This is a genomic window from Streptomyces viridosporus T7A, assembly GCF_008704515.1.
In the GTDB taxonomy this organism is placed as follows: Bacteria; Actinomycetota; Actinomycetes; order Streptomycetales; family Streptomycetaceae; genus Streptomyces; species Streptomyces viridosporus.
Window position 1 is genome coordinate 4,278,551 of record NZ_CP023700.1, and the last position, 226,373, is coordinate 4,504,923.

The window sequence follows — 226,373 nt, forward strand, 5'->3', positions numbered from 1 at the left end:
GCGATCGGCCACGACCCGCGGACCGAGCTCTTCAAGGGTCAGCTGGAGCTGGACGAGGAGGGCTACCTGAAGGTCGAAGCGCCCTCGACGCGCACGAACATCACCGGTGTCTTCGGCGCCGGCGACGTGGTCGACCACACCTACCGCCAGGCGATCACCGCGGCCGGTACGGGCTGTGCCGCCGCTCTCGACGCCGAGCGCTTCCTCGCCGCCCTCACGGACGGGGAGAAGGCCGAGCCCGAGAAGACCGCTGTCTGACCCCACTCACCGCCTCACGCATCAACCCAGTTAAGGAGCCCGCCGTGGCCGGCACCCTGAAGAATGTGACCGACGACTCCTTCGAGCAGGACGTCCTCAAGAGCGACAAGCCCGTCCTGGTGGACTTCTGGGCCGCCTGGTGCGGCCCGTGCCGCCAGATCGCCCCCTCCCTGGAGGCCATCGCCTCGGAGTACGGGGACAAGATCGAGATCGTCAAGCTGAACATCGACGAGAACCCGGGGACGGCTGCCAAGTACGGCGTCATGTCCATCCCGACCCTGAACGTCTACCAGGGCGGAGAGGTCGCCAAGACCATCGTCGGGGCCAAGCCGAAGGCTGCGATCGTTCGCGACCTCGAGGAATTCATCTCTGAGTGAGGGCAGACCGCCTCGTCGGCGGCGCATGTTTCACGTGAAACACGAATGGGCTGACCCCCACGGGTCAGCCCATTCGTATGAGGTGTCTCAGAGAGGACGCAACGCCGGTTCTTTCTGCACAGCCCCGAGCAGCCGGTCCAGCGCCATCTCGACGTCTTCCTTCCAGGAAAGTGTCGTCCTCAGTTCCAGTCTCAACCGGGGGTAGGCGGGGTGCTGGCGGACCGTCTTGAAGCCCACGGCCAGCAGGTGGTCGGCGGGCAGAACACAGGCGGGTTCCTTCCAGCGGGCATCGCCGAAAGCCTCGATCGCTCTGAAGCCCCGGCGCAGCAAGTCCTTCGCCACCGTCTGCACCATCACCCGGCCCAGTCCTTGTCCTTGGTAACCGGGCACGATGAACGCGGTCATCAGCTGCACCGCGTCGGGCGACACGGGGCTGGTGGGGAACGCCGTGGAGCGTGGCACATAAGCGGGGGGAGCGTAGAGAACGAAGCCCACAGGAACGTCATCGACATAGACGACCCTCCCGCAGGATCCCCAGTCCAGGAGGACGGCTGAGATCCACGATTCCTTCTCCCACGCGGATGTGCCTGTTTTTACCGCTGCCTCACCGCTGACGGGGTCGAGCTCCCAGAAGACACACGAGCGACAGCGCTGGGGGAGATCCTGAAGGTTGTCCAGCGTGAGCGGTACAAGCCGACGCCCCATGAAGGCTGTTCCTCGCTTCCTTCGCCCGCCGCCTCACGGGCGGCTGTCAGAGCGCTCCGTTCCCTGAGCAGGCTGCCGATGAATCCGCCGACGGCGCCCACCCCCAGCCCCGCGCTCACCAGTCCGGTACGGCTCGTCATTCGCATGGCTTCTGCCTTGGTCTCAGAGGTACTGCCGGGTGGATGCGCCGTATCGAACGCATCGTATCCATGAAGCGATTCCACCGATACCGCCAAAAAACAAAGGGCGGACCATGTTCCGGTACACACCGGACAAGGTCCGCCCTGCTCGGCTGATCTCCTGGACCAGCCGAGGGATCAGGAGTCGGCCTCCTCGAAGTCGTCGTCCACCAGACTCTTCTGCAGGACGGGGCCCTCGCCGGGGGCAAGCGTGCCGAGGATGCGCTCGAGGTCCTCCATGGAGGCGAACTCCACGGTGATCTTGCCCTTCTTCTGGCCCAGGTCGACCTTCACCCGCGTCTCGAAGCGGTCCGAAAGGCGCGTGGCCAGATCCGTCAGCGCCGGAGAGACCCGGGCACCCGCCCGCGGCCCCTTGGAGCGCTGGGCCTTCTGAGGACGTGAACCCATCAGGGTCACGATCTCCTCGACAGCACGCACCGACAGCCCTTCGGCCACGATCCGGTGAGCCAGCCGTTCCTGCTCCTCCGAGTCCTCGACGGACAGCAGCGCGCGTGCGTGTCCGGCGGAGAGCACTCCGGCGGCGACTCGACGCTGGACGGCCGGCGAGAGCTTCAGCAGACGCAGTGTGTTGGACACCTGCGGACGGGACCGGCCGATCCGGTCCGCCAGCTGGTCATGCGTGCAGTTGAAGTCCTTCAGCAGCTGGTCGTAGGCGGCGGCCTCTTCCAGCGGGTTCAGCTGAGCACGGTGCAGGTTCTCCAGCAGCGCGTCCAGGAGGAGCTTCTCGTCGTCCGTGGCGCGCACGATCGCCGGGATGGTCTCCAGCCCCGCCTCACGGCAGGCCCGCCAGCGACGCTCACCCATGATGAGCTCATACCGCGCGGGACCCACCTGCCGTACGACGACCGGCTGGAGGAGACCGACCTCCTTGATGGAAGTGATCAGCTCGGACAGTGCGTCCTCGTCGAAGACCTCACGTGGCTGCCGGGGGTTCGGGGTGATGGCGTCGAGGGGGACCTCGGCGAAGTGGGCACCGACAGGAGGTGCGGGCGTGGCCGAGGCACCGTTTGCCGACGGGTCCTCGTTCTCACGTGGAACGGGCGGCAGCATGGTCACCTTCGCGGCTGCCACTCCTCGCTCGTTCGGCAGCACGGGGACCGCTGTGGGAGATGTCGAAGCAGTGCCACCGGCCACAGCCGGCGACACCGTCTTCTCTGTGGGTGCGGCAGGGATCAGTGCGCCGAGACCACGACCCAGCCCCCTCCGTCGTTCGCTCACTGGACGCCCTCCACCATGTTCGGACCGTTCTGCTGTGCGCCGATGTGCGCCTGTGAGGCGTCATAGCTGATCCCGACGCCCTTCAGCGCGATCTCTCGTGCCGCCTCGAGGTAAGAGAGGGCACCACTCGATCCAGGATCGTAAGTCAGCACCGTCTGCCCGTAGCTCGGGGCCTCCGAGATACGGACGGAACGGGGGATGCTCGTCCGTAGCACCTCGTCGCCGAAGTGGGTGCGCACCTCTTCCGCGACCTGTGACGCGAGCCGCGTCCGACCGTCGTACATGGTGAGCAGGATCGTCGATACGTGCAGCGTCGGATTGAGGTGGCCCCGCACCAGGTCGACGTTGCGCAGCAGCTGCCCCAGGCCCTCCAGGGCGTAGTACTCGCACTGAATGGGGATGAGGACCTCTTGGCCCGCCACCATGGCGTTGACCGTCAGCAGGCCGAGGGAGGGCGGGCAGTCGATGAGGATGTAGTCCAGTGGCTGCTCATAGGCCTGAATCGCTCGCTGCAGCCGGCTCTCCCGCGCCACCAGCGATACGAGCTCGATCTCCGCACCGGCGAGATCGATCGTGGCGGGCGCACAGAAGAGCCCTTCGACATCGGGAACCGGCTGGACGACCTCCGCCAGCGGCTTGCTCTCCACCAGCACGTCATAGATGGAGGGGACCTCGGCGTGGTGGTCGATTCCCAGGGCGGTGGACGCGTTGCCCTGGGGGTCGAGGTCGATCACCAGAACACGGCCACCGTGCAGAGCGAGTGAAGCGGCCAGATTGACGGTGGTCGTCGTTTTACCGACGCCGCCCTTCTGATTGGCGACCACGATGACTCGGGTCTGCTCGGGCCGGGGCAAGCCCTCACCGGCGCGGCCCAGAGCCTCCACCGCCAACTGGGCAGCACGACCGATGGGAGTGTCGTCCATCGGGGGTGGTGTTTCACGTGAAACATCCACCCCCATCGACTCGGTACGGGGACCGGGGACCGGATCGGTCATCGGTCCCGCGATGTTGGCGTCGGACCGCAAGGATTCACTCTCCTCGACTTCAGGCTCGCAATGAACAGAGCCTCCCATGCCTTCAGGGTCGCGAACCAGTGAGACCTGACGTTCTGTGGAGAAATCCACCTCTGTGGACAACTCCATGCCCCTGGGGGAGGCCGGTGTCTCGCCGGGTGCCGACCCCGTACCGAGTGAACCGAGAGGCTTACGGCCCCGAGGTTCGGCCGCAGCGCGGCCCCGATTGATGATGCCGTGCAGCAGTGAGCGATGTTTCACGTGAAACACGATGCACAGCGGCCGGTGCCGCACTGCCGCGACACTCCGGCATGCAGAGGTTTGGCAGCTTGTGTGGAGTACGTCTGGTTCTCAGGATAGGTCGTGATCCCTTGTAGACGGATCGCGCTCTAGCCCCGGCGCCGACGAGCCCGCCCCGTCCGTGCAGCCTTCGCGCGTTTCGCAGCGAACCGCACACCGCCGGGACTCTCCCCGACCTCGACCCGCACCACGGTGGACATCGGGTCCACCACGCCCTCGCCCACATGAACGATCGAGGTCGCCACGGCACCGAGCTTGCTCAGCGCCGTCGCCGCGCTCTTCAGCTCCTCCTCGGCGGCGTCGCCCTTGAGGGCGAGCATCTCTCCGTACGGCCGAAGGAGGGGGATGCCCCAGGTGGCGAGGCGGTCGAGCGGCGCTACGGCACGCGCCGTCACGACATGCACCGGAGGCAGCTTCCCCATGACCTCCTCGGCCCGGCCGCGCGCGACCGTCACATGGTCCAGGCCCAGCAGCTCCACGACCTCGGTCAGGAAAGTGGTACGCCGTAGCAGCGGTTCCAACAGTGTGATCTTGAGGTCCTCCCGGACCAGTGCCAGCGGAATGCCCGGCAGGCCGGCACCCGAGCCGACATCGCACACCGTCACCCCTTCCGGGACGACCTCCGAGAGCACCGCGCAGTTCAGCAGGTGCCGCTCCCACAGGCGGGGCACCTCGCGCGGACCGATCAGACCGCGCTGCACGCCCGCCTCGGCGAGCAGCTCCGCATACCGGACCGCGTCCGCGAAGCGGTCACCGAACACCTCGCGTGCCTGCTCGGGCGCGGGGGGAAGCTCCGCTGCCTCCGTCACGGGGGGACCTTCCTTCCGTACCGTGCCGGCACAGGAAGCCGACACCAGAACCACAGAACTATCAGGCTGACAAAGTTCGGCCCCGCCTGCGCTACAGACGGGGCCGAGGAAACATGGAACCGGTCAGGCGGGAAGTACGACGACGAAGCGCTGCGGCTCCTCGCCCTCGGACTCGCTGCGCAGGCCTGCCGCCTTGACCGCGTCGTGCACGACCTTGCGCTCGAACGGGGTCATCGGGTCGAGCTTCACGGGCTCACCGCTGCTCTTGGCCTCGGCTGCGGCCTTCGCACCCAGTTCGGACAGCTCCGTGCGCTTCTTGGCACGGTAACCGGCGATGTCGAGCATGAGACGGCTGCGGTCCCCGGTCTCCCGGTGCACGGCCAGGCGCGTGAGCTCCTGGAGCGCCTCCAGCACCTCGCCGTCGCGGCCGACCAGCTTCTGCAGGTCCCGGCTGCCCGTGTCGCTGATGATCGAGACGGAGGCGCGGTCCGCCTCGACGTCCATGTCGATGTCGCCGTCGAGGTCGGCGATGTCGAGCAGACCCTCCAGGTAGTCCGCCGCGATCTCGCCTTCCTGCTCGAGGCGGGTCAGGGTGTCTGCGCCCTCGGCAGCAGCGGAGGTGGTGCCTTCCGTCACGGGATGGACTCCTTCTTACTTCTTGGACGGGGACTTGGGCCGCTGCGGACCCTTGCGCTGCCCGGACTGGGCCCTGCTGCGGGTACTGCCGGCGGACTTGGCGCTGCCCTTCTTGGCGGCAGCGGCGGGCGTGCTGGCGCTCTCGGGCTCGTCGGACTTGGTCAGCGAGGTGCGCTCGTCGGCCTTGGTCGGGGCCGACTGGCGCTGGGCCTTCGTCTGCCGCTTGGGCTGCTGCCGCTTGGGGGCCCCGGTGGTGGGCGCCCCGTCCTCGGCCTGGGCCGCGGCCGTGGCCTCGCTCTTGATCACCGTGCCGTCGCTCTGGGCCGCGAGGCCCGCCTTGTTCAGGCCGTTGATGAACTTGCGCTCGTACTCGTTGCGGTCCCGGCCCTTGGCGACGATGGCCTTGACGATGGCCCGCTCACGGCGGTTACGGGTCTTGCCGTTACGCGCGACGTGCTTGGAGAGACGCTCCAGGTACGCGGCCTGGGCCTTGGAACCCGGCGTGGGGTTGTTGTGGATGATGTACATCTGCTGGCCCATGGTCCACACGTTGGTGGTCAGCCAGTAGACGAGGACACCGACCGGGAAGTTGATGCCGAAGACGGCGAAGATGATGGGGAAGACGTACATCAGCATCTTCTGCTGCTGCATGAACGGCGTCTTCACCGTGGTGTCGACGTTCTTCGTCATCAGCTGGCGCTGCGTGTAGAACTGCGACAGCGACATCAGAACGATCATGATCGCCGTGACGACGCGGACATCGGTCAGCGAGGAGTTGAGGGCCGCGACCTTCTCCGAGCTGTCCGTGAACTTCGCCGCGAGCGGGGCACCGAAGATGTGGGCCTTCTGGGCGCTCTCCAGCAGGCGCTCGTTGATCACGCCGATGGTGTCGTTCGACGCGATGCTGTTGAGCACGTGGTACAGGGCGAAGAAGAACGGCGACTGCGCCAGGATGGGGAGGCACGAGGAGAGGGGGTTGGTGCCCGTCTCCTTGTACAGCTTCATCATCTCTTCGGACTGGCGCTGCCGGTCGTTCTTGTAGCGCTCCTGGATCTTCTTCATCTCCGGCTGGAGCGTCTGCATCGCGCGCGTCGCCTTGATCTGCTTCACGAAGAGCGGGATCAGGCAGATGCGGATCAGGATCACCAGGGACACGATGGACAGGCCCCAGGCCCACCCGGTGTCAGGTCCGAAGACGGCCCCGTACACGCTGTGGAACTGGACGATGACCCAGGAGACGGGTGTTGTGATGAAGCTGAAGAGGCTGGCAATCGTGTCCACTGATCATGCTCCTTGGGCATGGGACGGGGTCTCTGCGGCCGGGCTCGAAGGACTCGTCGGACTGGTGGGAGGAGTCTGTCCTTCGGTGGCCGGTTCGGCGGCGGAGGGCCCGCCCCTGCGTGCACGCCAGGCGTCACGCAGCATTTCGTGCCACCGCGGGCGCTTGCGCGGCGGAACATGGTCCACACCCCCCAGCGACCACGGGTTGCACCGCAGGATGCGCCAGGCCGTGAGTGCCGTGCCCTTGATGGCACCGTGCCGGTCGATGGCCGTGTAGCCGTAGTGGGAACACGACGGGTAGTACTTGCACACCGGCCCCAGCAGTGGACTGATCGTCCACTGGTAGATCTTGATCAGAGCCAGCAGCGGGTACTTCATCGCGCGCCCCCTCCCAGCAGCCGCTGCAGGGCGGCATCCAGGTCCTGGGCCAGCTGTGCGTGGTCGGCGTCGCCCGCCGGGGGCAGCGCTCGTACGACTACCAGGCTACCGGGGGGCAATTGGTCGACTCGCTCGCGCATCAGATGGCGAAGCCTGCGCTTCACCTTGTTGCGCACCACCGCGCCCCCCACAGCCTTGCTCACGACGAAACCCGCACGCGACGGGGGAGCGCTCTCCCCAGGCGCATGCGGGTCCGTGGCACCGCTACGAAGATGGACGACGAGGTGCTGGCGCCCGGCCCGGCGCCCTCGTCGTACCGCGGTCGCGAAGTCCTCGCGCCGCCTCAGCCGGTTCTCGGTGGGCAGCACGATGTCATGACCTGACCGGGATCAGGCGGACAGACGGGCGCGACCCTTGCTGCGGCGGGACGCGAGGATCGCGCGGCCGGCACGGGTGCGCATACGCAGCCGGAAGCCGTGGGTCTTCGCGCGACGACGGTTGTTCGGCTGGAAGGTGCGCTTGCTCACTCGGGGGCTCCAGAAGAAATCGGGGTTTGCGGGGTGCCGTCCTGGCTGTCACCGTGCGCCCACGAGAAGCTCGCGTTACGCCCGAGTGCACCGCTGACCGATCGCCTTGAGCGATCTGTGCCCATCGGAGGCAGGCGGCAGCAGCCATCGACAACTCGACCTCGTTACGGTACGCGCGGCCGCGCCATTCGGTCAAACCAGTGGTCACCGGGAGACACTTGTCCACAGCCTGGGGACAACAACTTGAACCGTACCCGTCGCCCTGACTACCTTGGCTGGACTCCGATTCGTTCCCTTGACCCTCCACCACCCGATTTACATCCCGACCCGTCCCTCGCATCACACGTTCGAGGGGCCTGTGAGAGAGCGTGCCCTGTGGCTGACGTACCTGCCGATCTTGCCGCAGTGTGGCCACGCGTACTGGAGCAGCTCCTCGGCGAGGGCCACGGGCAGGGGGTCGAGAGCAAGGACGAGCACTGGATCCGGCGCTGTCAGCCGCTCGCGCTGGTCGCCGACACCGCCCTGCTCGCCGTCCCGAACGAGTTCGCGAAGGGCGTGCTCGAGGGCCGCCTCGCCCCCATCGTCAGCGAGAGCCTGAGCCGCGAGTGCGGTCGTCCGATCCGGATCGCGATCACCGTCGACGACACCGCGGGTGAACCCCCCGCCCCGCCGGCGCCCCGTCCGCAGCCGCGCTACGAGGAACCGGAACTCCCCACCGTCCGCCCGGACCGCCCCGAGCGGCAGGACCGGCCGGAACGCGAGCCGTACGAGCCGTACGAGGGATACGACGGCTACGACGGGTACGGCCGCCGCCGCGTCGACCAGCAGCCGGGCCCCTCGGGCGACCAGCTCCCCACCGCCCGTCCGGCCTACCCTGCCGAGTACCAGCGCCCGGAGCCGGGCTCCTGGCCGCGGCCGGCGCAGGACGACTACGGCTGGCAGCAGCAGCGCCTCGGCTTCCCGGAGCGGGACCCGTACGCCTCGCCACCGCCGCAGGACGCCTACGGCCCGCAGGACGCCTACGGCGGCCCGCCCCCGCCGGACTACCGTCCGCAGCCGATGGAGCGCCCGGCCTACGACCAGCAGCGCTCCGACTACGACACGGCACGCGGGGACTACGAGCGCGGGGACTACGACCAGCGCGACGCCGTGCGCCGCGAGCTGCCGGAACCGCCCCCCGGATCCGGGCACGTCCACCGCGGCGGCCCCGTCGGGCCGAACCTGCCCACCACCGGTGCGCCCGGCCCGCTGGCCGCGCAGCCCGCGCCGGCGACCGGTCCCGGTGAGCCGACCGCACGGCTGAACCCGAAGTACCTGTTCGACACGTTCGTCATCGGCGCGTCCAACCGCTTCGCCCACGCGGCCGCGGTCGCCGTCGCGGAGGCCCCGGCGAAGGCGTACAACCCGCTCTTCATCTACGGGGAGTCCGGACTCGGCAAGACCCACCTGCTGCACGCGATCGGGCACTACGCGCGGAGCCTGTACCCGGGTACGCGCGTGCGGTACGTGAGCTCGGAGGAGTTCACCAACGAGTTCATCAACTCCATCCGCGACGGCAAGGGCGACAGCTTCCGCAAGCGCTACCGCGAGATGGACATCCTGCTCGTCGACGACATCCAGTTCCTGGCGGACAAGGAGTCGACGCAGGAGGAGTTCTTCCACACCTTCAACACGCTCCACAACGCCAACAAGCAGATCGTGCTCTCCAGCGACCGGCCGCCCAAGCAGCTGGTGACGCTGGAGGACCGGCTGCGGAACCGGTTCGAGTGGGGCCTGATCACCGACGTCCAGCCGCCGGAGCTGGAGACGCGCATCGCGATCCTGCGCAAGAAGGCGGTGCAGGAGCAGCTGAACGCCCCACCGGAGGTGCTGGAGTTCATCGCCTCCCGGATCTCGCGGAACATCCGCGAGCTGGAGGGCGCGCTGATCCGGGTGACGGCGTTCGCCTCGCTCAACCGGCAGCCGGTGGACCTCGGGCTGACCGAGATCGTCCTGAAGGACCTGATCCCGGGGGGCGACGACTCGGCTCCAGAGATCACCTCGACGGCCATCATGAGCGCGACCGCCGACTACTTCGGGCTCACGGTCGAGGACCTGTGCGGCACCTCGCGCGGGCGCGCGCTGGTGACCGCCCGGCAGATCGCCATGTACCTGTGCCGGGAGCTGACGGACCTGTCCCTGCCGAAGATCGGCGCGCTGTTCGGCGGACGCGACCACACGACGGTGATGCACGCCGACCGGAAGATCCGCAACCTGATGGCCGAGCGGCGCTCCATCTACAACCAGGTCACCGAGCTCACCAACCGCATCAAGGCCGGCTGAGCACCGCCGCACGGACACCCGAGGGCGTCCCCGGAACACCTCCGGGGACGCCCTTCTGCCGTCCGCCGACGAGACGGAGGGAGGCTGGCCGACAACCGACAGCCGACGACCAACAGGCCGACAGCCGTCAACGGACGGTCGGCCCGCTGTCCGCCGACAACCGGGCCGCCGTCCACTGTTCGATTACGCAGCCGGGTTACGGCCGTCCTCCACAGATTCGGTGACTTTTTCCCGTCCACACCCTGGGGACCGTGAAGTTATCCCGACTCTGTCCACAGCTCCTCCGATCGAGGCGCCATCGAGCCAGGTCAGCCCGCTGTGGATTCGTGGATCAACGTTCTCCACAGGCTGTGGACAGAGCGGCGGTCCACAGCCTGTGCACCGGACTGTCCACCGGTGACCCACAGGTCGGAGCCCGTTGTCCCCAGCGATCACCGCTTTCTCCACACGCCTGTCCACTGTTCGGCAACACGACGTGCGTCCTCACCGCATCGAGTGAAAGGCGTCACATCGAGGTACCGCAGGGGCCTGTGGGAAAGACTGCCAAAGCTGGGGACGGCTCTGGGGAGAACTCGCCCCGTCCTGTGCACGGGGTGTGCAGAACTTTCCGTTCTCCACAAAGACCCCTGGTTGTCCACTGCTCCGGCCCACAGGGTCCGTGGATAAAATCACCGGGCTGAGCTGGGGAAACAGGGTTATCCACGGTATCCACAGGCCCTACTACTACTCCCGACCAGAGAGAGCGGGGAATTCGCTTCGAAGAGGGCCCTGTGCACAACTCGCTGTCCCGACCCCGGCTGCCCCTCGTCATGACTTGACCCCGAGGGGCACCTACTGTCAGTGCGGTGCGTCAGACTGGTCCCCGGTGCTCTTCCCCTCACAGGGGGCGACGACACCGAGTCAGACGACGAAAGCCAGGCAGGGCGAGAAGCGCCGGCAACAGCAGGAGGCGGCAACAGTGAAGATCCGGGTGGAACGCGACGTACTCGCGGAGGCAGTGGCCTGGGCGGCGCGCAGCCTCCCGGCCCGTCCGCCGGCCCCTGTCCTCGCCGGCCTGCTGCTGAAGGCCGAGGACGGCCAGCTGAGCCTGTCCAGCTTCGACTACGAGGTCTCCGCGCGGGTCTCGGTCGAGGCGGAGGTCGAGGAGGAGGGCACCGTCCTCGTCTCCGGCCGTCTGCTCGCCGACATCTCCCGCGCCCTCCCCAACCGACCGGTGGAGATTTCCACAGACGGTGTACGGGCGACGGTGGTGTGCGGCTCCTCGCGCTTCACCCTCCACACCCTGCCCGTGGAGGAGTACCCGGCCCTGCCCCAGATGCCGAACGCGACGGGCACGGTCCCCGGCGAGGTCTTCTCCTCCGCCGTGCAGCAGGTCGCCATCGCGGCCGGCCGCGACGACACGCTGCCCGTCCTCACCGGTGTGCGCATCGAGATCGAGGGCGACACCGTGACGCTGGCCTCCACCGACCGCTACCGCTTCGCGGTCCGCGAGTTCCTGTGGAAGCCGGAGAACCCCGACGCCTCGGCGGTCGCCCTGGTGCCCGCCAAGACGCTGCTGGACACCGCCAAGGCGCTGACCAGCGGCGACCAGGTGATCCTGGCGCTGTCCGGTTCGGGTGCGGGCGAGGGCCTGATCGGTTTCGAGGGCGCGGGCCGCCGTACCACCACGCGGCTGCTGGAGGGCGACCTCCCGAAGTACCGCACGCTCTTCCCGACCGAGTTCAACAGCGTCGCCGTGATCGAGACCGCCCCCTTCGTGGAGGCCGTCAAGCGCGTGGCCCTGGTGGCCGAGCGCAACACCCCGGTGCGGCTGAGCTTCGAGCAGGGCGTGCTCATCCTGGAGGCCGGTTCCAGCGACGACGCACAGGCTGTGGAAAGGGTGGACGCCCAGCTCGAGGGCGACGACATCTCGATCGCCTTCAACCCGACCTTCCTGCTGGACGGCCTGAGCGCCATCGACTCCCCGGTGGCCCAGCTGTCGTTCACCACGTCCACCAAGCCCGCGCTCCTCAGCGGCAGGCCCGCGGTGGACGCGGAGGCGGACGAGGCCTACAAGTACCTGATCATGCCGGTGCGGCTCAGCGGCTGACGACGTCCCCCTGTGCACGGCTGTCCACAGCTGTGCACAGTGCTTCCGGGCGACCCGGCGGACGGCCGAACCGTGCCGGGCCCCGGAAGCGGCTGTGGAGGAAACCGCAGGTGGGCGTGCGGATGAGCGCGTATGCCCACAGATGTGCGTGAGCGTCCGGGTTTAGGCTCTGGGCGGGTACGTAAGTGCCGCGGCACGGCCGTGCCGCCACGTCACGTCGCAACCTAAGGAACACAACTGATGGAGCTCGGTCTCGTCGGCCTCGGCAAGATGGGCGGCAACATGCGCGAGCGGATACGCCGCGCGGGCCACACCGTCTTCGGATACGACCGCAACCCGGACCTCGCCGATGTCCACAGCCTGGAAGAACTCGTGGGCAAGCTCGAGGGCCCGCGTGTGGTGTGGGTGATGGTCCCGGCCGGCGAGCCCACCCAGTCCACCGTCGACGCGCTCGCCGAGCTGCTCGAGCCCGGCGACGTCGTCGTGGACGGCGGCAACTCCCGCTGGACGGACGACGAGAAGCACGCCGAGCAGCTGGCGGCCAAGGGCATCGGCTTCGTCGACTGCGGTGTCTCCGGCGGCGTCTGGGGGCTGGAGAACGGCTACGCGCTGATGTACGGCGGCGACAAGGAGAACGTCGCCAAGGTGCAGCCGATCTTCGACGCCCTCAAGCCCGAGGGGGACTTCGGTTCGGTGCACGCCGGCAAGGTCGGCGCGGGCCACTTCGCGAAGATGGTCCACAACGGCATCGAGTACGCCATGATGCAGGCCTACGCCGAGGGCTGGGAGCTGCTGGAGAAGGCCGATTCGGTGACCGACGTCCGGGAGGTGTTCCGCTCCTGGCAGGAGGGCACCGTCATCCGCTCCTGGCTGCTCGACCTCGCGGTGAACGCCCTCGACGAGGACGAGCACCTGGACCGGCTCCGGGGTTATGCACAGGACTCCGGTGAGGGACGCTGGACGGTGGAGGCCGCCATCGACCACGCGGTGCCGCTGCCGGCGATCACCGCCTCGCTGTTCGCGCGGTTCGCCTCCCGTCAGGAGGACTCTCCGCAGATGAAGATGATCGCCGCGCTGCGCAACCAGTTCGGCGGCCACGCGGTCGAGAAGAAGTAAGCAGCACCCGAGGGCTGGGGAGGCCGGCGAAACGCCCATGCACGTCACGCATCTGTCGCTGGCCGACTTCCGTTCCTATCCCCGGGTCGAGGTCCCGCTCGACCCGGGGGTCACGGCCTTCGTCGGGCCCAACGGGCAGGGCAAGACCAACCTCGTCGAGGCGGTCGGCTATCTCGCCACCCTGGGCAGCCACCGCGTCTCCTCCGACGCCCCGCTGGTCCGCGTGGGCGCCGACCGCGCGATCATTCGCGCCCAGGTCCGGCAGGGCGAGCGGCAGCAGCTGGTCGAGCTGGAGCTGAACCCGGGCAAGGCCAACCGCGCCCGCATCAACCGGTCCTCGCAGGTCAGGCCCCGTGACGTGCTCGGCATAGTCCGGACCGTCCTCTTCGCCCCCGAGGACCTCGCCCTGGTCAAGGGCGACCCCGGCGAACGGCGCCGCTTCCTGGACGAGTTGATCACCGCGCGCTCCCCGCGCATGGCCGGCGTCCGCTCCGACTACGACCGGGTGCTCAAGCAGCGCAACACCCTGCTGAAGTCGGCCGCGCTGGCCCGCCGGCACGGCGGCCGCACCATGGACCTGTCCACCCTCGACGTGTGGGACCAGCACCTCGCGCGCGCGGGCGCCGAGCTCCTCGCCCAGCGACTGGACCTGATCACCACGCTCCAGCCGCTGGCCGACAAGGCGTACGAGCGGCTCGCCCCCGGCGGCGGACCGCTCTCCCTGGAGTACAGGCCCTCCGCCCCCGGCGAGGCCCACACGCGCGAGGACCTGTTCGAGCAGATGACGGCCGCCCTCGCCGAGGCCCGCAAGCAGGAGATCGAGCGGGGCGTCACCCTGGTCGGTCCGCACCGCGACGACCTGCTGCTCAAGCTGGGCCGGCTGCCCGCCAAGGGCTACGCCTCCCACGGGGAGTCCTGGTCCTACGCGCTGGCGCTGCGCCTGGCCTCCTACGACCTGCTGCGGGCCGAGGGCAACGAGCCGGTGCTGGTGCTCGACGACGTCTTCGCCGAGCTGGACACGCGCCGCCGGGAGCGGCTGGCCGAGCTGGTCGCGCCCGGCGAGCAGGTCCTGGTGACCGCGGCCGTCGACGACGACGTCCCCCATGTGCTGTCGGGAACGCGGTTCGCGGTGGCGGAGGGGACGGTGGAGCGCGTATGAGCGAATCCGACGCGCCCGGCCGCGCGGCCGGGGACGTGCCCGGGAAGGTCCCCGAGCCCTCCGGGGTCGACCTCGCGCGCGTGGCGCTGCGGGCGGCCAGGGAGGCGGCCCGCGCGCGGGGGGACGCGGCGCAGCAGAAGAAGCAGGCCCGGCGCGGCGGCCTGCGCTCCGGCGCGCGCGCCGACCGGCGCGACCCCATGGCGCTCGGCGCGGCGATCAACCGCCTGCTGTCCGAGCGCGGCTGGGAGGCCCCGGCCGCGGTGGGCGGGGTGATGGGGCGCTGGCCCGAGATCGTCGGGGAGGACGTGGCCAAGCACTGCGAGCCGGAGCGGTACGACGAGGACGAGCGGGTGCTGGTCGTGCGCTGCGACTCCACGGCCTGGGCGACGAACCTGCGGCTGCTCGCCCCGACCCTGGTGGCCCGCCTCAACGAGGACCTCGGCCACGGCGCCGTGAGGCTGATCAAGGTCAACGGCCCCGGTGGACCCGCCCGCCGCTACGGCCCGCTGCGCGCCCCCGGAAGCTCGGGTCCCGGGGACACGTACGGGTGAGCGGGGGCCGTTTTCCGGCTCGCCGCCCCCGCGTGACAGACATCACAGAAGTGCTTCTCAGGGGCGGGTTCGCGCCGTCGGATCCCGCTTCGTCGTGCGATCGCACAAAGAGGCGGATCGGTACCTGACTCCAAAGTAGCCAAGGGTTGACGCCTCGAAGCGCTGAGTGCCCTCGTGAGCGTCCTGGGGCCCCCATCCGCATATCGGGAGTCGGAGGAGGCCGGTTGAGGGCGGCACATGCGAACTCAGGTACCGGCAAACCCCCATCGATGTCAGTGCTACCGGTAGACTGGAAGACAATCCCGCCCCACTCGTGGGGACCGTCCGGGAAAAGCTGAGCAACGCTGATCAAGGCTTACCAACGCAACATGCCGCAGCCGCTCCGGCAACCCGCCGACGAGCCTGGCTTGTGCTGTGCCAGAAAGGGCGCTTCGTGGCCGATTCCGGCAACCCCAACGAGAACATCCCGTCCACCGACACCGGCGTGGACAGCGAGGCCACCGCCTCGTACAACGCCAGTGCCATCACCGTCCTCGAGGGCCTGGACGCGGTCCGCAAGCGACCCGGTATGTACATCGGCTCCACCGGTGAGCGAGGGCTGCACCACCTGGTGCAGGAGGTCGTCGACAACTCCGTCGACGAGGCGCTGGCGGGCTACGCCGACACGATCGACGTGACGATCCTCGACGACGGCGGCATCCGCGTCGTCGACAACGGCCGCGGCATCCCGGTGGGCATCGTCCCCTCCGAGGGCAAGCCCGCCGTCGAGGTCGTCCTGACCGTGCTGCACGCGGGCGGCAAGTTCGGCGGCGGCGGTTACGCGGTCTCCGGCGGTCTGCACGGCGTGGGCGTCTCCGTGGTCAACGCGCTGTCGACGCGGGTCGCCGTCGAGGTCAAGACCGACGGGTACCGCTGGACGCAGGACTACAAGCTGGGTGTCCCCACCGCGCCCCTGGCCAAGCACGAGGCCACCGAGGAGACCGGGACGTCGGTCACCTTCTGGGCCGACCCGGACATCTTCGAGACCACCGATTACTCCTTCGAGACGCTCTCCCGGCGCTTCCAGGAGATGGCGTTCCTCAACAAGGGCCTCAGGATCAACCTCACCGACGAGCGCGAGTCGGCGAAGGCCACCGCCGGTGCGGACGAGGCCGGCGAGGACGAGAAGTACGAGGTCAAGGCCGTCTCGTACCACTACGAGGGCGGCATCGTCGACTTCGTGAAGTACCTCAACTCCCGCAAGGGAGACCCGGTGCACCCCACCGTGATCGACCTCGAGGCCGAGGACAAGGACAGGCACCTGTCCCTCGAGGTCGCGATGCAGTGGAACGGCGGCTACACCGAGGGCGTGTACTCCTTCGCCAACATCATCCACACCCACGAGGGCGGTACGCACGAAGAGGGCTTCCGCGCGGCGCTGACCTCGCTCATCAACAAGTACGCGCGGGACAAGAAGCTGCTGCGCGACAAGGACGACAACCTCACGGGCGACGACATCCGCGAGGGTCTGACCGCGATCATCTCGGTCAAGCTGAGCGAGCCGCAGTTCGAGGGCCAGACCAAGACCAAGCTGGGCAACACCGAGGTGAAGACCTTCGTCCAGAAGGTCGTCTACGAGCACCTCAACGACTGGCTGGACCGCAACCCCAACGAGGCCGCGGACATCGTCCGCAAGGGCATCGCGGCGGCCACCGCGCGGGTGGCGGCCCGCAAGGCGCGCGACCTGACCCGTCGCAAGGGCCTGCTGGAGACGGCGTCCCTGCCGGGCAAGCTCTCCGACTGCCAGTCGAACGACCCCACCAAGTGCGAGATCTTCATCGTCGAGGGCGACTCCGCCGGCGGCTCCGCCAAGTCCGGCCGCAACCCCGAGTACCAGGCGATCCTCCCGATCCGCGGCAAGATCCTCAACGTCGAGAAGGCGCGCATCGACCGCATCCTGCAGAACCAGGAGATCCAGGCGATGATCTCCGCGTTCGGCACGGGCGTGCACGAGGACTTCGACATCGAGAGGCTCCGCTACCACAAGATCATCTTGATGGCGGACGCCGACGTCGACGGCCAGCACATCAACACCCTGCTGCTGACGTTCCTCTTCCGCTTCATGCGGCCGCTGGTCGAGGCCGGGCACGTGTTCCTCTCCCGTCCCCCGCTCTACAAGATCAAGTGGGGCAAGGACGACTTCGAGTACGCGTACTCCGACCGCGAGCGCGACGCGCTGATCGAGATGGGCCGCCAGGCCGGCAAGCGCATCCGCGAGGACTCCGTCCAGCGCTTCAAGGGCCTCGGCGAGATGAACGCCGAGGAACTGCGCGTGACCACGATGGACCAGGAGCACCGGGTGCTCGGCCAGGTCACCCTGGACGACGCCGCCCAGGCCGACGACCTGTTCTCGGTCCTGATGGGCGAGGACGTCGAGGCCCGCCGCCAGTTCATCCAGCGCAACGCCAAGGACGTCCGCTTCCTCGACATCTGAGTCGGTCTCAGCTGACCGCACCAGGAAGGACCTTCACCAGCAATGACCGACGAGAACACCCCCGTCACCCCGGAAGAGGGCGGCGACGTCGCGATGCGTGTCGAGCCCGTCGGGCTCGAGACGGAGATGCAGCGCTCGTACCTCGACTACGCGATGTCCGTCATCGTCTCGCGTGCGCTGCCGGACGTCCGGGACGGCCTCAAGCCCGTCCACCGCCGCGTGCTGTACGCCATGTACGACGGCGGCTACCGCCCCGAGCGGGGCTTCTACAAGTGCGCCCGCGTCGTCGGCGACGTCATGGGCAACTACCACCCGCACGGCGACTCCTCGATCTACGACGCCCTGGTCCGCCTGGCGCAGCCGTGGGCGATGCGGATGCCGCTGGTCGACTCCAACGGCAACTTCGGCTCGCCGGGCAACGACCCGGCGGCGGCCATGCGCTACACCGAGTGCAAGATGGCGCCGCTGTCGATGGAGATGGTCCGCGACATCGACGAGGAGACCGTCGACTTCAAGGACAACTACGACGGCCGCTCCCAGGAGCCGACCGTCCTGCCGGCCCGCTTCCCGAACCTGCTGATCAACGGCTCGGCCGGGATCGCGGTCGGCATGGCGACCAACATCCCGCCGCACAACCTGCGCGAGGTCGCGGCCGGCGCCCAGTGGTACCTGGAGAACCCGGAGGCCTCGCACGAGGAGTTGCTGGACGCGCTGATCGAGCGCATCAAGGGCCCCGACTTCCCGACCGGCGCCCTGGTGGTCGGCCGCAAGGGCATCGAGGAGGCGTACCGGACCGGCCGCGGCTCGATCACCATGCGCGCGGTGGTCGCGGTCGAGGAGATCCAGAACCGCCAGTGCCTGGTGGTCACGGAGCTGCCCTACCAGGTCAACCCGGACAACCTCGCGCAGAAGATCGCCGACCTGGTGAAGGACGGCAAGGTCGGCGGCATCGCCGACGTCCGCGACGAGACCTCCTCCCGCACCGGCCAGCGCCTGGTCATCGTGCTGAAGCGGGACGCGGTCGCCAAGGTCGTGCTGAACAACCTCTACAAGCACACCGACCTGCAGACCAACTTCGGCGCCAACATGCTGGCGCTGGTCGACGGCGTGCCGCGCACGCTCTCCCTGGACGCGTTCATCCGGCACTGGGTGGCGCACCAGATCGAGGTCATCGTCCGCCGTACGCGCTTCCGGCTGCGCAAGGCCGAGGAGCGGGCGCACATCCTGCGCGGCCTGCTGAAGGCCCTGGACGCCATCGACGAGGTCATCGCGCTGATCCGGCGCAGCGACACCGTCGAGATCGCGCGCGGGGGCCTGAGGGACCTCCTGGCGATCGACGACATCCAGGCCAACGCGATCCTGGAGATGCAGCTGCGCCGGCTCGCCGCCCTGGAGCGCCAGAAGATCGTCCAGGAGCACGACGAACTCCAGGCGAAGATCGACGAGTACAACGGGATCCTCGCCTCCCCGGTCCGCCAGCGGGGCATCGTCAGCGAGGAACTGGCCGCGCTGGTCGAGAAGTACGGCGACGACCGCAAGACCAAGCTGATCCCCTACGAGGGCGACATGTCCATCGAGGACCTGATCGCCGAGGAGGACATCGTCGTCACGGTCACGCGCGGCGGCTACATCAAGCGCACCAGGACCGAGGACTACCGGGCCCAGAAGCGCGGCGGCAAGGGCGTGCGCGGCACGAAGCTGAAGGAAGACGACATCGTCGACCACTTCTTCGTCTCCACCACGCACCACTGGCTGCTGTTCTTCACCAACAAGGGCCGGGTCTACCGCGCCAAGGCCTACGAGCTGCCCGAGGCGGGCCGGGACGCGCGCGGCCAGCACGTGGCGAACCTGCTCGCCTTCCAGCCGGACGAGACGATCGCGCAGATCCGGGCGATCCGCGACTACGAGGCGGTGCCGTACCTGGTGCTGGCCACCAAGTCCGGCCTGGTGAAGAAGACTCCGCTCAAGGACTACGACTCCCCGCGCTCGGGCGGCGTCATCGCCATCAACCTGCGCGAGCGGGAGGACGGTACCGACGACGAACTGATCGGGGCCGAACTCGTCTCGGCCGATGACGATCTGCTGCTGATCAGCAAGAAGGCGCAGTCGATCAGGTTCACCGCGACGGATGACACGCTGCGCCCCATGGGGCGTGCGACCTCGGGCGTCAAGGGCATGAGTTTCCGCGAAGGGGACGAGCTGCTCTCGATGAATGTTGTTCGACCCGGTACGTTCGTGTTCACTGCCACAGACGGCGGGTATGCGAAGCGGACCGCCGTCGACGAGTACCGCGTCCAGGGACGCGGCGGTCTCGGCATCAAGGCCGCCAAGATCGTCGAGGACCGCGGATCCCTCGTCGGCGCGCTGGTGGTCGAGGAGACCGACGAGATTCTCGCCATCACGTTGTCAGGTGGTGTGATTCGTACGCGAGTCAATGAGATCAGGGAGACGGGCCGTGACACCATGGGCGTCCAACTGATCAACCTGGGCAAGCGCGATGCCGTGGTCGGCATCGCCCGTAACGCCGAGGCGGGGCGCGAGGCGGAGGAAGTCGACGGCGACGTGGCCGTGGACGAGTCCGGCGAGGGGGCCGCGGCCACCGGCACGGACGAGGGTGAGGCGCCCTCGTCCGAGTAGGACGAGGAGTGAGTCACGTGAGCGGAGCCACGGGCGCCGGATCGGCCGGTACCAGTACGGGAACGGACGGCGGTGGTCGTGGCTCCGCCGCGCGGGCGACCGATCCGCACACGACCAATCTCAAAGCGATCAAGACGCCCGCCAAGGACGCGTCCTCGGCCGGCCGGCAGGGATCCCAGGGGGGAACGGTGACCGACACCCGAGGCCCGCAGCAGGCCGCGCCGCACCAGGGCGCCGCCGCTCAGACGGCCTCACCGCTGCCGGGGGAACGGCAGTCGCAGCAGCAGGCGGGGCCGTACCACCCGCCGCAGGCCTACCCGGCGCAGGACGGCACGGCAGGAGGCCCGGCCGGTGTGCGGCGGCCGCGCACGGGGGCGCGCACCACGCCGCGCGTGCGCAAGGCACGCCTGCGGGTGGCGAAGGCCGACCCGTGGTCGGTGATGAAGGTCAGCTTCCTGCTCTCCATCGCGCTCGGCATCTGCACGATCGTCGCCTCCGCCGTGCTGTGGATGGTCATGGACGCCATGGGCGTGTTCTCGACGGTCGGCGGCACGATCTCCGAGGCGACCGGCTCCAACGAGTCGAACGGCTTCGACCTCCAGTCGTTCCTGTCGCTGCCCAACGTCCTGATGTTCACCGCGGTCATCGCGGTCATCGACGTCGTCCTGGCGACGGCCCTCGCGACGCTCGGCGCCTTCATCTACAACCTCTCCGCGGGCTTCGTGGGCGGTGTCGAGCTCACGCTGGCCGAGGACGAGTGAGCGGCGCGGATCCCGTTCCCGGCCTCCGCCCACGGTCCCCCGGCAACCGATTTTGGGACTGCCCCGGTCGTGCGCTAATCTTCAGGAGTCAGCGCGCGGAACACACACCGCAGAGCGCGGCGGGGCTATAGCTCAGTTGGTTAGAGCGCATCCCTGATAAGGATGAGGCCACAGGTTCAAATCCTGTTAGCCCCACCGACGTGAAGACCCCCAGTCGACCGGACTGGGGGTCTTTGCCATGTAGGGCTGACATCGACCGGGGTGAAGCGGTCGGTCTCCCCTTCCGACGTCCTGCCGACGCGGGCCGAGCGCCTCGCGGACGGGTCCGGCGCCTGTGGCCGACTGAGATGATGAACACATGTTCGTGCAGCTCCTCGCCGCAGCCGGTGTACTCGCCGTCCTGACCATGGTTCCCGGCCCGGACATGGCCGTCGTGACGAAACGAGCCGTGGCGTGCGGCTGGAGGGACGGGCTGCGCACGGTCGGCGGCATCACCGTCGGCCTGCTCACCTGGGGCGTGCTCACGGTGGTGGGGCTGGCGGCCGTACTGGCCGCGTCCGCCACCGCCTACACGGCGGTCAAGCTGGTCGGCGCCGCCTATCTGGCCCTCCTCGGAGTACAGGCGCTGCTCCACAGCCGACGTGACCGTTCCGGTGCTCCCGAGCCGGCCCCTCCCGCTCCGAAGGCAGACCCGTGGCGGACGGGCTTCCTGAGCAACGTCTTCAACCCCAAGGTCGCTGTCTTCTACACCGGGCTGCTGCCGACGCTCGCGCCCTCCGGCATGGCGGCGCCCGCCGGGATGGCCCTCCTCGTTCTCCTGCACGCCGTGCTCACCCTCGTCTGGCTCGGCGGCTACGTGCTGCTGCTGGCCAGAGCCCGCGTGTTCTTCGAGAGGCCCGTCGTACGGCGGACCATGGACCGTGTCACCGGTGTCGTGCTGATCGGTTTCGGCATCAAGGTCGCCACGACCCGGCCATGACCCGACCCGGTGGCGGGCGGAGCGCGGGAACGTCGGGAGGACGCGGAGCCGGCTCCGCCGTCGAGGCCCCGGTGGCCCCGGCGGTTCCGGGCAGGCGAAAGGCCCGGCTGCTCTGTCCGAGCTGCCGGGCCTGGTGCGTGCCGTGCTGCCGTACGCAAGTTCGCCGGAACTTCTGGGGGGCGGGGAACGGCACGGGAAGGGGGCGAGCCCCTGGGATCAGCGTGAGGGCGGCGGGTCGCCGGGGAGGGACCGCGTCGGCTGCGTCGTGGCCTCGGAGCAGTCCGCGGGGGCCGAGCCCGCCGTCGCGGGCGTGTCTGCGGGCACCGGATCCGCGGTCGCGGGCGTGTCCTCGGACGCCGGGTCCGCGGGCGCGGGTGTGTCCTCGGAGGCCGGGGCCGTGGTCGCAGGCGTGTCCTCGGGAGGGCGGTGGCGGCAGCTGGGAGACTTGCCGTGGGCCTCGGCGTGGATGCGCTGTTTCATCGTGGGGGGTAGGGCGGTGAGGAGGGACCAGACGAACGGCACCGGTTCCGGCGCGGTCGCGTTCGGAGCGCTCTCGCTGTTGCGCGTCGGCTCGGTCTGGGGTACGGCCGCGGAAGCGGTCGTGGTGATGAGTCCGAGCGCCGTGCAGAGCGCGAGAAAAGCGGTGACGAGGGCGGTCCACAGCGTCATGACCTTGTTCCGGGCCATGATTCCTCACTTTCGGGTTGGGCGATTTGCGTACTTTCCTCATCATGTGTATGAGGGGCTCGAAGTGGGGGACCGACGCCCGTGGCGCGTGGATGTTCAGACGAACACCACTCGGATGGGCGCAAGTGGGGCGAAAAAGAGAGGAGGCGGGAGGGAAGCGGTGAAAGTGACCGTTCGTGAGGGCGTGATCACCCTCCGCCCGGAACGGCGCGGTCCGCTCCTATTGGGCTCTGCCGGAGGGCAGTTGACGGGCCGATGCAGGTCACCGATCGGTATCGACCGGTGTGTATAGTCGGGCGCCAGAGGTCCCCTACGTCAAGGAAAGACGAGGTCGCGCGGTGAAGAAGCTTCTCCTGGTCGCACTGGCCGCCATCGGCGGGCTCCTCGTGTACCGCCAGATCCAGGCGGATCGCGCCGAGCAGGATCTGTGGACGGAGGCGACTGACTCCGTGCCCACGGGTTCGTGAGTACCGACATCCGACGCTGAAGAAAACCCCGGCCGTTCTCGCGGCCGGGGTTTTGTTCGAGGCAGACCTTGTCGAAGAGCCTTGTGCGGACCTCGTCCGGGGGCAGGATGGGCCGCGGTGCGACGTCCGGGCGACGACGAGGGGTGGCGCGTGAGGGATCGGCGGGGTAGGGCGCGGGGGCGCGCAGGTGCCGGACACGGTCGGACGACGGTCACCGGGCGCCTGGGCGCGGTGACGCTCGCGTCCGTGGTGGTCATGGGGCTGGGAGGCGGGCCGCCGGGGTGGCAGGACCTCGTCGCCGAGCCCGCCGGAACCGCTGATGCCGCCGGTGCCTTCCGGTCCGCCTCCGGGGCGGTCGGCGGTGCGTACGCCTTCGCCGAGGGCGCGCAGAGGGTGGACGGGGCCGTGAGCACCGCGGACGCCGTACGGCTGGAGACCGGCCGCACCTACCGCAGCGTCCTGCCGGTGCGCGGCAGGGCGTACTACCGCCTGGAACTCGACGCCGCCTCGAACACCTACGTCTCCGCCACCGCCGTTCCCCCGGCCGGCCGCGCCGCCTCCGTCGTCGACGGCGTCAAGGTGTCCGTACAGGACGGCGACGGCCGCTCCTGCGACGTGGACACGGCGAGCTTCGGCGCCACCGGCAGCTCTCATCCGGTCGCCGCGTGGGCCGTGCGGGAGATCTCCCCGAGAAGATCCCTCTGCAAGGAGCCCGGCACGTACTACGTGACCGTCGAACGCGCCGACCCGGACGGCGCGGACTCCTCCCCCGGACCGTGGGAGCTGGAACTCACCACGGCCTCGGAGCCGCCCCTGGAGGGGGCCGGTGCGACGAGTGCGCCACCGGAGTGGAACTCCGCCCCGCCCCGGCCTGTCGCGGGGGAGCCGGAACGGCGCGCGGGAGGCGCGGGGTTCGCCCGGGCGACTTCCCTCGGCGAAGGCGTCTGGCGGGACGACATCCGCCCCGGCCAGACCCTCTTCTACAAGGTCCCGGTCGACTGGGGCCGGCAGCTCCACGTCACCGCCGAGCTGGGCAGTTCGGACACGGGCGGCAGGGGGTATGTCGCCGCCGCCCTGGACCTGGACCTCTACAACCCCGCGCGCGGTCATGTCGCGGACGTGGGGGTCGGTTACGGCGGCAGCCAGAAGTCGAGGGCTCTCGCTCCCCTGCCGCCGGTCGCGCACGCCAATCGCCACGACGCCGTCGGCCGGGTCCGGGCGGTGCGGTTCGCCGGTTCGTACTACCTCGTCGCCCACCTCGCGACGAAGGTGGCCGACCGCTTCGGGGACGGGCCCGTTCCGCTGACGCTGCGGGTGGGGCTGAGCGGTGCGGCACAGGACGGGCCCGGGTACGCGGGGGAGGCCGTGCCCCGGGGCGTCTTCACGGTCACGGAGGAGGACCGGGAGGCGGCGGCCGAGGGCACGGCGGCGGGCGACGACACCGCGATGAGGGTGCTCGCCGTGGGCGGCATCGGCGGCGGGAGCGCGCTGCTGGTGGGGCTCGGCGCATGGGCGCTGGCGGCCCGGCGGCAGGGGTCGTTCAGATCCGGGTGAGGGCCCAGAAGCCCACGGCGTAGCAGACCAGGGCCAGGAGCAGGAGCGGGACGGCGATCTTCGCCGGAGGGCCGGGGCGGCGACCGGACCGGCGGTGGGCCCGGCGGTGGGACCGGTGGGCGGCCCCGTGCCGTGGCGTTCCCCCGCCCGCGGGCGGAACCCGCGGGCTCTGGGCGGTGTATTCAGCAGTAGAGGCGTCGGCGCCCCGGTGCGGTGCCGAGCCGGGATACGCGGTCGGGTGCGGCAGGGGGGAGCGCAGCGGGTGAGTGGGGTCGTGGGGGGAGCCGTAGCCGGTGGCGTGGGCCGGCTGGTGCGGTGCGCCGTGCTGAGAGCTGTGTTGAGCGCTGTGCTGAGCATGGAGCAGGGCCTGGTCCGGTGCCTGGGGGCCGTGCGCAGGAGGCGGCGGAGCGGGCGCGGGGGAGGAGGTGACCGTGGCCCGGGGCGGCGGCAGGAGGAAGCTGCCGGTGTCCGACATGCTGGGCGGCTGCGGAGGCACGGACGGTGCCGCCTGGGCGCCGGACGGTGTGGGGGAGGGAGCGGCCGGTGGCGTCGCGGAGGTGGTGCTCCGGCGCGGATCCACGGGTGCGGCGCCCCCGCCCGTGCCCCCGTTCATGCCCGTGTCCGTGTCCGTGTCCGTGCCCGTGCTTGTGCCCGTGCCTCGGTCTCTGCCCGGGACGGACGGGGTCGAGCCGGTTCGGGAGGAGTCGCCTTTCCCGGCGGGCCCGGACGCCAGGCCCGGAGCCCTCTTCAGCGGGCCGTCCGCGGCGAACCCCGGGGGGAGCGGGCCGAGCTGGTCGAAGACCTCGATCAGTTCGTCGTCGGGGCCGGGCTCCGGCAGGAGTTCCGCGGCTGCGGCGAGCGCCTTGCGCGCCCCCGTGGCCGTGCGGAACCGCGCCTGCGGATCCGGCTGCAGCAGCGTGGCCACGACCTGCCAGAGCGGCTCGGGGATCCCCCGGGGAGCGCCCGGCGTCCCGTGGTCGGCGAAGTGCTGGACGAGTGCCTTGGCGTCCGGTTTGGCGCCCTCCAGCAGATACAGCGCGACCAGGCCCACGGCGAACAGGTCGGCGGGGAAGTCCGGGTCGGAGCCCATCATCTGCTCCGGCGCCAGATAACCGGGCGTGCCCACCACCAGGTTGGTCTCGGTCAGCCGGGGCTCCCCCAGCCGCATCGCGATACCGAAGTCGGACAGCCGTAACCGCGGCCTGCCCGTACCGGTGGCCTCCAGGAGCACGTTGGCGGGCTTGATGTCGCGGTGCACCACGTCCTCCGCGTGCACCGCGGCGAGCCCGGACAGCAGCTGGTCGAGCAGGGTGCAGACGAAGGCCGGCGGCAGAGGGCCGTAGTCGCCGACCAGGTGGGCCAGCGAACCGCCGGCGACCAGGTCCATGGTGAACAGGACCTTGTCGTCGTCGGCGGCCCAGCTGGTGGGAGCGAGTACATGGGGGTGGTCGATCCGCAGGGCCTGTTCGCGTACGAAGCGGAGCAGGGAGTGGGCGTCGCTCTGCAGCAGGACCTTGGCGGCCACATAACGGCGGCGGCGGTGGTCCCAGGTGCGCCAGACGGCACCGACGCCCCCGCGCCCGATCGGGTCGACCAGTTCGTACCGGCCGGCGAAGACCTCACCCATGGCTGTGCGTCGCTCCTCCCCCTGCGATGTCCCCCCTCGCCTCCCGTCTCCCCCTCGACGAGCGGTACGACTCCCCGACCCGCACACGCTTCCCGGCGGCCGAACCCCCTTCGACCGCCGGGCGGGGGCTCAGTTCTGGTGGGCCTGGTAGTGCGCGACCGCGTCGGAGGTGCGACCGGCCCCGTAGACCCGGAGGAACTCTGCCAGCTCGGGGTGGGTGGGGGCGAGGGTGTCGGCGGCCTCGATGATGTCGCCGGCGGCCGCCACCGAACGCAGCAGGGACTGGATCTCGCGGACCACCCGCTTGACCGTGGGGGCACCCGAACTGCTCGTCGTCTGGGTGGTGTTGCTGAGTACCGAGCCCCCCTGAGACCTCTTGATCTCCTCCATGCGCTCGGTCGCCTCGGCCGCGCTGACGCTGCCGTCCGCGACCTGTCCCGCCAGGTCCTGCAGCAGCTGTACCCGCTGGACCACCGCGGGGTTTCCGATCTTCGCCCGCTGGCCGCTCATCAGCTGCGACAACATCGGTGCGGACAGCCCCAGGACCCCCGCGAGACGAGCCTGGTTGAGGCCGAGGTCGTCTATGAGCCTACGGAAGAGCGCCCCCAGCGGCTCCCCGTACCAGTTCCGCTGCAGTTCCCGCGCTCTTGCGGTGGCTTCCTGCTGTGCGGCGTCCATTGCGTCTCCCCATCGCTTCCCCAGGAACCGTGGTTCGCTGTAGCGAACCACGTCGAGCATCTTACGGAGAGTGGTTGGTCACGGGGACCCCCAATCTTTTTGCGGAATCCCCGGGGGGACCCGGTACTCTGGTCACCGGCGCCCGCCGGGATGTGCTTCCTCCTGGTGGACGCTTCCCGTCCGGGGCCTTAGCTCAGTTGGTAGAGCGCTGTCTTTGCATGGCAGATGTCAGGGGTTCGACTCCCCTAGGCTCCACTATCGGACCCCTCCCACCTGCGGAAACGCGGTGGGAGGGGTCCTGTTTCACGTGGAACAGCACGGTGGGGCAGGAGACGTCCAAGTCTCCTGCCCCACCGTGCTGTTACCGCGGTCGTGCGTCAGGGCTGATCGTCGCGCTTGGAGGACTCCTCCTCGGCCTCCTTCGCCTCGACCTCGGGGTCGAGCGTGGATCCGCCGCTGCCGTCCACCGACGTCAGCGTGGCCGACTCCGAGACATCCGTCGCGGTCGGCGGTTCCACCAGCCAGTCCGGATTGGCCTGCTTGTCCCACCACTTCCAGGCGGCGAAGACGCCTCCTGCGACGGCGCCCAGGACCAGGGCCATCTTCGCGGCCCGGCCGGCCCGCGCCCGCCGCTGCTGCTTGCGGGCCAGCTTCTGGATCTGCTGGGCCGTGACCTGGCTGCGCAGTGCGGCCAGCGCGGCGGCACTGCGGGCCGCGGCCTCCTCCTTGGCGGGTCCGGCCACGGCCAGCGCCTGCTCGATCTTCGGTCGGGAGTACTCCGCCGCCTGCCGGGCGGCCTTGCGGGTGCGGATGGCGGCCTCGTGGGCGGCTTGGTCGACCTTCGGCGGCACATGCGTCCGGGCCTGTACCAGATACGGCTGCACATGGGCGCCGTACCGGAGGCGGGCCTGTCCGGCGGCCTGTGTCACCTTGGGCGCTAGCCGTACGCGTGCCTCCTGCGCGTAGTGCGCGGCCCTGATCTTGGCCGAGTCGGCGTAGGGCGCCACCACGTCCGCGGCGTGCAGCACGCTCTCCTTCGCCGAACCGGTCGCGGCGCGCACGCTGTCGATGCGGGTCACGGGTTCCTCCTCCTCGGTGGCGTACGGTATTTCGACTTTCCACCCTTTTACGGATCATGCCTGCCGCGGCGCCGTGAGGCATGCGCGGGCGGGCATCCGGGTGCCGTCGGAGTCGCTCCCTGGTGATATCGAGGGCAAGGGCGGATGAATCCGGAGCAACGGAAGCTCGGTGCCGACCATGCCACGGATCGCCGCCGCGCGCCCCCGCCACGGGACCGCTCGGCCGGTTTTCCGCAAGCGGAACGGCTCGGTTTCCCCCGCTGAACGGGCGACGGACGACTGCGCGCCCCGTCCGTGCGAGGATCAGGGAGTCACGGAAAGACAACGGAAGGCACATTGTGGCTGAGCAGCTCTACGCCACCCTGAAGACCAATCACGGCGACATCGAGGTTCGGCTCTTCCCGAACCAGGCGCCCATCACGGTCAAGAACTTCGTCGAGCTCGCCAAGGGCGAGCGGGAGTGGACCCACCCGCAGACCGGTGCGAAGTCCACGGACAAGCTCTACGACGGCACGGTCTTCCACCGGGTGATCAGCGGCTTCATGATCCAGGGCGGTGACCCGCTGGGCAACGGCACCGGCGGCCCCGGCTACCAGTTCGAGGACGAGTTCCACCCGGATCTGCGCTTCGACAAGCCCTACCTGCTGGCGATGGCCAACGCCGGCCCGGGCACCAACGGCTCGCAGTTCTTCATCACCGTCGCCCCGACGGCATGGCTGAACCGCAAGCACACCATCTTCGGCGAGGTCGCCGACGCCGCCAGCCAGAAGGTCGTCGACACCATCGCCTCCACGCAGACCAACCCGCGCACCGACCGTCCGGTGAAAGACGTCGTGATCGAGTCGGTCGAGATCCGCGAGGGCTGAGCCCTCCGCTCCCCGGAGAGCGAAAGCCCGCAGAGGGGAACCAATCGCCCCGCTCATCCGTAAGGATGGGCGGGGCGGGGCTTTTCCACACGACCGAGGGGTGCCCATGGACGACCAGGCTGCCGGCAGCCCGCAGGACGCCCGGAGCGTCCCCGTCTGCTATCGCCACCCGGACCGCGAGACCGGCATTCGCTGTACCCGCTGCGAGCGCCCGATCTGTCCCGAGTGCATGGTCAACGCCTCGGTCGGTTTCCAGTGCCCGGAGTGCGTCCGCAGCGGCTCGGGCACCGGACACGCCCCCACGGCCTCCCTGCCCCGCACGATCGCCGGCGGCACCGTCGTCGCCGATCCCCGGCTGGTCACGAAGGTCCTTCTCGGGATCAATCTCGCGGTGTTCGTCGCCGTGCAGATCAGACCCTCGCTGCTGCGCGATCTGTACCTCATCGGTGTCTGGCCGCCGGCTCCGTTCCTGCCCACCGAGGGAGTGGCCGACGGCGAGTGGTACCGCCTGTTCACCTCGATGTTCACGCACGAGGCGATCTGGCACATCGCCTTCAACATGCTCGGCCTGTGGTGGCTCGGCGGACCGCTCGAGCAGGCCCTCGGCCGGGCGCGCTATCTCGCGCTCTATCTGATCTCCGGGCTGGCGGGCAGCGCGCTGACGTATCTGCTGGCTTCCGGGACCACGGCCACGCTCGGCGCCTCCGGCGCCATCTTCGGCCTCTTCGGTGCGATGGCCGTCCTGATGCGCCGCCTCGACTACGACATGCGTCCGATCATCGCCCTGCTGGTGATCAATCTGATCTTCACCTTCAGCCCGGGCTTCAACATCGCCTGGCAGGCGCACATCGGAGGGCTCGTCGCCGGTGTCGTGATCGGGTACGCCATGGTCCACGCCCCGCGCGAGCGCAGGGCGCTGATCCAGTACGGCACCTGTGCACTGGTGCTGGCTGTGGTGGTTCTGCTGGTCCTGTTGAGGACGGCGCAGCTCACCTGAGCGTCAGGGTTGTCCACAGTGGGTGGTGAATCTTGTGCACAGTGTGCGGAGACCGTGGCGTCCAGGGCTGTGGTCCCCTGTTGATGCAGGTCAGATGAGCGACGAACAAATTTTCGGTCACCAGTGGTCTTGTCACACCGGCGTCAACCTCTGATGAGTTATCCACAGATCGGGGTTTGTTTTCCCCATGTGGAAAAGCCTGTGGATAACTCAGTGGACAGCCCTGCCCAGAGCCGGTGGAAGGCTCTGGGCAGGGCTGGTGGACAGTGCGGGGCAGAACCGAGCTCACCGCGCGGCGCGCCCTACTTCCACTGTGTCGAGACGCCGAACCCGGCGGCGATGAAGCCGAAGCCGACCACGATGTTCCAGTTGCCCAGGGCGTCGACGGGCAGCGAGCCGTCGGTGACGTAGAAGACGACGATCCAGGCCAGTCCGATGAGGAACAGGCCCAGCATCACCGGCGCGACCCAGGCGCGGTTGGTCAGCTTGAGAGCAGTCGTCTGCTTCGCCGGCGGCGGCGTGTAGTCGGCCTTCTTGCGGATACGTGACTTCGGCACGAGGGTCTCTCCTGTCGATGCGCTGCGTGGCCGCGCAGGGAACTGGGTCGGGCTCGGAGCAGCGTACAAGGGGACTCTGAGCGCTCCCCCGGGCGTCCGTTAGCGTAGTGCTTCCGCGGCGCCGAAGGAGATAAGGGTACGTTGAGCAATTCTGCCGACTTCCCCGGGACGGAAGCCAGACCCGCCCGCCGACACCGTTTCCGGCCCGTGCGCGTCCTCACCGCGGGGGTCTTCGCGCTCGCGGGGCTCATCTTCTTCACCAGCTTCCACACGGCCAAGGGCACCAACATCCGCACGGACGCCTCGCTGCTGCGGCTGTCCGACCTGATCCACGAGCGCAGCCGCGCGAACGGGGAGCTGGAGGAGTCCAACGGCGTGTTGCGCAAGGACATAGAGGCCCTTGCCGAGCGCGACGACGGCAGCACCCAGGCGGAGGACGACCGACTCGCCGCCCTGGAGGAACGCGCGGGCACGCGGAAACTCGAGGGCGAGGCGATCACGGTCACGCTCGACGACGCCCCGCCGGACGCCACCGCAAGGCTCCCCGGCTACCCCGAGCCGCAGCCCGACTACCTGGTCATCCACCAGCAGGACCTCCAGGCCGTGGTGAACGCGATGTGGCAGGGCGGCGCCGAGGGCATCAAGGTCATGGACCAGCGGCTGATCTCCACCAGCGCGGTGCGCTGCGTGGGCAACACCCTGATCCTCCAGGGCCGCGTCTACTCGCCGCCGTACAAGATCACGGCGGTCGGCGACCCGGAGAAGCTGAAGAAGGCGCTCACGACCTCCCCGGCGATCCAGAACTACATGGTGTACGTCAACGTCTACGGGCTCGGCTGGAAGGTCGAGGACAACGGGAGGGTGACGCTGCCCGGCTACTCGGGCACGGTGGACCTGCACCACGCGGAGCCCGTCGGGTAGCGGCGGGGCCTACGGGGGACCGGGCCCGCAGAGATCGAGGCGATCGCCCCCGCGGCACGTACTTCCGGGTGCACGCGCCCGGGCCCGCCCGGTCCGTACACAGCCTGTGGACACAGGGGAACCGGAGGCGCCGCGCCGCTAGTCTGGTGGCTACGGCGTGGGTCTGGTGCCGTGGTACGACGGAAGGGACGGCATGTACAGCTGGATCTGGCGGCATCTGCCGGGGAACGGATGGGTGAGGGCGCTCATCTCACTCGTGCTGATCATCGCCGTGGTCTACCTCCTCTTCCAGTACGTCTTCCCGTGGGCCGAGCCGCTGCTGCCCTTCAACGATGTGACGGTGGACAACCAGTGAGCGCGCGCATTCTCGTCGTCGACAACTACGACAGCTTCGTCTTCAACCTGGTCCAGTACCTGTACCAGCTGGGCGCCGAGTGCGAGGTCCTGCGCAACGACGAGGTGTCGACGGGGCACGCGCAGGACGGCTTCGACGGCGTGCTGCTGTCACCCGGACCCGGCACCCCCGAAGAGGCCGGTGTCTGCGTGGACATGGTGCGGCACTGCGCGTCGACCGGGGTGCCGGTCTTCGGGGTCTGCCTCGGCATGCAGTCGATGCAGGTGGCGTACGGCGGGGTGGTGGACCGCGCGCCCGAGCTGCTGCACGGCAAGACCTCGCCGGTCGAGCACACGGGCCGGGGCGTCTTCGCCGGTCTGCCCTCCCCCTTCACGGCGACCCGCTACCACTCGCTGGCCGCCGAACCGGCCACCGTACCCGCGGAGCTGGAGGTCACGGCCAGAACGCCGGACGGCATCGTGATGGGGCTGAGGCACCGTGAACTCCCGGTCGAGGGCGTGCAGTTCCATCCGGAGTCGGTGCTGACCGAGCACGGGCACCGGATGCTGGCCAACTGGCTGGCGGAGTGCGGTGACGAGGGCGCGGTGGCGAGATCGGCGGGGCTCGCCCCGGTGGTGGGCAGGGCCACGGCGTGACCGCGCTGCGCCCCGAGCGCGAGTCCGGTGCCGGATACGGGGAGTCCTTCACGGACCACCCCGGATACGGCGTCGGCGGCGAGCAGGGGACCCCGTACGGGCAGCAGCCGTACGGGGCACCCGGCACGTTCGGGGACGGCCGGTACGACGGCGCTCCGCGGGACCCCTACGGCAGTGCCTCCGACGACACCGCGTACCTGCCGCCCGTCGACGAGGAGACGGTGGCGCTGCGGATCCCCGATCCGCCCGATCCGCCGGAGCGCCCGGTCCGGGAGGAGCCCACCGGGGCCCCGGGCGGCCGTGCTGCCCGCAGGAAGGCCGCGAAACGGCGTCAGGGGCGGCGTGGAAGCCCTCGCGGGGCCGGGGAGCCCGAGGCGGCGTCCCGAGCCCCTGAGGGGCCGTCCGGGGCGCCGCTGTCGCGGGTGGAGGCACGCCGGCGGGCCCGGGCACGCCGGGCGAGCCCCGCGGTCGTCGCGAGCCGTGCGATCGGCGAGGTGTTCATCACCACCGGCGTGCTGATGCTGCTGTTCGTCACCTACCAGTTGTGGTGGACGAACGTGCGGGCGCAGGCGCAGGCCGGCAAGGAACTCAGCGACCTCCAGAGCGACTGGGCGAACGGCAAGCGCAATCCGGGGGTGTTCGAGCCGGGGCAGGGTTTCGCGCTGCTGCACATCCCGAAGCTGGACGTGGTGGTGCCGATCGCCGAGGGCATCAACAGCAAGAAGGTGCTCGACCGGGGCATGGTGGGCCACTACGCGGAGGGCGCGCTGAAGACGGCGATGCCGGACGCGAAGAGCGGCAACTTCGGGCTGGCGGGCCACCGGAACACGCACGGTGAGCCGTTCCGGTACATCAACCGGCTGGAGCCGGGCGACCCGATCGTCGTGGAGACGCAGGACACGTACTTCGTCTACAAGATGGCGTCGATCCTGCCGGTGACCTCGCCGAGCAACATCAGCGTCCTCGACCCGGTCCCGAAGGACTCGGGCTTCACGGAACCCGGTCGCTACATCACACTGACCACCTGCACGCCGGAGTTCACCAGCAAGTACCGCATGATCGTCTGGGGCAAGATGGACGAGGAACGGCCGCGCAGCAAGGGCAAGCCGGATGCGCTCGTCAGGTAAGGGCAGAGGAAACGTGGCAGCGACCGCCGACGACACCGAACAGCACACCGACGGGCCCGCGTCACCGCCGCCCGCGGCACGCCGCCGCATGAGCCCGGTGGCGCTCGTGGTCAGCCTCTTCGGGGAACTCCTCATCACCGCGGGCCTGGTGCTGGGCCTGTTCGTCGCCTACTCGCTGTGGTGGACGAACGTCGTCGCCGACCGCGCGGCGGGCGAGCAGGCGGACAAGATCCGCGACTCCTGGAGCCGGGAGCCCGACGGCGGCGGTCCCGTCTCCTTCGACAGCAAGGACGGCATCGGCTTCCTCCACGTGCCCACGATGAGCGGGGACGAGATCCTCGTCGAGAAGGGCACCTCGATGGAGGTCCTCAACGACGGCGTCGCCGGCTACTACACCGACCCCGTCAAGGCGACCCTGCCGACCTCCGGCAAGAAGGGCAACTTCTCGCTCGCGGCCCACCGGGACGGCCACGGGGCCAAGTTCCACGGCATCCACCAGATCGAGAAGGGCGACCCGATCGTCTTCGAGACGAAGGACACGTGGTACGTCTACAAGGTCTACGGCATCCTCCCCGAGACCTCGAAGTACAACGTCGAGGTCCTCTCCCCGGTCCCGAAGGAGTCCGGGAAGAAGAAGGCCGGCCACTACATCACGCTGACCACCTGCACGCCGGTGTTCACCAGCAAGTACCGCTACATCGTCTGGGGCGAACTGGTCCGCACGGAGAAGGTGGACGACGAGCGGACGCCGCCCGCGGAACTGCGCTGACCGTCCTCCTCGCAGGGGGCCGACCGTCCGGCACGGAGAGGGCCCGGAGCCACGACAGGACGTCGCGGCGCCGGGCCTTCCCCGTGCCCGGGCCCGACGCAGCCCCGCGGAGGCGCGCGAAAGCACGGGTGCAGCAGGGACGCGGGTCCGGGACGGACCCGTGAAAGAGCCCCGGCCCCCTCCAGGGAGGGTGCCGGGGCTCCTGCCGTTCCGGGCCGGGAGGGTCAGTCGTCCCCGCGGCCGCCGGTGAGGCCGCCGAAGAAGCCGCCGCCGTTGTTGCCGCCGTTGCCGCCCTGCTGGCCGATGGCGATCAGGGTGACCTTGTCGCCCTTCTTGACCTCCTGGCCCTCCGCCGGGACGCTCTGGATCACCATGGCGTTGTCGTCGTCCACGCCCTCGACCCGCTCGAGCTGCAGGCCCGCCTGGGCGAGGGCCTGCTTGGCCTGGCCGACCGTCATCTGAGTGACCTTCGGCATGCCGAACTTCTCTTCCTGCTTGGCCTTGCCGACGACGATCTGGACCTGGGAGCCCTTGCCGATCGGCGTGTTGGCGCTCGGCGTGGTCGAGATGACCTTGCCGACCTGGTTCGGGTCGTCGGTCTCCTGCTCGGTGCAGTTGCCCACCAGATCGTTGGCCGACATCTGGGCCTTGGCCTCGTCACAGGACTTGCCGATGACGTCCGGGACGGTGGACCTGGCCTCCTCCTTGGCGATCACCAGGGTGATCGTGGAGCCCTTCTCCACCTCCTTGCCGGAGGTCGGGTTCTGCTCGAGGACGCTGTTCGGGGTCTCCGAGGACTCCCGGGCCTGCGTCTCGATCTTGAGCTGGTAGTCGTCGCCCTCCAGCTTGGCCTTGGCGTCCTCCAGGCTGAGGCCGATCACACTCGGCACCGCCACCTTCGGCGCTCCGGTGGACACCACCAGGTTGACGGTGTCCCCCTTCTTGACCTGGGTTTCCGGCTTGAGGTCCTGTTCGCAGATCCTGCCCTTGCTCTGGTCCTCGCAGGGCTTCTCCTCGAAGGAGAGCTTCAGTTCGACGTTGTCGGCGCGCTCCTGGGCGTCCGCTTTGGTCTGGCCCACGAAGTTCGGGACCGCCACGCCGTCGTTGCTCACCCCGTCGCCGCTGAAGGCCCAGCGGCCGATCAGGATCGCGCCGATCAGGACCAGGACGCCCGCCACGACCAGCAATATCGTCGAGGTGTTGTTCTTCTTCGGGTTCTGGCGGCGCCGGTCGGGGCGGTCGTCGTAGCCGTAGCCGCCGTCGTCCGGGTTCATGGGCGGCAGCATCGAGGTCGCCGCGCCGGCGCCGGCGTCCGAGCGCAGGGCCGTCGTCGGCTGGTCGTCGCCGTAGCCGCCGTAGCTCGCGGCGCCCATCGCCGCGGCGGCCGCGACCGGCTGGCCGTCGAGGCAGGCCTCGATGTCGGCGCGCATCTCGTCGGCCGACTGGTAGCGGTAGTCGGGGTCCTTGACCAGCGCCTTCAGCACGATCGCGTCCATCTCGGGCGTGATCTCGGGGTCGAAGACGCTCGGCGCCTGCGGTTCCTCCCGCACGTGCTGGTAGGCGACCGCGACCGGGGAGTCGCCCACGAAGGGCGGACGGACGGTCAGCAGCTCGTACAGCAGGCAGCCGGTGGAGTAGAGGTCGGAGCGCGCGTCGACCTGCTCGCCCTTGGCCTGCTCCGGCGAGAGGTACTGGGCGGTGCCGATGACGGCGGCGGTCTGCGTCATCGTCATGCCGGCGTCGCCCATCGCACGGGCGATGCCGAAGTCCATCACCTTGACCTGGCCGTTGCGCGTCAGCATGACGTTGGCCGGCTTGATGTCGCGGTGGACGATGCCGGCCCGGTGGGAGTACTCCAGGGCCTGGAGGATGCCGATGGTCATCTCCAGCGTCCGCTCCGGCAGCAGCTTGCGGCCGCTGTGCAGGAGCTCACGGAGCGTGGAGCCGTCGACGTACTCCATGACGATGTAGGGGATGGAGACCCCGTCGATGTAGTCCTCGCCCGTGTCGTAGACCGCGACGATCGCGGGATGGTTGAGCGAGGCGGCCGACTGGGCCTCCCGGCGGAACCGGGCCTGGAAGGACGGGTCGCGTGCCAGGTCGGCGCGCAGCGTCTTCACCGCCACGGTGCGGCCGAGGCGGCTGTCATGCGCGAGGTAGACCTCCGCCATGCCACCGCGGCCGAGCACCTGGCCCAGTTCGTACCGGCCGCCGAGGCGACGCGGCTCTTCCATAGCTACCTACCAGCCCTCTCCGTCGGTCCCGGGCGGCACATGCGTGCCGCCGGAGGCTGCAGTCCGGGCCTACGGTACCCGGCTCTTTTTGTGCGACCTGGCCAAGTTCGTCAGCCGATACAGGACCGGTACCGCAACGTGCACCGATGTGAAGCAGACGTGACCGGGGTCACTGCTTGGCCTTGACGACCGCCTCCATCACGCTCTTGGCGATCGGCGCCGCGAGGCCACCGCCGGAGATGTCGCCCCGCACCGCGTTCTCGTCCTCGATGACGACCGCGACGGCCACCGGCGAGCTGCCGTCGGCGCTCTTGGCGTAGGAGATGAACCAGGCGTAGGGGTTCTCCTTGTTGTCCACACCGTGCTGGGCGGTACCGGTCTTGCCGCCCACGGTGACGCCGGGGATGCGGGCGTTGCCGCCCGTGCCCTTCTCGACGACCGTCTCCATCATCGACTGGAGGATCTGGGCGTTCTTCGCGGTCATCGGCCGGCTCAGCTCCTCCGGGTCCGTCTTCTCGACGGGGTTGAGGCTCGAGTCCTGGAGCGCGTCGACCATGTACGGCTTCATCAGCGTGCCGTCGTTGGCGATGGCCGCGGTGACCATGGCCATCTGCAGCGGGGTCGCGGCGGTGTTGAACTGGCCGATGGAGGAGAGTGCGGTCTGCGCCTTGTCCATGTCGTCGGAGAAGACGGAGGCGTTGGCGCGGACCGGGGTGAACTGCTCGGCGTTGAAGCCGAACTTCTCGCTCATCTCCAGCATCTTGTCGTTGCCGAGGTCGGCACCGATCTTGCCGAAGACGGTGTTGCAGGACACGCGCAGTGCCTCACGCAGGCTGGCGTCCTCGCAGGGGAGGTCGCCGTCGTTCTTCAGCGGGGTCCTGGTGCCCGGCATGATCCACGGCAGCGGCGTCTGCGTCTTCTGGTCCGCGTCCGTGTAGAGCTCGTTCTCCAGTGCGGCGGCGGCGGTGACGACCTTGAAGGTGGAGCCGGGCGGGTAGACCTCGCGCAGGGCCCGGTTGAGCATCGGGTCGTCGGGGTTGTTCTTCTTCTGCAGCTTCTGCCAGGCCTCGGTGTCCGTGGTGGTGGAGTTCCCGGCGAACGACGACGGGTCGTACGACGGGTAGGAGGCGAGGGCGAGGATCTTGCCGGTGGACGGCTCGATGGCGGCGACGGCTCCCTTGCCGCCCTGCTTCTCCAGCCCCTCGTACGCGGCCTTCTGGGCGGCGGCGTTGAGCGTGGTGACGACGTTGCCGCCCTGCTTCTTCTTGCCGGTGAGCATGTCGAGCGTGTTGCGGAAGAACAGCTGGTCGTCGTTGCCGGTGAGGATGCCGTCCTCGATGCTCTCCAGCTGGGTCGCGCCGAAGGCCTGCGAGGCGTAGCCGGTGACCGGCGCCCACATCGGGCCGTTCTTGTAGGTGCGCTTGTACTCGAAGTCGCTGCCCGACGTCTGCTTGGAGCCGGTGATGGGCTTGCCGTCGACGATGATGTCTCCGCGCGGCTGCGCGTAGCGCTCGATGGCGATGCGCCGGTTGCGCTCGTGCTTCTGCAGGGCGTCCGCCTGGACGTACTGGAGCCAGTTGTCGCGGAGCAGCAGGGCGAGGACGAGGAGCCCGCAGAAGATCGCGATGTGGCGCAGGGGCTTGTTCACGGTCGGACCACCTGGGTCATCTCGGCGTCGGGGTTGGTGGCGGGTGCGGGGGCCGGGCGGCGGGCGGTGTCGCTGATGCGGATCAGGATGCCGATCAGGGCCCAGTTGGCGATGACCGAGGAACCGCCGTACGCGAGGAACGGCATCGTCATACCGGTCAGGGGGATCAGCCCCATGACACCGCCGGCGACCACGAAGACCTGCAGCGCGAAGGCGCCGGACAGACCGACCGCGAACAGCTTGCCGAAGGGGTCGCGGGCGGCCAGGGCGGTCCGGATACCGCGTTCGACGATCAGTCCGTAGAGCAGCAGCATCGCCATGACGCCGGCCAGGCCCAGCTCCTCGCCGAAGGTGGCGAAGATGAAGTCGGAGTTGGCGGCGAAGCCGATCAGGTCGGAGTGGCCCTGTCCGAGACCGGTGCCGATCACGCCACCGGAGCCGAACGACATGATCGACTGGCCGATCTGCTCACAGGCACCGGAGGTCTGGTAGCAGCCGAACGGGTCCAGCCAGGCGTCCACGCGGGCCTGGACGTGGCTGGCGAACGAGGCCACGCCCACGGCACCGGCGGCGGACATCAGCAGACCGATCACGATCCAGCTCGTCCGCTCCGTGGAGACGTACAGCATGATCACGAACAGGCCGAAGAACAGCAGCGAGGTGCCGAGGTCGTTCTCGAAGATGAGGACGAGCAGGCTGACGGCCCAGATGGTGATGATCGGGCCGAGGTCGCGGCCACGAGGCAGGTACAGGCCCATGAACCGGCGGCTGGCGAGCGCCAGCGCGTCCCGCTTCACCATGAGGTAGCCCGAGAAGAAGATCGCGATGACGATCTTGGCGAACTCACCCGGCTGGATGGAGAACCCGGCGACCCGGATCCAGATCTTGGCGCCGAACACATCGGCCCCGAGCCCCGGCACGAGCGGCAGCAGCAGCAGGATCAGGGCGGCGACCATCGAGATGTAGGTGTACCGCTGCAGGATGCGGTGGTCCTTGAGGAAGACGAGCACCGCGACGAACAGGCCGAGGCCGATGGCCGAGTACAGCAGCTGGTTCGGGGCGGACGGGCTGAACGCCCCGTACGCCCGCTTCGCCAGCAGCTGCAGCCGCTCCGACTGGTCCAGCCGCCAGATCACGACCAGCCCGAGGCCGTTCAGGAGCGTCGCGATGGGCAGCAGCAGCGGGTCGGCGTACGCGGCGAACTTCCGCACCACGAGGTGTCCGACCCCCGCCAGCAGACCGAGTCCCAGCCCGTAGGCGAGCAACCCGGAGGGGACGGAGCCGTCGATGGCCAGGCCGACGTTGGCGTAGGCGAAGACCGGGATGACCACGGCGAAGACCAGCAGCCCGAGTTCGGTGTTGCGGCGGCTGGGTGCGCCGATCGCACCGATCGTGGACGTGTGCTGCGGCGACGGGTTGGGTGTACTGCTCATCGTGTGACAGGGCCTCTCACGGCTTGCCTACTGCTTACCGCACAGCGAGACGACCTTCTGCTCTTCCTCCGAGAGGCTGGGGCCGGGGTTGGGGGTGGGTGCGGTGGTGGACGGGGACGTGGGTTGCTGCGGAGCCTGCGCCGAGCCCGAGGGGGTCGGCGTCGGCGAGGCCTTGGACGTGAAGGAGGCGGGTGTGGTTCCCGTGGTGCCTCCCGCCTCGCCCTCGCCGGTCTTGGCGTTGCTCTCGCTCTCGGCGGCGCGCCGCTCGGCCTGCTTCTTGCACGCGGAGGCCTGGACGGACAGTTCCTCGATCTTCGCGCGGGCGCCCTTGAGGCTGCCCTCGGCGATGGTCGCCTCGACCAGCTCGCGCTGGTAGGGCGGCAGGTACTTGAGTTCGATCTCGGGGTGGTTCTTGACCACCTCCGACAGCGAGACCCAGGCCAGGTCCTGGCTGATGCCCCGGTACAGCGCGACGTGCTCGCCCTTGGTGCCGACGTAGTACTGCGTCTGCGTCCAGCGCCAGCCGCCGTACAGGCCGCCGCCGATGACGGCGAGGGTGAGCAGGCTGTAGGCGGACCTCTTGAACCACTTGCGGCCCTTGCGGGGCTTGGTGAAGTCGTCGTCGCCGTAGTCGAAGCCGTCGGTGGGGATGAAGCCGGTGACGTCACCGCTGCCGGGCGGTCCGAACTCGCCGCCGCCCCCCTCCTGGCGCCGGCGGCCGAGGCCGGAGGCGCGGCCGGCCGGGGTCTGCATGATGCCGTTGTCGTGCGGCTGGTTCTGGTTCTCGGCGACCGCGCCCACCACGACCGGGGTGTCGGAGAGCTGCCCGGCGAGGGTGTCCCCGGTGTCGAGGTCCAGGACGTCGGCGACGATCACGGTGATGTTGTCGGGGCCGCCGCCGCGCAGCGCCAGCTCGATCAGGGTCTGCACGGTCTCCTGGGGGCCCTGGTAGCCGGCCAGGGCCTCCTCCAGGGTCTGGTGGGAGACCACGCCGGACAGGCCGTCGGAGCAGATCAGGTACCGGTCCCCGGCCCGGACCTCGCGGATGGACAGGTCGGGCTCGACGTGTTCGCCGCTGCCGAGGGCCCGCATGAGCAGGGACCGCTGGGGGTGGGTGGTCGCCTCCTCCTCGGTGATCCGGCCCTCGTCGACCAGGCGCTGCACCCAGGTGTGGTCCTGGGTGATCTGGGTGAGGACGCCGTCGCGCAGGAGGTAGGCGCGGGAGTCGCCGACGTGCACCATGCCGAGGCGCTGACCGGTCCACAGCAGGGCGGTCAGGGTGGTGCCCATGCCCTCGAGTTGGGGGTCCTCCTCGACCATCATGCGCAGCTGGTCGTTGGCCCGCTGCACGGCCGAGCCGAGCGAGGTGAGCAGGTCGGAGCCGGGGACGTCGTCGTCGAGCGCGACGATGGTGGAGATCGCCTCGGAGGAGGCGACCTCTCCGGCCGCGGCGCCGCCCATGCCGTCGGCGATGGCGAGCAGGCGCGGACCGGCGTAACCGGAGTCCTCGTTGCCCTCCCGGATCATCCCCTTGTGCGATCCGGCGGCGAAGCGCAGGGACAGACTCATGCGCACCTCGCCTGTCGGCTCCGGGTACAGCCGGTCGTGTCGAGCCACACTGCCCACCCTCCGGTCGGGAGCGCGCCGGGACCCTGATGGAGGACCCCCACCGCGTGCTCGCTCCGCTCGCTCATTGTCGTACTACTTCCGCAGCTCGATGACGGTCTTGCCGATGCGGATCGGCGCACCCAGCGAGATCGGCATGGGGGTCGTCAGCCGGGTCCGGTCCAGGTAGGTGCCGTTCGTGGAGCCCAGGTCCTCGACGATCCACTGGCCGTCGCGGTCCGGGTAGATCCTGGCATGGCGGCTGGAGGCGTAGTCGTCGTCCAGCACGATGGTGCTGTCGTGCGCCCGGCCCAGGGTGATGGTCTGGCCCTGGAGCGCGACGGTGGTGCCGGTGAGGGTGCCTTCGGTCACGACCAGCTTGGTGGGTGTGTTCCGGCCGCGGCGACCGCCGCCGGACTGCTGGCGCTGCGGCGGCGGTGCCTGCCGGGCGGCCTGCTGCTGCCGGCCGGAGTCCCGCCGTGCTCCGCGCTGGGTGACACGAGTGCCGAACAGGTCACTCCGGATGACCTGCACGGCCACGATCACGAACAGCCACAGAACGGCCAGGAACCCCAGCCGCATGACCGTGAGGGTCAGCTCTGACATTGCCCCCGCTTCACCCTTCGGCTTGCCTATAGATAACGGTGGTGCTGCCCACGACGATCCGCGAGCCGTCGCGGAGCGTAGCGTGAGTGGTGTGCTGCCCGTCCACCACGATGCCGTTGGTGGATCCGAGATCCTGGATCGTCGAGGGCGTTCCGGTCCGGATCTCGCAGTGCCGGCGGGAGACGCCGGGGTCGTCGATCCGCACGTCGGCGTCGGTGCTGCGGCCCAGCACCAGCGTGGCGCGGGAGATCTGGTGGCGGGTGCCGTTGATCTCGATCCAGTGGCGGGTGCGTCCGCCGGGCGCGGCGGGGGGCCGCTGGGCACCCGCGGGCTGGGGGTAGCCGTAGCCGCCGGGCCGGGCGCCGGGCGGCGGCGCGGCCGGCATGGGCGGGGCACCCGCGGGGCCGCCGACCGGCGGGTAGCCGTAGCCGCCGCCGGCCGGCGGGGCGGCGGGGCCCGCGGGCGCCTGGCTGGCGGAGGAGGCGAGGGTGCGGCTGCGCACCCGGTACAGACCGGTGTCGAGGTCCTCGGCCTTCTCCAGGTGCACCTTGATGGGGCCCATGAAGGTGTAGCGCTGCTGCTTGGCGTAGTCGCGCACCATGCCGGCGAGCTCGTCGCCGAGCTGGCCGGAGTACGGGCTGAGCCGCTCGAAGTCCGGGGTGCTCAGCTCGACGATGAAGTCGTTGGGGACCACGGTGCGGTCGCGGTTCCAGATGGTGGCGTTGTTGTCGCACTCCCGCTGGAGCGCTCCCGCGATCTCCACGGGCTGCACCTCGGACTTGAACACCTTGGCGAAGGTGCCGTTGACCAGACCTTCGAGACGCTGCTCGAACTTCTTCAGGACTCCCATGGGGCACCTCCTCCGTCGCTGCCGTCCTGTGTACTGCGCCGTGCACCGTGTCGTGCACTGTTTACCTGGTACTGCTTACTGATCGTATCCACGCGCGGGTCGATCGACTGGTTCCCCCTGTCCGCCCGGTCGACGGGTGTCGACGCCTGACGAAGTTCCCTCCGGGGCCCCTCTTCGAACTCCCTCGGCCGTGTTGGTGCACGTCGTTCTGCCATGGATCGTAGAGGGGGCCGCAGACCAGTGTCCCGCACCCGGCTGTGGACTCCGACCGGCTCCTGGGAAGACGGGGGTCACCGGTACGAGGTTGATACGTGAAGCAGCCTCCGCCGCCGCGGGAGCGGTGCGCGGGTGGGATGGGAGCGGTGGAGGCCGGCCCCGGGCGGAAGCGCTGACCAGGGCTGGTGGGTGCGGGGGCCGGGGGAAAGGGATGTGAACCCACCCCGGACAGCGTGCTAATGTTCTGGGTGTCGGAAGGCGCCGAACCCCACAGGGGTGGGGCCCGAGGACACACCCAATGCGCGGGTGGCGGAATAGGCAGACGCGCTGGATTCAGGTTCCAGTGCCCGCAAGGGCGTGGGGGTTCAACTCCCCCCTCGCGCACAGAGAAACCGAGGAACGGGTCTCTGCAGGTGACGGAAGTCACGGCAGGGGCCCGTTCCTCGGTTTACCGGCAGTTGTGAGGCAGCGCACGGCCGGGGGAGGGTGTGCGGGCCCGTCGTGTGAGCTATTTCATGGGCGGGATCCGCTGTGGTGCGGGGTGCCGGGGGGAGTGCCGCACGACGTGGGCGTCACGGGGCCGGGGCGGGGGCCGTCGAGCCGCGGAGCCCGGACATACCGACCGCGTGCCCGTCGGCGGGTGTCGACGGACACGCGGCTGACACGGTCCGTAACCGTCGGTCAGCTCACTCGAAGGCCGCGGCGTTGCGCGCCACCCATTCGCCGAAGGGGCGCGCAGGGCGGCCGACCAGCTGCTCGACGGCCGGGCTCACCTGCTGCTCGCGCGGCCGCGGCGTGCCCAGGATGTCGAGCGTGCCCTCCACGACGGGCTCGGGCATGAACTGCAGCATGCCCTCCCGCGCCTGCTCGCGGGTCAGCTCGACGAAGTCGACCGACTCGCCCAGGGCCCGGCCGATCTCCTCGGCCTGCCGGCGGGGCGTGATGGCTTCCGGCCCGGTCAGCTCGTAGATGCCGCCGGAGTGCCTGCCGTTGCGCAGGACGACGTCCGCCGCCGCGGCGATGTCGGCGGGGTCGATGACCGGGAGGGCGACGTCGGCGAAGGGCGCCGCGATCGTGCGCCGGGTGCGGACGGACTCCGCCCAGGCGAAGGCGTTGAGCTGCCCCCGAGCAGGACGAGCAGCGCCTCGGCGCCCTCGAGCGAGGGGCGGAGGCTCTCGGCGTCGCCCAGGTCGGCCCGCTGGTGGGTGACGCCCTCGGGCAGCTCGAAACCGGGCGTGTTCCGCGAGACGGCCGTCACCTGCTCACCGGCCTCCGCGAGCAGTGAGACCAGCGGACGGCCGATGTTCCCCGTGGCTCCCGTGACTGCAATCATGGTCTCCCCCAGATGGTGTGGGTGCCGTGGTGATCGAGGTCTGGTGATCGAGCACGCCGCACGCGAGCACGCCGCCGTCACGACTCGTCACTCACTGCTCGTCACTGACTGTGACGTCCGGCACGCTAACAGCCGCGGCATAGTAGGCACCTAGGGGAAAGTGACTACCCATCAGCAGATGTAGGCGTGAACTCGCCGTATGTGGCGGCGAGTTCCGCGGCCAGCCGGGCGAGCCGCTGCCGCGCCTCGTGCGCCTCGTGCGCCTCGTCCGCGAGTGCGGGGCCTTCGACGCGGCGGTGGCCGCCTCCCCGGAGCGTCACCCCAGATCGGCCGACCGGGACGACATCCGCCACTTCGTCGCCAAGTGCCGCAGCGGTGCGGGCTTCACCATCACCCAGATGTTCCTCTGCTCTTCCGGGCGGACGACTACTTCCGGCTGTGTGACCGACTGGCCTCGGCCGGCTGCCACGTCCCCGTCACCCCCGCGATCATGCTGGCCCCCCGCTCCGACCGGATACGCCGCTTCGCCCGGTTCGGCAACGCGACCGTCCCGGACGACCTGGCGCGTCGTCCGGAGGCCGCCCGGAACGACCCCGGTCAGGCGAACCGCGCAGGCGTCGCGCACGCCACCGCGCTCGCTCGACGACTCCTCGACGCGGAGGCACCCGGCCTGCACTACCTCACCCTCAACCGCCCCACCACCGCCCTGGAGATCCACCGGTCCCTGCCGCTGCCAGCCCGGGCGGACGGGGCGAGCGGAACGAAAGCCTCACGCGGCACCGCGCCCCTCCAGCACACCGGCCTGACCCGCGGACCCGGCGCCGGGCCGGGGCGTCGCCCTGTTCCTCCTCACCATCGGGGTTTCTCCACACCTCCGGAGTTGTCCACAGGACCTGCCGTGTTTCGGCCACCGGCGGTACGGTCGGCGTGATCGATGTCATGCCCGGTGCCGTGTCGTCCTCGGTGCCGGGCCGGAAGAAACGTCAGGGGCGCGCGGGTGGGCGCGTGCGGGGGAGACGGTTGGTGTGACCGAGGTTGTTGCAGGGGTGACCGGGACGGCAGACGTGCGAGGTATGACGGGCGTGCAAGGCACGGCAGGTGCGGAAGGCACGGTGGGCGCGGGTGAGCCGCGGCGGCTGCCGCGGGTGCCGGGCTTCGCCGGGTGGCCGGCCGCTGGCGTCCCCAAGGCGGAGGGCAAGGCCCTGCGCCGGCGGGTTCCGCGCAGCGCGCACGCCACCCTGGACCTGGACGCCTCCCGCCCCGGTGCGGTCGAGGCCGTCGAGGAGTCCGGCCGCGGCCGGCTGCCCGAGCTGACCCCGATCCGGGTGGGCCGGATGGCCGCGACGCCGTTCGCCTTCCTGCGCGGATCGGCGGGGCTCATGGCGTACGACCTGGCCCGCACCCCCATGACGGGGATAGGCGCCCAGATATGCGGCGACGCGCACGCGGCGAACTTCGGCCTGTACGGGGACGCGCGCGGCGGACTGGTCATCGACCTGAACGACTTCGACGAGACGGTGACGGGCCCCTGGGAGTGGGACCTGAAGCGACTCGCCGCCTCGCTGGTGCTCGCGGGGCGGGAGGCCGGCGCGGACGAGGACACCTGCCGCGCGGCGGCCCACGACGCGGTGGGCGCCTACCGCCGCACGATGCGGCTGCTGTCCGGGCTGCCGGCGCTGGACGCGTGGAACGCGATCGCGGACGAGGAGCTGGTCTCCCACACCGACGCCCACGATCTGCTGGGCACGCTGGAGCGGGTCTCCGAGAAGGCCCGCTCGAACACCAGCGGCCGTTTCGCGGCCAAGTCGACCGAGGCGACGGCGGACGGCGGCCGCCGTTTCGTCGACGCGCCGCCGGTCCTGCGCCGCGTCCCGGACGACGAGGCCGCCGCGGTGGCCGCCTCCCTGGAGGAGTACCTCGGCACGCTCCCGGAGGACCGCCTCCCGCTGCTGGCCCGGCACGCGGTGCACGACGTGGCGTTCCGCGTCGTCGGCACGGGCAGCGTGGGCACCCGCTCGTACGTCGTGCTGCTCCTCGACCACCGGGGCGAGCCGCTGGTCCTGCAGGTGAAGGAGGCCCGTCCCTCGGCCCTGGTGCCGCATCTGGCGACGGCCGGCTTCGACGCCCCGGAGGCGGGCCACGAGGGCAGGCGCGTGGTCCTGGGCCAGAAGCGGATGCAGGTGGTGAGCGACGGCCTGCTGGGCTGGACGACGGTCGACGGCCGGCCCTTCCAGGTGCGCCAGTTCCGCAACCGCAAGGGCAGCGTCGACCCGGCGGCCCTGGCCGCCGACCAGGTCGACGACTACGCCCGGATGACCGGCGCCCTCCTGGCCCGCGCCCACTCGCACAGCGCGGACCCCCGCCTGATCGCCGGCTACTGCGGCAAGAACGACGAACTGGACGAGGCGGTGGCGGCCTTCGCGGTCGCCTACGCCGACCGCACGGAGGCGGACCACGCGGACCTGGTGGCGGCGGTGCGGTCGGGACGGATCGCGGCGGAGCTGGGAGTGTGAGGGGCGGACCGTGGCCTACGCTGTCCGGGTGACGACCTCGGAAGGTGAGCAGGGAGACGGCGGCGCCGGTGCGCGGACGTCGGGCGACGGCGGTGCCTCGCGGCCCGAGGAGCGGCTGGAGCGGGCCGTACGGGCCGCCGAGCAGGCGCTGATCGAGTTCGAGATCGCGGTGGAGACCTTCCGCGTCGAGGTCGAGAACTTCTCCCGGCTGCACGAACAGAAGCTCGGCCCGGTCTACGCCCGCCTCGAGGAGCTGGAGGCCCGGATCCTGGAGGCCAGGGCCGCCCGCACCGGCGACCCCGAGGACCGGCGCCGTGCCGACGAGGCGCGCGCCCGGCTGATGCCGATCCCCGGGGTCGAGGAACTGCTGAACGGCTGGATGGACGGCGACGGCCTCTTCCCGGAGGCCACGGCCATGCTCACGGACCAGCCGGTCCGGCCCCCGCAGCGGGTACGGCCCAGCGAGGAGGCCCGCAGGCTCTACCGCGACCTCGCCCGCAAGGCCCACCCGGACCTGGCGCAGGAGGAGAAGGAACGGCTGCGCCGCGAGGAGTTCATCACCCGCGTCAACGCCGCCTACGCCCGCGGCAACGAGGCCGAGCTGCGGGAACTCGCCGAGGAGTGGGCCGCGGGCCCGGAGCTCAAGCGCGTGCCGAGCGCCGCCGAGGAGCTGTACGCCCGCCTCGAATGGCTGGCCCAGCGCAAGGAACTGCTCACACTGGTCGCCAAGGAACTGGAGGAGAGCGCCATCGGGGCGATGCTGCGCCTCGCCCCGGACGACCCCGACCGGCTGCTGGAGGAGATCGCCGAGCAGCTGCGGGCCCAGGTGACCGAACGCGAGACGGAGCTGGCGGGGCTGCTGGGCTGAGCCCCGGCCCGGCCGGTCCGGTAGCGTCGGGGGCATGAATTTTGGAGCTGGGGTGCCCACGGTCGCGGTCGCGGACCTCGAGGACGGCGACTTCCTGCTCGACGTCCGTGAGGACGACGAGTGGAAGGCCGGTCACGCCGAAGGGGCGCTGCACATCCCGATCAGTGAGTTCGTGGCCCGCTACGGCGAGCTGACCGAGGCCGTCCCGCAGGACGGCCGGGTGCATGTGATCTGCCGTTCCGGCGGACGGTCGGCCCAGGTCACGATGTATCTGGCCCAGCAGGGCATCGACGCCGTGAACGTGGACGGCGGCATGCAGGTGTGGGAGTCCGCCGGCCGCCCCGTCGTCACCGACGACGGGCAGCCCGGCCACGTGCTGTAGGACCGCCGGATCGGGGTCCGGGCCGCTCGGAACGGGCCCGGCCGCCGGGCCGGATGCGGACCGACCGGGTCGGGTGCGGGCCGCCGGGTCGGGCCGGTTCGAGCCGGTCCGGCTCGAACCCGGGAGCGGGGTGGCTCCTACCGGTCGAAGTCCAGTTCCACCTCTTCCGTCACCGGATGCGACTGGCACGCCAGCACATACCCCGCCTCGGTCTCCTCCGCCTCCAGCGCGAAGTTGCGGTCCATCCGCACCTCGCCCGAGACGAGGAAGGCGCGGCAGGTCCCGCACACCCCGCCCTTGCAGGCGTAGGGCGCGTCGGGCCGGTTGCGCAGCACCGTCTCCAGCAGGGACTCGCCGGCCTGCACGGGCCAGGTGCCGCCGCGTCCGTCGAGCCGGGCGGTGACCGTGCTGTGCGCGGGGGCCGGTGCCACCGCGGCCGGTGCCGTGCCGGTGTCCACGTGGAAGATCTCCTGGTGGATGCGGGAGCGCGCCACCCCCAGCCCGCGCAGCGCCCGCTCGGCCCCCTCGACCAGCCCGTACGGCCCGCACAGGAACCAGCCGTCCACCTGGTCCACGGGCAGCAGCGCCGGCAGCAGCCCGGTCAGCCGCTCCTGGTCCAGCCGTCCGGACGGCAGGCCCGCCCGCTGCTCCTCCCGGGAGAGCACCGTCACCAGCTGGAGCCGCTCGGGGTGGCGGTCCTTCAGGTCGGCGACCTCCTCCAGGAACATCGTCGAGGCGGTGGTCCGGTCGCTGCGTACCAGGCAGAAGCGGGCGCGGGGCTCGCGCGCGAGGAGGGTCGAGACGATCGACAGCACCGGGGTGATGCCGCTGCCGCCGACGATCGCCGCGTACCGGCCGGGGGCGGGGCGGAGCGTGAAGCGGCCGGCCGGGGTCATGACCTCCAGCTCGTCGCCGATGCCGATCTCCTTCAGCGCGTAGGTCGAGAAGGCACCGCCCTCGACCAGCCGCACGCCGACCCGGAGCGTGTCCGGTCCCTCGCCGTCGGGTGCGGGGGAGCAGATGGAGTAGGTGCGCCGCAGGTCCACGCCGTCGACGGTGCGCCGCAGGGCCAGGTGCTGGCCGGGCACGTACCGGTACTCCTCGCGGAGGTCCGGCGGGACGGCGAGGGTCAGGGCGACGGAGTCGTCGGTGAGCCGGTCGACCGCGGCCACCCGGAGCCGGTGGAAGCGCGCCATCACAACTCCTTGAAGTGGTCGAACGGTTCACGGCAGGCCAGGCACCGGCGCAGCGCCTTGCACGCGGTGGAGGAGAAACGGCTGAGCAGTTCGGTCTCGGCGGATCCGCAGTGCGGGCAGCGCACGGGGCCGAGGTCCTCCTCCCGCGCGTCCCGGGGGGCGGAGTGGCTGCGGGTCGGCCCGAGCTCCACCCGGACCGGCCCGGACGCCGGCCGCACGCGCGGTGGGGCGATGCCGAACTCCCGGAGCTTGCGCCGCCCTTCGTCGGTGATGTCGTCGGTCGACCAGGCGGGTGCGAGCACCGTGCGGACGGTGACCTCGCGCACCCCGTGCTCGCGCAGCACCCGCTCTATGTCCAGGCTCATCGCCTCCACGGCCGGACAGCCGGTGTACGTCGGAGTCAGTTCGACCTCGACGGCGTCCGTCCCGCGCACGTGCACCGCGCGCACGACCCCCAGTTCGCGCAGGGTCAGCACGGGCAGTTCGGGGTCGGGCACCGAACCGGCGAGCTCCAGGAGTTCCGCCTCCAGCGGGGTGGTGGTCACCATGTCGCCCCCGGGTGACTGCGGTGCAGGTGCTGCATCTCGGCGAGCATGCGGCCGAAGGGCTCGGTGTGCAGGCCCTGGCGGCCCGCGCCGGCCGTCCACGCCCCCGCCCGCGGGCTCTCGGGCACCGTGAGCGTGGCGCGGCGCAGCACCTCTCCGGTCTGCTCCAGCCAGGCCGTCTCCAGACCGGTCCAGTCGGCGTCGAGGCCTTCGACCGGCTGGAACATCTCGCCGGTGTAGCGCCACAGCGCGTCCACGGCACGCTGCATCCGCGCGTGGCTCTCGTCGGTGCCGTCCCCGAGCCGCAGGGTCCACTGCTCGGCGTGGTCGCGGTGGTAGGCGACCTCCTTGACGGCCTTGGCGGCCAGGGGAGCGAACGGGCCGCCCTCCGCGGCCAGTTCGGTGTACAGGAGGTGCTGGTAGGTGGAGAAGTACAGCTGGCGGGTGATGGTGTGGGCGAAGTCGCCGTTGGGCTGCTCCACCAACTGCAGGTTGCGGAAGGCGCGTTCCTCGCGCAGATAGGCCAGCTCGTCCTCGTCGCCGGCCATCGACAGCAGCACCCGGGCCTGGCCCAGCAGGTCCAGCGCGATGTTGGCGAGGGCGACCTCCTCCTCGAGGACGGGGGCGTGGCCGGCCCACTCGCCCAGGCGGTGGGAGAGGACCAGCGCGTCGTCGCCGAGGGCGAGCGCGGCCGTCGTGAGGGCGGTGCCCTCGGCGGGGGGCGTCGTCACAGGTGCTGCACCCCCTCGGGGATCTCGTAGAACGTCGGGTGCCGGTAGGGCTTGTCGGCGGACGGTTCGAAGAACGGGTCCTTCTCGTCGGGCGAGGAGGCGGTGACCGCGGCCGACGGCACGACCCAGATCGAGACGCCCTCGCCGCGCCGGGTGTACAGATCGCGGGCGTTGCGCAGGGCGAGCTCCGCGTCGGGCGCGTGCAGGCTGCCGGCGTGGGTGTGGGACAGTCCGCGGCGCGAGCGCACGAAGACCTCCCACAGGGGCCAGTCGGTGTGGGTCATGCTCGCGTCGCTCCTGTCTCGCCGTTCGCCGGCACGGGCCGGTCGGTTCCGTTCGTGAGCCGGTCGGTTCCGTGCGTGGGCCGGTCGGTTCCGTGTGCGGTGCCGCCGGTGTCGCCGGTGCCGCGGGTGTGCTTGGCCGCGTGGGCCGCTGCCGCCTCCCGGACCCAGGCGCCCTCCTCGTGGGCCCGCCTGCGCCGGTCCAGCCGCTGCGCGTTGCACGGGCCGTTGCCCTTGAGGACCTCCCGGAACTCCGCCCAGTCGATCGGGCCGAAGTCGTGGTGCCCGCGTTCCTCGTTCCACTTCAGGTCCGGGTCGGGGAGGGTGAGGCCGAGCGAGGCGGCCTGGGGGACGCAGATGTCGACGAAGCGCTGGCGCAGCTCGTCGTTGGAGTGCCGCTTGATCTTCCAGGCCATCGACCGGGCGGAGTGCGGGGACTCGTCGTCGGGCGGGCCGAACATCATCAGCGACGGCCACCACCAGCGGTCCACCGCGTCCTGCGCCATCGCGTGCTGCTCCGGAGTGCCCCGGCTCAGGGCGAGCAGCAGCTCGTAGCCCTGGCGCTGGTGGAAGGACTCCTCCTTGCAGATGCGGACCATGGCGCGCGCGTACGGACCGTAGGAGCAGCGGCACAGGGGCACCTGGTTGGTGATCGCCGCGCCGTCCACGAGCCAGCCGATCGCGCCGACGTCCGCCCAGGTCAGTGTGGGGTAGTTGAAGATCGAGGAGTACTTCTGGCGGCCGGAGTGCAGCTTGTCGAGCAGCTCGTCGCGGCTGACGCCGAGCGTCTCGGCGGCGCTGTAGAGGTACAGGCCGTGCCCGGCCTCGTCCTGCACCTTGGCCATCAGGATCGCCTTGCGGCGCAGCGAGGGCGCGCGGGTGATCCAGTTGGCCTCCGGCTGCATGCCGATGATCTCGGAGTGGGCGTGCTGCGCGATCTGCCGGACGAGCGTGGCCCGGTAGTCGTCCGGCATCCAGTCGCGCGGCTCGATCCGCTCGTCGGCGGCGACGGCCGCGTCGAAGGCACGCACGTACTCGGCGGTGTCGGCGGTGCCGTCCGGTGCGTCGTACGGCTGGCTGCGGGCCGTATCGCGGGCGGCTGCTGTCGCCATGGGTCCCCCTCGACCTGGGTTCTTCTCGGGACACGCTCCCGACCGATCGTTCGGTTCGTGCGATTCCATGGTGAGACGGACGCCGCGAGGTGTCAACCGCTGTGGATAACCTGCGGGTGGTGCCGGTGGACAACGGTTGCGGAACGGGATCCGTCGGGGCTGTGCCCGGGCGGGCGGCCCTGAGTACCGTTCCGTGCGGCGGGGCCGGTCGCGCGGAAGCGGTGGGGACGACGCGACGCGCTCGCCGCCGGGCGGGGGTGGTGACGGACGGACCGGAACGGACCGGGAGCGGTATCGGGATCGGGGGGTGGGGCGGACATGGACGCGTACGACGAGGGCTCGGACGCCCGGCACGGGCCGAGCGGGCCGGACCCGCGCCGTGCCCTGCCCGGCCCCGCACCCGCTCCCGACGACCCGGAGGACGCGCCGCGCCGCCGGACGGGCCCGCCCACCCTCGACGACCCGGCGGACCCACCGGCCGCCCCCGATGACCCGGTGGACGGCCCGCCCGCCCCGGTGGACGGTCCGCCCTCCGGGCCCCGTTCCGGTGTGGCCGCCCTCTCCCTCCGCCACCGGATCGGCGCCGCGGTGGCGCTCGTGAGCGTCGCGGCCGGGGTCTGTGTGCACCTCGGCATGACGTTCCTGCACGTGGCACCCGCGAACACGGTCAGCAAGGAACACAGCAGGACGATCGAGGACTGGATCTACCCGGAGTTCGAGCAGAACTGGAAGCTGTTCGCCCCGAACCCGCTGCAGCAGAACATCGCCGTCCAGGCGCGCGCCGAGATCCGGACGACGGACGGAGGAGTGCGGACCACCGGCTGGTACGACCTGTCCGCGCAGGACGGCCGGGCCATCGACGGCAATCCGCTGCCCAGCCACACCCAGCAGAACGAACTGCGGCGCGCCTGGGACTTCCTGATCGCGACGCACGACGACGACAACCGCCCGGTGGGCCTGCGCGGGACGCTGTCCGAGGCGTACCTGCGCCGGATCACGGTGCTGCGCCTCGACCGGGCGGACGCGGTCGGCCCGGGCGGTGTCGTCGACCGGGTCCAGCTCCGCTCGCGCACCACCCAGGTGCCGCCGCCCGAGTGGAGCGAGGAGCAGGTCTCCACCACGCCCGAGTACCGCACGCTGCCCTGGTGGCCGGTGCCGGAGGACGAGGCCCGGGGAGGCCTCGGGTGAACCGCTTCCCCCCGGCGGTCTCCCGTGCCGTCACCCGCGTCACAGACCAGGCGCTCGGCCCCCACCAGACCGCCGTCATACGCATCGGCTTCAGCCTGACCTGGCTGCTGTTCCTGCTGCGCGAGTTCCCCCACCGCCAGGAGCTGTACGGACCCGACAGCCCCTGGGGCTGGGACCTCGCCGACCAGCTCGTCGGGACCAACGGCGCCTTCACCGCGCTGCTGTGGTCGGACGGCCAGGGCTGGTTCGAGGCCGTCTACGCGCTCGCCGTGCTGTGGAGCCTGCTGCTGCTGCTGGGCTGGCGCACCCGCACCGTGTCGGTGCTGTTCATGGTGGGGGTGCTGACGCTGCAGAACCGCAGCGTCTTCATGGGGGACGGCGGCGACAACGTCCTGCACCTGATGTCGATCTACCTCGTGTTCACGCGCTGCGGCCGGGTCTGGTCCCTGGACGCGCGGCGCGCCCGGCGCGAGGCGGAGGCACGCGCGCGCGGGGAGCGGCCGCGGGACCGGGTCGGCCCGGCGCTGTGGGGCGTGCTCGGGTTCCTGCTGCTCGTGGCGACCCTGGCGGGCCGGATGGACGGTGACCGGTTCATACCGGTGCTGCTGTGGGCCGTGTGGGCGGCCCAGGCGCTGTGGTGGCTGGCCGGACGCCGCGCGCGGACCGGGCAGTCGCGGATCCTGCTGGACGTCGTCGCGAACATCGTGCACAACGGCGCCCTGCTGGTGATCATGGCCGAGGTGTGCCTGATCTACGCCACCGCCGGCTGGTACAAGGTGCAGGGCTCCCGCTGGCAGGACGGCACCGCGGTCCACTACCCGCTGCACCTGGAGTACTTCTCCCCCTGGCCGGCCCTCTCCGACCTGCTGTCGGCCAACGGCACCCTGGTGATGCTGGCGACCTACGGGACGGTCGCCGTGCAGGTCGCCTTCCCCTTCACGCTGTTCAACCGGCGGATCAAGAACGTCCTGCTGGCCCTCATGATGACCGAGCACGTGGTGATCGCCGTCGTCCTCGGGCTGCCCTTCTTCTCCCTGGCGATGCTCGCGGCCGACGCGGTCTTCCTGCCGACGTCCTTCCTGCGCCGCCTGGGCGCCCGGGCGGCGCGCGCGGCGGACCGCCTGCGTCCGCGCGGAGGCGGCGCGCCCGTCCCCGGACCGCGGCGCCCGGATGCCCGCGCCGACGGCGCCGACGGGGCGCGGGCGGCGAAGGCGCTTCCCGCGCCCGAAGGGACCCCGCCACCGCGCGCGTAGGCTGCACGGCATGACCGATCCCGTCGCCCTCTGGCACCGGCAGAGCGGCACCGCGGTGCTGCTCGACGGCTTCCACGCCCTCAAGCACGCCGTGCGCTTCCGGGCGGAGGTCCTGGTGGCGGTCACCGCCGACCGGGCCGCCGCGCTCGCCCTCGCCGACGAGCTGGCCCCGGACGTCCGGGACACCCTGGCGGCGCTGCTGACCGAGGTGCCGCACGCGACGTACGCCTCGCTCGTCCCGCGTACGCACCCCACCGCCGTGGCCGCCCTGGCCGTACGCCCCTCCCGCGCGGGCCACCTCGAGAGGCTCGCCCGGACCCCGCGCACCGCTCCCGTCGTGGTCCTGGACCACCCGCGCAACCTGGGCAACGCCGGGGCCGTGATCCGGCTGGCCGCCGGTTTCGGGGCGACCGGGGTCGTCACCACCGGCACGCTCGACCCCTGGCACCCCACCGTCGTGCGCGGCGGGGCCGGGCTGCACTTCGCCACCGCGGTGGAGCGGCTGACCGCCGGGGAGCTGCCGCCCGGTCCGGTCTTCGCGCTCGACCCGGAGGGCGAGGACATCCGCGGGACGAAACTGCCCGACGACGCCCTGCTCGCCTTCGGGTCCGAGCGCAGCGGGCTCTCGCCGGAACTGCGCGCGCGGGCCGACCACCTGATCGCACTGCCGATGCGTCCCATGGTCTCCAGCTACAACCTCGCGACCAGTGTGGCCATGACGCTGTACCACTGGAGCGCCACCGGGGGCGCGCCCGCCTGAGCGCGCCCCGCAGCAGGAGGCCCTACACCTCCCGGCGCACCTCGACCACCCGGAAGCGGTTGGCCACGAACGCGCCGTCGGTGAGCGCCGCGTTGGCCGCCGGGTTGCCGCCGGAGCCGTGGAAGTCGGAGAAGGCGGCCGTCTGGTTGACGTACACCCCGCCGGTGAGGTTGAGGGAGAGCTGGGCGGCCTCCTCCAGGCAGGCCTCGCGCACCGCCTCCTCGACCTCGGGGGAGGTGGTGTACGCGCCGACCGTCATCGCGCCCTTCTCGCGGACGGTGCGCCGCAGCAGCTCCACCGCGTCGTCGGCGGAGTCGACCGCGACGGCGAAGGAGACCGGGCCGAAGCACTCGCTCATGTAGGCGGCCTCGTCGTCCGGCTTGGCGCCGTCCAGCTTCACGATCACCGGGGTGCGGACCACCGCGCCCGGGAACTCCGGGTGGGTGATCTCGCGGGAGGCGAGGGCGACCTCGCCGAGCGAGGCGGCGGCCTCCAGGCGGGCCTTGACGTCCGGGTTGACGAGCGCGCCCAGCAGGCCGCTCGCGCGGGCGTCGTCCCCGAGCAGTCCGTCGACCGCCTTCGCCAGGTCGGCGGCGACCTCGTCGAAGGACTTCGGGCCCTGGTCGGTGGTGATGCCGCCGCGCGGGATCAGCAGGTTCTGCGGGGTGGTGCACATCTGGCCGCTGTACAGCGACAGGGAGAACGCCAGGTTGGCGAGCATCCCCTTGTAGTCGTCCGTCGACTCCACCAGCACCGTGTTGACGCCGGCCTTCTCCGTGTACACCTGCGCCTGGCGGGCGTGGGTCTCCAGCCAGTCGCCGAACTCCGTCGAACCGGTGTAGTCGATGATCCGGATCTCCGGCCGGGTCGCCAGCGACTTGGCGATGCCCTCGCCCGGCCGCTCGGCGGCCAGCGCGACCAGGTTCGGGTCGAAGCCGGCCTCGGTGAGCACCTCGCGCGCGGTGCGCACGGTGAGCGCGAGCGGCAGCACCGCGCGCGGGTGGGGCTTGACCAGGACGGCGTTGCCGGTGGCGAGGGAGGCGAACAGGCCCGGGTAGCCGTTCCAGGTCGGGAAGGTGTTGCAGCCGATGACCAGGCCGATGCCGCGCGGGACCGGGGTGAACCGCTTGGTCAGCTTCAGCGGGTCGCGCTTGCCCTGCGGCTTGGTCCACTCGGCGGTGCCGGGCGTGCGGTCCTGCTCCGCGTACGCGTACGCCACCGCCTCCAGGCCGCGGTCCTGCGCGTGGGGGCCGCCCGCCTGGAACGCCATCATGAACGCCTGGCCGGAGGTGTGCATCACCGCGTGGGCGAACTCGTGCGTCCGGTCGCTGATCCGCTTGAGGATCTCCAGGCAGACCACCGCGCGCGTCTCCGCGCCCGCGTCCCGCCAGGCCCGCATCCCGGCCTTCATGGCCGGCAGCAGGACGTCGGGGTCCGCGTGCGGGTAGCTCACGCCCAGCTCGATGCCGTACGGGGAGACCTCGCCGTCGACCCAGCCGTCCGTGCCGGGCTGGCCGAGGTCGAGGCGGGTGCCGAGCAGGGCGTCGAAGGCGGCCTTGCCCGCCGCCGGGTCCAGACTGCCGTCCTCCCCGTAGGCCTTGGGGTGCTCGGGGTGCGGGGACCAGTACGCGCGCGTGCGGATCGCTTCCAGTGCCTGGTCCAGGGTGGGACGGTGCCGGGCGATCAGCTGCTGCGCGGTGAGTTCGGCGGCCATGGGGACCAACTCCTCGTCTCGGGAACTCTCCGTCGAGTTCATGGACCGGGCAGAAGGAAGGGTGGGAAACGTGGGCGGAAAGAGGCGGTCAGAGTTAGGGTAACCGAACGATCGGTCGGGACAAGGGGATCCGGCGTATCTGTGGAAAACGTCGTGCGGGAGGATCGCGCCCATGACAGCACTCGACCTCAGCAGTCCCGTGGCCGTCGTCGGCACCGGCACCATGGGCCAGGGAATCGCCCAGGTCGCGCTGGTCGCGGGCCATCCCGTACGGCTCCACGACGCCGCTCCCGGCCGGGCCCGGGAAGCGGCCGACGCGATCGGCGCCCGGCTCGACCGACTGGTGGAGAAGGGGCGGCTCACCGCGGCCGACCGGGACGCCGCCCGCGCCCGCCTGCTGCCCGTCGACGAGCTCATCGGCCTCGTCGGCTGCGCCCTGGTCGTCGAGGCCGTCCTGGAGCGGCTCGACGTCAAGCAGGAACTGCTGCGCGCGCTGGAGGACGTCGTCTCCGACGACTGCCTGCTCGCCACCAACACCTCCTCCCTCTCCGTCACCGCGATCGGCGGCGCCCTGCGCGTCCCCGGCCGCTTCGTGGGCCTGCACTTCTTCAACCCCGCCCCGCTGCTGCCGCTGGTCGAGGTCGTCTCCGGGTTCGCCACCGAGGTCTCGTACGCCACGCGCGCGTACGAGACGGCCCGCGCCTGGGGCAAGACCCCGGTCGCCTGCGCCGACACCCCAGGCTTCATCGTCAACCGCATCGCCCGGCCCTTCTACGCCGAGGCCTTCGCGGTGTACGAGTCGCAGGGCGCCGACCCGGCCACCATCGACGCGGTGCTGCGCGAGTCGGGCGGCTTCCGGATGGGCGCCTTCGAGCTGACCGACCTCATCGGCCAGGACGTCAACGAGTCCGTCACCCACTCGGTGTGGCGGTCCTTCTTCCAGGACGTGCGCTTCACCCCCTCCCTCGCCCAGCGCCGGCTGGTCGAGTCCGGCCGCCTCGGCCGCAAGAGCGGCCGGGGCTGGTACGACTACCGGGACGGCGCCGAGCGCCCCGAGCCGCACACCGCCGAGCCCGCCGAGCCGCCCGCGTACGTGGTCGCCGAGGGCGGCCTGGGGCCCGCCTCGGAGCTGCTCGCCCTGATCCGCGAGGCCGGCATCGAGGTGCGCGAGGAGGACGAGGACGAGGGCACCCGCCTGGTGCTGCCCGGCGGCGGCCAGCTGGTCCTCGCCGACGGCCAGACCTCCGTGGAGTTCCACGACGTCGTCTACTTCGACCTCGCCCTCGACTACCGCACGGCCCCGCGCGTCGCCCTGTCCCACTGCCAGGACACCTCCGCGCGGACCGTCGCCGAGGCCACCGGCCTGTTCCAGGCGCTGGGGAAGAAGGTCAGCGTCATCGGGGACGTCCCCGGCATGATCGTCGCGCGCACGGTGGCGCGGATCATCGACCTGGCGCACGACGCCGTCGCCAAGGGCGTCGCCACCGAGGAGGACATCGACACCGCGATGCGGTCGGGTGTGAACTACCCTCTCGGACCCTTCGAGTGGAACCGCCGCCTCGGCCGCGGCTGGGCCGGCTCCCTCCTGGAGGAACTGCACGAGCGCGAACCGTCCGGCCGCTACGCGCCGTCCCTCGCGCTCGGCCGGCACGCCTACGCCTCCGACAAGCGGGAGGACACCCCATGACCACCGCCCGGCGCGACACCTACACCCCGGAGACGCTGCTGTCCGTCGCCGTGCGGGTGTTCAACGAGCGCGGCTACGACGGCACCTCCATGGAGCACCTGTCCAAGGCGGCCGGCATCTCCAAGTCGTCGATCTACCACCACGTGACCGGCAAGGAGGAACTGCTGCGCCGCGCGGTGAGCCGGGCGCTGGACGGGCTCTTCGGCATTCTCGACGAGGAGCGGGCGGGCGCGGGGCGGGCCGCCGAGCGGCTGGAGTACGTCGTCCGGCGGATGGTCGAGGTGCTGATCGCCGAGCTGCCGTACGTGACGCTGCTGCTGCGGGTGCGCGGCAACACGGACACCGAGCGGTGGGCGCTGGAGCGGCGGCGCACGTTCGACCACCGGGTCGCCGAGCTGCTCAAGGCCGCGGCGGCCGACGGGGACGTGCGCGGGGACATAGAGGTGCGCCTGGCGACCCGGCTGGTCTTCGGGATGATCAACTCGATCGTCGAGTGGTACCGGCCGGACGGGCGCGGCATGGACGAGCGCGAGGTGGCCGACGCGGTGGCGCGGCTGGTCTTCGAGGGGCTGCGCAGGGCGCCCTGAGGGGTTTCACCCCTGTGGCTCCAGGTCCTCCTCCTCGAACACCAGCAGGGTGCGGGTGCTGAGCACCTCGGGGATGGCCTGGAGCCGGGTGAGCACCAGTTCGCGCAGGGCCCGGTTGTCGGGCGTGTGCACCAGCAGCAGGACGTCGAAGTCCCCGCCCACCAGGGCGATGTGGGAGGCACCGGGGAGCTGTCTGAGCTGCTCGCGGACGGTGCGCCAGGAGTTCTGGACGATCTTCAGGGTGATGTAGGCGGACGTCCCGTGACCGGCCCGCTCGTGGTCGACGCGGGCGCCGAAGCCGCGGATGACACCGTCCTCGACGAGCCGGTTGATGCGGGCGTAGGCGTTCGCGCGGGAGACGTGGACCTGCTCGGCGACCGAGCGGACGGACGCGCGACCGTCCTGCTGGAGCAGGCGCAGGATGTCCTGGTCGATGGCGTCCAGCGGACGCGGAGGCGGAAGCCGCCAGCTCCCCTCCCGCTCCTCGGCCGCTCCCTCCGACCCTCCGGCCATTCGTTCAGATGCCACCCGCCCCCGCCTCTCCGCCATGGACGTCCTGCCCCCATCTCAGGGTGTGGAGAACCGTTTGTCCACAGCCTGGTACCACCCATAGCCAAAATGTGCCGACGACCGAACAATCGGTTGGTGAGGCACGTCACAGACGCCGTGCCTCCGTCAGCCGTCCCACGAGGAGGTGCCGTCATGACGGTCATGGAGCAGCGGGGGGCCTACCGGCCCGCGCCGCCGCCCGCCTGGCAGCCCCGCATCGACCCCGCGCCGCTGCTGCCCGACGCGGAGCCGTACCGGGTGCTCGGCACCGAGGCGGCCGCGAAGGCCGACCCGGAGCTGCTGCGCCGGCTGTACGCGGAGCTGGTGAAGGGCCGCCGCTACAACGCGCAGGCCACCGCCCTCACCAAGCAGGGCCGTCTCGCGGTCTACCCCTCCAGCACCGGTCAGGAGGCCTGCGAGGTGGCCGCCGCGCTCGTCCTGGAGGAGCGCGACTGGCTCTTCCCGAGCTACCGCGACACCCTCGCCGTCGTCGCGCGCGGCGTGGACCCCGTCGAGGCCCTCACCCTGCTGCGCGGCGACTGGCACACCGGCTACGACCCCTACGAGCACCGGGTGGCGCCGCTGAGCACCCCGCTCGCCACCCAGCTCCCGCACGCCGTCGGCCTCGCCCACGCCGCCCGCCTCAAGGGCGACGACGTGGTCGCCCTCGCCCTGGTCGGCGACGGCGGCACCAGCGAGGGCGACTTCCACGAGGCCCTGAACTTCGCCGCCGTCTGGCAGGCCCCGGTGGTCTTCTTCGTCCAGAACAACGGCTTCGCGATCTCCGTACCGCTGGCCAAGCAGACCGCGGCCCCGTCGCTGGCCCACAAGGCCGTCGGCTACGGCATGCCCGGCCGCCTGGTCGACGGCAACGACGCCGCCGCCGTGCACGAGGTCCTCGCCGACGCCGTCCGGCACGCGCGCGCGGGCGGCGGCCCGACCCTGGTCGAGGCGATCACGTACCGCGTGGAGGCCCACACCAACGCCGACGACGCCACCCGCTACCGCGGCGACGCCGAGGTGGAGACCTGGAAGCAGCACGACCCGATCGTCCTGCTGGAACGGGAACTCACCGCACGCGGCCTGCTCGACGAGGACGGCATCGACGCCGCCCGCCGGGACGCCGAGACCATGGCGGCCTCCCTGCGCGCCCACATGAACCAGGACCCCGCGCTCGACCCCATGGACCTCTTCACCCACGTCTACGCCGAACCCACCCCCCAACTGCTGGAGCAGCGGGCGCAACTGCGGGCGGAGCTGGCGGCCGAGGCCGAGTCGGAAGGGGCACAGCGATGACCACCGTCGCGGTCAAGCCGGCCACCATGGCGCAGGCCCTCACGCGCGCGCTGCGCGACGCCATGGCCGCCGACCCGTCCGTGCACGTCATGGGCGAGGACGTCGGCACCCTCGGCGGTGTCTTCCGCATCACCGACGGGCTGGCCGAGGAGTTCGGCGAGGACCGCTGCACGGACACCCCGCTGGCCGAGGCGGGCATCCTCGGCACGGCCGTCGGCATGGCGATGTACGGGCTGCGCCCGGTCGTGGAGATGCAGTTCGACGCCTTCGCCTACCCGGCGTTCGAGCAGCTGACCTCGCACGTGGCGAAGATGCGCAACCGCACGCGCGGGAAGATGCCCCTGCCGCTCACCATCCGCGTCCCCTACGGCGGGGGCATCGGCGGCGTCGAGCACCACAGCGACTCCTCCGAGGCGTACTACATGGCGACTCCGGGGCTCCATGTCGTCACGCCCGCGACCGTCGCGGACGCCTACGGGCTGCTGCGCGCCGCCATCGCCTCCGACGACCCGGTCGTCTTCCTCGAGCCCAAGCGCCTGTACTGGTCCAAGGACTCCTGGAACCCCGAGGAGCCGGTGCCCGTCGAGCCGATGGGCCGCGCGGTGGTGCGGCGCTCCGGCCGGAGCGCCACACTCATCACGTACGGGCCGTCCGTACCCGTCTGCATGGAGGCGGCCGAGGCGGCCCGGGCCGAGGGCTGGGACCTCGAAGTCGTCGACCTGCGCTCCCTGGTGCCGTTCGACGACGAGACGGTGTGCGCCTCGGTGCGGCGGACGGGACGCGCGGTCGTCGTCCACGAGTCGGGCGGCTTCGGCGGTCCGGGCGGGGAGATCGCGGCCCGGGTCACGGAGCGCTGCTTCCACCACCTGGAGGCGCCGGTGCTGCGTGTGGCCGGGTTCGACCTGCCGTACCCGCCGCCGATGCTGGAGCGCCACCACCTGCCCGGTGTGGACCGGATCCTGGACGCCGTGGGGCGTCTGCAGTGGGAGGCCGAGAGCTGATGACACAGGTGCTGGAGTTCAAGCTCCCCGACCTCGGTGAGGGACTCACCGAGGCGGAGATCGTGCGCTGGCTGGTCGAGGTCGGCGATGTCGTCGCCGTCGACCAGCCGGTCGTCGAGGTCGAGACGGCCAAGGCCATGGTGGAGGTGCCCTGCCCCTACGGCGGCGTGGTCACCGCCCGGTTCGGCGCGGAGGGCACGGAACTGCCCGTCGGCGCCCCGTTGCTGACGGTGGCGGTAGGGGAGCCGGACGGCGACCGCCCGGCGGGAGAGGCGAACGCCTCCACCGCCCGGAGCGAGGGCTCCCGGCCGGAGGGCTCCCGCACGGAGGGCCCCCGCACCGGGGGTTCGGGCAACGTCCTGGTCGGCTACGGCACGTCGGAGGCGCCGGCCCGGCGCCGCCGGGTGCGCCCGACGTCCACCGCGTCCACCGCATCCATCACGCCCACCGCGCCCATCACGCCCACCGCGCCCATGACGCCTGCCACGCCTGCCGCGTCCGCCGTGCCCGCGGCGAACGGACGGCCCCGGCCGGCGGCCGACGGCCCCGTCCCCGTCATCTCGCCCCTGGTGCGCAGGCTGGCCCGGCAGAACGGCCTGGACCTGCGGGAGCTGGCGGGTTCCGGGCCCGACGGACTGATCCTGCGGGCGGACGTGGAGGACGCGCTGCGGGCCGCGCGGGGCCGTACGGGCCGGGCGGTCGACGAGCCGCAGCGGCAGGCGGCGCAGACCCGGCCGTCCCCCGCCGTCGCGGAGGCCGCCCGGACCACCCGCATCCCCCTCAAGGGCATCCGCGGCGCCGTCGCGGACAAGCTCTCCCGCAGCCGTACCGAGATACCGGACGCGACCTGCTGGGTGGACGCCGACGCGACCGAACTGATGCGCACGCGGGCCGCCATGAACGCGTCCGGCGGCCCGAAGATCTCCGTGCTCGCCCTGCTGGCCCGGATCTGCACGGCCGCACTGGCCCGCTTCCCCGAGCTCAACTCCGGCGTGGACACGGAGGCCAGGGAGATCGTCCAGTATGCGGACGTGCACCTCGGGTTCGCCGCGCAGACCGACCGGGGGCTCGTCGTCCCCGTCGTCCGGGACGCGCACATGCGGGACGCGGAATCGCTGACCGCGGAGTTCGCCCGGCTGACCGAGGCGGCCCGGGCCGGGATGCTGACGCCCGCGGAGCTCACGGGCGGCACCTTCACGCTGAACAACTACGGCGTCTTCGGCGTCGACGGCTCCACCCCGATCATCAACCACCCCGAGGCCGCCATGCTCGGCGTCGGCCGCATCGTCCCCAAACCCTGGGTGCACGAGGGCGAGCTGGCGGTACGGCGGGTCGTGCAGCTCTCGCTCACCTTCGACCACCGGGTCTGCGACGGCGGCACGGCGGGGGGCTTCCTGCGGTACGTGGCGGACTGCGTGGAACAACCGGCGGTGCTGCTGCGGACCCTGTGATTCCCGCCGTCCTCCCCTCTCCCGTCGTCCTCCCCTTACCGGCCTCTCCCACCGTGCCCGCCGTTCCCGGCGTGCCCCCGCGTTCTCCGTGACGGCGGGGGCACGCATACTCGGGGGGTGACCGAGTTCGAGCATCCTCGTGATCCCGGCACCGGCCCCGCGCGGAGGCCGGCGCCCGCCACGGACGACGCCGCGTACGACGCCGTCGTGCTCGCCGGTGGTGCCGCCCGGAGGCTCGGGGGCACGGACAAGCCCGGGGTGCGCGTGGGCGGACGGGCCCTGCTCGACCGGGTGCTCGCGGCCTGCGCCGCCGCCCGGACCACGGTGGTCGTCGCCGACCCCCGGCCCACCGAGCGGCCCGTCGTCTGGGCCCGCGAGGAACCGCCGGGCGGCGGACCGCTCGCCGCGCTCGACGCCGGGCTCCGGCACACCACGGCGGACCACGTCGTCCTGCTCTCCGCCGACCTGCCGTTCCTCGACCGGCGTACCGTCGAAGGGCTGGGGGAGGCCCTGCGCCGCTCCACCGCCGACGGCGTGGTGCTGACCGACGCCGACGGCCGGGACCAGCCGCTCGTGGCCGCGTACCGGAGCCCGGCCCTGCGCCGTGAACTGGCCGCGCTCACCGACCGGCACGGCGAACTGACCGGGCTGTCCCTGCGCCGGCTGACCGCCTCGCTGGACCTCGCCCGCGTCGTGGACCCGGTGGCGTCCTTCGACTGCGACACCTGGGACGACATCGCCATTGCCAGAGCACGCATCAGGGAGCATGGGCACGTGTTGGATGAATGGATTTCCGCAGTCAAGGACGAGCTGGGCATCGACCTGGACGTCGACACCGGCGTGCTGCTCGACCTGGCCCGTGACGCCGCCCACGGCGTGGCCAGGCCCGCCGCGCCGCTGACCACCTTCCTCGTCGGCTACGCGGCCGCGCGGGCGGGCGGTGACAAGGAGGCCGTCGCCGAGGCGGCCCGCAAGGCCGAGGCCCTCGCGCTGCGCTGGGCGGACGAGGAGGCCGCCGTTCCCCCGTCCGCGGACGTCGCGCCGGACGCGACCCCCGACAGTCGCCCGGACGCGGGATGACCGCGCATGCCCCCGGGGCCGACGCGGACGCCGACGATCTCGACGTCGAGGAGGCGCTCGCTCTCGTGAAGGAAATCCCCGGCCGCACCCCCGGTGCCCCCCACCCCCCGGACCACCGCCTCCACGCCACCGTCTGGACCGAGGCCCGCGCCCTCGCCGAGCGTGCCGCGCGCCACGGCGGCGGCCGCCGTACCGGTCACCTGACCCCGGTGACCGTGCCCCTGGCCGAGGCCCTCGGCCTCACCCTGGCCGCTCCGCTCACCGCCCTCACCGACCTGCCCTCCTTCGACACCTCGGCGATGGACGGATGGGCGGTCTCCGGACCGGGTCCCTGGCACGTACGGGAGGAAGGGGTCCTCGCCGGGCACACCGAGCACGCACCGCTCACCGACGGCGAGGCCGTCCGCATCGCCACCGGTGCCCGAATTCCCCCGGACACCACCGCCGTGCTCCGCAGCGAGCACGGGCGCACCGACGCCACGGGCCGTCTGCACGTCACCGCGGCCGCCGGAGCACCGCACACGGTCACGCACGGCCAGGACATCCGCCCCCGCGGCCAGGAGTGCCGCAGCGGGGACCAGTTGCTGTCCGCCGGCACCCGGGCGACCCCGGCCGTCCTGGGCATGGCCGCGGCCGCCGGGTACGACACGCTCAGCGTCGTCCCCCGTCCCCGCGTCGACGTGTTCGTCCTCGGCGACGAACTGCTGAGCGAGGGCCTGCCGCACGGCGGGCTGATCCGGGACGCGCTCGGTCCGATGCTGCCGCCCTGGCTGCGCGCACTCGGCGCCGAGGCCACCGCCGTCTGCCGGATCGGCGACGACGAGGACGCGCTGCACGAGGCGCTCACGGCGTCCGACGCGGATGTCGTCGTCACCACCGGCGGCACCGCCGCAGGCCCGGTCGACCATGTCCACCCCACGCTGCGCCGCATCGGCGCCGAACTCCTCGTGGACGGCGTCCAGGTGCGCCCCGGCCACCCCATGCTCCTGGCCCGCACCCGGGAGAACCAGCATCTCGTCGGTCTGCCCGGCAACCCCCTCGCCGCCGTCTCCGGCCTGCTCACCCTCGCCGAGCCCCTGCTGCGGACCCTCGCCGCGCGCCCCGCCCCGGAGCCGTACACGCTGCCGCTGCGGGACGCGGTGCAGGGGCACCCGTACGACACCCGGCTCGTTCCCGTCTCCCTGCGCGGCGACCGGGCCCTGCCGCTGCTCTACAACGGCCCGGCCATGCTGCGCGGCGTCGCGGCGGCCGATGCGCTCGCCGTCGTACCTCCGGGCGGGGCACGGCCCGGCCAGGAGGCGGAACTGCTCGATCTGCCCTGGGCCTCCGGGGGAATCGGGGTGTGTTTCACGTGAAACTTCCGGGCCAGGACGCCATCGCTCGCCAGGCGGACGAACATCTGGTGACCCATCGGGTGAAACTCCCGAGGAAGATGGTGGAGCATCCGATCCGCCAGGTCGTCAAGCGGCTGTCGATGGCTCTGCTGGTGCTCGTGGTGACGGCGTTCATCGTGTACGCCGACCGCGAGGGCTACGCCGACAACTCCGACGGGTCCGTCGACCTCCTCGACGCCTTCTACTATGCAACCGTCACCCTCTCCACCACCGGGTACGGCGACATCACGCCGGTCAGCGACGGTGCCCGTCTGACCAACATCTTCGTCATCACGCCACTGCGCGTGCTGTTCCTGATCATCCTGGTCGGCACCACCCTCGAGGCCCTCACCGAACGCACCCGGGAGGAGTGGCGACTGAACCGCTGGAGGTCCACGTTGCGCGATCACACCGTTGTCGTCGGGTTCGGCACCAAGGGCAGGTCCGCGATCAAGACCGTCTGCGCCACGGGGCTGCGGAAGGAACAGGTCGTGGTGGTCGACCCCAGCGAGAAGGCGATCGACGCGGCCGCGGTGGACGGCTTCGCGGGGGTGATAGGTGATGCCACGCGCAGCGAGGTGCTGAAACGGGCCGAGGTGTACCGGGCGAAGCAGATCATCATCGCCACGCAGCGCGACGACACGGCCGTGCTGGTGACCCTGACGGCCCGCCAGCTCAACCGGAACGCGAAGATCGTGGCCGCCGTGCGCGAGGAGGAGAACGCGCCGCTGCTGAAGCAGTCCGGGGCCGACGCGGTCATCACCAGCGCCAGCGCGGCCGGCCGGTTGCTCGGTCTGTCCGTGCTCAGCCCCGCGGCCGGCATGGTGATGGAGGACCTCATCCAGCAGGGCACGGGGCTCGACATCGTCGAGCGGCCGGTCATAAAGGCCGAGGTGGGCAGGACACCGCGCGAGGTGGACGATCTGGTGGTGAGCGTGCTGCGCGGGCACCGGGTGCTCGGTTACGACGATCCGGCCGTCGGGACGCTGGAGCTGACGGACCGGTTGATCACGATCGTGCGGGTGACGCCGGGCACGCAGGTCGCGCCCGACATCCGCCCGCTCCCGCGGACCTGAGCACGGCCCGCGGGCCCGGCGGCCCGCGGGCCCGACGCCCCCTGCGTTCCCGGTGGTCGTGCGCGCGTTTCCGGCGGTCGTGCGCTCTGGTGGTCGTGCGCGCGTTTTCGGCGGTCGTGTGTTCCCGGTGGTCGTGCGTTCCCCGGTGGTCGTGGAGCCGTGTCGGGTGCGGCTGCCGTCACTTGCGGTTGTAGAGCCGCATCGTGATCGGCCCGAAGACCAGCACGAACAGACCCGCCCACCCCAGTGACCAGGCGATCTCGTCCGCCGGCCAGTCGCCCGCCATCACTCCGCGCACCGCGGACGCGAGGTGGGTGACGGGGCTGTTGTTGACGAACGCCTGGAGCCAGCCCGGCATGGTCCTCGGGTCGACGAAGACATTGGACAGGAAGGTGAGCGGGAAGATCACCATCATGCTGACGCCCATCACCGACTTCTCGGTGCGCAGCATGAGCCCGAACATCGTCCAGATCCACGAGAACGCGAACGCGAACGCCACCAGCAGCGCGATGCCGACGAGCACGCCGGCGACCCCGCCGTCGGGCCGGTAGCCGAGGACCATGCCGACGGTCAGGATCACGACGGACGCGATGGTGTAGCGCAGGGCGTCGCCGAGCAGATAGCCGACCATCGTCGACGGCCGCCAGATCGGCAGGGTGCGGAACCGGTCGAAGACGCCCTTCTCGATGTCCGTGTTGACCGAGACACCGGTGTACATCGTGATCATCACGACCGACATCACCAGGACACCCGGCAGCAGGAACTGGATGTACTCCTTCGGCGACCCGGCCAGCGCCCCGCCGAACAGGTAGGTGTACATCAGCACCATCATGATCGGGAACGCGGTGACGTCGAAGAGCTGCTCCGGCACGTGCTTGATCTTCAAAACCGCGCGCCAGCCGAAGGTCATCGAGGCCGACCAGGCGCTGGGCCGGGGCGGGCGCTCCTCGGCGACCAGCAGCTCGGCGAGGGAATCGGCGCGGACCGGGGCGAGTTCGGTGCTCTCGGTGGTCGTCGCGGTGCTCATGCAGCCACCTCGTCCTTCGGGTCGTGGGAACGGCCGGAGCCGGATGCGTGGGTGTCGTGGCCGGTGAGGGCGAGGAACACCTCGTCCAGGCTGGGCTGGCCGAGGGAGAAGTTGTCGACGGTGACGCCGGCGCGGGCCAGTTCGCCCAGCGCGCGGGCGGCCTGTTCGGCGGCGGTGTCGCGGCTCGCGGCCGCACCGAGGCGGGCGGTCAGCGCCACCGGGTCGGATTCGTCCTGCACCTGTGCGTCGAGGACGCGGCGCAGCAGGTCCGCGGCGAGCGGCCGTTGATCGGGGTCCCGCAGCCGCAGATGGACGGAGCCGGCACCGACGGACGCCTTCAGCTCGCCCTTGGTGCCCTCGGCGATCACCCTGCCGTGGTCGATGACGGCGATCCGGGACGCCAGTTGGTCGGCCTCGTCCAGGTACTGGGTGGTCAGCAGCACGGTCGTGCCCTGGGCGACGACCGCGCGCACGATGTCCCACACCTGGTTGCGGCTGCGCGGGTCCAGACCGGTCGTGGGCTCGTCGAGGAACAGCAGGTCGGGGGTGTTGAGGATGGACGCGGCGATGTCGATGCGCCGTCGCATGCCCCCGGAGTAGTGCTTGACCTGCTTCCCGGCCGCTTCCGTGAGTCCGAAGGCCTCCAGGAGCCGGGCGGCACGGACGCGGGCGGCGGACTTGCCGTGCCCCAGGAGCCGGCCCAGCAGGACCAGGTTCTCGGTGCCGGTGAGGTCCTCGTCCACGGAGGCGTACTGGCCGGTGAGGCTCACCCGGCCGCGCACCTCGTCGGCCTCGCGCACGATGTCGTGGCCGAAGACATGGGCTTCGCCGCCGTCCGGACGCAGGAGGGTGGCGAGCATCTTCACGGTGGTGGTCTTGCCGGCGCCGTTCGGTCCGAGGACCCCGTACACCGTGCCGGCCGGTACGGCGAGGTCGACCCCGTCGACGGCCCGGGTCTCACCGAAGGTCTTGACCAGGCCGGCGGTCTCGATCGCCAGGCCGGACGTCTGCGTGCTCATGCTTCGGGTCCTTCCGCGTGCGTGGGCTACGCCAGGAGAGACCGTCGCCGTCGTGCGAACTCATCGCTCCCGCACCCGTTCTTCCCGCGAACCGGTCCCACGGCCGACGCGGACCCCGCCCCCGGGAGCGGAACGCGCGACCCGGGCCCTCCGTCCCGGCCCGGGAGTCCTTCCCCGGACGTCCCGCCCGCAGAAGCCTTTCCCCGGACCCCGCCCCCGGGAGTCCTTCCCCGGAGCCCCGGCCCCAGGAGTACCGTCCCCCTCATGCATGCGATCACGATTCCCGAACCCGGTGGACCCGAGGCGCTGGTGTGGGACGAGGTCCCCGATCCCGTGCCCGGTGAGGGCGAGGTCCTGGTCGAGGTGGTGGCCGGGGCCGTCAACCGGGCCGACATCCTCCAGCGGCAGGGCTTCTACGACCCCCCGCCCGGCGCCTCCCCGTACCCCGGCCTGGAGTGCTCCGGACGGATCGCCGCGGTCGGACCCGGCGTGGGCGGGTGGGCCGTCGGCGACGAGGTCTGCGCGCTGCTGGCCGGTGGCGGCTACGCCGAGAAGGTGGCCGTCCCGGCCGGTCAGCTGCTGCCCGTCCCCGCGGGGCTCGACCTCAAGCGGGCGGCGGCGCTCCCGGAGGTCGTCTGCACGGTCTGGTCGAACGTCTTCATGGTCGCCCACCTCCGTCCCGGCGAGACCCTCCTCGTGCACGGCGGCTCCAGCGGCATCGGCACCATGGCGATCCAGCTCGCCAAGGCCGTCGGCGCCAGGGTCGCCGTCACGGCGGGGACCAAGGAGAAGCTGGACCGCTGCGCCGAGCTCGGCGCCGACATCCTGATCAACTACCGCGAGCAGGACTTCGTCGCCGAGCTGGAGCGGGCCACCGACGGTGCCGGCGCGGACGTCATCCTGGACAACATGGGGGCCAAGTACCTGGACCGCAACGTCCGGGCCCTCGCCGTCAACGGCCGGCTCGCGATCATCGGCATGCAGGGCGGCGTCAAGGGCGAGCTGGACATCGGCGCCCTCCTGCGCAAGCGCGCCGCCATCAGCGCGACCTCGCTGCGGGCCCGGCCGCTGGAGGAGAAGGCGGCGATCGTGGCGGCCGTACGGGAACACGTGTGGCCGCTCGTCGCCGACGGCCACGTCCGTCCCGTCGTCGACCGGGAGATCCCGATGCCGGACGCGGCCGCCGCCCACCGGGTCGTGGAGGACAGCGGTCACATCGGAAAGGTGCTGCTGGTCGTGGCGGACTGAGCGGCGCCGGCCGTGGGCCCGGCCCGGGGCGACCGCTCCCGGGCCGGGTCAGGACAGGCCGCCGCCCTGGCGCATGCGCAGCGCGATGATGGCGAGCCCCAGACCGAGGCCGATGAGCATCAGCCCGCTGCCGAGCGGCAGGATCCGCAGGACGGGTTCGACGGGGCGTTCGGCGCTCGTGACGGAGTCCGGCGCGGACGTCCGCTCCGGGGCGGAGGACACGGGAACCGCTTCCTGCGACGCCGGCGCCCGCGGGGCGGTGCCGTCGTCCCCCTCGCGCGGTGCGTCGGGCCGGCCGCCGACGTCCGCCGCGTCCGGCCTCCCGGCCCCGGCGTCCGGACCCTCGCCGTCCGCCTCGCCCGGGGCGTGCCCCTTCCACTGCCACGTGTCGCGCGGAGCCTCCTCGGCCGTCTCCCGCCGCCCGGGCCGTTCCCGCCCCTCCCCGGCCCGGCTCCCGGCCCGGGACGGTTCACCGGGGGGAGGGGGAGCAGGGGGAGTGGGAGAGAAGGGGGAAGCCGAGGAGGAGGGCGAGGGAGAGCGGGACACGGGGTGGGCGCCCCGCCCGGTGTCGGAGCCCGGCGGCCCCTCCGCCGCGTGTGCCGCGGGAGGGCCGAAGGGCGTCACGGCGGAGCCGTACGGCATCGCCACCGCCCCCGTTGCCAGGGTGACGCCCGCTCCCAGGGCGACCCCCACCCGCAGGGCGACCCCCGCCCTCGTCGCCCCCCTTGTGCGCAGCCATGACGTCATGGCCGTGACCTCCCGTGCCGACCGGTGCTCGTGCACACCGTCGGCCAGATGGGACGGATGGACGCCAACAGCCTGGCATTCCCCCGCGGAAACGGCATTTCCGGTGCGTCCGCCGGGGTGACCCGAGGACGGGGCGGCGCGTCCGGCCGCTCCGGCACGGTGGAACGGGTCCCTCCGGGGGGGGCGCCGCCACGGGGAGCCGACGGGGTGCGAGAGAATGACGGTATGGAGATGCCGAGGAACGAACGGTCGCCGGAGAAGCCGCAGATCCTGGTCGTGGGCCAGGACGGTATGGCGCTCGGTGGCGGCGCCGGGGACGAGGACTCCCGTGAGACACCGGTGACGGAGCAGGTGGAGCAGCCCGCGAAGGTCATGCGGATCGGCAGCATGATCAAGCAGCTGCTGGAGGAGGTGCGCGCCGCTCCTCTGGACGAGGCCAGCCGGGCCCGGCTCAAGGAGATCCACGCCAGCTCGGTGAAGGAGCTGGAGGACGGTCTGGCACCCGAGCTGGTCGAGGAGCTGGAGCGGCTCTCCCTGCCCTTCACGGACGAGGCGACCCCGAGCGACGCCGAACTGCGGATCGCGCAGGCCCAGCTGGTGGGCTGGCTGGAGGGCCTGTTCCACGGGATCCAGACCACGCTCTTCGCCCAGCAGATGGCCGCACGCGCCCAGCTGGAACAGATGCGCCGCGCCCTGCCGCCCGGCATCGGCGACGGCCACGACGACCCCCACCCGGGCACCCGCTCGGGCGGACCGTACCTCTAGAGGGGGCTCCGGGCGTACGGCCGGACTCGTGTCCGGCCGACGACGGGACACCGCCCCGGTGACCGCCGGTCACCGGGGCGCCGGGAGGGCGGGACGCCTGCGGCGATCGCCGGGGGCCGGAGGGCCGCGGTCCCGTCCGGATCACCGGGCCGGGGCGGCCTCCCGGGTCACTGAGGGGGGTTGCCCGTCGAGACGTAGAGCTGGATCTTGGGCACGTCGTCCTCGTCGACATCCGTGTCGGCGCTCGGGATCTGCCTCATGACCGCGCCGTCGCCGTAGGTGTTCTCGTCGACGGGGATGACCTCGTACTGCCAGCCGGCCGCCTGGAAGCACTCCTTGACCGACTTGATGTTCTTGAACTTGAAGTTCGGGATCTGGATCTTGTCGGGGTCGTTGTGCGACTCCCGCGGCTCCTCGCACTCGTCCTGGTCGATCGTCTTCGTCGTGTCCGGCCCGCGGTAGCCCTCCGCCTTGCCGCTCGTCGACGCCGACGGCGCGGCGCCCCCGCCCTGGTTCTCCTCGCCTCCGCCGTTCAGCGTCAGCGCCGCGATCAGGCCGCCGACGGCGAGGAGGGACACGACGATCGAGCCGATGACCACCGGCTTGTTGTTCCGGCCGCCGCCCGGGCCGCCCTGGACCGAGGTCTGGGGCGCGAGGGTGTACGGCGGCGGGGTCGACGGACCCTGGTGCGGGGAGTACGCCGACGGGGCGGGCGGTGTCCCGTAGCCGCCCTGCTGCGGATACCCGTACGCGGGGGACGGCGCCGGGGCGCCGTACGGGTTCGGGTGCGGGGCCGGCTGGTACGGAGTGTGGACGTTGCCCGCGGACGCCGGGTTCGTCTGGTCGACCGGCGGGAACACCGCGGAGCCGACGCCCGCGCCACTGGGCGTCTGGGTGCCCGGGACGATGCTCGGCGGGGCCGCCCGGAAGGACTGCGCCACCCGCAGGCACTCGCCGCGCATGGCCTCCGCGCTGGGGAAACGCTCGTTCGGGTTCTTCTTCAGCGCGCGGGTGATCAGCGCGTCCACGGCCGGCGGCAGCGAACGGTTGATCGAGGACGCCGTCGGGGGCTCCTCCTGCACGTGCGCGTACGCGATGGCCAGCGGCGAGTCCGCCTCGAACGGCAGCCGCCCGGTGACCAACTGGAACAGCATGATGCCGACCGAGTACAGGTCGCTGCGCGCGTCCACGCCCCGGCCGAGCGCCTGCTCCGGCGAGAGGTACTGCGGGGTGCCGACGACCATGCCGGTCTGCGTCATCGACGTCACGCCGGACTGCATGGCGCGGGCGATGCCGAAGTCCATCACCTTGACCACGCCGCGCTTGGTCATCATCACGTTGCCCGGCTTGATGTCCCGGTGGACCAGCCCCATCTCGTGGCTGATCTCCAGGGCCGCCAGCACGTCCGCGGTGATCTTCAGCGCCTTGTCGGCGGGCATCGCGCCGTACTGGCGCACGTCCTCGTCGAGCACCGAGCCCAGCGGGCGGCCCTCGACGTACTCCATGACGATGTACGGCGTCGTCATGCCGTTGACGTCGTCCTCGCCGGTGTCGAAGACCGACACGATGTTGGTGTGCGTGAGCTTCGCCACGGACTGGGCCTCGCGGCGGAAGCGCTCGCGGAAGGCCTGTTCCCGGCCGAGTTCCGTGTGCAACGTCTTGATGGCGACCTGGCGGTCGAGCACGCTGTCGTAGGCGAGGTGCACCGAGGCCATGCCGCCCTGACCGAGCAGGTCCCGCAGTTGGTACCGCCCGCCGGCGAGAGCCCGCCCCGCGTTGTGGCCCTGTGCGCCGTCCTGGCTCATGTTCCGCGTCCCCCGTAGCCTCTCCGGCGCCGCCTTCGGTGACCGACCCGTCGTAGATCCCCTGTGCTATTCCCGGCCAAGTCTGCCCCAGGCCATCGGCACGTCAAGCACGGGGCCCGTTCCGTGACCGTACGCGAAAGAAGTGTCGCGGAAGCGTTACAGGGGTCGCGCGAGCGGTACGCAGAATTTGCACGACAGTACGGAGAGCGGGTTTCATGGCCGGTCCGTCTCGTGCCGGTTCCGGCAGCCCGTCCCGGACCGGAGGCTTGCGCGGAGGCTGTAGCGTGGCCGACGGAGACCGTGACAACACCGCGCGCACCGCGGGCAGAAACGACGGCGAGGACTGATGGCACAGCAGCAGCGCGCTCAGGGCCCGTCCGACCCCGAGGCGACTGGCGGCGGCATGTCGGACGCGCCGGAGACCTGGGGCAACGGCGGGCTCGTCGGCGACGGCCGGTACCGGTTGACGCACAGACTCGGCCGGGGCGGCATGGCCGAGGTGTTCGCGGCCGAGGACGTGCGGCTCGGGCGCACGGTCGCCGTCAAGCTGCTGCGCTCCGACCTCGCCGAGGACCCGACCTCCAAGGCCCGCTTCACGCGCGAGGCGCAGTCGGTGGCCGGCCTCAACCACCATGCCATCGTCGCCGTGTACGACTCCGGCGAGGACACCGTCGGCGGCCAGGCGGTCCCGTACATCGTGATGGAGCTGGTCGAGGGCCGCACCATCCGCGACCTGCTGATGAACGCCGAGGCACCGGGCCCCGAGCAGGCGCTGATCATCGTCTCGGGCGTGCTGGAGGCACTGGCCTACTCGCACCAGCACAACATCGTGCACCGCGACATCAAGCCCGCCAACGTCATCATCACCAACAACGGCGCCGTGAAGGTGATGGACTTCGGCATCGCCCGCGCGATGCACGGCGCGTCCACCACGATGACGCAGACCGGCATGGTCATGGGCACCCCGCAGTACCTCTCGCCGGAGCAGGCGCTCGGCAAGGCCGTCGACCACCGCTCCGACCTGTACGCCACCGGCTGCATGCTGTACGAACTGCTGGCGCTGCGGCCCCCGTTCACCGGGGAGACGCCGCTGTCGGTGGTCTACCAGCACGTCCAGGACATCCCGACGCCCCCCTCGGAGGTCTCGGACGCCTGCCCGCCCGAGCTGGACGGGATGGTGATGCGCTCCCTGGCCAAGGACCCCGACGACCGTTTCCAGACGGCCGAGGAGATGCGCGGGCTGGTCCAGTACGCGCTGCAGATGCTCTACGAGCAGGGCGGCCACACCGGCACCTGGAACACCGGCCCGGTGGAGGCCCACGAGGGCCGGCACACCCCGGCGGCGGGCTTCGCGGGCACGACCGTGATGCCGCACCCGGACGTCTCCGGCACGGCGGCGATCCCGCAGCCGATCCTGCCCGCCGGGTACGGCAGCGGGGACGACGGCGGCTTCGAGGGCCACGGCAACCAGGGCAGCGGGCGCGGCAAGCTGTGGATCCTCGCGGTGCTCGCGGTGATCGCCGTCACGGCGGGCGTCGCACTGGCGCTGAACACCGGTGGCGGGGGCGGCGACAAGAAGGAGCCCGCCACGTCGCCGTCCGTCTCGCAGTCCACCGAGGACGACCCGGCCAGCGAGTCCCCGAGCGACGAGGAGACCGAGGAGCCGACCGGCCAGAACCCCGGCACCGGCACCGGCAACGGCAACGGCTCCGGCGGCAACTGGGACCGGTCGTACACCCCGTCCCAGACGCCGTCGCAGCCGCAGACCGAGGAGCCGAGCAACACGCCGCCGCCCACGCAGCCGACCGAGACGGGCGGCACCGACACCGGCGGCACCGACGCCGGGGGCACGGACACCGGCGGTACGGACACCGGGGGCACGAACCCCGGTGGCGCGAACAACGGCGGGGCGAACAACGGCGGCGCCGACGCCGGCGGCGCGGACGTGGGCGGAGCGGCCGGCGAGCCCGGGGTGACCGGAGCCGTGGGCGGCTGACCCGCCCCCCCCCGCGGGGCGGCGGTCCCTCACCCCGTGAACGCCCCGCGCACCGCGTCGTACTCCCGGGTCCACCACACCGCCAGGGCCGCGGTGGCCGGGAACTGGGAGTCCGCGCGGGTGTCACCGCGTTCGTAGTGCCAGCGGAGCATCCAGAAGTCGTTGAGGCGCTCCCACCACACCCGGTGCACCGCCGCCGCCAACTGGGAGGGCGTCGCCCCCGAGGCGCGCCGGTACGCGCGCGCGTAGGACCGCACCCTGCGCAGGTCGAGCGTGCCCGTCGGCCGGACGAAGAAGATCGCCGCGGCGCGTACGGCCTCCTCCGCGCGGGGCCGCACGCCCAGCCGGTCCCAGTCGACGATCGCGGCGGGCACGTCCCCCCGGTAGAGCACGTTGAACGGGTGGAAGTCCCCGTGCACCCACCCCACCGCGCCCCCGCGCGGCGGACGCCGGTCGGCGTGCCGCTCCAGGAGGGCGCGGCGCTCGAGCAGGCGGTGCCGGGCGAGGGCGTCGAAGGAGTCGGCGGGCCGGTGCCGGCGCACCCGGGTGAGCAGGTCGTCGATGAGCGCGAAGGTGTCCGCCGGGTCGGCGCTCTCCGCGGGGGCCGGGCCGGTGCGCGCGTGCGCCGGCATCACGCGCTCCAGCCCGGCGTGCACCGCCCCCAGCAGCGACCCCAGCCGTCCGCACTGGCCCGGCGTGAGCTGTCCGCCGTGCCGGTGCCGGCCGTCGACCCACGGGTGCAGGGCGTACGCGTGGCCGCCGACGACCGCGACGGTGCGCCCGTCCCGGCCGGCCAGCGGCGGGGCCACCGGCACCCCGAGGTCGGCCAGGCGCCGGGTGGCCCGGTGCTGGCGGACGATGGCCGCCGGATCGGCGGTCTCCGGGTCGAAGTGGTGCTTGAGGAAGAACCGGCCGCGCGTCGTGCACAGCCGGTAGCCGCGGTTGAGCAGGCCTTCGTCGACCGGTCGGCAGCTGAGGGGTGAGCCGGCGGCGTACCGGCGCAGCAGGGCGCCCAGTGGGGGCGCGTTCGGTACGGAGGGTGGTACACGGAGGGGCGACACGCGGCAGATGCTAGGGCAACCCCCGGCGTCTCTGAGCTGGGCCTTGTCACACATGGTCATTTATGATCACCGAGGGTGCTCGAAGCGACGCCGGTCGTGGGGCGCGGCTCTTCCCGTGCCCGGGGTGGCCGGGATAACGTGCCGTTGCTCCGGCCTCCTGCGAGGCTGTGACCAGCGCACCTTCCAGCTCCTGTGGATTTACTTGGAAATCCAAGCAAAAACGCAGGTCAGAGGGGGTTTCACAGAAATGTGGAACTCTGGGTAACGTGCTTGTTGCAGGTCGCTCGCCGGGGCACCTGTCACGCCTGTTCCCGGCCGAGCGGCACCCACCCCGTGCCCGGTGGCCGAGAAAAGGTGAGCCGCTCCCCCCGGCTCTCAACGAGCAGGGGGGATCCCAGGCCTACCGGCAATCCCGGGGGTCGGACCGACGGAGGAGCACACGTGACCGTGGAGAGCACTGCCGCGCGCACACCGCGACGCAGCGCCGGGACCAAGGCCGGCACCACCGGCGCCAAACGCACCGCAGGCACCGCCGGTGCCGCCAAGAAGGCCACCGGCGCCAAGAAGGCCACCGGCGCCGGGAAGAGCACCGGGAAGAGCGCCGAGCCCTCCCTCGTCCAGCTGCTGACGCCCGAGGGCAAGCGGGTCAAGAACGCCGAGTTCGACCCGTACGTCGCCGGCGTCACGGCCGAGGAGCTGCGCGGCCTGTACCGCGACATGGTGCTCACCCGCCGCTTCGACGCCGAGGCCACCTCCCTGCAGCGCCAGGGCGAGCTGGGCCTGTGGGCCTCGCTGCTCGGCCAGGAGGCGGCGCAGATCGGCTCCGGCCGGGCCCTGCGCGACGACGACTACGTCTTCCCCACCTACCGCGAGCACGGCGTGGCCTGGTGCCGCGGGGTGGACCCGACCAACCTGCTCGGCATGTTCCGCGGCGTCAACAACGGCGGCTGGGACCCGAACGGCAACAACTTCCACCTCTACACGATCGTCATCGGCTCCCAGGCGCTGCACGCCACGGGCTACGCGATGGGCATCACCAAGGACGGCGCGGACAGCGCGGTCATCGCCTACTTCGGCGACGGCGCCTCCAGCCAGGGCGACGTGGCCGAGGCCTTCACCTTCTCCGCGGTCTACAACGCCCCCGTGGTGTTCTTCTGCCAGAACAACCAGTGGGCGATCTCCGAGCCCACCGAGAAGCAGTCCCGCGTCCCGCTGTACCAGCGCGCGCAGGGCTTCGGCTTCCCCGGCGTCCGGGTGGACGGCAACGACGTCCTGGCCAACCTGGCCGTCACCCAGTGGGCCCTGGAGCGGGCCCGCGCCGGTGAGGGCCCGACGCTGGTCGAGGCGTTCACCTATCGGATGGGCGCCCACACCACCTCCGACGACCCCACCCGGTACCGGGGCGACGAGGAGCGGCTGGCCTGGGAGGCCAAGGACCCGATCCTGCGCCTGCGCCGCTACCTGGAGTCCTCCGGTCACGCGGACGAGGGGTTCTTCGCGGAACTGGAGACCGAGAGCGAGACGTTGGGCAGACGAGTGCGCGAGGCGGTCCGCGCCATGCCGGACCCGGACCTCTTCGCCATCTTCGAGAACGTGTACGCGGACGGGCACGCGCTCGTGGACGAGGAGCGGGCGCAGTTCGCCGCCTACCAGGCGTCGTTCGCCGACGCGGACGGGGGGAAGTGACATGGCGGAGAAGATGGCCCTGGCCAAGGCGATCAACGAGTCGCTGCGCCGTGCCCTGGACACCGACCCCAAGGTCCTGATCATGGGCGAGGACGTCGGCAAGCTCGGCGGGGTGTTCCGGGTGACGGACGGGCTGCAGAAGGACTTCGGCGAGAGCCGCGTCATCGACACCCCGCTGGCTGAGTCGGGCATCGTCGGCACGGCGATCGGGCTGGCGCTGCGCGGCTACCGGCCGGTGGTGGAGATCCAGTTCGACGGCTTCGTCTTCCCGGCGTACGACCAGATCGTCACGCAGCTCGCGAAGATGCACGCCCGCTCGCTGGGCAAGGTCAAGCTGCCGGTCGTGGTCCGCATCCCCTACGGCGGCGGCATCGGCGCGGTGGAGCACCACTCCGAGTCGCCCGAGGCCCTGTTCGCGCACGTGGCGGGCCTGAAGATCGTCTCGCCGTCGGACGCGTCGGACGCGTACTGGATGATGCAGCAGGCCATCCAGAGCGACGACCCGGTGATCTTCTTCGAGCCCAAGCGGCGCTACTGGGACAAGGCCGAGGTGGACACCGAGGCGATCCCCGGTCCGCTGCACACCGCGCGCGTGGTCCGCGGGGGCACGGACCTCACCCTGGCCGCCTACGGCCCGATGGTGAAGCTGTGCCAGGAGGTCGCGGCCGCGGCGGCCGAGGAGGGCCGCTCGCTGGAGGTGCTGGACCTGCGCTCGGTCTCCCCGATCGACTTCGACGCGGTCCAGGCGTCGGTGGAGAGGACGCGCCGTCTGGTCGTCGTCCACGAGGCCCCGGTGTTCTTCGGCTCCGGCGCGGAGATCGCCGCGCGGATCACGGAGCGCTGCTTCTACCACCTGGAGGCCCCGGTGCTGCGGGTCGGCGGTTACCACGCCCCGTACCCGCCGGCGAGGCTGGAGGAGTCCTACCTGCCGGACCTGGACCGGGTGCTGGACGCCGTCGACCGCGCGCTGGCGTACTGAGGGAGAGGGCCGTGACGACGATGACGAACGCGTCCGTACGCGAGTTCAAGATGCCGGACGTGGGCGAGGGACTGACCGAGGCCGAGATCCTCAAGTGGTACGTCCAGCCGGGTGACACGGTCACCGACGGCCAGGTGGTCTGCGAGGTCGAGACGGCGAAGGCGGCCGTCGAGCTGCCCATCCCCTACGACGGCGTGGTCCGCGCGCTGCACTTCCCCGAGGGCACCACGGTGGACGTGGGCACGTCCATCATCGCGGTGGAGGTCGCGGGCGGCGCGGCACCGGCGGCCGGCGCCCCCGCGGCGGAGACGGAGCCCGCGTCGGCCCCGCAGGAACCGCAGGAACCGAAGGCCGAGGGCTCGGGCCGCCAGCCCGTGCTGGTCGGCTACGGCGTGGCGACGTCCGCCACGCGCCGCCGCCCGCGCAAGGCCGCACCGGAGGCCTCCGCCGGACAGGCGGCGGTGTCCGTCCAGGCGGAGCTGAACGGCCGCACGCCGGCCCCGGAGCCCGTCGCCGAACCGGCCGCGGCGCGGCAGCGCCCGCTGGCCAAGCCGCCGGTGCGCAAGCTGGCGAAGGACCTCGGCATCGACCTGGCCACGGTCATTCCGACCGGCCCGGACGGCATCATCACCCGCGAGGACGTCCACGCGGCGGTCTCCGCGACGCAGGCTCCCGAGCCGGAGGTCCAGGCCCCCGCCCCGGCACCTGTCGCGCCCGCCGCCGCACCCGCGCCGGTGTCGTACGACACCGCCCGCGAGACCCGCATCCCGGTCAAGGGCGTCCGCAAGGCCACGGCGGCGGCGATGGTCGGCTCGGCGTTCACCGCGCCGCACGTCACGGAGTTCGTGACGGTCGACGTGACCCGCACGATGAAGCTGGTCGAGGAGCTCAAGGAGGACAAGGAGTTCAGCGGCCTGCGGGTGAACCCCCTCCTGCTGATTGCCAAGGCCCTGCTGGTCGCGATCCGGCGCAACCCCGAGATCAACGCCTCCTGGGACGAGGCGGCCCAGGAGATCGTGGTCAAGCACTACGTCAACCTGGGCATCGCGGCGGCCACCCCGCGCGGCCTGATCGTCCCGAACATCAAGGACGCCCACGCCAAGACCCTGCCCCAACTGGCCGAGTCCCTGGGCGAACTGGTGTCCACGGCCCGGGAGGGCAAGACCTCCCCGTCCGCGATGCAGGGCGGCACGGTCACCATCACCAACGTCGGCGTCTTCGGCGTCGACACGGGCACGCCGATCCTCAACCCCGGCGAGTCCGCGATCCTCGCGGTCGGGGCGATCAAGCCCCAGCCGTGGGTCCACAAGGGCAAGGTGAAGCCCCGTCAGGTCACCACCCTGGCGCTGTCCTTCGACCACCGCCTGGTCGACGGGGAACTGGGCTCCAAGGTCCTGGCCGACGTGGCCGCGATCCTGGAACAGCCGAAGCGGCTGATCACCTGGGCGTAGACACGACGACGGAGCCGCCTCCCCCGCGACACGGGGGAGGCGGCTCCGTCGGTTGTCCCAGTCCCCTGACAGATACCACCGGTTCTGGCGATCTCCACGGTTTCAGGGCGCCTCATGGGGCGTCCGCCCGGGCGGCGTTCCTCGCGGGGGCCGTCGCGAAGTGAGCCCCCCGGGGGCGCGGTCTTCCCGGCCGAAGCGCCCCGGGAGCGTCCGTCACCCGTTACGGGAGCAGGCCCACGGCGACGTGCGGGGCCGGGACCACGGGCGACGGCCACCAGGGCGGCGGCGGCGTCGATCTGTTCGTGCCGAGCACGCACGGCGGCCTGCCGCCGACGTCGTTCGCCGACAGCATCAGCACCGGTTCCCCCGGCGCGCACGGCGTGCCGGGGGGACGACGTCAACGCACTCCTGCCGGCGATCGGCGACGAGGCACTCCGCGCCTACCGCCTGGTGACGAACAGCGGTGGCGTCATCACCGGGCTCTCGCGGCCGGTGACGCTCTCCTTCGCCGGTACGGGTCACGACCTGCAGCCGGACTGCGCCTCCGAGGGCATCCTCCACACGGTGGGCGAGGACGCCGGCAACCCCGACCACGGGATGTGGAAGACCCGCCTCGTGCACGACAACGTCACCGGGGCGTGGAGCTTCGCCTCCCCGACCAGGCCGCACGACCGGTACTTCACGGAGTCCTTCAGCCGGCTCCCCGACCCGGTCCGCACCGGAGCGAAGTTCTACGCGGCCCGCTTCTGGTCCCACGTGCTCCCCTGACCGCACGGAACGGGGGCCCACCGGCACCGGTGAGCCCCCGTGGGCGTGCGTCCGCGTGTGCGCGTGTCCGCGGGGATCAGACCTTGCTGAAGCCGTAGCCCAGGAGCTTCTTCGCGTCCGTCTCGCGCTGGGCGGCCGAGGAGGAGGTGAGCACCGTGCCGATGACCGTCTTGCCGTTCCGCGTCGCCGCGAAGACCAGGCAGTACTTGGACGTCGAGCCCGAGCCGGTCTTCACGCCGATCGTGCCGCTGTAGTTGCTGAGCAGCGTGTTGGTGTTGGTCCACGGCGCCATCGTGCGGGTGCTGCCCGTCTTCGTGGTCGTCTTCGCCGTGTACTTCTTCGTCTTGACGATCGTGCGGAACGTGGAGTTCTTCATCGCGCTGCTGGCGATCTTCGTCAGGTCGCGCGGCGTGGAGTAGTTCTTGCCGTTGCCGATGCCGTCGAACGAGTCGAAGTGGGTGTTCTTCAGCCCCAGCTTCTTCGCCTCCGCGTTCATCTTGCCGATGAACGACTTCACGCGGGCCGAACGCGTCGAGCCCGTACCGAACTTGTCGGCGAGCGCGTACGCGGCGTCGCAGCCGGACGGCAGCATCAGCCCGTACAGCAGCTGGCGCACGGTCACCTTGTCGCCGACGATCAGGCGCGCGGACGAGGCGTTCTTCGACACGATGTAGTCGCTGTACGCCATCTGGATCGTGACCTTGGCGTCCAGGTTCAGGTTCTTCTGCGCGAGCACGACCTTCGCGGTCATGATCTTCGTCGTCGAACCGGTCGAGCGGCGCGTGTCCGCCGCCTTGGTGTACAGCGACTTGCCGTTCGCGTCGTTCATCACGAAGCCGCCCTTGGCGACGATGGAGGGCGCGGCGGCGGCCTGCGCGGGCGCAGCGTAGAGGAATCCGGAGGCGATCACGGCGCCGGTGGTCACGGCGACGCCGGTGGCTCTGCGGAGACGGATGCCCTGAATGCCGTTCTTCAAGTCAAATACCCCGATTACCTTGAATGGCCGTACGGTGCGGCCGGATTGAGGCGCGACCGCGCATGAAGGGCCGCACGAGTCTGACTCCTGTGCGGCGAGGATGGTTGTGCGGCCGACGGGTGAATTTCCCGGCTTGTGGAGGACTTCGGGGTCCGCATCGTGGACGAATACTTCCACGCGTACGTGTTGTATCTATCCTGTCGGCATGAGTGTGGCCCCCGTGAAGCAACCCCCCGCAGCCGACCGCGTCTACGTCCACGTCAAACAGGGCGTCCTGGACCGCCGTTACGAGGGCGGGACGCTGCTCACCGAGGGGGAGCTGGCCGAGGACGTCGGGGTCTCGCGCACCCCGGTGCGCGAGGCGCTGCTGCGGCTGGAGGCGGAGGGGCTGATCAAGCTCTACCCGAAGAAGGGCGCCCTCGTCCTGCCGGTCTCCGCGCAGGAGATCGCCGACGTCGTGGAGACGCGGCTGCTCGTCGAGGAGCACGCCGCGCGGAAGGCCGTGCCCGCGCCGCCCGGACTCATCGAACGACTGGAGCACCTGCTCGCCCGGCAGAAGGAGCAGGCCGCCGCCGGGGACCTCGCCGCGGCCTCCGTCACCGACCGCTGCTTCCACGCCGAGATCGTCCGCAGCGGCGGCAACGAGATCCTCTCCCGCCTCTACGACCAGCTCCGCGACCGCCAGTTGCGCATGGGCGTCGCCGTGATGCACTCCCACCCCGACCGCATCGCCAAGACCCTCGCCGAGCACGAGGAGATCCTCGAGACGCTGCGCTCCGGCGACCCGGAGGCGGCCGTCGGGGTCGTCCGCCGGCACGTCGGCCGGCTCTCCCTCCTGGCCCGGGGGGAGGTGCGATGAGCGACACCAAGGCGAGCCCGGCTGCCGGCTCCCTGCCCGGTGAGCCCCCGGGCGGGCGGCGCGCGCTGGCCGTGTGGGGCGTCGGCGTGGCGGTCTACTTCGTCGCCGTCATCTTCCGGACCTCCCTGGGCGTGGCCGGTCTCGACGCCGTCGACCGCTTCGGCGTCAACGCCTCCGCCCTGTCCACGTTCTCCATCCTCCAGCTGCTGGTCTACGCGGGCATGCAGATACCCGTCGGGCTGCTGGTCGACCGGCTCGGCACCAAGAAGGTGCTGGGCCTGGGCGCCCTGCTGTTCACGGCCGGGCAGCTCGGGTTCGCGCTCTCCCCGACGTACGGCATGGCGCTCGCCTCGCGCGCGCTGCTCGGCTGCGGGGACGCGCTGACGTTCATCAGCGTGCTGCGGCTGGGCACCCGGTGGTTCCCGGCCCGGCGCGGTCCGCTGGTCGGGCAGTTCGCGGGACTGGCCGGCATGGCGGGCAACCTCGTCTCCACGCTGGTCATCGCCCGGCTGCTGCACGGCGTCGGCTGGACGGCGGCGTTCGCGGGCAGCGCGCTCGCCGGCGCCGTGGTCTTCGTGCTGCTGGTGCTGTTCCTCAAGGACCACCCCGAGGGCCACGAACCGCAGCCCGTCCCGCACCAGGGCGCCGCCTACGTGCGCCGCCAGATCGCCGCCTCCTGGCGGGAGCCGGGGACGCGGCTCGGGATGTGGGTGCACTTCACCACCCAGTTCCCGGCGATGGTGTTCCTGCTGCTGTGGGGGATGCCGTTCCTCGTCGAGGCCCAGGGCCTGTCCCGGGCCACGGCCGGCGAGCTGCTCACCCTGGTCGTGCTGTCCAACATGGCCGTCGGCCTCGTCTACGGACAGATCGTCGCCCGGCACCACGGGGCGCGGCTGCCCCTGGCGCTCGGCACGGTGGCGGCGACGGCGCTGCTGTGGGCCGCCACCCTGGCCCACCCCGCCGACACCGCGCCGATGTGGCTGCTGATCGTGCTGTGCACGGTGCTGGGGGCCTGCGGACCGGCCTCGATGATCGGCTTCGACTTCGCCCGCCCGGCGAACCCGCCGGAGCGGCAGGGCACGGCCTCCGGGATCACCAACATGGGCGGCTTCATCGCCTCCATGACCACCCTGTTCGCGATCGGTGTGCTGCTGGACGCCACCGGGGGCGACTACACCGTCGCCTTCTCCGCCGTCTTCCTGCTCCAGGCCCTCGGGGTCGTCCAGATCCTGCGGCTGCGCGGTCGCGCGGTGCGCAGGGAGCGGGAGCGGCTGGTCGCCAGCCGGGTGGAGACGGTGCACGTGCCCGCGTGAGCGGACCGGCACCGGCTCAGCGCACGGGTACGAGGGTGAGGTACGCCAGGCCCAGCACGCCGCGGTAGCTCATCCACCGCGCCCGGTGCCGGTCCAGCCGCTCGCGGGTCTCGGCGGCCAGGGGATGGTCGCCGTGACCGGCCAGCCACACCTCCGCGTCCGCCCGGTACGCCGACTCGAACTCCTCCCACTCGTCGGGGCTCGCGGTCTCCGTCCACTCCGGCCGGAACCCGGCGGCCACCGCCAGGTCGAGCAGGGTCGCGAGGTCCGGGTGGTCGTCGGCGCGGGCGCCCGGCCACATGCCGGACAGTTCGGCCGCGGTCGGGGTGCGCTGCCAGAAGCCCTCGCCGAGCAGGACCCGGCCGCCGTCGCCGACCAGGCGGCGCAGGGAGGCGAGGGCGCGGGGGAGGTGACGGGGCGGTTCGACTGGGCCGAGGGCCTGGCTGGAGCCGACGCACAGCACCAGGTCGGCGGGGCCCCGGGAGGTGTCCTGCGCGGACTCCTCCAGGAACGCGACCCGGTCCGCCAGTCCCCGCCGCTCGGCGCTTCGGCGGCCGCGGGCCAGGTCGTCGGCGTTCAGGTCCAGGCCGGTGCCGGTCGCGCCGGGGACCGCGGCCAGCACGCGCAGCATCAGTTCGCCCCAGCCGCAGCCGATGTCGAGCACGGTCCGGGGCGCCGTCCCGGCCAGCCGTCCGACCATGCGGTCCGCCCGCGCCTCGGAGAGCGGGCCGTGGAAGGTGAGACGGGTGAGGCGGGGCGGGAGGTCGGTGGACGGCGCGTCGGGCCGGGGGCGCGGGTCGGTCATGGCCGGGACGCTACTGCGCCGACGGTCCGGCCCGCGGGGAATTTCCGGCCGGGAGGGTGCCCGGCCGGCCGTCCGCCACCGTCGCGGCGGACCCCGCTGCGGCCCGGCGCTCCTCCGTCGTCCCGTTTCCCGCCGCTCCTACTGCGTCAGCACGAAGTGCCGCAGGATCGCCGCCGCCAGGTCCGGGTCGCCCTCCGTCTTCACCCGGTCCGCCACCGCCTCCGGCGTCACCCGGCCGCAGGCCAGGCGGACGTAGGTCTCCCAGTCCAGGGCGAGGGTGGCGGCCGGGCCCAGCGCGGGGGCGGTCTCCAGCGTGCCGCGGCCCTGGATGTCGACGCGGACCGTGCGCAGGAACTCCACCGGCCCGCTGACGTCGACGACCACGGCCGAGCTGCGCGGCGCCTGCGCGTCCTGGGCCACCACGCGCGGCAGTTCGTCCAGCAGCACGTCCCGCGCGACGTGCGCGCCGGGGGAGTCGAGGTTGCCGGGGCTGCCGAGGGCGGCGCGCAGGTCCTGCTCGTGCACCCACACGGCGAAGGCGTGCCGGCGCATGGACTCCTCCAGCGTCAGGTCCGTGCCGAACGGGCCGCGCACTTTCGTGCCCGGGTCGCGCGACTCGTTGCGCAGTTGGCGGTTGCGGCGGATGATCATGTACTCCAGCTCGGAGGTCATCTCCGGCGCCGTGTGGTGGCGGCGCACGTCGACCTGCATCTCCATGTAGCGCTGGTGCTCGTTGGTGACGTGGAACAGGTCGCGCGGCAGCGTGTGGATGGGGCGCGGGTCGCCGAGCATCTCGGAGTCCAGGCCGATGACGTGCGAGACCACGTCGCGGACCGACCACCCCGGGCAGGGCGTCCGGCGGTTCCAGTCGGCCTCCGGGAGCGGCTGCACCAGCTCGGATATCGCTTCGATGGAGTGCGTCCAGGCGTCGGCGTAGGGCTGGAGAGTGGGATGCAGACTCACGGAACGGGACCCCTCGGCGGTCGGTACACGGGCAGGTTGTGGCGGCTGTGCCAGTGGCGGTGGCTGCACTCGGCGGGCGTCTCGGGGGCTAAGTTACGCTGCTGTGAGGTACCCCGGCAGTGCTTTCGTGTGACGATCGTAGGCCGTGTGGACGAGTCGAATGCCAGGACGGTGGTATTGTGCGCGCTTCCCTGCTCCAAGTCGCCGTGAACGAGGGCGAATCGGTCGAATCACGCCGGCGCCGGGTCGCCGGGATGGTACGGGAGCAGGCCGGAGCCGATCTCGTCGTCCTGCCGGAGCTGTGGACCACGGGCGCGTTCGCCTACGAGGGGTTCGGGCGCGAGGCGGAACCGCTCGACGGGCCGACCCACGAGGCGCTGGCCGAGGCCGCGAGCGACGCGGGCGTGTGGCTGCACGCGGGTTCCGTCCCCGAACGCGCCCCGGACGGCACCCTCTACAACACCTCGCTCGTCCTCTCCCCCTCCGGTGAGACGGCCGCCGTCTACCGCAAGATCCACCGCTTCGGCTTCGACAAGGGCGAGGCCGTGCTGATGGGGGCGGGCGACGCGCTGGTGACGGTGCGCCTGCCGCACACCACCCTGGGCCTGGCCACCTGCTACGACCTCCGCTTCCCCGAGCTCTTCCGCGGCCTGGTCGACGCCGGCGCCGAGACCTTCGTCGTCCCGGCGGGCTGGCCGGAGCGCCGCCGGTCCCACTGGACGCTGCTGGCCCGGGCGCGGGCGGTGGAGAACCAGGCCTTCGTCCTCGCGTGCGGGACGGCCGGGACGCACGCGGGGATCCCGCAGGCGGGCCACTCGATCGTGGTCGATCCCTGGGGCGAGGTCCTGGCCGAGGCCGGACCCGGCGAGCAGGTCCTCACGGTCGACTTCGACCCGAAGACGGTGGCGGGCACCCGGGAACGCTTCCCGGCCCTCAAGGACCGGGTCCTCGGCCTGGACCGCCCGCACCGCTGACCCGTCCGGCGGGCGGCGGGCGGGCGCCTACCCCTCCCGTTCCTTCTCCGCCAGGTTGATCACGCACACCGCCACCGCGATCAGCAGCGCCGGGTCCGCGTCCTCCCGTACGACGTCGACGCCGTAGGTGTCCCGGACGTGCAGCCACCGCCGTGAGATCACCGCGAGCAGTTCGCCGTCGTGCTCGACGGCGAACTCCCGGTCCAGGATCCTGCCGCTGACGTCCAGTTCGGTGCCGTCGTCCGCCAGGGAGACCCGGTAGTGGTTGCGCAGCAGGGACAGCCGCTTGCGCCGGACCGTCGCCAGCGTCTCGCCGCCCCGCTCGATCACCATGGTGTCCCGCAGGGCGAACATCTTCTGCCGGATGTCGATGAGGACCCGGCCCTGGGCGTCCTTCAGCTCGAAGGTGTCCCGCAGCCGCAGGGCCTTGCCGTCGACGAGGAAGACCCGGTTGCCCCGGTCGTCCTCGATCCAGTAGTCGTCCCCGATCCCGAGGATCCGGTCGCGTACGAGGAATCTCATGGCACCAGGACTTCCCCGCACCCGGCTGTGAAACGCCGCCGGTAGGCCGACGGGTCGAGTCCCGTCGCGCACCGCGGCCCCGTCCGCGGGGCCGCCCCCGGGGCGCGGGCCACCGGATCACCCGGAAGGAGGCGGCCCGGACGGGTCGCCCGCCCCCGGTGCCGGCCGGCCCGGGCGCCCCGGATGCCCGAGGTGCCCGGACGGGCGTCCGGTCAGACCCCGTACCCGTCGCCGTAGCCGTCGCGGGTGTGGGGCCGGGCCGGGTCGTCGACGACCGGCGTGGCGGGCGGTACGACGACCCGCCTGCGCCGGGCGATGCTGCTGAAGGTCGCGACGCCGATCAGACCGACGATCATGAAGATGATGCCGACGAGGTCAAGGTTGACACCCTGCATGTCCCAGTCGGTCGCGAACGTGAGGATTGCTCCCACGGCGATGAGGATGATGCATCCGCCGAGGCCCATGAGTGTCGCCTCCCTGTCCGGTCTTTCCGGTCACCTCCGGGTACCCGGGAGGGCATCACCCATGCAGCGCTGGAGAGTTGGCCGCCTGCGGCCGCCTTGCCGCGACTACCCCTCCAGGAACGCCACCAGCACGTTCGCCAGCAGGAACGGGTCCTTGGCGCCGCACAGTTCGCGCGCGCTGTGCATCGACAGGATGGCCACGCCGATGTCGACGGTCCGGATGCCGTGCCGGGCGGCGGTGATCGGGCCGATGGTGGTGCCGCACGGCATGGAGTTGTTGGAGACGAACGACTGGAAGGGGACGTCCGCCTTCTCGCAGGCCGCCGCGAACACGGCCCGGCCCGAACCGTCCGTGGCGTAGCGGTTGTTGACGTTGACCTTGAGGATCGGGCCGCCGTCGACGCGCGGGTGGTGCGTCGGGTCGTGCCGCTCCGCGTAGTTGGGGTGGACGGCGTGGCCGGTGTCGGAGGAGAGGCAGACGGTGCCGGCGAAGGCGCGCGCCCGGTCCTCGTAGGACCCGCCGCGGGCGAACACCGAGCGCTCCAGCACGCCGCCGAGCAGCGGGCCGTCCGCGCCGGTGTCGGACTGGGAGCCGTTCTCCTCGTGGTCGAAGGCGGCCAGGACGGGGATGTACCGCAGGTCCGCGCCGTGCGCGGCGACCGCCGTGAGGGCGGCCGTACCGGCGTGCACGGACAGCAGGTTGTCCATGCGCGGGCCGGCCACCAGTTCCTTGTCGCGGCCCAGGTAGGCCGGCGGTTCCACCGAGTGGACCATCAGGTCCCAGCCGGTGACCTCGCCCGCGGGGATGCCCGAGGTCTCCTCCAGGAAGGCGATGAGGTCGCCGTCGCGCACGTCGTCGCCCATGCCCCAGACGGGCTGGAGGTGCCGCTGCTTGTCGAGTTTGAGGCCGTCGGAGTTGACCGAGCGGTCCAGGTGGATGGCGAGCTGGGGGACGCGCAGCAGCGGACGGTCGACGTTCACCAGCCGGGTGGACCCGTCCCGCAGGGTCAGCCGGCCGGCCAGGCCCAGGTCGCGGTCGAGCCAGGAGTTGAGCAGCGGGCCGCCGTAGATCTCCACCGCCGCCTGGCGCCAGCCGTGCGCCCCGATGTCGGGCCGGGGCTTGACCCGCAGGTTGGGGGAGTCGGTGTGGGCGCCGACGATGCGGAAGGGGGTGTGCGGCTCGGCGCCCTCGGGGACGTACCAGGCCACGATCGCGCCGCCGCGCAGGACGTACTTGCCGCCGCTCGTCCCGTCCCAGGCGTCCGTCTCGGCGACCTGCCGGAAGCCGGCCTTGTCCAGCCGTTCGGCGGCGTGCGCCACCGCGTGGTACGGCGTGGGACTCGCCGCCAGGAAGGACATCAGGTCGTCGGTGTGGCCGCGGTCGAAGCGGGAGGGTGCGCTCATGGGATTCACCTTAACGAGGACGAGGACCCGCTTCCCGGTGCGGGGAGCGGGCCCTCGTACGGTCTCAGGCCGTCTCGTGCGGTTCGGCGGAGAGGGTCCTCGGTGTCCTCAGAAGGCCGCCTCGTCCAGTTCCATCAGGTCGAGCCCGACGTTCTCGGCGAGCTTGCGGGCGCCGGTGACGCCCGGCAGGACGTTGGCCGCGAAGAACTTCGCCGCCGCGATCTTGCCCTGGTAGAACGCCTTGTCCTTGGCGGAGGCGGTCTCCAGCTTCTCGGCGGCCACCGCGGCGCCCTTGAGCAGCAGGTAGCCGACGACGACGTCACCGGAGGCCATCAGCAGGCGGGTGGTGTTCAGGCCCACCTTGTAGATGTTCTTGACGTCCTGCTCGGTGGCCGCGAGGTCGGTGAGCATCAGGCCGACGATGGCCTCCAGCTCGACGGCCGCCTTGGCCAGGTGCTCGCGGGCGGTGGCCAGCTCCTCGCCGCCGGTGCCGAGGGCGAGGAACTTCTTGATGTCCTCGGCCAGCGAGTTCAGGGCCGCGCCCTGGTTGCGGACGATCTTCCGGAAGAAGAAGTCCTGGCCCTGGATGGCGGTGGTGCCCTCGTACAGGGTGTCGATCTTGGAGTCGCGGATGTACTGCTCGATCGGGTACTCCTGCAGGAAGCCGGAGCCGCCGAAGGTCTGCAGCGACTGGGCGAGCTGCTCGTAGGCCTTCTCGGAGCCGTAGCCCTTGACGATCGGCAGGAGCAGGTCGTTCAGCGCGTGGTCGGCGGACGCGTCCTCGCCGTTCGCCTCCTTGACCTGGATGGCGTCCTGGATCGAGGCGGTGTACATCACCAGGGCGCGCATGCCCTCCGCGTACGCCTTCTGCGTCATCAGCGAGCGGCGCACGTCGGGGTGGTGGGTGATGGTGACCTTGGGCGCGGACTTGTCCATGAAGTTCGCCAGGTCGGGACCCTGGACGCGCTCCTTGGCGTACTCCAGCGCGTTGAGGTAGCCGGTGGAGAGGGTGGAGATCGCCTTCGTGCCGACCATCATGCGGGCGAACTCGATGATGCGGAACATCTGGCGGATGCCGTCGTGCTTGTCGCCGATCAGCCAGCCCTTGGCGGGGTGCCGGTCGCCGAACGTCATCTCGCAGGTGTTGGAGGCCTTCAGGCCCATCTTGTGCTCGACGTTCGTGGCGTAGACGCCGTTGCGCTCGCCCAGCTCGCCGGTCTCGAAGTCGAACAGGTACTTCGGGACGAGGAAGAGGGACAGGCCCTTGGTGCCGGGGCCGGCGCCCTCGGGACGCGCGAGCACGTAGTGGAGGATGTTCTCCGACATGTCGTGCTCACCGGAGGTGATGAAGCGCTTCACGCCCTCGATGTGCCAGGAGCCGTCCTCCTGCTGGACCGCCTTGGTGCGGCCGGCGCCGACGTCCGAGCCGGCGTCCGGCTCGGTGAGCACCATCGTGGAGCCCCACTGCTTCTCGGTGGCGAACTTCGCGATGTGCTTCTGGACCTCGTTGCCCTCCTCGAAGAGGATGCCGGCGAAGGCCGGGCCGGAGGAGTACATCCACACGGCCGGGTTGGCGCCGAGGATGAGCTCGGCGTAGGCCCAGATGAGGGAGCGGGGAGCGGTGGTGCCGCCGATCTCCTCGGGCAGGCCCAGGCGCCAGTACTCGGAGTCCATGAAGGCCTGGTAGCTCTTCTTGAAGGACGCCGGGACCGGCGCGGTGCTGGTCTCGGGGTCGAAGACCGGCGGGTTGCGGTCGGCGTCGGCGAAGGACTCGGCCAGCTCGTTCTCCGAGAGGCGGGTCAGCTCCTCGAGGATGCTCTTCGCGGTGTCGACGTCCATCTCCTCGAACGGACCCGTGCCGTACAGCTTGTCGCGTCCGAGTACTTCGAAGAGGTTGAACTCGATGTCGCGGAGATTCGACTTGTAGTGCCCCATGGCGACGGCTCCGTTTGAGAGGGATCGGCGAGGCACTGACTCCTCGCACTACTTCACGTACCAACAAGTAACTCCGATGATGCTACCCGTCGGTAATAAGAAGCAACCCCGATCCGGACATCTGTGACCCACCCCTCCCGCGGGGTCAGTAGTCTGTGCGCCATGTACGGCTACGACCAGAACGCAGGGGCACAGCAGGGTTACGTCCCGCCGCAGCAGCAGATGCCGGGCGGGTACGGACAGCAGGCGCCGCTGTATCCCGAGCCGTCCCCGCCCTCGCTCGCGGACGCGGTGCGCGCGTTCACCACGGGCCAGATGGCCGCCGAGGACTTCCAGCAGATCTTCGCGACGTCCAAGGTGTACTGCCCGCGCGGCGACAACCCCGGGTTCCTCGCCCTGCACAACACCCAGCAGCCGGTGATCCCGATGTTCACCTCGCTCAAGGAGCTGCGGCGGTACGCGGGCAAGGAGTCCAAGTACTTCGTGATCACCGGCGCCGAGGTGATCGACCTGCTGCCGACCGGCTACGGCTTCGTGCTCGACATGGAGGGCGAGCACCGGATGGTGTTCGACGCGAAGGCCGTGGAGCAGATGGTCGACTTCGCGATGCGCCGGATGTACGGCTAGCCGCCGTTGCCCCGCGGACGACCGGAGTACCGGACGGCCGGACGGCCGTGCCGTGCGGTCCGCCGACCCGTGCGACGCCCACACCGAGCCCGGAGGGAATGCCCTCCGGGCTTTCTCGGTTTGAGGTGGCAGAAAGTTCAACGCTCAACTAAAGTGGTCGTACACGAGGAGGTACCGACATGCCCGCAGTGACCGTCGAGAACCCGTTGACGCTGCCCCGCGTGACCGCACCGGCCGAGGCCGTGGCGCGTCCCGTGCTCGCCGTCACGACCGCGCCCAGCGGTTTCGAGGGCGAGGGCTTCCCGGTGCGCCGGGCGTTCGCCGGGATCAACTACCGCCATCTCGACCCGTTCATCATGATGGACCAGATGGGTGAGGTGGAGTACGCGCCGGGCGAGCCCAAGGGCACCCCCTGGCACCCCCACCGGGGCTTCGAGACCGTCACCTACATCATCGACGGGGCCTTCGACCACCGGGACTCCCACGGCGGTGGCGGCAGCATCACCAACGGCGACACCCAGTGGATGACGGCCGGCTCCGGCCTGCTGCACATCGAGGCGCCGCCGGAGCAGCTCGTCATGTCCGGCGGACTCTTCCACGGGCTCCAGCTCTGGGTGAACCTCCCCGCCAAGGACAAGATGATGGCGCCGCGCTACCAGGACATCCGGGGCGGCAGCGTCCAGCTCCTCACCTCCCCCGACGGCGGCGCGCTGCTGCGGGTCATCGCCGGTGAGCTGGACGGCCACGAGGGCCCGGGCATCACCCACACGCCGATCACGATGGTCCACGCGACGCTCGCGCCGGGCGCCGAGATCACGCTCCCCTGGCGCGAGGACTTCAACGGTCTGGCCTACGTCATGGCGGGCCGGGGCGCCGTGGGCACGGAGCGCCGCCCGATCCACCTGGGGCAGACCGCGGTCTTCGGCACCGGTTCCTCGCTGACCGTCCGTGCGGACGAGAAGCAGGACTCCCACACGCCGGACCTCGAGGTCGTGCTCCTCGGCGGACGGCCCATCCGTGAGCCCATGGCCCACTACGGCCCGTTCGTGATGAACACCCGCGAGGAGCTCCAGCAGGCGTTCGAGGACTTCCAGAAGGGCCGCCTGGGCACGGTCCCGGCCGTGCACGGGATGTCCGAGGGCGGTCTGTAGAGCCCGCCGGAACCCCGGTGAACGAGCCCCGTCCGGATCCGGACGGGGCTCGTTCACGCGGGGACGCGTACACGGAGGTACGGCAGGGCGGTGGTCCTCAGGGCGACGGGCTCGCGATGCCGATCGTGCCCGACCCCGGCCCGCGGTCCCGCGCGCGGGCCGGGCGACCGGCCGCGGCCCGGCCGCTCAGCCGGGCCCGTCACCGTTGGGCCCGGTCCCGTCCGCCTCGTACAGCTCGAACCAGATGCTCTTGCCCTCGCCGCGGGGGGCCACCCCCCAGGTGTGGGCCAGGAGCTCGATCAGGAGCAGACCGCGGCCGGAGGACGCCAGCTCGCCCGGTCTGCGCCGGTGCGGGAGGTCGTCGCCGGCGTCGGTGACCTCGATGCGCATCCGGCGCCCGCCCCGCCCGCCGGTGACCTCGGCGACCAGCAGGGCGTCGGTGTCGGTGTGCACGAGGACGTTGGTGAGCGTCTCCGACAGCAGCAGCACCGCCGAGTCCACCTGGTCCGGCGACGACCAGTCGTGCAGCAGCTCGCGCAACTGCTGCCGGGCCGCCGCGACCCGCTCGGGCTCGGCCTGGGCCACCGTCAGCATCGTGCGGCGCACCAGCGGCCGTACCGTGTCCGTCTCCGCGCCGCAGACGCTCCCCCCGCCCTGCCGGCACAGCAGCAGCACGGCGATGTCGTCCTCGCGGCGGTCGATCAGCGGACCGGTGGTGTGGTGCGAGGAAGGGCCGAGCACCGCCTGCACCAGGGCCTCGGCCAGTTCCTCGAGATCGCCCCGGTGCTCCTCGAGGATGCCGCGCAGCCGCCGCCGGCCGGTGTCCAGGTCGTGGCCGCCGGTCTCGATCAGCCCGTCCGTGCAGATCAGCATGGTCTCGCCGGACTCCAGGACCAGCCGGGTGGTGGGGTAGTCGGCGTCCGGGTCGATGCCCAGCGGCAGCCCGCCCGCCGTCGGCCGGGTCAGCACCGTCGCGTCGGGCATGCGGAACACCGGGTCCAGGTGCCCGGCGCGGGCGACCTCCAGCACCCCGCTCGCGGGGTCGACCTCGACGTACAGACAGGTCGCGAAGCGCAGCTCGGCGGGGTCCGCCTCGCCGAGCCCGTGCAGGAAGCGGGAGGCCCGGGAGAGCACGGCGTCCGGGCGGTGGCCCTCGGCGGCGTACGCCCGCAGGGCTATGCGCAACTGGCCCATCAGCCCGGCCGCCCGTACGTCGTGGCCCTGGACGTCCCCGATGACCAGGGCGAACCGTCCGTTCGGCAGCGGGATCACGTCGTACCAGTCGCCGCCGACCTGGAGCCCGCCGCCGGTGGGGACGTAGCGGGCGGCCACGCTCATGCCCGGAATGCGCTGCGGGCCGAGCCGGGGCAGCATCGAGCGCTGCAGCCCGTCGGTCAGCGCCCGCTCGGTCTCGGCCGTTCCCGCCCGGGAGAGCGCCTGGGCCAGCATGCGCGCCACGGTGGTCAGCACGGAGCGCTCGTCGGGGGTGAACGCGACCGGGTAGGTGAAGCCCGCCATCCACGCGCCCATCGGGTTCCCGGCCACGGTCAGCGGCAGGAACGCCCAGGACCGGCGGCCGAAGCGCTGGGCGAGCGGCCAGGTGAGCGGGTAGCGCCGCCTGTACTCCTCCGGGGAGGAGAGGTACACCGCGCGGCCCGTCCGCACCACCTCGGCGGCCGGATAGTCCGTGTCCAGCGGCAGGTAGGTGAACGGACCCTCGTCGCCGGGCTCCTGCCCGTGGTGGCCGATGATCGTGAGCCGGTCGCCCTCCACGCCGAAGACGGCCAGTCCGTCCGGTGAGAAGCCCGGCATCGACAGGTTGGCGGCGACCCGCAGCACCTCCTGCGTCGACCGCGCCTCGGCCAGGGCCCGGCCCGCGTCCAGCAGGAACGCCTCCCGCGACCGCCGCCAGTCGCCGGTGACCGCACTGCGTCCGGCGGGCGTGCCCGGCGTGGGCTCGGCGACCTCCTGGAGGGTGCCGGTCAGGACGTAGGACTTGCGGACGCGGTCGAAGGTGGGCTTGGAGCGGCTGCGCACCACCCGGACGACCCGGTTCTGGTCGTCCATGATCCGGATCCGCACCTCGGCGAGCGTGCCCTCGGCGACGGCGAGGCGGATCACACCGGTGATCTCGTTCCAGTCGACGGGGTGCAGACGGGACCGGACCTGGGCCTCCGTGAGGGTGGTCCGTTCGGCGGGGAGCCCGAGCAGCCGTGCCGCCACGGCGTCGACCGTGACCATCCCGGCCGCGGTGTCCCAGTGCCACAGGCCGGTGTCGAGGACGGCGAGGACGTCCTCCAGGGAGGACAAGGGCTCACCAGTGCGCATTGCCCCACTTTAGGAAGATGAGGGCGAAAAGTTCCACTGAGGGAGCACCCCGGCACGAGCGGTAATGGCGGGGAAGCGGACACGGGGTGGCCGGTAGGCTGGGGAGGAGTTTCACGTGAAACAAAGAGAAGCAAAGACCCCGATCCGCGAAGACTGGATGAACGACGATGCATCGGTACAGGTCCCACACCTGCGGCGAGCTCCGCGCCTCTGACGTCGGTACCGACGTCCGGCTGAGTGGCTGGCTGCACAATCGGCGCGACCTGGGCGGCATCCTCTTCATCGATCTGCGCGATCACTACGGCATCACGCAGCTCGTGGCCCGGCCGGGCACGGAGGCGTACGAGGCGCTGGACAAGCTCTCCAAGGAGACGGTGGTCCGCGTCGACGGCAAGGTCGTCTCGCGCGGCGAGGAGAACGTCAACCCCGAGCTGCCGACCGGTGAGGTCGAGGTCGAGGTCGGTGTGGTCGAGGTGCTGGGCGAGGCGGCCCCGCTCCCCTTCACGATCAACGCCGAGGACGGTGTCAACGAGGAGCGGCGCCTGGAGTACCGCTTCCTGGACCTGCGCCGCGAGCGCATGCACCGCAACATCATGCTGCGTACGCAGGTCATCTCGGCGATCCGCCAGAAGATGACGGCGCTGGGCTTCAACGAGATGGCGACGCCGATCCTGAGCGCCACCTCTCCCGAGGGCGCCCGTGACTTCGTGGTCCCCTCGCGCCTCAACCCGGGCAAGTTCTACGCGCTGCCGCAGGCCCCGCAGCAGTTCAAGCAGCTGCTGATGATCTCCGGCTTCGACCGCTACTTCCAGATCGCGCCCTGCTTCCGGGACGAGGACGCCCGCGCGGACCGTTCGCCGGGCGAGTTCTACCAGCTCGACGTGGAGATGAGCTTCGTCGAGCAGGAGGACGTCTTCCAGCCGATCGAGAAGCTGATGACCGAGCTCTTCGAGGAGTTCGGCAACGGACGCCATGTGACGTCCCCGTTCCCGCGGATCCCGTTCCGCGAGGCGATGCTGAAGTACGGCTCCGACAAGCCGGACCTGCGCGCCAAGCTGGAGCTCGTCGACATCACCGACCTCTTCGAGGGCTCGGAGTTCAAGGCGTTCGCCGGCAAGCACGTGCGCGCGCTGCCGGTACCCGACGTCTCCGGCCAGCCCCGCAAGTTCTTCGACCAGCTCGGCGACTTCGCGGTCACGCAGGGCGCGAAGGGCCTGGCCTGGGTGCGGGTCGGCGAGGACGGCTCGCTGACCGGCCCGATCGCGAAGTTCCTCACCGAGGAGAACGTCGCGGAGCTGACCAAGCGGCTCTCCCTGGCCCCCGGCCACGCCGTGTTCTTCGGCGCGGGCGAGTTCGACGAGGTCTCGAAGATCATGGGCGCGGTCCGTGTCGAGGCCGCCAAGCGGGCCGGGCAGTTCGAGGAGAACGTCTTCCGCTTCTGCTGGATCGTCGACTTCCCGATGTACGAGAAGGACGAGGAGACCGGCGCGATCGACTTCTCGCACAACCCCTTCTCGATGCCGCAGGGCGGCCTGGAGGCCCTGGAGACCCAGGACCCGCTGGACATCCTGGGCTGGCAGTACGACATCGTCTGCAACGGCGTCGAGCTGTCCTCCGGCGCGATCCGGAACCACGAGCCGGAGATCATGCTCAAGGCCTTCGAGATCGCGGGTTACGACCGGGAGACGGTCGAGGAGAAGTTCGCCGGCATGCTCCGCGCGTTCCGCTTCGGCGCCCCGCCGCACGGCGGCATCGCGCCCGGCGTCGACCGCATCGTCATGCTGCTCGCCGACGAGCCCAACATCCGCGAGACCATCGCCTTCCCGCTCAACGGCAACGCCCAGGACCTGATGATGGGCGCCCCGACCGAGCTGGAGGAGTCGCGTCTGAAGGAGCTGCACCTCTCGGTGCGCAAGCCGCAGCCGAAGTAGGCCCGGCAGGGGAAGGGGCCCGGAACCGATGCCGGTTCCGGGCCCTCGCCGTCGTGCACGACGGACGCGGACGGCTCAGCGGGCCACGAACTGGGTGAGGATGGCCTGGACCTCGTAGATGTCGACGCCCTTGGTGAAGGTCTTCTGGATGGGGGCCGGGGATCCCGAGAGCCAGATCTTCAGTTCGGCGTCGAGGTCGAAGGTGCCGGCGGTCTCCACCGCGAAGTGGGTGATGCTGCGGTACGGGATGGAGTGGTACTCCACCTTCTTGCCGGTGATGCCCTGCTTGTCGACCAGGATCAGGCGGCGGTCGGTGAACAGGATGGTGTCGCGGATCAGCAGGAACGCGGCGTGCACCTGCTCGCCGTGGCCCAGCAGACGGGCGTAGTCCTGCTGTGCCTGCGCCGGGTCGACGGTGTGCGCGTTGCCGAAGAGTGCCATGGAACGAGAACCCCCCACGTGAGTGGCGGCGGCCGGGCGGCCGCCTCCGGATGATCCTCGCAAAGCGAGGGGCCCGGGAGAAGGTTCCGCTTCTCCCGGGCCCCTGCTGTTGCGAGCGCGTTACGCGGCGGGCTTCTCCTCGAGACGCGGGAACAGGACCGCGCCCTTGGTGACCGTCGAGCCGACGGGCAGCAGGCCCCAGGTGCCGGCCTCCTGGACCTTCTGGTCCGCGAGGGCCCCGAGGGACGCCTCGGCGCCGAGGGAGTCCCAGAGCTTCTGCGAGGTCTCCGGCATGACCGGGTTGAGGAGGACCGCCACCGCGCGGAGCGACTCCGCCGCCGTGTAGAGGATCGTCGCGAGGCGGGCCTTGCCCTCGTCGGAGGTGTCCTTCGCGACCTTCCAGGGCTCCTGCTCGGTGATGTAGCCGTTGACCTGCTTGACGAAGTCGAAGACGGCCAGGATGCCGCCCTGGAAGTCCAGCTCGTCGCCGATCTTCCGGTCGGCCTCCGCGACGGCCTTCGCCAGGCCGTCGCGGACGGCCTTCTCCGCGTCACCGGACGCCGTCGCCTCCGGCAGCTCGCCGCCGAAGTACTTGCCGACCATGGCCGCCACGCGGGAGGCGAGGTTGCCGTAGTCGTTGGCCAGCTCGCTGGTGTAGCGGGCGGAGAAGTCCTCCCAGGAGAAGGAGCCGTCCTGGCCGAAGGCGATGGCGCGCAGGAAGTACCAGCGGTACGCGTCCACCCCGAAGTGCGAGGTCAGGTCCTGCGGCTTGATGCCGGTCAGGTTGGACTTGCTCATCTTCTCGCCGCCGACCATCAGCCAGCCGTTCGCGGCGACCTTCCCGGGGAGGGGGAGGCCCTGCGCCATCAGCATGGCCGGCCAGATGACCGCGTGGAAGCGCAGGATGTCCTTGCCGACCAGGTGGACGTCGGCGGGGAAGGTCTCCTCGAACTTCTCCGGGTTCTCGTTGTAGCCGACCGCGGTGGCGTAGTTCAGCAGCGCGTCGACCCACACGTAGATGACGTGCTTGTCGTCCCAGGGGACCGGCACGCCCCAGTCGAACGTCGAGCGGGAGATGGACAGGTCCTGCAGGCCCTGGCGGACGAAGTTCACGACCTCGTTGCGGGCGGACTCGGGCTGGATGAAGCCCGGGTTGGCCTCGTAGTGGGCGAGCAGCTTGTCGCCGTACTCGCTCAGCTTGAAGAAGTAGTTCTCCTCGCTGAGGATCTCCACCGGCTTCTTGTGGATCGGGCACAGCTTCTGGCCCGCGTACTCGCCCTCGCCGTCGAGCAGCTCGCCGGGGAGCTTGTACTCCTCGCAGCCCACGCAGTACGGGCCCTCGTAGCCGCCCTTGTAGATCTCACCCTTGTCGTAGAGATCCTGGACGAACTCCTGGACGCGGTCGGTGTGCCGCTTCTGCGTGGTGCGGATGAAGTCGTCGTTCGCGATCTCCAGGTGCGCCCAGAGGGGCTCCCAGGACTCGGTGACGAGCTTGTCCGCCCACTCCTGCGGGCTGACGCCGTTCGCCTCCGCGGTGCGCATGATCTTCTGACCGTGCTCGTCCGTGCCGGTGAGGAACCACACCTTCTCGCCACGCTGACGGTGCCAGCGGGTGAGCACGTCGCCTGCGACGGTCGTGTAGGCGTGGCCCAGGTGAGGAGCGTCGTTGACGTAGTAGATGGGGGTCGAGACGTAGTACGCCTTCGCCCCTTGCTTCTCGGATCCAGTGGCCGCCATGGGCGAAATCCTACTGGTCGCGCAGAGATCGACTCACATGCGTTTCGGGGGGTGGACGAGGGGCTTCCGGTGCCCTGCTCGTCCACCCCCCGGGGGGTGTCGCGTGTGCTCCGCGGTTCCGCGGTGTCCCTACGGGCGCCAGGACGCCAGGACGGCCTCGTAGAGCTCCCGGTCGGTGAGCTCCTTCGGGGTCTCGCCGGCGAGGAAGTGGGCCGTGTTGGGTGCCTTGAGCTTGCGGAGGTAGTCGAAGGCCTTGTTCTCCGGGTCCCCGAAGGCGACGAAGGAGAAGAAGACCGCGGGGTGGGTCTTGGCGGCCTCGGTGAGGGCCTGGGTGGCCGGGGTCTTCGCGTCGGGGGCGCCGTCCGTCTGGAAGACCACCAGGGCGGGGGTGTCGGGGCCGGCGGCGCTCTTGTCGTGGAGGGCGAGGACCTCCGCCACGGCCGCGTGGTAGCTGGTACGGCCCATGCGGCCGAGGGAGGCGTGCAGGGTGTCGATCTTGTTCTCGTGGTCGGTGAGGGTGAGCTCGCCGGTGCCGTCGAGCTCGGTGGAGAAGAAGACGACCTTGACCGTGGCCTCGGGGTCGAGGTGGGCGGCGAGGGCGAGGGTCTGCTCGGCGAGGGCCTGGGCGGAGCCGTCCTTGTAGTACGGGCGCATGGAGGCGGAGCGGTCGAGCACGAGGTAGACCTTGGCGCGGGTGCCGGTGAGGCCGTTCTTCTCGAGGGCGGCGCCGGCGGCCTCGTGGGCGGTGGCGAGGAGGGGGGTGAGGTCGCCTGCGGCGGGCTCGGGGGTGTCCTCGGCCTCGGGGGCGGGTTCGCCTGCGGCGGGCTCGGGGGTGTCCTCGCTCTTGGGAGCGGCTTCGTCTGCGGCGGGCGTGGGTGGGGCTTCGGCCTCGGCTTCGCCTTCGGCCGGGGTGGTGTTCCCACCCGCACCACCCGTGCGGCTTTCGTCGTCGGGTGCGGGGGGTGCCTGTGGGGCGTCCTCGCCGTCGGCGGCTGCGGGCCCAGGCTCGGGCTCGGGCTCGGAGGTGCTTTCGGCGGCCGGTTCGGGCTTCGCCTCGGGTTCGGGTTCCGGGGTGGGCTCGGGTTCGGGCTTCGCCTCGGGCTCAGGTTCCGGGGTGGTTTCGGCGGTCGGTTCGGGCTTCGCCTCGGGTTCGGGTTCCGGGGTCGTTTCGGATGCCGCCTCCGGCTCCGCCTTGGGTTCGGGCTCGGTTTCGGTGACCGGTTCCGGGGTGGGCTCGGGGGTGGCTTCGGATGCCGCCTCCGGCTTCGCCTCGGGCTCGGTTTCGGCTGCCGGTTCCGGGGTCGTTTCGGGTTCCGGCTTCGCCTCGGGCTCGGGCTCGGGGGTCGTTTCGGCTGCCGCCTCCGGCTTTGCCTCGGGCTCAGGTTCCGGGGTGGCTTCGGCGGCCGGTTCCGGCTTCGTCTCGGGTTCGGGGGTGGCTTCGGCCGCCGCCTCCGGCTTCGCCTCGGGCTCGGGGGAGGCCGGGGTCTCCGGCTCGGGAGCCGGGGTCGGGGCGGTCTCGGGTTCCGGAGTCGGAGTGGCCTCGGGTTCCGGGGTCGTTTCCTCCGGCGCGGCCGGGGTCTCCCCGGCGGGGGCCGTCGGGGCCGGGCGGTCGTCCGAGGGGGTGGGCTTCGGCACCGACACGTTGGCGAAGGCCGCGGCGACGAGGTCGTGCTCCTCGCGGGGCTCCGGGACGGAGGCCGTGCGGGAGGGCGGCGTGGGCTCGGGGGACGGCGACGGGAGCTTCGGGGCCGCGGGCGTGTCCGCGGCGGGCTCCGGGGACGGCTCGGGCGACGCCGTCGTGGCCGTGCCCTCCGTCGTCTCGGCGGCCTGCGCCGCACCCTCCGCCTCGGCGGTCTTCGCTTTGCGTGATCGTCCGAACGCGTTCCGCAAGAGAGTGAGAATGCCCATGTGCGCAACCCTTCGCGTGAGTTGATGCCCGTCGATCCCTGGCCAGGACGGACACGTAAGGTTAGCGGCCTCCGCGGACGATCTTGGGCAGGGTCACGGCTCCGACGACGCGCCTGTCAAGGGCGGCATCCGGCCTGCCGCCGGTCCGGGACGGTCGGTCCGCGCAACTCCCTTGGTGCCGTCGCAGGTTCACTCGCCGTTCATCCGGACGCCCGACTACCGCACATATGTGCTCCTACGGTCACGCTGACACCCTGGGCACCCAAGGAGAGAACACGTGCGCAAGCTGCTCCCGTTGATCGGAACGCCGTCCGGTTCGCACCCCGGAGGCCGGTCCGCCATGACCTGTCGTTTCCGGTGTGGTGACGCCTGCTTCCATGAGGTGCCCAACACCAGCTCCAACGAGTACGTCGGCGACGTCATCGCCGGTGCCCTCAGCCGGCGGTCCGTGATGCGGGCCGCCGCCGTCGTCACCGTCGCCGCGGCCGGTGCCGGCGCGGTCGGCGTCGCGGGCGCGCCCGAGGCGCAGGCGGCGCCCGCCGCCCAGGGCGGCCCCCGCAAGCCCGAGGGCGCCCGCGGGCTGCGGTTCACGCCCGTTGCGCCCAACACCGCCGACGCCGTCACCGTGCCGGAGGGCTACCGGCAGAACGTCGTCATCCGCTGGGGCGAGCCCATCCTGCGCGGCGCGCCCGCCTTCGACCCGGAGAAGCAGACCGCCGCGGCGCAGGCCGGGCAGTTCGGCTACAACTGCGACTTCCTGGCGCTGATGCCCCTGAAGGGCGAGCGCGGCCGGCAGCTGCTCGTCGCCAACCACGAGTACACCGACGAGATCCTCATGTTCCGGGGCTACGACTCCGAGAACCCCACCCGGGAGCAGGTGGAGATCGCCTGGGCCGCGCACGGGCTGGCGGTGGTCGCGGTGGAGGAGGACCACCGCAGCGGGAAGCTGACGCCCGTCACCCGGCACCCCCTCAACCGGCGCCTGACCGCCACCTCCGAGTTCCGGCTCACCGGGCCCGTCGCCGGGGCCGACCTGGTGAAGACCTCCGCCGACCCGAGCGGCACCAAGGTGCGCGGCACCCTCAACAACTGCGCGGGCGGCACCACCCCGTGGGGCACGACCCTGCACGCCGAGGAGAACTTCAACCAGTACTTCGCCCACGGCAGCCGGGCGACCGACAAGCGGTACGGGATCGGCACCGGCACCACCGAGCGCAAGTGGGAGCGGTTCGACAAGCGGTTCGACCTCGCCCAGGAGCCGAACGAGGTGCACCGCTTCGGGTACGTCGTCGAGCTCGACCCGTACGACCCGGACTCCGTCCCGCGCAAGCGCACCGCGCTCGGCCGGTTCAAGCACGAGGCCGCGACCGTGCGGCTGACGCACGACGGGCGCCCGGTCGTGTACTCCGGGGACGACGAGCGGTTCGACTACTTCTACAAGTTCGTCGGCAGCAAGCGGATGCGGCCCGGCAACAGCCGCTCCGCCCGCGAGCACAACCTGACGCTGCTCGACGAGGGCACGCTGTACGTCGCCAAGCTGACCGGCGACTCCCCGGCCATCGAGATCGACGGCACCGGCAAGCTGCCGAAGGACGGCGAGTTCGACGGCAGCGGTCAGTGGATCCCGCTGGCCACCGCCACCGCCGACGGCGCCGTCTCGCACGTCGAGGGCATGACCGCCGAGGAGGTCTTCGTCTTCACGCGGCTGGCCGGCGACAAGGTGGGCGCCACCAAGATGGACCGTCCCGAGGACATCGAGCCCAACCCGGTCACCGGCAAGGTCTACGTCGCCCTCACCAACAACTCCAACCGCGGGGTCGGCTCGAACCCGGGGGCGGACGAGGCCAACCCGCGCAACGCCAACAAGCACGGTCACGTCCTGGAGCTGACCGAGCGCTGGAACCGGCCGGAGAGCACGAAGTTCGCCTGGTCGCTGTTCCTGGTCGCGGGCGACCCGGAGGACCCGGCGACCTACTTCGCCGGGTTCCCGAAGGACTCCGTCAGCCCGATCTCCTGCCCGGACAACGTCGCCTTCGACGCCCACGGCAACCTGTGGATCTCCACCGACGGCAGTGCCCTCGGCTCCCACGACGGCCTGTTCGGCGTCGCCACGCGCGGAAGCCGGCGCGGTGAGCTGAAGCAGTTCCTGACCGTGCCGAGGGGCGCGGAGACCTGCGGCCCGGTCATCCAGGACCGGCGCGTGCTGGTCGCCGTGCAGCACCCGGGTGAGGTGGACGGGGCGTCGGTGGAGAAGCCCGCCAGCACCTGGCCCGACGGTCCCGGCCGCCACGTCCGCCCCGCCGTGGTCGCGGTGTGGCGCGCGGACGGGCGGGACATCGGCGTCTGACGCCCGGGAGGCGCCGGGGTCCCGGCGCCCCGGTGTTCCCGCGTTCCGTCCCGGGGTACGCGTGCCGTCACGGGAGGGCTGGAGCGGGTGCCCCCGACCCGCCGCGCTCCAGCCACTCCCGGTACGCCGGCGCCTGTTGCGCCACCTCCCGGTAGGCCTCGGCCAGGTCGGGATAGACGTCCGCCAGCTCCGTGTCGGTCCGGGCCGCCAGCAGCAGCCGCACCCCGAGCGGGTCGCCGTGCAGCCGGCGGACCGCCGTCTCGGGTCGGGAGGGCGAGGTCGGCTGGCAGACGGTGACGACCTCGCCGGTGGCGACCAGGGACGCGGCGGTGTGGTAGTCGCCGTGCAGGACAGGGGGGTCGAGGCCGGCGGCGCGCAGGACGCGGCGCACGGCGTCCCACTCGCCGTCGACCGTCGGGTCGATCATCCAGCGGTCCCGGGCCAGGTCGGACAGGCGGACGACCGGGCGCCCGGCGGCCGGGTGGTCGGCCGGCAGGGAGACGAACTGCGGTTCGCGCTCGACGAGCACGCGCGTGCGGAGCGTCGGGGGGATGCGCAGGGGGCAGCCCTCCACCTCGTGCACGAAGGCCACGTCGAGCTGGCCGTCGGCCACCATGCGCAGCAGGGCGTTGGCGGAGACGTCCATGTGCAGGGTGGGCTCCCGGCAGTGCCGGCGCAGTCGGCGCAACCAGCCCGCCAGCGCCCGGCTGGCGGTGGAACCGATGCGCAGGTGCCGTCCGCCGACGGCGGCGGCGCGGGCCTCGGTGACCAGGGAGTTCAGTTCGGCCACGAGCGGGCGGGCGCGGCTGAGCACCAGCCGGCCCAGCGGGGTGGGGCGGCAGCCGGTGTGCGTGCGGACGAACAGGGTGCCGCCCAGCTCCTGTTCGATGCGCCGCAACTGGGTGCTCAACGAAGGCTGAGCCACGCCGAGTTGGCGTGCGGCGCGGTGCAGGCTGCCGGTGTCGGCGATGGCGCACAGCGCCCTGAGGTGCCTGACCTCAAGCTCCATGCCCTGGGAGGGTAAGGCGGAAGTTCAGGTTTCACCAGACACACAAACCCCGGCCGAACCGGCGGAGTCGGGCAGAGGGAGGCGTATCTCCGGGGGCGATAGCGCGGGTTTATCGCCGGTTGCCATCATCACAGCCGCCGTGCGGGCGCGGACACTCACCGGTGACGCTCTGGCTCATCCCCCACCTCAAGGAGTCATCGATGCGCATGCGCATGCCCCTGTCCGTGCTCACCGCCGCCGGTCTGAGCCTCACGGCCCTCGGTCTCGGTACGGCCGTACCGGCCTCGGCCGCCGAAGCCCCGGACGCCGGCGCCGCGTTCGCCGCCTACGCCGGTTCCTCCGAGGAGGCCGCGGCCAACCGCGCCTTCTTCGAGGCCGTGCTGAAGTCGGCGGCCGAGAAGCGCGCCGCCAACCCGACGAGCGCGGCGGCCGTCACGGTCGTCTACAACGCCTCCCAGGCGCCCACGTTCGCCACGCAGATAGCCCGCAGCACGCAGATCTGGAACAGCTCGGTGTCGAACGTGAGACTCCAGGCGGGCACGTCGGGCGCCGACTTCTCGTACCGCGAGGGCAACGACCCGCGCGGCTCGTACGCCTCCACCGACGGCCACGGACGCGGCTACATCTTCCTCGACTACCGGCAGAACCAGGTCTACAACTCCACGCGCGTGACCGCGCACGAGACCGGCCACGTGCTCGGCCTGCCGGACCACTACTCGGGTCCGTGCAGCGAGCTGATGTCCGGCGGCGGGCCCGGCCCGTCCTGCACCAACGCCACCCCGAACGCCGCGGAGCGGTCCCGGGTGAACCAGCTGTGGGCGAACGGCTTCGCCGCCGCGCTGGACAAGGCGCTGCAGAAGTCCGCGCGGTAGCAACGGACCTCGCGCGCCTCGTGTGCGCGGTCGCGGGCCGTCCCTCTCCCGGGGCGGCCCGCGGGTGCGTCACCGGCGGGCGTGCAGCGTGAGGTCGACGACCAGCGCGCGGTGGTCGGTGTCGGCGAGGTCGAGGAAGCGGGCCCGGCGCGCGGTGAACTCCTCGGACACCAGGACGTGGTCGATCTGGACGCCGAACGCCGGAGCGGTGCGGGCCGGCCAGGTCGGCGTCCGGTCGGCCCCGTCCAGCCGGGTCGCGTCGCGCAGGCCGGTGTCGAGGATGCGGCGGAAGGCGGCGTGGTCCTGGGAGGCGTTGAAGTCCCCGGCGAGCACGGTCGGGGTGTCCGGGTCGGCGGCGGCCGCGGCGCGCAGCCTGCCGAGCTCCCGCCGCCAGAGGTCCTCCTGGCCGGGGAGCGGCGGCATGGGGTGGGCGAGCTGGAGCCGTACGGCGTGCCCGTCGACGTCGGCGACGGCGCCGGGCATGCCCATGGTGCCGGGGACGCCCTCGGCGGCTTCCAGCGGGAAGCGGCTGAGGAGGACGGAGCCCTCGGAGCCCCCGCCCGCCACGGCCCGCCGGTGCGGATAGGCGTCCGCCAGCTCCCGCTTCAGCGCGGCGTCGCAGGTGTACTCGCACTCCTGGACGAACACGAGGTCGGGCTTCTCGCGGCGCACGGCGTCGATCAGGGAGCCGGTGCCCCGCCCGAACTCCACGTTCGAGGTCAGCACCCGCAGCCCGGCGACGGGCGGCCCGGTCGGCTCGCCGGTCTTCCCGTACGGCTCGATGAACCAGGCCAGCAGGCCGAGCAGGGCCACGCCCCACACGGCGCCGGTCCACCACCGGGCGCGCAGGGTGAACAGCAGCCCGGCGGCCGTGGGCACGAGCAGCCAGGGCAGGAAGGCGAGGAGCTGCGGCACGGGGGTGACGCCGTCGGTGTCGGCGGCCCGGCAGCCGACGACCACGCTCACCCCGGCGAACAGCAGCGCCGCGCACCAGGCGGCCGGCCGCCGCCTTCCGTCCCGCCGCCCGGTCCCGCTCCCGTCCGTCCACTCGGCAGTCGCAGTGTCCAAAGGTCCCGGCCTTCCGCTCGCGGATGGGATGCCCGAATCCTCCCTCAAGGACGAAGGAGGGCGGCGGGGGGTTGCCGCGGACGGCCGTGGGACCGGCGGTGTCAGACGCGGGCCCGGGCCGGCGCCGGGGTGGTGACGGCGGGGGCGGGGGGCGTGCGGTGGGTGCGGTGGCCCGCCAGCCAGGAGACGAGGGCCACCGTCAGCCCGAGCGCGAGCAGCAGCCAGGACGCCGTGCGCAGGGTGGCCGTGAGGGCGTCGTAGACCGCGCCCGCCGCCGGGCGGTGGACCCGGTCGGGCAGGTCGGCCAGGGTGAGGCGGCGGCCGAGGACGACCGCGAGGGCGAGCAGGGCGCCGCCCAGGGCCGTGCCGAGGCCGGCCGCGGTGAGCGCACGGCGGCGGCAGGCGGCGACGGCGATGCCGGTGACGGCGAGGACGGCGGTCGCGAGCGGCAGCCAGGAGGCGGCGGCGTCCAGCGCGTGGTACCCCTTCCGGAGCCCGGCCACCTCCTCGGCCGGCACCACGGCGACCTCGGTGCGCTCGACCGGGATGCGGTGGGCCAGCGGCATGTGGTCGGCGGCGAGGTGCGCCCTGACCCGCGCGGCGACGGGGGCCAGGTCGACGGTGACCGGCCCCCGGACGGCCCCGTCCTCGCGCACGGCGCGCAGCACCGCGTCGTGGACGGCCAGGTTCCCCGCCTCCCACGCCGTGCGGAAGGCCTCGGTGCGGGTGAACGAGTGCACCGCCTCCCGCACGAACGGCCCGAGCGCGCCGTTCGCCGCCTCCGCGCCCAGCTTCCGCGCGATTCCGTCCCCGAGGGCGTCGGCGAGCACGTCGGCGACCGCGTCGCGCACGGCGGGGTCGTCGGCCAGCGGTGCCGTCGTGCTGACGTACCGCCCGGTGTCGGCCAGATCGAACACCGCCCAGGCCGCGAGCGCGCCGCACGGGGCGAGCAGGCACGCCAGGGCGACCAGCGCCGCCGACAGGGCGTTGCGCAGCCGGGCGTGCGGCCGGTCGCGGCAGGGGGCCGTGCGGGGCGTGCCGCGGGGGGACGCGGGGTGGCGGGGAGCGCCGCCGGAGGGCCCGCCGGCGGAGGGTTCGTCGTGGAGGGGCACCCCTCCAGGCAAGGTGCCGGGGACCGGGTGCGCGAGTGCCGGCGGCGCGTACGGGTGCACCGGGCGGGCCGAACGGGTACCCCGTGCCCGTCACGTCCGTGCCGGGGGGTCCGCCCCGGCGCGCCGGGCCCCGTCGTGCTCCGCCCCGTCGGGGGGTGCACCGGGGTGGGCCCGCCCGTCCCGCGGACGGGCCGTCATGTGACGCGGCGGCGGCCCTGCGCGTCCTCGCGCGTGTAGTAGCGGTAGAACAGGAGTACGAAAGAGCCCGCCGCGACGATCAGTCCCAGCCATATGCACCGCAGCACGGACTCGTTGGACTGGCTGACCAGGAAACCGACCGCGCTGCCGATGAAGGCGGCCCAGGCCGCCGCGTGCATCTCGCGCCGGAGTTTCGGGGCGACGGCCTGGAGGGCCAGGTAGACGACGAAGAACACGATCCCGGAGAGGAAGCCGAACAGGAAGTTCCCGACGGTGATGGGGCCGCCGTAGCGCTGGTTGGCCGCCGCCCAGTAACCGAAGACCACGGCCATGACGAGGGGGACCGCCACCCTCGCGATCCGGTGGATCCGTTCGTCGAAGATGTCGGGTGTGCGGGGCCGTCCGCCCCTGGGCCGGGCCTGGGGTGCCGCGTAAGTCATGGAAAGCCCTCCTCCTTCTCTCCTCGCCCCCGCCTACCAGGGCACACCGGCCGGGAGCCGTCGGCAAGTCGGCCACCGGACCCGTCCGGGGAACGCGCCCGCGCGCCCCCGCGGTCCGCCCCGGGAACGGATGCGGGCCGGGCGTCCGCGTGTTTCGCTGGGGCCGTGAGCCAGGGCAGCGGGGGACACGGCCCGCACGACCGGTACCCCCGGGCCGGTCGCAGCCCTGCCGTGCACCGGTTCGACCTGCTGTACGTGCGGGGACACGATGTCGCCTGGCTGCCGCCGCTGCTGCTGCTGCTCGTCATCCCCGCGATCGACTACGGGACCGGCGGCGACTTCCGGACCCTCTCCTGGATCGTGCTGGTGCCGGGCATCTCCGCCGCGATCTGCGGGGTGCGGGGCACGGCCGTGTTCTCGGTGCTCGCCCTCCTCCTCTACACCGCCGTGGACAGCGCGTGGCCGCACGAGTACCAGTCGGGGCTGCCCGACTTCATCCTCGTCGCCGCCGGCGGCATCCTCGCCACGCTGGCCTGCGCGGTGCGGGTGAACGGGGAGCACCGCGCGCTGCACATGCGGGACGTCGCCGACACCGTCCGCCGCACCCTGCTGCGCCCCCTGCCGCCGGACTGGGGCGGCCTGGAGCACGCCGGTGTCTACCTCACCGCGGACGTCCAGGCCCGCGTCGGCGGCGACTTCTACGACATCCAGCCGGGCCCGCACGGCACCCGGGTGCTCGTCGGCGACGTCCAGGGCAAGGGACTGGGCGCGGTGGAGACGGCGGCGGTGCTGCTCGGCACCTTCCGCGAGGCCGGCTACCACGAGCCGGATCCGGCGAGCGTCGCGCAGCACCTGGAGACCCGGATGCTGCGGCACCGCGAGTACACCACGGCTCTCGGCCGGCGCGACGGCGACCGGTTCGCCACCGCCGTACTGCTCTCCTTCCCGGCGGACCGGACCGACGTGGTGGACGTCGTCGTCTTCGGCCACGAGCCCCCGCTGGCGGTCAGCCCCGACGGCGTGCGGTACCTGCCGAGCGGCGGGGGGCTCCCGCTCGGCTTCGGCGACCTCGCGCCGGGCCCGCCGGGCGTGCGCCGGGTGTCGGTCGCCCCCGACGAGACGCTGCTGATGGTCACCGACGGGGTGACCGAGGCCCGGGACGCCGACGGCACGTTCTACAACCTCGCCGCCGACGTGGCCCGGGCGGTGGTGGCGGACCCGCGCGCCACCCGGCCGGCCCGGCTGGTCGCCCTCGTCCGGGACGGGACGCTGCGGCACAGCCACGGCCACCTGGTCGACGACACCACGGCCTTCGCGGTACGGCGGGCGCGCATCCCGGGGGGCGAAGACCCCGAAGGGGGACGTTCACCGTCCTGAGACCCCCTTCGCAGCCGCAGCGGTTACCGTGCTGCCCTGACTGATCGACAGGGGGAGGGACCATGACCGGAACCGTGCTGCTGCTGGCGGCCTCGCCGCTGGGCCGCGGACGACTGGTGGACGCGGCGTCCGTGCTCCCGGTCCTCGCGGCGGTGCCGCCCGCCGTGCTCGCCGGCACCGACACCGCGAACGTCGTCGAACTCGCCGATCCGCTGCAGCCGCAGGCCGTGCTGACCCGGCTGCGTGCGGCCGCCGCCGCCCCCGGGCCGCTGACCGTGTACATCACCGGCCAGCTCCAGCTCGACCGCCGCCAACGGCTGCCGCACCTGGCGCTGGCCCGGACGACCGCGTCCACCGTGCGGTACACGGCGTTCCCCTGGCACTGGTTCCGGGAGGAGCTCCGGCTGCGGCCGACGGGCGCGACGACGCTGGTCCTGGACCTGCACGCCGACCCGGAGACCTGGCAGTCGCTGAACACGCCCCGGCCGCCGGGCCCGGCCCCGGACCCCCTCGACTGCGGCCCCGGCAACGCCGTTTACGGGCGCATCGCCCCGCCGCCGTCCCGCCGCGGTGTCGCGGCACCGGCGTACATGAAGGCGGTCGCGACGATTCTGCGCAGCGGACGGCGTCCGCCGGACGAGGAGCTGCACCAGCAGGCGCTGACCCGGATCGCCCCGGAGAGCTCGGGCGCCGACCTGGTGCTGGCCCGGCGCGGTCCCGTCCCGGGCGACCCGCACGCGGCCCTCACCGCCGCCGTGCGCTCCGGCCGCCACACGGACGCCGACGCGCTCGCCGCACGCCTCGAGCAGGCCGCCGGCCTGGCGCACGGTCCCGCCTCCGAGGAGGCGCTGCACTGGGCCGAGGTCAGGGCGGACCTGGCGATGCTGGCCGGCGACGCGGTGCGCAGCTGCCGTGCCTGGCTGGCGGTGGCCACCGCGCGGCTGGCCGCCGGCCAGGCGGCGGACGCGCCCGCCGTCGAGACGGCCGTGGACCGGGCGCACCACCAGTGGGGCCGGATCGGCGAACCGGCACGGGCCCGCGAACTGGGCCCGGCACTGGCGGAGTTGCGGAGCCGGGTGCCCGGCCGGCGCAAGGGCGCCCTGGACCACGTGCAGCGTCAGCTACGGCAGTTGCAGACACAGGACTGACCGGCGGGTGCAGGACCGGCCGGCAGACGCAGGGCCGGATGACAGGCGCAGGGCCGACCGGAGGGCGCAGGGCCGACCGGCAGGTGCAGGACCGGCCGGCAGGCCGGGGCCGGCCGGCGTCGAGGCCCCGCGGACCACGGCCCCGCCGGACCGTCGCGGGCGGGCCCTAACGCACCGCCGCCTCCACCGGGGCGGTGGTCCGCGGTCCGGGCTCGGGGTGAGTGGCTCTGGCCGGGCCGGCATTGGCCGCCAGGATCAGCGCGGCGACCGCGACGACGGCCGCGGCGAAGCCTCTGGCGTAACGCTCGGTGGTGCGTGTGCGTTCCAGCACGGCGACCTCGCAACAGCGACGGGTTAAACAAGCTTAATCAGCGGTTTAACCTAGGGGCTGTCGGTCGCGAACGGCAAGGGGGGCTGGGGGAGTTGGGCGTTGCTGAGCGGGACGACCCGGAAACCATCGGGCGCCGGGTGCAGAAGCTGCGGGTGGAACGCGGACTGACCCAGAAACAGCTGGCCGAACCGGTGTACACGCCCGCCTACGTCTCCACCCTGGAGTCCGGACGGGTGCGTCCCTCCGACGACGCCCTGCGGCACCTCGCGGACCGGCTCGGAGTAGCGTTCGACGAACTGGCGACCGGGCGTTCGGCCCGGCTCGTCACCGAGCTGCGGCTGCGGCTGACCGGGGCGCAGCGCACCCTCGCCGCCGGGGAGGCCGAGGCCGCGGTGGAGGAGTACACCGGGCTGCTGGCCGAGGCGGAGGCGCACGGCCTGGCCGAGGAGCGGGCCGCCGCGCTCCTCGGGCTCGGGGAGTGCGCGCTGGAGACGGGCGAACTGGTCACCGGCCGCGAGTACTTCGAGCGGGCGGAGCGGTGCCTCGCCGACGCGCCGCTGCCCGCCCGGGTGCCGGCGCTGCGCGGACGGGCCGTCGCGCACTACCTCGCCGGGGAACTGCGGTACGCGGTCTACCTGCTGGAGACCACGATCGACGAGCTGAACCGGGGCGGTCTGCACGACCCGGACGCGCTGCTGCTGCTGTACACCGGCGCGATCGGCCCGTACATGGACATGGGCGCGTACGTACGGGCCGCCCAGGCGGCGGAGTTCGCGCTGGCGCTCGCGCCGCAGTCCCAGAACCCCGAGCTGGTGGCGCGCATGCACCGGTCGGTGGCCCGCACCCTGCTCGCCGAGGGCCGCGTCGCCGAGGCCGACGCCTCGCTGGCGAAGGCGGCGGAGCTGTACCGGGAGCTGCACCTGCGCACCGAGCTGGCCAACTGCCACTGGATGCGCGGGTACGTGTACGCGCAGAACGGCGAGCTGGAGCGGGCGGAGAAGGAGCTGCGCGAGGCGCTGGAGATGCTGTCGGCCCGGCGCGCGTCCCTGTACAGCAGCCAGGTCACCGTCGAGCTGGCCGACGTACTGCACCGGCGCGGCCGTTCGCGGGAGGCGGCGGACCTGCTGCGGGGCGTGCTCGGCGGCCTCTCCCCCGAGCGGGGCGCGGTGCACGCGGCGGCGGCGCACCGGCTGCTCGGCATCATCGCCGAGGACGCCCGCGAGACCGAGCGGGCCGAGGAGCACTACGTCCGCGCGATGAGCCTGCTGGAACGCGCGGGCGCCGCCGGTGACCTGGCCGACCTGTGCCGCCTCCTCGGCGACCTGCTGCGCCGCACCGGCCGCGTCGAGGCGGCCCTGGACGCCTACCGCACCGGCCTCGGCCACCGCACGGCCCCGGGCACGACGACCCTGGGACCGGCCCCCGCGCAGCCCCCGGTGTGAACGGCGGGCGCGGCGTGCCGCACCGGCCCCCGCGCGGTGTCCGGCCCGCGGGCCGGACTGCGTGCGTCCGTTTCCGGCGGGGAGACCCCGGGGGCGACCCGGAGCGTGTTTCGGTACGGGCGGAGAGGGTAGCCGGGGCTCCGTCGGCCGGTGACGTGCGAGGGAGGCGATGGTCGTGCGCCCCAGGGACGACCCTGGTGGCGACCCGGGTCAGGGCCGCTTCCGGGGCTGCGACGGCCATGGCCACGAGTGGGCGGCCGACGCGATCGCGGCCCGTGTGCGCGGTGCCGAGCCCGGGGAGGTGCCGGGCCGGCTGTGCACGATGGCCGTCGAACTGCTGCCGGTGGACGGTGCGAGCGTGTCGCTGCGCAGTGAGGGCATGCCCGTACAGCTCGGCGCGAGCAGCGAGCACGCCGCGTATCTCGCCCAGCTCCAGGCCACCCTGGGGGACGGCCCCTGCCGGTGGGCGCTCCAGACGCGGGCGCCCGTGCTCGTCCGCGACCTCACGGCCGAGTCCTGCGTCCACCGCTGGCCCGTCTTCGCCCAGCAGGCCCTCGTCGCCGGCGTGCGGGCCGTGTACGCGATCCCGCTGGGCAGCGATTCCGTGTGCGTCGGCACGCTCGACCTCTACCGCGACACCCCCGGCGGACTCACCGACGACCAATTGCGCGTGGCGCGGCTGGTGGCCGGTGTCATGACGGCGGCGCTGATGGAGCTGCCGCACGGCGAGGAGTACGGGCTCCAGGGCGGCGAGCCCTGGCTGAGCGGGCTGGCCGTCGACCAGGACACGATCTACCAGGCCGTCGGCATGATCATGGCCCAGCTGGGGGTCGGCGCCGACGAGGCCCTGGCCCGCCTGCGCGGCGACGCCTTCGCCCACGACCGCACCGCCCTCGACGTGGCCCGGGACGTGGTGGCGCACCGCAGACGGTTCGACGTCTCCTGAACAGCGGACCCGTCAACCCGCCTTGCGGCGCGTAGGGTTGCCGGTCATGGACGCAACGATTCTGCTCCTTGTCTTCCTGGTGGTCCTGAGCGGCATCTCGATCAGGAGCCGCATCGCCGCGGCCGACCGCCGCGTGGCCCGGGTCGAGCGCAAACTCGACCTGGTGCTGGAGCACTTGGGGCTGCGCGAGGAGATACCGAGGCTGGACGAGATCGTCGCGCTCGTGCGGGAGGGGAAGACGGTGCAGGCGGTCAAGGTGTACCGGGAGGCCACGGGCGCCGACCTGGTCGAGGCCAAGCAGGCCGTGGACCGCCTCGGCTGAACCGCCGCCGGGGGCCGGCCGCCCGCGCCGTCAGACCCGGGCCCGTGCCTGCCGCCCGATCTCCGACAGCCGCTCCGCCCCGAACCGCGTCACCCCCAGCGTGACCTCGGACAGCACCGCGCCGAAGCCGCCGTTGGTGAGGGTGATGGTGTTCTCGCCGACCCGGACCGCCGCGACGTCCACGGTGAGGCGCATCGGCTCGCCGTCGGCCGCCTCACCGGTCAGCGTGACCCGCAGGGCCGCCCGCGCGTCCCCGGCCTCCGACAGCGGCAGTTCCTCCACCCGGACGTCCTGCGCACCGGCCCGCGCGGTCGCCGTGAACCGCTCGCACGTCCGGGGCAGTGTGCCGAGCCGGTCCAGGACGCGGTCCACGTCGGCGGGCGGGTGCGCGGAGACCTGGTAGCGCAGCTGGGTGTCGTCGGAGGAGTCGTCCAGCGCCACCACGGCGCGCGGTCCGGTCGGCTCGCCGAACAGCTCCTCCGTGTAGAGGACGTCGAGCAGCCACCGGCAGTCGGCGTGCTCCGCGTCCGCCTTGAGCACGCCGTCCCGCCAGGTCGCCGCGCCCCGGGTCGGCACCCACGGCGCCCCCAGGTCCGCCTCCGTGACCAGCGCCGCCCGGACCTGCTCCTCGCTCAGCTCGGGCGGTGCCGGTGTGGGCGTGGGCTGCTCGACGGCCGGGGCGGCGGTGGCGGAGGGCGCCTGGGCGGAGGCGGGCGGGACGGGGGCCGCCCGGACCGTCCCCCGCCCGTCGGCGGAGCAGGCCGCCGCGGCCAGCAGGGCGGTCACCGACAGCGCGGAGACGAGGAGGGCACGGGCGGTGGCCGGGGCACGGGTCATCGGGGGCGCCTCCTGGTGGAGCCGGGCTGCTCAAGATCGGATCTGTGTCCCTACGGCACCACCGGGCCGCCCGTCCCACCAGCGCGGCGGGCCGTCCGGGTGAGACGGGCCCACCGGGCAGGCCCCGCCCTCCACGGTCCCCGCCCTCGCCGTGCGGACCGCGGTGCGCGGCACCGGGCTCCGGGACGCCGCGTAGGGTCACGGGCAGGCCGCGTGGCAGAAGCGCGGTGGAAGGAGTCCTCGCCGTGCCGAACGGTCAGCCCATTCCGGTGATCATCGACTGCGACACCGGTGTCGACGACGCCCTGGCCCTGCTCTTCGCCGCGCGCCACCCGGGCATCGACCTGCGCGCGGTGACCTGCGTGGCCGGCAACACGGACGTGGACGGTGTCGTCCGCAACACGCTGACCGTGCTGGAGCGGGCGGGCGCGGCCGACGTCCCGGTGGCCCGGGGCGCCGAGCGCCCGCTGATCGAGGCCCCGCGCTCCGCGCGCCACGTCCACGGCCACGACGGCATGGGCGACCTCGGTCTGCCCGCCCCGCGCCGCACCCCGGCCGACGTGGACGCGGTGACCCTGCTGCGGCGCGAGATCCTCGCCTCCCCGCGTCCGGTGACCCTGGTGCCGACCGCCCCGCTGACGAACATCGCCCTGCTGCTGCGCACCCACCCCGAGGTCACCCGCAACATCGAGCGGATCGTCTTCATGGGCGGCGCGGCGGGCGCCGGCAACGCCACGCCGGTCGCCGAGTTCAACGTCTGGCACGACCCGGAGGCCGCCGCGATCCTGCTCACCGCCGGGGTGCCGATCACGATGTACGGCCTGGACGTGTTCACCCGGGTCGTCGTCCCGGCGGCGGACGTCCGCCGGCTGCGGGCGAGCGCCGAACCGGGTGCCCGGCTGGCCGGCGAACTGCTGGCCCACCGTCCGGCCACCCCCGGCAGCCGTCCCGACGACCCGACGGAGGACGCCGGCGGCCTCGGCGACGCGGGCGCGCTGTGCGCGGTCGCCGACCCGGAGGGGCTGACCACCCGCCGTCTCCCCGTCGAGGTCTCCCTGGCCCCCGGCCCGGCCCGCGGCCAGACGGTCGTCGACCGCCGCCCCCGCGTGGGCGAGTCCGAGCTCCACGAGGGCACGCGCGAGCAGCCGCTGGTGGACGTCGGACTGGACGTGGACGTGGAGCGGTACGTGGGGCTCTACCTGGCGACGGTCGAGGGGACGGGGAACGGCACCGGGTGACGGCTCGCCGCTGGGGTGCGGAGCGTCCGCGCGACCGCTCTGACGACCGGGTGGGCCGACCCGGCAGCACGTGGTCGAGAAGGTGAATTTTCCGGTGTTGTGGGACAGATTCTCCTTTGTCACTCGCACACACCCAGAGGAGACCGCGTGACCGACCGCCCCGCCACGCCCGACCCCCGGCCGTCGCACCCCGCCCCCGAGACCACGCCCGACCTCTCCCCCAAGAACCCCGACTGGTGGCGGCAGGCCGTCGTCTACCAGGTCTATCCGCGCAGCTTCGCCGACGCCGACGGCGACGGGCTCGGCGACCTGCGCGGCATCACCCGACGCCTCACCCACCTCGCCGCCCTGGGCGTGGACGCCCTCTGGATGAGCCCCTTCTACCCCTCCGAGCTGGCCGACGGCGGCTACGACGTCGCCGACCCGCGCGACGTCGACCCGCGCCTGGGCACCCTCGACGACTTCGACGCGCTCGTCGCCGAGGCCCACCGGCTCGGTCTGAAGGTGATCGTCGACATCGTCCCCAACCACACCTCCCACCAGCACGTCTGGTTCCAGGAGGCGCTGCGCGCCGGCCCGGGCTCCCCGGCCCGCGACCGCTACGTCTTCCGTGACGGCCGCGGCCCGCGGGGCGAGCTGCCGCCCACCGACTGGCAGTCCGTCTTCGGCGGCAGCGCCTGGCAGCGGGTGCCCGACGGGCAGTGGTACCTGCACCTGTTCGCCGCCGAGCAGCCCGACCTCAACTGGGGCCACCCGGACGTCCGCGCCGACGCCCGCACCACCCTGCGGTTCTGGTCCGACCGGGGCGTGGACGGCTTCCGCGTGGACGTCGCGCACGCCCTCACCAAGGACCTGAGCGAGCCGCTGCGCGACCTCGGCGCCCCCGAGCTGAGCGGCGAGGCCGCCCTCGCCGAGTTCCCGCCCGGCACCCACCCGCTCTACGACCGCGACGAGGTGCACGAGATCTACCGCGACTGGCGCAAGATCCTCGACGCCTACTCCCCGCCCCGCATGGCCGTCGCCGAGGCCTGGGTCCCCGGCGCCCGCCGCGCCCTGTACGCCCGTCCGGACGAGCTGGGCCAGGCCTTCAACTTCGAGTACCTGAAGACGCCGTGGGACGCCGACGCGCTCCGCCAGGTCATCACCGACTCGCTGGAGACCGCCCGCGCCGCCGGCGCCTCGGCCACCTGGGTCCTGTCCAACCACGACGTCGTCCGCCACGCCTCCCGCCTGATGCTGCCGCCGGACACGGACGAGAACGCCTGGCTGCTGTCCGGCGGCAGGGCCCCCGCCGTCGACCCGGACGCGGGACTGCGCCGGGCCCGCGCCGCCACCCTGCTGATGCTGGCGCTGCCCGGCTCGGCGTACGTCTACCAGGGCGAGGAACTCGGCCTGCCCGAGGTCGCCGACCTGCCCACCGAGGTCCTCCAGGACCCGATCTGGGAGCAGACGGGGCGCGTCCGCAAGGGCCGCGACGGATGCCGGGTGCCGCTGCCGTGGACGACCACCGGCCCGTCGTACGGCTTCGGCGCGAACGGGGCCTGGCTGCCGCAGCCGCCCGGCTTCGCCGCGTACGCCGTCGAGGCCCAGGACGGGGTCGAGGGCTCGACCCTGGAGCTGTACCGCACGGCGCTGCGCCTGCGCCGCAAGCTGATCGAGGACGAGACGCTGACCTGGGCGCAGGAGACCCCGCACGGGGTCCTCCAGTTCGACCGCGGCAGCGGCTGGCGCTGTGTGACCAACCTGTCCCCCGACCCGGTCGGCCTCCCCGCGGGCGAGGTCCTGCTGACCAGCGCGCCCCTGGAGGACGGCCGGCTGGGCCCCGACACGACGGCGTGGCTGGCCCGCTGAGCCGGGCGCCGCGCGGTCCCGGCCGGTCTCCTCGGGGCGGGCCGGGACCACCCGTACGGGTCTCCTCGCGGGCGGCCCGCGCGCACACCGCGCAGAATCGCTTCCGGGTGTGTCCGTGACGCCCGGTGCCCGAAGCCCGCAGTCTGCCCAGGGAGCCCGCCGACGATGAACAGGTCGAGGAAGACAGCGGCCGTCGTACTGGCCGCGGCCGGCGTCCTCGCGGGCGTGTGGCCGGCGGCCGGGTCGTACGCCGCGGCCGACGACCGCGCCGCTCCGGCGCCCGCTCCCTGGGTCCTGTGGGGCGAGGTGACGATCCCGCCCGGGCGGGAGGGCACCGTCGAGGCCGCGGGCTTCACCGACCCGCCCCCCGGCACCGGCTCCACCCTGACCCTGACGGCCCCCGCCGGGACCCGGGTGACCGGTGTGCCCCTCGACGCCCCGGGCTACCGGGGCTCGGTGGCCGCCGACGGACGGACCGCCGCGTACACCGCGACCTCGGCCCGGCGGCAGGGGCGCGAGGGAACCTTCCCCTTCGTGCTGGCGATGTCCGCGGACGCCGTGCCCGGGACCCGGCTGAGCGGCTGCACCCTGCGGGTGGCCGACGCGGACGGCGTGCCCCTGGCCACCGGCGGCTGTCAGGTGACCGTGGGACTGCCCGAGCCGGTCCTGACCCGGCCGGAGTCCGGGGTGCCGCTCGGCACGCGGCCGGCGATCGCCGGTACGGCCCATCCGGGCGCGCGGGTCACCGTCTCGGACAAGGACGGCGAGGTGTGCGCCGCCACCGCCGGGCCCGAGGGGCACTGGAACTGCACGCCCGGCCCGGCCCTTCCGGCCGGCCCCAACCGGCTGCAGGCCACCGCCACGCTGAACGGGGTGAGCGCGGTGAGCGAGCAGATCCAGATCACGGTGGGGGACGCCGCCCCCGACCGGCGGCACACCGCCCACCGGTAGCGCACGCACGCCCGGCCCGCCGGGCACAGACCGCCCGCTCCACTTCGGGGCGGGCGTCATCGGGGAGGGGAGCGGTCAGACGTGTCCCGGGCCGCCGCTGCCGAAGCCGCCGCTGGAGCCGGGCAGCCAGCGCTTGCGGACCTGGTCCTTCCCCGTCCTGGTACTGGCGTGGTGGAGCTCGTAGGGCATGAGCCGTGCGCCGCTCTTCGGCGACAGAGGCACCTCGTCCGGCTCGCGTATCTCCCGCATCTCGCGGACCGCGCCGCCGTCCGGCAGTCTGGTCTGCTCCTCGGGGGTGGGGCGGTGTTCCTCACGGTCCATGACCTGCATGCCGATGCGTACGGCCCAGATCAGCGCGCCGGCTACGACCAGTCCGCCGACGAAGGCCCCGATCAGGCTCCACACTTGCGCACTTGCGGCCAGAAGTTCGTACGTTGCCGTGCTCATGGTCCGATTATGGATGACGAAATGCGATAAAGCTCCCGGAATGTCCGAAACGGAGAGCGGGCCCTCGGGACGCCCCCGCCTCGTTCGGCCCGTCCCGGCGGGCGGCCCGCCCCGCGGAGTGACAGATTGCGGTCAGCGGGAAGGCCGGGCCGGACCGTCGCGTCCCCACGTGTGCAGCTCGGGGCTCGGCCCGGCCTTCCCGCGCGCCGTCTCCGGGAGCCCCGCCCGCCACGGTCGCCGGCCGGCCCCCGCACCGCCCGGGAGGCCGTGCCCCGCGTCTCCGGGCCGTCCGCGGGCCGGGTGGTGCCTCCTGTTCCCGGGCGCGGGACCCGCGGGCGCTCACTCGATCTCGCGCATCATCTTCTCCATCGAGCCGACCGCGAGCCGGGTCTGCGTCAGTTCGTCCAGCAGGTGCCGCTGCTCGTCGGTGGTGCGGCGCTGCAGCTCCACGGTGTCCTCCAGGAGCCGCGCGTACCGGGTCGCGAGTTCCTTGTACTGCTCCTCGCGCGCGGCCAGCATCCGGGCCCGCCAGGTGGCCGCGACCTGCCAGACGATCACGATCATCAGGCTGAAGAACCCGGCCGCGCCGACGGCGCCGACCAGGACTCCGAGCTCCTCGGCCCCGGCGGCGTGCGTCACCAGCTCCTCGTTCATTTCGCTTCCTCTTCCGCGTCCTCTTGGGCGCCTCGGTCCGGCCGGCCCGCGGTCCGGTCGGCGGTGTCGTCCCCGGGGCCGTCCCCGGTGCCGGTGAGCGTTGCGGCCGCGCGGGCGATGACGTGCGGGGTGAGTTCGTAGACGAACGGCGTGACGTCGTAGTACTTCATCGTCCTGCCGTCCTCCGCGAGCTCGCGCGTACCGGTGACGAGACCGGCCGCCTCCAGCCGCTGCAGGTGCATGTGCAGCAACGGGCGGCCCATGCCGATCTCGCGGGCCAGTGCGCTGACGTAGTTCCGGTTCTCCAGGAGCGCCGCGACGATCCGCATGCGGTGCGGGTTGCCGAGCGCGGAGAGCACCTTCAGCAACGCGTCACCCGTGGTCACCCCGTGCGGGACCTCGGGCATCGCGGCCCCCTTCCCTCGTACCTGTCAGAAAAGGCTGACAGCCGCCGGTGACACCCGTCAAAGATTTCTGACACATCTCCGGGTCGAGTGGGGGACGCCTCAGGGTCGGCTCGGGGACGCATCAGGGAAGCCCCGGGGAGCACCGGGCCACGCCGGGGCCGCACCGAGCCGCACCTGGGCCCGTACCTCAGACCACGCCGAGCCGTACCGGGCCGCACCCCGGACCGCGTCGGGCCGCACCGAGCTGTGCCGATCCGGCGGCGGCGCGGCCCGCACCGCCTCACCCGCACGGGCGACGCACGGAGAGTGCAAGACCTGTCACCGCCGCGACAGATTTTCCGCCGGGCCGACTAGAGTTCTCCTGTGGGGAACCCCTCCCCGCAGCGGGCCGTTTCCCTCGCGGTCCGCAGGAAGGTGCGTATGCCCTCGGAAAGTCAGCCGCCCGCCGACGGCCGGCAGCCGGACGAAAACCGGCTCCCCGTCGCCGACCGGCTCGACGACGACCATTTCCCGGCCTACACCATGGGCAGGGCCGCGGAACTGGTCGGAGCCACACCCGCTTTTCTCCGCGCCCTGGGCGAGGCGCGGCTGATCACCCCGGTGCGGTCCGGAGGCGGCCACCGCCGCTACTCGCGCCACCAGCTGAGGCTGGCCGCCCGGGCCCGTGAACTCGTCGACCAGGGGACGCCGGTCGACGCCGCGTGCCGCATCATCAGCCTGGAGGAACGGCTGGAGCGGGCCGAGCGGGCCAACGAGGAACTGCGCCGGGGCGACGGGGACGCCGTCCGCGGACACCGGTGAAGAATCTGTCCCCGCCGGAGCAGAAATCCCACCACCGCTGCGGAAATATCTCTTCCCGAACAAGTCGTCGGTGTTTTCCCGGTGATTTTCCTTTTCCTCGTTCCAGTCGGTCTCCGTGCTAGGCTGACGTCAGTTGCAGTTGTGGTTGCCAGTTTGCTACCGGGTCTCCGGGCAGGTGATCATCGCGACGATGAGGGAATTCGTGAAGTGCGATTTCCCAGCACTGTCTCAGGAGATGTGATATGGCCACCGGTACCGTGAAGTGGTTCAACTCGGAAAAGGGCTTCGGCTTCATCGAGCAGGACGGCGGCGGCGCCGACGTCTTCGCCCACTACTCGAACATCGCCACCTCGGGCTTCCGTGAGCTCCAGGAGGGCCAGAAGGTGACCTTCGACGTCACCCAGGGCCAGAAGGGCCCGCAGGCGGAGAACATCGTTCCCGCCTGACCTGCACGCAGGAATTCAACAGGGGCCCGCACTTCGGTGCGGGCCCCTGTTCCGTGTGTCCACGTGTCCGTTCGTCCCCATGCCCTCCCTTTTCCGGGAGCGGCTCCTTCTCCGGGGGCGGCCCCACCGCGCCCCGCGGCAGTCCGGCCCCCGTACGAACCCGTGAACGGAGTGCCCCACATGCCCGCCGAGCCCTCCGCCCGCCCCTCCCGCCGTACGCGCCGTGCGCTGCTGCTGGCCGCGGCCCTCGCCCCCGTGGCGGGATGCGCCACCACCGCCCCCGCGCGCGAACGCGACCAGGACCCGACGGCTCCGGCCGCCCCGGCCCCGTCGGCGTCACCGGGCCGCCGCGCCCCCGCCCCGGTGGACCCCCGGAGCCTCGCCGACCTCGAGCGCGCGTACGGCGCCCGCATCGGGGTGTACGCCGTCGCCACGGACACCGGTGCGACGGTGGTCCACCGCGCCGACGAACGCTTCGCGTTCTGCTCCACCTTCAAGTCGCTCGCCGCCGCCGCGGTCCTCCACCGGAACCCGCTCTCCCGCCTGGACGAGCGGGTCACCTACGGCCGGGCCGACCTCGCCGCCCACTCACCGGTCACCGAGCGGCACGTCGCGACCGGCATGACCGTCCGGCAGCTGTGCGACGCCGCCGTCCGGTACAGCGACAACACGGCCGCCAACCTGCTGCTGCGCGACCTCGGCGGCCCCCGCGGACTCACCACCTACCTGCGCGGACTCGGCGACCGGGTGAGCCGTCTGGACCACTACGAGCCCGAGCTGAACCGCAACCCGCCGGGGGACCCGCGCGACACCACGACCCCGCGGGCGATCGCCGTCGACCACCGCGCCCTGGTGCTCGGCGACGCCCTGCCCGCCGCGCGACGCGCCCTGCTGAAGGACTGGCTGGTCCGCAACACCACCGGTGACCGGCGCATCCGGGCCGGAGTGCCCCGGGGCTGGACGGTGGGCGACAAGACCGGCACCGCCGACTGGGGCCGGGCCCACGACGTCGCCGTGCTCTGGCCGCCCCGTGCCGCGCCGCTGGTGCTGGCCGTCCTGACCGAACACCCCGACCGCGGGGCCGCCCCCAGCGATCCGCTGATCGCCGAGGCCACCCGCCGCACGCTCACCGCCCTCACCTGACCCGGGCGCTCCGGCCGCGCCCGGGCACCGGTGGCGTCGGCCCTGCTGGTGTCAGCCCTGCCGGGGCCCGGTCTGCTGGACCACCTCGAACGACCACAGCGTCGCGTCCGTGGCCGCCGGCTTGGGGCGGTCGCCCGGCGCGCCCTCACCGCCGTGCGCGCCGCCACCGCCGTGCGCGGCCTGGCCGCGGCCGGCCATCCAGCGCTGGAAGTCCTCCTCGGTCCGCCAGCGGGTGTAGACGAGGTAGGTGTCGGTGCCCTCGACGGGCCGCAGCAGCTCGAACCACTCGAACCCGTCCGAGCTCTCCACCGCTCCCGCCCGCGCGGCGAACCGCTGCTCCAGCGTCTCGCGCTGCTCCTCGGGGACGGTGAGTACGTTGATCTTGACGATGCTCATACCCGTGATTCTTCCGCAGGACGGCCGGGGGCGTACGGGGGGACGTACGGAAGGGGGCGCCGCAGCCCCGGCGCGGGCCCGGCGTCAGCCGAGGCAGACGACCAGCAGGCAGAGCCGGGGCGAGGAGTCCGGCGAGGTCGTCGACGGGGTGGTGGGCGTGGAAGGCGCGGCGGGCGCGGGCTGCTGCGTGCCGTCGTGGTCCGCGCCGCCGCTCCCCCCGGTGCCGCCGGCCGCGGGGGGCGGTACCGCCGGCAGCCCCGCCGCACCGGAGTCCGCCGCCGCGGAGCCGGAGTCCGCGGGGCCGGAACCGGGGGAGCCGGTGCCGGAGGCCGAGCCGGTGGCCGTCTCCGGGGCGGAGACCGACCCAGCGGCCCGGGACGGCACCGACTCCTGCGTGCGCGCGCTGCGCGCGCCGTCCGCGCGGGTGCCGGAGGGCGCGGTGGACGCCGGGGCGCCACCGTCCGGACGCCGGTTCCCCTCCTCGGCCGAGGGCGGCCGGGTGGAACTCCCCGGGGCGGACGGATGGGCGCCGGGCGGGGTCGCGGCCCCGGTGTCGCCGTACCGGTCCGCGGGCCCCTCCGCGCCGCCCATGCCCGTGACGTCGGGTGCCGCGGCGGCCTGGGCGCGGTCACCGGACCCCCGGTCCATCGAGGCGAGGGTCAGTCCGCCGCCGGCGAAGGCCACGGCCGTCGCGACCAGGGCGCGCCGCTGGGTCTTCTTCCACCGGGCCAGCTGCCGCCGTCGTGCCGCCCGTCCGGTGGGCGCGGACGACGCGGGCGGTGCCTCTTCCGGCGGCACGTCCCCCGGCGGTACGTCCCTCGCGGGGGCGGACCCCACCGCCGTACCGTCACCGGGGCGGCCGGCCCCCGGACGACCGGAACCACCGGAACCACCGGAAGGCGCCACGACGGCCGCCGCGGCCTCGGGTGCCGTCGCCCCCGGGACGGGGTGGCCGCCGATCGCGGCGGGGGCGATGTCCGGGGCGTAGGCACCGCAGCCGGGACACACCAGGGCGCCGTTCAGGTGCCGACGACACGTGGAGCAGTAGTCCATCCGCTGTCTTCCTCTGTCTTCCTCTGCCTTCCGGGGCGGTCCGACGACGCCCGCCGAAGTGAGGAGCCGGGGCGGGAACAGCCACGCTAACGAGCCCCACGCGTCCCTGTGTGCAGTCCGTGTGCCACTCCTGCGCACATTCTCTGCCCGCCGCGCGAGAATGCCGTGAGCATGCACGTCGCACCGGCCCAGCGGCGGTCCGTGCGGTGGCCAACGGCCAACGCCACAGGGCAAGTTGGGGACACCACCCCGGCCCTCTCGCCCGGAAGGCACCTGCCGTGAACCCCCGTACCACCCCTACCGCCGTCCCCTGCGCGCACGCCTCCGGGCGTCGCTCCGCCGTGGCCCTGGCCGCCGTCCTGTCGGCCCTCTCGCTCTCCGCGTGCGGGGTCCTCGACCTGGCCGGCGGCGACGTCGCACCGGGCTCGTCGCACCGGAACGACATCACCGTGGGCCTGCTGCTGCCCGACCGGGACACGGCGCGCTTCGAGAAGTTCGACCACCCCCTCATCAAGGAGCGGATCTCCACCCTCACCGACCGGCGGGGCAAGGTCGTCTACGCGAACGCCGAGGGGAGCAAGGAGAGGCAGAGCGAGCAGTTCGGGAGGATGGTCGCCGACGGGGTCGACGTGATCCTGGTGAACGCGGTGGACGCCGGGGCCGTCGCGCCCGCCGTGGAGAAGGCCCGGGAAGCGGGCATCCCCGTCATCGCCTACGACCGTCTCGCCGAGGGCCCGGTCGACGCGTACGTCTCGCACGACAACGAACTCGTCGGCGAGTTGCAGGGCCGCGCGCTCGTGGAGGCCCTCGGCACCGACGCCGAGGACGACAAGGTCGTCATGATGAACGGCGAGCCCGCCGACCCCAACACGGCACTGTTCAAGAAGGGCGCGCTCAGCGAGCTGAACGGCAGGGTGGACATCGTCGGGTCGTACGACACGGAGAAGTGGCTGCCGCGGGTCGCCAAGGCCAACATGCGCAAGGCGATCCGGACCGTGGGTGCCGGCAACGTCGCCGCGGTCTACTCGGCGAACGACGGCATGGCCGGCGCCGTCATCGAGGCGCTGGAGGAGGCGGGCGTCACCGACCTCCCCCCGGTGACCGGGCAGGACGCGGACCTGGCGGCGGTGCGGCGGATCGTCTCGGGCGCGCAGCACATGACGGTGTACAAGTCGTTCCTGCTGGAGGCGCAGGGGGCCGCCGACATGGCGGTGGCCAAGGTCCGGGACCGCGCCATCGAGTTCGACGCGCTGACCCGGGACCGGGTGGACAGCCCGACGCGGAAGGACATCCCGGCGATGCTGGTCCCGGTCGTCGCCCTCACCAAGGACAACATCGAGGAAACGGTGGTCCAGGACGGCGTCTACACCGTCGAGGACATCTGCACGGCGCCGCACGCCGCGGCCTGCGCGGAGATCGGCCTGACGCCGTAGCCGTCCCTCGAGAACCCCGTGGCGGTCCCCCGGACTCCGTGACCGTCAGCCGTCGGAGTATCCGATGGCCCCCACGGTCCACGCGCTCACGTCGGCGAGCGCGACGCGGTACATGCCACCGGTGTCCGGGATGCCGTAGCTCCCCTGGAGGATCTTGGCGACGTGGAAGTGGAGGTGGGTGGGCGGGGCGGTGCGCCCGGCGGGTGCGGCTGCGGTGAACGGCGCGGCGAAACGCCCCAGCCGGTCGGAGTCCCGCAGCACCTCGGCCACGCGCTCCCGCCACATGGCCTCGGGTGCCAGCCGTCCGGTGATGACGGCCCCGGGGACCACCACGGTGAGGGACATCTGACTGTCCTGCTCCGCCTCCACCATCGTGGCGATGTCGACGAGCAGACCATCAGGGTGCGACATGGTGGATGAGCGTAGCCGAGTGAGGGCGCCGTGTGGTGCCCCGGGTCGCTTTTGACATGCCGGTCGCCGTAACCGGCGCCGCACCTTCCGGCGGAGACCCCGGCGCCGGCCCGGCCGCGTCGGGCTGCGGCCGGGCCGCTTCTGCGCCCGCCCGCTTCGTGACGCGGCCGGCTGTCAGTCGCCCCCGCCGCCCCCGCAGGACGAGCCGCCCCCGCAGGACGAGCCTCCCCCGTCCGCCCAACCGCCGTCGCTGCCTCCCCCCGAGCGCCGCCGCCGCGACGACCCGCCGCCTCCCCGCACCACCGCGGCGAGCACCGCGATGAGAATGATCCCCCCGATCATCAGGTGCTCCATGCTCCCCACCCCTGTCGTCGTCCGTGTGGGCCGGTGGTCCGTTGGTCCGGTGGTCCGTTGACCCGCCGACCCGTTGATCCGTGACGGGGAGATGCCCCGGACGACCGGCGCCCCAAGCGCGGTTTGAGGAACTCCAGAGCTTCCGGTTCGCACACCACCGCCGGAGGAGGGCGCAGAGAGCGCAGGGAGCGTGCCTGGGACGCCTGTCACCGGGCCGGCCCCGGCCCCGGCCGACGTGGTGGACGCGGCCCCACGCATCGAGGCGCCCCGGCGGGTCATGCCGCTCGGGTGGCGACCTCGGTGGCCTCGGTGACCTCGGCAGCCCCGAAGGTCCCGGCGGTCTCCGAGCGGAAGCCGTGGCCGACCTCCGGCGCGAGGCCGTGGTAGTGGCGGAAGTTGTAGATGAGGGGGCTCCAGACCGCGGGGTCGATGTGGTGGGTGCCCGGCACGACGATGCGTTCGGCGGCGTGGACCCGCAGCACCTCGCACTCGACACTGAGGAAGAGCCCCTCCCCGCCGGGTGTCGTACCGCGGACGCGCGCCTCCAACTGCAGGGCGCACTCGGCGACCCGGGGCGGCGCCACGAGGTCGGAGCCGGCCGGGGTGAGCCCGGCCGCGGCGAACTTGTCGCGCTCGTACCGGTAGACCGCTCGCTTGCTCTCCGGCACCGGGTGGGCTCCGGTGAGCGGGGCGAGGCGCTCCACGTGCTCCCACAGCTCCGGCGACGCCACGTTGATCACCAGCTCCGGGCGCTCGGCGAGGTTGTGCGCGGTCCGGCTCTCGGTGCCCAGCCCCAGGACGACGTGCTGCCCCAGCGCCCAGGCGGAGGAGACGGGGGCGAGGTTGAAGGTGCCGTCGCCGTTCTCGGTGGTCAGCAGGACCACGGGGGTGCCGAAGTAGAGGATGCTCGGCCGGACCACTCGGTGGGTGTCGATCGTCATGCCCCGAGACGCTAGGGGCGGAACGTTTCGGCGCCCGCCGAAGCGTCGTCCGCAGACCGTGCCGCGAGCCGGTCGGCAGGTGCTCACGGTGCTCGTCACCGGCCCGATCACCTCGGCGGCGATCGGACCGGTGGATGTTCCCGTCCGGCCTGCCGGGGACGAGGCCGGGCACCGGTGGGGTGCCCGGCCCGCGGGACGGGTCAGCCGGTGACGTCGAAGCCGGCGGCGTGGGGTGCGAACGCCGTGTCCCCGTCCTCCGCCGTCATCAGCGCCGAGACGTACCAGGTGCCCGGGGTCAGTTCGGCGGCCTCCGCCCGGGTGACCTTCAGCGTGTAGGTGCAGCGGGAGGCCGCGTCCGAGGTGCTGCGGCAGGTGGCGTCCTCCACGTGCCGCATCTCCTCCTCGGTCGGGTCGAGCTTCGAACGCGCGGGCCAGGCGACGACCTTGACGTTCTTGACGCCCGAGTCGTCGGCCGCGTCCACGGTGAAGGTGAGCGAGCCCGCGCGGTCGCCGGACGGGGCGGTGTAGCGGGCCGAGCCGTTCTCCAGGGCGGGCTCGGTGCCGGTCGAGGCCATGGCGATGCCGCCGGCGGTCACCCCGCCGACGACGGCGACACCGATGAGCGAGGAGACGAGAGCGCGCTGCGACATGGGAGATCCCCCTGGGTTGGTGTGGGAGCGGGCACGGGGTGCCCGCGAAACGGAGCGAACGGAGTGAACGCGATGGACGGAAGGAGCGGCGACCCCCGCGGAACAGGGGGAGGAAACCGCCGGCCGGAGCCGTTGGCCGGCCGCCTTCCCGATGCGATCGAGACTAGGTCCAAGGGCACGGCCGGGGCCTCGGACCGCCGGATGATCGCCGGGTATAACCGGAGGTGGAGAAGGCCTCCCGGGTCGTCCACCGCCCGCGTCTGCAACCCAGGTAAGAGAGCGGAATCCGCCTCCAGCCGGAGCCGGTCGGCTCATTTGCGGCCATAGCCTTGGCCCGTCATGAAGCGACAAGACGACCGGTTGATCCCGGTCCTTCTGATGTGCGCCCAGGTCGTGGTGTGGCCCGGCGCGGCACTGGTGCGCGGGGACGTCCCGTCCGCGTCCGTCCTCCTCGTGGCGGCCCTGGTCGCCGGGTCGGTGACGGCCGCGCTCTTCCTGCGCCGCACCCGCCCGGTGGCCGCCTTCGTCCTGGTCGCCGTCGCCTGCGCACTGGGCGCCGGGCCGCTGCCCACCGGGGCGATGGCGGTGCTCGGGACCGCGGGGGTCGCGCTGGCCCTGTTCACGGTGGCGGCCGAACGCGACACCTTCACCTCCGTGCTGTGCGTGGTGGCGCTCGCCGTCTGGCAGCTCCTGTACGGGCTCAGCCTGCACGGGATCAGCGAGCGCGACGGACTCGACCTGGTCCTCACCACCCTGCTGTACGCCACCGCGTGCGGGGCCGGCCTGCTGGTGCGGCGCTCCCGTCGCGCCCGGTGGGCGGCCAAACAGCGGCTGAAGCGGGCCGAGTCCGAACGCCACCGGCTCCCGGCGGCCGAACGACGCCGCATGGAGAGGGAGTTGCACGACGTCAGCGCCCACCACCTGACGGCCGTGGTGGTCACGGCGGGCGCGGCGCTCGGGCTGCGCGACCGGCGTCCCGAACTGGCCGACGAGGCACTTCGGTTCGCGGTCGAGACCGGCCGGGAGGTCACCCGGGCACTCGGCGCGGTACGGGCGCCGTCGCCCTCGCGCGAGGAACTGCCCTCGCCCCGGGAGCGGTTGCTGGACCTGGCCGCGGGGTTCCGCCGACTGGGCGGGCCGGTGGACTGCGAGATCGACGCCCTGCCGGACGGCGCCGTCGCGGACGCGGCGTACGGCATCGTGCGCGAGGCGCTGACCAACGCGGCGCGGTACGCCCCCGGTGCGCGCACCAGGGTGCTCTGCCGGTACGGCGACACGCGCACGGACGTCGTGGTCACCAGCGCGGCACCGCCGGCCGGTGCGACGGCGCACGGCGCGGGCCTCGGCGGGGGACGCGGTCAGGCCTTCCTGCGGTCCCGGGCACGGGAGGCGGGCGGCACCCTGACCAGCGGCCCGACGGCGGACGGCGGGTGGGAGGTGCGTGCGGCCCTGCCCGGCCGGACCGCCGCTCCGGTGGAGTGGTCCGTCCCGCGGAGCCACCGCCTGGCGCAGGTGACGGCCGCGACCGGCCTCGTCCTGCAGCCACTGCTCCCGACGCTGGTCATCCGGGCGGAGGAGACGTCGAACGGGACACAGGTGTCCGCGGGCGTGCTGTTCGCGCTGCTGGCCGCGGCCCAGGCGGTCGCGCTGCTGTGGCTGCGCCGGGCGCCCCGCACGGCCCGGGCCGTCCTGTTCGGCCTGGCCCCGCTCTGGCCGGTGGCGATGGCGGCGGGCGGGTACACCGGGCCGGTCCTGCTGCCACCCGGCCTGAGCATGCTCGCCACCTGCGCGGTGCTCGCGGCGGACGCGGCCCGCGCCGCCGCCGTCGGCCCGCCCGCCGCCGGGAACCGTCCGGGCGTGTTCCCGCGGTCGGTCGGCCCGGCCGCGGCCGTGGCGGTGCACGCGGCGGCCGCGTCCGCCGCCGTCCTGGGCCGGGGCACGACGGTCCCCGGCTGGGTGGTCGTCGCGGGGACGACGGCCGGGGCGTGCCTGGCGGCCGGCGCGGCCCACCGGGCCGGCACGCTGCGCGGCCGGCGCGACCGGGCCGCCCGGGGCACCCGGGAGGAGCGCCTCGCCGCCTGGACCGAGGAGGCCGTCCGGGACGCGTGGGCCGAGCGCCGGCGGATCGCCGCCGGGCTGGAGACCACCGTGCTGGCACGCACCGCCGACATGGTCGCGGAAGCGGAGGCGGGCCGGCTCGACGCGACCGCCGAGCGCGCCCGCGAGGCCCTGGCCGCGATGCGCGCCCTCCTCGACACGGTCCGGGAGGGCGAGGCGGAACGCGCGCTGCGGCCGCAGCCCACCCTCCAGGCCCTGGACCTGCTCGCCCACCAGTCCCGGGCCACCGGCCGCGACGTGGAGATACGGCTGACCGACCGTGTGCCGGAACACCTGCCCACCGCCGTGGACCTGGCCGCCTACCACGCCGCCGAGACGGTGCTCGCGACCGGTGGCGAGGAGCCGGCGGTGGTTGAACTCGACGCGGACGGCGGTACGTTGACGCTCACGGCCACCGGAGTGCCGGGTGCCGCCGGCCCCGCCGTGCGGGAGCGGCTGGCGGCGCGGGTCACGGCGCTCGACGGCACCCTGACCACCGGCCCGGCGGGCACGGTCCGCCTCCGGCTGCCCCTCGCTCCGGGCGCGACGGCCGGGACCGTTCCGGAGGGGGCCCACGGCGGGCCCGCCCCCCGGGACGCACCGGACGGGCTCCCGCCCGACGTCACGCCGGCCGCCGAGCAGGGTGACGAGGAGAAGAGGGAACGATGAGCCTCAGCGTGCTGGTCGTCGACGACCAGGGCATCGTCCGGGCGGGGTTCGCCGCCGTGATCGACGCCGAGGAGGACATGACGGTCGTCGGCGAGGCCGGCGACGGCGCCGCCGCGGTACGGCTCGCCGAGGAGCTGGCACCCGACGTGGTCGTCATGGACGTCCGGATGCCCGAGCTGGACGGCATCGCCGCCACCCGGATCATCACCGGCCGCGAGGACGCGCCCCGTGTCCTGGTGCTGACCACCTTCGACCTCGACGCGTACGTCTTCGAGGCGCTGCGCGCCGGTGCCTCCGGTTTCCTGCTCAAGGACGTGCACGCCGCCGAACTGCTGCACGGCATCCGGGTGGTGGCCGCGGGGGAGAGCGTCCTCGCCCCGTCCGCGACCCGCCGGCTCATCGGCCACTACGCCTCCGGGGCGGTCACCGGGATCGGGGGCGGAAGCACCCCCCGCGAGCTGGACGGCCTGACCGCGCGGGAACGGTCCGTCCTTGCCCTGGTGGCGTCCGGGCTCACCAACGCGGAGATCGGCGGGCAGCTCGGCATCACCGTCGGCACGGTGAAGTCCCACGTGAACGCGTTGCTGCGCAAGCTCGGGCTGCGCGACCGGGTGCAGGCCACGATCCTCGCGTACGACCTCGGCCTCGCCCGCCCGAACCCACCCGGCACCCACCTCTGACCCGCCCCACCTCTCCGGCACCTTCGATCCTTCCGGTGCCCCGCACCACGGCCGGCAAGGTCAGTACGGCCAGTACGGCCGACACGGTCAGCACCACCACCGGAACCACCGGAACCACCACGCCGACCCCGACCACCAGACCGAGGAGCCCACCGCCATGACCGATTCCGGCCGGTCCTTCCCCCGCCGCCTGCGCCACGTGCTCGGCGACGTCTTCTCCCTCGTCTACCTCGCGCTCTGCGCCGCCCTGCTCGTGTGGGCGCTCGTGGCGAGCGCCCTCGACGACACGGGCGAGTCCATGGCGGGCGTTATCCCGCTGCTCGCCACCGCCCCGGTCAGCCTGTTGCTGCTCCTGCTGCCGGGGGGCCTCGCGTCGGTCATCGTCGCCGTCGTCGTCGGGGCACTGGTCAACGCCGCGGTCATCGGCTGGTGCGCCCGTGCGCTGCGCCGCGGCGGCCGCCCGGACCCGGCCCCCTGAGCCCCACCGGCTCCTCGCCCCGCCCCGCCCGTCCCGGCACCGCCCGAGGGGGCCTACGCGGAAAGAACCGACCGCAAGGACCGGGAGCGGGAAGAGGGCCGGAGTCCTACGCCGGTCCGGTGCTGCGGGCGTCGGTCTCCGTACCGCTCCCGGTGGCGATGCGGTCCAGCCACTCGCAGAGCAGGGCGCGCTCCCCGGAGGTCAGGGACCGGACCCCGTCGCGCATCAGGGACTTGAGGGCGACGGCGTGCACGGCAGCGGGGCGCTCCCCGGCATCCGGCCGGGCGCCGGTGCCGCCGACCGGGGTGAGCACGGCGGTCAGCACGGCTTCCCGGACGCTCTCGGACAGGCCGTCGTAGTCGGCGAGCCTGCCGTCGGCCTGCGCGGCGATGAGGGTGAGCGTCACCCCCATGCCCGAGGAGTGGATCATCGCGGCGGCCGCCTCGACGCCCGTCCGCAGCCGCCCGGACCTGGCCACCCGCTCGACGATGCGCAGCAGCACCTGCTGGGCGTCGCCCGTGATCGCGAACTGCCGGCCGGGCCGCGGCTCGGTGTACAGCAGCCGGTAGAGCGCGGGATGGGCCAGTCCGAACGCCACGTGCAGGTCCCAGCCGCGCCGCAGCCGCGCCACCGGATCGCCGTCCTCGTCCTGGGCCTGCTTGGCGGCCAGGTAGGTGGCGTACCCCTGCAGGGCCACCTCGTCGAGCAGCCCCTGCATGTCGCCGAAGTGCCGGTAGATCGTCTGCGCCTGCACGCCGGCGGCCGCGCTGACCGCGCGCGTGGACACCGCCTCCCGCCCGCCCTCGGCGAGCAGGGCCGCCGCGGCCCGCAGGATCCGCTCGCGCGGCTGCGCCGTCTTCGTGTCCACCGTCGCCATGGAGCGACGATAACACTTGCGATGCATCGGTGATGTGTTAGCGTTGATGCATCAGCTCGGTGAGCACCGATATGACAATCGGGCTGTCTCCTTCCTCCTCCCCTCCCACTCACCTCCTCCCCCTCCCTCTTCTCCTCCTCGCCCTCGGCGGCGAACGCCGGACCCGAACCCGACCCGCAACTCCCTCTCGCCGAAGGACGGATCACCATGACCGACACCACCCCCACCCGGGTCGCCCTGGTCACCGGAGGCTCCGGCGGCATCGGCCGTGCCGTCGTCGAGCGCCTCGCCGGGGACGGCATCGCCGTCGGCGTGCACTACGCCGGCAACAAGACCCGCGCCGACGAGACGGTCGCCGCGGTCACCGCGGCGGGCGGCCGGGCGATCGCGGTCGGCGGTGACGTCGCCGACGAGCACGCCATGGTGGAGGCGTTCGACACCGTGGAGCGCGTGTTCGGCGGCCTCGACGTCGTCGTCAACACGGCGGGCATCATGCTGCTGTCGCCGATCGCCACCCTGGACCTGGACGACCTCGACCGGATGCACCGCACCAACATCCGCGGCACCTTCGTGGTCTCCCAGCAGGCGGCCCGGCGGGTACGCGCCGGCGGCGCCGTCATCAACTTCTCGACCTCGGTCACCCGCCTGCAGTTCCCGACGTACGGCGCCTACGCGGCGAGCAAGGGCGCGGTCGAGGCGATGACGCTGATCCTGGCCCGTGAACTGCGCGGCAAGGACATCACCGTGAACGCCGTGGCACCCGGCCCCACCGCCACGCCCCTGTTCCTGGAGGGCAAGGACCGGGCCACGGTCGACCAGTTGTCCCGGGCGGCCCCGCTGGAGCGCCTGGGCACGCCCGAGGACATCGCCGAGACCGTCGCGTTCCTGGCCGGACCGGCGCGCTGGATCAACGGCCAGGTGCTGTACGCCAACGGAGGCCTGGCCTGACGCTCCCCCTTACCGCACCCTCCTCCCGTCCGGCCGCACCGTTCCCGCGGAGCGCATGTCGCCGTCGTACACCGTGCGGTAGTCCGGAACGACGACGCGCGTGGCCGGGGACGCCTGCGCGACCTGGGCGAGGAACGCGTCCAGGTCCATGGCCGGGTCCCGTTCGGGGGAACCGGCCAAGGGGACTTCGAAGTTGTCCCAGTGGACGGGGACGGCCACGCGGGGGTGGTCCAGCGCACGCAGCAGCCGGGGCACGTAGCGGTGGGTGGCGGTGCCGGCCGGCACGGCGATCATCGCGAGGTCGGGGCGCAGGCCCCGCACCGCCCGCTCGGAGAAGTCGCTGGCCCCCATGAGGAACGCCGACGGGCCGTCCGCCCCGGCGGTCATCCGGAAGGCGAGGGTGTCGCCCTCGGGCAGGTCCGCGATGGTGCCCGGGGCCGTCGCGGGCGGGGCGTTCAGCGTGCCCGGGGCGAAGTAGGAGCACTTCTTGTTGCGGCTGTGCAGGCTCGGCACGACCTCGACGACGATCCCGTCGAAGTCCAGCACCTCACCGCCCTTCACCACGGAGATCTGTCCCGCGTCCACTCCCAGGGCGACCAGCAGGTGGTACGTGGTCTCGGTACCGACGACGCGCGCGCCGGTGGTCCGGGCGATGTGGGGCACGTCGGCGAGGTGGTCCCAGTGGGAGTGGCTGACCAGGACGAGTTCGGGGCGGCCGATGTGCGCGTCCACGGCCTCCGGCCGGGTCCGCAAGGGGGTCCGCGGGTCGAAGACGCCGTCGAACAGGCCCGTGGGGAAGCGGGTGAGGTACGGGTCGAAGAGCACGGTCCGGTCGCCCACGTCGATACGCCAGCCGGCGGTGCCGAGCCAGCGGAACGACACCGCACCGGCGGCCGGGCCGCGCCCCCCGCCGGCCCCGGCCGAGGTGGTGGCCGCGGTGGTGGCGGCCGTGGCGGCCGTGGCCGGGATCAGCGGGGAGGCCGCGCCGAGCGCGGCGCCGCGCAGCACCGTGCGCCGGTCGAACCCGCGGTGGGAGGGTGCGCCCGACCGGTCCGTGACAGGTGATTCCTGGGTCATGGCGTCAGGAGATCAGGGCGCGAACTGCCCTGTCCAAGACCGGAACCGGGCTCCGGTGATACGCGAACGCATATCCGCCCCGGTCACCGGCCGTCGCCGCCTCCGCGGAGGGAGCCGACCGCGATTCCGGCGGCCCTGCCGATCGCGGCGTCCACCGTGGCGCGCGAGACGGCCAGGTCGCGGGTGCGGGCGAAGACGGCGATCGCGTAGCACGCGCCGTCGGGGTAGCGGGCGACGCCCGCCTCCATGTGCAGACCCGGCAGGGTCCCGGTCTTGGCCGCGACCGCGACGTCGTCCGGGAAGCCCGACGCCAGCCGGTGGCGGAAGACCTGGCGGATCATCAGGTCGCGTACGAACGCGCACGCTTCCGGCGGCCCGGCGGCGTCGCTCCAGACGAGCCGGAGCAGCCGGGTGATCTCACGGGGCGTGCTCGCCGTGGTGTGGCGGGGGTCCAGCACGGCCAGCCGCCTCTTGCGGTCGTCCGGCAGGGCGGGGTAGCGGACGGCGAACTCGCGCTCGTCGCGCGCCCCGACCTCCGCGAGCATCGACTCCAGCAGGTCCCGCGGGCCGCCCACGATCCGGGTCCGTTCCAGCCCGAGTTCCCGCGCGAGCAGCCGTACGGTGTCCGGGCCGACGCGGGCCAGCAGCAGGTCGGCCGCCGTGTTGTCGCTGACCGACATCGCGAAGTGGGCCAGGTCGCGCAGCGACAGCTCGACGTCGTCCAGACAGCCGGCGGTCCCCCAGCCGCCGAGCCGGTCGGCCGCGGTCACCCGCACCCGCTCCCGGGGGTCGAGCTGGCCGGCGACGACCTGCCGGGCGAACTCCAGCACCAGCAGCACCTTGAAGATCGAGGCGATCACCACGGGGTCGTCGGCGCCCACGGCGACCTCGCGGACCCCCGGCTGCGCACCGGCCTCCCCGGCGCCCCCCGCGCGCCCGTGGACGGGGGCGGGGACGGAGACGGGGACGGCGTGCAGCTGTCCCTCGGCGCCCGCACCGGCGAAGACCCGCCGGATCCGTTCCTCGACCACTGCTTCCTCCTTGCTGTCGATGTCTTCCGAGCCTTCCGCTCACCCGTACGATCCTGACCGTGGATCTCTTGCGCCACCTGCGCCTCTTCGTCGCCGTGGCCGACGAGCTGCACTTCAGCCGGGCCGCCGAGCGGCTGGGCATGGCGCAACCGCCGCTCAGCCAGGCGATCCGCAGGCTGGAGAAGGAGCTCGGCGCGGAACTGTTCGACCGCTCGCAGCGCGGCGTCCGGCTGAGCGCCGCCGGGGCGGCCCTGCTGGAGGAGGCCCACGAACTCCTCGCCCGGGAGGAGCGGCTGCGCACACTGGCCCGCCGCGCCGCCGCCGGCGGCCTCGGCACGCTCCGCGCGGGGGTACCGCCCGACACCACGGCCGCCGTGCTGTCCGCGCTGCTGACCGCCTGCGCGGAGCGGACCCCGGGACTCTCCGTCGACCTGCAGGAGGTCACCACCGAGGAGCAGGTGCGGCTGCTCTCCTCCGGCGGCCTGGACGTCGGACTCGTGCACCATCCCGTCGACGCCACCGCACTGCACCTCGGCCCCGAGGTCTCCCTGGACCTGGGTGTCGTCCTGCCCCGCACCTCGCCGCTGGCCCGGCTGCCGGAGGTGGCGCTCGGTGATCTCTCGGGCCACGACCTGGTGCTCTTCCCTCGGACCCACGCACCCGGCCGGTACGACCGGATCCTCGACGTGTGCCGCGCCGGGGGTTTCGTGCCCGGCCGCCTCCGGCACGCGTCCAACCCCGAGTTCCTGCTCGCCCTCGTGACGGCGGGCCACGGAGTCGCCTTCGACCAGGGACCGGTGGCCCGCAAGGAACCCCGCGTCGCCTGGCGGCCCCTGGCCGGCCGCCCCCTCGCCCTGCGCATCGGCGGCGCCTGGCCCGTCGGCCGCGGGGCCCACCCGGCCGCCCGCCGCTTCGCGGAACTCGCGGCCGACGTCCTCGCCCGCGACCGCACGGCGACCCCGGGACGCGAGGGCGTCCCCCGGCTCCCGGACGATCCCCCGCGCCCTTGGTCGGTGGTCTACGGCTAGTGCCGTGACCGGAGCGGCGGACGGCGGGGCCGGACCGTGCAACCTCCGGGCCCTGGTGATCGTCCTCGCCCGTGGGACCACGACGGGAGGGGAGGGGGCCGGCATCCCCGTCCGCCGGCCGTGGCCGGTCAGGGGCCTCGCCGGAGCGACCGGCCGTCTCCGCCGGTCGCGTGGACGCGTCGTCCTACGAGGGGAGTGCGTGAGCATGCTGGGGTTCGGCACGCAGCTGATCACCGTCTGCCTGCTCGCGGTCATGATCATCCCGTACAAGCTGTGGACGATCGGACGCCGTCCGTCCCGTCCGGCCCGCTGGGTGGTGATCGGTCTCGGTACGGCGGCGGTGGGGTACGCGGGCGCCGTGGCGTACGGGTTCGCCTTCACCGCTCCCGCGGAGGTGTGCGGCCGGCGGACCCTCGACGACGACTTCCCCCTGGTGCGCGTGACCGTGGACGCCTTCCCGCCCGACGTCGCCTGCCACTGGACCGCCTACGGGTCGTCGCACGCCACCGCCCTGAGCGTGTGGGTGATGTGGGCGGGCCTCGCCGCCGCGGTCACGGCCCTCTCCGTCCTCCTGCTGAGGAGGCGGTCGCGGGTCTCCCGTGAGGTACGGGCCGGTGCGATGTGGTCACCGGTGGTGGCTGCCCTGATCTGGGCGACCGGTGTCGATCCGATGCTGGAACTCTCCCGCTCCGACCTCCACGACGCGTGCCTGCACGCGAAGACGGTCCCCCCGGAGACCAAGCTCACCCGGATCGACGTCCTGGACACCGGCACCACCGTCTTCCCGCCGTCCGTCACCTGCACGTACCCCGACGGCGAGTTGGACCTCCTCAGGGAGGAGCGGACCGGCGTGCTCGTGTGCGGTGCCGCCTTCGTGGTCTTCGCGGGAATCGCCCTGTACCAGGCCGCGACCGCGCGCCCGCGGGGCGGTGCGTCGCGGGGCGGTGCGTCGCGGGGCGTTCCCACGCGGTGACGTGCCCCTCGTACGTCGGCGGCCCTTCGGGGCTCTCGCCCGGGACGCTCCCGGTGGTCTCCGCCTGCGCGGCGTTGTCGTCGCCGGTGAGGGCGGGGAGGACGGTGCCGCCGGGGGAGGGGCGGACGACGTCGAGGGCGACGGGACGGCTCCCGCGCGTGCGCGGCGGGAGTCCGGCCCGTCCGCGGCGGCTGTCCGCCCCGTCGTCCCCGCACTACTTGCTGACGGCGAAACGCATCAGGGCGTGCTCGTCGCCCTGCTTGAGCTTCCCCGTCTCGTTGATCACCTCCAGCTTCCACGTGGTGCCCACCCGTATCGCCTTGGCCACGGCGCAGGCGTTGTCCTGGGTGAGCAGGCTGGGCCAGATGTCGGCGACCTGCTGGGAGCTCCCCCCGGTCGCGTCGTAGACCTTGAAGCTGATGTTGCGGGCCTTCTGGAAGGCACTGCCCTTCTTGTAGGCGGCGGCGACGAACACGATCGACGTGATGGCGGACGGGAGCCGCGCGAACTCGACGGTCACCGTCTCGTCGTCCCCGTCCCCGTGACCGGTCTGGTTGTCGCCGCTGTGGAGCAACGAGCCGTTGCCCATGGGGTCGAGCGAGTCGAGGCCGGCGAGGCGCACCGGGTCCCCGCCCTGCATGGCGATGGCGATCAGGTCGAGGTCGGTGCCGGTCTTGCGGCGCAGCTTGCCCAGCACCCCGCCGCTGCTGCCGGCGGTGGGGTCCCAGGAGACACCGATGGACAGGTGGGTCACTCCGTCCAGATCTGCCGGGCCGTCTTCCTTGGTGAGCGTGATCATGCGTGAGTCATCCTCCGTCGACGGAAATACACCCCAGAGTGTGCCTGGCACCCCGGATGTCCGACCTGGCGGGTCTCCCGGGGCGCGCACGAACCGTCCCGGTCGGGCACGGCGTGCCCGCTGTGCGGGGAATGCCCGGGGGCCGCCGGCACGCGACCGCGGAACCCCGGGCTCACTCGGGGGCCCGGGGAGGACCCTGCGACCTCGCAGGTACCCGGGGCCGCCGCGCCGCCCCTAATGTCCCGCTCGAGGACGCACCACCGGTGCGGACCCGGGCGATCGGACCAACGGGGGAACCGGGCCGCGCCTGGAGGAGGCGACCGTGAGGAACATGCGAGGGGGGATCATGTGGTCCGGCGACCGTTCTTCAGCCGTCAGGGACGTGCTCGGTGCGACGGTCATGGGCGCGACGTTGATCGCAGTCGTCGGCATGGCCGGCTGCGGGGCGGCCACCTCTTCGGAGAAGCGTGACGCGGTCCGGCCCGAGGAGCGGTTGCGGGAACTGACCGCGGCCGAGGAGGTCCTGGTCGAAAAGGCCGAACAGCTGCTCGTCGAGGAGTGCATGGAGAAAGCCGGCTTCCGGTTCTGGGTGACGGAGGTGGAGAGCGTCGAGAGCCGAAAGGGCTCGGTGTTCGTACTCGACGACGTCGACTGGGCGAAGGAACACGGCTACGGCGGGCGTTTCAGGCGGGACGCCGAGGAGGCCCGGCGCAACGGCCCGAACGGCACTTACGCGAACTCGCTGACGCAGGAGGAGCGGGCCCGCTACCGGGCCGTGCTCGACGGCACGCCGTCCAGCGGCATGCTGTCGGTCGCGCTGCCGGGGGGCGGTACCGTCAGGACACCTCGCGACAGCTGCCACGCCAGGGCGAAGGGCCGGCTCTACGGCGACTTCAAGACCTGGTTCCGCGTCGAGAAGATCGCCACGAACCTCACCCCTCTGTATGTCCCGGCCCTCACCGCGGACAAGCGCTTCACGAAAGCGCTCGCGGCGTGGTCGCGGTGCATGGACGGCAGAGGCAGGAATTACTCCGACCCGTTCGAGATCCGCGCGGAACTTGACCTCCTCACCGACGGATTGAGCGGTGCCGCGGCCCACGCCGTGGAAGTGGGCCTTGCGGTGGACGAGGCCGAGTGCGCCGAGGAGTCGTCCCTCGCCGACACGGCCCGGGCGCTGGAAGACGAATACCGTGCGCAGAAAACCCGCCGCTACGGTGAAGAAATCGCTGCCTTTCAGCGCATGCGACTGACCGCATTGGATCGCGCCGAGGACGTCGTCGGCGCTTGATCCAGGCTCCTGCCGGAAAGCGCCGGCCGTCCGGCGCCTTCCGTGAATTCCAGATTTCCGCAGTCGACATCCTGCGGGACGTTCCTGTCCGCAACACGACGCAAGGAGGACACATGCGTAAGACAATCGCCGCGCTCGCGGCTCTCGGTGCCGCGGCACTCGGGGTGCTCGTCCCCACCGGTACCGCGAACGCGGCCACCGCGTGCGACAACGCCTGGCACAGCCTGCCGGCAGGCAGCATGGCCGCCTACGAGCACGCCAACTGTGGTGGCACCCTCCTGGGCCGGACGCCGGGCGACGACTCGAACTGGGGCAACACCCAGGGGGCCTTCCAGGGCAGTGACACCAACAGGGCGAGCTCGGTCCTGAACGCGGGGACGACCGACACGTCCTGGCACGCGGTCCAGTTCTTCAACGGAACGGGCACCGGCTGGACGGGCGGGTACAGCTGCCTCAAGAGGAGCGAGTTCTACGCCAGCAACCTGACCGACGACTACTTCACCAGCGGTCACGTCATCAACGACGCCATCAGCTCGCACCGGTGGGTGCCCGAGTCCTACTGCGGAGGCAGGTTCATGACCTGACCCGACGCGTCCGGAGCGGCGCTGTGTTCCTGTGCCCCGTCCCCGTATGTACGGGGACGGGGCACAGGAACGTCGTCCCCGCCCCGGACCGGCGCCCTCGCCCGGGTCCGCCGCGGCCGGTCACTCAGGTGCTGCTGCCGGTCGGCCTGGCGCTCTCCCCGCACCGGGGCAGCGAGGTCGGTTCCTGTCTGGTGCGGACGGCCGGGAACCAGGCGTATCCGGACGGCTCCTCGGCGACCCGCACCCGGTACCAGCGCGTGGTGCCCACACCGGTCTCGTCGGCGACCCGGTCCCCGTCGTACACCACGCAGTGGGCCTGCAGCACGTCCCCGTGCCATATCCGCCGCTCGGAGACATTGCCCGCCTGGTACTTCTTGTACGGGTCCAGGGCCAGGCCCATGCTGCAGGCGCGCAGCCGCTCGGTCTGCTTCCGGCACGGCGCCTCGATGTTGTAGACGGTGATCCGCGCCGTGGGGCCGGCTCTCGAGGGGTCGCCCCCCTCCCGTCCGGAGGACCACCACCAGCCTCCGGCGGTTCCGGCGGCCAGCACGGCGGCCGCCACCGTGGAGACGGCGAACCACCCGGGCCGAGTGCGCCGGTGCGGGGCCCCCGTGTCGGGCAACGTGGCGGCCAGGGCCAGCAGTTGGTCGGCGGTGACCGAGGAACGGCTCGCGTGGTCGGGGGCGAGGCACCGGGTGACGAAGTCCCGCCAGGCGTCGTCGAGACCGGGGTGCAGGCGCAGCGGCGCTCTTCCGGAGGCGTATTCCTGGGCCACCGCCGTGCGTGCCCCGGCGGTGGCACCGGCGAAGGGGAAGGACCCCCCGGTGAGGATCTGGTGCGCGGTGACGCCCAGCGCCCAGATGTCGGCCGTGGGACGCACCGGGACCCCGCGCTCGCCGAGCCCGTCCCGCCAGCGCTCCGGCGGCAGGTAGTCCGGCGATCCGAGGGGCGGCGCGTATCCGTGGGTGCCGTCCAGCCGGGACACCAGGCCGAAGTCGGCCAGGCGGACCGAGCCGTCGGGCATGATCAGCACATTGGCGGGTTTGAGGTCCCCGTGCACCCAGCCCTCCGCGTGGAGGTGGACGAGGCCTTCGCAGATCTGCGTGATCGTCCGGGCGGCGCCCGCGAGCGGACCGGAACCCGGCGCCGCGTCGAGCCGGTCCTGCAGGCTTTCCGCGGCGCGTTCCATGACCAGGACGACGACACCGTCCAGTTCGGGCCGTTCCTCGTCGGCCACCACCAGGGTGTCCAGGACCCGGATGAGCCGGTCGTGGTCGGTGTTCCGGCTGAACTCCGCCTCACGTCGGGCCAGTTCCCGCCACTGGCGGGAGCGTCCCGGCCCCAGTGCGGTCGTGGCCACGAACTTCAGGGCCACCTCGGCCGGTGGTGTCCCGGCCGGCTCGCCTCCGGAGCCCGCGTCGGAGCCCTCGTCGGGGACCTTCCGCCGTGCGGCGTAGACGCTGCCCCAGTTGCCGGAGGCGAGAGGGGAGACCACTTCCCAGGGTCCCAGCCGGTAGCCCGTCGGTACGGTGACCGCCCAGTCGCCGCCCGCTCCGGTGTCGCGCGGCCCGGTGGACCCGTCGGCTTCCGTGGTCCCATCGGCCCCCGTGGTCCCGTCGGTCCCCGTGATCCTGTCGGCCCCCGTGGTCCCGTCGTCCCCGGTGGTCCCGGCGGTCATGCGGAGCCCTCCGCCACTGCGGTCCGTCCCGCCCGCCGTGCCCTCGCCGCGGCTCCTCGCGGAGGCAGCAGCGACAGGTGCTCCTCCCCGACCAGCCCGAACCGGAGCGCGGTGGACACCAGCGTCTCCCGCTTCCAGCTCAGCCCTACGGCGCCCGAACCGGGCGGACGCAGCCGCAGCTTGGTGCCGGCCAGGTAGTCGATGTGGAAGTCCACGGCGGTCGCGCTGAGTCCCTGGTGGTCCGGATGCGGCTGCAGCCGGGCCACGACGTTGGCCGTGGAGGGGACCCCCACCGTGGAGGCGTCCCGCAGACGCGGCTCGCACAGTGCCACCAGCACCTTGAAGTACGTCGCGTTGGGGTCCAGGGCGAAGGGGGTCGTGGTCACGGAGCCCCGCTCCGCGGTTTCCCCGGGCGCCTCCAGATGGCTGTGGCGGGGGGCGAAGACCTGGAAGCCGATGGTGCCGCCGCGGGTGGCCAGCACCACCCTGCTGAACTCGAACGGGATCGGGGCGGCCAGCCGTCGGGGCGGGACCCGGATGAACTCACCGGCGCCCTCGGGGTTCTCCACCAACAGGCTGGAACCGCCGCTGAGGTTGCTCAGCTGCCAGTAGACGTCGACGGCCAGGATCTCCCCGGCCAGCCGGGGCACCGCCGGATCCGGTAGGGCGATGTCCACGGGGCATTCCGGAATGCCCCGGCCGAAGCGCGCCTTCTGTCCGGGGAGCAGCGCCAGGGAGCGGGTTCGGGGCCCGGGGCCGTCCGCGGCCGACGCGGGTAAGTGGATCAGCACCGTCTCCAACCGATCCTCCGTTCGCTTCGTTCTGCTTCCGATGGATGCCTGACCGGTGTTCGCGCGCCCGGAACAGGAGCCGTACGTGCTTCAGCCGTGCACCTGACAGAGTGCTTCACCGCCGCCACGCACCGGCGCCTGTTGTGGAATCGTTATCCGCTCACCCCGTAGTCCTGTTCCGCCCACGCCGCCGCAGCGGTGCCGTCATCCACATCGTCGGACCGACAGCGGACAAACGGACAAAGGACCGATCGGTAATCCCTGACTCGGCTCTCGCCGATCCCCCGGCGGTCGCTGCAGGGGGGCCTGCTGGGTCCTCAGCCGGGAACGTCGGGGTTCACCTCATCGCGTCCCCACTCGAAGGCGCCGAGCGGATGGGTGTACGCGGGCCGTCCCGTGTTCCCGCTCGTCCGGAAGGGCTTGCCGTTGTCGTCGATGCGCACGGTGCCCCGTTGGTCGCCGCTGGACCAGGCCAGTTCCAGGTACCAGCTCACGTGGTGCGCCCGCGCGTCCGCGAAGACGTGGAAGACTTCGGGGTCGGACTCGCTCACCTTGTAGGGGAAGTCGCGCTGACCGGCCTTGGGGGAGAGCGCGGGCCGCCCGGCGTCGAGGTCCACCCCGAAGGCCGTCGTCTCCACCGCACCACCGCACCCGACGCCCATCACGAAGTCGTTCCAGGCGAGGGGCGCGCTCTTCTCCACCACCCGTACGTGCAGTTCCTCCAGGACGACGGTGGCCCTCCCGGTGCCCTGCACGGTCAGCGCGAGCATCTGCTGCCCGCCGGCGACCCCGCCCAGCGCGGTGACCCACCCGCGCGCGTCCGGCTCGCTCGGCGGCGGAGGCACCTGCTCGGGCTTCCGGTCGATCAGGTAGTGCTGGCTGCACGGCCCTTCCCACTTGTACGGGTTGACCGCGACGGTGGGCGCGGTGGCCCTGTCCTCGGAGCCGCCGCCCCGGGCCGCCCCGGCCGCACCGTTCCGGGAGGCGGAGGGGGAGGCGGAGGCCGTGGGACCGCCGCTGTGCGAGGCGGACGGCGAGGCCGATCCGCCCTTCGCGTCGGCCGGTTCGGAGGCGCCGGGGCTTTCGCCGGCGGAGTCGACGGGCCGGGAGGCAGCTCCCACCGGCCGCTTCCCGCCCGGGGCGTCATCGCCGTCGCCGAGCACGAGATTCGCCACGAGCACGGTCGACACGACAGCGGCGGCCCCGGCGAGGACGACGACGCTGCGCCGCCGCGCCCCGGGGGCCTTCGCCCCGGACCGCCGCTCACCCCCGGCACCGGCCCCGACCGCCGCTTCGGCTTCCGTCGTCTCCGTTTCGGCTTCCGCCGTCCTGGTTCCGGTTTCCGTCGTCCCGGTCCTGGTCTCCGCCGTCTCCGTTTCGGCTTCCGCCGCCCTGGCCCCGGTCTCCGCCGTCCCCGTTCCGGTCTCCGCCGTCCCGGTTCCGTCCTCCGCCGCTGTCCGGGCCCGCGGTTCCTCCTTCGCAGGGGCCCCGCCCGCCTTCTGCCTCCGCCGGGCGTCCGCGAGCACCCACCGCCGGTGCAGTTCCACCAGCTCCTCGGGCGTCGCCCTGCACACCCGCGCGAACCGTTCCACGGGCGCGTAGTCCGTCGGCACCGCGTCCCCGTTGACGTACCGGTGAAGCGTGGACGCACTCGTGTGCAACCGCTTTCCGAGCACCCCGTAACTGAGCCCGGACCGTTCCTTCAACCGTCCCAACAGCTCGGAGAATTCGTCTCCCGCCATGGTTCCGTTCCCTCCCCACGTCCCGGATCCCCGTTCCAGGGGGTGGTCATTCCCCCAGGTCAGAGCCGCCGTAAGCGTTCCAGCGTCCCGGATGCCCCGGCAGTCGTGGCGGTCGGGACGGATCACTGCACAAGCTTGGGCCATCCAAGCACGCCGCTCCCGGCAACCGGACGAGCGGCGCCTGCCACCACACGTACTGCCCAAGGGGGATCACATGTCCACACGCACCCACCGCACCCGCCGCACCCGCGTGTTCGTCGCCGCCGCGCTCACGGCCGCCGCGCTGACGCTGACGGCGTGCAGCAACGGAGAGGGCGTCCACGACGAGGGGGCACCGGCAGGTTCCGCATCCGCGTCGGCGCCCACGTCCTCGCCCGGGACGAGCGGGGAAACCCCCACCGGGGCGGGACAGACCGACCCGGCGGGCTGGGCCTCCGGGGACTCCACCGGCGGCACGGCCGGTTCGAGCGGCACAACGGGTTCCACGGGGTCGTCGGGTTCCACGGGCTCGTCGGATTCCACGCGCTCCAAGGAGCCGGCGTCCGCCTCGGCCCCCTGCTCCAGCGCCTCCGTCCGGATGACCGCCACGGAGGTCTCCCGCCCCCTGAACCACCTCCTCCTCACCGTCACCAACACCGGCTCGAAGAACTGCAACCTCATCGGCTACCCGGCGGTCCGGTTCGGCGAGGCCCAGTCCGTCCCGCCGGCCTTCGAGGACTCCAAGCCGCAGGCGGTGGTCACGCTGGCCCCCGGCGAGTCGGGCTATGCGGGCGTCCTCCTCTCGGCCGCGGACGGCAGCGGCTCCCACGGCTACACGGCCAAGTCCCTCGAGGTCTCCTTCAACGACGGCGCGGGCGCCGCCCGCCCGTCCCTCCCCGCGAAGGGCGTGTACGTGGACGACTCGATCGGCGTCTCGTACTGGCAGTCGACCATGGCCGACGCCCTGGCCTGGTGAGGCACCGGCCCACCGCTCACTGACGCCACGGTGCGGAAGGCCGGGACCACGGCCGCGACGCAGGCGTCCGCCGATCCTCCCGCCGCGGATCCGGTGCGCGACCACTGATCACGGCGGATGGTCACGGCGGACGGCAAGAAGGCCCGGGTCTTTTTCGACCCGGGCCTTCTCCATGGAACGGACATGGAACGGACGACGAGAACAGAACTCGTGCTCCCCGTTCGGGAAGCGACGGCGCTGCACGCCCACACGGCTATTGACCTGCGAAGATCCGCTGTGCTTCGCTCAGCGTGAGGGTCTTGGGCACGGCTGTCGACTGTGGCTGTCCGCTCTGCGGGGCGCACCGGGGACACGGGTGCCGTGCGGGGGCGGACCAAGGGGGGATGAGGTGTCTCGGGGCTTGGGGGGACACATCGGGATCGCGGGCGAAGCGACCGCTTCGCACCCGTGCCCACTTCGACCGGACCTGCCCCGGCGGCGGGCGCCACGAGGCCGCCGCCCCTTACCCGGCGGCCCTGTGCCCCGGTCGGCCCGTAGGGGTCCTCGTACGTCCGCCGGACGAACCCCCTGACCCCACCGCCACCGCTGTTGCACCGCGGGTCCCCCCCCGGGCGTCACCCGTGACGACGGACCCGCCGCAACCCGGGCTGTGATCTGTCCGTCTTGCTTCGACGGGCAGCCCTTCGCGGGGGAAAGCGGTTCCGACCGGAAGGTGACGAGCAAAGCCCGTCCCGACATGAACAAAAACTAACAAAGCGGCCAGGAATTGAGATACATACCACCGCGGGACTCCCCGCGCACAGACCGAAGAACCATCGCCTCCGTGGTGCGCCGACCACGGGGGGCACTCTGGGCCGTGGCGGGTGTCGTGGCCCTCGGATTCCTCGTCGCGCTGGAGTTCGCCGCGCGGCGCTACGGCCTGCCGGGGCCGCTCACCAGTCAGGTGCGGGAGATGGTGGCCGCCCCCAAGTCGGGCGGCCTGCTGTACGCCGCCCTGGCGTTGACGATGGTGGTCCTCACCTGGCGGCAACGGTTCATCGCGGCGGGCGCGGCGATCGGTGTCGACATCGTCTTCGCGCTGGTCCGGTGGGCGGTGGACGCCGAGACGACCGGCGGCCACCCCTTCGGCAACGGCGCGTTGTGGGTGATCCTGGGCCACGCGGTCATCGCGGTCACCCGCCGCACCGGCCGGGAACGTGTCCTGCTGCTGAAGGGCGTCGGACTGGGCCTGCTGCTGGTGGCCGGTCGCAAGACCGGCGACACCTGGCTGCTCATCACCTCGAAGACCCGCCCGGAGGTGCTCGACCAGTACGTGGCGACGGCCGACCACGCGCTGGGCAATCCGTCGTGGCTGGTGGGCCGGGTCGTCACGGCCACCGGCTCCATCGGCTTCAACGTCCTCGACGTCGTCTACGGCCAGCTCGCGGTGGCCGCGGTCGTCGTCGCGCTGTACCAACTGCGCGGCGTGGCGGCCGAGCGCCGCTTCCCGAGCCACCACCTGGTGCGCACCTTCCTGGTGATCGGTCTCCTCGGGCCGGCCTTCTACATGATCTTCCCGGTGGTCGGACCGCTCTTCGCCTACGGCACCGGCACCGCGCACTGGGCGACGGTCAGCCTGTGGGCGCCGGAGATCCCGTCCAGCGAGCACTGGGCGGTGGCCGACCTGTGGCCGCGGACGCCACCGCCGATCGGTCCCCCGCACCCCATGCCCTTCGACGGGATCACCCCGCGGAACTGCATGCCCAGCCTGCACACGGCGTGGGCCGCCGCGATCTTCATCCACACCCGGAAGGGCCCACGCGTCCTGCGGTACGCAGGAACGTTCTGGCTGATCGCCACGCTCGCCGCGACGCTGGGGTTCGGCTACCACTACGGCGTGGACCTCATCGCCGGCGTGGTGTTCGTGCTCACGGTCGAGGCGGCTCTGCGGACGTTCGACCGGGGCTGGGACCGGTCGGGGATCCGGCTGGTCGCCCACGGGGCGACGGTCTTCGCCGCGCTGCTGCTGTCCTACCGCTTCCTGCCGTTGGAGATGGCCGAGCACCCGTGGGTGGCCGGCCCCCTGCTCGTGCTGGCGATGGCCTCCGTGATCCACGGCTACGTACGGACCACCGCGGCGTGGGAATCGAAGGCCGCACCGACACGACAACCACGACCACACCCACACCCACACCCACAGACGGAACCGGAACCGGAGCCGGAGCCGATCTGATCCGTGCGGCACCGGACGGCCGACCGTGTCCCGGCGGGCGTGGCGCGGGCCACGGGAACTCCCCTGCCCGTGCAGGGAGCAAAGAAGGGTGAGGCACACAGAACCAGCGGAGTCGCCCCCGCCCCCGGTCGAGGACTTCGCCGGCGAGGCGGCGGGCCGGATCGACGACGCCCGCCGCCTCGCGCTGGTCCACGACGCGCTGCGCCGACTGCGGAGCGAGGACCGCGAGGTGCCCGCCCCCGGCAGGCTTCCGCCTCCCCGGGAGCGGTCACCACCCGGTGAGCAGCAGATGGTTGAGGAGCAGGGCGAGCAGGGCCTGGGCGGCGAGCCAAGCCCGCACGGGGATTCCCCCTGCGGGAGCGGAGCCGGGAGTCCGAGGGAGGGTCCCGACGCCGGCCTCCGCCATGGCGGCGAGCAGCACGGCGGTGCCCAGGTCGTCGCACGAGACGTACTCCGCCGCGTCGGCGACCCCGTCGCCGAGCCCGACCATCGCGGCCTGGTGGCACACGGCGTCCACACCGGACAGGGCGCGGCCGACGGCCGCCGGGTCCCGCACGTCGGCGCCGGGGTCCTCCCGCACGTCGAACACGAGCGGCTCGTGTCCGCGCTCCCGGAGCGCGGCGACGACATGGGACCCGATGAACCCGGCACCGCCGGTGACCAGTACGCGCACACGGTCACGCTAGGTCCGCACCGGCGCCGCACCACGGGACCGCGCCCGCGTGCCACGACCCCGTGCGGCGTGCGGGTGAGGCGGGCGCGGGTGCGTCGAACCGGGGCGAACCGGAAATCGTGCGAGAGGCTGCCCCCCATGACGACCTCACCCCCCACCGGCACCCCGTACCGCTACGACGACCTGACCGCCCTCTACGTCAACTGCACCCTCAAACCGTCCCCGCAGCTCAGCCACACCCAGGGCCTGATCGACCGGAGCCGGGCCGTCATGGACGCCGCCGGCGTGACCACGGACCTGGTCCGCGCCGTGGACCACGACATCGCACCCGGCGTCTACCCGGACATGACCGAGCACGGCTTCGCCACCGACGCCTGGCCCGGGCTGTACGAGAAGGTGATGGCCGCCGACATCCTCGTGCTCGCCGGCCCGATCTGGCTGGGTGACAACAGCTCCGTCACCAAGCAGGTGATCGAGCGTCTCTACGCCTGCTCCTCGCTGCTCAACCCCCAGGGGCAGTACGCCTACTACGGCCGCGTCGGCGGCTGTCTGGTCACCGGCAACGAGGACGGCGTGAAGCACTGCGCCATGAACATCCTCTACAGCCTCCAGCACCTCGGCTACACGATCCCGCCCCAGGCGGACGCCGGCTGGATCGGTGCGGCCGGCCCCGGGCCCTCGTACCTCGACCCGGGCTCGGGCGGCCCGGAGAACGACTTCACCAACCGCAACACCGCCTTCATGACCTGGAACCTGATGCACCTCGCCGCCCTGCTGAAGCGCGCCGGAGGCATCCCCGCCCACGGCAACCAGCGCTCGCAGTGGGACGCCGGCTGCCGCCCGGGTGCGGACAACCCCGAGCACCGCTGATCCCTCCCCTGATCCCCCTCCGACGGACGCGAGGGCTTCGTCATCCGCCCGGCGGCCCGGAACGGCCGGGCGGAAAATCGCCGTCCCGGCGTCCTTTCCGGCCCGGCCGGACGGCGGGACCGCCACCATGGAGGCGCCGGGATTTCTGCACTCCCCCAGTGAATTATCGATTCGGCTTCGTTTCTCTTTCCTCACCCGTCCCTGGTGGATCTACCGTCCGTCGAGAGGGGTCCGAGAAAGTCGAATTTTCGCCAAGCGGTGCGGTCGGTGTTTTTTGGACTTTACCTCCAGGGGAAAACGGAAAACCGTTTCCCCATCCCTACGATCGAAAACCATGACCGACATTCCACGGGAAAACTCGGCCACCCGTGCACGCTGGCAGACCTGTCTCGAGCTTGCCCGCGAACCCCTTTGCACCGCGCGCCGGATGACCGGCTTCCACCTGGACGTCTCCCGGCCCGAAGGCCCCGTGCACTTCGCCGGCGAGCATGCCTCCCTCAAGCACACCTCCCTCGAGGGCGCCTGGATCGAGGGCGCCCCGGAGAGCGCCGTCCGCGCCGCCGTCGCCGTCCACCAGGCCCCGCCGGTGACCACGCCGGGCCCGGGCGAGGAGGAGCGTCCGTGACCGCGATCGTCCCCGGGTGCACGGTCGCCCGTTACCTCGCCCTGCGCCTGGCCGAGCTGGGCATCACCCACCTGTTCGGCGTCCCCGGCAACCACCTCGGCCCGTTCCTGACCGCCCTGCGGGCCGAGGGCGGCATCGAGTGGGTCGGCACCCCCACCGAGGGCGGCGCGGGCCAGGCCGCCGACGCCTATGCCCGCATCCACGGCGTCGGCGCGGCCGCGGTCACCTACGGCGTCGGCGCGTTCAACCTGCTCAACGCCTGCGGCGGCGCCTACGTCGAACAGGTCCCGCTCGTCGCCGTCAACGCCTCCCCGCCCTACGAGCAGTGGCAGAACTACCGCGCCCTCGGCATGCTCACCTCACACATGAGCCCCCGTCCGGAGAGCAACCTGGACGTCTACCGGCAGGTCACCGTGGACGCCCAGGTCATCTCCAACCCGGGCCGCGCCCCCGGCCAGATCGACGCCGCGCTCACCGCGTGCCTCTCCGCGCACGGGCCGGTCTACCTGGAGGTCATGGAGGACCTGTGGGACGAGCCCTGCGCCGGGCCCGAAGGGCCGATCCTCCGCCGCGAGCGGCCGTTCGGCGCACGCCACCAGACCATGCTGGACAACGCCGTGAACGCGATCCTCACCCTGATCGAGGAGCACCCCGGCCCGGACGGCAGGCCCCGCCCGATCGTGTGGGCCGGGGAGGAGATCGACCGCTTCCGCCTCGGCGGGCAGCTCACCGATCTGGTGGAGGCCACCGGAGTGCCGTTCTGCACCACCGTCGGCGCCAAGGCCGTCGTCGACGAGGACCAGCCGCAGTTCCACGGCGTCTACAACGGCCACGCCAGCCACCCGGACGTGCGCTGGGTCTTCAAGGACTGGGCCACCTGCCGGATCGGGCTCGGCGCCTGGTCCACCTCGAAGAACCTCGGCGGCGAGCAGTGCGTCGGCGGCGACTGGGTGATGGCCGCGAACGGCGGCGTCAGCGTCGGCACTTCCTACTTCCCCGACGTCCGGCTCGAACAACTGCTGCCCGCCCTCCAGGACGCGCTGGTGAAGGACTACGGCTCCGGAGGGCTGGCCGCCGACTACTACGCGGAGGCCCACGAGCACCACGGCGCACCCGGGCACCGCCCCGCCGGCCTGGAGCACCACCGAGCCTCGCTCCACGTCGTCCCGGGTTCGTCCCGGCACGTCGAACGGCTCACCTACGACGGCGTGTTCGACCGGATCAACCACTTCCTGGGCCACGAGACCCGGGAGGACTGGACGGTCGTCTCCGACGCCGCCTTCTCCCTCATCGGCTCGATGAACCTGTCCCTGCCCGAGGGCGGGTTCCTGTCGCAGGTCAGCTGGCTGTCCATCGGCTGGTCGGTCGGCGCGGCCACCGGCGCCGCGCTCGCCCCCGAGCGCACGCACGCCCGCCCGATGGTGTTCGTCGGCGACGGCGCCTTCCAGGAGACCTGCCAGGAGATCTCCACCCACACCCGGCTCGGACTGCGGTCGGTGGTGTTCGTCATGGACAACGGGCACTTCTACGGCATCGAGCAGATGCTGGTCCGCCCGTCCTACTACACCGGGCCGGACCCCACCGGCTCGGACAGCTCCATCGGCCCGGACGGCTCCATCGGCCCGGACGGTTCCACCGACCCGGCCGACCCGGACTTCTACAACGTCCTCCACCCGTGGCACTACGACCGCCTCGCGGCCGTCTTCACCGGCGAGAACACCCCGGCGAACGGGGTCGTCGTCGCGGACACCTCCGAGATGGACGCCCTGCTGGCCCGCCTCGCCGACCCGGCCGACCCGGTCAACGCCGGACCGCTGCTGGTCCGCGTCCGCCTGAGCCGGCACGACTACCCGCGAGCGATGGCGTACAAGGTGCCGAGGCCCACCGCGACGGCCTGACGGGCCGGAGGGGTGGCCAGGTGGCGGACGAGGTGGTGAGCGAGACCTTCACCGTGGCCCGGCGCCGTATCGGCGACATCCCCCAGCCGCCGCTGCCGTGGCTGCTCGGCGTGGCCCGCGACGTCCTGCGCGACCCCGGACTGCCGCTCTCGGAGGAGTCGTACGCGACCTCGGCCCACGACGGACACCGGCCGGGGGAGCTCACCGGCTACCTCACCTTCACGGCGATGCGGTGGACGGACCAGGCCCCGCCGTTCGACCGGGACTTCACGGCCGGCGAACCGGAGCACCCGGACGCGGAGACCGGCGTCGGGTCCACCGGCAGGCGCTGACCTCACCCGTGCCGCCGACCCCGTGCCCGCACGGGCGGCCCGGCGGAACCCCCCGTCCGCCGGGCCGCACGGCGGCTCAGCCCCCGAGCCGCACCGGCAGCGTCGAGGAGCTGTTCGAGAACAGGGACGGCACCGGCACGAGGTCGTCCGGATCGACGGCCAGCGACAGATCCGGGTACCGCTCGAACACCGCGGGAAGGGCCACTGCCGCCTCCAGGCGCGCCAGTGGTGCGCCGAGGCAGAAGTGCGGGCCGTTGCTGAAGGCCAGGTGCTTGCGCTGCTCCCGGGTGATGTCGAAGCGGTCGGCGTCCTCGCCGTGCTGGGCCGTGTCCCGTCCGACGGCGCTGAACGGGGCCATGATCGCCTCGCCCTTCGGGATGCGCACTCCGGCGATCTCGACGTCCTCCAGGGGGTAGCGGAAGGGGAAGTTGCCGATTGGGGCGTCCCAGCGCAGCGTCTCCTCCACCACCTTCGCCCAGGTGTCCGCGTCCCCGCGTACGGCGATCTCCCGCTGGTCGGGATGGGTCAGCAGCGCGCGGACCGCGTTGGTGATCAGGCTCAGCGTGGTTTCCTGCCCCGCCGAGAGCATGAGCAGCAGCGTGCCGACCAGCTCCTCCTCGCTCAGCGCGTCCGGGTCGGCGGCACGGGCCGCGATCAGCGCGCTGGTGAGGTCGTCGCCCGGCTCGCGCCTACGGCCCTCGACCACCCGCGCCAGCAGCTCGTACTGCTCGATCTGGCTCGCTTGGACCTCCTCGGGCTGCAGGTCGGAGCGGAAGATGTTGTCCATCAGCTCCTGCAGACGAGGACGCTCGTCGGCCGGCACCCCGAACAGTTCGCAGATGACCTGCATGGGCACGGGGTGCGCGAAGTGCCGGCGGAGGTCGACGCTGCCGTCGGCCGCGGCGCGCGACGGCAGGTCGTCCAGCAACTGCCCCACGATCTGCTGGATGCGGGGGCGCAGCTCCTGCACCCGGCGCGGGGTGAACGTCTGGGTGACGAGTTTGCGCAGGCGGCGGTGCTCCTGGCCGTCCGCGGTCACCATGTTGGTGACCTTCACCATGCCGATGAGCGGCCAGCCGTCCGCTATCTCACCCCGGATGATGGCGTTCCAGTTGCGCCAGTCCTTGCTGAAACGAGCGTCGGTGACCATGTCGTTCAGCAGGGCGTGGTCGGTCACCGACCAGGCCATCACCTCCCCGGGCAGCCGGACCCGGACCACGGGGCCCAGCTCGCGGAGCCTGGCGGCCTCGCCGTGGTGGTCCTTTCCGTGCGGATCCAGAGTGATGACCGGTACGCGCCCCTCGGCGGAGGAGTTCGTGGACGACGTCATGCTGGGCTGCTCCTTGTCTCAGGACCCGCCGTCGTGCGGGGGTCTTTTCGGATGCGGGGGTTCGGGATTCACGCCCCCGCGCCGGTGGGCACGCGGGCCGGTACGCGGGCTGCGGAGAACACCGTGGGCAGGGCCACCGGCACCCTGGTCCAGGGGGAGGGGCGCCAGGTCAGCTCGTCCGCGGGAACGGCGAGCCTCATGTCCGGCAGCAGGTGCAGAGCGGTCTGCACCGCGGTACGGGTGATCAGCCGTGCGGGCACCTGCGCGGGACACATGTGCGGGCCCGCGGAGAAGGCCAGGTGCGAGCGGTTGCCCCACCCCTCGTCCGGACCGTCCTGCCGGACCTCCGGATCGTCGTTCGCGGCGGCGAGCCCGAGGATGAGGCAGTCGCCGCGGCGGATGGGCCGGCCCCCCAGCTCGGTGTCGTGCAGCGCGTACCGGGCGGGCATGTTGTTCATGGGCGGATCGCGCCACAGCGCCTCGTCGAGGGCGTCGTCCACGCCGAGCTGTCCGCCGTGCAGCCGGGCGGCGAACCGCGGGTCCGTGAGCATGAGGCGGAGGGTGTGGGAGATCCACGCCGTGACCGTCTCGTTGCCCGCGGAGATCATCACGACGATCGACTGCAGCCGCTCCGCCTCGTTGCGCAGGTTCGGGTGGTTGATGAAGACCGTCGTCATGTCGTCGGTCGGGTTCCGCCGGCGCTCGCGCACCGTGTCGAGGAGGATCTGCTCGAAGGTGCGGTTGCCCGCCTGGGAGTCGTCCGCGCTGCCGAACAGGGCGATGAGCGCGTCGAGCAGTTCGCGGCCCTCCACACTGTCCAGGCCGAACAGCGAGGCGAGGGAGAGCATCGGGACGATCGTGGCGTACTCGTTGACCAGGTCGGCGCTGCCGCGTTCGGAGAACGCCGCGATCAGCTCCGTGCACAGCGCCTCCACCTCGCGCCGTACCCTGCGCTGGTCCATCCGCGCGATGCCGTCGTCGAGGGGCTTGCGCAGGCGCCGGTGCTCGGGGCCGTCGGCCCCGATGACGTTGGCGCGCCAGCCCATCATCGGCAGGAGTCCCGAATGGGGCGAGACGATCCCCTCGTTGAGGTCGCGCCAGTTGCGGGCGTCGCGGGAGTACAGCTGCTCCTGCCGGGTGATGGTCAGCATCTCCCGGTACCCCATCACCAGCCAGGCGGAAACCCCCGGCTCCAGCTCGACCTGCGCGACGCTGCCCCACTTCTCGCGGAGCTCGCGGTACACCGCACGCGGATCGGGGGACCCGACCACGGCGGCGAGCGGAACCGGGCCGGTGCCGTGGTGCGCGTGCGCCGGGCACCCCGGCGGTGGCGGCATGCTCACGAGGCGGCCCCCGCGGGCCGTGCCGCACCCATGCCCGACACGTGCTGCACCAGGGTGATCAGGGCATCGACCGATGAGGTCCGCTGGCGGGCGTCGCAGGTCACGATGGGTGTCTCCGGCAGCAGGTCGAGCGCGCCGCGCAGCTCCTCCTCGGAGTACAGCTCGCTGTCCGGGAACTGGTTGATCGCCACCGCGAACGGAAGTCCCCGGACCTCCAGTTGCTCCAGGACGTCGAAGCTGTCCTCCAGCCGGCGGGTGTCGATCAGCACGAGCACCCCCAGCGCGCCCTCGGCCAACCCCTCCCACAGGTCCCAGAACCGCCGCTGTCCCGGGGTCCCGAACAAGTACATGACCAGTCGGGAGCTGAGCGTGACACGGCCGAAGTCCATGGCGACGGTGGTGGTCGTCTTGCCTTCCAGGCCGGCCAGTTCGTCGACGCCCACGCTCGCTTCCGTCATGACCTCCTCGGTGCGCAGCGGTTCGATCTCGCTGACGGACCCGACGAGCGTCGTCTTGCCCACGCCGAACGCGCCCATGACGAGGATCTTGACGGCCTGCTGCACCGTGTCGGGCAAATAACGGTCAGCGGAGCCGACGGAGACCATCCAGTACCTCCTGTAGCAGTTGCTTGTCGGGCTGTGCGGCCCGTGGAACACCGGAGCGCGCGGACAGGTGCCCACTGTCGACGAGGTCGGACGCCAGCACCTTCACCAGACTGACGGGCAGTTGGAGATGGGCGGCGGCCTCCACCAGCGACAGGAGCTGCGAGCACATCCGGACGAGGGCGATCTCCTCCCTGGTGGCGGAGAGGGGGAGGGCCCGCGGAGGGTCGGCCGCGACCAGGAGTGTTTCGACGCCGATGGTGTTGCGGGAGGGCCGGGAGCGACCCTTGGTGATCACGTACGGGCGTAATGCGCCGTTCGTGAAGCCCGCTCCCGACCCGCTCACGCGGAGCCCTGGCGCGGCGGGCTGCTGAGGTTGCGCGCACCGATCTTCATCACCTGCGCCTGCATCTGCCGCGCGACGAGCTTGGGGTCGACCACCGGCCCCGTCACCACGGCGAGGTGCGCGCCGCTGGCGCTGCGCATGAACAGGAAGCCCCCGTTGAACTCCACCATCTGCTGGTGCACGGCGCCGCCGTCCTCACCGAACTCCCGCCCGAGACCACGGCCGAGCGACTGCAGACCCGAACAGCTCGCCGACAGCCGGTCGGCCAGGTCACGGTCCACGCCCTCCGAGTTGGCCAGCAGCAGACCGTCGGAACTGAAGACGATCGCCAGCCGTACGCCGGGCACCGCGGTGACCTCGGAGATCATCCAGCCGCGCTGCTCGGGGTTCTCCACGTAATTCATGCTCACATCTGTCCTTCCGGGGAATCGGGGTGGGGAGAGGGGCTGTACGGGGGGCCGTACGAGGGGGGCTCCGGAGGCACGGCCCCGGACGGCGGGGGCGCGGATCCGGTCGAGGGGGACGTGGTCCGTCCGCCCTCGAAGAACTGCTCCATCCAGTCGCCCGCGTCCTCCGGCGAACCCGGCGGAGTGACGGCGGTCGGCGCCTCCTCCACCGCGGGGACGTACCCGTCACGCCGCGACCGGCGCTGGGGCAGCCGGCGGGAACCGGTGCCCGGAGCACGCGTGGCGGGCGGGGGCGGCTCGGGCGACGGGGCGGGTTCGGCGGCGGACTCCGGGGCCCGTACGGGAACGGCGCGATCGGGGGCGGCGGCCGGCGGGGACCCGGGGGAGGGCGCGGCGGGCGGCGGCGTCGGCGCCGGGGGAGCGGGCGGCGGCGCGGGGAGCACACGCCCACCGGGCGCCCCGGCGGGCTCGATGGTCTGCAGGAGTTCGAGAGGCACCAGGATCACCGCGCGGACACCACCGTACGGTGACGGACCGAGGTCGACGCCGAAGCCGTGACGGTGCGCGAAGCGGCCGACCACCGCGAAACCGGTCTGCGGGATCTCGCCGACGTCTCCGACGCCCAGGAGGCGGCGGCCCGAGACGATCTCGCGCGCCTCGGCCAGCCGGTACTCGTCCAGGCCCAGGCCGCCGTCGTCCACCTCGATGACCGCGCCGCGCTGCACCGTGCGCACGGTGACCGACACGCTGGTCCTCGGCGGTGAGTACTCGGTCGCGTTGGCGAGCAGTTCCGCGACGAGGTGGATCAGGGGTTCGACCACCGACGCGGTGATGCCGACATCGGGGTCGCCGGTCACCTCGACACGCTTGAACGCGACGATCCGGCCCGAAGCGGCGCGCACCACGTCGACCAGCGCCAGCGGCTTCTGCCACTGCTGGCCCGGCCACTCCCCGCACAGCACCTTGAGACTCTGGGCGTGCCGGGCCTGCTGCGTCGCCGCGTGGTCCACCTGCATCGTGGCCTCGAGCAGGCCCGAGTCGCCGGGATAACGTTCCGCCACACCCGTGATCGTGGCCTGGATCCGGTGCGCCGAGGTCTGGACCCGGCTCGCCAGCTCGACCAGCGCGATGCGCTGCGACTCCTCCCGCTCCTCGAGCGCCTCGGACACGTCCGAGAGCAGCTTGTCGAACCACTTGGAGAGCTCCACCACCAGCGGCTCCCCGCTCTCCGGGGACGGGGGCACCTCGTCCCGGGAGAGAGCGGCGGGAAGCCGCTTCGCCACGAGGAACTCGGCTTCCTGGAGGGCCGCGCCGAACTGCTTGCGCACATAGGTGTGCCATTCGGCGTCGCGGCGCGCGACCTCCGCCTCCCGCTCACGTAGCTCGGTGTGCAGGCGTGCCGCCTCCGCCGTGCTCGCCCGGTGCCGCCCCCTCAGGCGTACGAGGCAGCCGAGGGTCAGGAGGGAGACGGCCGCATGGACCGCGGCCGCGGCCACGCCGAGGCCGGCGACGGGCACCACGGCCGCCGAGCACACGAGGAACGTGAGCACGAGAGCCACCGCCCAGAGGGCGTTGCTCCCTCGGGGTTCGGGAGGGGACGCGGAGGAACGAGCCATGGAGAACCTTTGAGTCGGCGGTGGGTCGATGTCCGGTGGACGCGAGGCGCAGGACGTCAGGAGCTGTGCGACGGGGGGAGTACCGGGGGAGCGGCCGTACGGGGGCACCGAGCCCCGAACGCGCCGTCGACATGGCCCGGGTCAGTCATCGTCTTCATGGGGACCACTTCTGCACCAGAGGTTGTTTGAAGATCGTATCTTCGATTCACCGCAACGGAAGCGTGACGTTCCGTGAACATCCTTCGTTCACTTACCACTTGATCACGCCGACCTCCAGGACGCTTACGTGGGGGTCCTGTTGGGCGGATCGGGCCAGGAAACGGGCGCGGTGAAGGGCGACCGTCCGACAGGTCGTCAGGTGGTTCGGTGTCTCCCGACCCTGCTTCCCGAGAAGGGAGTCGGCCGTCCGGACCGAGGGTCCGTACCGGCGCTCCGGCGAGGAGCGGCAAGGGGAGCCGCCGGAGAACCGACGGTGCGGTACGCGCCCACGGGTCCGGACAACGGAGAACCCCCGGGTCTTCGACCTGGGGGTTCCGTCAGGAGGGGGAACACGGCGCGGCGGCGCGGTGGTGGGGCTGGGCAGCCGCGGCGTGCCCGGGCAGCACGGTGCTCCGGGGCGGTGACGAGCACGGCCGGGCCGTGCGGGCGGTCACCCGGTGAGCGGCTCCGACGGGTCACCGTGCTCCTGCCGGTGGTCGGGGCGGATGACGGCGCGGACGCAGCCGTCGGTCTTGTGCTTGAACATGTCGTACGCCGCGGGCGCCCGGTCGAGCGGAAGGGTGTGGGTCGCGAGGTGGGCCGTCTTGATCTCGCCGGCGGCCAGCTTGTCCAGCAGCATGGGGATGTAGCGCTGTCCGTGCATCTGGGCGCCGCGTACGGTGAGCCCCTTGTTGACGACCGCGCCGAGCGGGAACTTGTCGACGGCGCCCGCGAAGACGCCGAGGACGAACACGGTGCCGGCCTTGCGGCAGGCGTGGATGGCCTGGCGAACGGCGGTGGGCCGGTCGGTCTGGAGGCGGAGCTGCTGCTTGGCCTGGTCGTACAGGTGGGCGGGGCCGGTGCTGTGGGCCTCCATGCCGACGGCTTCGATGCAGACGTCGGGGCCGCGTCCGCCGGTGCGCTCGCGCAGTTCCGCGGCGATGTCCGTGGCGGTGTAGTCGAGGGTCTCCGCGCCGACGTACCGCTCGGTCATGGCCAGCCGCTCGGGGATCCGGTCGATGGAGATGACCCGCTCGGCGCCCTTGAGGAACGCGGCCTTGGCGGCCATCTGCCCCACGGCGCCGCAGCCCCACACCGCGACCACGTCACCGGGCTTGACCCCGGCGAGGTCGGCGCCCATCCACCCGGTGGGGACCGAGTCGGAGACGAACAGGGCGCTGGTGTCGTCGATGCCCTCGGGCACGGAGAAGGCGCCGTAGTCGGCGAAGGGGACGCGGACGTATTCCGCGTGGCTGCCGCGCAGGCCGCCCATGGCGTGGGAGTAGCCGAAGATGCCGGCGGTCTCGTAGCCGAACAGGGCCTGGCCGATGCCGGGGTTGGTGTTGGTGTTGTCGCACAGGGACCACAGGTCGTTGGCGCAGTACCAGCAGCGTCCGCACCCGATGAAGGAGCAGACGACGACCCGGTCGCCGACCTTGTGGCGGCGCACGGCGGAGCCGGTCTCCACGACCTCGCCGACGAACTCGTGGCCGATCACGTCACCGGCGCGCATGGCCGGGATGTAGCCGCCGATGAGGTGCAGGTCGGAGCCGCAGGTGGTCCCCGCGATCAGCCGCACGATGACGTCCTGGTCGTTGCGCAGCTCCGGGTCGGGGACCTGCTCGACGGACAGCTTGTTCACGCCTTCCCAGCACAGCGCCTTCACAGCACTCCCTCCTCGCCGGAGCGACGGGTGAACAGCTCGATCAGCTTGCCGCCCGGAGTGGGGCGGGTGGTCGGCGGCGCTTCGGGCCGGAGCACCTCACCCGCCTCCAGCAGGGCCTTGGCGTCGCGCAACGCGCGCCGCAACTCCTGACGCGGGTCCTGCCCGGCCAGGCGCGCGGGCAGGGAGGCGGACGCGGCGGACACGGGCTCCTTGAAGCGTGCGGCCAGTTCCGTACCGCGGTCGCCCGGTGCGGGCCGGACCCGCACGTCGATCCGCTCCGCGAGATCGTCCAGGGGAGGCGGCGGCTTCCCCTCGGACCCCACGTCCGCGGCCGACCGGTTGATCGTCACGGTGAGCCAGCGGTCCCCCGCCCGGCCGTCGGCCCGGTGCGCCTGCCGGGACCGCCGTACGGCCGCTGCCCCGGCGGCGGCGACCGGAACCGTCCACCACAGCTTCTTCATGGAAGTCCTCCGTTCCGGTGTCCGGTTGCACCGTCCGACGCCGGGTTACCCCGGCCGCCGAAACGAAACGGTGCCGACCGGGAGGAACCGGGGCCGGTGAGCCGGGGCGGCAGGGGTACCCGCCGCCGCATGATGAAGCGAGCTCTGTGGCAGGGACTGGCGGCCGGTACGGCCGGGGTGCTGGTGATGACACTGGGGGAGAAGGTCGAGCAGCGGCTGACCGGTCGGCCCGACTCCCACGTGCCCGCCCGGACCCTGGAACGCCTGACCGGCATGGCCGAGCGGCCCGGCCGCCAGCCCGTGCCGGTGAATCTGGCCATGCACTTCGGGCAGGGCGCCCTCCTCGGCGTGCTGCGGTCGGTGATGGCGCACGCCGGGCTGCGCGGCCCCTGGTCGTCGGCGAAGTTCGGCGTCGTCCGGATCACCAGCGACCAGATCCTCGAGAACGCCACCGGCGTCGGCGCCCCGCCCCCGACCTGGCCGCGCCGCGAACTGGTGGTCGACCTGCTCCACAAGACGGTGTACGCCTTCGCCACCGGTGCCGTCGCCGACGCCCTGGCCGCCCGCTCGGGCCCCGGCCCGGGACAGCGGCACGCGGCCGTCCGCCCCGGCCGCCACTCCGACGTGGGCCCCCTGCCCCGGGGCCGAGCAGGGGGACACTGAGCGCCCGGACCACCGCACCGTCGCGAGGCGTCCCGGTCGGGGAGGGACGCGCCGCACGGACCCACGGCCGCCGCGCGTCGGCCACGGAGCGCACCGGAGCCGCCCGGGTCTGCGGAGGATGGAGCTCGGAACCCACCCGGGGCGGCTGACGATGCCGCTCGGAACCCGCCCGGGTCTGCCGACGATGCAGCTCGGGCCGGTCGACCGCGTCCGCCGACCCGCACGGCCCGCGAGCCGAGGGCCGCTGCCCGAACGCCGGCGCCGACATCCGGTCCGGCCGGTGGGCCGGGCGGATGTCCGGGTACCCGTCGGGCGCCGGCGCATCAAGCCGCCGCGGCTCCCGCCGACAGGGGAGTACGGCCTCTCGAAAGGGGACCGGCATGTCAGGCGACCACGATCAGGACATTCAGAACGCTCAGGGCATGAGGCATCCGTCGATCTCCCGGCAGAGCCCGGCCGAACTGGGCGGGCCGGGCAGCATCCTGCTCAGGCAGCGGCGCGACCACGCCGAACTGGACCGGCTCATGAACGCCTTCCCGGCCGCCGGCGCCGACGGTCCGCTGCGTGATCGGCTGTGGCGGGACTTCGTGCAGCTCGTGTTCAGCCACGCCTTCGCCGAGGAGACGGTCCTGTGGCCGGTGCTGCGGCGCCTCTCCCCGGACGGCGAGGAACTGACCGGCCGGGTCGAGGAGGAGCACCAAGCCATCAACGACCTGCTCGCACGCGTGGAGAAGGACAAGGACGACCCCCGGCGCGAGGCGTTGATCGAGGAGGCGTTCCGCTTGGTGAGGGAGGACATCAGGGATGAGGAGGACGTCCTCCTGCCCCGCCTGCGCGCGGCACTGGACGACCGGCAGCTCCGCCGCGTCGGCGCGGCCTGGGAGGCCGTGCGGATGGCCGCCCCCACGCATCCGCATCCGGCCGTTTCCCGCCGCCCGCCCGGCAACGCCCTCGCGGGCGTTCCGCTGAGCGGCTTCGACCGACTGCGCGACCTGATCGCGGTGGACAGCCCCTCGGGGCGGCGCGCGGCGCTGGCACTGGGCGCCCTCGCCGCCACCGGGGCGGTGATCGTCGGGGTGAGGCGCTCGGCCCGCCGCCGCTGACCACCGCGGCCACCGCACGGTCCGGGAGGCGGCCCCGCGGGGCCGGGCGCTCCGGCGGGCTCCGGCGAGCCTCAGTCCTTGTAGTCGGGGGCGATCCGGTCGAGGAGGCGCAGCATGGCCGCCCACGCCAGGTCGTAGGCGCCGTCGTCCTCGAAGTCGCCGGTCTCCTCCCCGGAGAGCTGCCGGGCGGTGTACTCGCACACCTCCTCCGACGGCACGACCAGCGGTCCGCCGCCCGCCTGTGCGGTGACCTGGATCTCGCACGCCTTCTCCAGGTAGTACATGCGCAGGAAGGCCTGGGCGGCGGTCTCCCCGACCGTCAGCAGTCCGTGGTTGCGCAGGATCAGCGCCGGGTGGGTGCCGATGTCGGCGACGAGCCGCTGCTGCTCGTCCAGGTTGAGGGCGACCCCTTCGTAGTCGTGGTAGCCGACACGGTTGTGGAACTCCATCGACATCTGGTTCAGCGGCAGCAGTCCGCCCTGCTGGGCCGCCACGGCGCAACCGGCCTTGGTGTGGGTGTGCAGGACGCAGCGGGCGTCCGGGCGCGCCGCGTGGATGGCGCTGTGGATGACGAAGCCGGCCGGGTTGACCGGGTACGGCGTCGGCTCCACCGGATCGCCCGACAGGTCGATCTTGACGAGGTTGGAGGCGGTGATCTCCTCGAAGAGGAGCCCGTAGGGGTTGATGAGGAAGTGGTGGTCGGGACCGGGCAACCGCAGCGAGATGTGGGTGAAGATCAGGTCCGTCATCCGGAAGTGGGCCACGAGCCGGTAGACGGCGGCGAGTTCGCGACGCAGCCGCAGTTCCTCGTCGGCCGTGGCGGGGGTTTCCGTGGCTGCGGCGGGAAGCACGGTGGTCATACGGTGGCTCCTTCGACGGAGGGGGCGGTGGGGTCGACGACCGGGGTGACCGGGCGCCCGGTGCGGTGCCAGGCGATCACGTTCTCGGCGGGCTTGCACACGTAGGCGCGGCGCGAGGTGTCGGACAGATAGGCGCTGTGCGGGGACAGCCGGATGTCCGGGTGGCCGCGCAGCGGATCGCCCGGCGGCGGGGGTTCGACGGGGAGGACGTCGAGCGCGGCCCCGGCCAGGCGGCCGCTGTCGAGGGCGTCCAGCAGGGCGGCGGTGTCGACGAGTTCGCCGCGGGAGACGTTGACGAACAGGCCACCGGGCCGGAGCCGGCCGAACAGCCGGGCGTCGGCGATCCCGCGCGTGGCGGGGGTGAGCGGTACGTGCAGGGACAGCACGTCGGTGGCGGCGGCCAGGGCGTCGAGGTCGTCGTACCGCTCGACGCCGGCCGGCCAGTCCGCCTGCGCGGTGTGCGGGTCGTGGGCCGCGATCCGGCCGAAGACGGGGGCGGCGAGGGTGGCGAGGTGGCGGGCGATGCGGCCGAGGCCGACCAGGCCCAGGGTCAGTTCGCTCGCGCGGCGGGGCAGCCCGCCCGCGGCGAACTCCTCGTTCCAGCCGCCCGCCCTGACCACGGCGTCGGCCTGCGGGAGGCGGCGGACCAGCGACAGCGCGCAGGCGAAGGCGTGCACGGCGACGTCCTCGGTGGCCACCGACGGCAGGTTGGTCACCCACAGGCCGCGTCGCGCGGCCTCCGCGGTGTCGATCATGTCGTAGCCGGCGGACATGGTGGCGATCATCCGCACCCCGGGGAGACGGTCGAGCAGCGCGGCGTCGACGCGGGCGTATCCGACGATCAGGGCGACGGCGTCCGCGGCGAGCGACGCGATGACGTCGGGGTCGCGGCTGTCGCCGACCCGCACCTCGAAGCCGGCGTCCTCGAGCATCCGCGCCGCCGGCTCGGGATCGAGGTCCTCCGTGTCCGTGAAGACGACTACGGGCCGTCCCATCGATCCTCCACAGATGATTCGTCGGTGAATGTGGAGCTGAACGTACGTTTCGTCTGAGCACTTGTCCAGAGGTGGTCATGTCGTGCGCCCGTGACACCCGTCACCCCGACGGGTGACGGGGAGCGGGTGACCGAGAATGGCAGCGGACCCGGGCGGGGCACGGACCCCGGGCCGCCGAACCGAGGGGATCAGCCCAGGTGGATCTGGACCGCATCGACCTGGCCGTCGTCCGCGAACTGCAGAACGACGGCCGCCTCACCTACGAGACGCTGGCGCAGCGCGTGGGCCTGTCCCGGCCGGCGACCCGGGCCCGCACGCAGCGGCTGCTCGCCTCCGGTGCGGTCCGGGTCGTCGCCGTCGTGCACCCGGTGATCCGCGGGCTGACGGCGTCCGCGCACCTGTCGATCGACACGCGCGGTCCGGCGGAACCGGTGGCGCGGGCGATCGCGGCGATGCCCCAGGCCCCCTTCGTCACGCTCACCGCCGGGCGACGGGCGATCATGGCCGAGCTGCGCACGGAGGGCTTCGACGCCCTGGACCGCACGATCGAGCGGGTGCGGTCGCTGCCCGGCGTCTCTGCCGTGGACCCGCTGATCAGCGTCCGGCACCTGAAGGACCCCTACCTGCTCACCGCGGATCCGGGCGCGCACGAGCTGGACGACACCGACCGGAAGATCCTCGACGAGCTGGAGCAGGACGGCCGGCTGCCGTTCGCCGAACTGGCCGAGCGGGTCGGCCTGTCGCCGGGCGCCACCCGGTTCCGCACCCTGCGCCTGCTGGACGACGGTGTCGCGAAGGTGCTCGCCCTGGTGCGGCCCGAACTGCTGGGCCTCGGCTACCTCTGCGGTTTCGCGGTCCAGGTCGACGGGGTGCGCGAGCCGGTCGCCTCCACGCTCGCGGCCTGGGAGCGGGTGTCGTTCCTGTCGGCGTGCAACGGTCGCGCCGAACTCGTCGGCACGATCAGCGCGGAGTCGCTCGGCGCGGTGCGCACGACCCTCGACGCCATGCGGGCGTGCGAGGGGGTGCGCGGTGTGGAGAGCTGGATGCACCTGGAGCTGATCAAGGAGCGCTACGACATGGGCACGCCGAACGGTACGGCCGCGCCGTGAGCGGACCGTTCGGTGCCGCGAGAGGGCCTTGAAGGACGATCCGTAAGTGAGAGGGCTCAAAACTTCCCAAGATTAATTTCCGTCACCCTCTGGCCAACGTGTCGTTCGTTATCTATCGTCCAGGCGAACGAATCAGCCGTCTGCGCGTCGCCTCGTCGACCCCGGCACCCCCTTGGCCGAAAGCAGGACCCCCATGCACCACGCTCCCGCCGACCCCCGTACCGACCGCACCCTGCTGGTGACCGGTGCCGCCGTGGCGGCGGCCGGCACCGCCGCCCGCGCGGAGGCCCTCGCCGTGCGCGGCGACCGCATCGTGCACGTCGGCACGGCCGAGGACGCCCGCGCGGCCCTCGGCGGCCGGGCCGACGAGACGCTGGAGCTCGACGGCGGCCTGGTGCACCCCGGGTTCGTCGACGCCCACTGCCACCCGGTGATGTACGGGCAGGCCCTGGCCTGGGTCGACTGCCGCCCCGAGCGCGTCCCCGACATCGACACCCTGGTCGCCGTACTGTCCGAGGCCGCACGCGAGCTGCCCGCCGGCGTGCCCGTCCGCGGCTTCGGCTACGAGCACCGCCGCCTCGCCGAGCGCCGCCACCCCACCTGCCACGACCTCGACCGGATCGCCACCGACCGCGAGGTGTACGTGATGAACGCCTCCGGCCACGGAGGCGTCGTCAACACCCACACCCTGCACGCCTGCGGGATCACCGCGGGCACCCCCGACCCGGAGGGCGGCTCCATCGGCCGCTTCGAGAGCGGCGAGCCCGACGGGCAGCTGTGGGACGCGGCCTGCGACCTGCTCACCGGCCCCGCCGGGGTGAAGATCGGCAACCACGGCCCGAACTTCCACCTCTCCGAGCCCGACGACATCATGGCCGACCACCTGCTGCGCGCCCAGGAGACCTTCCTGGCCGCCGGTGTGACCACCGTCGGCGACGCCCAGGCCTCCCGTCGCGAGATGGAGACCTACCTGCGGGCCCGTGAGAGCGGCGCGCTGCGGATGCGCGTCTCGGCGTACCTCACCTCCGCCCTGCTCGACGTGGCCCTCGACCTCGGCGTCGTCCACGGCTTCGGCGACGACCTGTTCCGCGTGCAGGGCGTGAAGTTCTACGCGGACGGCACCCTCGGCGGCTGGACGGCCTACTTCCCGGAGGGCTACGCGGCCGACTGCTGCCACCACGGGCAGCTCTACCACTCGGCCGAGGAGTACGCGGAGCTCGTGCACCGCGCCCACGCCGCCGGACTGCAGACGGCGACCCACGCACAGTCGCCGTTCGCCATCGGCATGGTGCTCGACGCCGTCGACAAGGCACAGGCGGACGTCCCGCGCGCCGACATGCGCCACCGCATCGAGCACTGCGGGCTGCCCACCGACGAGCAGATCACGCGCATGGCCGGTCTCGGCGTCGTGCCGGTCATGCAGCCGCAGCACCACCTGCGCACCGGCGACGGCACCCTCACCGCGATCGGCGACCTCGGCCACCGCTACAACCCGGCCGGGCCGTGCCTGCCGGCCGGCGTCCCCGTGGTGTTCTCCTCCGACGCGCCGGTCGCACCGCCCGCTCCGCTTGAGGCCGTGTCCGCCGCCGCCACCCGGCGCACCGTCCTCGGCACCGTCCTCGGCGACGCGTCACTGCGGCTGCCGGTGTCCGACGGACTGCACGCCCACACCGCCGCCGCCGCCCGCGCCCTGCACCGGGAGCACTCGGTCGGCTCCCTCGCGCCCGGCCTGCTCGCGGACTTCGTGGTCCTCGACGCCGACCCGCTGGACGCGGACCCGTCCGAGCTCGCGTCGATCGGCGTCCGGGAGACCTGGATCGGCGGATCCCGCGCCTGGGCCGCCCCCGGCCGCTGAACCCCCGTCCGCCGCCCCTCCCCCCACCTCTCCTCTCTCCCCACTCCCCGCTCCCCCCGCCGTCCCTCTTCCCGCCGCTCCTGCCGGAGGCTCCCGTGTCCAAGCCAGCCAAGTCAGCGAAGCAGCAGAACCCGCTGAGATCCGCCTTCGCCGCCCTCGCCGGAACGTCCATCGAGTGGTACGACTTCTACGCCTTCGCCACCGCCGCGGCCATCGTCTTCGACGACGTCTTCTTCCCCGCGGACATGCCGCCCGTGCTCCGCACCATGTCCGCGTTCGCCACGTTCGCCGTGGGCTTCCTGCTCCGCCCGCTCGGCGGCATCGTCTTCGGGCACATAGGCGACCGCGTCGGCCGTAAGAACACGCTCGTCATCACCCTCATGATGATGGGTGTCGCGTCGTTCGCGATCGGCCTGCTGCCCACCTACGCGCAGGTCGGCGCGCTCGCGCCGACGCTGCTGATCATCCTCCGGCTCATCCAGGGCATCGCCATCGGCGGCGAGTGGGGCGGCGCGGTGCTGATCGCCGTCGAGAACGCACCGAAGGGCAGGGCCACGTTCTTCGGCTCCTTCGCCCAGTTGGGCTCCTCGGTCGGCGCGCTCCTGTCGACCGGCGCGTTCTCGCTGATGCACCTGTGGGGTGACGAGGCGTTCAAGACCTGGGGCTGGCGCGTGCCGTTCCTCGCCTCCGCCGTGCTGGTCGTCATCGGACTGCTCATCCGGCTGAAGCTGGAGGAGGCACCGGTCATGGACGAGATCCGCGCCCAGCGGACGGTGCAGGACAAGCTCCCGGTCGTCGAGGTGTTCCAGACCTCCTGGCGCACCGTCCTCGTCGGCGTCTTCGCCCTGGCCACGGCCACCGGCGGCTACTACATCGTCACCAGCTACCTGCTGACGTACGGCACCGACGAGCTGGGCCTGTCCGAAGCCATGCTGCTCAACGGACTGACCCTGGCCGCCTTCGTCGAACTGGTCGTCACCCCCGGCCTGTCCTGGCTGGGCGACCGCGTCGGCGCGCACAAGGTCGTCATCGCCGGCCTGTTCGGTGTCGTCGTCCTCTCCGTCCCGCAGTTCCTCGTCATGGGCACGGGAAGCGTCTTCCTGATCTACGCGGCCATGATGGCGATGCGCTTCACGATGTCGGCGCTGTACGGACCGATCGCCGCGATCCTCGCCGAGGGCTTCCCGCCCCGGGTCCGCTACACCGGGATCTCGCTGTCCTACCAGATCTGCAACATGATCTTCGGTGGCTTCGCCCCGCTGGCCGCGCTGTCGCTGACGGCGCTGGTCGGGGGCCACTACTGGCCGGCCGCGGCACTGCTGATGCTCATCTCGGCCGTCGGCATCTGGTGCACGGCGCTCCTGCGCCGGATGCGGGACACCTACCCGGAGCCGCTGACCACCGACCGGGACGCGGTGCCGGCCGGAGTGTGACCGGGCACCGGACGGCATGTGCCACACCTGCTCCACCACGCGCGGCCTGCGGCCCTCCCCGCAGGCCGCGCGCGGCGTTTCACCTCCGCCGCCCGCGACGGAACGACGGACGGCCACCCCGGCCACACGCCACAGACCGACGAGCCCCGGACCGGCCTTCCGGCACCGGACGACGACCGGCGGGGTGACCGTCACCGAGCCGCTCACCGTCGAGCCGGTGGGGACGCCGGACGACCCCGAGCAGGCGACGCCGACCCATGTCGAGCACGGCGAACCGGACCGGGCCGAGGTGGCGACACTCCGAGCCTCTGTGGAAGCACTCGGGGGACGGCTGCGTGTGGTCGCGGACTTCGGAGACGCGGAGTACACCGTCGCCTGAGCCGGCTGCCGCTCTTGACGTCCGGCACGGACAGCTCTTCGGCGCGCTCCAGGACCCGGGGAAGCACCCGCGGGGCAGGGAAAGCCCTCGGCAACGAAGAAGGCCCAGGTCTCTGACCTGGGCCTTCAGTAGGGAGCGGGTGGCGAGGAGCGGACCCGCGCTCCCGGTCCGGGGAGCGACGGCGCTTGCGTGACCGTGTGGCGGCCGGCCCGCAGGAGCCCCCGGGGTCAGGCCGTGGGCCGGGTCGCCCGGCCCACGCTCATGTAGGTGAAGCCCGCCTGTGACAGGGTGGCCGGATCGAGCAGGTTGCGGCCGTCGAAGAGGAGCGGGCGGCGCATGCGGCGGGCCGCGGTCGGCCAGTCGGCGGCCCTCAGCTCCGGCCACTCGGTCACCACGATCGCCGCGTCCGCACCCGTCACCGCCTCCAGCGGTGAGGCGTGCCGCGTCACCGAGGTCCACGGCTCGACCGGACCGGGGCGACCCATCGGGTCCCAGCCGGTCACCTCGGCCCCCTCGGCGAGCAGCCGTGAGGCGATCACCGCGCTGGGGGCCTCGCGCATGTCGTCGGTGCCCGGCTTGAAGGTCAGGCCGAGCAGCGCGACCCGGCGGCCCCTGAGGCCGCCGAGCTCCTCCTTCAGGCGCTGCACCGCCCGCCTCGGCTGCAGCTCGTTGACCTCGATGACGGCGTTGAGCAGCTGGAAGGGGTAACCGGAGTTGCTGGCCATGGCCCGCAGCGCGCGGGTGTCCTTGGGGAAGCACGAGCCGCCGTAGCCGAGGCCGGCGTGGAGGAAGTGCGGGCCGAGCCGGTGGTCCATGCCGACGGCCCGGGAGACCCGCCGGATGTCCGCCCCGGTCGCCTCGCACACCGCGGCGATCTCGTTGATGAAAGTGATCTTCGTGGCGAGCAGGGCGTTGGAGGCGAGCTTGACCATCTCGGCGGAGGCCACGTCCATGATCTCGACCGGCGCGCCGATCCCGTCGTACAGGTCCCGCACCCAGTGGGCCGTGGCCTCGTCCGAGGCGCCGATCACCACCCGGTCGGGGTGCAGGAAGTCCTCGACGGCCCTGCCCTCGGCGGTGAACTCGGGGTTGGACGCGTATCCCACGTGGCCGAGCCCGGCCTCGTCGAGCGCGGCCCGCACCCGGGCGCCGGTGCCCACCGGCACCGTGCTCTTCACGACCACCGCGACGAGGGGCGAGGTGGCCTCGAGCGCGTCGACGACCGACCAGATCCGGGACAGGTCCGCGTCGCCCGACGCCGTGGGCGGGGTGTCGACGCAGACGTACACGGCCTCGGCGTCCCGCAGGGCCTCCCGGGCGTCGAGCGTGAACGAGAGCCGCTCCTTGTTCTGGGCGATCAGATCGCCGAGCCCGGGCTCGAAGAAGGGCACCTCCCCGGAGTGCAGCATCCGGATCCGCTCCGGCTGGATGTCGCGCACCACCACCCGATGACCGAGCTGGGCGAAGCACGCACCGGTCACCAGGCCGATGTAGCCCGCGCCGAAGACGGCGATGTTGCGTGGGATGTCGATCATTGGCGGAAGTCGTCCTCCGTCGTGACGCCCTAGTTCCGGCGTCCCTGGTTTCTGGGGTGGTTGCGGGCCGTGCGCTCGTTGCCGAACTTGTAGGAGCCGGTCCAGCGTGCCATCACCTCCTGCGCGTCGCCGGTCTCCACCTCCTCGGTGAAGCGGACGGCGCGCTGGCCGCGCAGTGTGGTGGCCCTGCGGCCCCGGTGGGTGATGACGACGGTGCCGTCGGCACGCGTCTCGTAGCTGAATCCGAACGGTGCGGGCATGACCGGCTCCACCTCGTGTCTGTCGTGTCGTGCGGGTGCTGTGTCGGTGCGTGGACGTCGGTGCGCGACAGTCGGTGCACAACAGTCGGTGCACCGGCGCCGCGGGGCGACCGCCCTTGCGCAACCGTCGGTGAACAAGGGCCGTGGGGCAACCGCCTTCAGGCAACCGGCGATGCATTGGCGCCACGGGGCGACCGCCTGTGCGCACCCGTCGGTCCACCGGCGCCGCGGGGCAGCCCCGGTGCACGACCGACGGCGGGCGGGCAGCGGTGCGCGCGGACTCTAGCCGGTGTGGCGGACCGTCCCGTCCGGGACGGCCGGTGCCGACGGGTGGTGCACCGGGAGGGGGAGTGGGACCGTTCCCTCCTCTTCGGCGAGGCGGGCGCGGGCGAAGAGGCGCACCAGTGGGTGCAGCCGGTAGCCGTACCCGCCGCGCCACCGGACCACCTCGCACCAGTGGGCCTCGGCGAGTCCCGCGAGCAGTTCCTCCGCCCGGTCGGGAGCGGTTCCGAGTGCCCCCGCGGCGGCGTGCGGCAGCAGCGGGTGCGGGCCGAGGGCCGAATGGAACCGCAGGACGCGCCGGCTCTGCGGGTCCAGCCTGCGGTACCCCGTCCACAGGCGGTCGGCCAGGGACAGGTCGGACAGGGTGAGTTCGGCCAGGGTGCGCCGGGGCTCGGCCAACCGGTCCGCGAGCCGGGCCAGCGGCCAGTGCGGCCGGGACGCGGCCCGGCCGCCGGCGATGCGCAGGGCGAGAGGGAGCCCGGCGCAGGTCCGGACGATGCCGGCCGCGGCGCCCGGCTCGGCCGAGGCGCGGGAGCCTCCCGCCAGCTTCTCGAAGAGGGCGCGCGCGTCCGCCGCGGGCAACGGCCCGAGCGGGGTGCGCCCCGGTCCGTCGAGGGCGTGCAGGCCCGAGCGGCTGGTGACCAGGGTCGCGCAGCCGCCGGTCGCGGGCAGCAGCGGACGGACCTGCCGCTCCCCGGCCGCGTCGTCGAGGACGAGCAGCAGCCGGCGGCCCGCGGTCCGGGTCCGGTAGGCGCGGACCCGTTCGTCGAGCGTGCCGGGGGTCCGTCCGGCCGGAACGCCGAGCAGGCGCAGCAGCTCGCCGAGCGCGTCCACCGGGTCCAGCGGGTCGGGGCCCGAGCCGCGCAGGTCGAGGTGGATCTGCCCGTCCGGGTAGTGGTCCGCGACGCGGTGCGCGGTCACGAGGGCGAGCGCCGTCTTGCCGACGCCGGGCATGCCGGTCACCGCCTGGACGGCCGGGCCCGGACGTTCCCCGGTGAGTGCCTCGGCCAGCCGCGCCGCCTCCTGTTCGCGCCCGGTGAAGTCGGGCGGTACGGGCGGGAGTTCGGCGGGCGCGGGCGGCCCGGGCCGGTCCGCGGCCGCACCGGCGGCCGCCGCGGCCCGGGCCGTGGTGCGCGGCAGCAGCGACGGGTGCCCGGTGAGCAGCGCCTGGTGCAGCCGCTGGAGTTCCGCGCAGGGTTCCAGGCCCAGCTCCTCGGCGAGCGTGGCGCGCGCGGCCCGGTAGGCGGCGAGCGCGTCGGCCTGCCGCCCGGAGCGGTACAGGGCGGTCATCAGCTGGCCGCGCAGCCCCTCGCGCAGCGGGTTGGCCGCGATCAGCGCGATGAGTTCGGGGATGACCTCGGCGTGCCGCCCGAGTTCCAGGTCGGCGCTCAGGCGCTGCTCCAGGACGGTGAGCCGCTCCTCCTCGAGCCGGTCGCGTTCCAGGTCGGCGAGCGGGTCGCAGACCCCGCCGAGGGCCGTGCCGCGCCAGACGCCGAGCGCCCGGCGCAGCATCCGGGCAGCTGTGCCGGGAGTGCCGCCGGCGAGCGCTCCGGCGCCGCGCGCCGCGTACCGCCGGAACTCCAGGAGGTCGACCCCGACGCCGTGTTCCGGCAGCCGGAGCAGGTAACCGGGGCGGCGGCGCTCCACCGCGACGGCGGGGCCGAGCAGCCGGCGCACCCGGGAGGCGTAGGTGTGGATCTGGGCCGAGCAGGTGGCGGGCGGCGACTCGCCCCACAGCAGTGCGGTGAGTTCGGTGTCGGGCACGACCCGGCCCCGGGCGAGCAGCAGGGCGGCCAGTACGGTCCGGGGCTTGGCCCCGCGCAGGTCGACCGGTTCGCCGCCGCGGTGGGCCTCGATCGGCCCCAGCAGGTTCAGGGTCAGGCTGTCCTCCGCGGCCACGGTGCTCACGGGCCCCAGATGTTGACCGGCTTGGCGGCCGTGAGGGGGGCGCCCTGCGGGGCGCCGACCGCGGTCACGTACCGGTCGGACGCCGGTCCCCCGGTGGCGCCCGCGACGGTGACGGCCGCGGCGAACGCGGCGGTGAGGGCGACGGTGGACGTGGTGAGGATGCGGAACGAGAGTTTCATCGGTACCCCTGTGGACAAAACGGTCGTCTGGTTCCGGCCGGATGGGCACGCGGACGCGCTTCGGCCGGACCCTTCCGGGGTGGTCCGCGCCGTGAGCGCGGTGCCCCTTCCGGTGACACCACTGTGATCGTCGCCGTCGGCCGGGGACAGGGGTTACCCGTGTCAGGGAGCTGCAATGGCAGGACCCTGACAAGGCGGCCGGGGTGGGGCGGACGCGCCGGAAACCGCGGTGGCCCGCGGTCCTCAGCGCTCGCTCTGCTCGCCGAGCAGCTCGACGAGGAGGGGCAGCGGCACGGAGGAGTGCCTGCTGAACCGGGGTCCGCCGGCCGCGCAGCGGTCGAGGACCGTGTCACAGCACCGCTCCGCCTCGGCCAGGGTGGGCCGTTCGACGAAGAGCACCGCTTCCACGGACCGGCCGCACGGCTGGGCGTAGATGTGTTCCACGCCGTCGCCCGGGCGGACGGCCGCCCACAGCAGGGCGCGGGTCTCCGGGAGCGAGGGCGAGGGGGCGCCGTCGGCGAGATCGAGCCGGACGTTCACTAGATACACAACGTTCGCCCCACAAAGATTTTCCTGGTCTCTCTGAAAACAGCACAGATTTCCGGCCATCGCATAGAGTGTGGCTCCACAGCGGCACTCTGGCCTGAAAACGCCGGAGCCGTGGGCGGTCGCCCGGGCCGCCACCCTTGGGGGAGGGAAGCATGCTTGGGGAACTGGGCCTCGGCCCTGACGAGGAGGCCGTGTACCGGACCATGCTCGCGGAGGGGGCGGGCGGCGTGGCCGGTCTCCGCGAGGCGCTGGGCTGGAGCGAGGAGCGCACCTGCGCGGCGCTCGACCGGCTGGCCGCCCTCTCGCTGGTGCGGCCGTCGCCGGACGGCGGTCCCGGCCGGGCCGTCGACCCGGAGGTCGGCCTGACGTCGCTGCTCATCGACCAGGAGGCCGAAGTCCTGGAGCGCCAGCGGCAGATCAGGGCGAGCCGCCTCGCGGTGACCCGGATGGTCGCCGACATCCGCGCCGCCAGCGGCCGGGCCACCGAGGTGGACAAGCTCCGGAGCATGGACCAGATCCAGTCGAGGATCGAGCACCTCGCCGACACCTGCACCACCGAGATCGCGGCGTTCGTCCCCGGCGGCGGGCAGAGCGAACGGCACCTGGAGGCGGCCCGGCCGCTGGACCGGGCCGCCACCGACCGGGGCGTGCGGCTGCGGTACGTCTTCCTGGACAGTGCCCGCAACTGCCCGGCCACCCGGGCGTACGCGGAGTGGCTCACCGAACGCGGCGGCCAGGTGCGCACCGCGCCCCGGCTGCCGTCGCGGATGCTGGTCTACGACCGCGTCACGGCGATCCTGCCGACGGATCCGGCCGCCGCCGACCTGGGCGCCCTGGTGCTGCACGGCACCGGTGCGGTCGCCGCCCTGATGACCCTCTTCGACCAGACCTGGCAGCAGTCGTGCCCGCTGGGCGAGGCCGTCGCGACCCGGACCGGCGACGACCGGCCGTCGCCGCCGGAGCAGGCCGTGCTCGAACTGCTCGCGGAGGGGATGACGGACGACGCGATGGCCCGCCAACTGGGCGTGTCGGTGCGCACCGTCCGGCGCATCACCGCCGACCTGATGCACCGTCTGGGCGCGCGCAGCCGGTTCGAGGCGGGTGTGCTCGCGCACAGCAGGGGCTGGGTGCAGCGCTGATCTCCCGTCCGGCATGCCCGGTCACCGTCCCGTTCTCCTCGTGCGGCCGCGCGCCCATGGTGTCAGCAGTTCCTACTTTTCCTCTGCACCGGCCATCTGCAGGGCCTCCCGGTCGGCCCCGGCCTGTCCCCGGAACCAGTCGATCGTCTCGATCAGACCGCGCTCGGTGCTGAACTCCGGGCTCCAGCCCAGCTCTTCGCGTGCCCGCGTGATGTCGGGCCGCCGGACGGAGGGGTCGTCGACCGGCCGGGGCACGTGGACGATGCCGGAGGTGGACGCCGTCAGATCGCGGATCCACTCGGCGAGCCGGAGGACCGGGATCTCCTCCTGGTCGCCGAGGTTGAGCGGCCCCGCGAGCCGCGCGTCGGTCATCCGCACCAGGCCGTCGACCAGATCGGACACGTAACAGAGCGAGCGCGTCTGCGAGCCGTCGCCGGCCACGGTGATCGGCTCGTGGGCGAGCGCCTGCCGGATGAAGGTGGGCACGGCGCGGCCGTCGTGGGCGCGCATCCGGGGGCCGTAGGTGTTGAAGATCCGCACGATGCCGGTGTCGACGCCGAAGGTCCTGCGGTACGCCATGGTGAGGGCCTCGGCGTACCGCTTGGCCTCGTCGTACACCGAGCGCGGGCCGACCGGGTTGACGTTGCCCCAGTAGCTCTCCGGCTGGGGGTGCACCAGCGGGTCGCCGTACGTCTCCGACGTGGAGGCGAGCACGAACCTGGCGCCCTCGGCGCGGGCGAGGTCCAGCAGGTGCCGGGTGCCCTCGGAGCCCACGCGCAGGGTCTCCAGGGGCAGTTCGAGGTAGTCGACCGGTGAGGCGGGCGACGCCAGGTTGAGTACGGCGTCGACCCTCCCCGTGATCGGCGGCGGCCCCTCGCAGACGTCGGCCTCGATCAGCCGGAACCGGCTCTCGCCGGCGAGGTGGGCCACGTTCCGGGCGCTCCCGGTGACGAAGTTGTCGACGCAGACGACCCGCCAGCCGTTCGTGAGCAGCCGCTCGCACAGATGTGAGCCGACGAAGCCCGCGCCACCGGCCACCACCGCTGTCCTGGTCATTCCAATCCCTCCCTGAATCCCTGCGGAATATCCGTGTGCAGGGCATGCCCGTGATACCCGCGGGGGAATTCGGTGAAGGCCCCCGGGCGTCCCGGTATTTGACCGCACAGGGAATTCTGGTGCAACGCTGTGTTCTTCACGTCCGACGGCGGTGTGAGGTTCTCATGCCGGGGTGAAGAACTCATGCCGGGTTCCGGGCTGGTTTCTTCACGCGAAATCGGTGAGGCAGGCACTACCGAATGCGCCGGCCCGCGCCGCAGAATCGGTGCATCGAAAGCGGTAGAAAAGAATCCGGGTCACCGGACCGGTGTATGGGGATCCGGCCGCACGCCACACGAGGAGCAGCCCGCATGACGCAGAACGCGATCACCGCAGAGAACGTCGAAGAGCTCATCGCCAAGAACCTCACGGAGCGGTTCGACGACGACCACGAGGTCCTCAAGCTCTCCCAGCACTTCCGCCGCGAGGGGTACGTCAAGCTGCCCGGCCTGGTCTCCGAGGAGGTCTTCGAGGCGGTCGCCGCCGAGACCCACCGGCTGCTCGACACGCACCAGAAGCGCATCGACATCCGTCTCAAGGAGACCGGCGACTCGCCGCGCTTCATGTCCACCGTCGGCCAGAAGGCGATCGCCGCCGACGGCTCGCTGATCCCGGCCGTCTACGAGTCGCCGGCGCTCAAGGGCTTCCTCTCCCGCCTCGCGAAGGAGGAGGTCGTGGACTGCCCGTGGGACGAGGAGAAGTACATCATCACCCGCCAGCACCAGAAGGGCGACACCCACGGCTGGCACTGGGGCGACTTCAGCTTCACGGTCATCTGGCTGATCGAGGCGCCCGCCCTGGAGTACGGCGGCATGCTCCAGTGCGTTCCGCACACCGACTGGAACAAGGACGACCCGCGCGTCGAGGAGTACCTGCAGCAGCACCCGATCCGCTCCTACGGCCACGCCCGGGGCGACCTGTACTTCCTGCGCTCGGACACCACGCTGCACCGCACGGTCCCGCTGAACGCCGACAAGACCCGCATCATCCTCAACACCTGCTGGGCGAGCCGCGCGGACAGCCAGAAGGCGACCACCCACGAGACGATGAACGCGATGTTCGACTGATTCGGAGGGGACGGACGACGAGCGGGGAGCAGCAGAGGATGACCGGGATGCCTGCCGTTCTTTCCATCACCGCGATGGTGCCCTGTTACAACGAGGAGGAATGCATCGAGCGGGCATACCTGGAAATCAGCAGGGAGATATACAGGTACGAGGATTCCGAGATCCTCTTCGTCGACGACGGAAGCACCGACGGGACGCTCGACATCATCAAGCGGATCGCCCGCGAGGATCCACGCGTCCGGTACCTCTCCTTCGCTCGGAACTTCGGCCTCGAATCCGCCTTCACCGCGGGATTCGCGTACGCGTCGAAGGAGTGGACCGTCCAGCTCGACGCCGACCTGCAGTCCCCGCCCGCCGAACTCCACAAGCTGGCGCGGCGGGCCGTGGAGGGCGGCTACGACGCGGTCTTCGCGGTCCGCGCCGGCCGGCAGGACCCCTGGTACCGCCGCCTCGGGACCATCGGCCACCAGGCCGTCGCCACCCGCGTCCTGGGCATCGAACTGCCCGTGCGCGCCTCGGTGTTCCGCGTGGTGCGCACCGTGGTGGCCCACAAGGTCGCCGACTGCGAGGTCAGCACCCCGTACTTCCTCGCCACCCTGCCGCTGATCGGCGCCCGCTACACCACGGTGGAGACCGCGCACGCGGCCCGGGTGGCCGGACGGGCCAAGTGGTCGCTCGGCAAGCTGTTCCGGCACGCCGCCGACCTCTTCGTCGGCTTCTCCTACCGGCCGCTCGCCCTCATCTACCTCGCGGCGGCCGCCGCCGCGGTGGGGGCCGGGGCGCTGACGCTGCTCCGGGGCGACGTCCGGCTGCTCGCCACGGCGTCCGTCCTGCTGCACGCCTTCGGCCTGGGCGCGCTCGCGCTGCTGGCCCGCTACCTGGTGCGCATCATGCGCGGCGGCGAGGGCCTGCCCCGCTACCAGATCCGGGAGGCCAACGTGCCCGTGCGGCCGCGGGACGACCTCTACGCCCACCGCCACGCACCCACCGGCCGGGCCGCGCCCGCGCCACTGCCGCAGACAGGGAACCTGCCATGACCAAGCCCCACATCCTCGTCCTCGGCGGGGGCGAGGACCAGCTCCCCGCCTACCACGAGGCCCGCCGCCTCGGTTACGGGGTCATCGGCGTCGACCAGCGGCCGCAGGCGCTGGGCGCGGCGGCCGCCGACCACTTCCTGTGCATGACCACCCGGGCCCCCGAGCGGATCGCCGCCGCGGTCGGCCACCTCGACGTCGCCGCGGTGATCTCACCGGCCAGCGACGCCGCGCAGGAGTCGGTGGCCGAGCTCAGCCGGATCCTCGGCACCCCGCACCAGCCGGCCCCGGACGCGGTGCGGGCCTCCGTGGACAAGGGCTACTTCCACACCGTCCTGGAACGCATCGGGCTGCCCGGCTACGGCCACCTGCGGTCCAAGGACCCGGACGAGCTGCGTCTGGCCGCGGCCACGCTGCCGTTGCCCGTCATCGTGAAGCCGAACGACTCCTCCGGCAGCAAGGGCGTGCGGGTCGTCGCCGACCCGGCGGCGCTGCCCGCGGCGCTGGCCGAGGCACGGGCGTACTCCTTCTCCGGCGAAGTGATCGTCGAGGAGATGCTGCTGGGCCAGCACCTGTCCGCCGAGGCGTTCCTGCGCGACGCGAAGCTCGCGACCATCGCGGTCACCGAGCGCGCCACCACCGGCGCACCCCACATGATCACCACCGCGCACACGGTGCCCGCCGAGCTCACGCCCGCCACCGAGATCCGGCTGCGCTCCATGATCATGGACATCTGCGTCGCGCTCGGCCACACCGACGGCCCGGTCAACTTCGACTTCGTGGTCGACCGCACCGAGGAGATCCGCTTCATCGAGATGGGCGCCCGGCTCGGCGGCAACGGCATGCCGCTGCTCGTCCGGCACGCCTACGGCATCAACACGTACGAGGCGGCCCTGCGCCTGGCGCTCGGCCAGGACTTCGACCTGGCGCCCCGCCACGACAAGAAGACCGCCCTGCAGATCCTGACCACCGACACCGACGGCGTCCTGCGCACCGTCGAGGGCGAGGACGCGGTCCGGGCCCTGCCCCAGACCGCCGAGCTGAGGCTCTTCGCGGGCCCCGGCAGCCAGGTCCGCCGCTACACCCAGGCCGGCCGCAAGCTCGGCTACCTCCTGCTCGTCGCGGACGGCTACGCCGAGCTCCGGGCGGCACAGGAACAGGCCCGGGCCCTGCTGCGCTTCGGCGTGGAGCCCGCCGCCCCCGTCCCGGCCCGCCGCCCCGAACCCCTTACGGAGAAAGTTCGTTGAACACCGTACGGCGCAACGCGCCCTTCCTGGTCCTCGCCGCGCTCGCCGCGGTCTTCGCCGGCATCGTCTGGTTCGCCATGCCCCACGACCGCGAGGTCAAGAGCCTGGGCATCCTGCTGTTCAAGCTGGTGCCCTTCGTGCTCGCCACCGAGGCGATCGCCCGGCTCGACCCGGTCTGGGCCCAGCGGATCCGCCTCCAGCTGGTGATCCCGGTCTGCTTCCTCGTCTACTTCCTCTACTTCGTGCCGAAGATCTTCTTCGTCGCCGAGAACCACCCCGAGCTCTACTACTACGTCCTCACGCTGACCCCGTTCGTCATCCTCAGCTTCGTCCTCTCCTTCCGCATCGGCGGCGGCGCCGCCCACCTGGTGCGCCGGCTCTCCTACGCGATGATCCTGCTGATGCTGTCCGGTCTCGAGGACCTGGCCTTCCTCACCGTGAACGAGCACACCGACCCGGCGTGGCAGACCATCCCCGAGGTGTGGACCTGGGCCTCGCACATGACGGTCCGCCTCGGCCACCCGGCGAGCAAGTACGAGGCGTTCGCCTTCATCGCCGTGCACGTCGTGCTGGCGCTGCTCGTCCTGTTCGCCCCCCAGCGCTGGTTCGCCCCCCTCGCCCGGGTGTTCCGCCGCACCCCCGTCCAGGCCTCCACCGCAGGCTGACCGGCGAAGGACCGAACGAGATGTTCCTCCGAGAGGCGTTGTACGTCCCCGTCTCCTGCGCCCGTCAGTACGGCACCCGCGGCGCCCTGCGCCGGCGCCAGCTCGTCCAGCTCAACAGGATGCTGGCGCACGCCAGGACCGAGGTGCCGTACTACCGCGACGACCCCGCCTACCGGACCGGCCCGCTGCGCTCCCTCGCCGAGGTAGCGAAGCTCCCGGTCCTGAGCAAGGAGGTGCTGCGCAGCCGCCCCCTGGAGGAACTCCTCGCCGACGGGGCCGACCCCGCCCGGCTGCCCACCTTCCGCACCAGCGGCTCCACCGGCCGCCGGGTGACGGTCGTCCACGACCGCAACAGCCACGACTACCACATGGCCGCCTGCGTCCGCCGGTTCCTGGCGACCGGGCGCTACCTGCCCACCCACCGGCTCTCCCACATCAGGCCCTTCGCGCCGCCCTCGCGGGGCTTCGAGAGGTTCGGCCTCTTCCGCCGCCACGTGCTGCTCACCGACCGGCCGATGGACGACATCAAGGCCGAACTCCTCGCCGCACGCCCCCAGGTGCTCATCGGCTACCCGGTCCACCTGCGCGCCCTGCTGCGCGCGCTGACCCCGGCCGAGCTGGCGACGCTGCGCCGCACCCTGCGCCTGGTCATGACCGAGTCCGAGCTCCTCGTCGACGCCCACCGAACCCTGTTCGAAAGGGAGTTCGGTGCCCCGGTGCACGACGAGTACTCGGCCTTCGAAGTGCTCAACATCGCGTACGAGTGCCGGCACGGGCGGGCCCACCTCGCCGAGGACCGGCTCCTCGTGGAGATCCTCGACGCGGACGGACGGCCGCTGCCGGACGGCGCCGAGGGCCGGGTGGTGGCGACCGCGTTCATGGAACGCGCGATGCCCCTGATCCGGTACGACCTGGGCGACGTCGGCCGGATCGAGACCCGGCCGTGCCCGTGCGGGCGGCGCTTCCGCACGCTGCGGCTGACGGTGGGCCGGGTCAACGACTCGGTGCTGCTGCCGACCGGACGCCAGCTCTACCCGGACACCTTCCTGCACCTGGCGGCGACCTTCCCGGGCATCGCCGAGTGCGGCGTGCACCAGGACCGCACGGGAGCGGTGCGCCTCGACGTGGTCCCGTCCGGGCCCCTGGACCGGGACGGGTGGGCCGCGGTGGCCGAGGGGGTGCGGGAGCGGCTGCACACCGTGGCCGGCTGCGCCTTCCCGCTCGAGGTCGTCCGGGTGGACCGGGTGGAGATCACCGCGGGCGGCAAGGGCCGTTTCGTCACCTCCGAGATGGCGGCGGCGCGGCCCGGGCCGACGGGGCCGGCGTGAGAACGGCGCCGGGCGCGGACGCCGGGGCGCAGAGGTCCTGGCGTCCCGGCCCCCGCCGCCTCGCCTCGCTCCTCGCCGGGCGCACCGCCTTCCGGCTCACGCTGCTCGGCGCCAACACCGCGCTCCTGGCGAGCTGGGGGCAGGGACCGTACGAGCGGTACGCCGCGGCCATGGGCACGGCCCAGGTGCTCACCACCGTCACCTCGCTCGGCATCGAGAAGTCCGCGCTCAAGCTGGTGCCCCGGGCCCGCCGCACCGGACCCCAGCTGATCACCGTGTTCCTGTGCTGCGCGGGCGTGCTCACCGCGGCCGTCGTGCTCTGGCTGGCCGGCACGGCGCTGCTGCACCCCCCGCGGGGCGGTGCCGTGGCGTTGCTGGCCGGTCTGTACATGGCGCTGCTCGGCCTGAACACCGTCCTGGTCGGGCTGTGCAGGGCGCTCGGCCGGGACCGCGCCGACATCGCCAACTTCACCGCCCTGTCGTTGCTCGTGGTGACCGGAACCGGCGGGGCGACCCTGCTCGGCTGGGGCCCCGAGGGGTTCACCGGCTGGATCCTCGGCGGCACCGCCCTGCTCAACCTGGCCCACGTCCCGGCCCTCCTGCGGTCCGCCGCCCGCCCGGTACGCCGGGGCGCGGCCGGGCCGGCGGTGTCCACCTCGGCGCTGATGGCCTGCGGCGACGTGGCGGCGGCCGGCACGGTCAGCATCCTCTTCGCCCTGCTCGGGGCCTCCCGGCACCACGAACAGACCGGCCACCTCTACCTGATGGTGCTCGCCTCCTCGGTGCTGCTCAACGGCTTCGGCTACCTCCTGCGGCTGTTCCAGCCGCACGTGTCGCTGACCCTGCGGTCGCTGGACGCCGCGGAGCTCGACCGCCGGGTGGTGCGCCGGCTGCTCCCGCTGGCGGCGGCGGGTGCCGCGTGGACCGCCGCCGCCCTGCTGCTCGCCCGGTTCGTCCAGGACTCCGGCCTCCTGCCGCCCCCCGTCGTGGTGCTGCTCCTGTACGTCCTGTGCATCCCCCTGGTCTTCGCGATGGGGAGCCTCAACTACCTGCTCGAGAACGCCGGCGCGCGCACCCTGCGGGCCACCGCCGCCGCCTCCGCCGCGGGCCTGGTCTGCGCGGTGCTGCTCGGGACGCTCCTGGTGCCCGTGCTCGGCGCGCTCGGCGCGGTCGGCGCGCTCGCGGCGGGCGAGGCGGCCCACGCCCTGGCCGCGTGGCTGCTGCTCGGCCCGTCCTCGCGCAGCCGGCGTCCGCCCGTGCCCGCCGCGGTCGCCGCGGCCCCCACCGACCTGGGAGTCCCCCGATGAACGACGCCCCGAACCGCCGCCCCGAACCCCCCGCCTGGCGCGGCGTCGTCTACCCGCTGCTGATCTCGGCCGCCGCCCTGGGCGTCCTCCTCGCCGTGCTCGGACTCGGCCTCGGGGCCCCCGACCCGGTGGCGGACCAGGCGGCGCGCGGCGGCGCCCCGCCGGTCGCCGCCGCGCACGCCGGGGAGACCGTCCTCAGGGTGGTGACCGCCGTCGCCGCGGTCGCCGCGGTCGCGGCCGGCGGCGGTCTCCTCGCCCGCCGCCTCGGCCAGCCGCCGGTCATCGGCGAGATCGCCACCGGCCTGCTGCTCGGCCCGTCCTTCCTGGCCGGGCTGTGGCCCGGTGCGACCGAGCTGTTCTACCCCGCGTCGGCGGAGCCCGTGCTCGGCCTGCTCGCCCAGGCCGGCCTGATCCTGTTCATGTTCGCGGTCGGCTCCGAGTTCGACGCCTCCCAGCTGCGCCGCAGCGGCCGGGTGGTGGGCGCGGTCAGCCAGGGCAGCATGATCGTCCCGTTCGCCCTCGGGGTGGTCTCCGCGGGCCTGGTGTACCGGGAGTTCGCCGCCGACGGGATCGGGTTCGTACCGTTCGCGATCTTCCTCGGCACGGCGATGAGCATCACCGCCTTCCCGGTGCTCGCCCGGATCGTGCAGGAGTCGGGCCTGGCCCGGCACCCGCTCGGCACCATGGCCATGACGTGCGCGGCCGCCTGCGACGTGATCGCCTGGTGCGCCCTGGCCACGGCCCTGGCGGTGGCCGGCGCGGGCAGCGTCTGGGGCGCCGGCGGCACCGTGCTCCTCGCCGCGGGGTTCGCGGTGGCCGTCCTGGTCCTCGGCCGGCCGCTGGCGCGGGCCGCCGACCGCTGGGCGGACCGCGTGCGGGTGCCGCCCACGGCCCGCCTGCTCGCCCTGCTGCTGCTCGCCTTCTCGCTCGCCCGGGTCACCGACCTGATGGGCGTCCACTCGATCTTCGGGGCGTTCCTCGCCGGCCTGCTCGTGCCGCACCGCTCCGGCAGTGGGCTGACCGCCGTGCAGCTGCGCCTGGACGCGCTCAACCGGCGGCTGCTGCTGCCGCTGTTCTTCGTCTCCGTCGGCATGACGGTCGACCTCACCCGGGTGACCGCGCACGGCTCGCTGCTCGTCGCCGGGGCCGTCGCGGTCGTCACGGCCGTGGCCGGCAAGCTCGTCGGCACCGGCCTGACCGCCCGCTCCTGCGGCCTGTCCTGGCGGATGTCGCTCGGCCTCGGCGTCCTGCTCAACGCGCGGGGCGTCACCGAGGTCGTCGTGCTGCGCGCGGGTCTCGACGCGGGCCTCATCAACCAGAACGCCTTCACCGTCCTGGTCGTGATGGCCCTGCTGACCACGGTGATGACCGGCCCCGCGCTCGGTCTCCTCAAGCTGTCCCGGCGGCCCCCGGCCGCCCCCGTCGCCCCCCTCCGCTTCGCCGGCTCCCCGCAGCGGGAGCGGCTGGAAAGGAACTCCGCATGAACACCGTGCCCCCCGCCCCCTCCGCCTTCCCCGCCTCCCCCGTCTCGCTCGTGACCGGAGGGGCCGGCTTCATCGGCTCCCACGTGGCCCGCGAACTCCTGGCCCGCGGCCACCGCGTGGTCGTCCTCGACGACCTCAGCGGCGGCACCGGCGCCAACGTCCCGGACGGCGCCGAGTTCCGGCACGGCAGCGTCTGCGACCCCGAGGTCGTCGACGCCGTCTTCGCCTCCCACCGCATCGACTACGTCTTCCACCTCGCCGCGTACGCCGCCGAGGGCCTGAGCCACTTCATCAAGCGCTTCAACTACATGAACAACGTGGTCGGCAGCGTCAACCTGATCAACGCCGCCGTCAACGCGGGCACCGTGAAGTGCTTCGTGTTCACCTCGTCCATCGCGGTCTACGGCGCCAACCAGCTGCCGATGAGCGAGGAGCTGGTGCCGGCGCCGGAGGACCCGTACGGCATCGCGAAGTTCTCCGTGGAGCAGGAACTGCGGGTCAGCCACGAGATGTTCGGCCTCCCGTACGTCATCTTCCGGCCGCACAACGTCTACGGCGAGTACCAGAACATCGGCGACCGCTACCGCAACGTCATCGGCATCTTCATGAACCAGGCGCTGCGCGGCGAGGAGTTCACGGTCTTCGGCGACGGCGAGCAGACCCGGGCCTTCAGCTACATCAGGGACGTGGCCCCGGCCATCGCCCGCTCGGTGGAGCTGCCCGCGGCGTACAACGAGATCTTCAACATCGGCGGCGACCAGGTCTACAGCGTCAACCGCATCGCCGCCGCGGTCTGCGAGGCCATGGGGGTGGAGCTGCGGGTCAACCACCTCCCGGAGCGCAACGAGGTGCGCGACGCGTACGCCACGCACGAGAAGGCCCACAAGGTGTTCGGGTCACCCGACCTGCCCGTCGGGCTGGAGGAGGGCATCGGGCGCATGGCCGCCTGGGTCAAGGAGGTGGGCCCGCAGGAGCCGTCGGTGTTCTCGGGCATCGAGGTGGTCCGCAACCTGCCCCCGTCCTGGCGGGCGGCCCTGGAGGAGCGGCGCACCATATGAGTGCGGCGGTGCGGCCGTGACGTACCGCGCGTCACGGCCGCACCCCGGGGTCCGCGTCAGCCGGTCCCCCCGGCGAGCACCTTCACGATCTTGATCTTCCCGTTGGACTCCGGGGGGATCTCCTCGACCCGGCGGACCGTCACGTCGAAGTCGGGCACCGCGCTCTGCACCGCCCGCAGGATCCGCCCGGTCACCGAGGCGTCCGAGCCCGGCGCGAGCACCGTGTGGACGGTGACCTGGGCGGGTCGCTCCTGCACCAGTTGCATGCGGGCGACCTCGGGGAAGTCCTGCACCTTGTACGTGAGGAAGTCGGCGTAGAACTCACGGCCGTCCCGGCCCCGGAACCGGTCCTGGCTGCGGCCCTGCACCCGCTCGACGACCGGGGTGCGGCGCCCGCAGCCGCACGTGTCCGGACCCACCGTCACCCGGTCGCCGAGCCGGTAGCGGATCAACGGCATCGCCTCGCTGTGCAGCCGGGTCACCAGGATCTCGCCCTCCACCCGGCGGCCGCCGTCGGCGAGCACGGCGGTGCCGTCCTCCTGCTCCAGCTCGACCACCACGTCGGCGGAGCGCAGGTGCAGCGCGCCGCGGCGGCAGGTGCGGGCCACCGTGAACACCTCGACGGAGGCGTACACCTCGTGGAACCGGGCGCCCAGGTGGCCGAGCACCCGGGCCCGCGCGGTCGGCGTGAGCCGCTCGCCGCCGAACAGCACGTGGTGCACGCCCCGGTGGCGCCTCCCCCGCCGCTCCAACTCCTCGACCACGGAGGCGATCACGTTGGGGAAACCCACCAGGAACGTGGGGCGGGCCGCGAGGAACGCCTCGACCTGCTCGTCCAGGGTCCTGCTCGTGTCGATGTGGAAGGTGCGCAGCAGGCCGAACCGCTCCAGCGGGTGGCGCAGGAACGGAGTGACCCGGAAGTACGCCATCCGGTCCCAGGGCCGCAGCCCCGACGCGAGCATGTCGTACAGGTACGAGGCGCGCAGGTACCCCAGGTCCCGCTCCGAGTTGCGGATGGTGACCGGGACGCCGGACGAGCCGCTGGTGGTGCCCGCCTTGGTGTTCCGGGTGGTGAACCCCTCGGCGAGCATCCGCTCGGGGGCGCTGTCGTGGAACTCGGTCCGGTCGAGCACCGGCAGGGCCGGCAGGTCCTCGGGCCCCCGGAAGGCGGCCGCCGTGCCCGGTGCGATCAGCTCCCGGTAGCGCGGCACGTGCGCCTGGGCGTGCCGTACCAGGCGCACCAGGAGCCGCCGCTGCTCGACGGCGAGCCGGGCGGGGTCGGCCCGCTCCAGGCGGTGGGCGCGGACCAGGCTGCGCAGCACGGGGCCCAGGCGCATGACGGGAGAGAGGGACGAGGGCGTCGAGGGCGTCGAGGACGTCGAGGACGTCGGGGTCACCGTGGCCTCCGGACGGTTCGCAGGACGGGGCCGCCGTGGCGGGGGCAGCGCTCCGGACGGAACGCCCCGCCGCCCTCCGGCTCGGCGTGGACGAAGGTGGGGCGGCGGCGCTTCAGCAGGGTGAGCACGGTCCTGCCGTCCAGGGTGCGGGCGTGCACCCGGGCCGTGTCGAGGTGCAGCTCGCCGCAGTCGACGGCCACCGCGCCCAGGTAGCCGAGCCACGGCTCGTACCAGAGGGAGCCCGGGACCGGCCGGGCGCCGGCCGCCGCCAGGCCGAACCGTGCCACGGCCACCACACCGTCCGGCCACGGGCCGTCCGCCCACCCCGGGTCGCCGACCACGAGCGCGGGCCCGTCGGGCAGCGCCCGCGGTCCCGGCCGGCCGTCGGTCTCGGCGGTGGCGTCCAGCAGCACCCGCCAGGTGGTCCCGTACGCCCGCACCGGGTCGCGCAGCGCCCGCGTCACCTCGTACACGTCGACGCCCCGGACGGGGTGCCCGGCGATCCGGAGCGCCTCGCGCAGCTCGGCGACGTGTGCGCGGGGCGGGCGGCCGGGGTCCCGGCGCGGCAGCAGCGCCGCGTCGAGCGGCATCAGCAGGTGCCGCCGCAGCCGCGCCTCGTCGCGGGTCAGCGGCGGCAGCGTCCCGGTGGCGGCGTACCGCTCGCGGTAGTGCGGCACCGTGCGCAGGGCGCGGTGCACGGTGCGGTCGTACGGCTGGGCGACGCGCATCTCAGCAGGGGGTGTTCTGGTCGTGGACGAGCAGCCACTCCTCGCCGCTGCGGGCGAAGACCAGGCTGAGCAGGTGGCGCAGCGCGTACGGCCGGCCCTCCGCGTCCAGGTCCCGGTAGTCGACCGCGAGGACCGCGACGGCGGTGTCCGCCAGCTCCAGGGTGCGGACGGTCTCCGTCGTCATGCTCCAGTCGGGGTCCTGGAACCAGCCCTCGTGGAAGGACCGGACCTCGTCGATCCCGGTGACCGTCTTGCCGTTGGGGAGGATGAGCGTGGCGTCGGGGTGCACGGTGCGCACGTAGCCGTCCAGGTCGCGGTCGCGGATCGCGGCGAGGTGACGGTCCAGCGCGGTGGTGAAGTCCATGGTGCTCTTTCTCGTTCGTCGGTTGTCCGGACGTCCCGCGGGTGCGGGGTACGGAGCGCAGGAAGCGGTGGTGCGGGTCAGAACGGGGCCGCCACGGCGTACCGGGCGACGGCGGCCGCGCCGAACGACTCCTTGAGCCGGGCCATGCCGGGGCCGAGTTCGAGGGCGGGCACCCGGAGGGCGATCATCCGGTCGATCTCCCGGAGGTACAGGTCGAAGTAGAGGTCCCGGGCGCCGTCCGAGCCGGTCACCGTCGTCGCCCAGCCGCCCGGCGTCCGGAGGACCAGGTCGAAGGAGACGGGCAGGCCGGAACCCCGGTCCAGGTGGGCGACGTAGAAGGCGCCCGGATGCGCGTTGAGCCGTTCGAAGTAGACCGGGAGCAGGGGCACGACGCCGGCCGGTCGCCCGGTGTGCTTCATCCGGGTCAGCTGGTCGAGCCGCCCCGCCCGTACCGGGTCGATCGCCGGGAGACCGGTCCCGACCGTCAGCCCGGCGTCGTCGTCGATCCGTTGCCGCAGCGCCGTCAGGCGGCGGCGCCTGGCACGCGGCAGCCCGGCGAGGTAGGCGTCCGTCGACTTCCAGCGGTTGCGCAGGACCATGACGGGCGCGGTGGGGCGGGTGAGCCGCAGCGGACCGCCGAGCACCTCCAGTTCCCGGGCCTCGGCGTCCAGGTGCAGCACGCCCAGGCAGCGCGGCCCGAGCCGGCGGCGCAGGGCCCGTTCGAAGGCACGGGTCGCGGCGCGCCGGTCGCCGGGGGCGAGCCCGGGGGCGTACAGCCGTCCCGCGCTGAAGCTGTTCGGCAGGTGGACCTGGAACCAGCCCGGCGTCAGGGCCCGCCCCGCGGGCCGGTACCGCCGCAGCACGGGCCGCACCCCGAGCCGCCCGCAGAACGCGGCCACCGGTTCGCCCGCGTCCCGCACCAGGCCGCCGTACACGGGCCGCAGGCCGCCCAGCGCGGCCGCCTCGAGCAGCGCCCCGTCCCACGGCGCGGGGCCCCCGGCGGCGTGGACGAAGGCGTCCCAGCCGTCGGGCGCGGGCCCGCCGTCGGGCGTGAAGATCTCAACTCGCACGGACCGCGTCCTCCTGTCGCACGGCCTCCTGTGGCACGGCCTCCTGCGGTACGGCCTCCTGCGGTACGGCCTCCTGCGTCACGGAAGCGGACACGGACGCGGGCTGGTGCGGGGCGGGGGGTCCGGCGGACGCGAACAGCCCCGTCCACAGCGGTCGTTCGCCCCGGTCGCGGAAGGCGGTCAGCGCGTCGGCGACGGCCCGTGGGGTGAGGGCGTCGACGAGCGTGTCGAGCCGGGGGCCGCGCTCCGTGCCGAACAGCGCCCGGTAGATCTCCCGGAACTCCGCGGCGGTGCGGTCCGCGCGGGGCGCGCCGGGACCGGTGTGCGTCCTCAGCTGTTCGATGAGCACGTCCACGGCGGGGCCCGGCGCCGCGGCCGGGCCGGCCTCCCCCCAGTAGCGGCCGGCCCCGTGCGTGGCGAGCCAGGCACCCGCGTGGGCGACCCGCTCGGCCAGCAACTCCCGGTCGCAGTCGCCGTGCCGGCGCGCCAGGTGGGCCAGCGCCGCATCCGGGTCGCCGCCGTGGGCGTACAGCGCTCCGACGACGGAGCGCATCCGGGGCAGGGCGGCGCGCGGCGCCGGGTCCTCGTCGCTCAGCAGCTCCCACAGCACCCGGGCCCGCGCGTCACCGGGCACCGTCCGCAGGAACCGGTCGAACGCGTCGTACGCGCCGAAGAACACGTCCGCGCCGAACCCGATCCGCAGGTCGGACAGGCAGTTGCGGCGCGCGTACAGCCACAGGACCATCGGCGCGGGATGGACCGCGAGCAGGTCGCGCACGTACGGCCCGTCGCCGCTCGACCCGGAGATCTTGCCCGTGCCGCGCTCGCCGCGCACCAGGCCGTAGGGGACGATGACCGGCTGCGCCAGGCCCAGGTACCCGTCGTACACCGGCCGGGTGCGGTCCATGGTGCTGCCCGCGCTGCAGTGGTCCTGGCCGGCCGGTTCGCAGTCGATGCCCTCGTGGGCGACCCGCAGCGTCCAGTCCAGGGCCCAGGACGGTTTGACGTGCTCCGGTTCGGTCACGGTGAGCCGTGCGCCGCAGGACCGGCAGTGGTAGTGCGCCGACGCGGCGCCCAGCCGGTGGATCTCGGTGGTGCCGCGGCCGCACTGCAGGCAGTACACCGCGAACAGGTCCCGGCCGTCCGCCTTGCCGAGCAGTTCGGCGAGCCGCCCCGCGTCACGCTGGTAGCGGCGCTGGATCTCCCGGTAGACGCCGGCCCGGTAGCGCTCGTACTGGTAGTGCGTCTCCCACGCGCCGCCCGGCGGCATCCGGCCGTCCGCGTCGGCCCCGTCGGGCAGGATGCCCGTCGCCCGCAGCTCGGCGAGGTAGGCCCGGCAGATCCGGGTGGCCCGCTCCCGGTGCGCGGCGAGCGGCCGGCCGCCCTGACCGGCCAGCTCCGGGTCCCGGGCCGCCTGGCTCTCCCGCACCGGGTCGTAGTCGTCGAAGCTGAGCAGGATCGCGGACCGGCGGCCCATCCGGGCCAGCGCCCGGTGCACCAGGTGGGCGCAGACGGTGTCCCGGAAGTTCCCGACGTGGAAGTAGCCGGTCGGCGACATGCTGGTCTGGATCAGGATGCGGTGGTGCGGCGGATGCCGGTCGGCGAGCCGCCGCGCGTAGTCGAGCGCCCAGTGCGGCGCGGTACGGTCCTGCGCGTGGAGGTCGCGACGGCGGGCCGCGCCCTCGGCGACCGCGTTCCGCCCCCGCACCCGTCGTGTCCTTGGCATGGCGCCAGTAGAACGCGGCCCCCGATAAACGGCCTATACGCCCGGCCTGGTCCGGCACCCGGGCCTATACGTCCGACCCGGCGGCCGGGCCTGTATGCCCGACCCGGCGCCCGGGCCCGTACGCCCGGCCCGGGGTCAGGCCAGCCAGCCGTTGTCCCGGGCGATGCGCAGCGCGTCGACGCGGTTGCGGGCGCCGAGCTTGTTCACGATCGTGGTGAGGTAGTTGCGCACCGTGCCCACGGAGAGGCTGGTGGTGGCGGCGATCTGGGTGGTGTCGGCTCCCTCCGCCACCCGGGCGAGCACCTCGACCTCCCGCTCGGTGAGGGGGCTGTCACCGATCTCCCAAGCGGCCATGGCCAGTTCGGGATCGATGACCCGACGGCCCGCGCCGACCCGGCGCACGCCGCCGAGCAGCTCCTCGGGTGAGGCGTCCTTCGGCAGGAATCCGGCCACCTGCGCGTCCAGGGCCCGCCGCAGCGTGCCGGGCCGCGCCATGCCGGTGAGGATCAGCGTGCGGCACCCGGGCGCCCGGTCCCGCAGCACCGCGGCGGCGGCGATCCCGTCCATCCCCGGCATGTCGATGTCGAGGATCGCGGTGTCCGCCCCGGTGCGGAGCACCGCGGGCAGCACCTCGCTCCCGCTGCCGACCTGCGCCGCGACCTCCATGTCCGGTTCCAGATCGAGCAGCGCGGCGAGCGCCACCCGGATCATGTGCATGTCTTCGGCCAACACGATCCGCTGCACGGATTCCCCCTCCCGTCGCATGGCTCCCCCTTCTTCCCGGGCCCCGCGCCCTGTCTACCACCACGTCGGCGGGCCTGCCGGGCCCGTATAGCTCAGTGATAGCGGGCCGGGCGAAGCTCCCCCGGGTAAGCCGCAGCAGCCGTGAACGCGCCAAAACGCGAACGCGGCAGAACGGGGGAGTCATGCTCAGGGGACCCGAGGCCACGGCCACCGTCGTGACCGATCCGCGCCGCATCGTCGTACGCGAGCGGCTGCGTTTCGCCCAGGACCTGCACGATCTGCTCGGCCCGCGCCTGTCGGCGATCACCCTCCAGTGCGAGCTGGCGCACCGTCACCTGGACGGCCGCCCGGACACCGCACGCGACCAGTTGGCGCAGGCGCTCTCGGGACTGCGCGACATCCTCGAGGAGGCGCGGCGGGTGGCCCACGGCTACCACTGCCTCTCCCTGGAGACGGAACTCGCCTCGAACCGGGAGCTGCTCGAGTCGGCGGGCGTCGAGACCGAGGTCACGCTGCCGGGCGCGGTGCTGCCCGCCCCGCTCCAGACGGTCCTCGCCACCACCGTCCGGGAGGCCGTCGCCAACGTCCTCAAGCACAGCCGCGCCCGCCGCTGCCGCCTCGCGGTCGAGACCGGGAACGGGGCGGTGCGCCTGACCGTCACCAACGACGGCGTCCCCCGCACCGCCCCGCCGGCCGCCGCCGGCCTGGGCCTGCGCAGCCTGACCGAGCGCGTCACGGCGGTGGGCGGCAGCCTGCGCCACACCCGGATCCCCCCCGCCCACCACCTCCTCGAGGCCCGCCTCCCCCTGCCGTGACCCGCGGGGCGGCCCGGAGGCCGCGCCGCCCCGAAAAGGTCCGGACAGCGGAAAGGCCCGGGGCTCTGGCTTGGACCTTCGTGGAACTGGTGACGAGAATCGAACTCGCGCTTTTAGCTTGGGAAGCTGCGAGCATTCGCGGCGGGTCTGGGCTCTGACCTGGGCGAACCGTCGGGGCGTGGCCCTGTCGGGCTCGGCTGCTTTCACCGTGATTCCCGCTGTTCCCGCTCCATCTGGTGCGGTTGTGGTGCAGCCGTGGAACCGACGATCTTGAAAACCGTCGTGGCAGCGATGTCACCGTGAGTTAAAAACCCACCGCCTCCACTTGATCAGCAGTCAGAACGACCCCTACCCTGGGTATTTGGTCGGGGCCGTGCTCATGTCTGGCTACTGTGAATGCCCGGTTTTCCCCGTGATTTCCCGCCCGATCGGGCACGGCTGGGGCACGTACAGCCCGCTGGCACGCAACTGCATGTGCGTCGACTGCGCTACAGCTTGGCTGACGCTGCTGAGAACGAGGCTGTCGCTATGCGTCGCTACTGGCTGCCCTCGTTGACCGAAGTTCGGGCGTCCTCAACTACTGTTGTTGGGTAGGATCCTGTCGACGTATGCCGACCCCGGGGGGACTCCATGATCGAGATAGCTGCTGCCTTAATCGGCGGGGTATGCCTACTAGGCGGCGCTTTGATCACTGCTCGGTGGACACGCTCACGATCCAGCGGTAACCAGGACCCTGCCCCTTCGTCTCCTGGCGGCAACACGCAGCCGGACGATGGCACCACCGTGTCCCACCCCCCTCGTAGCGCACGGTCGGGCGGCATCACCGTCAACGGGCAGTTCATTGAGACAAACAATGGCACCGTGTCGCAGAACAACTACCGAGATGGCAAGCGGTGAAGCTTCCGGCCACTAATAACGCGGGATGGCTCGGAATCGCTTACTACGCGTTCGGTGCCGTTTTGGCCATTCTTTTCACGTTGGCTGGCATCGAGGCAATCAATGAGTACTTCCCCTATGTGTTGCCATCTCTCGAATGGTTTATCGGGCGTCTGGTGCGTCTATCCTCTGATGAGTACGTCGGGGCTTTTGTGCGAGACCGACTACTTGTCTTTGCCGTTATCGGTGTGGTCTTCGTCCTGTGGGTCACGCACAGATGGCCCACCTTGGTCAAGACGATCGGTCAGGCGCTGAACCCGTTCGCGCGTGTCGGAGTAGCTACTGTCTCGGCTGTTGCTGCGGTCTTGATCGCACTCATACTGGCTGGTCCGCTTGGGCAGTCCAAGAGTGAAGGCGAGTGCGCTTCATCCTTTCACCTGAGCCTGGACCGCGCGCCCTCGCTGGTGAGCAATACGTCCTGTGAAGGAGGGAAGCATGGCCGGGACGGCAATTGATCAGTATATTCAGACTAACAATGGCAGCGTGTTTCAGACGATCATTAACAATGAGTCGATCGACGAGGTGACCAAGCAAAACGTACGAAAACTGGCGGTTGCCTCCCCTCAGATGCTGGCCAAGATCGATGAAATGTTGAAGGAATCTGGTGACGCGAAGGCGGCTGCCGCGCTTGTGCGGGATGCGAGTGACATCCTGTCCGGGAAGGGAGACTTGGCGACCCAGTTCACAGACGCGGGTGATGACCCCATGTTTCCCGGAAAGGGCGAACGAGAGCTCCGTAAGGCGATTGCTAGTCCATTTCTCCTTCTCGTCGTGATCGTCGCCCTGATCCTCTGGTTGTGAACGGGCCCGATAGCCACTCAGCCTCACCCACCACCCACCCCAGCTCCCATCCCGTCTGCCTGGGTCGATGGCAGGCGGGATGGGGGCTCCCCGCGCACGCCACTACTCCGGCCGCACCCGCAAGTGGCGCTCCCGGCATCTCGGAGCCTGAGCGCCCCCGCTGGAGGCATACTCTGAGCGTTGGCGCACTCCGCGGATCTCGACTCAGGTCACAGGCCCGGCCCACACACGGGCGCGCGTCGGCGCAGCCCGCCGGAGTGGAGCGCAGCTGGGGCTTAATGTCAAAGGGCAGCTACTGAATTCAGTAGCTGCCCTTTTGCCTGGTGCCCCCGGCAGGGTTCGAACCTGCGACACCCGCTTTAGGAGAGAGGCTGGGCGATCTCGGGCCTGAGCTGCGGCTTCGCCGGCCGGGGAAGCGGGCGGCTACTCGACCGCGAGGCACCGGCGTTGACCGTGGCTGACCCCTGCATCTGGCACGGTTGTGGCACGAACCTCAGCCGACGACAGTCAGCCACGACGGCGGGTGCGCCGGCCGATCAGGCGCGCGTGTGCCTCGCTGCACCCCCACCGGCCTCAGCCACGGTGCTGGCTTGTGCTGTCGACCGGAGCAAGCCACGATGGCCGACCCCGCAACGACGGTGCATAAGCCTTCATCTGGGCGGTTGCTCAGCGAACGGAATGTTCAACGCATAGGTGAGCCCTGTGTGAAGAATCCAGGGTCCACGGCGATCGAAGGCCGCAGTATTCCTCCTGTGATAGAACTGAACATATCCACTATTTGACCGGTAATTTCCGATGGCCCCCTGTAGGAAAAGGTACTCCCCGAAATCACCCAGAGAGATGATGTCGGAAATTTTCGCCTCCCCCATCGCTTGTTCGAGCGACGCCTTGTCAAAAATCCTCGATGGTAGAGCAGCCAATACCTGCTCTAGTCTCTTAGTGGCGTCAGGGGGAAGGAGGCCAAACGATTCCGACTTTATTTCGTGCAGAAGATGGTTCTGGGCAAAATTATCAGCTCCAGCGCGCACCTGTTCGCCGGTTAGAGGTCGATATGTGTTGGCTCTCGATCTGATACTCTTGAAGAGTTCGGTCATATCGCGCGGGGTGTACCGGGTGAAGTCGAGAATGTATCGAGCGGTTGAGATTCGCCTCTGGCCACTCGCGACTTCTACGAATGCAGGCAGGAGGTCAAACAACTGCTCCGTCTCAATCTCGGCCTTACGTGCAAGGTATTCCCATAGGAGGACATTGCGAAAATCTTGAAGTTCGGCACCCCATTCCATATTAATTCCGCTATCGGCCGCAATTTTGGGGGCATCGGCAAAATCTACGCGCCTAAATACATCGCTCCTGCACATCACCATCAGGTATACGTTGCGATTCCCTGCGGTCAGCAACTTTCGTGAGATCTTTTCCCCTACGCGGATCAGTGCTGCCAAGGTGCGCCAGTAGGCATCATTTTCACCGATTGCCTTATCTAGGCCATCGACAGCTAGGAGGTGCCTATTCGGTGTCTTGGCCCGCGAGATCAAATTGATGATTGCGTCGCCGAGTTGTCCCGGACTGGCAAGATCAGTTTCTCTCGATGTGACGTCGAGATAGGCAACTGGGACCTTGACTCCGCCTTTCCTTTCCCGGACTCTTCTGAGGACCTGGGGGTAGTCATCGGATGCTAGGCCCGCAGCGCGCAGATCGGCAATGAATTTAACGACCTGAGGATCGCGGCTAAGTGAACATGAATTATCGCTGATCAAAGAATCCAGGAGTCGGATTCCGATAAATAGCTTCCAGGCGGCATCGGTTAGGGTTGAGACTTCATCTGAGACCAATTTCTTGTCGATTGAAGGGAGTGGGCTCTGTGTGCGGTTCAGTTCATCGAAGTCGACGAGCTGAAAAAAGACCGACTCTTTGCCGAATCGACGTTCCCAGTCGTATTTAATGTAGTATGCTGCGGCGCTTTTGCCCGAGCCCTTTGGTCCCAGGATGAGGAACTTCTCATGCTCCTCGATCTCCTCGGAGAGATTCCATCTGTCGAGATATGTCCTCAAGAAACGCTCTGGGTTCGCAGGGGCCTCAGATTCAGCCGCCGCTTTGCCGAAGTACAGGCGGGTGATGTCAACACTCATATCAGCTTCCCCCCAAGGTTGTTGACGCTGGAGACAGTCTTCCACTGGTGCGAGTCTGGCGCATCATCTTCGGCGCATTTGCTTCAGCGTCGACGGCCTTCTGTCTGGGGTGAGAAGCCATGGAACTGGCCGCCCTGGCCGCGACGTACCTTTTCTCTCGTGGCGAACGACTGATTGCTGTGTGCGCGGCACGGGCGGCGGCCGGGTTGGAGCGGGACAGAGGCAGGAGCGCAGGCCCGGCCGCCGGCTGGGCCGCGCGCGGTGAGCGGAGCGAGCCGCCTTGAACCCGTGAGGAAGGTTGTAACTCAGTCGGTGGATGGGGTGTTGTGGCACAGGTATCGGGCACTTTCCGCCCAGGTCGTCAGGCGCCCTGTCGAGCCGCGAGCGCAGGGATGGCAGCGATCTTCTCTGCCGTGAGGGCCGGCCAGTCGATCCCTGAGGGGCGGTGGGGGTTCGGGCAGGTGAGGGTCTCGTCGGGGGTCACGATCAGGTCGACGCTGACGTCGTGCTCAGTGGTGGGGATCGGGGTGTCGGTCACCTGGAGGGCGTGGACGGTGGTGACGACGATGGTCTCCGATGTCACCAGACCGGCCTCGGTGAGCAGGGCGAACTCGATGTCGGAGTAGCCGGCGCCCTTGCCGATGCGGGCGCCGTCGCGGTTGACGGCGACGCTGCCGAGGATGATCAGGTCCAGCGGTCGTAGGGCATCGACCTCGACGGTGGGGGCGATGGCGGCAGCGGTGCGGCTGGCTGCGGCCTCGGCGGGTGGGACGGTGAGGGAGGCCGGGTCGAGGAGGTAGAAGGGCTTGGGGGTGGCCAACCTCGGCACCGCCATGTAGACGGTTTTGCCCTCCTCCAGGGCCCGTGCCCAGACCGGGAGTTGAGCCTTGTCAGGTACGGCTTTGACGACGCTCGCACGCTGCCAGGCCGGGAGTGTCGCGAGTCGGGCCGCGGCTTGTTCGGCGCCCTTGAAGTGGGGGATGCGGCCGTGGACGGAGGGGTCGTGGACGGCGTCCGCGGCAGTCAGGGCGTCCCACACCTGCGTGCGTACCGCCTGCTTGGCGCGGTCCAGGGAGTCGGCTGCCACCGGTATCTCCTTCTCTCTCCTACGCTGCCGTCATCAGGCCGAGCAGTCTGTCGTGGACCTCCGCGACGAGGGGTTCTTGTCGCCAGGCGTCGCTTGGCCTCACGGTCAAGCGGCGGAGTGGCGGGAGGGGACTTCGGCATGTGGATCCCCGTAGTGATCGGAGACCCAGGTGTCAACGGTGATCGTCAGTTTTAGACCGTGGTGCGGGGCTTGAAGTCGTGCGCGCAGGCCGGAAGCTCAATGTCCTTTCGGTGTGCGAGCGGCAGGAAGACCACGGGGCGTATCGTCCAGGTGATGCGGGTGTTGGCGTGGGTGATCGTCATGGTGCAGGGCTCGCCTTGCAGCAGGGATCGGCGCGTTTCCAAGCGGTCCTCGTACAGCCACGTCCATGCCTCATCCGAAGCGTCGGCGTCGAGTGCCGGTGAGATCGTGCGGAGGGTGACCGCGACCCATCGGTCGGCCTGGGCCGCCGAGTAGGCGTCGAAGGAGGCCAGGAGTACCGGCCGCTCCGTTTCGCCTCCGGTGGCTGTGGTCCAGCACTCGCACCAGTAGCCCCGTCGGGTCTTGCCGGTACCGGTAGCGGCATTGCTCGACGCCACGGGCAGCCCTGAGACCTCTGCTGGATGAGTGTCGACGGGCGGTCCATCGGGATGTGCGGCGCGTACCGCAAGCGTTCGCGACGTACGAGGTGATGTGGACGGCACAGTCAGCTCCCCACCAGCGGAGCAGAGGTTTTCGTCTCCGGCGAGGTGAACAGCGGGATCTCGGCCCAGCACCGCTTGCCGGTGAGGGTCGGCTCGGTACCGTGCCGGTCGGCGAGGGCGGAGACGAGGAGCAGGCCACGTCCGGTCTCGCTGTCGTCGTCCGGTAGGCCGGGCCGGGGGAGCAGCGGGCTGGAGTCGCAGACCTCGATGCGTAGGACGGTGCCGGTGAGCCGGGCGGTCAGAAGGAGTCGACCGGCACCGGCGTGCTGCACCGCGTTCGTCAGCAGTTCGCTGATCACCAAGGTCGCGGCGTGCTCCACCTCATCGTCCAGTTCCGCGTTCCAGCGCCGTATCCCGTCCACGGCCCGGTGCCGCGCGGCGGAGACCGCGTCGGTGGTGGCCGGGAGCGATAGAGCGAGCTGGTGCGATGCCATGGAGCCCTTCCTTGCGTGAGCGGCGTCGGTGGTGTCGCTCCAAGGAACCAGTCGGCCGGTGTCCCCGTTCGGGGCGAGTGCCGTCGCCGCATGGGGTATGCAGAAGCTGCATCGAGGCGACACCGGTCTGGCTCGAGCTCCGTTGGGCAGGCAGGATCGGCAGCGGCGGAAGGGGCCGTGGCAGATGGCCGAAGCATGCGACGAGGCAAGGCGGATCGGTGAAGTGATCCGCCGAGCACGGGTGTTGCAACGGCGCTCGCAGGGAGACGTCGCTGCCGCGCTCGGTTATCACCAGTCCAAGATGAGCCGCCTGGAGAGTGGCCGTGGCGCGGAGGACGTTCGCGTTCTCCGGACTGTTGCACGAGAACTCGGCATTCCTCCCGAGCAGTTTGGACTTGCGGCCACGCCTGACGTCCCCGCCACTGATCCCGGAGCAGAGGACATGCACCGTCGTACGTTCCTTGCCGCAGGCGCCGCGGCTTTCGTGCCTCCCGCCGACTCGGTCACCGTCCGTGCTGAACTCGTCCGAGCGCTCCTTCCCGGGCGGCCTCCGGCAGTTGCCAACGCGCCGCTTGACCCGGCTGTTCTGCGTGACCGGCTCGGCGTGGCCCGCAGGCTCTTCCACACCTGTGACTACACGGCACTGGAACGCACGCTCCCCGGCCTGATCGCCGACCTCCGGCAGGCCACAGGGAGTGCGAGAGCCACGGATGCCTTCTCGCCCCTGCTCGCCACGGCGTACCAGACCGCTACCAGTCTGCTGCTCAAGCAACACGATCAAGGGACCGCCTGGCTCGCCGCCGGTCGTGCCATGGCCGAGGCCGAGCGCTCCGGCGACCCGCTGATCCTCGCCTCGAGTGTCCGCGTACAGACCCACGTCCTGACCCGTGAGAAGCACACCGCCCAGGCCGTCGCGCTCGTGCGTCACACCGCCGACCAACTCACCGGTTCCTACGACCGTCGCTCCCCGGAGTACCTCGCCGCTCTCGGACTGCTGCTTCTGAGAGGCGTGACCGCGGCCAGCGGTGGGGGCGACCGTGCCGCCACGGAGGACTTCCTCTCCGAGGCGAAGGAGGTGGCACGGTACGTCTCCCTCGACCGGCCCGACGCCTGGGCCAACTTCGATTCCACCAACGTGGCCCTGCACGAGGTCAGCGCACTGGTGGCGCTCGGCGACGCCGGCCTGGCGCTCAAAGCGGCCCACCCGCTCATGCGCCGTCGCATTCCCGTCCCGGAGCGCCGGGCCGCGCTGTGGCTGGAGGTGGCCCGGGCACACAGCCGGCAGGGACGCCTGGCCGACGGTTACCGGGCCCTGCGGATCGCCGAGACGTGCGCCGCGCAGGACGTCCGCCGTCCCGCCGTCCGCGAGCTGGTCGCGGACATGATGGCTCGCGACCGTCGCCGTAGTCTGCCCGGACTGCACGAGTTCAGCCGCCGACTGGGAGTACCCGCGTGACCGATCCGACAGCCACGGTGAAGAAGCCCTTCCTGTACGTCGTCGTCTGCGCGTGCGGTGTCGCCGCCGACGTCGGCAGGCTGATCACCGCCGCGCTGCAACGTGACTGGGGCGTCGGCGTCGTCGCCACCCCGCAGGGGCTCACCTTCCTGGACGTCGCGGCCGTCCAGGAGCAGACCGGCCATCCGGTCCGATCCGCCTGGCGCGCACCGGGCGAGGCCCGCCCCCTGCCGCCCGCCGACGCCATCGCCGTCGCCCCCGCCAGCTTCAACACGATCAACAAGTGGGCCGCGGGCATCTCCGACACCCTGGCTCTGGGCATCCTGTGCGAGGCGTACGGCATGGGTGTGCCCACTGCCGTTCTGCCCTATCTGAACGCCGCCCAGGCGGCCCACCCCGCCTACGCACGGAGTCTGGAGGTGCTGCGTGAGATGAACGTCATGATCGGCACCTACGAGCCCCACAGGCCGAAGGCCGGCGGCGGGGCGGACCGCTTCCGGTGGGAGGAGGCCCTGGACCTCCTGGAGCCCCGGCTCGGTCGGCGGGCATGACGCGGCCCCGACGAGTGATGAGGTGGTGCGCATCCGGTGCGCTTCTGGCACGCGACGAGTGATCACCGCCCACAACAACAAGGCCCAGGTCTCTGACCTGGGCCTTGTTCGTGGAGCGGGTGACGAGAATCGAACTCGCGCTCTCAGCTTGGGAAGCTGATGTTCTACCATTAAACTACACCCGCGTAACTCTCCGTGACCCCGATGCGATCGGTGTCCGGACGCTCGCTCACTCTACCTCATGCCAGGCCCCCGGTGTCCAAGCCCGGGGGCCTGATGGCATTTCAGGGATGGAAGCGGCTGCGGGGGGCAGAAGTTGGGGCGTACGGTGGGGGTGCGGAAGAGGGGTCGGGCGGGTGCGGAGTGCCGCCTGGAGAGCCGTTCCTTTGATCCCGTAATGTGGCTTTTGTCGTCAGGGCAGCAAGCCAGACGCGGCTCTTGGGGAAGGACTCTGGGACTTGATGGAGCGCACCGTCGTCCGCTGTGCCGATGGGCACGTGTTCACCGCCGCCTCGTTCCCGATGCAGCAGGCCGAGCGACTCGGCCCCGGTCGGCTTCTGAGGTGTCCGCGCTGTGCGCGGCTTCGCAGTGTCGTGCCGGTGGCCCTCCAGAAGCGGTAACGCGAGGGGCACGGGAGACCGGGAGAGACTGAGGGCGTGGGCGCGCGGGACGGCGATTGTCGCCGGTCCGCGCGCCTTGCGTATTCTCGGGACGTGCTTCTCTCAGACAAGGACCTCCGGGCCGAGATCGACGCCGGGCGGGTGCGCATCGATCCCTTCGACGATTCCATGGTGCAGCCGTCCAGCATCGACGTGCGTCTCGACCGCTTCTTCCGGGTGTTCGAGAATCACCGGTACCCCCACATCGACCCCTCCGTCGAGCAGCCGGAGCTGACCCGGCTCGTGGAGCCCGAGGGGGACGAACCGTTCATCCTGCATCCCGGGGAGTTCGTGCTGGCCAGCACGTTCGAGGTCATCACGCTGCCCGACGACCTCGCCTCCCGGTTGGAGGGGAAGAGCTCGCTGGGGCGGCTCGGACTCGTCACCCACTCCACCGCCGGGTTCATCGACCCCGGGTTCTCCGGGCACGTGACCCTCGAGCTCAGCAACCTCGCGACCCTGCCGATCAAGCTGTGGCCCGGCATGAAGATCGGCCAGCTGTGCATGTTCCGGCTCAGCTCGCCCGCCGAGGCCCCGTACGGCAGTGAGCGGTACGGGTCCCGGTACCAGGGGCAGCGCGGGCCCACCGCCTCGCGGGCCTACCTCAACTTCCACCGGACGCAGGTGTGAGCGGCGTGAGTGCGGGCGGCGACGTGCGGGAGAACCTGAGCTACGAGCAGTTCGGGGTGGCGGTGCGCGAGCTCGCGCAGGCCATCGCCGACGACGGGTACCGGCCGGACATAGTGCTGAGCATCGCGCGCGGCGGCGTCTTCGTCGCCGGCGGGCTCGCCTACGCGCTCGACTGCAAGAACATCCACCTGGTGAACGTCGAGTTCTACACGGGGGTGGGGACCACGCTCGAGATGCCGGTCATGCTCGCGCCCGTGCCCAACGCCATCGACTTCACCGACAAGAAGGTGCTGATCGCGGACGACGTCGCCGACACCGGCAAGACGCTCAAGCTGGTGCGCGACTTCTGCCTCGACGCCGTCGCCGAGGTGCGCAGCGCCGTCGTCTACGAGAAGACGCAGTCGCTGGTGAAGTGCGAGTACGTCTGGAAGCGGACCGATGCGTGGATCAACTTCCCGTGGAGCGTCCTGCCTCCGGTGCACGGGTCGGGGGAAGAGAGCAGGCCGAACAAAGAGGCTCTGTAGCGGGCTCGCCCGCGGTCGGCACCGCACGGTGACCCCGTGAGGGTCGGCGCCGCCGGCCGTGGGGCGCCGTTCCCGTCGGTCCCTCGTCCGTGTCACTCGTCTGCCCCGTCGGGGGCGACGGCGGGCAGCCGTCCACCGAGGCTGGGACCTGACGGAAGCGCGGCGCGCAGCCTGGTCAGGAGGAGCCGACCGCGCGGATGGGGTCGCGGCGCGGCAGGCGCGCGCCGCTGAGGAAATGCGAAGGTGCCTCCGCATGCAACACCACGCCGCGACGGTGCCGGGGGCTGCCTGGCCGGCCAGGTGGGCGGGAGCCCTGCTGTGCCTCGCGGTGGCCGCCGTCCACGTCGTGGACCAGGGCGGCATCACGGTGACGAGGGACCCCTACTACATCGGCGTCGCCTACCACGTCCTGGAGATCGCGGCAGTGGTCGCCGCCGTGCTGCTCCTCACCGGCCCCGTCCGGCTCGGATGGCTGCTGGCGATCGGGGTCGCCGCCGGCCCTGTGCTGGGCTACGTCCTCTCCAGGGGGCCGGGGTTGCCCTACTACAGCGACGACATCGGCAACTGGACGGAACCGCTCGGGCTGGCCAGCCTGGCCGTCGAAGGAGCCCTGCTCCTGCTGTCGGTGCCGCTCTTCGTGCGGAGCCTGCGCCGCAGGACCTACTGAAGCTGCGCCGAGCAGCTCGTACGCGCCGGTGTACGAACGGCCTGGGCGCCGAGGGCCGCGTCTGCTCGGCCTCCGCCCGGGTCGGCGGCGGACGGGACGGGAGCACCCCCACGCACGCCCCTACGGGCCCGCGGTCGGCGACGGGCCCCCGCCGTCCCGGTGCCGGCCGTTCCCCCGCTGGAGGCATCGCCCTGACCGCAGGCCGCTCCATGCGGTGATCGGCTCAGGGCCACCGGCCCTGTCCGCGTGGGGGCGTCCGTGCGCGGCTCGGTCAGAGCGTGCCCAGCTTCACGAGGGACAGCAGGGCGAGGAGCTGGATCGCGGACGCGCCCAGCGCCTTCGGCCAGGGCAGGTCGTGGGAGCGGCCGACCATCATGGTCAGGAGCGCGCCGCCCGCGACCCAGGTGGCCCAGCCGACGATCTGGACGAAGGTGGCGTCGCCGCTCGCGAACATCGCGAGGATCAGCCGGGGGGCGTCCGTGAGGGACGCGATCAGCATGGACAGGGCGACCGTGGGCTGCCAGGCCCCGTTGCCGCCGAGCTGGCGGGCCAGGGTGTGGGTGACCGCGCCCAGGATGAGGAAGCTGATCACCATGGCCACGGCCGTCATCAGGACGATCGGTATGAGGTTGGTGAGGGTGGCGCTGATCGCCTCCTCGCGGGCGCCGTCGAAGCCGAAGACCGCGAGCAGGCCGTAGAGGAAGGTGACGACGAGGGCGGGGCCCCACATCGTGTAGTCGCGCATCTGGAGGAAGGTGCGGTCGGGCGCGGTGACGATGCCCTTCAGCAGGTCCTTCCAGCCCAGGCGGGGGCCGACCGGGGCGGCGGGGAGGGGCTCGCCCTGGAGGTAGGGGTCTTCGTTGACCCGGAAGGCCTGGGTGTGGCCCGGGTTGTTGGCCGCGTACGGGTCGTGCGGGGCGTGGGCGCCGGGAGGGTACGCGCCGCCGTCGCCGAAGTACTCGGGCTCGCCGTGGCCGCCGGTCCCGGGGCCGTAGTGGCCTCCGTGGCCGCCGGGTCCGCCCGGGCCGCGGTTCGCCTGCGGCCAGGGGCTGCCGCCCCCGTGGCCGCCTCTGCCGTGGGGCGGCTGCTGGGGCGGGTACGGCTGAGGCGCCGCGTGCGGGGAGCCGTACGACGGCCCCGGCGGCATCTGCTGTCCGTACGGGGGGTGTTGCGGTCGCGCGTGAGGAGCGCCGTTGTTGTCCCGGCCGCGTCCGATCCTGAATCCAGCCACGTTGTTGAACGTACCTGGTCCTGGAGGGCCGCGTGCCGGGCCCCGGGCTTCGGATCCGGCATTGCGGCCGAGCTGTGACATCCCCTAAGGGGTGGGTGGCCGCGGCCGTCCGTCCTGCGGAGGGGGCCGACGGCCCGGGTCCTCCGCAGGGCGGACGGAGGAGGTCGGGGCCGGTGCCGTTCGGGTCCGGGACGGTTCGGCCGTCCGGGGCATCCGGTGACGGGGGAGACGGGGCAGACGGGGCGTACGGGCCGCCGGGCGCGGTCCTGCGGGGCACGGTCTCCCGCGCGTCGGACGACGGGGCGGACGACGGGTCGGATGAGGGCCGGACGACGAGTCGGACGAGGACTGGACGGCGCACCGGGCGGCGCACGTCCGGACGTGGCGGCTGCCGGGCGGGCAGGGCCCTGCCCGCTCGCCGGTTCCCCCGCGGGCCGGCCCGCGGTGACCGCAGCGGCCGCGGACCACAGGGCCGCGGATCGCGGCACCCGCAGACCCCAGCCCCCGCGAACGACGGCCCCCGCGAACGACGGCCCCCGCGAACGACGGCGCCCCGTCACCGGCCGGGGCCGGGACGGGGCGCTGGGAGGGTGCCGTGAGGGGCCGGGGCGGTTACTTCACCGGCTCGGGCTCCGGGGCGCTCTCGCTCTCCGCCTCGCCCGCCGGGTCGGCCGGCGTCTTGACGGACTCCAGCAGCAGCTGGGCCACGTCGACGACCTGGATGGACTCCTTGGCCTTGCCGTCGTTCTTCTTGCCGTTGACCGAGTCGGTCAGCATGACCAGGCAGAACGGGCAGGCGGTGGAGACGATGTCCGGGTTGAGGGCGAGGGCCTCGTCGACGCGCTCTTCGTTGATGCGCTTGCCGATCCGCTCCTCCATCCACATCCGGGCGCCGCCGGCGCCGCAGCAGAAGCCGCGCTCCTTGTGGCGGTGCATCTCCTCGTTGCGCAGGCCCGGGACCTTGCCGATGATCTCGCGCGGCGGCGTGTAGATCTTGTTGTGGCGGCCCAGGTAGCACGGGTCGTGGTAGGTGATGATGCCCTCGACCGGGGTGACCGGGATCAGCTTGCCCTCGTCGACGAGGTGCTGGAGCAGCTGGGTGTGGTGGATGACCTCGTAGTCGCCGCCGAGCTGCGGGTACTCGTTGCCGAGCGTGTTGAGGCAGTGCGGGCAGGTGGCGACGATCTTCTTCGCCGACTTCGGCTTGCGCGACTCCTCGGTGACCTTGCCGTCGTCGTCCATCTCCTCGCCGAACGCGGCGTTCAGCGCCATGACGTTCTCCATGCCGAGCTCCTGGAACAGGGGCTCGTTGCCGAGGCGGCGGGCGGAGTCGCCGGTGCACTTCTCGTCGCCGCCCATGATCGCGAACTTGACGCCCGCGATGTGCAGCAGCTCGGCGAAGGCCTTGGTGGTCTTCTTGGCGCGGTCCTCCAGGGCGCCGGCGCAGCCGACCCAGTACAGGTACTCGACCTCGGACAGGTCCTCGATGTCCTTGCCGACGACCGGGACCTCGAAGTCGACCTCCTTGAGCCACTCCAGGCGCTGCTTCTTCGCCAGGCCCCAGGGGTTGCCCTTCTTCTCCAGGTTCTTGAGCATCGTGCCCGCCTCGGACGGGAACGCCGACTCGATCATGACCTGGTAGCGGCGCATGTCGACGATGTGGTCGACGTGCTCGATGTCCACCGGGCACTGCTCGACGCAGGCGCCGCAGGTGGTGCAGGACCACAGGACGTCCGGGTCGATGACGCCGTTCTCCTCGAGGGTGCCGATCAGCGGGCGCTCGGCCTCGGCGAGAGCGGCGGCGGGGACGTCCTTGAGCTGCTCCTCGGACGCCTTCTCCTCGCCCTCCATGGTCTTGCCGCCGCCGGCCAGCAGGTAGGGGGCCTTGGCGTGCGCGTGGTCGCGCAGGCTCATGATCAGCAGCTTCGGGGAGAGCGGCTTGCCGGTGTTCCAGGCGGGGCACTGCGACTGGCAGCGGCCGCACTCGGTGCAGGTGGAGAAGTCCAGCAGGCCCTTCCAGGAGAACTGCTCGACCTGGGAGACGCCGAAGACGTCGTCGTCACCGGGGTCGGTGAAGTCGATCGGCTTGCCGCCCGAGGTCATGGGCTGCAGGGCGCCGAGGGCGGTGCCGCCGTCCGCCTCGCGCTTGAACCAGATGTTCGGGAAGGCCAGGAAGCGGTGCCAGGCCACGCCCATGTTGGTCCTCAGCGAGACCACGATCATCCAGATGAACGAGGTGCTGATCTTGATCATCGCGAACAGGTAGACCAGGTTCTGCAGCGTGGTGGTGCTCAGCCCGTCGAAGGCGAGGACCAGGGGGTACGAGGCGAAGTACGACGCCTGGTAGCCGTCCACGTGGTGCAGGGCGCCCTCCAGGCCGCGCAGCACGTAGATGGCGAGGCCGATGGTGAGGATGACGGCCTCGACGAAGTACGCCTCGCCGGACTTGGAGCCCGCGAAGCGGGACTTGCGCCCGGGGCGGGAGGGCAGGTTGAGCAGCCGGATCGCGATGAGCACGGCGATGCCGATCACCGTCATCACGCCGATGAACTCGATGTACATCTCGAACGGCAGGAAGCCGCCGATCACCGGCAGCGTCCAGTCGGCCTGGAAGAGCTGTCCGAAGGCCTGGGCGAGGGTCGGCGGCAGCGTCAGGAAGCCGACGGCCACGAACCAGTGGGCGATGCCGACGATGCCCCACCGGTTCATGCGGGTGTGGCCGAGGAACTCCTTCACCAGGGTCACACTGCGCTGGTAGGGGTTGTCGGTCCGGGTACCGGCCGGGACCGGCTGGCCCAGCTTGAAGTACCGGACGAACTGGCCGATCGCGCGTGCGAGCAGCGCAACGCCGACCACGGTCAGGACCAGCGACACGATGATCGCGGCGAGTTGCATGGGGGCTCCTCGGGCCTGCGAGGGGTTTCGTCGGGGCTCCCGTAGGACTCCCCGAAATTACTAAGCGGTAACTTATGCAGTCCGTTCGAGAGTACCCCTATCCTCGGCCGCACTGTAGCCGGGCGCGGGGTGATCTGAGTCGCTGAGGGTTGCCTGAGGTGGCGCCCCGGATCCGATCGTGTTATTCACGCTCAATCGGTACATACGCCCCTAACTTATATCCGTGCTCTACGGGATCGCTGCCGCCACCACTGCCCTGCTCCTCGCCGCCCTGCTCACGGAGCTGCTCCGGCCCCCCGCCCTGCGCCTCGGCCTCCTGGACCGCAGGCGTCGGCGGGCGGTACCGCTGTCCGGGGGAGCGGCCGTCGCGTCGGCCACCGTCCTGGTCGCGGCCGCCGGGGACGCCACGGGCGTCGCGCCGCTCGGCGCCGGGATCGGGACGCTGCTGGTCGCCGGGGCCTGTGTCGGCGCGCTCGGGCTGGCCGTGGACGTGTGGCGGCTGAAGTGGTGGGTCCCGCTCGCCGGTACGACCGCGGCGGCGGCGGTGGTGGTGCCGTTCGAGGAGACCGGGGTGCCGGGCGGGCTGCTCGCCGTGGGGTGGGTCGCGGGTCTCACCGCCGCCTTCCGGGGGCTCGACCACGCGGACGGGCTGGCCGGCACGGTGGGGGTGGTGACCGCCTTCGGGGCGGCGGTCTGCGCGGCGGCCGAGCTGATGGACGGGATCATGGTGCTGCTGAGCGTGCTGGCCGCCGCGCTGGCCGGGTTCCTCGTCCACAACCGGCATCCCGCGCGGGCCGGTCTCGGTGCCTGCGGCTCGCTGTTCACGGGGTTCGTGCTCGCCTCGGCGGTGGTGTTCGTACGGGCCGGGCACGGAATGGGCGCGAGCGCCGGGGTGTTGTTCGCGCTGACCGCCGTGGCGTGCGCCGACGTCGCGCTCGTGGTCCTCGCGCGGTGGCCGGCCCGGCGGCCCCTGGCGTGCGGGGGGCCGGACCACCTCGGGCACCGGCTGCGTAGGCTCGGAGTCGCCCCGCGCGCGGTGACCGTCCTGCTGGGCACCGGGGCGCTGGGCGGGGTGGTCGCCGGGGTGTGCGCGCACACCGGGTGGGCATCCGGGGGCGTGGTGCTGTGGGCGGCGGCGGTGGCCGTGGTGGTCGTGCTGGCGCTGGCGCGGGTTTCCGTCACCCCTGTTTTACCGCCCCGTCAACGATCTTCGACCGCGTCCGTGCAGGTCAGCCAGCGGTTGCGTGTAGAGAATAGATAAGAGTTGAGTCTGCTCGACTCAGTTCTGTTGACCCCCTGCCGGATGTTCGGGCACACTTGAGTCAGTTCCACTCAAGTCAGCTGGAGGAATCGAAATGGCACGTGCGGTCGGCATCGACCTGGGCACGACTAACTCCGTCGTCAGCGTTCTGGAGGGCGGCGAGCCCACCGTCATCACCAACGCCGAGGGCGCCAGGACCACGCCGTCCGTCGTCGCCTTCGCCAAGAACGGCGAGGTGCTGGTCGGTGAGGTGGCCAAGCGCCAGGCCGTGACCAACGTCGACAGGACCATCCGGTCGGTCAAGCGCCACATGGGCACCGACTGGAAGATCAACCTCGACGGCAAGGACTTCAACCCGCAGCAGATCAGCGCCTTCGTGCTGCAGAAGCTGAAGCGGGACGCCGAGGCGTACCTGGGTGAGAAGGTGACCGACGCGGTCATCACCGTCCCCGCGTACTTCAACGACGCCGAGCGCCAGGCCACCAAGGAGGCCGGCGAGATCGCCGGTCTGAACGTGCTGCGCATCGTCAACGAGCCGACGGCCGCCGCGCTGGCCTACGGCCTCGACAAGGACGAGCAGGTCATCCTCGTCTTCGACCTCGGTGGCGGTACCTTCGACGTCTCCCTGCTGGAGATCGGCGACGGCGTCGTCGAGGTGAAGGCCACCAACGGCGACAACAACCTCGGTGGTGACGACTGGGACCAGCGCGTCGTCGACTACCTGGTCAAGCAGTTCCAGGCCGGGCACGGCGTGGACCTGGCCAAGGACAAGATGGCGCTGCAGCGTCTGCGCGAGGCCGCCGAGAAGGCGAAGATCGAGCTGTCCTCGTCCACCGAGACCTCGATCAACCTGCCCTACATCACCGCCTCCGCCGAGGGGCCGCTGCACCTCGACGAGAAGCTGACCCGTGCCCAGTTCCAGCAGCTGACCGCGGACCTGCTCGAGCGCTGCAAGACGCCGTTCAACAACGTCATCAAGGACGCCGGCATCTCCGTCAGCGAGATCGACCACATCGTCCTGGTCGGCGGTTCCACCCGCATGCCCGCCGTCGCCGAGCTCGTCAAGGAGCTGACCGGCGGCAAGGAGGCCAACAAGGGTGTGAACCCGGACGAGGTCGTCTCCATCGGCGCCGCGCTCCAGGCCGGTGTGCTCAAGGGCGAGGTCAAGGACGTCCTGCTGCTCGACGTCACCCCGCTGTCCCTCGGCATCGAGACCAAGGGCGGCATCATGACCAAGCTGATCGAGCGCAACACCACCATCCCGACGAAGCGCTCGGAGATCTTCACCACGGCCGAGGACAACCAGCCGTCGGTGCAGATCCAGGTCTACCAGGGCGAGCGCGAGATCGCCGCGTACAACAAGAAGCTCGGCATGTTCGAGCTGACCGGTCTGCCGCCGGCGCCGCGCGGCGTCCCGCAGATCGAGGTCTCCTTCGACATCGACGCCAACGGCATCATGCACGTCACGGCGAAGGACCTCGGCACCGGCAAGGAGCAGAAGATGACCGTCACCGGCGGCTCCTCGCTCCCGAAGGAAGAGGTCGACCGCATGCGCGAGGAGGCCGAGCGCTACGCGGAGGAGGACCACAAGCGCCGCGAGGCCGCCGAGTCCCGCAACCAGGGCGAGCAGCTCGTCTACCAGACCGAGAAGTTCCTCGGCGACAACGCGGACAAGGTCCCCGGCGAGATCAAGACCGAGGTCGAGGCCGCCGTCGCCGAGCTGAAGGAGAAGCTCAAGGGCGACGACCCCGCCGAGATCCGCACCGCCACGGAGAAGGTCGCGGCCGTCTCCCAGAAGCTGGGCCAGGCCATGTACGCCGACGCCCAGGGCGCCCAGGCGGCCGGCGGCGCCTCCGCCGGCGCCGGTGAGGCCAGGGCGGACGACGATGTGGTCGATGCCGAGATCGTGGACGAGGACCGGAAGGACGGTGCGGCGTGACCGAGGAGACCCCGGGCTTCGACGAGCAGCAGCCGCAGCAGCCCGACGTCCCCTCCGGCGCTTCCTCCGACGAAGCCGAGCCGAAGGCCGCCCCCACCCCCTCCCCGGAGGAGGGGACGGCCCCGGACGCGGACGCGGACCGGAACGCCGCCCTGGTGGCCCAGCTGGACCAGGCGCGCTCCGCACTGAGCGAGCGCACCGCGGACCTCCAGCGCCTCCAGGCCGAGTACCAGAACTACCGCCGCCGCGTCGAGCGGGACCGGGTCGCGGTCAAGGAGATCGCCGTCGCGAACCTCCTGACCGAACTCCTGCCCGTGCTCGACGACATCGGCCGCGCGCGGGAGCACGGCGAGCTGGTCGGCGGGTTCAAGTCCGTCGCCGAGTCGCTGGAGACGACCGTGGCGAAGATGGGCCTGCAGCAGTTCGGCAAGGAGGGCGAGCCCTTCGACCCGACGATCCACGAGGCCCTGATGCACTCCTACGCCCCGGACGTCACCGAGACGACGTGCGTGGCGATTCTGCAGCCGGGGTATCGCATCGGCGAGCGCACCATCCGCCCCGCGCGGGTGGCCGTGGCCGAACCGCAGCCCGGTGCGCAGACGGTCAAGCCGGCCGAGGAGGGCACCGAGGCGGCGGACGCCGCGGAGAACAAGGAGAACGGTGGCCCGGAGGAGGGCTGACGTAATAGCTGACGCAGGGAAGGAGGGACGTCGGGGATGAGCACCAAGGACTTCATCGAGAAGGACTACTACAAGGTCCTCGGCGTCCCCAAGGACGCCACCGAGGCCGAGATCAAGAAGGCGTACCGGAAGCTCGCCCGCGAGTACCACCCGGACGCCAACAAGGGGAACGCCAAGGCGGAGGAGCGGTTCAAGGAGATCTCCGAGGCGAACGACGTCCTCGGCGACCCCAAGAAGCGCAAGGAGTACGACGAGGCCCGCGCCCTCTTCGGCAACGGCGGCTTCCGCCCGGGGCCGGGCGCGGGCGGCGGCTCCTTCAACTTCGACCTGGGCGACCTCTTCGGGGGTCAGGCCGGGGGCCAGGCGGGCGGCGGCTTCGGCGGCGGCCTCGGTGACGTCTTCGGGGGCCTGTTCAACCGCGGCGGCACGGGCACCACGCGTACCCAGCCCCGGCGCGGCCAGGACATCGAGTCCGAGGTCACCCTCAGCTTCACCGAGGCGATCGAGGGTGCGACCGTTCCGCTGCGGATGTCCTCGCAGGCGCCCTGCAAGGCCTGCTCCGGCACCGGCGACAAGAACGGCACACCGCGCGTGTGCCCGACCTGCGTCGGCACCGGGCAGGTGGCGCGGGGCTCCGGCGGGGGCTTCTCGCTCACCGACCCCTGCCCCGACTGCAAGGGCCGCGGTCTGATCGCGGAGAGCCCCTGCGACGTCTGCAAGGGCAGCGGGCGGGCCAAGTCCTCCAGGACCATGCAGGTGCGCATCCCCGCGGGCGTCAGCGACGGCCAGCGGATCCGGCTGCGCGGCAAGGGCGCCCCGGGCGAGCGGGGCGGCCCGGCGGGCGACCTGTACGTCGTCGTGCACGTCGGCACCCACCCGGTGTTCGGCCGCAAGGGCGACAACCTCACCGTCACCGTCCCGGTCACGTATCCCGAGGCGGCCCTCGGCGGCGAGGTCCGGGTCCCGACGCTCGGCGGTCCCCCGGTCACGCTGAAGCTGCCGCCGGGCACGCCCAACGGCCGCACCATGCGGGCGCGGGGCAAGGGCGCGGTCCGCAAGGACGGCACCCGCGGTGATCTGCTGGTCACCGTGGAGGTGAGTGTTCCCAAGGACCTGTCGGGGAAGGCTCGTGACGCACTGGAGGCGTATCGCGAGGCGACCGCGGGCGAGGACCCGCGGGCGGAGCTGTTCCAGGCCGCGAAGGGAGCTTGAGACTGATGGACGGCCGTCGACGCAATCCGTACGAACTGACCCACGACACCCCGGTCTACGTCATTTCGGTGGCGGCCCAGCTCTCCGGCCTGCACCCGCAGACGCTGCGCCAGTACGACCGCCTGGGGCTCGTGTCGCCGGACCGCACCGCCGGCCGGGGCCGTCGCTACTCGGCCCGTGACATCGAACTGCTCCGCCAGGTGCAGCAGTTGTCGCAGGACGAGGGCATCAACCTGGCCGGAATCAAGCGCATCATCGAACTGGAGAACCAGGTCGCCGCCCTCCAGGCCCGGGTGGCCGAACTGGAGGACGCCCTCGACGGGGCGGCGGCGACGATGCGTCAGCGCGAGGCAGCGGTGCACGCCTCGTACCGCCGCGACCTGGTGCCGTACCAGGAGGTCCAGCAGACCAGCGCGCTGGTGGTGTGGCGGCCGAAGCGGCAGCAGCAGCCGGACTGACGCGGAGACGAAGGACGGGCAGGGGCCCGGGGGTTCCGGTGGACCTCCGGGCCCCTCGTCGTGCGCGCACCCGCCGGTGATGGACCCCTGTGTGCGGGTTCGGCGGATCTCCCCAGGTCGGTCGCGGGTCCCTCACGAGTGCGGCTCACCGTGTTGTGTCCATCTCGTTAAGTGATCACTCTTGACTCCGATGGTGGCTAAAGCGTTGGCTTTTCAGTCACATGGGACACAAAGTTGTGCCCACGTCCGGAACGCACCTGAAGTGAGCCCCCGCATGCGTCGTATCGCCATACCTGTGGCCGTCACCTCGATGTCCGTCATGCTCGCCGGCTGCGGCGTGCTCGACGCGACAGGGAGCAGCGAGGACGCCAGCCCGACCAAGGGGAACGACATCACCGTCGGGCTGCTGCTCCCGGAGAAGGCCAACACCCGGTACGAGACGTTCGACTACCCCATCTTCAAGAAGAAGGTGGAGTCCCTCACCGACAACCGGGGCAAGGTCGAGTACGCCAACGCGGACGCGGACGCGGGCAAGCAGGAGAGCCAGCTGCAGGGGATGATCGACAAGAAGGTCGACGTCATCGTGCTGGACGCGGTCGACGCGCACGCCATCGCGGGCGGTGTGAAGAAGGCCAAGGAAGCGGGTATCCCGGTCATCGCCTACGACCGGCTGGCCGAGGGGCCGATCGACGCGTACATCTCCTTCGACAACGGGCTGGTCGGCGAGGTCCAGGGACGTTCCCTGCTGGAGTCCTCCGGCGGCCTCGACGTCACCGACAAGATCGTGATGATGAACGGCTCGTCGACCGACCCGAACGCCAAGCAGTTCAAGGCGGGCGCGCTGTCCGAGCTCAGGGGCAAGGTGACGATCGCCAAGTCCTACGACACCAAGGACTGGAAGCCGGAGAACGCCCAGGCCAACATGACCGAGGCGATCAACGCGATCGGCGCGTCGAACATCGCCGCGGTCTACTCCGCCAACGACGGCATGGCGGGCGGCATCGTCGCGGCGCTCAAGGCCGCCGGCGTCACCGACCTGCCCCCGATCACCGGCCAGGACGCGGAACTGGCGGCGGTGCAGCGGATCATCGCCGGCGAGCAGTACATGAGCGTGTACAAGTCCTACCCGGAGGAGGCCGAGAGCGCCGCGGAGATGGCCGTGGCGAAGGTCCAGGGCCGGGACATCAAGTTCGACGCGCTGACCCGCGACCGGGTGGACAGCCCCACGGACAAGGACATCCCGGCGCAGCTCGTGCCCGTGGTCGCGCTGACCCAGGAGAACATCCGGGACACCGTCGTCGCCGACGGGATCTACGAGGTGTCGGACATCTGCACCGCGAAGTACAAGGCGGCGTGCGACGAGATCGGTCTGAAGTAGCCCGCGCGGCCGTCCTCCCGCCCGCGGGTTTCCGCACCGCCGCCTCCCGGTCGGCGGTGCGGCACGGCGTCAATATTCGGCCACGCCCCGCCGGTTCGTCGCGCCGGCACGACCCGGGGTGCGGAAATAGCCGGGCATAGCGGTGGTTTCCGGTGGCCGCGCCGCGAGGACCCGTGTTGCGGAGCCGGTTCCGGCCGCGCATAGTTGCGCTGCGGAAAGTGGCGGACCGGGGGTGGGACGGGCGATGGCCGGGCACGGGACGGACGAGCATCCACACGGTGCTGACCGACTGTGCGAGGCCGGGGATCGCGTGTATTCCCGGGCCGTACGGCGCGGACGCGTGCCGCGCCGGGACGCGGAGCCGGTGCCCTGCCTGATGGACCTGGCCCTGCTGCACCCGGACCCCGACGACATGGACTGGCTGGTCCCGACCTCCCCGCAGGAGGTCATGACCCGGCTGCTGCGCGGGATGTACGACGAGGTCAGCGCGAGCCAGCGCCGGGTCGGCTCGGCCGTCGCCGCCTTCGAGTGGTACGCCGGCCTCGGCCACCAGGTGTCCCCGGCCCCCTCGGCGACGGAGGGCCCGGCGATCCGGGTGCTGGACGGGCTGGCGCGGATCCAGGCGGCGATGGACGAGGCGACGCAGGCTTGCACCACCGAGGTGCTCACCGTCCAGCCCGGCGGCATCCGGCGGGAGGCGGAGCTGTCGGAGGGGCTGCACCGGGCGACGGCGCTGCGCGGCCGCGGGGTGCGGATGCGGGACCTGTACACGCACGTGGCCCGGCACGGGCAGGGGCTGCTCACCTACCTGGAGCTGATGGGCGACGCGGTGGAGGCGCGCACCCTGGACGAGGTGATCGAGCGGCTGATCCTGTTCGACCGCACGGTCGCCTTCATCCCCGCCAACGCCGAGCGCACGATGGCGCTGGAGCTGCGGCACCCGGCGCTGGTGGAGTACCTGGGCACGGTCTTCGAGCGCCTGTGGCGGCTGGCCATCCCGCTGACCGCCCCGCTGCCCGACACCGGCATCGAGGGCATCTCGCACCGGGAGCAGTCCATCGCGGCGCTGCTGGCCGAGGGCCACCAGGACGCGGTGATCGCGGAACGCCTCGGCATCAGCGTCCGCACCTGCCGCGCCCACATCGCCCGCCTGTCGGAGACGCTGGGCGCGGCCAGCCGTACCCAGCTCGGCGTCCGCATCGCCCAGGCCGGCCTGGACGGCCCGCCCCGTTCCTCCCGCACGGCTCCCGCGCGGGGGTCCCGGACCGCCCGGTGAGATGCCCCGGTCGGACGCGGCAGGCCGGGACTCCGGCGCCGACGAGGCGGGGAGCCGTCCGCGCCTCCCTGGCCGCCTACCGGGCCACCTCCCGGCCCTCCCGCGGGGTCCGCCCGTACCGGGCCGCACCGGGGGAGCGGAGCCCTCCCGCGTCGTGCCCGGGGTGCGGCACCGGCGTCACGTGACCGTCTCCTCCTGGTCGAGGATCCCCGACTGGGCGATGAGGTACCCCAGTTGGGCGCGGCTGCCGCTGCCGAGGGCCGACGCGAGTTTGGCTATGTGGGCGCGGCAGGTGCGGACGTTCATGCCCAGGCGCCGGGCTATGGCCTCGTCCACGTGGCCCTCCACGAGCAGCTTGGCGATGGAGTGCTGGATGTCCGTCAGGCCGTCCGGGGCCGGTTCGTACGGGGCGCCCGCGCTCAGGGGGACCGCGCGGGTCCACATGAACTCGAAGACCTTGATCAGGTAGCGGACGAGGCCCGGGTGGCGCAGTTCCAGGGCGACCTGCCGGTCGTCGCGGGTGGGGATGAAGGCCACGGTCTCGTCGCAGATGATGAGGCGCTCCACGAGCTCGTCGATGGTGCGGTACTCCACCTTCCCGGTGTCGAACCGGGCCACGTACGCCAGCGTTTCGGGGCTGTGCCGGGCGGTGTGCTGGTAGAGGGTGCGGATGCGCACCCCCCGGTCGGTCATCTGCTGGTCGCGTTCCAGGGCCTGGGCGAGGGTGTGCTCCAGTCGGCGGCCGCCCGGCTGGACCGTGAGCATCTCGGACCGGCACTGCGAGGTGGCCAGGTCCAGGGCGGCGTTGATCCGGTCGAAGCCCTCCAGCACCGTGATCGAGTGGGTGGTCACCGTCGCCTGGGCGCTGAGCGCCATGAAAGGCTCGAATGCGTCGGCCAGTTCGATCGACATCCGTCGGCGCTCGGTGATCTCCCGTTCCAGGGGGTTGAGCCGCTGGGCCAGGGCGACCGCCGGGGAGACCGGCCGCAGCCAGGTGGGATCGTCCGGGTCGGGGTGCAGGAGGGCGAGGTCCATGAGGCAGGGAGCGGGCTCCACGTCCGCGCGGGCGATGCGGCCGGCGCGCAGGGCGTCGGCGTACAGGCGTCCGCCGACCTCGCACAGTTCGGTCACCGCATGGGGATGTGTCCTATTATTCCGATTCGTAGTCAAATCTCCACCCCCCAGGGTCCTGAACATGCAGGAACATGATGCACCGATTGTGTGGCCATGACGTGCCCGAATGAGCCATCGTCGTACCTGACGGGGGAAGAGGTGACCTTCAAGTGAGGACGAAGCCGACTATGCGTAAGAGAACGCTTCGCTCGGTGCTTGTCGCCGCCTTCTCTGTCGTCGTGGCCTACGGAGCGCTGAACGGCCTGGCCGGCACGGAGGGTGACGCTCGGGCGGACAGCAGCTGGGGACCGGTGGTGGGCGCCAAGTCCGCGCCTGCTGACAGCAGTTGGGGTGTAGTCGCACCCCTTGGCGCAGACGACAGTAGTTGGGGCTGAGTGATGACCACACCTCCCGACGACCGCTCCTTCCGCCGCGAGATGGCCACCGCCTACCGGTCCGGATGGCACTTCATCGACCTGGTCACCGCCATCCCCCACAGCGGTGACTCGTTGATGGTGACCGTCTTCGGTGAGCCGGTCGTCGTCACGCGGGACGAGGACGGAGACGTGCGGGCGTTCCGGTGTCTGCGGCGTCCTCGGGGGGCGCCGCAGCCCGTGCGGTGTGCCGTCCGATACGGAATGATCTTTGTGAACCTGGACCAGCGGGACCATCGGCAGGTGGAGTCCGACTCCCTGGCCCCCCGGACCATCTCGGCCACCCCCCGCAGTGCCTGACGCGATTCCCCCGTCGTAACAGATCGCTCAGGTGCTTCCCCCCGCAGCGGCGTCACCGTGACCTGAACACGGTGACGCCGCTGCAGTTTGCGTGGACATTTCGGGATATCCGCCTGATCGCGTGATGGCCGGTAATGGCCGTTCGCCGGTGCGGGCCGGCGCGGGCCGGCGCGGGGCCCGCTCGGCCGCTCCCGGCCCTCTTTCGGCTCCTCTGTGATCCTTTCCGGCCCCTTCGGCCTCTCCGGCCCCTTCGGCCCCTTCGGCCTCTCCGGCCCCTTCGGCCCTTCCGGCCCTTCCGGCCCTTCCGGCCCTTCCGGCCCCTCCGGGCCCCTTCCCTCGTCCCCCGTGCGGGCGAGTGTCGCTCTCCGGTGCCGCCTGGAGTCGCCCTGGGCTACCCGGAGTCCCCCGGAGTCCCCCGGAGGCCCCCGGAGTCGCCCGGAGTCGCCCGGAGTCGCCCGGAGTCGCCCGGCTCCACCGGGTGCGGGGCAGCCCCGCTCCGGGTACGCGGGGGCCGTGGCCCCGGTGCGCGGCGGTCATGATCCGAAAACTCGACCGCTCGGCCCTCCCGTCCACCGCCTTGAGTGGAATAGACTCAAGTTTGTGGACGTTGACCGAGTCAGCCATGAAGGGCGCTGAAGGGTCGTCGTAAGGAGGAGAACGCGAACGTGGACGCCGAGCTGACCAACCGGAGCCGGGACGCGCTGGGCGCCGCCGGCAACCGGGCCGTGACCGACGGGCACCCCGACCTCACCCCCGCTCACCTGCTGCTCGCCCTGCTCCAGGGGCAGGACAACGAGAACATCACGGACCTGCTCGCCGCGGTCGACGCCGACCAGGCGGCCGTACGCTCCGGGGCCGAGCGCGTCCTCGCCGGGCTGCCGAGCGTGACCGGGTCCACGGTGGCGCCTCCCCAGCCCAACCGCGAGCTGCTCGCCGTCGTCGCGGACGCCCAGGCCCGCGCCCGCGAGCTGGGCGACGAGTACCTCTCCACCGAACACCTCCTCATCGGCATCGCCGCCAAGGGCGGGGCGGCCGGTGAGGTGCTGGCGCGGCAGGGCGCCACCGCGAAGAAGCTGCAGGAAGCCTTCCAGAAGGCGAGGGGAGCACGCCGGGTGACCACCGCCGACCCCGAGGGCCAGTACAAGGCCCTGGAGAAGTTCGGCACCGACCTCACCGCCGCCGCCCGCGAGGGCAGGCTCGACCCCGTCATCGGACGGGACCACGAGATCCGGCGGGTCGTCCAGGTGCTGAGCCGCCGCACCAAGAACAACCCCGTCCTCATCGGCGAACCCGGCGTCGGCAAGACCGCCGTCGTCGAGGGGCTCGCCCAGCGGATCGTCAAGGGCGACGTGCCCGAGTCGCTGAAGGACAAGCAGCTCGTCGCGCTCGACCTGGGCGCGATGGTCGCCGGGGCCAAGTACCGCGGCGAGTTCGAGGAGCGGCTGAAGACCGTCCTCGCCGAGATCAAGGACTCCGACGGGCGGATCATCACCTTCATCGACGAGCTGCACACGGTCGTCGGCGCGGGCGCCGGCGGCGACTCCGCCATGGACGCCGGCAACATGCTCAAGCCCATGCTCGCCCGCGGCGAGCTGCGCATGGTCGGCGCCACCACCCTGGACGAGTACCGCGAGCGGATCGAGAAGGACCCGGCCCTGGAGCGGCGCTTCCAGCAGGTGCTGGTCGCCGAGCCGACCGTCGAGGACTCCATCGCCATCCTGCGCGGGCTCAAGGGCCGCTACGAGGCCCACCACAAGGTCCAGATCGCCGACAGCGCGCTGGTGGCGGCGGCCACCCTCTCCGACCGCTACATCACCTCCCGCTTCCTGCCCGACAAGGCCATCGACCTCGTCGACGAGGCCGCCTCCCGGCTCCGCATGGAGATCGACTCGTCCCCCGTCGAGATCGACGAGCTCCAGCGCGCCGTGGACCGGCTGCGGATGGAGGAGCTGGCGCTCGACAAGGAGACCGACCCCGCCTCGCGCGAGCGCCTGGAGAAGCTGCGCCGCGACCTCGCCGACAAGGAGGAGGAGCTGCGCGGCCTCACCGCCCGCTGGGAGAAGGAGAAGCAGTCCCTGAACCGCGTCGGTGAGCTCAAGGAGAGGCTCGACGACCTGCGCGGCCAGGCCGAGCGCGCCCAGCGCGACGGCGACTTCGACACCGCCTCCAAGCTCCTCTACGGCGAGATCCCGGCCCTGGAGCGCGACCTCGAGGCCGCCTCCGAGGCCGAGGAGGAGGCCGCCCGGGACACCATGGTCAAGGAGGAGGTCGGCCCCGACGACATCGCCGACGTCGTCGCCTCCTGGACCGGCATCCCCGCCGGGCGCCTGCTGGAGGGCGAGACGCAGAAGCTGCTGCGCATGGAGGAGGAGCTCGGCAGGCGGCTCATCGGCCAGACCGAGGCCGTACAGGCGGTCTCCGACGCGGTACGGCGCTCCCGGGCCGGCGTCGCCGACCCCGACCGTCCCACCGGCTCCTTCCTCTTCCTCGGCCCGACCGGCGTCGGCAAGACCGAACTGGCCAAGGCGCTCGCCGACTTCCTCTTCGACGACGAGCGGGCCATGGTCCGCATCGACATGTCGGAGTACGGCGAGAAGCACAGCGTGGCCCGTCTGGTCGGCGCCCCGCCCGGCTACGTCGGCTACGAGGAGGGCGGCCAGCTCACCGAGGCCGTGCGGCGGCGGCCGTACAGCGTGGTGCTCCTCGACGAGGTGGAGAAGGCCCACCCCGAGGTCTTCGACGTCCTGCTCCAGGTGCTGGACGACGGCCGGCTCACCGACGGCCAGGGCCGCACGGTCGACTTCCGCAACACCATCCTGGTCCTCACCTCCAACCTGGGCAGCCAGTACCTGATCGACCCGATGACCACCGAGGCGGAGAAGAAGGAGCAGGTGCTGGAGGCGGTCCGGTCCTCCTTCAAGCCGGAGTTCCTCAACCGCCTCGACGACCTGGTGGTCTTCTCCGCGCTGACCAAGCCCGAGCTGGAGCGCATCGCGAAGCTCCAGATCGACCGCCTGGCCCGGCGGCTCGCCGAGCGCCGGCTCACCCTGGACGTCACCGACGACGCCCTGGCCTGGCTGGCGGAGGAGGGCCTGGACCCGGCCTACGGCGCGCGGCCGCTGCGCCGTCTGGTCCAGACCGCCATCGGCGACCGGCTCGCCAAGGAGATCCTCTCCGGGGAGATCAAGGACGGCGACACGGTCCAGGTGGACCGCTTCGGCGAGGGCCTGCTGGTGGGGCCGAAGACGGGCAAGACACTCTGAGCACCCGGAACCGGGTCCCGGGCCCGCCGTCCCGTCCGGACGGTGGGCCCGCCCTTCGGTGGGTACCCGCAGATTGACCGGATCGAGTCAGCCCAGGGCAGACAGCCCCGTCAGGGCTTGCCACCCCCCTCCCCGCATGGGGGAGGATGGCGGGATCCGTACGAAGGGAAAATCACGGTGAGCATCGACCCGTCCTCGATTCCGAATTTCGGGGGCCAGCCCGAGCCGCAGCCCCAAGGACCGGCGGGCCCCGTCGTCCCGGATCAGGACCTTGTGAAGCAGCTCCTCGACCAGATGGAGCTCAAGTACGTCGTCGACGACGAGGGCGACCTCGCGGCGCCGTGGGAGCAGTTCCGCACCTACTTCATGTTCCGTGGGGAGGGTGACCAGCAGATCTTCTCCGTGCGGACGTTCTACGACCGGCCGCACCAGATCGACGAGAAGCCGCAGCTGCTCGAGTCCGTCGACGACTGGAACCGGCGCACCCTGTGGCCCAAGGTGTACACCCACACCCATGACGACGGCACCGTCCGTCTCATCGGTGAGGCCCAGATGCTGATCGGCATGGGCGTCAGCCTGGAGCACTTCGTCTCGTCGACGGTCAGCTGGGTGCGGGCCGCCATCGAGTTCGACAAGTGGCTCGTCGAGCAGCTCGGCCTGGAGAAGGAGATCAACGAAGCGGACAAGCCCGAAGACGACGAGTAGGCCGTCCCAGGCGGCCACCGCCGAGCACGACGGGCGGCGGGTACCGGCCAGGTACGCGCCGTCCGCGGGGAGAGCCCGACCCGGACACCGGCCACCACGACCGGCCGCCGGGGCCGGGCTCCCCGCGTTCAGGGGGTCCCCGCGTCCTGCAGCCGTTACGGGCCCCGTGCCCTTCAGCCGTCGTGCGAGGTCGCGGTGCGCGGCGGCTGCGCCACCGACCGACGGATGTCCGCCGAGGCGCCGTCTCGGCCCCGGTCTCCTTCAGCACGGAGGTGAGCGCCTTCCCGGCGGTGTGGAGCCGCTCGTCCGCGGCCGTCGGTTCGCCGAGCCCGAGGCGGCTGCCACCTCGCTCAGCGCCTGGTGCAGCAGCTCCGGGGTCGCCTCGGCGAAGGTGGACGCGTCGAGGCGGCCGGCCGGGCTGGACACGGTGCGGGTGAGTGCCTCCGGCCCCGTGCGGGCCCGGCGTGCCGGAACGGACGTCGGGGAGGGGGAAGGGCTCACGCCATGATCCCGTCGTCATCCTGGTGATCGAAGCAACCGGGACTCACAGGTGAGTCGATGCTTCCGTGGGCACCTCCGCCCACACCGTCTTGCCCAGGGGGCGGCGAGGTGCCGAACCCCAGCGCACCGCCAGGGCTTCCACCAGGAGCAGCCCTCGACCGGACTCGCCTTCGGGAGGGACCGAGGGCGTGGAGGTGGGCGGCCGCTTCGCGGAGGCGGCGTCCGCGACCTCGACCCGCACCAGGCCCGCCACCTCGTCGAGAGTGAGCCGGAGGCCGAAGTCCCGTCCGGGGACCCGGCCGTGCTGTACGGCGTTCGCCGCGAGTTCACCGACGACGAGAGCGATCGCGCACGACACGTCCGACACGGGCGGGTGGCCCCACGCCTCCATGCACCGGACGGCGAAACGCCGGGCGAGCTGCGCACCTCGTGGTGAGGAGGTGAACCGCGCGGCAGCCGAGGGCAGTCCGCTTGCTTCGTCGACCAGCGTGACGATGTCCGGCGCGGGGGGCGCGGAGCTCCGCCGTGGCTCGTCTCCAGAGGTGATCGTTCCTGTGAGCACGGCTCCGTCCGTCCTTCTCCATCGAGCTCGAGACGTCTCGCACGGTGCGCGAGTCATCACTTTCCGTGCTCAAGATTCGTCGGATCGCTCTACGCTCGACAGGGGACACAGGCTTACCTTTCAGGTCATAAGGAACGGGCGTGACGCTTTGGCCAACGGAATCGACCCCAGTGCGTCGATGGCGGCGCTGTTCGGTGCGCGGGTGCGCAGGCTCCGTACGGCGGCCGGACTCACTCAGGCCGAACTCGGCGCCAGGACGCATGTGGTGAGCACCCGGATCACGCAGATCGAGCGGGCGTCGGGAGCGAAGCCGACGCTGGAGCTGGCGCGTGCGCTGGATGCGGCTCTCGGCGCGGACGACCTCCTGGTCGAGCTGTGGCCGTACGTGTACCGGGAGGCGTTTCCGGACTGGTCGCGGAGGTTCATGGAGTACTCGGAGCGGGCGGTGGTCATCAGGCAGTACGCGGCTCATGTGGTGCCGGGTCTGTTGCAGACGAAGGACTACGCGCGGGCTGTGCTCAAAGTCGGTCGAACGCTCAGTGGTGAAGAGCAGTTGGCGGAGCGAGTCGCCCTCCGCATGGGGCGACAGGAGCGGCTCAGCGCGCCTGATCGACCGGAGTTGTGGCTGGTCCTCGATGAGGCGGTACTCAGGCGTCCGGTCGGCGGTCTGCCGGTGATGCGCGAGCAGTTGGCGCGGCTGCTGACGGCCGGATCGGAGTCTCACATCACTGTGCAGGTGCTGCCGTTCGACCAGGGCGAGCACGAGGTCATGGGTGGCTCCCTCACGGTCCTCACCCTGCCGGACGGCTCGGAGATCGCCTACACGGAGGGCGCGCACTACGGACAACTCATCGAGGATCCGGACGAGGTGAGGCGGTTCTCCCTGACCTACGATCGGCTGCGGGCGGCAGCTCTGCCCCCGCTCATGTCGCTCGACATGATCCGATCCGTGAGGGAGGACAACCACCGTGGAGCGAACGTCCCGTCCCGATCTGAGCGTCGCCGTGTGGCGCAGGAGCAGCTACAGCAATCAAGAGGGGGGCGACTGCGTGGAGGTGGCCGACGGATTCCCCGGCGTCGTCCCCGTCCGTGACAGCAAGGCCCCGCACGGTCCGGCGCTGTGCTTCGAAGCCGTCTCCTGGACCGCCTTCATAGGTGGGCTGAAGGCCGAACACCGCCGTCCCTGAGTAGGCCGGACCCCGGTCGCCGCCCGTCTTCCGGGCCCACCGGGCCCTTGTCCGCGAGGGTCCGGTGGGCCACTGACCTCCCCAAAGAACCGGGAGAAAGAACCACCCGCCCACCCACCCTCCCCGCCGAAAGGCCCGCGTCACTCGTGCGAGTGACCGGCTTGCAGGCGCGGGACGCGGGCGGTTACGTTCGCCGCGACAACCGCAAACAGATACGGCCCCCGGCCGGGATTGCCGTCCCGATCGAGGGCCTGACCGATCAGGAAGAGCACACTTCCCGATGGCTGACCCGCAGTCTAACGCGCGCCTGCGCGCCGACGCCGGAGCTCCGACCTCCGGCGTGATCCACGTCCGCACCCGGCTCACCGCCGACTTCACCGTGATCTCCAACGCCCTCGCCCAGCGGCGCGGCAGCGCGGTCACCATCGGCGTGGCGGTCTACATCCTCTCGCTGCCCACCGGCACCCCCGTGAGCATCGCCGCCCTGTGCGCCCACTTCACCGAGGGCGAGATCCTGATCTCGCGGGCGCTCAGGGAGTTGGAAGCCGCCGGGTACCTGGAACGCCGCCGCGAACGCCTGTCCTCCGGACAGATCCGCACCCGGACGTACTTCTACGACGTTCCCGGCGGCGCACCGCAGCCGGACCCGGACGGGCCACCGGAACCGCCGAAGCCACCCCGGCCCCGGAAGCCGTCCGCAGCTGAGCAATCCACGTCCTCTCCGGTAGCTGAGCAAGCAGCTCCCGCACCCCCTCCGGACCAGCCGGAAGAGCCGACCGCACTCGCCGACGCCGACCCGCGGGCGGTCGCCGTCCTGGCCTCCCTGCGCCGCGTCGACCCGCGTCTCGTCCTGTCCGAGCGTGAGGCCGTGCGCCTGGCGTCGGCCGTCGCCGCATGGCTGGCGGCCGGTGTCGGGCCTTCCCGGATCACCGCACTGCTCACCACGGGGCTCCCCGACCGCTTCCTGACCCGTCCGGCGGGTATCCTCGCCTTCCGTCTCCGGGAGACGCCGCTGCCCGCGCCGCCCCCGGTCTCGCTCCCGCCCGTCCCCGACCGCCCGGCCGTGCTGCCCTTCCAGACCTGCGACGGCTGCGAGCGCGCCTTCCGCGGACCGGAGCCCGGACACTGCCGGGACTGCCGAGGCCACCTCGTCGGGGGTCTTCTTCGTGCGGCCGGCTGAGCAGACGGGCGGGTGTGCGATCGCTCCCCGGACGGGAGACTTGATGGGCGATGATGCGAGATCCGCCGGCGGACACGACGGACGGAGGAGGTGGTGCATGGCCGACCGGTTCAATGACGAGCTTCTGACTCCCACGGAAACAGCCTCTCACCTGCAGATTCCGCAGTCGACGCTGATCTCGTGGCTGAAGAGCAGGGCCGCCGGGGCGCCTCTGGTCCATCAGGTGGAACCACTGCGCAAGGGACAGCCCTCGGTGCCGTTCATCGCGGTGGCCGAGGCGCACGTCCTCCGGTCCCTGCGCACCCTGGGACTGCGGATGAGCGAGATCAGGGAAGCGGCCGCCGCCGTACGGGACGCCTTCGACACCCCCTACGGCCTTGTCTCGAAGCGCATCGCGACGGACGGCGTGGACATCTTCGTCGAGCACGGACTGGGGGACCTACGCAGGGCCCGGGACGGGCAGGCCCCCATCCACGAAGTGGTCTCCGACTATCTCCGCTACCTGAACTGGGAGCCCGACGACGACTTCCCCACCAGTCTGCGGCTCAGGCAGTACCCGGACTCCGTCCCCGTCGTGATCGACCCGAGGTTCGGGCACGGGAGGCCCGTCGTGGCCGCGAACCGCGTCGCGGTCAAGGCCATCACCGACCTCTGGGAGGCCGGGGAGAGCGTCGAGGACATCGCGTACGACTTCGACATGACACCCGAGCAGGTCGACGCGTTGTGCCGGGCAGTGGTGCGCCTTGCCGCCTGAGTTCTTCCTCGACCGCAATCTCGGACGTCGCGTCACGGAAGGGCTGAGGGCGTGCGGCTGGATCGTTCACCGCATCGGGGACGTCTTCCCCGACGACGCACAGGACATCGCCGACGAGGACCGGATCGCTCACGGTCTCGACCAGTCATGGGTACCGATCTCGAAGGACGGCCGGATCAAGAGCAGGGACCTGGAGATCCAGCCGGTGCTGGAGCGGGAAGAGGTGCTCTTCTACCTCGACAACCAGCAACTTCCCAGCGTTGAGAGGGTCGGACGGCTCGACACACACCGCGAGGCCGTCCACCGGGCCGTGGCCAGGGGTGGCCCCGCGGCCTACGCGGTGCGGCGCGACCGCATCGAGCGCACCTGGCCGTGACGTGCGTGACGGCCAGGAACTGGTCCCGGACCGTCCTCCGTCAGGAGGGCGTCGTCCGCTCCGGCGTCGCTCGGCGGACCGTCCGTGCCCTCGGTCAGCGGCCGACCGTCGAGGTGGAGCAGGCACAGCAGGTCTCCCAGCGTCTCGACGAGGAGTCGTCGCCCATGTCCCTCGGCGCCACGGGCGAGGCCCTGAGCGACTTCGAGACATGGCTGGGGTCGCCCAGGGCCGAGTGACCAGGAGCGCGAGGAAGCCCAGCGCGACGGATCGGTGCACGAGGGCGCCACCTCACGCACCAGCACGGAAACGGTCCTCGCTCAGCGGGCTCCCGCGCCCTTCAGCCGCCGCGCCGCCTCCTCCAGGACCGGCCGCTGCTTGCAGAACGCGAACCGCACGAAGGGGGCGCCCGCCTCCCGGTGGTCGTAGAAGACCGCCGTGGGGATGGCGACGACGCCCGCGCGTTCCGGCAGGGCCCGGCAGAAGGCGACGCCGTCGCTCTCGCCCAGGGGGCGGATGTCGGCGGTGACGAAGTACGTGCCGGCGGGCCGGTAGACGGTGAGGCCCGCCTCCTCCAGCCCCGCCGCCAGGACGTCCCGCTTGGCCCGCAGGTCGTCCCTCAGCCCGGTGAAGTACGACTCGGGCAGCGCGAGGGCCTCGGCGACCGCGTACTGGAACGGGCCCGCGGAGACGTACGTCAGGTACTGCTTGGCCGAGCGGACCGCCGTCACCAGCTCCGGCGCGGCCGTGATCCAGCCGACCTTCCAGCCGGTGAACGAAAAAGTCTTGCCGGCGCTCGAGATGGTCACGGTCCGCTCCCGCATGCCGGGGAAGGTCGCCAGCGGCACGTGTTCGGCGTCGTCGTAGACCAGGTGCTCGTACACCTCGTCGGTGACCACGAGCAGGTCGCGCTCCACGGCCAGCTCGGCGATCGCCGCCAGCTCCTCGCGGGTCAGGACGGTGCCGGTCGGGTTGTGCGGGGTGTTGATCAGCAGCAGCCGGGTGCGGTCGGTGACGGCGTCGCGCAGTTCGTCCAGGTCGAGCCGGAAGCGGCCGCCTTGCGGGCGCAGGGTGACCGGGACGCGCCGGCCGCCCGCCAGGGCGACGCAGGCCGCGTAGGAGTCGTAGTACGGCTCGAGGGCGACCACCTCGTCGCCGGGCTCCACCAGGGCGAGCAGGGCGGCGGCGATCGCCTCGGTGGCACCGGCGGTGACCAGGACCTCGGTGTCGGGGTCGAAGGAGAGGCCGTAGCG

The 226,373-nt window shown here is 72.0% G+C and carries 210 protein-coding genes, 5 tRNA genes and 3 pseudogenes (2 of these 218 running past the window's edge); 119 read left to right on the forward strand and 99 right to left on the reverse strand.

Annotated features, from left to right (window positions below; translation table 11 throughout):
- Positions 1-258, forward strand: partial view of a thioredoxin-disulfide reductase gene (trxB, locus tag CP969_RS19830; protein WP_004985947.1) — the 3' portion only. The gene continues 711 nt to the left of window position 1, outside the view; 258 of the gene's 969 nt are visible here — the last part of the coding sequence; the start codon falls outside the window, past its left edge; the stop codon is at positions 256-258.
- A 44-nt stretch (positions 259-302) separates the two neighbouring features.
- Complete coding sequence (trxA, locus tag CP969_RS19835; protein WP_004985946.1) at positions 303-635, forward strand: thioredoxin; 333 nt, start codon at positions 303-305, stop codon at positions 633-635.
- Positions 636-722: 87 nt separating this feature from the next.
- Here the strand turns inward: trxA and CP969_RS19840 are convergent, their stop codons facing one another.
- The 9 genes from CP969_RS19840 to rpmH all read right to left on the reverse strand — a co-directional run bounded on the left by CP969_RS19840 (position 723) and on the right by rpmH (position 7,702).
- Positions 723-1,340 (reverse strand): GNAT family N-acetyltransferase, encoded by a 618-nt coding sequence (locus tag CP969_RS19840; protein WP_004985943.1) that lies wholly within the window; start codon positions 1,338-1,340, stop codon positions 723-725.
- 317 nt (positions 1,341-1,657) lie between these two features.
- On the reverse strand, positions 1,658-2,758 hold the full coding sequence (locus tag CP969_RS19845; RefSeq protein ID WP_004985940.1) for a ParB/RepB/Spo0J family partition protein: 1,101 nt from the start codon (positions 2,756-2,758) through the stop codon (positions 1,658-1,660).
- Complete coding sequence (locus CP969_RS19850) at positions 2,755-3,831, reverse strand: ParA family protein (protein WP_004985935.1); 1,077 nt, start codon at positions 3,829-3,831, stop codon at positions 2,755-2,757. The genes CP969_RS19845 and CP969_RS19850 overlap by 4 nt, the downstream gene beginning before the upstream one ends.
- A gap of 329 nt (positions 3,832-4,160) precedes the next feature.
- A complete protein-coding gene (rsmG, locus tag CP969_RS19855) occupies positions 4,161-4,880 on the reverse strand; it encodes a 16S rRNA (guanine(527)-N(7))-methyltransferase RsmG (protein ID WP_004985934.1) in 720 nt (239 codons plus the stop codon).
- A gap of 123 nt (positions 4,881-5,003) precedes the next feature.
- Positions 5,004-5,516 (reverse strand): Jag family protein, encoded by a 513-nt coding sequence (locus CP969_RS19860; protein ID WP_004985933.1) that lies wholly within the window; start codon positions 5,514-5,516, stop codon positions 5,004-5,006.
- Positions 5,517-5,531: 15 nt separating this feature from the next.
- A complete protein-coding gene (yidC, locus tag CP969_RS19865; RefSeq protein WP_004985930.1) occupies positions 5,532-6,797 on the reverse strand; it encodes a membrane protein insertase YidC in 1,266 nt (421 codons plus the stop codon).
- Positions 6,798-6,800: 3 nt separating this feature from the next.
- Positions 6,801-7,175 (reverse strand): membrane protein insertion efficiency factor YidD, encoded by a 375-nt coding sequence (gene yidD, locus CP969_RS19870; protein WP_004985926.1) that lies wholly within the window; start codon positions 7,173-7,175, stop codon positions 6,801-6,803.
- Complete coding sequence (rnpA, locus tag CP969_RS19875; RefSeq protein ID WP_004985924.1) at positions 7,172-7,543, reverse strand: ribonuclease P protein component; 372 nt, start codon at positions 7,541-7,543, stop codon at positions 7,172-7,174. The genes yidD and rnpA overlap by 4 nt, the downstream gene beginning before the upstream one ends.
- Before the next feature lie 21 nt (positions 7,544-7,564).
- Entirely contained in the window at positions 7,565-7,702 is a 138-nt protein-coding gene (gene rpmH / locus CP969_RS19880; RefSeq protein ID WP_003956500.1) for a 50S ribosomal protein L34, read from the reverse strand.
- Between the two features lie 375 nt (positions 7,703-8,077).
- On the opposite strand from rpmH, the gene dnaA reads away from it, so the two are divergent.
- The 10 genes from dnaA (at position 8,078) to CP969_RS19935 (ending at position 21,789) form a co-directional block, all read left to right on the forward strand.
- Complete coding sequence (dnaA, locus tag CP969_RS19885; protein ID WP_039831039.1) at positions 8,078-10,024, forward strand: chromosomal replication initiator protein DnaA; 1,947 nt, start codon at positions 8,078-8,080, stop codon at positions 10,022-10,024.
- Between the two features lie 958 nt (positions 10,025-10,982).
- Positions 10,983-12,113: a DNA polymerase III subunit beta gene (gene dnaN / locus CP969_RS19895; RefSeq protein WP_004985918.1), complete on the forward strand. Its 1,131-nt coding sequence runs from the start codon at positions 10,983-10,985 to the stop codon at positions 12,111-12,113.
- Between the two features lie 240 nt (positions 12,114-12,353).
- Entirely contained in the window at positions 12,354-13,229 is an 876-nt protein-coding gene (gene gnd, locus CP969_RS19900; RefSeq protein ID WP_004985916.1) for a phosphogluconate dehydrogenase (NAD(+)-dependent, decarboxylating), read from the forward strand.
- A gap of 37 nt (positions 13,230-13,266) precedes the next feature.
- Positions 13,267-14,388, forward strand: coding sequence for a DNA replication/repair protein RecF (gene recF, locus CP969_RS19905; RefSeq protein ID WP_016825480.1), 1,122 nt, complete (start codon positions 13,267-13,269; stop codon positions 14,386-14,388).
- On the forward strand, positions 14,385-14,939 hold the full coding sequence (locus CP969_RS19910) for a DciA family protein (RefSeq protein WP_004985911.1): 555 nt from the start codon (positions 14,385-14,387) through the stop codon (positions 14,937-14,939). The genes recF and CP969_RS19910 overlap by 4 nt, the downstream gene beginning before the upstream one ends.
- Before the next feature lie 433 nt (positions 14,940-15,372).
- A complete protein-coding gene (gene gyrB, locus CP969_RS19915) occupies positions 15,373-17,412 on the forward strand; it encodes a DNA topoisomerase (ATP-hydrolyzing) subunit B (RefSeq protein WP_004985909.1) in 2,040 nt (679 codons plus the stop codon).
- 42 nt (positions 17,413-17,454) lie between these two features.
- On the forward strand, positions 17,455-20,049 hold the full coding sequence (gene gyrA, locus CP969_RS19920) for a DNA gyrase subunit A (protein WP_016825478.1): 2,595 nt from the start codon (positions 17,455-17,457) through the stop codon (positions 20,047-20,049).
- A 17-nt stretch (positions 20,050-20,066) separates the two neighbouring features.
- The gene (locus CP969_RS19925) at positions 20,067-20,810 is read left to right on the forward strand and encodes a DUF3566 domain-containing protein (RefSeq protein WP_171817484.1); all 744 of its coding nucleotides are present in this window, start codon (positions 20,067-20,069) and stop codon (positions 20,808-20,810) included.
- A gap of 121 nt (positions 20,811-20,931) precedes the next feature.
- Positions 20,932-21,005, forward strand: a tRNA-Ile gene (locus CP969_RS19930).
- 163 nt (positions 21,006-21,168) lie between these two features.
- Positions 21,169-21,789 carry a LysE family translocator gene (locus CP969_RS19935; RefSeq protein WP_016825476.1) on the forward strand — a complete coding sequence of 207 codons (621 nt, stop codon included), beginning with the start codon at positions 21,169-21,171 and terminating at the stop codon, positions 21,787-21,789.
- Positions 21,790-22,005: 216 nt separating this feature from the next.
- Here the strand turns inward: CP969_RS19935 and CP969_RS19940 are convergent, their stop codons facing one another.
- Positions 22,006-22,476, reverse strand: coding sequence for a DUF6344 domain-containing protein (locus tag CP969_RS19940; protein ID WP_016825475.1), 471 nt, complete (start codon positions 22,474-22,476; stop codon positions 22,006-22,008).
- 338 nt (positions 22,477-22,814) lie between these two features.
- On the opposite strand from CP969_RS19940, the gene CP969_RS19945 reads away from it, so the two are divergent.
- On the forward strand, positions 22,815-22,943 hold the full coding sequence (locus CP969_RS19945) for a DLW-39 family protein (protein ID WP_003999697.1): 129 nt from the start codon (positions 22,815-22,817) through the stop codon (positions 22,941-22,943).
- Between the two features lie 231 nt (positions 22,944-23,174).
- Positions 23,175-24,497 carry a hypothetical protein gene (locus CP969_RS19950; RefSeq protein WP_016825474.1) on the forward strand — a complete coding sequence of 441 codons (1,323 nt, stop codon included), beginning with the start codon at positions 23,175-23,177 and terminating at the stop codon, positions 24,495-24,497.
- Here the strand turns inward: CP969_RS19950 and CP969_RS19955 are convergent.
- A complete protein-coding gene (locus CP969_RS19955; protein WP_016825473.1) occupies positions 24,484-26,124 on the reverse strand; it encodes a protein kinase domain-containing protein in 1,641 nt (546 codons plus the stop codon). The genes CP969_RS19950 and CP969_RS19955 overlap by 14 nt on opposite strands.
- Before the next feature lie 129 nt (positions 26,125-26,253).
- Positions 26,254-26,802, reverse strand: coding sequence for a helix-turn-helix domain-containing protein (locus CP969_RS19960; RefSeq protein WP_004985889.1), 549 nt, complete (start codon positions 26,800-26,802; stop codon positions 26,254-26,256).
- Positions 26,803-26,984: 182 nt separating this feature from the next.
- On the opposite strand from CP969_RS19960, the gene CP969_RS19965 reads away from it, so the two are divergent.
- A tRNA-Ala gene (locus tag CP969_RS19965) sits at positions 26,985-27,057 on the forward strand.
- 122 nt (positions 27,058-27,179) lie between these two features.
- On the opposite strand, the gene CP969_RS19970 is transcribed toward CP969_RS19965, so the two are convergent.
- A complete protein-coding gene (locus tag CP969_RS19970) occupies positions 27,180-27,881 on the reverse strand; it encodes a DUF5324 family protein (RefSeq protein WP_004985887.1) in 702 nt (233 codons plus the stop codon).
- A 338-nt stretch (positions 27,882-28,219) separates the two neighbouring features.
- Between CP969_RS19970 and CP969_RS19975 the strand changes: the two genes are divergently transcribed.
- Together CP969_RS19975 and CP969_RS19980 are read left to right on the forward strand one after the other, a co-directional pair.
- Positions 28,220-28,747 carry a peptidylprolyl isomerase gene (locus CP969_RS19975; protein WP_016825472.1) on the forward strand — a complete coding sequence of 176 codons (528 nt, stop codon included), beginning with the start codon at positions 28,220-28,222 and terminating at the stop codon, positions 28,745-28,747.
- A gap of 106 nt (positions 28,748-28,853) precedes the next feature.
- Complete coding sequence (locus CP969_RS19980; RefSeq protein WP_026085040.1) at positions 28,854-29,744, forward strand: rhomboid family intramembrane serine protease; 891 nt, start codon at positions 28,854-28,856, stop codon at positions 29,742-29,744.
- Positions 29,745-30,046: 302 nt separating this feature from the next.
- Here CP969_RS19980 and crgA read toward each other — a convergent pair whose 3' ends face one another.
- Positions 30,047-30,301, reverse strand: coding sequence for a cell division protein CrgA (gene crgA / locus CP969_RS19985; protein WP_004985881.1), 255 nt, complete (start codon positions 30,299-30,301; stop codon positions 30,047-30,049).
- Between the two features lie 141 nt (positions 30,302-30,442).
- On the opposite strand from crgA, the gene CP969_RS19990 reads away from it, so the two are divergent.
- The 5 genes from CP969_RS19990 to CP969_RS20010 all read left to right on the forward strand — a co-directional run bounded on the left by CP969_RS19990 (position 30,443) and on the right by CP969_RS20010 (position 34,108).
- The gene (locus tag CP969_RS19990) at positions 30,443-31,222 is read left to right on the forward strand and encodes a DUF881 domain-containing protein (protein ID WP_004985880.1); all 780 of its coding nucleotides are present in this window, start codon (positions 30,443-30,445) and stop codon (positions 31,220-31,222) included.
- Between the two features lie 193 nt (positions 31,223-31,415).
- Positions 31,416-31,577, forward strand: a complete 162-nt coding sequence (locus CP969_RS19995; protein ID WP_086015610.1) for a hypothetical protein — start codon at positions 31,416-31,418, stop codon at positions 31,575-31,577.
- Complete coding sequence (locus tag CP969_RS20000) at positions 31,574-32,212, forward strand: aminodeoxychorismate/anthranilate synthase component II (protein ID WP_016825469.1); 639 nt, start codon at positions 31,574-31,576, stop codon at positions 32,210-32,212. The genes CP969_RS19995 and CP969_RS20000 overlap by 4 nt, the downstream gene beginning before the upstream one ends.
- Positions 32,209-33,339, forward strand: coding sequence for a class E sortase (locus tag CP969_RS20005; protein ID WP_016825468.1), 1,131 nt, complete (start codon positions 32,209-32,211; stop codon positions 33,337-33,339). Before CP969_RS20000 ends, CP969_RS20005 begins: the two co-directional genes overlap by 4 nt.
- 13 nt (positions 33,340-33,352) lie before the next feature.
- Entirely contained in the window at positions 33,353-34,108 is a 756-nt protein-coding gene (locus CP969_RS20010) for a class E sortase (protein ID WP_016825467.1), read from the forward strand.
- Positions 34,109-34,332: 224 nt separating this feature from the next.
- On the opposite strand, the gene pknB is transcribed toward CP969_RS20010, so the two are convergent.
- The 6 genes from pknB to CP969_RS20045 form a co-directional block, all read right to left on the reverse strand.
- A complete protein-coding gene (gene pknB, locus CP969_RS20015) occupies positions 34,333-36,342 on the reverse strand; it encodes a Stk1 family PASTA domain-containing Ser/Thr kinase (protein ID WP_016825466.1) in 2,010 nt (669 codons plus the stop codon).
- Between the two features lie 169 nt (positions 36,343-36,511).
- Entirely contained in the window at positions 36,512-37,990 is a 1,479-nt protein-coding gene (locus tag CP969_RS20025; RefSeq protein WP_016825465.1) for a peptidoglycan D,D-transpeptidase FtsI family protein, read from the reverse strand.
- The gene (locus CP969_RS20030; RefSeq protein ID WP_016825464.1) at positions 37,987-39,423 is read right to left on the reverse strand and encodes an FtsW/RodA/SpoVE family cell cycle protein; all 1,437 of its coding nucleotides are present in this window, start codon (positions 39,421-39,423) and stop codon (positions 37,987-37,989) included. Before CP969_RS20030 ends, CP969_RS20025 begins: the two co-directional genes overlap by 4 nt.
- Before the next feature lie 27 nt (positions 39,424-39,450).
- Positions 39,451-40,992 (reverse strand): Stp1/IreP family PP2C-type Ser/Thr phosphatase, encoded by a 1,542-nt coding sequence (locus CP969_RS20035; RefSeq protein ID WP_004985860.1) that lies wholly within the window; start codon positions 40,990-40,992, stop codon positions 39,451-39,453.
- Positions 40,993-41,124: 132 nt separating this feature from the next.
- A complete protein-coding gene (locus CP969_RS20040; RefSeq protein WP_004985859.1) occupies positions 41,125-41,634 on the reverse strand; it encodes an FHA domain-containing protein FhaB/FipA in 510 nt (169 codons plus the stop codon).
- Positions 41,635-41,644: 10 nt separating this feature from the next.
- Positions 41,645-42,484, reverse strand: a complete 840-nt coding sequence (locus tag CP969_RS20045; protein ID WP_016825463.1) for an FhaA domain-containing protein — start codon at positions 42,482-42,484, stop codon at positions 41,645-41,647.
- Positions 42,485-43,000: 516 nt separating this feature from the next.
- On the opposite strand from CP969_RS20045, the gene CP969_RS20050 reads away from it, so the two are divergent.
- A tRNA-Leu gene (locus CP969_RS20050) sits at positions 43,001-43,084 on the forward strand.
- Positions 43,085-43,386: 302 nt separating this feature from the next.
- Here the strand turns inward: CP969_RS20050 and CP969_RS20055 are convergent.
- A pseudogene (locus tag CP969_RS20055) lies at positions 43,387-44,033 on the reverse strand (NmrA family NAD(P)-binding protein).
- Between the two features lie 257 nt (positions 44,034-44,290).
- Here CP969_RS20055 and CP969_RS34265 point away from each other — a divergent pair.
- The 5 genes and pseudogenes from CP969_RS34265 to CP969_RS20075 all read left to right on the forward strand — a co-directional run.
- Positions 44,291-44,371: pseudogene (locus tag CP969_RS34265) on the forward strand (hypothetical protein); the annotation flags it as partial.
- Between the two features lie 26 nt (positions 44,372-44,397).
- Positions 44,398-44,964 carry a methylenetetrahydrofolate reductase gene (locus CP969_RS20060; protein WP_252991165.1) on the forward strand — a complete coding sequence of 189 codons (567 nt, stop codon included), beginning with the start codon at positions 44,398-44,400 and terminating at the stop codon, positions 44,962-44,964.
- A gap of 142 nt (positions 44,965-45,106) precedes the next feature.
- Positions 45,107-46,546, forward strand: coding sequence for a DUF2252 domain-containing protein (locus CP969_RS20065; RefSeq protein WP_039831038.1), 1,440 nt, complete (start codon positions 45,107-45,109; stop codon positions 46,544-46,546).
- A gap of 28 nt (positions 46,547-46,574) precedes the next feature.
- Positions 46,575-47,414 carry a hypothetical protein gene (locus tag CP969_RS20070; protein ID WP_026085038.1) on the forward strand — a complete coding sequence of 280 codons (840 nt, stop codon included), beginning with the start codon at positions 46,575-46,577 and terminating at the stop codon, positions 47,412-47,414.
- Positions 47,415-47,466: 52 nt separating this feature from the next.
- Complete coding sequence (locus CP969_RS20075; RefSeq protein ID WP_016825458.1) at positions 47,467-47,796, forward strand: rhodanese-like domain-containing protein; 330 nt, start codon at positions 47,467-47,469, stop codon at positions 47,794-47,796.
- A gap of 137 nt (positions 47,797-47,933) precedes the next feature.
- Here the strand turns inward: CP969_RS20075 and paaE are convergent, their stop codons facing one another.
- The 5 genes from paaE to paaA are packed head-to-tail and all read right to left on the reverse strand — an operon-like array spanning position 47,934 to position 51,661.
- Complete coding sequence (gene paaE / locus CP969_RS20080) at positions 47,934-48,992, reverse strand: 1,2-phenylacetyl-CoA epoxidase subunit PaaE (RefSeq protein WP_016825457.1); 1,059 nt, start codon at positions 48,990-48,992, stop codon at positions 47,934-47,936.
- A complete protein-coding gene (paaD, locus tag CP969_RS20085; protein WP_016825456.1) occupies positions 48,992-49,540 on the reverse strand; it encodes a 1,2-phenylacetyl-CoA epoxidase subunit PaaD in 549 nt (182 codons plus the stop codon). Before paaD ends, paaE begins: the two co-directional genes overlap by 1 nt.
- A complete protein-coding gene (gene paaC / locus CP969_RS20090) occupies positions 49,534-50,268 on the reverse strand; it encodes a 1,2-phenylacetyl-CoA epoxidase subunit PaaC (protein ID WP_016825455.1) in 735 nt (244 codons plus the stop codon). The genes paaD and paaC overlap by 7 nt, the downstream gene beginning before the upstream one ends.
- Complete coding sequence (paaB, locus tag CP969_RS20095; protein ID WP_016825454.1) at positions 50,265-50,552, reverse strand: 1,2-phenylacetyl-CoA epoxidase subunit PaaB; 288 nt, start codon at positions 50,550-50,552, stop codon at positions 50,265-50,267. The genes paaC and paaB overlap by 4 nt, the downstream gene beginning before the upstream one ends.
- Positions 50,549-51,661 carry a 1,2-phenylacetyl-CoA epoxidase subunit PaaA gene (paaA, locus tag CP969_RS20100; RefSeq protein WP_016825453.1) on the reverse strand — a complete coding sequence of 371 codons (1,113 nt, stop codon included), beginning with the start codon at positions 51,659-51,661 and terminating at the stop codon, positions 50,549-50,551. The genes paaB and paaA overlap by 4 nt, the downstream gene beginning before the upstream one ends.
- A 318-nt stretch (positions 51,662-51,979) precedes the next feature.
- On the opposite strand from paaA, the gene CP969_RS20105 reads away from it, so the two are divergent.
- From CP969_RS20105 to CP969_RS20115, 3 genes are read left to right on the forward strand one after another with little or no spacing between them, the layout of a single operon-like run.
- The gene (locus CP969_RS20105; RefSeq protein WP_016825452.1) at positions 51,980-52,849 is read left to right on the forward strand and encodes a DUF5819 family protein; all 870 of its coding nucleotides are present in this window, start codon (positions 51,980-51,982) and stop codon (positions 52,847-52,849) included.
- Positions 52,846-54,102, forward strand: coding sequence for an HTTM domain-containing protein (locus tag CP969_RS20110; protein WP_016825451.1), 1,257 nt, complete (start codon positions 52,846-52,848; stop codon positions 54,100-54,102). The genes CP969_RS20105 and CP969_RS20110 overlap by 4 nt, the downstream gene beginning before the upstream one ends.
- Positions 54,103-54,112: 10 nt before the next feature.
- Positions 54,113-54,862 (forward strand): TrmH family RNA methyltransferase, encoded by a 750-nt coding sequence (locus tag CP969_RS20115; protein WP_026085037.1) that lies wholly within the window; start codon positions 54,113-54,115, stop codon positions 54,860-54,862.
- Positions 54,863-54,884: 22 nt separating this feature from the next.
- Here the strand turns inward: CP969_RS20115 and paaN are convergent, their stop codons facing one another.
- Positions 54,885-56,576 carry a phenylacetic acid degradation protein PaaN gene (paaN, locus tag CP969_RS20120; RefSeq protein ID WP_016825449.1) on the reverse strand — a complete coding sequence of 564 codons (1,692 nt, stop codon included), beginning with the start codon at positions 56,574-56,576 and terminating at the stop codon, positions 54,885-54,887.
- A 172-nt stretch (positions 56,577-56,748) separates the two neighbouring features.
- Here paaN and CP969_RS20125 point away from each other — a divergent pair, with 172 nt between their 5' ends.
- Both CP969_RS20125 and CP969_RS20130 read left to right on the forward strand, forming a co-directional pair.
- Positions 56,749-58,263 carry a 3-hydroxyacyl-CoA dehydrogenase gene (locus CP969_RS20125; protein WP_016825448.1) on the forward strand — a complete coding sequence of 505 codons (1,515 nt, stop codon included), beginning with the start codon at positions 56,749-56,751 and terminating at the stop codon, positions 58,261-58,263.
- Positions 58,260-58,850 (forward strand): TetR/AcrR family transcriptional regulator, encoded by a 591-nt coding sequence (locus CP969_RS20130; protein ID WP_016825447.1) that lies wholly within the window; start codon positions 58,260-58,262, stop codon positions 58,848-58,850. Before CP969_RS20125 ends, CP969_RS20130 begins: the two co-directional genes overlap by 4 nt.
- A gap of 6 nt (positions 58,851-58,856) precedes the next feature.
- On the opposite strand, the gene CP969_RS20135 is transcribed toward CP969_RS20130, so the two are convergent.
- Positions 58,857-59,363, reverse strand: a complete 507-nt coding sequence (locus tag CP969_RS20135) for an Lrp/AsnC family transcriptional regulator (RefSeq protein WP_016825446.1) — start codon at positions 59,361-59,363, stop codon at positions 58,857-58,859.
- Positions 59,364-59,552: 189 nt separating this feature from the next.
- Between CP969_RS20135 and pdhA (CP969_RS20140) the strand changes: the two genes are divergently transcribed.
- From pdhA (CP969_RS20140) to CP969_RS20165, 6 genes are all read left to right on the forward strand, one after another.
- The gene (pdhA, locus tag CP969_RS20140) at positions 59,553-60,695 is read left to right on the forward strand and encodes a pyruvate dehydrogenase (acetyl-transferring) E1 component subunit alpha (RefSeq protein ID WP_004985820.1); all 1,143 of its coding nucleotides are present in this window, start codon (positions 59,553-59,555) and stop codon (positions 60,693-60,695) included.
- Positions 60,692-61,696 carry an alpha-ketoacid dehydrogenase subunit beta gene (locus CP969_RS20145; RefSeq protein ID WP_004985814.1) on the forward strand — a complete coding sequence of 335 codons (1,005 nt, stop codon included), beginning with the start codon at positions 60,692-60,694 and terminating at the stop codon, positions 61,694-61,696. Before pdhA (CP969_RS20140) ends, CP969_RS20145 begins: the two co-directional genes overlap by 4 nt.
- Complete coding sequence (locus CP969_RS20150; protein WP_016825445.1) at positions 61,696-63,147, forward strand: dihydrolipoamide acetyltransferase family protein; 1,452 nt, start codon at positions 61,696-61,698, stop codon at positions 63,145-63,147. The genes CP969_RS20145 and CP969_RS20150 overlap by 1 nt, the downstream gene beginning before the upstream one ends.
- Before the next feature lie 117 nt (positions 63,148-63,264).
- Positions 63,265-64,227 carry an NTP transferase domain-containing protein gene (locus CP969_RS20155; protein WP_016825444.1) on the forward strand — a complete coding sequence of 321 codons (963 nt, stop codon included), beginning with the start codon at positions 63,265-63,267 and terminating at the stop codon, positions 64,225-64,227.
- Entirely contained in the window at positions 64,224-65,582 is a 1,359-nt protein-coding gene (locus CP969_RS20160) for a molybdopterin molybdotransferase MoeA (RefSeq protein WP_016825443.1), read from the forward strand. Before CP969_RS20155 ends, CP969_RS20160 begins: the two co-directional genes overlap by 4 nt.
- Entirely contained in the window at positions 65,579-66,676 is a 1,098-nt protein-coding gene (locus tag CP969_RS20165) for a potassium channel family protein (RefSeq protein WP_004985803.1), read from the forward strand. The genes CP969_RS20160 and CP969_RS20165 overlap by 4 nt, the downstream gene beginning before the upstream one ends.
- A 178-nt stretch (positions 66,677-66,854) precedes the next feature.
- Here the strand turns inward: CP969_RS20165 and CP969_RS20170 are convergent, their stop codons facing one another.
- The gene (locus tag CP969_RS20170) at positions 66,855-67,703 is read right to left on the reverse strand and encodes an ABC transporter permease (protein ID WP_004985801.1); all 849 of its coding nucleotides are present in this window, start codon (positions 67,701-67,703) and stop codon (positions 66,855-66,857) included.
- A complete protein-coding gene (locus CP969_RS20175; protein ID WP_004985799.1) occupies positions 67,700-68,722 on the reverse strand; it encodes an ATP-binding cassette domain-containing protein in 1,023 nt (340 codons plus the stop codon). The genes CP969_RS20170 and CP969_RS20175 overlap by 4 nt, the downstream gene beginning before the upstream one ends.
- A gap of 264 nt (positions 68,723-68,986) precedes the next feature.
- Between CP969_RS20175 and CP969_RS20180 the strand changes: the two genes are divergently transcribed.
- Complete coding sequence (locus CP969_RS20180) at positions 68,987-69,970, forward strand: NAD(P)H-quinone oxidoreductase (protein ID WP_016825441.1); 984 nt, start codon at positions 68,987-68,989, stop codon at positions 69,968-69,970.
- A 48-nt stretch (positions 69,971-70,018) separates the two neighbouring features.
- Here the strand turns inward: CP969_RS20180 and CP969_RS33890 are convergent, their stop codons facing one another.
- Positions 70,019-70,192 carry a hypothetical protein gene (locus tag CP969_RS33890; protein ID WP_016825440.1) on the reverse strand — a complete coding sequence of 58 codons (174 nt, stop codon included), beginning with the start codon at positions 70,190-70,192 and terminating at the stop codon, positions 70,019-70,021.
- A gap of 750 nt (positions 70,193-70,942) precedes the next feature.
- Here CP969_RS33890 and CP969_RS20190 point away from each other — a divergent pair.
- Positions 70,943-71,482 carry a bacterial proteasome activator family protein gene (locus CP969_RS20190; RefSeq protein WP_004985794.1) on the forward strand — a complete coding sequence of 180 codons (540 nt, stop codon included), beginning with the start codon at positions 70,943-70,945 and terminating at the stop codon, positions 71,480-71,482.
- 167 nt (positions 71,483-71,649) lie between these two features.
- Here the strand turns inward: CP969_RS20190 and CP969_RS20195 are convergent, their stop codons facing one another.
- Entirely contained in the window at positions 71,650-73,287 is a 1,638-nt protein-coding gene (locus CP969_RS20195) for a protein kinase domain-containing protein (RefSeq protein ID WP_004985793.1), read from the reverse strand.
- 346 nt (positions 73,288-73,633) lie between these two features.
- On the opposite strand from CP969_RS20195, the gene CP969_RS20200 reads away from it, so the two are divergent.
- Positions 73,634-75,283: a protein kinase domain-containing protein gene (locus CP969_RS20200; protein ID WP_004985792.1), complete on the forward strand. Its 1,650-nt coding sequence runs from the start codon at positions 73,634-73,636 to the stop codon at positions 75,281-75,283.
- Positions 75,284-75,312: 29 nt separating this feature from the next.
- Here the strand turns inward: CP969_RS20200 and CP969_RS20205 are convergent, their stop codons facing one another.
- Positions 75,313-76,344 (reverse strand): phosphotransferase, encoded by a 1,032-nt coding sequence (locus tag CP969_RS20205; RefSeq protein ID WP_016825439.1) that lies wholly within the window; start codon positions 76,342-76,344, stop codon positions 75,313-75,315.
- A gap of 441 nt (positions 76,345-76,785) precedes the next feature.
- Here CP969_RS20205 and pdhA (CP969_RS20210) point away from each other — a divergent pair, with 441 nt between their 5' ends.
- The 4 genes from pdhA (CP969_RS20210) to CP969_RS20225 all read left to right on the forward strand — a co-directional run bounded on the left by pdhA (CP969_RS20210) (position 76,786) and on the right by CP969_RS20225 (position 81,228).
- Positions 76,786-78,030: a pyruvate dehydrogenase (acetyl-transferring) E1 component subunit alpha gene (gene pdhA / locus CP969_RS20210; RefSeq protein WP_016825438.1), complete on the forward strand. Its 1,245-nt coding sequence runs from the start codon at positions 76,786-76,788 to the stop codon at positions 78,028-78,030.
- A 1-nt stretch (position 78,031) separates the two neighbouring features.
- Positions 78,032-79,009, forward strand: a complete 978-nt coding sequence (locus CP969_RS20215; protein ID WP_150474950.1) for an alpha-ketoacid dehydrogenase subunit beta — start codon at positions 78,032-78,034, stop codon at positions 79,007-79,009.
- Between the two features lie 11 nt (positions 79,010-79,020).
- Complete coding sequence (locus CP969_RS20220) at positions 79,021-80,460, forward strand: dihydrolipoamide acetyltransferase family protein (protein ID WP_016825437.1); 1,440 nt, start codon at positions 79,021-79,023, stop codon at positions 80,458-80,460.
- A 450-nt stretch (positions 80,461-80,910) separates the two neighbouring features.
- A complete protein-coding gene (locus CP969_RS20225; protein WP_016825435.1) occupies positions 80,911-81,228 on the forward strand; it encodes a hypothetical protein in 318 nt (105 codons plus the stop codon).
- 76 nt (positions 81,229-81,304) lie between these two features.
- On the opposite strand, the gene CP969_RS20230 is transcribed toward CP969_RS20225, so the two are convergent.
- Entirely contained in the window at positions 81,305-82,204 is a 900-nt protein-coding gene (locus tag CP969_RS20230; protein WP_004985779.1) for a D-alanyl-D-alanine carboxypeptidase family protein, read from the reverse strand.
- Positions 82,205-82,409: 205 nt separating this feature from the next.
- On the opposite strand from CP969_RS20230, the gene CP969_RS20235 reads away from it, so the two are divergent.
- Positions 82,410-83,063 carry a GntR family transcriptional regulator gene (locus CP969_RS20235; RefSeq protein WP_004985774.1) on the forward strand — a complete coding sequence of 218 codons (654 nt, stop codon included), beginning with the start codon at positions 82,410-82,412 and terminating at the stop codon, positions 83,061-83,063.
- Positions 83,060-84,376 carry an MFS transporter gene (locus tag CP969_RS20240; protein ID WP_004985772.1) on the forward strand — a complete coding sequence of 439 codons (1,317 nt, stop codon included), beginning with the start codon at positions 83,060-83,062 and terminating at the stop codon, positions 84,374-84,376. Before CP969_RS20235 ends, CP969_RS20240 begins: the two co-directional genes overlap by 4 nt.
- Before the next feature lie 16 nt (positions 84,377-84,392).
- Here the strand turns inward: CP969_RS20240 and CP969_RS20245 are convergent, their stop codons facing one another.
- Together CP969_RS20245 and CP969_RS20250 are read right to left on the reverse strand one after the other, a co-directional pair.
- The gene (locus CP969_RS20245) at positions 84,393-85,181 is read right to left on the reverse strand and encodes an SAM-dependent methyltransferase (RefSeq protein ID WP_016825433.1); all 789 of its coding nucleotides are present in this window, start codon (positions 85,179-85,181) and stop codon (positions 84,393-84,395) included.
- A 138-nt stretch (positions 85,182-85,319) separates the two neighbouring features.
- On the reverse strand, positions 85,320-86,144 hold the full coding sequence (locus CP969_RS20250; protein ID WP_004985768.1) for a maleylpyruvate isomerase family mycothiol-dependent enzyme: 825 nt from the start codon (positions 86,142-86,144) through the stop codon (positions 85,320-85,322).
- 179 nt (positions 86,145-86,323) lie between these two features.
- Between CP969_RS20250 and CP969_RS20255 the strand changes: the two genes are divergently transcribed.
- Positions 86,324-87,118 carry a carbon-nitrogen family hydrolase gene (locus CP969_RS20255; RefSeq protein ID WP_004985764.1) on the forward strand — a complete coding sequence of 265 codons (795 nt, stop codon included), beginning with the start codon at positions 86,324-86,326 and terminating at the stop codon, positions 87,116-87,118.
- Positions 87,119-87,145: 27 nt separating this feature from the next.
- On the opposite strand, the gene CP969_RS20260 is transcribed toward CP969_RS20255, so the two are convergent.
- The 4 genes from CP969_RS20260 to CP969_RS20275 form a co-directional block, all read right to left on the reverse strand.
- Entirely contained in the window at positions 87,146-87,640 is a 495-nt protein-coding gene (locus CP969_RS20260) for an LURP-one-related/scramblase family protein (RefSeq protein ID WP_016825432.1), read from the reverse strand.
- 212 nt (positions 87,641-87,852) lie between these two features.
- Positions 87,853-88,104: a DUF6458 family protein gene (locus CP969_RS20265; RefSeq protein WP_016825431.1), complete on the reverse strand. Its 252-nt coding sequence runs from the start codon at positions 88,102-88,104 to the stop codon at positions 87,853-87,855.
- Positions 88,105-88,209: 105 nt separating this feature from the next.
- A complete protein-coding gene (locus tag CP969_RS20270) occupies positions 88,210-89,508 on the reverse strand; it encodes a M18 family aminopeptidase (RefSeq protein ID WP_004985758.1) in 1,299 nt (432 codons plus the stop codon).
- Positions 89,509-89,616: 108 nt separating this feature from the next.
- Positions 89,617-91,443 carry an acyl-CoA dehydrogenase gene (locus CP969_RS20275; RefSeq protein WP_016825430.1) on the reverse strand — a complete coding sequence of 609 codons (1,827 nt, stop codon included), beginning with the start codon at positions 91,441-91,443 and terminating at the stop codon, positions 89,617-89,619.
- A gap of 162 nt (positions 91,444-91,605) precedes the next feature.
- On the opposite strand from CP969_RS20275, the gene CP969_RS20280 reads away from it, so the two are divergent.
- Together CP969_RS20280 and CP969_RS20285 are read left to right on the forward strand one after the other, a co-directional pair.
- Positions 91,606-92,070, forward strand: coding sequence for an SseB family protein (locus CP969_RS20280; protein WP_004985747.1), 465 nt, complete (start codon positions 91,606-91,608; stop codon positions 92,068-92,070).
- Between the two features lie 179 nt (positions 92,071-92,249).
- Entirely contained in the window at positions 92,250-93,221 is a 972-nt protein-coding gene (locus tag CP969_RS20285; protein ID WP_004985746.1) for a pirin family protein, read from the forward strand.
- A gap of 186 nt (positions 93,222-93,407) precedes the next feature.
- Here CP969_RS20285 and CP969_RS20290 read toward each other — a convergent pair whose 3' ends face one another.
- Entirely contained in the window at positions 93,408-95,549 is a 2,142-nt protein-coding gene (locus CP969_RS20290) for an ATP-binding SpoIIE family protein phosphatase (RefSeq protein ID WP_026085036.1), read from the reverse strand.
- 167 nt (positions 95,550-95,716) lie between these two features.
- On the opposite strand from CP969_RS20290, the gene aspS reads away from it, so the two are divergent.
- Positions 95,717-97,480 (forward strand): aspartate--tRNA ligase, encoded by a 1,764-nt coding sequence (gene aspS / locus CP969_RS20295; RefSeq protein WP_004985740.1) that lies wholly within the window; start codon positions 95,717-95,719, stop codon positions 97,478-97,480.
- 75 nt (positions 97,481-97,555) lie between these two features.
- On the opposite strand, the gene CP969_RS20300 is transcribed toward aspS, so the two are convergent.
- The 3 genes from CP969_RS20300 to CP969_RS20310 all read right to left on the reverse strand — a co-directional run bounded on the left by CP969_RS20300 (position 97,556) and on the right by CP969_RS20310 (position 101,566).
- On the reverse strand, positions 97,556-97,921 hold the full coding sequence (locus tag CP969_RS20300; RefSeq protein ID WP_004985738.1) for a PH domain-containing protein: 366 nt from the start codon (positions 97,919-97,921) through the stop codon (positions 97,556-97,558).
- Positions 97,922-98,041: 120 nt separating this feature from the next.
- Positions 98,042-99,658 (reverse strand): methionine--tRNA ligase, encoded by a 1,617-nt coding sequence (metG, locus tag CP969_RS20305; RefSeq protein ID WP_016825427.1) that lies wholly within the window; start codon positions 99,656-99,658, stop codon positions 98,042-98,044.
- Between the two features lie 129 nt (positions 99,659-99,787).
- On the reverse strand, positions 99,788-101,566 hold the full coding sequence (locus CP969_RS20310; RefSeq protein WP_016825426.1) for a VWA domain-containing protein: 1,779 nt from the start codon (positions 101,564-101,566) through the stop codon (positions 99,788-99,790).
- A 277-nt stretch (positions 101,567-101,843) separates the two neighbouring features.
- Here CP969_RS20310 and CP969_RS20315 point away from each other — a divergent pair, with 277 nt between their 5' ends.
- Complete coding sequence (locus CP969_RS20315) at positions 101,844-103,913, forward strand: PhoX family protein (protein WP_026085035.1); 2,070 nt, start codon at positions 101,844-101,846, stop codon at positions 103,911-103,913.
- A 67-nt stretch (positions 103,914-103,980) separates the two neighbouring features.
- Here the strand turns inward: CP969_RS20315 and CP969_RS20320 are convergent, their stop codons facing one another.
- The gene (locus CP969_RS20320; RefSeq protein ID WP_004985733.1) at positions 103,981-104,922 is read right to left on the reverse strand and encodes a LysR family transcriptional regulator; all 942 of its coding nucleotides are present in this window, start codon (positions 104,920-104,922) and stop codon (positions 103,981-103,983) included.
- 200 nt (positions 104,923-105,122) lie between these two features.
- On the opposite strand from CP969_RS20320, the gene snpA reads away from it, so the two are divergent.
- Positions 105,123-105,794: a snapalysin gene (snpA, locus tag CP969_RS20325; protein ID WP_004985731.1), complete on the forward strand. Its 672-nt coding sequence runs from the start codon at positions 105,123-105,125 to the stop codon at positions 105,792-105,794.
- Positions 105,795-105,863: 69 nt separating this feature from the next.
- Here snpA and CP969_RS20330 read toward each other — a convergent pair whose 3' ends face one another.
- From CP969_RS20330 to CP969_RS20340, 3 genes are all read right to left on the reverse strand, one after another.
- Complete coding sequence (locus tag CP969_RS20330) at positions 105,864-106,862, reverse strand: endonuclease/exonuclease/phosphatase family protein (RefSeq protein WP_016825424.1); 999 nt, start codon at positions 106,860-106,862, stop codon at positions 105,864-105,866.
- Between the two features lie 101 nt (positions 106,863-106,963).
- Positions 106,964-107,857: a cyclic pyranopterin monophosphate synthase MoaC gene (locus tag CP969_RS20335; RefSeq protein WP_004985726.1), complete on the reverse strand. Its 894-nt coding sequence runs from the start codon at positions 107,855-107,857 to the stop codon at positions 106,964-106,966.
- 311 nt (positions 107,858-108,168) lie between these two features.
- The gene (locus tag CP969_RS20340; RefSeq protein ID WP_016825422.1) at positions 108,169-108,612 is read right to left on the reverse strand and encodes a hypothetical protein; all 444 of its coding nucleotides are present in this window, start codon (positions 108,610-108,612) and stop codon (positions 108,169-108,171) included.
- Between the two features lie 165 nt (positions 108,613-108,777).
- Here CP969_RS20340 and CP969_RS20345 point away from each other — a divergent pair, with 165 nt between their 5' ends.
- Complete coding sequence (locus CP969_RS20345; RefSeq protein WP_026085034.1) at positions 108,778-109,989, forward strand: PP2C family protein-serine/threonine phosphatase; 1,212 nt, start codon at positions 108,778-108,780, stop codon at positions 109,987-109,989.
- A 62-nt stretch (positions 109,990-110,051) separates the two neighbouring features.
- Positions 110,052-111,137: a hypothetical protein gene (locus tag CP969_RS20350; protein ID WP_016825420.1), complete on the forward strand. Its 1,086-nt coding sequence runs from the start codon at positions 110,052-110,054 to the stop codon at positions 111,135-111,137.
- Between the two features lie 166 nt (positions 111,138-111,303).
- On the opposite strand, the gene CP969_RS33280 is transcribed toward CP969_RS20350, so the two are convergent.
- The gene (locus CP969_RS33280) at positions 111,304-111,468 is read right to left on the reverse strand and encodes a hypothetical protein (protein WP_004985714.1); all 165 of its coding nucleotides are present in this window, start codon (positions 111,466-111,468) and stop codon (positions 111,304-111,306) included.
- A gap of 92 nt (positions 111,469-111,560) precedes the next feature.
- Here CP969_RS33280 and CP969_RS20355 point away from each other — a divergent pair, with 92 nt between their 5' ends.
- The 3 genes from CP969_RS20355 to CP969_RS20365 all read left to right on the forward strand — a co-directional run bounded on the left by CP969_RS20355 (position 111,561) and on the right by CP969_RS20365 (position 114,178).
- Positions 111,561-112,910, forward strand: coding sequence for a helix-turn-helix domain-containing protein (locus CP969_RS20355; RefSeq protein WP_004985712.1), 1,350 nt, complete (start codon positions 111,561-111,563; stop codon positions 112,908-112,910).
- Positions 112,911-113,079: 169 nt separating this feature from the next.
- Positions 113,080-113,856, forward strand: coding sequence for a GAF and ANTAR domain-containing protein (locus CP969_RS20360; RefSeq protein ID WP_004985708.1), 777 nt, complete (start codon positions 113,080-113,082; stop codon positions 113,854-113,856).
- 46 nt (positions 113,857-113,902) lie between these two features.
- A complete protein-coding gene (locus tag CP969_RS20365; protein WP_016825418.1) occupies positions 113,903-114,178 on the forward strand; it encodes a hypothetical protein in 276 nt (91 codons plus the stop codon).
- A gap of 30 nt (positions 114,179-114,208) precedes the next feature.
- On the opposite strand, the gene CP969_RS20370 is transcribed toward CP969_RS20365, so the two are convergent.
- Complete coding sequence (locus tag CP969_RS20370) at positions 114,209-115,015, reverse strand: hypothetical protein (protein WP_016825417.1); 807 nt, start codon at positions 115,013-115,015, stop codon at positions 114,209-114,211.
- A gap of 245 nt (positions 115,016-115,260) precedes the next feature.
- Here CP969_RS20370 and CP969_RS20375 point away from each other — a divergent pair, with 245 nt between their 5' ends.
- From CP969_RS20375 to CP969_RS20385, 3 genes are all read left to right on the forward strand, one after another.
- On the forward strand, positions 115,261-116,253 hold the full coding sequence (locus tag CP969_RS20375) for a nucleoside hydrolase (RefSeq protein ID WP_026085032.1): 993 nt from the start codon (positions 115,261-115,263) through the stop codon (positions 116,251-116,253).
- 147 nt (positions 116,254-116,400) lie between these two features.
- Positions 116,401-118,104 carry a glycoside hydrolase family 13 protein gene (locus tag CP969_RS20380; RefSeq protein WP_016825415.1) on the forward strand — a complete coding sequence of 568 codons (1,704 nt, stop codon included), beginning with the start codon at positions 116,401-116,403 and terminating at the stop codon, positions 118,102-118,104.
- A 165-nt stretch (positions 118,105-118,269) separates the two neighbouring features.
- Complete coding sequence (locus CP969_RS20385) at positions 118,270-119,055, forward strand: Ig-like domain-containing protein (protein WP_016825414.1); 786 nt, start codon at positions 118,270-118,272, stop codon at positions 119,053-119,055.
- 75 nt (positions 119,056-119,130) lie between these two features.
- On the opposite strand, the gene CP969_RS20390 is transcribed toward CP969_RS20385, so the two are convergent.
- The 3 genes from CP969_RS20390 to CP969_RS20400 all read right to left on the reverse strand — a co-directional run bounded on the left by CP969_RS20390 (position 119,131) and on the right by CP969_RS20400 (position 120,563).
- Positions 119,131-119,502, reverse strand: coding sequence for a DUF6479 family protein (locus CP969_RS20390; protein WP_026085031.1), 372 nt, complete (start codon positions 119,500-119,502; stop codon positions 119,131-119,133).
- Between the two features lie 339 nt (positions 119,503-119,841).
- On the reverse strand, positions 119,842-120,156 hold the full coding sequence (locus CP969_RS20395; protein WP_016825412.1) for a hypothetical protein: 315 nt from the start codon (positions 120,154-120,156) through the stop codon (positions 119,842-119,844).
- Positions 120,153-120,563 (reverse strand): ArsR/SmtB family transcription factor, encoded by a 411-nt coding sequence (locus CP969_RS20400; RefSeq protein ID WP_004985687.1) that lies wholly within the window; start codon positions 120,561-120,563, stop codon positions 120,153-120,155. Before CP969_RS20400 ends, CP969_RS20395 begins: the two co-directional genes overlap by 4 nt.
- A gap of 420 nt (positions 120,564-120,983) precedes the next feature.
- On the opposite strand from CP969_RS20400, the gene CP969_RS20405 reads away from it, so the two are divergent.
- The 3 genes from CP969_RS20405 (at position 120,984) to bla (ending at position 122,953) form a co-directional block, all read left to right on the forward strand.
- A complete protein-coding gene (locus CP969_RS20405) occupies positions 120,984-121,364 on the forward strand; it encodes a MerR family transcriptional regulator (protein ID WP_016825411.1) in 381 nt (126 codons plus the stop codon).
- A gap of 242 nt (positions 121,365-121,606) precedes the next feature.
- A complete protein-coding gene (locus tag CP969_RS20410) occupies positions 121,607-121,810 on the forward strand; it encodes a cold-shock protein (RefSeq protein ID WP_004985680.1) in 204 nt (67 codons plus the stop codon).
- A 180-nt stretch (positions 121,811-121,990) separates the two neighbouring features.
- Positions 121,991-122,953 (forward strand): class A beta-lactamase, encoded by a 963-nt coding sequence (bla, locus tag CP969_RS20415; RefSeq protein ID WP_016825410.1) that lies wholly within the window; start codon positions 121,991-121,993, stop codon positions 122,951-122,953.
- 51 nt (positions 122,954-123,004) lie between these two features.
- On the opposite strand, the gene CP969_RS20420 is transcribed toward bla, so the two are convergent.
- Positions 123,005-123,349, reverse strand: a complete 345-nt coding sequence (locus CP969_RS20420) for an antibiotic biosynthesis monooxygenase family protein (protein WP_004985677.1) — start codon at positions 123,347-123,349, stop codon at positions 123,005-123,007.
- Positions 123,350-123,433: 84 nt separating this feature from the next.
- A complete protein-coding gene (locus CP969_RS20425) occupies positions 123,434-124,402 on the reverse strand; it encodes an SCO2400 family protein (RefSeq protein WP_016825409.1) in 969 nt (322 codons plus the stop codon).
- Positions 124,403-124,680: 278 nt separating this feature from the next.
- Here CP969_RS20425 and CP969_RS20430 point away from each other — a divergent pair, with 278 nt between their 5' ends.
- Positions 124,681-125,835 (forward strand): sugar ABC transporter substrate-binding protein, encoded by a 1,155-nt coding sequence (locus tag CP969_RS20430; RefSeq protein ID WP_016825408.1) that lies wholly within the window; start codon positions 124,681-124,683, stop codon positions 125,833-125,835.
- Positions 125,836-125,880: 45 nt separating this feature from the next.
- On the opposite strand, the gene CP969_RS20435 is transcribed toward CP969_RS20430, so the two are convergent.
- The 3 genes from CP969_RS20435 to CP969_RS20445 all read right to left on the reverse strand — a co-directional run bounded on the left by CP969_RS20435 (position 125,881) and on the right by CP969_RS20445 (position 128,191).
- Positions 125,881-126,246 (reverse strand): hypothetical protein, encoded by a 366-nt coding sequence (locus CP969_RS20435; protein ID WP_026085029.1) that lies wholly within the window; start codon positions 126,244-126,246, stop codon positions 125,881-125,883.
- Positions 126,247-126,875: 629 nt separating this feature from the next.
- Positions 126,876-127,541 carry a flavin reductase family protein gene (locus CP969_RS20440; RefSeq protein WP_016825405.1) on the reverse strand — a complete coding sequence of 222 codons (666 nt, stop codon included), beginning with the start codon at positions 127,539-127,541 and terminating at the stop codon, positions 126,876-126,878.
- A 200-nt stretch (positions 127,542-127,741) separates the two neighbouring features.
- Positions 127,742-128,191 (reverse strand): DUF5707 domain-containing protein, encoded by a 450-nt coding sequence (locus CP969_RS20445; protein WP_016825404.1) that lies wholly within the window; start codon positions 128,189-128,191, stop codon positions 127,742-127,744.
- A gap of 339 nt (positions 128,192-128,530) precedes the next feature.
- Between CP969_RS20445 and CP969_RS20450 the strand changes: the two genes are divergently transcribed.
- The 3 genes from CP969_RS20450 (at position 128,531) to CP969_RS20460 (ending at position 132,115) form a co-directional block, all read left to right on the forward strand.
- Positions 128,531-130,957: a sensor histidine kinase gene (locus tag CP969_RS20450; RefSeq protein WP_223887087.1), complete on the forward strand. Its 2,427-nt coding sequence runs from the start codon at positions 128,531-128,533 to the stop codon at positions 130,955-130,957.
- The gene (locus CP969_RS20455) at positions 130,954-131,637 is read left to right on the forward strand and encodes a response regulator (protein ID WP_016825402.1); all 684 of its coding nucleotides are present in this window, start codon (positions 130,954-130,956) and stop codon (positions 131,635-131,637) included. Before CP969_RS20450 ends, CP969_RS20455 begins: the two co-directional genes overlap by 4 nt.
- Before the next feature lie 157 nt (positions 131,638-131,794).
- Positions 131,795-132,115, forward strand: coding sequence for an SCO4225 family membrane protein (locus CP969_RS20460; protein WP_004985658.1), 321 nt, complete (start codon positions 131,795-131,797; stop codon positions 132,113-132,115).
- A 106-nt stretch (positions 132,116-132,221) separates the two neighbouring features.
- On the opposite strand, the gene CP969_RS20465 is transcribed toward CP969_RS20460, so the two are convergent.
- Positions 132,222-132,992, reverse strand: a complete 771-nt coding sequence (locus CP969_RS20465; protein ID WP_016825401.1) for a TetR/AcrR family transcriptional regulator — start codon at positions 132,990-132,992, stop codon at positions 132,222-132,224.
- Positions 132,993-133,199: 207 nt separating this feature from the next.
- Here CP969_RS20465 and CP969_RS20470 point away from each other — a divergent pair, with 207 nt between their 5' ends.
- Entirely contained in the window at positions 133,200-133,940 is a 741-nt protein-coding gene (locus tag CP969_RS20470) for an SDR family oxidoreductase (RefSeq protein ID WP_016825400.1), read from the forward strand.
- 9 nt (positions 133,941-133,949) lie between these two features.
- Here the strand turns inward: CP969_RS20470 and CP969_RS20475 are convergent, their stop codons facing one another.
- Both CP969_RS20475 and CP969_RS20480 read right to left on the reverse strand, forming a co-directional pair.
- Positions 133,950-135,017, reverse strand: a complete 1,068-nt coding sequence (locus CP969_RS20475; protein WP_016825399.1) for an MBL fold metallo-hydrolase — start codon at positions 135,015-135,017, stop codon at positions 133,950-133,952.
- A gap of 83 nt (positions 135,018-135,100) precedes the next feature.
- Entirely contained in the window at positions 135,101-136,048 is a 948-nt protein-coding gene (locus CP969_RS20480; protein WP_016825398.1) for a serine hydrolase, read from the reverse strand.
- Positions 136,049-136,107: 59 nt separating this feature from the next.
- Here CP969_RS20480 and CP969_RS20485 point away from each other — a divergent pair, with 59 nt between their 5' ends.
- Positions 136,108-137,076 carry a LysR family transcriptional regulator gene (locus tag CP969_RS20485; protein ID WP_004985648.1) on the forward strand — a complete coding sequence of 323 codons (969 nt, stop codon included), beginning with the start codon at positions 136,108-136,110 and terminating at the stop codon, positions 137,074-137,076.
- A 205-nt stretch (positions 137,077-137,281) separates the two neighbouring features.
- A complete protein-coding gene (locus CP969_RS20490; RefSeq protein WP_016825396.1) occupies positions 137,282-138,049 on the forward strand; it encodes a hypothetical protein in 768 nt (255 codons plus the stop codon).
- Between the two features lie 214 nt (positions 138,050-138,263).
- On the opposite strand, the gene CP969_RS20495 is transcribed toward CP969_RS20490, so the two are convergent.
- Entirely contained in the window at positions 138,264-138,848 is a 585-nt protein-coding gene (locus CP969_RS20495) for a TerD family protein (protein WP_016825395.1), read from the reverse strand.
- A 322-nt stretch (positions 138,849-139,170) separates the two neighbouring features.
- Here CP969_RS20495 and CP969_RS20500 point away from each other — a divergent pair, with 322 nt between their 5' ends.
- Both CP969_RS20500 and CP969_RS20505 read left to right on the forward strand, forming a co-directional pair.
- Positions 139,171-140,136: a hypothetical protein gene (locus tag CP969_RS20500; RefSeq protein ID WP_016825394.1), complete on the forward strand. Its 966-nt coding sequence runs from the start codon at positions 139,171-139,173 to the stop codon at positions 140,134-140,136.
- Positions 140,137-140,249: 113 nt separating this feature from the next.
- Entirely contained in the window at positions 140,250-140,720 is a 471-nt protein-coding gene (locus tag CP969_RS20505) for a hypothetical protein (RefSeq protein WP_016825393.1), read from the forward strand.
- 124 nt (positions 140,721-140,844) lie between these two features.
- Here the strand turns inward: CP969_RS20505 and CP969_RS20510 are convergent, their stop codons facing one another.
- The 3 genes from CP969_RS20510 to CP969_RS20520 all read right to left on the reverse strand — a co-directional run bounded on the left by CP969_RS20510 (position 140,845) and on the right by CP969_RS20520 (position 144,931).
- Positions 140,845-142,398, reverse strand: coding sequence for a serine/threonine-protein kinase (locus tag CP969_RS20510; RefSeq protein ID WP_016825392.1), 1,554 nt, complete (start codon positions 142,396-142,398; stop codon positions 140,845-140,847).
- Positions 142,395-143,198: a hypothetical protein gene (locus tag CP969_RS20515; protein ID WP_016825391.1), complete on the reverse strand. Its 804-nt coding sequence runs from the start codon at positions 143,196-143,198 to the stop codon at positions 142,395-142,397. Before CP969_RS20515 ends, CP969_RS20510 begins: the two co-directional genes overlap by 4 nt.
- 308 nt (positions 143,199-143,506) lie before the next feature.
- Positions 143,507-144,931, reverse strand: a complete 1,425-nt coding sequence (locus CP969_RS20520) for a helix-turn-helix domain-containing protein (RefSeq protein WP_004985633.1) — start codon at positions 144,929-144,931, stop codon at positions 143,507-143,509.
- Between the two features lie 214 nt (positions 144,932-145,145).
- Here CP969_RS20520 and CP969_RS20525 point away from each other — a divergent pair, with 214 nt between their 5' ends.
- Together CP969_RS20525 and CP969_RS20530 are read left to right on the forward strand one after the other, a co-directional pair.
- Positions 145,146-145,886, forward strand: coding sequence for a DUF4232 domain-containing protein (locus tag CP969_RS20525; RefSeq protein WP_026085024.1), 741 nt, complete (start codon positions 145,146-145,148; stop codon positions 145,884-145,886).
- 823 nt (positions 145,887-146,709) lie between these two features.
- A complete protein-coding gene (locus CP969_RS20530; RefSeq protein ID WP_171817483.1) occupies positions 146,710-148,098 on the forward strand; it encodes a DUF5933 domain-containing protein in 1,389 nt (462 codons plus the stop codon).
- Positions 148,099-148,477: 379 nt separating this feature from the next.
- Here the strand turns inward: CP969_RS20530 and CP969_RS20535 are convergent.
- Positions 148,478-148,771 (reverse strand): annotated as a pseudogene (locus tag CP969_RS20535) (NAD-dependent epimerase/dehydratase family protein); the annotation flags it as partial.
- A 138-nt stretch (positions 148,772-148,909) separates the two neighbouring features.
- Here CP969_RS20535 and CP969_RS20540 point away from each other — a divergent pair.
- From CP969_RS20540 to CP969_RS34460, 4 genes are all read left to right on the forward strand, one after another.
- Positions 148,910-149,641, forward strand: coding sequence for a flavodoxin family protein (locus tag CP969_RS20540; protein WP_004985621.1), 732 nt, complete (start codon positions 148,910-148,912; stop codon positions 149,639-149,641).
- A gap of 334 nt (positions 149,642-149,975) precedes the next feature.
- Complete coding sequence (locus tag CP969_RS34635) at positions 149,976-150,266, forward strand: FAD-dependent oxidoreductase (protein WP_026085022.1); 291 nt, start codon at positions 149,976-149,978, stop codon at positions 150,264-150,266.
- Positions 150,263-152,164 carry a thiamine pyrophosphate-binding protein gene (locus CP969_RS20550; RefSeq protein WP_016825385.1) on the forward strand — a complete coding sequence of 634 codons (1,902 nt, stop codon included), beginning with the start codon at positions 150,263-150,265 and terminating at the stop codon, positions 152,162-152,164. The genes CP969_RS34635 and CP969_RS20550 overlap by 4 nt, the downstream gene beginning before the upstream one ends.
- A gap of 20 nt (positions 152,165-152,184) precedes the next feature.
- Positions 152,185-152,496 (forward strand): hypothetical protein, encoded by a 312-nt coding sequence (locus CP969_RS34460; protein WP_016825384.1) that lies wholly within the window; start codon positions 152,185-152,187, stop codon positions 152,494-152,496.
- A gap of 76 nt (positions 152,497-152,572) precedes the next feature.
- Here CP969_RS34460 and CP969_RS20560 read toward each other — a convergent pair whose 3' ends face one another.
- From CP969_RS20560 to CP969_RS20595, 8 genes are all read right to left on the reverse strand, one after another.
- A complete protein-coding gene (locus CP969_RS20560; protein ID WP_016825383.1) occupies positions 152,573-153,826 on the reverse strand; it encodes a cytochrome P450 family protein in 1,254 nt (417 codons plus the stop codon).
- A gap of 68 nt (positions 153,827-153,894) precedes the next feature.
- Positions 153,895-155,169, reverse strand: a complete 1,275-nt coding sequence (locus CP969_RS20565) for a cytochrome P450 (protein ID WP_004985607.1) — start codon at positions 155,167-155,169, stop codon at positions 153,895-153,897.
- The gene (locus tag CP969_RS20570) at positions 155,166-155,774 is read right to left on the reverse strand and encodes a GTP-binding protein (protein ID WP_004985606.1); all 609 of its coding nucleotides are present in this window, start codon (positions 155,772-155,774) and stop codon (positions 155,166-155,168) included. Before CP969_RS20570 ends, CP969_RS20565 begins: the two co-directional genes overlap by 4 nt.
- Positions 155,752-156,117 (reverse strand): DUF742 domain-containing protein, encoded by a 366-nt coding sequence (locus CP969_RS20575; RefSeq protein WP_004985604.1) that lies wholly within the window; start codon positions 156,115-156,117, stop codon positions 155,752-155,754. Before CP969_RS20575 ends, CP969_RS20570 begins: the two co-directional genes overlap by 23 nt.
- Positions 156,114-156,521, reverse strand: a complete 408-nt coding sequence (locus CP969_RS20580; protein WP_026085021.1) for a roadblock/LC7 domain-containing protein — start codon at positions 156,519-156,521, stop codon at positions 156,114-156,116. The genes CP969_RS20575 and CP969_RS20580 overlap by 4 nt, the downstream gene beginning before the upstream one ends.
- Before the next feature lie 2 nt (positions 156,522-156,523).
- Complete coding sequence (locus CP969_RS20585) at positions 156,524-158,140, reverse strand: ATP-binding protein (protein ID WP_150474951.1); 1,617 nt, start codon at positions 158,138-158,140, stop codon at positions 156,524-156,526.
- Positions 158,141-158,789: 649 nt separating this feature from the next.
- Positions 158,790-160,004: a zinc-dependent alcohol dehydrogenase gene (locus CP969_RS20590; protein ID WP_016825378.1), complete on the reverse strand. Its 1,215-nt coding sequence runs from the start codon at positions 160,002-160,004 to the stop codon at positions 158,790-158,792.
- Positions 160,001-160,465: a hypothetical protein gene (locus CP969_RS20595; protein WP_016825377.1), complete on the reverse strand. Its 465-nt coding sequence runs from the start codon at positions 160,463-160,465 to the stop codon at positions 160,001-160,003. Before CP969_RS20595 ends, CP969_RS20590 begins: the two co-directional genes overlap by 4 nt.
- A gap of 129 nt (positions 160,466-160,594) precedes the next feature.
- Between CP969_RS20595 and CP969_RS20600 the strand changes: the two genes are divergently transcribed.
- Both CP969_RS20600 and CP969_RS20605 read left to right on the forward strand, forming a co-directional pair.
- Positions 160,595-161,128, forward strand: coding sequence for a hypothetical protein (locus CP969_RS20600; RefSeq protein WP_026085020.1), 534 nt, complete (start codon positions 160,595-160,597; stop codon positions 161,126-161,128).
- 422 nt (positions 161,129-161,550) lie between these two features.
- A complete protein-coding gene (locus CP969_RS20605) occupies positions 161,551-162,231 on the forward strand; it encodes a hemerythrin domain-containing protein (RefSeq protein ID WP_016825375.1) in 681 nt (226 codons plus the stop codon).
- A 71-nt stretch (positions 162,232-162,302) separates the two neighbouring features.
- Here CP969_RS20605 and CP969_RS20610 read toward each other — a convergent pair whose 3' ends face one another.
- Positions 162,303-163,091, reverse strand: a complete 789-nt coding sequence (locus CP969_RS20610; protein WP_016825374.1) for a class II aldolase/adducin family protein — start codon at positions 163,089-163,091, stop codon at positions 162,303-162,305.
- Positions 163,088-164,086: a C-terminal binding protein gene (locus CP969_RS20615; protein WP_004985581.1), complete on the reverse strand. Its 999-nt coding sequence runs from the start codon at positions 164,084-164,086 to the stop codon at positions 163,088-163,090. Before CP969_RS20615 ends, CP969_RS20610 begins: the two co-directional genes overlap by 4 nt.
- A 197-nt stretch (positions 164,087-164,283) precedes the next feature.
- Between CP969_RS20615 and CP969_RS20620 the strand changes: the two genes are divergently transcribed.
- From CP969_RS20620 to CP969_RS33905, 4 genes are all read left to right on the forward strand, one after another.
- Positions 164,284-165,195, forward strand: coding sequence for an Lrp/AsnC family transcriptional regulator (locus CP969_RS20620; protein WP_016825373.1), 912 nt, complete (start codon positions 164,284-164,286; stop codon positions 165,193-165,195).
- Positions 165,196-165,388: 193 nt separating this feature from the next.
- Entirely contained in the window at positions 165,389-167,050 is a 1,662-nt protein-coding gene (locus CP969_RS20625) for an amidohydrolase (RefSeq protein ID WP_004985577.1), read from the forward strand.
- 95 nt (positions 167,051-167,145) lie between these two features.
- Positions 167,146-168,483: an MFS transporter gene (locus CP969_RS20630; protein WP_004985574.1), complete on the forward strand. Its 1,338-nt coding sequence runs from the start codon at positions 167,146-167,148 to the stop codon at positions 168,481-168,483.
- 184 nt (positions 168,484-168,667) lie between these two features.
- The gene (locus tag CP969_RS33905) at positions 168,668-168,862 is read left to right on the forward strand and encodes a hypothetical protein (protein ID WP_016825372.1); all 195 of its coding nucleotides are present in this window, start codon (positions 168,668-168,670) and stop codon (positions 168,860-168,862) included.
- Between the two features lie 227 nt (positions 168,863-169,089).
- Here CP969_RS33905 and CP969_RS20640 read toward each other — a convergent pair whose 3' ends face one another.
- The 5 genes from CP969_RS20640 to CP969_RS20655 all read right to left on the reverse strand — a co-directional run bounded on the left by CP969_RS20640 (position 169,090) and on the right by CP969_RS20655 (position 173,566).
- Positions 169,090-170,397 (reverse strand): UDP-glucose dehydrogenase family protein, encoded by a 1,308-nt coding sequence (locus CP969_RS20640; RefSeq protein ID WP_004985568.1) that lies wholly within the window; start codon positions 170,395-170,397, stop codon positions 169,090-169,092.
- A 29-nt stretch (positions 170,398-170,426) separates the two neighbouring features.
- A complete protein-coding gene (locus tag CP969_RS20645; protein ID WP_026085019.1) occupies positions 170,427-170,657 on the reverse strand; it encodes a hypothetical protein in 231 nt (76 codons plus the stop codon).
- 282 nt (positions 170,658-170,939) lie between these two features.
- A complete protein-coding gene (locus CP969_RS20650; RefSeq protein WP_016825370.1) occupies positions 170,940-172,847 on the reverse strand; it encodes an AfsR/SARP family transcriptional regulator in 1,908 nt (635 codons plus the stop codon).
- Positions 172,844-173,026, reverse strand: a complete 183-nt coding sequence (locus CP969_RS33910; protein WP_016825369.1) for a hypothetical protein — start codon at positions 173,024-173,026, stop codon at positions 172,844-172,846. Before CP969_RS33910 ends, CP969_RS20650 begins: the two co-directional genes overlap by 4 nt.
- 243 nt (positions 173,027-173,269) lie before the next feature.
- On the reverse strand, positions 173,270-173,566 hold the full coding sequence (locus tag CP969_RS20655) for a hypothetical protein (protein WP_016825368.1): 297 nt from the start codon (positions 173,564-173,566) through the stop codon (positions 173,270-173,272).
- A 161-nt stretch (positions 173,567-173,727) separates the two neighbouring features.
- On the opposite strand from CP969_RS20655, the gene CP969_RS20660 reads away from it, so the two are divergent.
- Entirely contained in the window at positions 173,728-174,714 is a 987-nt protein-coding gene (locus CP969_RS20660) for a helix-turn-helix domain-containing protein (RefSeq protein ID WP_016825367.1), read from the forward strand.
- A gap of 72 nt (positions 174,715-174,786) precedes the next feature.
- Here the strand turns inward: CP969_RS20660 and CP969_RS20665 are convergent, their stop codons facing one another.
- A complete protein-coding gene (locus CP969_RS20665; protein WP_026085016.1) occupies positions 174,787-175,770 on the reverse strand; it encodes a UDP-glucuronic acid decarboxylase family protein in 984 nt (327 codons plus the stop codon).
- Positions 175,771-176,120: 350 nt separating this feature from the next.
- Between CP969_RS20665 and CP969_RS20670 the strand changes: the two genes are divergently transcribed.
- The 8 genes from CP969_RS20670 to CP969_RS20705 are packed head-to-tail and all read left to right on the forward strand — an operon-like array spanning position 176,121 to position 184,999.
- Entirely contained in the window at positions 176,121-176,876 is a 756-nt protein-coding gene (locus CP969_RS20670) for a HalD/BesD family halogenase (protein WP_016825365.1), read from the forward strand.
- A gap of 47 nt (positions 176,877-176,923) precedes the next feature.
- Positions 176,924-177,913 carry a glycosyltransferase family 2 protein gene (locus CP969_RS20675; protein WP_223887090.1) on the forward strand — a complete coding sequence of 330 codons (990 nt, stop codon included), beginning with the start codon at positions 176,924-176,926 and terminating at the stop codon, positions 177,911-177,913.
- On the forward strand, positions 177,910-179,157 hold the full coding sequence (locus CP969_RS20680; RefSeq protein ID WP_004985554.1) for an ATP-grasp domain-containing protein: 1,248 nt from the start codon (positions 177,910-177,912) through the stop codon (positions 179,155-179,157). The genes CP969_RS20675 and CP969_RS20680 overlap by 4 nt, the downstream gene beginning before the upstream one ends.
- The gene (locus CP969_RS20685; RefSeq protein ID WP_016825363.1) at positions 179,154-179,822 is read left to right on the forward strand and encodes a hypothetical protein; all 669 of its coding nucleotides are present in this window, start codon (positions 179,154-179,156) and stop codon (positions 179,820-179,822) included. Before CP969_RS20680 ends, CP969_RS20685 begins: the two co-directional genes overlap by 4 nt.
- Positions 179,823-179,842: 20 nt before the next feature.
- A complete protein-coding gene (locus CP969_RS20690) occupies positions 179,843-181,150 on the forward strand; it encodes a phenylacetate--CoA ligase family protein (RefSeq protein ID WP_016825362.1) in 1,308 nt (435 codons plus the stop codon).
- Positions 181,147-182,457 carry a hypothetical protein gene (locus CP969_RS20695; protein WP_150474952.1) on the forward strand — a complete coding sequence of 437 codons (1,311 nt, stop codon included), beginning with the start codon at positions 181,147-181,149 and terminating at the stop codon, positions 182,455-182,457. The genes CP969_RS20690 and CP969_RS20695 overlap by 4 nt, the downstream gene beginning before the upstream one ends.
- Entirely contained in the window at positions 182,454-183,941 is a 1,488-nt protein-coding gene (locus CP969_RS20700; RefSeq protein ID WP_150474953.1) for a cation:proton antiporter, read from the forward strand. The genes CP969_RS20695 and CP969_RS20700 overlap by 4 nt, the downstream gene beginning before the upstream one ends.
- Positions 183,938-184,999: an NAD-dependent epimerase/dehydratase family protein gene (locus tag CP969_RS20705; protein WP_016825359.1), complete on the forward strand. Its 1,062-nt coding sequence runs from the start codon at positions 183,938-183,940 to the stop codon at positions 184,997-184,999. Before CP969_RS20700 ends, CP969_RS20705 begins: the two co-directional genes overlap by 4 nt.
- A 56-nt stretch (positions 185,000-185,055) precedes the next feature.
- Here CP969_RS20705 and CP969_RS20710 read toward each other — a convergent pair whose 3' ends face one another.
- From CP969_RS20710 to CP969_RS20735, 6 genes are all read right to left on the reverse strand, one after another.
- Positions 185,056-186,336 carry a phenylacetate--CoA ligase family protein gene (locus tag CP969_RS20710; protein WP_016825358.1) on the reverse strand — a complete coding sequence of 427 codons (1,281 nt, stop codon included), beginning with the start codon at positions 186,334-186,336 and terminating at the stop codon, positions 185,056-185,058.
- A 56-nt stretch (positions 186,337-186,392) separates the two neighbouring features.
- Positions 186,393-187,124 carry a hypothetical protein gene (locus CP969_RS20715; protein WP_016825357.1) on the reverse strand — a complete coding sequence of 244 codons (732 nt, stop codon included), beginning with the start codon at positions 187,122-187,124 and terminating at the stop codon, positions 186,393-186,395.
- Between the two features lies 1 nt (position 187,125).
- Positions 187,126-187,488, reverse strand: coding sequence for a YybH family protein (locus CP969_RS20720; protein WP_004985546.1), 363 nt, complete (start codon positions 187,486-187,488; stop codon positions 187,126-187,128).
- Between the two features lie 77 nt (positions 187,489-187,565).
- Positions 187,566-188,558, reverse strand: a complete 993-nt coding sequence (locus CP969_RS20725) for a GNAT family N-acetyltransferase (RefSeq protein ID WP_016825356.1) — start codon at positions 188,556-188,558, stop codon at positions 187,566-187,568.
- Complete coding sequence (locus CP969_RS20730; protein WP_223887091.1) at positions 188,548-190,284, reverse strand: nucleotidyl transferase family protein; 1,737 nt, start codon at positions 190,282-190,284, stop codon at positions 188,548-188,550. Before CP969_RS20730 ends, CP969_RS20725 begins: the two co-directional genes overlap by 11 nt.
- A 135-nt stretch (positions 190,285-190,419) precedes the next feature.
- On the reverse strand, positions 190,420-191,028 hold the full coding sequence (locus CP969_RS20735) for a response regulator transcription factor (RefSeq protein WP_004985542.1): 609 nt from the start codon (positions 191,026-191,028) through the stop codon (positions 190,420-190,422).
- A gap of 182 nt (positions 191,029-191,210) precedes the next feature.
- Between CP969_RS20735 and CP969_RS20740 the strand changes: the two genes are divergently transcribed.
- The 3 genes from CP969_RS20740 (at position 191,211) to CP969_RS20750 (ending at position 193,580) form a co-directional block, all read left to right on the forward strand.
- On the forward strand, positions 191,211-191,843 hold the full coding sequence (locus CP969_RS20740) for a sensor histidine kinase (RefSeq protein ID WP_004985541.1): 633 nt from the start codon (positions 191,211-191,213) through the stop codon (positions 191,841-191,843).
- 893 nt (positions 191,844-192,736) lie between these two features.
- Positions 192,737-193,234 carry a hypothetical protein gene (locus CP969_RS20745; RefSeq protein ID WP_144055261.1) on the forward strand — a complete coding sequence of 166 codons (498 nt, stop codon included), beginning with the start codon at positions 192,737-192,739 and terminating at the stop codon, positions 193,232-193,234.
- Positions 193,215-193,580 (forward strand): hypothetical protein, encoded by a 366-nt coding sequence (locus tag CP969_RS20750; RefSeq protein ID WP_016825353.1) that lies wholly within the window; start codon positions 193,215-193,217, stop codon positions 193,578-193,580. Before CP969_RS20745 ends, CP969_RS20750 begins: the two co-directional genes overlap by 20 nt.
- Positions 193,581-193,901: 321 nt before the next feature.
- On the opposite strand, the gene CP969_RS20755 is transcribed toward CP969_RS20750, so the two are convergent.
- The 5 genes from CP969_RS20755 to CP969_RS20775 all read right to left on the reverse strand — a co-directional run bounded on the left by CP969_RS20755 (position 193,902) and on the right by CP969_RS20775 (position 197,931).
- A tRNA-Arg gene (locus tag CP969_RS20755) sits at positions 193,902-193,979 on the reverse strand.
- Positions 193,980-194,230: 251 nt separating this feature from the next.
- Positions 194,231-195,706, reverse strand: a complete 1,476-nt coding sequence (locus CP969_RS20760; protein ID WP_144055260.1) for a P-loop ATPase, Sll1717 family — start codon at positions 195,704-195,706, stop codon at positions 194,231-194,233.
- Between the two features lie 361 nt (positions 195,707-196,067).
- Positions 196,068-196,793: a 5-formyltetrahydrofolate cyclo-ligase gene (locus tag CP969_RS20765; RefSeq protein ID WP_016825352.1), complete on the reverse strand. Its 726-nt coding sequence runs from the start codon at positions 196,791-196,793 to the stop codon at positions 196,068-196,070.
- Positions 196,794-196,984: 191 nt separating this feature from the next.
- Entirely contained in the window at positions 196,985-197,392 is a 408-nt protein-coding gene (locus CP969_RS20770; protein WP_016825351.1) for a hypothetical protein, read from the reverse strand.
- A gap of 107 nt (positions 197,393-197,499) precedes the next feature.
- Positions 197,500-197,931 carry an ATP-binding protein gene (locus CP969_RS20775; RefSeq protein ID WP_016825350.1) on the reverse strand — a complete coding sequence of 144 codons (432 nt, stop codon included), beginning with the start codon at positions 197,929-197,931 and terminating at the stop codon, positions 197,500-197,502.
- Positions 197,932-198,115: 184 nt separating this feature from the next.
- On the opposite strand from CP969_RS20775, the gene CP969_RS20780 reads away from it, so the two are divergent.
- A complete protein-coding gene (locus tag CP969_RS20780) occupies positions 198,116-199,387 on the forward strand; it encodes a helix-turn-helix domain-containing protein (protein WP_026085014.1) in 1,272 nt (423 codons plus the stop codon).
- A complete protein-coding gene (locus CP969_RS20785) occupies positions 199,384-199,938 on the forward strand; it encodes a flavoprotein (RefSeq protein ID WP_016825348.1) in 555 nt (184 codons plus the stop codon). Before CP969_RS20780 ends, CP969_RS20785 begins: the two co-directional genes overlap by 4 nt.
- Positions 199,939-200,049: 111 nt before the next feature.
- Here CP969_RS20785 and CP969_RS20790 read toward each other — a convergent pair.
- Positions 200,050-200,123 (reverse strand) — tRNA-Gly (locus tag CP969_RS20790).
- A gap of 528 nt (positions 200,124-200,651) precedes the next feature.
- On the opposite strand from CP969_RS20790, the gene dcd reads away from it, so the two are divergent.
- The 3 genes from dcd (at position 200,652) to CP969_RS20805 (ending at position 202,418) form a co-directional block, all read left to right on the forward strand.
- Positions 200,652-201,227 carry a dCTP deaminase gene (dcd, locus tag CP969_RS20795; protein ID WP_004985507.1) on the forward strand — a complete coding sequence of 192 codons (576 nt, stop codon included), beginning with the start codon at positions 200,652-200,654 and terminating at the stop codon, positions 201,225-201,227.
- Between the two features lie 5 nt (positions 201,228-201,232).
- Positions 201,233-201,751: a phosphoribosyltransferase gene (locus CP969_RS20800; RefSeq protein WP_039831567.1), complete on the forward strand. Its 519-nt coding sequence runs from the start codon at positions 201,233-201,235 to the stop codon at positions 201,749-201,751.
- A gap of 253 nt (positions 201,752-202,004) precedes the next feature.
- The gene (locus tag CP969_RS20805) at positions 202,005-202,418 is read left to right on the forward strand and encodes a hypothetical protein (RefSeq protein WP_016825345.1); all 414 of its coding nucleotides are present in this window, start codon (positions 202,005-202,007) and stop codon (positions 202,416-202,418) included.
- 271 nt (positions 202,419-202,689) lie between these two features.
- On the opposite strand, the gene CP969_RS20810 is transcribed toward CP969_RS20805, so the two are convergent.
- Both CP969_RS20810 and CP969_RS20815 read right to left on the reverse strand, forming a co-directional pair.
- Positions 202,690-203,730 carry a Yip1 family protein gene (locus CP969_RS20810; RefSeq protein ID WP_063744517.1) on the reverse strand — a complete coding sequence of 347 codons (1,041 nt, stop codon included), beginning with the start codon at positions 203,728-203,730 and terminating at the stop codon, positions 202,690-202,692.
- 531 nt (positions 203,731-204,261) lie between these two features.
- Complete coding sequence (locus CP969_RS20815) at positions 204,262-206,544, reverse strand: (Fe-S)-binding protein (protein WP_016825343.1); 2,283 nt, start codon at positions 206,542-206,544, stop codon at positions 204,262-204,264.
- A 223-nt stretch (positions 206,545-206,767) separates the two neighbouring features.
- Between CP969_RS20815 and CP969_RS20820 the strand changes: the two genes are divergently transcribed.
- The 7 genes from CP969_RS20820 to CP969_RS20850 all read left to right on the forward strand — a co-directional run bounded on the left by CP969_RS20820 (position 206,768) and on the right by CP969_RS20850 (position 214,748).
- On the forward strand, positions 206,768-207,805 hold the full coding sequence (locus CP969_RS20820) for an MraY family glycosyltransferase (protein WP_016825342.1): 1,038 nt from the start codon (positions 206,768-206,770) through the stop codon (positions 207,803-207,805).
- Positions 207,806-207,899: 94 nt separating this feature from the next.
- Positions 207,900-209,744, forward strand: a complete 1,845-nt coding sequence (gene dnaK / locus CP969_RS20825; protein WP_004985499.1) for a molecular chaperone DnaK — start codon at positions 207,900-207,902, stop codon at positions 209,742-209,744.
- A complete protein-coding gene (gene grpE / locus CP969_RS20830; protein WP_004985498.1) occupies positions 209,741-210,424 on the forward strand; it encodes a nucleotide exchange factor GrpE in 684 nt (227 codons plus the stop codon). The genes dnaK and grpE overlap by 4 nt, the downstream gene beginning before the upstream one ends.
- A gap of 36 nt (positions 210,425-210,460) precedes the next feature.
- Entirely contained in the window at positions 210,461-211,636 is a 1,176-nt protein-coding gene (gene dnaJ / locus CP969_RS20835; protein WP_004985497.1) for a molecular chaperone DnaJ, read from the forward strand.
- 5 nt (positions 211,637-211,641) lie between these two features.
- Positions 211,642-212,094, forward strand: coding sequence for a heat shock protein transcriptional repressor HspR (locus CP969_RS20840; RefSeq protein ID WP_004985496.1), 453 nt, complete (start codon positions 211,642-211,644; stop codon positions 212,092-212,094).
- Between the two features lie 274 nt (positions 212,095-212,368).
- Positions 212,369-213,472 (forward strand): sugar ABC transporter substrate-binding protein, encoded by a 1,104-nt coding sequence (locus tag CP969_RS20845; RefSeq protein WP_039831018.1) that lies wholly within the window; start codon positions 212,369-212,371, stop codon positions 213,470-213,472.
- 244 nt (positions 213,473-213,716) lie between these two features.
- The gene (locus CP969_RS20850) at positions 213,717-214,748 is read left to right on the forward strand and encodes a helix-turn-helix transcriptional regulator (protein WP_026085012.1); all 1,032 of its coding nucleotides are present in this window, start codon (positions 213,717-213,719) and stop codon (positions 214,746-214,748) included.
- A gap of 177 nt (positions 214,749-214,925) precedes the next feature.
- Here CP969_RS20850 and CP969_RS20855 read toward each other — a convergent pair whose 3' ends face one another.
- Complete coding sequence (locus CP969_RS20855; RefSeq protein ID WP_167540234.1) at positions 214,926-215,945, reverse strand: helix-turn-helix domain-containing protein; 1,020 nt, start codon at positions 215,943-215,945, stop codon at positions 214,926-214,928.
- 314 nt (positions 215,946-216,259) lie between these two features.
- On the opposite strand from CP969_RS20855, the gene CP969_RS20865 reads away from it, so the two are divergent.
- The 3 genes from CP969_RS20865 (at position 216,260) to CP969_RS20880 (ending at position 220,563) form a co-directional block, all read left to right on the forward strand.
- Positions 216,260-216,595, forward strand: coding sequence for a Rieske (2Fe-2S) protein (locus CP969_RS20865; RefSeq protein ID WP_004985491.1), 336 nt, complete (start codon positions 216,260-216,262; stop codon positions 216,593-216,595).
- A gap of 665 nt (positions 216,596-217,260) precedes the next feature.
- Positions 217,261-219,858, forward strand: a complete 2,598-nt coding sequence (clpB, locus tag CP969_RS20875) for an ATP-dependent chaperone ClpB (RefSeq protein WP_016825338.1) — start codon at positions 217,261-217,263, stop codon at positions 219,856-219,858.
- A 177-nt stretch (positions 219,859-220,035) separates the two neighbouring features.
- On the forward strand, positions 220,036-220,563 hold the full coding sequence (locus CP969_RS20880) for a YbjN domain-containing protein (protein ID WP_004985489.1): 528 nt from the start codon (positions 220,036-220,038) through the stop codon (positions 220,561-220,563).
- Between the two features lie 544 nt (positions 220,564-221,107).
- Here CP969_RS20880 and CP969_RS20885 read toward each other — a convergent pair.
- The gene (locus tag CP969_RS20885) at positions 221,108-221,626 is read right to left on the reverse strand and encodes an ATP-binding protein (RefSeq protein WP_026085011.1); all 519 of its coding nucleotides are present in this window, start codon (positions 221,624-221,626) and stop codon (positions 221,108-221,110) included.
- A gap of 178 nt (positions 221,627-221,804) precedes the next feature.
- Here CP969_RS20885 and CP969_RS20890 point away from each other — a divergent pair, with 178 nt between their 5' ends.
- The 6 genes from CP969_RS20890 to CP969_RS20915 all read left to right on the forward strand — a co-directional run bounded on the left by CP969_RS20890 (position 221,805) and on the right by CP969_RS20915 (position 225,359).
- Positions 221,805-222,719, forward strand: coding sequence for a helix-turn-helix domain-containing protein (locus CP969_RS20890; protein ID WP_016825334.1), 915 nt, complete (start codon positions 221,805-221,807; stop codon positions 222,717-222,719).
- Positions 222,631-222,813 (forward strand): DUF397 domain-containing protein, encoded by a 183-nt coding sequence (locus CP969_RS33915; RefSeq protein WP_078495379.1) that lies wholly within the window; start codon positions 222,631-222,633, stop codon positions 222,811-222,813. Before CP969_RS20890 ends, CP969_RS33915 begins: the two co-directional genes overlap by 89 nt.
- 280 nt (positions 222,814-223,093) lie before the next feature.
- Positions 223,094-223,993 carry a hypothetical protein gene (locus tag CP969_RS20900; protein WP_026085010.1) on the forward strand — a complete coding sequence of 300 codons (900 nt, stop codon included), beginning with the start codon at positions 223,094-223,096 and terminating at the stop codon, positions 223,991-223,993.
- Between the two features lie 97 nt (positions 223,994-224,090).
- Positions 224,091-224,747: a DUF433 domain-containing protein gene (locus CP969_RS20905; protein ID WP_016825331.1), complete on the forward strand. Its 657-nt coding sequence runs from the start codon at positions 224,091-224,093 to the stop codon at positions 224,745-224,747.
- Positions 224,737-225,123 carry a PIN-like domain-containing protein gene (locus tag CP969_RS20910; RefSeq protein ID WP_016825330.1) on the forward strand — a complete coding sequence of 129 codons (387 nt, stop codon included), beginning with the start codon at positions 224,737-224,739 and terminating at the stop codon, positions 225,121-225,123. The genes CP969_RS20905 and CP969_RS20910 overlap by 11 nt, the downstream gene beginning before the upstream one ends.
- A 5-nt stretch (positions 225,124-225,128) precedes the next feature.
- Positions 225,129-225,359: a hypothetical protein gene (locus CP969_RS20915; RefSeq protein WP_144055259.1), complete on the forward strand. Its 231-nt coding sequence runs from the start codon at positions 225,129-225,131 to the stop codon at positions 225,357-225,359.
- Positions 225,360-225,440: 81 nt separating this feature from the next.
- Here the strand turns inward: CP969_RS20915 and CP969_RS20920 are convergent, their stop codons facing one another.
- Positions 225,441-226,373, reverse strand: partial view of a pyridoxal phosphate-dependent aminotransferase gene (locus CP969_RS20920; protein ID WP_016825328.1) — the 3' portion only. The gene runs 261 nt beyond the window's last position; only the last 933 of its 1,194 coding nucleotides appear in the window; the start codon falls outside the window, past its right edge; the stop codon is at positions 225,441-225,443.

What these genes read in the sequence shown, in the direction of transcription:
- CP969_RS20180 (WP_016825441.1), top strand. Translation starts at nt 68,987, where the DNA reads ATGCATGCGATCACGATTCCCGAACCCGGTGGACCCGAGGCGCTGGTG.
- gyrA (WP_016825478.1), top strand. Translation starts at nt 17,455, where the DNA reads ATGACCGACGAGAACACCCCCGTCACCCCGGAAGAGGGCGGCGACGTC.
- CP969_RS19910 (WP_004985911.1), top strand. Translation starts at nt 14,385, where the DNA reads ATGAGCGAATCCGACGCGCCCGGCCGCGCGGCCGGGGACGTGCCCGGG.
- CP969_RS20775 (WP_016825350.1), bottom strand. Translation starts at nt 197,931, where the DNA reads ATGGCATCGCACCAGCTCGCTCTATCGCTCCCGGCCACCACCGACGCG.
- CP969_RS20200 (WP_004985792.1), top strand. Translation starts at nt 73,634, where the DNA reads ATGGCACAGCAGCAGCGCGCTCAGGGCCCGTCCGACCCCGAGGCGACT.
- CP969_RS20270 (WP_004985758.1), bottom strand. Translation starts at nt 89,508, where the DNA reads ATGAGCGCACCCTCCCGCTTCGACCGCGGCCACACCGACGACCTGATG.
- CP969_RS20615 (WP_004985581.1), bottom strand. Translation starts at nt 164,086, where the DNA reads ATGGGACGGCCCGTAGTCGTCTTCACGGACACGGAGGACCTCGATCCC.
- CP969_RS20610 (WP_016825374.1), bottom strand. Translation starts at nt 163,091, where the DNA reads ATGACCACCGTGCTTCCCGCCGCAGCCACGGAAACCCCCGCCACGGCC.
- CP969_RS19840 (WP_004985943.1), bottom strand. Translation starts at nt 1,340, where the DNA reads ATGGGGCGTCGGCTTGTACCGCTCACGCTGGACAACCTTCAGGATCTC.
- CP969_RS20300 (WP_004985738.1), bottom strand. Translation starts at nt 97,921, where the DNA reads ATGGCACTCTTCGGCAACGCGCACACCGTCGACCCGGCGCAGGCACAG.
- CP969_RS20845 (WP_039831018.1), top strand. Translation starts at nt 212,369, where the DNA reads ATGCGTCGTATCGCCATACCTGTGGCCGTCACCTCGATGTCCGTCATG.
- CP969_RS20125 (WP_016825448.1), top strand. Translation starts at nt 56,749, where the DNA reads ATGACAGCACTCGACCTCAGCAGTCCCGTGGCCGTCGTCGGCACCGGC.
- dnaJ (WP_004985497.1), top strand. Translation starts at nt 210,461, where the DNA reads ATGAGCACCAAGGACTTCATCGAGAAGGACTACTACAAGGTCCTCGGC.
- CP969_RS20360 (WP_004985708.1), top strand. Translation starts at nt 113,080, where the DNA reads ATGGTCGTGCGCCCCAGGGACGACCCTGGTGGCGACCCGGGTCAGGGC.
- CP969_RS34635 (WP_026085022.1), top strand. Translation starts at nt 149,976, where the DNA reads ATGACCGACATTCCACGGGAAAACTCGGCCACCCGTGCACGCTGGCAG.
- CP969_RS20700 (WP_150474953.1), top strand. Translation starts at nt 182,454, where the DNA reads ATGAACGACGCCCCGAACCGCCGCCCCGAACCCCCCGCCTGGCGCGGC.
- CP969_RS20540 (WP_004985621.1), top strand. Translation starts at nt 148,910, where the DNA reads ATGACGACCTCACCCCCCACCGGCACCCCGTACCGCTACGACGACCTG.
- CP969_RS33910 (WP_016825369.1), bottom strand. Translation starts at nt 173,026, where the DNA reads ATGAAACTCTCGTTCCGCATCCTCACCACGTCCACCGTCGCCCTCACC.
- CP969_RS20135 (WP_016825446.1), bottom strand. Translation starts at nt 59,363, where the DNA reads ATGGCCGGAGGGTCGGAGGGAGCGGCCGAGGAGCGGGAGGGGAGCTGG.
- CP969_RS20035 (WP_004985860.1), bottom strand. Translation starts at nt 40,992, where the DNA reads ATGAGTCTGTCCCTGCGCTTCGCCGCCGGATCGCACAAGGGGATGATC.
- CP969_RS20580 (WP_026085021.1), bottom strand. Translation starts at nt 156,521, where the DNA reads ATGAATTACGTGGAGAACCCCGAGCAGCGCGGCTGGATGATCTCCGAG.
- CP969_RS20290 (WP_026085036.1), bottom strand. Translation starts at nt 95,549, where the DNA reads ATGCGCACTGGTGAGCCCTTGTCCTCCCTGGAGGACGTCCTCGCCGTC.
- CP969_RS20350 (WP_016825420.1), top strand. Translation starts at nt 110,052, where the DNA reads ATGACCGGAACCGTGCTGCTGCTGGCGGCCTCGCCGCTGGGCCGCGGA.
- CP969_RS20160 (WP_016825443.1), top strand. Translation starts at nt 64,224, where the DNA reads ATGACCGCGCATGCCCCCGGGGCCGACGCGGACGCCGACGATCTCGAC.
- CP969_RS20465 (WP_016825401.1), bottom strand. Translation starts at nt 132,992, where the DNA reads ATGGCGACGGTGGACACGAAGACGGCGCAGCCGCGCGAGCGGATCCTG.
- CP969_RS20150 (WP_016825445.1), top strand. Translation starts at nt 61,696, where the DNA reads ATGACACAGGTGCTGGAGTTCAAGCTCCCCGACCTCGGTGAGGGACTC.
- CP969_RS20470 (WP_016825400.1), top strand. Translation starts at nt 133,200, where the DNA reads ATGACCGACACCACCCCCACCCGGGTCGCCCTGGTCACCGGAGGCTCC.
- CP969_RS20710 (WP_016825358.1), bottom strand. Translation starts at nt 186,336, where the DNA reads ATGCGCCTGGGCCCCGTGCTGCGCAGCCTGGTCCGCGCCCACCGCCTG.
- CP969_RS20395 (WP_016825412.1), bottom strand. Translation starts at nt 120,156, where the DNA reads ATGAACGAGGAGCTGGTGACGCACGCCGCCGGGGCCGAGGAGCTCGGA.
- CP969_RS19940 (WP_016825475.1), bottom strand. Translation starts at nt 22,476, where the DNA reads ATGGCCCGGAACAAGGTCATGACGCTGTGGACCGCCCTCGTCACCGCT.
- CP969_RS20045 (WP_016825463.1), bottom strand. Translation starts at nt 42,484, where the DNA reads ATGGGAGTCCTGAAGAAGTTCGAGCAGCGTCTCGAAGGTCTGGTCAAC.
- CP969_RS20680 (WP_004985554.1), top strand. Translation starts at nt 177,910, where the DNA reads ATGACCAAGCCCCACATCCTCGTCCTCGGCGGGGGCGAGGACCAGCTC.
- CP969_RS20585 (WP_150474951.1), bottom strand. Translation starts at nt 158,140, where the DNA reads ATGGCTCGTTCCTCCGCGTCCCCTCCCGAACCCCGAGGGAGCAACGCC.
- CP969_RS20640 (WP_004985568.1), bottom strand. Translation starts at nt 170,397, where the DNA reads ATGATCGACATCCCACGCAACATCGCCGTCTTCGGCGCGGGCTACATC.
- pknB (WP_016825466.1), bottom strand. Translation starts at nt 36,342, where the DNA reads ATGGAAGAGCCGCGTCGCCTCGGCGGCCGGTACGAACTGGGCCAGGTG.
- CP969_RS20240 (WP_004985772.1), top strand. Translation starts at nt 83,060, where the DNA reads ATGAGCGACACCAAGGCGAGCCCGGCTGCCGGCTCCCTGCCCGGTGAG.
- CP969_RS20560 (WP_016825383.1), bottom strand. Translation starts at nt 153,826, where the DNA reads ATGACGTCGTCCACGAACTCCTCCGCCGAGGGGCGCGTACCGGTCATC.
- CP969_RS19960 (WP_004985889.1), bottom strand. Translation starts at nt 26,802, where the DNA reads ATGGACGCCGCACAGCAGGAAGCCACCGCAAGAGCGCGGGAACTGCAG.
- CP969_RS20520 (WP_004985633.1), bottom strand. Translation starts at nt 144,931, where the DNA reads ATGGCGGGAGACGAATTCTCCGAGCTGTTGGGACGGTTGAAGGAACGG.
- CP969_RS20805 (WP_016825345.1), top strand. Translation starts at nt 202,005, where the DNA reads ATGCAACACCACGCCGCGACGGTGCCGGGGGCTGCCTGGCCGGCCAGG.
- CP969_RS20065 (WP_039831038.1), top strand. Translation starts at nt 45,107, where the DNA reads ATGACGGGCGTGCAAGGCACGGCAGGTGCGGAAGGCACGGTGGGCGCG.
- CP969_RS20720 (WP_004985546.1), bottom strand. Translation starts at nt 187,488, where the DNA reads ATGGACTTCACCACCGCGCTGGACCGTCACCTCGCCGCGATCCGCGAC.
- CP969_RS20265 (WP_016825431.1), bottom strand. Translation starts at nt 88,104, where the DNA reads ATGGGCCTCGGCGGATGCATCATCCTCATCGCCGTGGGAGCAATCCTC.
- CP969_RS20815 (WP_016825343.1), bottom strand. Translation starts at nt 206,544, where the DNA reads ATGCAACTCGCCGCGATCATCGTGTCGCTGGTCCTGACCGTGGTCGGC.
- snpA (WP_004985731.1), top strand. Translation starts at nt 105,123, where the DNA reads ATGCGCATGCGCATGCCCCTGTCCGTGCTCACCGCCGCCGGTCTGAGC.
- CP969_RS20410 (WP_004985680.1), top strand. Translation starts at nt 121,607, where the DNA reads ATGGCCACCGGTACCGTGAAGTGGTTCAACTCGGAAAAGGGCTTCGGC.
- CP969_RS20245 (WP_016825433.1), bottom strand. Translation starts at nt 85,181, where the DNA reads ATGACCGACCCGCGCCCCCGGCCCGACGCGCCGTCCACCGACCTCCCG.
- CP969_RS20855 (WP_167540234.1), bottom strand. Translation starts at nt 215,945, where the DNA reads ATGTTCAGGACCCTGGGGGGTGGAGATTTGACTACGAATCGGAATAAT.
- CP969_RS20490 (WP_016825396.1), top strand. Translation starts at nt 137,282, where the DNA reads ATGCTGGGGTTCGGCACGCAGCTGATCACCGTCTGCCTGCTCGCGGTC.
- CP969_RS20435 (WP_026085029.1), bottom strand. Translation starts at nt 126,246, where the DNA reads ATGTCGCACCCTGATGGTCTGCTCGTCGACATCGCCACGATGGTGGAG.
- CP969_RS20280 (WP_004985747.1), top strand. Translation starts at nt 91,606, where the DNA reads ATGTACGGCTACGACCAGAACGCAGGGGCACAGCAGGGTTACGTCCCG.
- yidD (WP_004985926.1), bottom strand. Translation starts at nt 7,175, where the DNA reads ATGAAGTACCCGCTGCTGGCTCTGATCAAGATCTACCAGTGGACGATC.
- CP969_RS20850 (WP_026085012.1), top strand. Translation starts at nt 213,717, where the DNA reads ATGGCCGGGCACGGGACGGACGAGCATCCACACGGTGCTGACCGACTG.
- CP969_RS20495 (WP_016825395.1), bottom strand. Translation starts at nt 138,848, where the DNA reads ATGATCACGCTCACCAAGGAAGACGGCCCGGCAGATCTGGACGGAGTG.
- CP969_RS20475 (WP_016825399.1), bottom strand. Translation starts at nt 135,017, where the DNA reads ATGACCCAGGAATCACCTGTCACGGACCGGTCGGGCGCACCCTCCCAC.
- CP969_RS20900 (WP_026085010.1), top strand. Translation starts at nt 223,094, where the DNA reads ATGGCTGACCCGCAGTCTAACGCGCGCCTGCGCGCCGACGCCGGAGCT.
- CP969_RS20810 (WP_063744517.1), bottom strand. Translation starts at nt 203,730, where the DNA reads ATGTCACAGCTCGGCCGCAATGCCGGATCCGAAGCCCGGGGCCCGGCA.
- CP969_RS20215 (WP_150474950.1), top strand. Translation starts at nt 78,032, where the DNA reads ATGGCGGAGAAGATGGCCCTGGCCAAGGCGATCAACGAGTCGCTGCGC.
- CP969_RS20670 (WP_016825365.1), top strand. Translation starts at nt 176,121, where the DNA reads ATGACGCAGAACGCGATCACCGCAGAGAACGTCGAAGAGCTCATCGCC.
- CP969_RS19980 (WP_026085040.1), top strand. Translation starts at nt 28,854, where the DNA reads ATGGACGACCAGGCTGCCGGCAGCCCGCAGGACGCCCGGAGCGTCCCC.
- CP969_RS20505 (WP_016825393.1), top strand. Translation starts at nt 140,250, where the DNA reads ATGCGTAAGACAATCGCCGCGCTCGCGGCTCTCGGTGCCGCGGCACTC.
- CP969_RS20605 (WP_016825375.1), top strand. Translation starts at nt 161,551, where the DNA reads ATGAGGCATCCGTCGATCTCCCGGCAGAGCCCGGCCGAACTGGGCGGG.
- CP969_RS20425 (WP_016825409.1), bottom strand. Translation starts at nt 124,402, where the DNA reads ATGGACTACTGCTCCACGTGTCGTCGGCACCTGAACGGCGCCCTGGTG.
- metG (WP_016825427.1), bottom strand. Translation starts at nt 99,658, where the DNA reads ATGGCGGCCACTGGATCCGAGAAGCAAGGGGCGAAGGCGTACTACGTC.
- CP969_RS20730 (WP_223887091.1), bottom strand. Translation starts at nt 190,284, where the DNA reads ATGCCAAGGACACGACGGGTGCGGGGGCGGAACGCGGTCGCCGAGGGC.
- paaB (WP_016825454.1), bottom strand. Translation starts at nt 50,552, where the DNA reads ATGACCCACACCGACTGGCCCCTGTGGGAGGTCTTCGTGCGCTCGCGC.
- CP969_RS20780 (WP_026085014.1), top strand. Translation starts at nt 198,116, where the DNA reads ATGGCCGAAGCATGCGACGAGGCAAGGCGGATCGGTGAAGTGATCCGC.
- CP969_RS20625 (WP_004985577.1), top strand. Translation starts at nt 165,389, where the DNA reads ATGCACCACGCTCCCGCCGACCCCCGTACCGACCGCACCCTGCTGGTG.
- CP969_RS20760 (WP_144055260.1), bottom strand. Translation starts at nt 195,706, where the DNA reads ATGAGTGTTGACATCACCCGCCTGTACTTCGGCAAAGCGGCGGCTGAA.
- CP969_RS20370 (WP_016825417.1), bottom strand. Translation starts at nt 115,015, where the DNA reads ATGACCCGTGCCCCGGCCACCGCCCGTGCCCTCCTCGTCTCCGCGCTG.
- CP969_RS20715 (WP_016825357.1), bottom strand. Translation starts at nt 187,124, where the DNA reads ATGCGCGTCGCCCAGCCGTACGACCGCACCGTGCACCGCGCCCTGCGC.
- CP969_RS19935 (WP_016825476.1), top strand. Translation starts at nt 21,169, where the DNA reads ATGTTCGTGCAGCTCCTCGCCGCAGCCGGTGTACTCGCCGTCCTGACC.
- bla (WP_016825410.1), top strand. Translation starts at nt 121,991, where the DNA reads ATGCCCGCCGAGCCCTCCGCCCGCCCCTCCCGCCGTACGCGCCGTGCG.
- paaE (WP_016825457.1), bottom strand. Translation starts at nt 48,992, where the DNA reads ATGGCGCGCTTCCACCGGCTCCGGGTGGCCGCGGTCGACCGGCTCACC.
- CP969_RS20450 (WP_223887087.1), top strand. Translation starts at nt 128,531, where the DNA reads ATGAAGCGACAAGACGACCGGTTGATCCCGGTCCTTCTGATGTGCGCC.
- CP969_RS20525 (WP_026085024.1), top strand. Translation starts at nt 145,146, where the DNA reads ATGTCCACACGCACCCACCGCACCCGCCGCACCCGCGTGTTCGTCGCC.
- CP969_RS20285 (WP_004985746.1), top strand. Translation starts at nt 92,250, where the DNA reads ATGCCCGCAGTGACCGTCGAGAACCCGTTGACGCTGCCCCGCGTGACC.
- CP969_RS20690 (WP_016825362.1), top strand. Translation starts at nt 179,843, where the DNA reads ATGTTCCTCCGAGAGGCGTTGTACGTCCCCGTCTCCTGCGCCCGTCAG.
- CP969_RS20455 (WP_016825402.1), top strand. Translation starts at nt 130,954, where the DNA reads ATGAGCCTCAGCGTGCTGGTCGTCGACGACCAGGGCATCGTCCGGGCG.
- CP969_RS20400 (WP_004985687.1), bottom strand. Translation starts at nt 120,563, where the DNA reads ATGCCCGAGGTCCCGCACGGGGTGACCACGGGTGACGCGTTGCTGAAG.
- CP969_RS20030 (WP_016825464.1), bottom strand. Translation starts at nt 39,423, where the DNA reads ATGAGCAGTACACCCAACCCGTCGCCGCAGCACACGTCCACGATCGGT.
- CP969_RS20460 (WP_004985658.1), top strand. Translation starts at nt 131,795, where the DNA reads ATGACCGATTCCGGCCGGTCCTTCCCCCGCCGCCTGCGCCACGTGCTC.
- CP969_RS20890 (WP_016825334.1), top strand. Translation starts at nt 221,805, where the DNA reads ATGGCGGCGCTGTTCGGTGCGCGGGTGCGCAGGCTCCGTACGGCGGCC.
- CP969_RS20195 (WP_004985793.1), bottom strand. Translation starts at nt 73,287, where the DNA reads ATGAGCCAGGACGGCGCACAGGGCCACAACGCGGGGCGGGCTCTCGCC.
- CP969_RS20675 (WP_223887090.1), top strand. Translation starts at nt 176,924, where the DNA reads ATGCCTGCCGTTCTTTCCATCACCGCGATGGTGCCCTGTTACAACGAG.
- CP969_RS19955 (WP_016825473.1), bottom strand. Translation starts at nt 26,124, where the DNA reads ATGGGTGAGGTCTTCGCCGGCCGGTACGAACTGGTCGACCCGATCGGG.
- CP969_RS19995 (WP_086015610.1), top strand. Translation starts at nt 31,416, where the DNA reads ATGTACAGCTGGATCTGGCGGCATCTGCCGGGGAACGGATGGGTGAGG.
- CP969_RS20600 (WP_026085020.1), top strand. Translation starts at nt 160,595, where the DNA reads ATGATGAAGCGAGCTCTGTGGCAGGGACTGGCGGCCGGTACGGCCGGG.
- CP969_RS20390 (WP_026085031.1), bottom strand. Translation starts at nt 119,502, where the DNA reads ATGAGCACGGCAACGTACGAACTTCTGGCCGCAAGTGCGCAAGTGTGG.
- CP969_RS20310 (WP_016825426.1), bottom strand. Translation starts at nt 101,566, where the DNA reads ATGGGCATTCTCACTCTCTTGCGGAACGCGTTCGGACGATCACGCAAA.
- CP969_RS20260 (WP_016825432.1), bottom strand. Translation starts at nt 87,640, where the DNA reads ATGAGATTCCTCGTACGCGACCGGATCCTCGGGATCGGGGACGACTAC.
- CP969_RS20405 (WP_016825411.1), top strand. Translation starts at nt 120,984, where the DNA reads ATGCCCTCGGAAAGTCAGCCGCCCGCCGACGGCCGGCAGCCGGACGAA.
- CP969_RS20320 (WP_004985733.1), bottom strand. Translation starts at nt 104,922, where the DNA reads ATGGAGCTTGAGGTCAGGCACCTCAGGGCGCTGTGCGCCATCGCCGAC.
- paaA (WP_016825453.1), bottom strand. Translation starts at nt 51,661, where the DNA reads ATGGCGACAGCAGCCGCCCGCGATACGGCCCGCAGCCAGCCGTACGAC.
- paaD (WP_016825456.1), bottom strand. Translation starts at nt 49,540, where the DNA reads ATGGTGACCACCACCCCGCTGGAGGCGGAACTCCTGGAGCTCGCCGGT.
- CP969_RS20905 (WP_016825331.1), top strand. Translation starts at nt 224,091, where the DNA reads ATGGCCGACCGGTTCAATGACGAGCTTCTGACTCCCACGGAAACAGCC.
- CP969_RS20420 (WP_004985677.1), bottom strand. Translation starts at nt 123,349, where the DNA reads ATGAGCATCGTCAAGATCAACGTACTCACCGTCCCCGAGGAGCAGCGC.
- aspS (WP_004985740.1), top strand. Translation starts at nt 95,717, where the DNA reads ATGCATCGGTACAGGTCCCACACCTGCGGCGAGCTCCGCGCCTCTGAC.
- CP969_RS20750 (WP_016825353.1), top strand. Translation starts at nt 193,215, where the DNA reads ATGGCCGGGACGGCAATTGATCAGTATATTCAGACTAACAATGGCAGC.
- CP969_RS20595 (WP_016825377.1), bottom strand. Translation starts at nt 160,465, where the DNA reads ATGAAGAAGCTGTGGTGGACGGTTCCGGTCGCCGCCGCCGGGGCAGCG.
- CP969_RS20705 (WP_016825359.1), top strand. Translation starts at nt 183,938, where the DNA reads ATGAACACCGTGCCCCCCGCCCCCTCCGCCTTCCCCGCCTCCCCCGTC.
- CP969_RS20130 (WP_016825447.1), top strand. Translation starts at nt 58,260, where the DNA reads ATGACCACCGCCCGGCGCGACACCTACACCCCGGAGACGCTGCTGTCC.
- CP969_RS20040 (WP_004985859.1), bottom strand. Translation starts at nt 41,634, where the DNA reads ATGTCAGAGCTGACCCTCACGGTCATGCGGCTGGGGTTCCTGGCCGTT.
- CP969_RS20660 (WP_016825367.1), top strand. Translation starts at nt 173,728, where the DNA reads ATGCTTGGGGAACTGGGCCTCGGCCCTGACGAGGAGGCCGTGTACCGG.
- CP969_RS20645 (WP_026085019.1), bottom strand. Translation starts at nt 170,657, where the DNA reads ATGCCCGCACCGTTCGGATTCAGCTACGAGACGCGTGCCGACGGCACC.
- CP969_RS20510 (WP_016825392.1), bottom strand. Translation starts at nt 142,398, where the DNA reads ATGACCGCCGGGACCACCGGGGACGACGGGACCACGGGGGCCGACAGG.
- CP969_RS20190 (WP_004985794.1), top strand. Translation starts at nt 70,943, where the DNA reads ATGGAGATGCCGAGGAACGAACGGTCGCCGGAGAAGCCGCAGATCCTG.
- CP969_RS20340 (WP_016825422.1), bottom strand. Translation starts at nt 108,612, where the DNA reads ATGACTTACGCGGCACCCCAGGCCCGGCCCAGGGGCGGACGGCCCCGC.
- CP969_RS20275 (WP_016825430.1), bottom strand. Translation starts at nt 91,443, where the DNA reads ATGGGGCACTACAAGTCGAATCTCCGCGACATCGAGTTCAACCTCTTC.
- CP969_RS20170 (WP_004985801.1), bottom strand. Translation starts at nt 67,703, where the DNA reads ATGAGCACCGCGACGACCACCGAGAGCACCGAACTCGCCCCGGTCCGC.
- CP969_RS20175 (WP_004985799.1), bottom strand. Translation starts at nt 68,722, where the DNA reads ATGAGCACGCAGACGTCCGGCCTGGCGATCGAGACCGCCGGCCTGGTC.
- CP969_RS20570 (WP_004985606.1), bottom strand. Translation starts at nt 155,774, where the DNA reads ATGGTCTCCGTCGGCTCCGCTGACCGTTATTTGCCCGACACGGTGCAG.
- CP969_RS20665 (WP_026085016.1), bottom strand. Translation starts at nt 175,770, where the DNA reads ATGACCAGGACAGCGGTGGTGGCCGGTGGCGCGGGCTTCGTCGGCTCA.
- CP969_RS20365 (WP_016825418.1), top strand. Translation starts at nt 113,903, where the DNA reads ATGGACGCAACGATTCTGCTCCTTGTCTTCCTGGTGGTCCTGAGCGGC.
- CP969_RS20840 (WP_004985496.1), top strand. Translation starts at nt 211,642, where the DNA reads ATGGACGGCCGTCGACGCAATCCGTACGAACTGACCCACGACACCCCG.
- paaN (WP_016825449.1), bottom strand. Translation starts at nt 56,576, where the DNA reads ATGGCCGCCGAACTCACCGCGCAGCAGCTGATCGCCCGGCACCGTCCC.
- CP969_RS20145 (WP_004985814.1), top strand. Translation starts at nt 60,692, where the DNA reads ATGACCACCGTCGCGGTCAAGCCGGCCACCATGGCGCAGGCCCTCACG.
- CP969_RS20235 (WP_004985774.1), top strand. Translation starts at nt 82,410, where the DNA reads ATGAGTGTGGCCCCCGTGAAGCAACCCCCCGCAGCCGACCGCGTCTAC.
- gnd (WP_004985916.1), top strand. Translation starts at nt 12,354, where the DNA reads ATGGAGCTCGGTCTCGTCGGCCTCGGCAAGATGGGCGGCAACATGCGC.
- CP969_RS20865 (WP_004985491.1), top strand. Translation starts at nt 216,260, where the DNA reads ATGACCACACCTCCCGACGACCGCTCCTTCCGCCGCGAGATGGCCACC.
- CP969_RS20740 (WP_004985541.1), top strand. Translation starts at nt 191,211, where the DNA reads ATGCTCAGGGGACCCGAGGCCACGGCCACCGTCGTGACCGATCCGCGC.
- CP969_RS20385 (WP_016825414.1), top strand. Translation starts at nt 118,270, where the DNA reads ATGAACAGGTCGAGGAAGACAGCGGCCGTCGTACTGGCCGCGGCCGGC.
- CP969_RS19850 (WP_004985935.1), bottom strand. Translation starts at nt 3,831, where the DNA reads ATGGGAGGCTCTGTTCATTGCGAGCCTGAAGTCGAGGAGAGTGAATCC.
- CP969_RS20105 (WP_016825452.1), top strand. Translation starts at nt 51,980, where the DNA reads ATGGACGCGTACGACGAGGGCTCGGACGCCCGGCACGGGCCGAGCGGG.
- recF (WP_016825480.1), top strand. Translation starts at nt 13,267, where the DNA reads ATGCACGTCACGCATCTGTCGCTGGCCGACTTCCGTTCCTATCCCCGG.
- CP969_RS20115 (WP_026085037.1), top strand. Translation starts at nt 54,113, where the DNA reads ATGACCGATCCCGTCGCCCTCTGGCACCGGCAGAGCGGCACCGCGGTG.
- CP969_RS20440 (WP_016825405.1), bottom strand. Translation starts at nt 127,541, where the DNA reads ATGACGATCGACACCCACCGAGTGGTCCGGCCGAGCATCCTCTACTTC.
- pdhA (WP_004985820.1), top strand. Translation starts at nt 59,553, where the DNA reads ATGACGGTCATGGAGCAGCGGGGGGCCTACCGGCCCGCGCCGCCGCCC.
- CP969_RS20445 (WP_016825404.1), bottom strand. Translation starts at nt 128,191, where the DNA reads ATGTCGCAGCGCGCTCTCGTCTCCTCGCTCATCGGTGTCGCCGTCGTC.
- dnaK (WP_004985499.1), top strand. Translation starts at nt 207,900, where the DNA reads ATGGCACGTGCGGTCGGCATCGACCTGGGCACGACTAACTCCGTCGTC.